General features: G+C 36.1%; 265 protein-coding genes, 1 tRNA gene, 4 pseudogenes, 3 riboswitches and 1 other annotated feature (2 of these 274 running past the window's edge). Of the genes and pseudogenes, 66 read left to right on the forward strand and 204 right to left on the reverse strand.

Going from position 1 to position 230,686, the window contains the following annotated elements; all coding sequences use genetic code 11:
• The 5 genes from EGX95_RS19160 to dacF form a co-directional block, all read right to left on the reverse strand.
• Positions 1-1,118: the 5' portion of a sodium-dependent transporter gene (locus EGX95_RS19160; protein ID WP_000450064.1), read on the reverse strand. It extends 409 nt beyond the left edge of the window; only the first 1,118 of its 1,527 coding nucleotides appear in the window; the start codon lies at positions 1,116-1,118; the stop codon falls past the left edge of the window.
• 137 nt (positions 1,119-1,255) lie between these two features.
• Positions 1,256-2,014, reverse strand: a complete 759-nt coding sequence (gene sigF / locus EGX95_RS19165) for an RNA polymerase sporulation sigma factor SigF (RefSeq protein WP_000350729.1) — start codon at positions 2,012-2,014, stop codon at positions 1,256-1,258.
• A 12-nt stretch (positions 2,015-2,026) separates the two neighbouring features.
• The gene (gene spoIIAB, locus EGX95_RS19170; protein WP_001243400.1) at positions 2,027-2,467 is read right to left on the reverse strand and encodes an anti-sigma F factor; all 441 of its coding nucleotides are present in this window, start codon (positions 2,465-2,467) and stop codon (positions 2,027-2,029) included.
• Positions 2,468-2,818: an anti-sigma F factor antagonist gene (spoIIAA, locus tag EGX95_RS19175; protein ID WP_000059133.1), complete on the reverse strand. Its 351-nt coding sequence runs from the start codon at positions 2,816-2,818 to the stop codon at positions 2,468-2,470.
• A gap of 170 nt (positions 2,819-2,988) precedes the next feature.
• A complete protein-coding gene (dacF, locus tag EGX95_RS19180; RefSeq protein ID WP_000831994.1) occupies positions 2,989-4,179 on the reverse strand; it encodes a serine-type D-Ala-D-Ala carboxypeptidase DacF in 1,191 nt (396 codons plus the stop codon).
• A 166-nt stretch (positions 4,180-4,345) separates the two neighbouring features.
• On the opposite strand from dacF, the gene EGX95_RS19190 reads away from it, so the two are divergent.
• The 3 genes and pseudogenes from EGX95_RS19190 to EGX95_RS19200 all read left to right on the forward strand — a co-directional run bounded on the left by EGX95_RS19190 (position 4,346) and on the right by EGX95_RS19200 (position 6,688).
• Positions 4,346-4,765, forward strand: coding sequence for a GntR family transcriptional regulator (locus tag EGX95_RS19190; protein ID WP_000548040.1), 420 nt, complete (start codon positions 4,346-4,348; stop codon positions 4,763-4,765).
• Entirely contained in the window at positions 4,731-5,612 is an 882-nt protein-coding gene (locus tag EGX95_RS19195) for an ABC transporter ATP-binding protein (RefSeq protein ID WP_000922149.1), read from the forward strand. The genes EGX95_RS19190 and EGX95_RS19195 overlap by 35 nt, the downstream gene beginning before the upstream one ends.
• Positions 5,602-6,688 (forward strand): annotated as a pseudogene (locus EGX95_RS19200) (ABC-2 transporter permease). Before EGX95_RS19195 ends, EGX95_RS19200 begins: the two are co-directional and overlap by 11 nt.
• Positions 6,689-6,786: 98 nt before the next feature.
• Here EGX95_RS19200 and EGX95_RS19205 read toward each other — a convergent pair.
• Positions 6,787-7,332, reverse strand: a complete 546-nt coding sequence (locus EGX95_RS19205; RefSeq protein ID WP_000820922.1) for a hypothetical protein — start codon at positions 7,330-7,332, stop codon at positions 6,787-6,789.
• A gap of 102 nt (positions 7,333-7,434) precedes the next feature.
• Positions 7,435-7,854 carry a MarR family winged helix-turn-helix transcriptional regulator gene (locus tag EGX95_RS19210; RefSeq protein WP_001003315.1) on the reverse strand — a complete coding sequence of 140 codons (420 nt, stop codon included), beginning with the start codon at positions 7,852-7,854 and terminating at the stop codon, positions 7,435-7,437.
• Between the two features lie 158 nt (positions 7,855-8,012).
• On the opposite strand from EGX95_RS19210, the gene EGX95_RS19215 reads away from it, so the two are divergent.
• On the forward strand, positions 8,013-8,684 hold the full coding sequence (locus EGX95_RS19215; protein WP_001161440.1) for an SIMPL domain-containing protein: 672 nt from the start codon (positions 8,013-8,015) through the stop codon (positions 8,682-8,684).
• Positions 8,685-8,818: 134 nt separating this feature from the next.
• Positions 8,819-10,108: an NCS2 family permease gene (locus tag EGX95_RS19220; protein ID WP_123805734.1), complete on the forward strand. Its 1,290-nt coding sequence runs from the start codon at positions 8,819-8,821 to the stop codon at positions 10,106-10,108.
• 34 nt (positions 10,109-10,142) lie between these two features.
• Here the strand turns inward: EGX95_RS19220 and corA are convergent, their stop codons facing one another.
• The 9 genes from corA to spoIIM form a co-directional block, all read right to left on the reverse strand.
• The gene (corA, locus tag EGX95_RS19225; protein WP_001998197.1) at positions 10,143-11,105 is read right to left on the reverse strand and encodes a magnesium/cobalt transporter CorA; all 963 of its coding nucleotides are present in this window, start codon (positions 11,103-11,105) and stop codon (positions 10,143-10,145) included.
• A gap of 62 nt (positions 11,106-11,167) precedes the next feature.
• Positions 11,168-12,472, reverse strand: a complete 1,305-nt coding sequence (locus EGX95_RS19230; protein ID WP_001243081.1) for a pyrimidine-nucleoside phosphorylase — start codon at positions 12,470-12,472, stop codon at positions 11,168-11,170.
• Between the two features lie 7 nt (positions 12,473-12,479).
• The gene (locus tag EGX95_RS19235; RefSeq protein WP_001078446.1) at positions 12,480-13,301 is read right to left on the reverse strand and encodes a purine-nucleoside phosphorylase; all 822 of its coding nucleotides are present in this window, start codon (positions 13,299-13,301) and stop codon (positions 12,480-12,482) included.
• 12 nt (positions 13,302-13,313) lie between these two features.
• On the reverse strand, positions 13,314-14,498 hold the full coding sequence (gene deoB, locus EGX95_RS19240; protein ID WP_001046083.1) for a phosphopentomutase: 1,185 nt from the start codon (positions 14,496-14,498) through the stop codon (positions 13,314-13,316).
• Between the two features lie 424 nt (positions 14,499-14,922).
• Entirely contained in the window at positions 14,923-15,666 is a 744-nt protein-coding gene (locus tag EGX95_RS19245; RefSeq protein WP_001993299.1) for a FixH family protein, read from the reverse strand.
• A 143-nt stretch (positions 15,667-15,809) separates the two neighbouring features.
• Positions 15,810-16,700 carry a site-specific tyrosine recombinase XerD gene (gene xerD / locus EGX95_RS19250; protein WP_000390084.1) on the reverse strand — a complete coding sequence of 297 codons (891 nt, stop codon included), beginning with the start codon at positions 16,698-16,700 and terminating at the stop codon, positions 15,810-15,812.
• A gap of 6 nt (positions 16,701-16,706) precedes the next feature.
• Positions 16,707-16,937 (reverse strand): YqzK family protein, encoded by a 231-nt coding sequence (locus EGX95_RS19255; protein WP_001250432.1) that lies wholly within the window; start codon positions 16,935-16,937, stop codon positions 16,707-16,709.
• Between the two features lie 103 nt (positions 16,938-17,040).
• Complete coding sequence (locus EGX95_RS19260; RefSeq protein WP_000392655.1) at positions 17,041-17,496, reverse strand: ferric iron uptake transcriptional regulator; 456 nt, start codon at positions 17,494-17,496, stop codon at positions 17,041-17,043.
• 106 nt (positions 17,497-17,602) lie between these two features.
• The gene (spoIIM, locus tag EGX95_RS19265; RefSeq protein ID WP_223290733.1) at positions 17,603-18,220 is read right to left on the reverse strand and encodes a stage II sporulation protein M; all 618 of its coding nucleotides are present in this window, start codon (positions 18,218-18,220) and stop codon (positions 17,603-17,605) included.
• 155 nt (positions 18,221-18,375) lie between these two features.
• Between spoIIM and EGX95_RS19270 the strand changes: the two genes are divergently transcribed.
• Positions 18,376-18,927, forward strand: a complete 552-nt coding sequence (locus EGX95_RS19270) for a GNAT family N-acetyltransferase (protein ID WP_000803491.1) — start codon at positions 18,376-18,378, stop codon at positions 18,925-18,927.
• A gap of 23 nt (positions 18,928-18,950) precedes the next feature.
• Here EGX95_RS19270 and EGX95_RS19275 read toward each other — a convergent pair whose 3' ends face one another.
• Positions 18,951-19,490 (reverse strand): NUDIX hydrolase, encoded by a 540-nt coding sequence (locus EGX95_RS19275; protein WP_000067038.1) that lies wholly within the window; start codon positions 19,488-19,490, stop codon positions 18,951-18,953.
• Positions 19,491-19,564: 74 nt separating this feature from the next.
• Between EGX95_RS19275 and mciZ the strand changes: the two genes are divergently transcribed.
• Both mciZ and lolS read left to right on the forward strand, forming a co-directional pair.
• Positions 19,565-19,693, forward strand: coding sequence for a Z-ring formation inhibitor MciZ (gene mciZ / locus EGX95_RS19280; RefSeq protein ID WP_000870299.1), 129 nt, complete (start codon positions 19,565-19,567; stop codon positions 19,691-19,693).
• Between the two features lie 59 nt (positions 19,694-19,752).
• The gene (gene lolS, locus EGX95_RS19285; protein ID WP_000747191.1) at positions 19,753-20,667 is read left to right on the forward strand and encodes an aldo/keto reductase; all 915 of its coding nucleotides are present in this window, start codon (positions 19,753-19,755) and stop codon (positions 20,665-20,667) included.
• A 29-nt stretch (positions 20,668-20,696) separates the two neighbouring features.
• Here the strand turns inward: lolS and EGX95_RS19290 are convergent, their stop codons facing one another.
• The 3 genes from EGX95_RS19290 to EGX95_RS19300 all read right to left on the reverse strand — a co-directional run bounded on the left by EGX95_RS19290 (position 20,697) and on the right by EGX95_RS19300 (position 22,511).
• Positions 20,697-21,524, reverse strand: a complete 828-nt coding sequence (locus EGX95_RS19290) for an aldo/keto reductase (RefSeq protein WP_063246691.1) — start codon at positions 21,522-21,524, stop codon at positions 20,697-20,699.
• A 129-nt stretch (positions 21,525-21,653) separates the two neighbouring features.
• The gene (locus EGX95_RS19295; RefSeq protein ID WP_001227156.1) at positions 21,654-22,178 is read right to left on the reverse strand and encodes a GrpB family protein; all 525 of its coding nucleotides are present in this window, start codon (positions 22,176-22,178) and stop codon (positions 21,654-21,656) included.
• Between the two features lie 69 nt (positions 22,179-22,247).
• Positions 22,248-22,511, reverse strand: coding sequence for a YqkE family protein (locus tag EGX95_RS19300; protein WP_000727551.1), 264 nt, complete (start codon positions 22,509-22,511; stop codon positions 22,248-22,250).
• Between the two features lie 200 nt (positions 22,512-22,711).
• On the opposite strand from EGX95_RS19300, the gene EGX95_RS19305 reads away from it, so the two are divergent.
• Positions 22,712-24,301, forward strand: coding sequence for a bifunctional metallophosphatase/5'-nucleotidase (locus EGX95_RS19305; protein WP_000265588.1), 1,590 nt, complete (start codon positions 22,712-22,714; stop codon positions 24,299-24,301).
• A 123-nt stretch (positions 24,302-24,424) separates the two neighbouring features.
• Here EGX95_RS19305 and EGX95_RS19310 read toward each other — a convergent pair whose 3' ends face one another.
• On the reverse strand, positions 24,425-24,901 hold the full coding sequence (locus EGX95_RS19310) for a ribbon-helix-helix domain-containing protein (protein WP_000151910.1): 477 nt from the start codon (positions 24,899-24,901) through the stop codon (positions 24,425-24,427).
• Positions 24,902-25,022: 121 nt separating this feature from the next.
• Between EGX95_RS19310 and EGX95_RS19315 the strand changes: the two genes are divergently transcribed.
• Both EGX95_RS19315 and EGX95_RS19320 read left to right on the forward strand, forming a co-directional pair.
• Complete coding sequence (locus EGX95_RS19315) at positions 25,023-26,021, forward strand: alpha/beta fold hydrolase (RefSeq protein WP_000898950.1); 999 nt, start codon at positions 25,023-25,025, stop codon at positions 26,019-26,021.
• A gap of 131 nt (positions 26,022-26,152) precedes the next feature.
• Positions 26,153-27,472 carry a Na+/H+ antiporter family protein gene (locus tag EGX95_RS19320; protein ID WP_000994773.1) on the forward strand — a complete coding sequence of 440 codons (1,320 nt, stop codon included), beginning with the start codon at positions 26,153-26,155 and terminating at the stop codon, positions 27,470-27,472.
• 23 nt (positions 27,473-27,495) lie between these two features.
• On the opposite strand, the gene EGX95_RS19325 is transcribed toward EGX95_RS19320, so the two are convergent.
• Positions 27,496-28,359, reverse strand: a complete 864-nt coding sequence (locus EGX95_RS19325) for a LacI family DNA-binding transcriptional regulator (RefSeq protein ID WP_000201357.1) — start codon at positions 28,357-28,359, stop codon at positions 27,496-27,498.
• 102 nt (positions 28,360-28,461) lie between these two features.
• Positions 28,462-28,941 carry a GNAT family N-acetyltransferase gene (locus EGX95_RS19330; RefSeq protein ID WP_000233412.1) on the reverse strand — a complete coding sequence of 160 codons (480 nt, stop codon included), beginning with the start codon at positions 28,939-28,941 and terminating at the stop codon, positions 28,462-28,464.
• Positions 28,942-29,022: 81 nt separating this feature from the next.
• On the opposite strand from EGX95_RS19330, the gene EGX95_RS19335 reads away from it, so the two are divergent.
• Entirely contained in the window at positions 29,023-29,946 is a 924-nt protein-coding gene (locus EGX95_RS19335; RefSeq protein ID WP_000819217.1) for an alpha/beta hydrolase, read from the forward strand.
• Between the two features lie 10 nt (positions 29,947-29,956).
• Here EGX95_RS19335 and EGX95_RS19340 read toward each other — a convergent pair whose 3' ends face one another.
• On the reverse strand, positions 29,957-30,202 hold the full coding sequence (locus tag EGX95_RS19340; protein WP_000360809.1) for a YqkC family protein: 246 nt from the start codon (positions 30,200-30,202) through the stop codon (positions 29,957-29,959).
• A 139-nt stretch (positions 30,203-30,341) separates the two neighbouring features.
• Between EGX95_RS19340 and EGX95_RS19345 the strand changes: the two genes are divergently transcribed.
• From EGX95_RS19345 to ribH, 5 genes are all read left to right on the forward strand, one after another.
• On the forward strand, positions 30,342-30,548 hold the full coding sequence (locus EGX95_RS19345; RefSeq protein WP_001151582.1) for a CDGSH iron-sulfur domain-containing protein: 207 nt from the start codon (positions 30,342-30,344) through the stop codon (positions 30,546-30,548).
• 190 nt (positions 30,549-30,738) lie between these two features.
• Positions 30,739-30,882: riboswitch (FMN riboswitch) on the forward strand.
• 311 nt (positions 30,883-31,193) lie between these two features.
• Positions 31,194-32,306, forward strand: coding sequence for a bifunctional diaminohydroxyphosphoribosylaminopyrimidine deaminase/5-amino-6-(5-phosphoribosylamino)uracil reductase RibD (ribD, locus tag EGX95_RS19350; RefSeq protein WP_000131974.1), 1,113 nt, complete (start codon positions 31,194-31,196; stop codon positions 32,304-32,306).
• A complete protein-coding gene (gene ribE, locus EGX95_RS19355; protein ID WP_000493918.1) occupies positions 32,288-32,932 on the forward strand; it encodes a riboflavin synthase subunit alpha in 645 nt (214 codons plus the stop codon). Before ribD ends, ribE begins: the two co-directional genes overlap by 19 nt.
• A 12-nt stretch (positions 32,933-32,944) precedes the next feature.
• Positions 32,945-34,138, forward strand: coding sequence for a bifunctional 3,4-dihydroxy-2-butanone 4-phosphate synthase/GTP cyclohydrolase II (ribBA, locus tag EGX95_RS19360; protein WP_000468997.1), 1,194 nt, complete (start codon positions 32,945-32,947; stop codon positions 34,136-34,138).
• 18 nt (positions 34,139-34,156) lie between these two features.
• The gene (gene ribH / locus EGX95_RS19365) at positions 34,157-34,618 is read left to right on the forward strand and encodes a 6,7-dimethyl-8-ribityllumazine synthase (RefSeq protein WP_000230887.1); all 462 of its coding nucleotides are present in this window, start codon (positions 34,157-34,159) and stop codon (positions 34,616-34,618) included.
• A gap of 24 nt (positions 34,619-34,642) precedes the next feature.
• Here ribH and EGX95_RS19370 read toward each other — a convergent pair whose 3' ends face one another.
• From EGX95_RS19370 to EGX95_RS19405, 8 genes are all read right to left on the reverse strand, one after another.
• Positions 34,643-34,963, reverse strand: coding sequence for a hypothetical protein (locus tag EGX95_RS19370; RefSeq protein WP_000549777.1), 321 nt, complete (start codon positions 34,961-34,963; stop codon positions 34,643-34,645).
• A gap of 179 nt (positions 34,964-35,142) precedes the next feature.
• The gene (bioB, locus tag EGX95_RS19375; protein ID WP_000815866.1) at positions 35,143-36,141 is read right to left on the reverse strand and encodes a biotin synthase; all 999 of its coding nucleotides are present in this window, start codon (positions 36,139-36,141) and stop codon (positions 35,143-35,145) included.
• Position 36,142: 1 nt separating this feature from the next.
• Positions 36,143-36,952 carry a malonyl-ACP O-methyltransferase BioC gene (gene bioC, locus EGX95_RS19380; RefSeq protein ID WP_000608933.1) on the reverse strand — a complete coding sequence of 270 codons (810 nt, stop codon included), beginning with the start codon at positions 36,950-36,952 and terminating at the stop codon, positions 36,143-36,145.
• Positions 36,918-37,658: an alpha/beta fold hydrolase gene (locus tag EGX95_RS19385; protein ID WP_000661284.1), complete on the reverse strand. Its 741-nt coding sequence runs from the start codon at positions 37,656-37,658 to the stop codon at positions 36,918-36,920. The genes bioC and EGX95_RS19385 overlap by 35 nt, the downstream gene beginning before the upstream one ends.
• Positions 37,655-38,839 (reverse strand): 8-amino-7-oxononanoate synthase, encoded by a 1,185-nt coding sequence (gene bioF, locus EGX95_RS19390; RefSeq protein WP_001077307.1) that lies wholly within the window; start codon positions 38,837-38,839, stop codon positions 37,655-37,657. Before bioF ends, EGX95_RS19385 begins: the two co-directional genes overlap by 4 nt.
• Positions 38,805-39,533 carry an ATP-dependent dethiobiotin synthetase BioD gene (gene bioD, locus EGX95_RS19395; RefSeq protein WP_000012486.1) on the reverse strand — a complete coding sequence of 243 codons (729 nt, stop codon included), beginning with the start codon at positions 39,531-39,533 and terminating at the stop codon, positions 38,805-38,807. Before bioD ends, bioF begins: the two co-directional genes overlap by 35 nt.
• Positions 39,533-40,921, reverse strand: coding sequence for an adenosylmethionine--8-amino-7-oxononanoate transaminase (bioA, locus tag EGX95_RS19400; protein WP_000144318.1), 1,389 nt, complete (start codon positions 40,919-40,921; stop codon positions 39,533-39,535). The genes bioD and bioA overlap by 1 nt, the downstream gene beginning before the upstream one ends.
• Positions 40,922-41,043: 122 nt before the next feature.
• Entirely contained in the window at positions 41,044-41,400 is a 357-nt protein-coding gene (locus EGX95_RS19405) for a hypothetical protein (RefSeq protein WP_000726889.1), read from the reverse strand.
• A 141-nt stretch (positions 41,401-41,541) separates the two neighbouring features.
• Positions 41,542-41,762, forward strand: a binding site (T-box leader).
• A gap of 277 nt (positions 41,763-42,039) precedes the next feature.
• Here EGX95_RS19405 and nhaC point away from each other — a divergent pair.
• Positions 42,040-43,413 carry a Na+/H+ antiporter NhaC gene (gene nhaC / locus EGX95_RS19410; RefSeq protein ID WP_000253715.1) on the forward strand — a complete coding sequence of 458 codons (1,374 nt, stop codon included), beginning with the start codon at positions 42,040-42,042 and terminating at the stop codon, positions 43,411-43,413.
• Between the two features lie 49 nt (positions 43,414-43,462).
• Here the strand turns inward: nhaC and cpdB are convergent, their stop codons facing one another.
• A complete protein-coding gene (gene cpdB, locus EGX95_RS19415) occupies positions 43,463-45,847 on the reverse strand; it encodes a bifunctional 2',3'-cyclic-nucleotide 2'-phosphodiesterase/3'-nucleotidase (RefSeq protein ID WP_000748614.1) in 2,385 nt (794 codons plus the stop codon).
• A gap of 355 nt (positions 45,848-46,202) precedes the next feature.
• On the opposite strand from cpdB, the gene EGX95_RS19420 reads away from it, so the two are divergent.
• Complete coding sequence (locus EGX95_RS19420) at positions 46,203-46,982, forward strand: GDSL-type esterase/lipase family protein (RefSeq protein WP_000755836.1); 780 nt, start codon at positions 46,203-46,205, stop codon at positions 46,980-46,982.
• 72 nt (positions 46,983-47,054) lie between these two features.
• Positions 47,055-47,501, forward strand: coding sequence for a MarR family winged helix-turn-helix transcriptional regulator (locus EGX95_RS19425; protein ID WP_000445819.1), 447 nt, complete (start codon positions 47,055-47,057; stop codon positions 47,499-47,501).
• Positions 47,502-47,525: 24 nt separating this feature from the next.
• On the opposite strand, the gene EGX95_RS19430 is transcribed toward EGX95_RS19425, so the two are convergent.
• The 7 genes from EGX95_RS19430 to argC all read right to left on the reverse strand — a co-directional run bounded on the left by EGX95_RS19430 (position 47,526) and on the right by argC (position 53,691).
• Positions 47,526-47,723, reverse strand: coding sequence for a hypothetical protein (locus EGX95_RS19430; RefSeq protein WP_000291952.1), 198 nt, complete (start codon positions 47,721-47,723; stop codon positions 47,526-47,528).
• Positions 47,724-47,781: 58 nt separating this feature from the next.
• A complete protein-coding gene (locus EGX95_RS19435; RefSeq protein WP_002028428.1) occupies positions 47,782-48,342 on the reverse strand; it encodes a DUF2062 domain-containing protein in 561 nt (186 codons plus the stop codon).
• A 177-nt stretch (positions 48,343-48,519) separates the two neighbouring features.
• Positions 48,520-49,470 (reverse strand): ornithine carbamoyltransferase, encoded by a 951-nt coding sequence (argF, locus tag EGX95_RS19440; protein WP_000108858.1) that lies wholly within the window; start codon positions 49,468-49,470, stop codon positions 48,520-48,522.
• Positions 49,471-49,482: 12 nt separating this feature from the next.
• Entirely contained in the window at positions 49,483-50,643 is a 1,161-nt protein-coding gene (locus EGX95_RS19445; protein WP_000200514.1) for an acetylornithine transaminase, read from the reverse strand.
• Positions 50,640-51,407 carry an acetylglutamate kinase gene (gene argB, locus EGX95_RS19450; protein ID WP_001286775.1) on the reverse strand — a complete coding sequence of 256 codons (768 nt, stop codon included), beginning with the start codon at positions 51,405-51,407 and terminating at the stop codon, positions 50,640-50,642. The genes EGX95_RS19445 and argB overlap by 4 nt, the downstream gene beginning before the upstream one ends.
• 11 nt (positions 51,408-51,418) lie before the next feature.
• Positions 51,419-52,642 carry a bifunctional glutamate N-acetyltransferase/amino-acid acetyltransferase ArgJ gene (gene argJ, locus EGX95_RS19455; RefSeq protein ID WP_000598417.1) on the reverse strand — a complete coding sequence of 408 codons (1,224 nt, stop codon included), beginning with the start codon at positions 52,640-52,642 and terminating at the stop codon, positions 51,419-51,421.
• An 11-nt stretch (positions 52,643-52,653) separates the two neighbouring features.
• Positions 52,654-53,691, reverse strand: a complete 1,038-nt coding sequence (gene argC, locus EGX95_RS19460; RefSeq protein WP_000861218.1) for an N-acetyl-gamma-glutamyl-phosphate reductase — start codon at positions 53,689-53,691, stop codon at positions 52,654-52,656.
• Positions 53,692-53,914: 223 nt separating this feature from the next.
• On the opposite strand from argC, the gene EGX95_RS19465 reads away from it, so the two are divergent.
• A complete protein-coding gene (locus tag EGX95_RS19465) occupies positions 53,915-54,100 on the forward strand; it encodes a YqzH family protein (RefSeq protein ID WP_001003209.1) in 186 nt (61 codons plus the stop codon).
• 181 nt (positions 54,101-54,281) lie between these two features.
• Here the strand turns inward: EGX95_RS19465 and EGX95_RS19470 are convergent, their stop codons facing one another.
• Complete coding sequence (locus EGX95_RS19470) at positions 54,282-55,076, reverse strand: SDR family oxidoreductase (RefSeq protein ID WP_000147804.1); 795 nt, start codon at positions 55,074-55,076, stop codon at positions 54,282-54,284.
• Between the two features lie 9 nt (positions 55,077-55,085).
• Positions 55,086-56,039, reverse strand: a complete 954-nt coding sequence (locus EGX95_RS19475; RefSeq protein WP_000125137.1) for an MBL fold metallo-hydrolase — start codon at positions 56,037-56,039, stop codon at positions 55,086-55,088.
• Positions 56,040-56,204: 165 nt separating this feature from the next.
• On the opposite strand from EGX95_RS19475, the gene proI reads away from it, so the two are divergent.
• Positions 56,205-57,044, forward strand: coding sequence for a pyrroline-5-carboxylate reductase ProI (gene proI / locus EGX95_RS19480; RefSeq protein WP_000027267.1), 840 nt, complete (start codon positions 56,205-56,207; stop codon positions 57,042-57,044).
• A gap of 50 nt (positions 57,045-57,094) precedes the next feature.
• Here proI and sdaAA read toward each other — a convergent pair whose 3' ends face one another.
• From sdaAA to rnz, 4 genes are all read right to left on the reverse strand, one after another.
• A complete protein-coding gene (gene sdaAA / locus EGX95_RS19485) occupies positions 57,095-57,973 on the reverse strand; it encodes an L-serine ammonia-lyase, iron-sulfur-dependent, subunit alpha (RefSeq protein ID WP_000489463.1) in 879 nt (292 codons plus the stop codon).
• Positions 57,974-57,991: 18 nt separating this feature from the next.
• A complete protein-coding gene (gene sdaAB, locus EGX95_RS19490) occupies positions 57,992-58,651 on the reverse strand; it encodes an L-serine ammonia-lyase, iron-sulfur-dependent subunit beta (protein WP_000877446.1) in 660 nt (219 codons plus the stop codon).
• A 79-nt stretch (positions 58,652-58,730) separates the two neighbouring features.
• A complete protein-coding gene (locus tag EGX95_RS19495; RefSeq protein ID WP_042469397.1) occupies positions 58,731-58,988 on the reverse strand; it encodes a hypothetical protein in 258 nt (85 codons plus the stop codon).
• A 377-nt stretch (positions 58,989-59,365) separates the two neighbouring features.
• The gene (rnz, locus tag EGX95_RS19500) at positions 59,366-60,289 is read right to left on the reverse strand and encodes a ribonuclease Z (RefSeq protein WP_000397447.1); all 924 of its coding nucleotides are present in this window, start codon (positions 60,287-60,289) and stop codon (positions 59,366-59,368) included.
• Positions 60,290-60,478: 189 nt separating this feature from the next.
• Between rnz and EGX95_RS19505 the strand changes: the two genes are divergently transcribed.
• Positions 60,479-60,730 (forward strand): DUF3932 family protein, encoded by a 252-nt coding sequence (locus EGX95_RS19505; RefSeq protein WP_000656491.1) that lies wholly within the window; start codon positions 60,479-60,481, stop codon positions 60,728-60,730.
• Between the two features lie 32 nt (positions 60,731-60,762).
• Here the strand turns inward: EGX95_RS19505 and EGX95_RS19510 are convergent.
• A pseudogene (locus tag EGX95_RS19510) lies at positions 60,763-60,897 on the reverse strand (DNA polymerase IV); the annotation flags it as partial.
• A gap of 58 nt (positions 60,898-60,955) precedes the next feature.
• A complete protein-coding gene (locus tag EGX95_RS19515; RefSeq protein ID WP_001208843.1) occupies positions 60,956-62,194 on the reverse strand; it encodes a DNA polymerase IV in 1,239 nt (412 codons plus the stop codon).
• A 144-nt stretch (positions 62,195-62,338) separates the two neighbouring features.
• Here EGX95_RS19515 and EGX95_RS19520 point away from each other — a divergent pair, with 144 nt between their 5' ends.
• Complete coding sequence (locus EGX95_RS19520; RefSeq protein WP_000842869.1) at positions 62,339-62,539, forward strand: hypothetical protein; 201 nt, start codon at positions 62,339-62,341, stop codon at positions 62,537-62,539.
• A 43-nt stretch (positions 62,540-62,582) separates the two neighbouring features.
• On the opposite strand, the gene EGX95_RS19525 is transcribed toward EGX95_RS19520, so the two are convergent.
• Positions 62,583-63,701 carry a tripeptidase T gene (locus tag EGX95_RS19525; RefSeq protein ID WP_000609811.1) on the reverse strand — a complete coding sequence of 373 codons (1,119 nt, stop codon included), beginning with the start codon at positions 63,699-63,701 and terminating at the stop codon, positions 62,583-62,585.
• Between the two features lie 127 nt (positions 63,702-63,828).
• The gene (locus EGX95_RS19530; protein ID WP_001993297.1) at positions 63,829-64,374 is read right to left on the reverse strand and encodes a GNAT family N-acetyltransferase; all 546 of its coding nucleotides are present in this window, start codon (positions 64,372-64,374) and stop codon (positions 63,829-63,831) included.
• Positions 64,375-64,564: 190 nt separating this feature from the next.
• On the opposite strand from EGX95_RS19530, the gene prli42 reads away from it, so the two are divergent.
• Positions 64,565-64,657 carry a stressosome-associated protein Prli42 gene (gene prli42, locus EGX95_RS30030; RefSeq protein WP_000549038.1) on the forward strand — a complete coding sequence of 31 codons (93 nt, stop codon included), beginning with the start codon at positions 64,565-64,567 and terminating at the stop codon, positions 64,655-64,657.
• A 72-nt stretch (positions 64,658-64,729) separates the two neighbouring features.
• On the opposite strand, the gene EGX95_RS19535 is transcribed toward prli42, so the two are convergent.
• The 18 genes from EGX95_RS19535 to EGX95_RS19635 all read right to left on the reverse strand — a co-directional run bounded on the left by EGX95_RS19535 (position 64,730) and on the right by EGX95_RS19635 (position 82,865).
• A complete protein-coding gene (locus tag EGX95_RS19535) occupies positions 64,730-64,969 on the reverse strand; it encodes a DUF3894 domain-containing protein (RefSeq protein WP_000281163.1) in 240 nt (79 codons plus the stop codon).
• Positions 64,970-65,035: 66 nt separating this feature from the next.
• A complete protein-coding gene (locus tag EGX95_RS19540; RefSeq protein WP_001146558.1) occupies positions 65,036-65,596 on the reverse strand; it encodes a L,D-transpeptidase in 561 nt (186 codons plus the stop codon).
• A gap of 16 nt (positions 65,597-65,612) precedes the next feature.
• Complete coding sequence (locus EGX95_RS19545) at positions 65,613-66,581, reverse strand: aromatic acid exporter family protein (protein WP_000472680.1); 969 nt, start codon at positions 66,579-66,581, stop codon at positions 65,613-65,615.
• Positions 66,582-66,681: 100 nt separating this feature from the next.
• Positions 66,682-67,404, reverse strand: coding sequence for an amino acid ABC transporter ATP-binding protein (locus tag EGX95_RS19550; protein WP_000590218.1), 723 nt, complete (start codon positions 67,402-67,404; stop codon positions 66,682-66,684).
• Complete coding sequence (locus EGX95_RS19555) at positions 67,397-68,056, reverse strand: amino acid ABC transporter permease (protein WP_001046921.1); 660 nt, start codon at positions 68,054-68,056, stop codon at positions 67,397-67,399. The genes EGX95_RS19550 and EGX95_RS19555 overlap by 8 nt, the downstream gene beginning before the upstream one ends.
• A 36-nt stretch (positions 68,057-68,092) precedes the next feature.
• The gene (locus tag EGX95_RS19560) at positions 68,093-68,872 is read right to left on the reverse strand and encodes a transporter substrate-binding domain-containing protein (RefSeq protein WP_000735474.1); all 780 of its coding nucleotides are present in this window, start codon (positions 68,870-68,872) and stop codon (positions 68,093-68,095) included.
• Positions 68,873-69,167: 295 nt separating this feature from the next.
• Entirely contained in the window at positions 69,168-69,581 is a 414-nt protein-coding gene (locus tag EGX95_RS19570) for a BrxA/BrxB family bacilliredoxin (protein ID WP_001998211.1), read from the reverse strand.
• Positions 69,582-69,724: 143 nt separating this feature from the next.
• Entirely contained in the window at positions 69,725-70,183 is a 459-nt protein-coding gene (locus EGX95_RS19575; protein ID WP_000542556.1) for an NUDIX hydrolase, read from the reverse strand.
• Positions 70,184-70,252: 69 nt separating this feature from the next.
• Positions 70,253-70,957 (reverse strand): DUF421 domain-containing protein, encoded by a 705-nt coding sequence (locus tag EGX95_RS19580; RefSeq protein ID WP_000550968.1) that lies wholly within the window; start codon positions 70,955-70,957, stop codon positions 70,253-70,255.
• A 107-nt stretch (positions 70,958-71,064) separates the two neighbouring features.
• Positions 71,065-72,243, reverse strand: a complete 1,179-nt coding sequence (locus EGX95_RS19585; protein ID WP_000831195.1) for an FtsW/RodA/SpoVE family cell cycle protein — start codon at positions 72,241-72,243, stop codon at positions 71,065-71,067.
• A gap of 341 nt (positions 72,244-72,584) precedes the next feature.
• The gene (locus tag EGX95_RS19595) at positions 72,585-73,904 is read right to left on the reverse strand and encodes a dihydrolipoamide acetyltransferase family protein (protein WP_000257652.1); all 1,320 of its coding nucleotides are present in this window, start codon (positions 73,902-73,904) and stop codon (positions 72,585-72,587) included.
• Positions 73,905-73,919: 15 nt separating this feature from the next.
• On the reverse strand, positions 73,920-74,903 hold the full coding sequence (bfmBAB, locus tag EGX95_RS19600; RefSeq protein ID WP_000290076.1) for a 3-methyl-2-oxobutanoate dehydrogenase subunit beta: 984 nt from the start codon (positions 74,901-74,903) through the stop codon (positions 73,920-73,922).
• A gap of 13 nt (positions 74,904-74,916) precedes the next feature.
• Complete coding sequence (gene bfmBAA, locus EGX95_RS19605) at positions 74,917-75,918, reverse strand: 3-methyl-2-oxobutanoate dehydrogenase subunit alpha (protein ID WP_000852555.1); 1,002 nt, start codon at positions 75,916-75,918, stop codon at positions 74,917-74,919.
• Positions 75,919-75,945: 27 nt separating this feature from the next.
• Positions 75,946-77,367 (reverse strand): dihydrolipoyl dehydrogenase, encoded by a 1,422-nt coding sequence (gene lpdA, locus EGX95_RS19610; RefSeq protein WP_001051291.1) that lies wholly within the window; start codon positions 77,365-77,367, stop codon positions 75,946-75,948.
• Positions 77,368-77,371: 4 nt separating this feature from the next.
• Positions 77,372-78,475, reverse strand: coding sequence for a butyrate kinase (gene buk / locus EGX95_RS19615; protein ID WP_000115774.1), 1,104 nt, complete (start codon positions 78,473-78,475; stop codon positions 77,372-77,374).
• An 87-nt stretch (positions 78,476-78,562) separates the two neighbouring features.
• Positions 78,563-79,663: a leucine dehydrogenase gene (locus EGX95_RS19620; protein ID WP_001162675.1), complete on the reverse strand. Its 1,101-nt coding sequence runs from the start codon at positions 79,661-79,663 to the stop codon at positions 78,563-78,565.
• Positions 79,664-79,697: 34 nt separating this feature from the next.
• Positions 79,698-80,597: a phosphate butyryltransferase gene (gene yqiS, locus EGX95_RS19625; RefSeq protein WP_000763079.1), complete on the reverse strand. Its 900-nt coding sequence runs from the start codon at positions 80,595-80,597 to the stop codon at positions 79,698-79,700.
• A 195-nt stretch (positions 80,598-80,792) separates the two neighbouring features.
• Positions 80,793-82,865 (reverse strand): sigma-54 interaction domain-containing protein, encoded by a 2,073-nt coding sequence (locus tag EGX95_RS19635; RefSeq protein WP_000811010.1) that lies wholly within the window; start codon positions 82,863-82,865, stop codon positions 80,793-80,795.
• A 136-nt stretch (positions 82,866-83,001) separates the two neighbouring features.
• Here EGX95_RS19635 and EGX95_RS19640 point away from each other — a divergent pair, with 136 nt between their 5' ends.
• Positions 83,002-83,235 carry a DUF2627 domain-containing protein gene (locus EGX95_RS19640; RefSeq protein ID WP_001190187.1) on the forward strand — a complete coding sequence of 78 codons (234 nt, stop codon included), beginning with the start codon at positions 83,002-83,004 and terminating at the stop codon, positions 83,233-83,235.
• A gap of 49 nt (positions 83,236-83,284) precedes the next feature.
• Here the strand turns inward: EGX95_RS19640 and EGX95_RS19645 are convergent, their stop codons facing one another.
• Positions 83,285-84,013 carry a glycerophosphodiester phosphodiesterase gene (locus EGX95_RS19645; protein ID WP_000172554.1) on the reverse strand — a complete coding sequence of 243 codons (729 nt, stop codon included), beginning with the start codon at positions 84,011-84,013 and terminating at the stop codon, positions 83,285-83,287.
• A gap of 50 nt (positions 84,014-84,063) precedes the next feature.
• On the opposite strand from EGX95_RS19645, the gene EGX95_RS19650 reads away from it, so the two are divergent.
• Positions 84,064-84,210, forward strand: a complete 147-nt coding sequence (locus EGX95_RS19650; RefSeq protein WP_000803575.1) for a YycC family protein — start codon at positions 84,064-84,066, stop codon at positions 84,208-84,210.
• Positions 84,211-84,463: 253 nt separating this feature from the next.
• On the opposite strand, the gene spo0A is transcribed toward EGX95_RS19650, so the two are convergent.
• The 14 genes from spo0A to accB all read right to left on the reverse strand — a co-directional run bounded on the left by spo0A (position 84,464) and on the right by accB (position 98,990).
• Positions 84,464-85,258: a sporulation transcription factor Spo0A gene (gene spo0A, locus EGX95_RS19655; protein ID WP_063246699.1), complete on the reverse strand. Its 795-nt coding sequence runs from the start codon at positions 85,256-85,258 to the stop codon at positions 84,464-84,466.
• 287 nt (positions 85,259-85,545) lie between these two features.
• Positions 85,546-86,844: a SpoIVB peptidase gene (spoIVB, locus tag EGX95_RS19665; RefSeq protein WP_002028467.1), complete on the reverse strand. Its 1,299-nt coding sequence runs from the start codon at positions 86,842-86,844 to the stop codon at positions 85,546-85,548.
• Positions 86,845-86,962: 118 nt separating this feature from the next.
• A complete protein-coding gene (recN, locus tag EGX95_RS19670) occupies positions 86,963-88,702 on the reverse strand; it encodes a DNA repair protein RecN (protein ID WP_000947749.1) in 1,740 nt (579 codons plus the stop codon).
• Between the two features lie 266 nt (positions 88,703-88,968).
• Entirely contained in the window at positions 88,969-89,418 is a 450-nt protein-coding gene (gene argR, locus EGX95_RS19675; protein WP_001032581.1) for an arginine repressor ArgR, read from the reverse strand.
• Between the two features lie 142 nt (positions 89,419-89,560).
• Complete coding sequence (locus EGX95_RS19680) at positions 89,561-90,400, reverse strand: TlyA family RNA methyltransferase (protein ID WP_001274747.1); 840 nt, start codon at positions 90,398-90,400, stop codon at positions 89,561-89,563.
• 3 nt (positions 90,401-90,403) lie between these two features.
• The gene (gene dxs, locus EGX95_RS19685) at positions 90,404-92,296 is read right to left on the reverse strand and encodes a 1-deoxy-D-xylulose-5-phosphate synthase (protein WP_000366459.1); all 1,893 of its coding nucleotides are present in this window, start codon (positions 92,294-92,296) and stop codon (positions 90,404-90,406) included.
• 302 nt (positions 92,297-92,598) lie between these two features.
• Complete coding sequence (gene ispA / locus EGX95_RS19690) at positions 92,599-93,489, reverse strand: (2E,6E)-farnesyl diphosphate synthase (protein ID WP_063246694.1); 891 nt, start codon at positions 93,487-93,489, stop codon at positions 92,599-92,601.
• Complete coding sequence (xseB, locus tag EGX95_RS19695; RefSeq protein WP_000428423.1) at positions 93,489-93,719, reverse strand: exodeoxyribonuclease VII small subunit; 231 nt, start codon at positions 93,717-93,719, stop codon at positions 93,489-93,491. The genes ispA and xseB overlap by 1 nt, the downstream gene beginning before the upstream one ends.
• A complete protein-coding gene (gene xseA, locus EGX95_RS19700; RefSeq protein ID WP_000415266.1) occupies positions 93,709-95,067 on the reverse strand; it encodes an exodeoxyribonuclease VII large subunit in 1,359 nt (452 codons plus the stop codon). The genes xseB and xseA overlap by 11 nt, the downstream gene beginning before the upstream one ends.
• Before the next feature lie 26 nt (positions 95,068-95,093).
• On the reverse strand, positions 95,094-95,954 hold the full coding sequence (gene folD / locus EGX95_RS19705; RefSeq protein ID WP_000226726.1) for a bifunctional methylenetetrahydrofolate dehydrogenase/methenyltetrahydrofolate cyclohydrolase FolD: 861 nt from the start codon (positions 95,952-95,954) through the stop codon (positions 95,094-95,096).
• A gap of 23 nt (positions 95,955-95,977) precedes the next feature.
• On the reverse strand, positions 95,978-96,370 hold the full coding sequence (nusB, locus tag EGX95_RS19710; RefSeq protein ID WP_000830249.1) for a N utilization substance protein NusB: 393 nt from the start codon (positions 96,368-96,370) through the stop codon (positions 95,978-95,980).
• Between the two features lie 347 nt (positions 96,371-96,717).
• A complete protein-coding gene (locus EGX95_RS19715) occupies positions 96,718-97,110 on the reverse strand; it encodes an Asp23/Gls24 family envelope stress response protein (protein ID WP_000807630.1) in 393 nt (130 codons plus the stop codon).
• A gap of 22 nt (positions 97,111-97,132) precedes the next feature.
• Positions 97,133-98,485 (reverse strand): acetyl-CoA carboxylase biotin carboxylase subunit, encoded by a 1,353-nt coding sequence (gene accC / locus EGX95_RS19720; protein ID WP_000592876.1) that lies wholly within the window; start codon positions 98,483-98,485, stop codon positions 97,133-97,135.
• Positions 98,486-98,501: 16 nt separating this feature from the next.
• Positions 98,502-98,990 (reverse strand): acetyl-CoA carboxylase biotin carboxyl carrier protein, encoded by a 489-nt coding sequence (gene accB, locus EGX95_RS19725; protein WP_000472870.1) that lies wholly within the window; start codon positions 98,988-98,990, stop codon positions 98,502-98,504.
• Between the two features lie 469 nt (positions 98,991-99,459).
• Between accB and EGX95_RS19730 the strand changes: the two genes are divergently transcribed.
• Complete coding sequence (locus EGX95_RS19730) at positions 99,460-99,648, forward strand: hypothetical protein (protein WP_002081027.1); 189 nt, start codon at positions 99,460-99,462, stop codon at positions 99,646-99,648.
• A gap of 98 nt (positions 99,649-99,746) precedes the next feature.
• Here EGX95_RS19730 and EGX95_RS19735 read toward each other — a convergent pair whose 3' ends face one another.
• From EGX95_RS19735 to EGX95_RS19775, 9 genes are read right to left on the reverse strand one after another with little or no spacing between them, the layout of a single operon-like run.
• The gene (locus EGX95_RS19735; protein WP_000914703.1) at positions 99,747-100,418 is read right to left on the reverse strand and encodes a SpoIIIAH-like family protein; all 672 of its coding nucleotides are present in this window, start codon (positions 100,416-100,418) and stop codon (positions 99,747-99,749) included.
• A 15-nt stretch (positions 100,419-100,433) separates the two neighbouring features.
• A complete protein-coding gene (spoIIIAG, locus tag EGX95_RS19740) occupies positions 100,434-101,096 on the reverse strand; it encodes a stage III sporulation protein AG (protein WP_000368876.1) in 663 nt (220 codons plus the stop codon).
• A complete protein-coding gene (gene spoIIIAF / locus EGX95_RS19745; protein ID WP_001161045.1) occupies positions 101,086-101,718 on the reverse strand; it encodes a stage III sporulation protein AF in 633 nt (210 codons plus the stop codon). The genes spoIIIAG and spoIIIAF overlap by 11 nt, the downstream gene beginning before the upstream one ends.
• Before the next feature lie 12 nt (positions 101,719-101,730).
• Entirely contained in the window at positions 101,731-102,903 is a 1,173-nt protein-coding gene (gene spoIIIAE, locus EGX95_RS19750; protein ID WP_000943695.1) for a stage III sporulation protein AE, read from the reverse strand.
• 10 nt (positions 102,904-102,913) lie between these two features.
• Positions 102,914-103,297 carry a stage III sporulation protein AD gene (spoIIIAD, locus tag EGX95_RS19755; RefSeq protein ID WP_077317075.1) on the reverse strand — a complete coding sequence of 128 codons (384 nt, stop codon included), beginning with the start codon at positions 103,295-103,297 and terminating at the stop codon, positions 102,914-102,916.
• 23 nt (positions 103,298-103,320) lie between these two features.
• Positions 103,321-103,524, reverse strand: a complete 204-nt coding sequence (gene spoIIIAC / locus EGX95_RS19760; protein ID WP_000020914.1) for a stage III sporulation protein AC — start codon at positions 103,522-103,524, stop codon at positions 103,321-103,323.
• 14 nt (positions 103,525-103,538) lie between these two features.
• Positions 103,539-104,054, reverse strand: coding sequence for a stage III sporulation protein SpoIIIAB (gene spoIIIAB, locus EGX95_RS19765; protein ID WP_000238697.1), 516 nt, complete (start codon positions 104,052-104,054; stop codon positions 103,539-103,541).
• Positions 104,048-104,974 (reverse strand): stage III sporulation protein AA, encoded by a 927-nt coding sequence (gene spoIIIAA, locus EGX95_RS19770; protein WP_000665886.1) that lies wholly within the window; start codon positions 104,972-104,974, stop codon positions 104,048-104,050. The genes spoIIIAB and spoIIIAA overlap by 7 nt, the downstream gene beginning before the upstream one ends.
• A gap of 28 nt (positions 104,975-105,002) precedes the next feature.
• Complete coding sequence (locus EGX95_RS19775; protein WP_000816054.1) at positions 105,003-105,284, reverse strand: YqhV family protein; 282 nt, start codon at positions 105,282-105,284, stop codon at positions 105,003-105,005.
• A 186-nt stretch (positions 105,285-105,470) separates the two neighbouring features.
• On the opposite strand from EGX95_RS19775, the gene EGX95_RS19780 reads away from it, so the two are divergent.
• Positions 105,471-106,049: a GNAT family N-acetyltransferase gene (locus tag EGX95_RS19780; RefSeq protein WP_001190070.1), complete on the forward strand. Its 579-nt coding sequence runs from the start codon at positions 105,471-105,473 to the stop codon at positions 106,047-106,049.
• Complete coding sequence (locus EGX95_RS19785) at positions 106,030-106,332, forward strand: hypothetical protein (protein WP_000825745.1); 303 nt, start codon at positions 106,030-106,032, stop codon at positions 106,330-106,332. Before EGX95_RS19780 ends, EGX95_RS19785 begins: the two co-directional genes overlap by 20 nt.
• Positions 106,333-106,367: 35 nt before the next feature.
• Here EGX95_RS19785 and efp read toward each other — a convergent pair whose 3' ends face one another.
• The 4 genes from efp to EGX95_RS19805 are packed head-to-tail and all read right to left on the reverse strand — an operon-like array spanning position 106,368 to position 108,994.
• Positions 106,368-106,925: an elongation factor P gene (gene efp / locus EGX95_RS19790; protein WP_000626512.1), complete on the reverse strand. Its 558-nt coding sequence runs from the start codon at positions 106,923-106,925 to the stop codon at positions 106,368-106,370.
• Positions 106,926-106,946: 21 nt separating this feature from the next.
• The gene (pepQ, locus tag EGX95_RS19795) at positions 106,947-108,008 is read right to left on the reverse strand and encodes a Xaa-Pro dipeptidase (protein WP_000411051.1); all 1,062 of its coding nucleotides are present in this window, start codon (positions 108,006-108,008) and stop codon (positions 106,947-106,949) included.
• A gap of 4 nt (positions 108,009-108,012) precedes the next feature.
• Entirely contained in the window at positions 108,013-108,453 is a 441-nt protein-coding gene (gene aroQ / locus EGX95_RS19800; RefSeq protein WP_000757087.1) for a type II 3-dehydroquinate dehydratase, read from the reverse strand.
• Positions 108,454-108,505: 52 nt separating this feature from the next.
• Entirely contained in the window at positions 108,506-108,994 is a 489-nt protein-coding gene (locus EGX95_RS19805; RefSeq protein ID WP_000076575.1) for a YqhR family membrane protein, read from the reverse strand.
• Positions 108,995-109,238: 244 nt separating this feature from the next.
• On the opposite strand from EGX95_RS19805, the gene EGX95_RS19810 reads away from it, so the two are divergent.
• Positions 109,239-110,159, forward strand: coding sequence for a DUF1385 domain-containing protein (locus EGX95_RS19810; RefSeq protein ID WP_000797109.1), 921 nt, complete (start codon positions 109,239-109,241; stop codon positions 110,157-110,159).
• A 79-nt stretch (positions 110,160-110,238) separates the two neighbouring features.
• Positions 110,239-110,640 carry an SA1362 family protein gene (locus tag EGX95_RS19815; protein WP_001014448.1) on the forward strand — a complete coding sequence of 134 codons (402 nt, stop codon included), beginning with the start codon at positions 110,239-110,241 and terminating at the stop codon, positions 110,638-110,640.
• Here EGX95_RS19815 and EGX95_RS19820 read toward each other — a convergent pair.
• The 3 genes and pseudogenes from EGX95_RS19820 to splB all read right to left on the reverse strand — a co-directional run.
• Positions 110,637-110,768, reverse strand: a pseudogene (locus EGX95_RS19820) (HAD family hydrolase); the annotation flags it as partial. The gene EGX95_RS19815 and the pseudogene EGX95_RS19820 overlap by 4 nt on opposite strands.
• Before the next feature lie 5 nt (positions 110,769-110,773).
• Complete coding sequence (gene mntR, locus EGX95_RS19825; RefSeq protein ID WP_001143076.1) at positions 110,774-111,202, reverse strand: transcriptional regulator MntR; 429 nt, start codon at positions 111,200-111,202, stop codon at positions 110,774-110,776.
• 144 nt (positions 111,203-111,346) lie between these two features.
• Positions 111,347-112,372 (reverse strand): spore photoproduct lyase, encoded by a 1,026-nt coding sequence (gene splB / locus EGX95_RS19830; protein ID WP_000802117.1) that lies wholly within the window; start codon positions 112,370-112,372, stop codon positions 111,347-111,349.
• Between the two features lie 156 nt (positions 112,373-112,528).
• On the opposite strand from splB, the gene EGX95_RS19835 reads away from it, so the two are divergent.
• From EGX95_RS19835 to EGX95_RS19845, 3 genes are all read left to right on the forward strand, one after another.
• Entirely contained in the window at positions 112,529-112,846 is a 318-nt protein-coding gene (locus EGX95_RS19835) for a PadR family transcriptional regulator (RefSeq protein ID WP_000556082.1), read from the forward strand.
• 5 nt (positions 112,847-112,851) lie between these two features.
• Positions 112,852-113,523: a DUF1129 domain-containing protein gene (locus tag EGX95_RS19840; RefSeq protein ID WP_002081032.1), complete on the forward strand. Its 672-nt coding sequence runs from the start codon at positions 112,852-112,854 to the stop codon at positions 113,521-113,523.
• Between the two features lie 200 nt (positions 113,524-113,723).
• The gene (locus EGX95_RS19845; RefSeq protein ID WP_000111904.1) at positions 113,724-114,566 is read left to right on the forward strand and encodes a hypothetical protein; all 843 of its coding nucleotides are present in this window, start codon (positions 113,724-113,726) and stop codon (positions 114,564-114,566) included.
• Between the two features lie 28 nt (positions 114,567-114,594).
• On the opposite strand, the gene EGX95_RS19850 is transcribed toward EGX95_RS19845, so the two are convergent.
• Complete coding sequence (locus EGX95_RS19850) at positions 114,595-115,431, reverse strand: lipoate--protein ligase family protein (RefSeq protein WP_000514079.1); 837 nt, start codon at positions 115,429-115,431, stop codon at positions 114,595-114,597.
• Between the two features lie 170 nt (positions 115,432-115,601).
• Here EGX95_RS19850 and EGX95_RS19855 point away from each other — a divergent pair, with 170 nt between their 5' ends.
• From EGX95_RS19855 to EGX95_RS19880, 6 genes are all read left to right on the forward strand, one after another.
• Entirely contained in the window at positions 115,602-115,985 is a 384-nt protein-coding gene (locus EGX95_RS19855) for a rhodanese-like domain-containing protein (RefSeq protein ID WP_000108655.1), read from the forward strand.
• Positions 115,986-116,235: 250 nt separating this feature from the next.
• Positions 116,236-117,213: a LacI family DNA-binding transcriptional regulator gene (locus EGX95_RS19860; RefSeq protein ID WP_001273970.1), complete on the forward strand. Its 978-nt coding sequence runs from the start codon at positions 116,236-116,238 to the stop codon at positions 117,211-117,213.
• 96 nt (positions 117,214-117,309) lie between these two features.
• Positions 117,310-117,891 (forward strand): TetR/AcrR family transcriptional regulator, encoded by a 582-nt coding sequence (locus EGX95_RS19865; protein WP_002028459.1) that lies wholly within the window; start codon positions 117,310-117,312, stop codon positions 117,889-117,891.
• Between the two features lie 71 nt (positions 117,892-117,962).
• A complete protein-coding gene (locus EGX95_RS19870) occupies positions 117,963-118,295 on the forward strand; it encodes a DMT family transporter (protein ID WP_000312349.1) in 333 nt (110 codons plus the stop codon).
• Between the two features lies 1 nt (position 118,296).
• Complete coding sequence (locus EGX95_RS19875) at positions 118,297-118,611, forward strand: DMT family transporter (protein ID WP_000312623.1); 315 nt, start codon at positions 118,297-118,299, stop codon at positions 118,609-118,611.
• A 15-nt stretch (positions 118,612-118,626) separates the two neighbouring features.
• Positions 118,627-118,884, forward strand: coding sequence for a DUF3975 family protein (locus tag EGX95_RS19880; protein ID WP_000265378.1), 258 nt, complete (start codon positions 118,627-118,629; stop codon positions 118,882-118,884).
• A 16-nt stretch (positions 118,885-118,900) separates the two neighbouring features.
• Here the strand turns inward: EGX95_RS19880 and EGX95_RS19885 are convergent, their stop codons facing one another.
• The 12 genes from EGX95_RS19885 to gcvT form a co-directional block, all read right to left on the reverse strand.
• Entirely contained in the window at positions 118,901-119,089 is a 189-nt protein-coding gene (locus EGX95_RS19885; protein ID WP_001993331.1) for a hypothetical protein, read from the reverse strand.
• 399 nt (positions 119,090-119,488) lie between these two features.
• Complete coding sequence (locus EGX95_RS19890; protein ID WP_001249399.1) at positions 119,489-120,082, reverse strand: ABC-2 transporter permease; 594 nt, start codon at positions 120,080-120,082, stop codon at positions 119,489-119,491.
• A gap of 14 nt (positions 120,083-120,096) precedes the next feature.
• Positions 120,097-120,720, reverse strand: a complete 624-nt coding sequence (locus EGX95_RS19895; RefSeq protein ID WP_000595385.1) for an ABC-2 transporter permease — start codon at positions 120,718-120,720, stop codon at positions 120,097-120,099.
• 32 nt (positions 120,721-120,752) lie between these two features.
• A complete protein-coding gene (locus EGX95_RS19900) occupies positions 120,753-121,385 on the reverse strand; it encodes an ABC-2 transporter permease (RefSeq protein WP_001186547.1) in 633 nt (210 codons plus the stop codon).
• Positions 121,386-121,399: 14 nt separating this feature from the next.
• The gene (locus EGX95_RS19905) at positions 121,400-122,068 is read right to left on the reverse strand and encodes an ABC-2 transporter permease (protein ID WP_001249430.1); all 669 of its coding nucleotides are present in this window, start codon (positions 122,066-122,068) and stop codon (positions 121,400-121,402) included.
• A complete protein-coding gene (locus EGX95_RS19910) occupies positions 122,049-122,921 on the reverse strand; it encodes an ABC transporter ATP-binding protein (RefSeq protein WP_000891295.1) in 873 nt (290 codons plus the stop codon). Before EGX95_RS19910 ends, EGX95_RS19905 begins: the two co-directional genes overlap by 20 nt.
• A 3-nt stretch (positions 122,922-122,924) precedes the next feature.
• Entirely contained in the window at positions 122,925-123,299 is a 375-nt protein-coding gene (locus EGX95_RS19915) for a GntR family transcriptional regulator (RefSeq protein WP_001021352.1), read from the reverse strand.
• Between the two features lie 116 nt (positions 123,300-123,415).
• Entirely contained in the window at positions 123,416-123,607 is a 192-nt protein-coding gene (locus EGX95_RS19920) for a hypothetical protein (RefSeq protein WP_000535935.1), read from the reverse strand.
• A 70-nt stretch (positions 123,608-123,677) separates the two neighbouring features.
• Positions 123,678-123,881: a DUF3929 family protein gene (locus tag EGX95_RS19925; protein WP_000262495.1), complete on the reverse strand. Its 204-nt coding sequence runs from the start codon at positions 123,879-123,881 to the stop codon at positions 123,678-123,680.
• 361 nt (positions 123,882-124,242) lie between these two features.
• On the reverse strand, positions 124,243-125,718 hold the full coding sequence (gene gcvPB / locus EGX95_RS19930; protein WP_000795699.1) for an aminomethyl-transferring glycine dehydrogenase subunit 2: 1,476 nt from the start codon (positions 125,716-125,718) through the stop codon (positions 124,243-124,245).
• The gene (gcvPA, locus tag EGX95_RS19935; RefSeq protein WP_000903230.1) at positions 125,715-127,058 is read right to left on the reverse strand and encodes an aminomethyl-transferring glycine dehydrogenase subunit 1; all 1,344 of its coding nucleotides are present in this window, start codon (positions 127,056-127,058) and stop codon (positions 125,715-125,717) included. The genes gcvPB and gcvPA overlap by 4 nt, the downstream gene beginning before the upstream one ends.
• A gap of 20 nt (positions 127,059-127,078) precedes the next feature.
• Positions 127,079-128,179: a glycine cleavage system aminomethyltransferase GcvT gene (gene gcvT, locus EGX95_RS19940; RefSeq protein WP_000631772.1), complete on the reverse strand. Its 1,101-nt coding sequence runs from the start codon at positions 128,177-128,179 to the stop codon at positions 127,079-127,081.
• Positions 128,180-128,571: 392 nt separating this feature from the next.
• Between gcvT and EGX95_RS19945 the strand changes: the two genes are divergently transcribed.
• Positions 128,572-130,254 (forward strand): DEAD/DEAH box helicase, encoded by a 1,683-nt coding sequence (locus EGX95_RS19945; RefSeq protein ID WP_001100023.1) that lies wholly within the window; start codon positions 128,572-128,574, stop codon positions 130,252-130,254.
• Positions 130,241-131,035, forward strand: coding sequence for a YqhG family protein (locus EGX95_RS19950; RefSeq protein WP_001183972.1), 795 nt, complete (start codon positions 130,241-130,243; stop codon positions 131,033-131,035). Before EGX95_RS19945 ends, EGX95_RS19950 begins: the two co-directional genes overlap by 14 nt.
• A gap of 35 nt (positions 131,036-131,070) precedes the next feature.
• Here EGX95_RS19950 and EGX95_RS30940 read toward each other — a convergent pair whose 3' ends face one another.
• Positions 131,071-131,202 (reverse strand): hypothetical protein, encoded by a 132-nt coding sequence (locus EGX95_RS30940; RefSeq protein ID WP_000064661.1) that lies wholly within the window; start codon positions 131,200-131,202, stop codon positions 131,071-131,073.
• A gap of 104 nt (positions 131,203-131,306) precedes the next feature.
• Positions 131,307-131,534, reverse strand: a complete 228-nt coding sequence (locus EGX95_RS19955; RefSeq protein ID WP_000032702.1) for a hypothetical protein — start codon at positions 131,532-131,534, stop codon at positions 131,307-131,309.
• Between the two features lie 73 nt (positions 131,535-131,607).
• Between EGX95_RS19955 and EGX95_RS19960 the strand changes: the two genes are divergently transcribed.
• Both EGX95_RS19960 and EGX95_RS19965 read left to right on the forward strand, forming a co-directional pair.
• Complete coding sequence (locus EGX95_RS19960; protein ID WP_002028452.1) at positions 131,608-131,724, forward strand: hypothetical protein; 117 nt, start codon at positions 131,608-131,610, stop codon at positions 131,722-131,724.
• A gap of 140 nt (positions 131,725-131,864) precedes the next feature.
• On the forward strand, positions 131,865-132,497 hold the full coding sequence (locus tag EGX95_RS19965) for a VC0807 family protein (RefSeq protein ID WP_001073109.1): 633 nt from the start codon (positions 131,865-131,867) through the stop codon (positions 132,495-132,497).
• Positions 132,498-132,564: 67 nt separating this feature from the next.
• Here the strand turns inward: EGX95_RS19965 and EGX95_RS19970 are convergent, their stop codons facing one another.
• From EGX95_RS19970 to comGA, 10 genes are all read right to left on the reverse strand, one after another.
• Positions 132,565-132,765 carry a YqzE family protein gene (locus EGX95_RS19970; protein ID WP_000106079.1) on the reverse strand — a complete coding sequence of 67 codons (201 nt, stop codon included), beginning with the start codon at positions 132,763-132,765 and terminating at the stop codon, positions 132,565-132,567.
• Between the two features lie 38 nt (positions 132,766-132,803).
• Complete coding sequence (aroK, locus tag EGX95_RS19975; protein WP_000836625.1) at positions 132,804-133,301, reverse strand: shikimate kinase AroK; 498 nt, start codon at positions 133,299-133,301, stop codon at positions 132,804-132,806.
• Positions 133,302-133,420: 119 nt separating this feature from the next.
• Positions 133,421-134,071 (reverse strand): 2OG-Fe(II) oxygenase, encoded by a 651-nt coding sequence (locus EGX95_RS19980; protein WP_000183848.1) that lies wholly within the window; start codon positions 134,069-134,071, stop codon positions 133,421-133,423.
• Between the two features lie 175 nt (positions 134,072-134,246).
• On the reverse strand, positions 134,247-134,618 hold the full coding sequence (gene comGG, locus EGX95_RS19985; protein ID WP_000595194.1) for a competence type IV pilus minor pilin ComGG: 372 nt from the start codon (positions 134,616-134,618) through the stop codon (positions 134,247-134,249).
• Positions 134,615-135,085, reverse strand: coding sequence for a competence type IV pilus minor pilin ComGF (gene comGF / locus EGX95_RS19990; protein WP_000923058.1), 471 nt, complete (start codon positions 135,083-135,085; stop codon positions 134,615-134,617). The genes comGG and comGF overlap by 4 nt, the downstream gene beginning before the upstream one ends.
• Complete coding sequence (gene comGE, locus EGX95_RS19995) at positions 135,055-135,357, reverse strand: competence type IV pilus minor pilin ComGE (RefSeq protein ID WP_000829518.1); 303 nt, start codon at positions 135,355-135,357, stop codon at positions 135,055-135,057. The genes comGF and comGE overlap by 31 nt, the downstream gene beginning before the upstream one ends.
• A complete protein-coding gene (comGD, locus tag EGX95_RS20000; RefSeq protein ID WP_000810387.1) occupies positions 135,350-135,805 on the reverse strand; it encodes a comG operon protein ComGD in 456 nt (151 codons plus the stop codon). The genes comGE and comGD overlap by 8 nt, the downstream gene beginning before the upstream one ends.
• Positions 135,802-136,101 (reverse strand): competence type IV pilus major pilin ComGC, encoded by a 300-nt coding sequence (comGC, locus tag EGX95_RS20005; RefSeq protein WP_001178694.1) that lies wholly within the window; start codon positions 136,099-136,101, stop codon positions 135,802-135,804. Before comGC ends, comGD begins: the two co-directional genes overlap by 4 nt.
• 11 nt (positions 136,102-136,112) lie before the next feature.
• The gene (comGB, locus tag EGX95_RS20010) at positions 136,113-137,144 is read right to left on the reverse strand and encodes a competence type IV pilus assembly protein ComGB (protein WP_000473553.1); all 1,032 of its coding nucleotides are present in this window, start codon (positions 137,142-137,144) and stop codon (positions 136,113-136,115) included.
• Positions 137,137-138,180 (reverse strand): competence protein ComGA, encoded by a 1,044-nt coding sequence (comGA, locus tag EGX95_RS20015; RefSeq protein ID WP_001013206.1) that lies wholly within the window; start codon positions 138,178-138,180, stop codon positions 137,137-137,139. The genes comGB and comGA overlap by 8 nt, the downstream gene beginning before the upstream one ends.
• Before the next feature lie 205 nt (positions 138,181-138,385).
• On the opposite strand from comGA, the gene EGX95_RS20020 reads away from it, so the two are divergent.
• The 3 genes from EGX95_RS20020 (at position 138,386) to EGX95_RS20030 (ending at position 140,951) form a co-directional block, all read left to right on the forward strand.
• Positions 138,386-139,081 carry a helix-turn-helix transcriptional regulator gene (locus tag EGX95_RS20020; protein WP_000434105.1) on the forward strand — a complete coding sequence of 232 codons (696 nt, stop codon included), beginning with the start codon at positions 138,386-138,388 and terminating at the stop codon, positions 139,079-139,081.
• Between the two features lie 125 nt (positions 139,082-139,206).
• Complete coding sequence (locus EGX95_RS20025; protein WP_000440719.1) at positions 139,207-139,449, forward strand: DUF2626 domain-containing protein; 243 nt, start codon at positions 139,207-139,209, stop codon at positions 139,447-139,449.
• A gap of 107 nt (positions 139,450-139,556) precedes the next feature.
• Positions 139,557-140,951, forward strand: a complete 1,395-nt coding sequence (locus EGX95_RS20030; protein ID WP_001094339.1) for an L-cystine transporter — start codon at positions 139,557-139,559, stop codon at positions 140,949-140,951.
• A gap of 174 nt (positions 140,952-141,125) precedes the next feature.
• On the opposite strand, the gene EGX95_RS20035 is transcribed toward EGX95_RS20030, so the two are convergent.
• Together EGX95_RS20035 and EGX95_RS20040 are read right to left on the reverse strand one after the other, a co-directional pair.
• Positions 141,126-141,533 (reverse strand): hypothetical protein, encoded by a 408-nt coding sequence (locus EGX95_RS20035; protein ID WP_000877911.1) that lies wholly within the window; start codon positions 141,531-141,533, stop codon positions 141,126-141,128.
• A gap of 87 nt (positions 141,534-141,620) precedes the next feature.
• Entirely contained in the window at positions 141,621-141,836 is a 216-nt protein-coding gene (locus EGX95_RS20040) for a DUF3912 family protein (protein ID WP_001008331.1), read from the reverse strand.
• 254 nt (positions 141,837-142,090) lie between these two features.
• On the opposite strand from EGX95_RS20040, the gene EGX95_RS20045 reads away from it, so the two are divergent.
• A complete protein-coding gene (locus tag EGX95_RS20045; RefSeq protein ID WP_001093243.1) occupies positions 142,091-142,402 on the forward strand; it encodes a hypothetical protein in 312 nt (103 codons plus the stop codon).
• A gap of 36 nt (positions 142,403-142,438) precedes the next feature.
• Here the strand turns inward: EGX95_RS20045 and EGX95_RS20050 are convergent, their stop codons facing one another.
• The 6 genes from EGX95_RS20050 to EGX95_RS20075 all read right to left on the reverse strand — a co-directional run bounded on the left by EGX95_RS20050 (position 142,439) and on the right by EGX95_RS20075 (position 150,136).
• Complete coding sequence (locus tag EGX95_RS20050) at positions 142,439-142,927, reverse strand: hypothetical protein (protein WP_000764271.1); 489 nt, start codon at positions 142,925-142,927, stop codon at positions 142,439-142,441.
• Between the two features lie 79 nt (positions 142,928-143,006).
• The gene (locus tag EGX95_RS20055) at positions 143,007-143,381 is read right to left on the reverse strand and encodes a nucleoside 2-deoxyribosyltransferase (RefSeq protein ID WP_001012348.1); all 375 of its coding nucleotides are present in this window, start codon (positions 143,379-143,381) and stop codon (positions 143,007-143,009) included.
• 90 nt (positions 143,382-143,471) lie between these two features.
• Positions 143,472-143,732, reverse strand: a complete 261-nt coding sequence (locus EGX95_RS20060; RefSeq protein WP_000817964.1) for a DUF3966 domain-containing protein — start codon at positions 143,730-143,732, stop codon at positions 143,472-143,474.
• A 96-nt stretch (positions 143,733-143,828) separates the two neighbouring features.
• Positions 143,829-144,887, reverse strand: coding sequence for an undecaprenyldiphospho-muramoylpentapeptide beta-N-acetylglucosaminyltransferase (gene murG / locus EGX95_RS20065; protein WP_000724749.1), 1,059 nt, complete (start codon positions 144,885-144,887; stop codon positions 143,829-143,831).
• Positions 144,888-144,905: 18 nt separating this feature from the next.
• Positions 144,906-148,304: a methionine synthase gene (gene metH, locus EGX95_RS20070; protein WP_000649709.1), complete on the reverse strand. Its 3,399-nt coding sequence runs from the start codon at positions 148,302-148,304 to the stop codon at positions 144,906-144,908.
• Complete coding sequence (locus EGX95_RS20075) at positions 148,304-150,136, reverse strand: bifunctional homocysteine S-methyltransferase/methylenetetrahydrofolate reductase (protein ID WP_000770335.1); 1,833 nt, start codon at positions 150,134-150,136, stop codon at positions 148,304-148,306. The genes metH and EGX95_RS20075 overlap by 1 nt, the downstream gene beginning before the upstream one ends.
• Before the next feature lie 71 nt (positions 150,137-150,207).
• Positions 150,208-150,317, reverse strand: a riboswitch (SAM riboswitch).
• Positions 150,318-150,520: 203 nt separating this feature from the next.
• Positions 150,521-150,630: riboswitch (SAM riboswitch) on the forward strand.
• Between the two features lie 93 nt (positions 150,631-150,723).
• Between EGX95_RS20075 and metI the strand changes: the two genes are divergently transcribed.
• From metI to EGX95_RS20095, 4 genes are all read left to right on the forward strand, one after another.
• A complete protein-coding gene (gene metI, locus EGX95_RS20080) occupies positions 150,724-151,836 on the forward strand; it encodes a cystathionine gamma-synthase/O-acetylhomoserine thiolyase (protein ID WP_000103877.1) in 1,113 nt (370 codons plus the stop codon).
• Positions 151,833-152,996 carry a cystathionine beta-lyase gene (gene metC / locus EGX95_RS20085; protein ID WP_000122291.1) on the forward strand — a complete coding sequence of 388 codons (1,164 nt, stop codon included), beginning with the start codon at positions 151,833-151,835 and terminating at the stop codon, positions 152,994-152,996. Before metI ends, metC begins: the two co-directional genes overlap by 4 nt.
• Before the next feature lie 158 nt (positions 152,997-153,154).
• Positions 153,155-153,667, forward strand: coding sequence for a cysteine hydrolase family protein (locus tag EGX95_RS20090; protein ID WP_000379160.1), 513 nt, complete (start codon positions 153,155-153,157; stop codon positions 153,665-153,667).
• A 433-nt stretch (positions 153,668-154,100) separates the two neighbouring features.
• Entirely contained in the window at positions 154,101-154,391 is a 291-nt protein-coding gene (locus EGX95_RS20095) for an ArsR/SmtB family transcription factor (protein WP_000894375.1), read from the forward strand.
• A gap of 143 nt (positions 154,392-154,534) precedes the next feature.
• On the opposite strand, the gene EGX95_RS20100 is transcribed toward EGX95_RS20095, so the two are convergent.
• A complete protein-coding gene (locus tag EGX95_RS20100; protein WP_000525122.1) occupies positions 154,535-155,647 on the reverse strand; it encodes a class I SAM-dependent methyltransferase in 1,113 nt (370 codons plus the stop codon).
• A gap of 9 nt (positions 155,648-155,656) precedes the next feature.
• Positions 155,657-156,286, reverse strand: a complete 630-nt coding sequence (locus EGX95_RS20105) for an MBL fold metallo-hydrolase (RefSeq protein ID WP_000871248.1) — start codon at positions 156,284-156,286, stop codon at positions 155,657-155,659.
• A gap of 170 nt (positions 156,287-156,456) precedes the next feature.
• On the opposite strand from EGX95_RS20105, the gene EGX95_RS20110 reads away from it, so the two are divergent.
• A complete protein-coding gene (locus tag EGX95_RS20110) occupies positions 156,457-156,630 on the forward strand; it encodes a DUF2759 domain-containing protein (protein WP_000524854.1) in 174 nt (57 codons plus the stop codon).
• 80 nt (positions 156,631-156,710) lie between these two features.
• Here the strand turns inward: EGX95_RS20110 and glcK are convergent, their stop codons facing one another.
• From glcK to EGX95_RS20180, 14 genes are all read right to left on the reverse strand, one after another.
• Positions 156,711-157,694 (reverse strand): glucokinase, encoded by a 984-nt coding sequence (gene glcK / locus EGX95_RS20115; protein ID WP_000391706.1) that lies wholly within the window; start codon positions 157,692-157,694, stop codon positions 156,711-156,713.
• A gap of 19 nt (positions 157,695-157,713) precedes the next feature.
• Positions 157,714-157,914 (reverse strand): YqgQ family protein, encoded by a 201-nt coding sequence (locus EGX95_RS20120; RefSeq protein ID WP_000949156.1) that lies wholly within the window; start codon positions 157,912-157,914, stop codon positions 157,714-157,716.
• A gap of 103 nt (positions 157,915-158,017) precedes the next feature.
• A complete protein-coding gene (locus EGX95_RS20125) occupies positions 158,018-158,596 on the reverse strand; it encodes a 5-formyltetrahydrofolate cyclo-ligase (protein WP_001206420.1) in 579 nt (192 codons plus the stop codon).
• A gap of 104 nt (positions 158,597-158,700) precedes the next feature.
• The gene (rpmG, locus tag EGX95_RS20130) at positions 158,701-158,850 is read right to left on the reverse strand and encodes a 50S ribosomal protein L33 (protein ID WP_001265616.1); all 150 of its coding nucleotides are present in this window, start codon (positions 158,848-158,850) and stop codon (positions 158,701-158,703) included.
• 69 nt (positions 158,851-158,919) lie between these two features.
• Positions 158,920-161,274, reverse strand: coding sequence for a sugar phosphate nucleotidyltransferase (locus EGX95_RS20135; protein ID WP_000679285.1), 2,355 nt, complete (start codon positions 161,272-161,274; stop codon positions 158,920-158,922).
• A gap of 380 nt (positions 161,275-161,654) precedes the next feature.
• Complete coding sequence (gene phoU, locus EGX95_RS20140) at positions 161,655-162,311, reverse strand: phosphate signaling complex protein PhoU (RefSeq protein ID WP_000251231.1); 657 nt, start codon at positions 162,309-162,311, stop codon at positions 161,655-161,657.
• Between the two features lie 168 nt (positions 162,312-162,479).
• Positions 162,480-163,295 carry a phosphate ABC transporter ATP-binding protein gene (pstB, locus tag EGX95_RS20145; protein ID WP_000226683.1) on the reverse strand — a complete coding sequence of 272 codons (816 nt, stop codon included), beginning with the start codon at positions 163,293-163,295 and terminating at the stop codon, positions 162,480-162,482.
• 28 nt (positions 163,296-163,323) lie between these two features.
• Positions 163,324-164,190: a phosphate ABC transporter permease PstA gene (gene pstA, locus EGX95_RS20150; protein WP_001242545.1), complete on the reverse strand. Its 867-nt coding sequence runs from the start codon at positions 164,188-164,190 to the stop codon at positions 163,324-163,326.
• Between the two features lies 1 nt (position 164,191).
• Positions 164,192-165,142 carry a phosphate ABC transporter permease subunit PstC gene (gene pstC, locus EGX95_RS20155; RefSeq protein WP_000323873.1) on the reverse strand — a complete coding sequence of 317 codons (951 nt, stop codon included), beginning with the start codon at positions 165,140-165,142 and terminating at the stop codon, positions 164,192-164,194.
• 27 nt (positions 165,143-165,169) lie between these two features.
• Positions 165,170-166,087: a phosphate ABC transporter substrate-binding protein PhoX gene (phoX, locus tag EGX95_RS20160; RefSeq protein WP_000871261.1), complete on the reverse strand. Its 918-nt coding sequence runs from the start codon at positions 166,085-166,087 to the stop codon at positions 165,170-165,172.
• A 322-nt stretch (positions 166,088-166,409) separates the two neighbouring features.
• Entirely contained in the window at positions 166,410-168,530 is a 2,121-nt protein-coding gene (locus EGX95_RS20165) for a peptidoglycan D,D-transpeptidase FtsI family protein (protein ID WP_000516826.1), read from the reverse strand.
• Between the two features lie 109 nt (positions 168,531-168,639).
• The gene (locus EGX95_RS20170) at positions 168,640-169,917 is read right to left on the reverse strand and encodes an MFS transporter (protein WP_000871368.1); all 1,278 of its coding nucleotides are present in this window, start codon (positions 169,915-169,917) and stop codon (positions 168,640-168,642) included.
• A 116-nt stretch (positions 169,918-170,033) separates the two neighbouring features.
• Positions 170,034-170,645, reverse strand: a complete 612-nt coding sequence (gene sodA, locus EGX95_RS20175; RefSeq protein WP_001052031.1) for a superoxide dismutase [Mn] — start codon at positions 170,643-170,645, stop codon at positions 170,034-170,036.
• A gap of 221 nt (positions 170,646-170,866) precedes the next feature.
• Positions 170,867-170,940, reverse strand: a tRNA-Ile gene (locus tag EGX95_RS20180).
• Positions 170,941-171,182: 242 nt separating this feature from the next.
• On the opposite strand from EGX95_RS20180, the gene EGX95_RS20185 reads away from it, so the two are divergent.
• From EGX95_RS20185 to ispG, 3 genes are all read left to right on the forward strand, one after another.
• Positions 171,183-171,947 (forward strand): DUF1189 domain-containing protein, encoded by a 765-nt coding sequence (locus EGX95_RS20185; RefSeq protein ID WP_000021909.1) that lies wholly within the window; start codon positions 171,183-171,185, stop codon positions 171,945-171,947.
• Positions 171,948-172,000: 53 nt separating this feature from the next.
• The gene (locus tag EGX95_RS20190; RefSeq protein WP_000825406.1) at positions 172,001-172,366 is read left to right on the forward strand and encodes a hypothetical protein; all 366 of its coding nucleotides are present in this window, start codon (positions 172,001-172,003) and stop codon (positions 172,364-172,366) included.
• 164 nt (positions 172,367-172,530) lie between these two features.
• Positions 172,531-173,634, forward strand: a complete 1,104-nt coding sequence (gene ispG, locus EGX95_RS20195) for a flavodoxin-dependent (E)-4-hydroxy-3-methylbut-2-enyl-diphosphate synthase (RefSeq protein ID WP_011040674.1) — start codon at positions 172,531-172,533, stop codon at positions 173,632-173,634.
• Positions 173,635-173,714: 80 nt separating this feature from the next.
• Here the strand turns inward: ispG and EGX95_RS20200 are convergent, their stop codons facing one another.
• The 4 genes from EGX95_RS20200 to EGX95_RS20215 all read right to left on the reverse strand — a co-directional run bounded on the left by EGX95_RS20200 (position 173,715) and on the right by EGX95_RS20215 (position 176,804).
• A complete protein-coding gene (locus EGX95_RS20200) occupies positions 173,715-174,128 on the reverse strand; it encodes a Fur family transcriptional regulator (protein ID WP_001054512.1) in 414 nt (137 codons plus the stop codon).
• 13 nt (positions 174,129-174,141) lie between these two features.
• Positions 174,142-174,975 carry a metal ABC transporter permease gene (locus EGX95_RS20205; RefSeq protein WP_000613824.1) on the reverse strand — a complete coding sequence of 278 codons (834 nt, stop codon included), beginning with the start codon at positions 174,973-174,975 and terminating at the stop codon, positions 174,142-174,144.
• Positions 174,975-175,745 carry a metal ABC transporter ATP-binding protein gene (locus EGX95_RS20210; RefSeq protein WP_001059652.1) on the reverse strand — a complete coding sequence of 257 codons (771 nt, stop codon included), beginning with the start codon at positions 175,743-175,745 and terminating at the stop codon, positions 174,975-174,977. The genes EGX95_RS20205 and EGX95_RS20210 overlap by 1 nt, the downstream gene beginning before the upstream one ends.
• A 180-nt stretch (positions 175,746-175,925) precedes the next feature.
• A complete protein-coding gene (locus tag EGX95_RS20215; protein ID WP_000435966.1) occupies positions 175,926-176,804 on the reverse strand; it encodes a YitT family protein in 879 nt (292 codons plus the stop codon).
• Between the two features lie 150 nt (positions 176,805-176,954).
• On the opposite strand from EGX95_RS20215, the gene EGX95_RS20220 reads away from it, so the two are divergent.
• Positions 176,955-177,209, forward strand: a complete 255-nt coding sequence (locus tag EGX95_RS20220; protein WP_001048963.1) for a DUF2624 domain-containing protein — start codon at positions 176,955-176,957, stop codon at positions 177,207-177,209.
• Positions 177,210-177,235: 26 nt separating this feature from the next.
• On the opposite strand, the gene EGX95_RS20225 is transcribed toward EGX95_RS20220, so the two are convergent.
• Both EGX95_RS20225 and EGX95_RS20230 read right to left on the reverse strand, forming a co-directional pair.
• A complete protein-coding gene (locus EGX95_RS20225) occupies positions 177,236-178,132 on the reverse strand; it encodes a deoxyribonuclease IV (protein WP_000912469.1) in 897 nt (298 codons plus the stop codon).
• A 230-nt stretch (positions 178,133-178,362) separates the two neighbouring features.
• A complete protein-coding gene (locus EGX95_RS20230; RefSeq protein WP_000194028.1) occupies positions 178,363-179,673 on the reverse strand; it encodes a DEAD/DEAH box helicase in 1,311 nt (436 codons plus the stop codon).
• Between the two features lie 180 nt (positions 179,674-179,853).
• Here EGX95_RS20230 and vrrA point away from each other — a divergent pair, with 180 nt between their 5' ends.
• The gene (gene vrrA, locus EGX95_RS20235; protein WP_000484138.1) at positions 179,854-180,597 is read left to right on the forward strand and encodes a VrrA/YqfQ family protein; all 744 of its coding nucleotides are present in this window, start codon (positions 179,854-179,856) and stop codon (positions 180,595-180,597) included.
• Positions 180,598-180,686: 89 nt separating this feature from the next.
• Entirely contained in the window at positions 180,687-181,637 is a 951-nt protein-coding gene (locus EGX95_RS20240) for a 4-hydroxy-3-methylbut-2-enyl diphosphate reductase (protein WP_000706669.1), read from the forward strand.
• Between the two features lie 41 nt (positions 181,638-181,678).
• Here the strand turns inward: EGX95_RS20240 and EGX95_RS20245 are convergent, their stop codons facing one another.
• The 32 genes from EGX95_RS20245 to gpr form a co-directional block, all read right to left on the reverse strand.
• Positions 181,679-182,800 (reverse strand): Nif3-like dinuclear metal center hexameric protein, encoded by a 1,122-nt coding sequence (locus EGX95_RS20245; protein ID WP_000036211.1) that lies wholly within the window; start codon positions 182,798-182,800, stop codon positions 181,679-181,681.
• A complete protein-coding gene (locus EGX95_RS20250) occupies positions 182,797-183,504 on the reverse strand; it encodes a tRNA (adenine(22)-N(1))-methyltransferase (protein ID WP_001006548.1) in 708 nt (235 codons plus the stop codon). The genes EGX95_RS20245 and EGX95_RS20250 overlap by 4 nt, the downstream gene beginning before the upstream one ends.
• A gap of 165 nt (positions 183,505-183,669) precedes the next feature.
• On the reverse strand, positions 183,670-184,026 hold the full coding sequence (gene cccA, locus EGX95_RS20255; protein WP_000828145.1) for a cytochrome c550: 357 nt from the start codon (positions 184,024-184,026) through the stop codon (positions 183,670-183,672).
• 385 nt (positions 184,027-184,411) lie between these two features.
• Positions 184,412-185,539: an RNA polymerase sigma factor RpoD gene (gene rpoD, locus EGX95_RS20260; protein ID WP_000764060.1), complete on the reverse strand. Its 1,128-nt coding sequence runs from the start codon at positions 185,537-185,539 to the stop codon at positions 184,412-184,414.
• Between the two features lie 59 nt (positions 185,540-185,598).
• Entirely contained in the window at positions 185,599-187,395 is a 1,797-nt protein-coding gene (gene dnaG / locus EGX95_RS20265; protein ID WP_000528216.1) for a DNA primase, read from the reverse strand.
• Between the two features lie 672 nt (positions 187,396-188,067).
• Complete coding sequence (locus EGX95_RS30500) at positions 188,068-188,211, reverse strand: hypothetical protein (protein WP_153623457.1); 144 nt, start codon at positions 188,209-188,211, stop codon at positions 188,068-188,070.
• Positions 188,212-188,246: 35 nt separating this feature from the next.
• Positions 188,247-189,059, reverse strand: coding sequence for a pyruvate, water dikinase regulatory protein (locus EGX95_RS20270; protein WP_000368943.1), 813 nt, complete (start codon positions 189,057-189,059; stop codon positions 188,247-188,249).
• 29 nt (positions 189,060-189,088) lie between these two features.
• Positions 189,089-189,721, reverse strand: a complete 633-nt coding sequence (locus EGX95_RS20275) for a transcriptional regulator CcpN (RefSeq protein WP_000583759.1) — start codon at positions 189,719-189,721, stop codon at positions 189,089-189,091.
• Positions 189,722-189,828: 107 nt separating this feature from the next.
• Complete coding sequence (gene recO / locus EGX95_RS20280; RefSeq protein WP_000487010.1) at positions 189,829-190,575, reverse strand: DNA repair protein RecO; 747 nt, start codon at positions 190,573-190,575, stop codon at positions 189,829-189,831.
• Positions 190,576-190,608: 33 nt separating this feature from the next.
• On the reverse strand, positions 190,609-190,752 hold the full coding sequence (locus tag EGX95_RS20285; RefSeq protein ID WP_000883924.1) for a YqzL family protein: 144 nt from the start codon (positions 190,750-190,752) through the stop codon (positions 190,609-190,611).
• 176 nt (positions 190,753-190,928) lie between these two features.
• Positions 190,929-191,834 (reverse strand): GTPase Era, encoded by a 906-nt coding sequence (era, locus tag EGX95_RS20290; protein WP_001080241.1) that lies wholly within the window; start codon positions 191,832-191,834, stop codon positions 190,929-190,931.
• A complete protein-coding gene (locus tag EGX95_RS20295) occupies positions 191,827-192,225 on the reverse strand; it encodes a cytidine deaminase (RefSeq protein ID WP_001014347.1) in 399 nt (132 codons plus the stop codon). The genes era and EGX95_RS20295 overlap by 8 nt, the downstream gene beginning before the upstream one ends.
• Positions 192,226-192,324: 99 nt before the next feature.
• Positions 192,325-192,678, reverse strand: coding sequence for a diacylglycerol kinase family protein (locus EGX95_RS20300; RefSeq protein WP_000715482.1), 354 nt, complete (start codon positions 192,676-192,678; stop codon positions 192,325-192,327).
• A complete protein-coding gene (gene ybeY, locus EGX95_RS20305; RefSeq protein WP_000054692.1) occupies positions 192,675-193,145 on the reverse strand; it encodes an rRNA maturation RNase YbeY in 471 nt (156 codons plus the stop codon). The genes EGX95_RS20300 and ybeY overlap by 4 nt, the downstream gene beginning before the upstream one ends.
• Positions 193,142-195,286, reverse strand: a complete 2,145-nt coding sequence (locus EGX95_RS20310) for an HD family phosphohydrolase (RefSeq protein WP_000946450.1) — start codon at positions 195,284-195,286, stop codon at positions 193,142-193,144. Before EGX95_RS20310 ends, ybeY begins: the two co-directional genes overlap by 4 nt.
• 193 nt (positions 195,287-195,479) lie before the next feature.
• A complete protein-coding gene (locus EGX95_RS20315; RefSeq protein ID WP_000840516.1) occupies positions 195,480-196,439 on the reverse strand; it encodes a PhoH family protein in 960 nt (319 codons plus the stop codon).
• A 3-nt stretch (positions 196,440-196,442) separates the two neighbouring features.
• Positions 196,443-197,642 carry a sporulation protein YqfD gene (yqfD, locus tag EGX95_RS20320; RefSeq protein ID WP_000792485.1) on the reverse strand — a complete coding sequence of 400 codons (1,200 nt, stop codon included), beginning with the start codon at positions 197,640-197,642 and terminating at the stop codon, positions 196,443-196,445.
• A gap of 296 nt (positions 197,643-197,938) precedes the next feature.
• Complete coding sequence (gene yqfC / locus EGX95_RS20325) at positions 197,939-198,232, reverse strand: sporulation protein YqfC (protein WP_000732266.1); 294 nt, start codon at positions 198,230-198,232, stop codon at positions 197,939-197,941.
• 107 nt (positions 198,233-198,339) lie between these two features.
• Positions 198,340-198,783: a GatB/YqeY domain-containing protein gene (locus tag EGX95_RS20330; RefSeq protein WP_000054571.1), complete on the reverse strand. Its 444-nt coding sequence runs from the start codon at positions 198,781-198,783 to the stop codon at positions 198,340-198,342.
• Positions 198,784-198,798: 15 nt separating this feature from the next.
• A complete protein-coding gene (gene rpsU / locus EGX95_RS20335; protein WP_000048061.1) occupies positions 198,799-198,972 on the reverse strand; it encodes a 30S ribosomal protein S21 in 174 nt (57 codons plus the stop codon).
• 394 nt (positions 198,973-199,366) lie between these two features.
• Entirely contained in the window at positions 199,367-200,719 is a 1,353-nt protein-coding gene (mtaB, locus tag EGX95_RS20340) for a tRNA (N(6)-L-threonylcarbamoyladenosine(37)-C(2))-methylthiotransferase MtaB (RefSeq protein WP_000108677.1), read from the reverse strand.
• Between the two features lie 6 nt (positions 200,720-200,725).
• A complete protein-coding gene (locus EGX95_RS20345) occupies positions 200,726-201,475 on the reverse strand; it encodes a 16S rRNA (uracil(1498)-N(3))-methyltransferase (protein ID WP_001190163.1) in 750 nt (249 codons plus the stop codon).
• Positions 201,476-201,619: 144 nt separating this feature from the next.
• On the reverse strand, positions 201,620-202,558 hold the full coding sequence (gene prmA, locus EGX95_RS20350) for a 50S ribosomal protein L11 methyltransferase (protein WP_000872107.1): 939 nt from the start codon (positions 202,556-202,558) through the stop codon (positions 201,620-201,622).
• A 28-nt stretch (positions 202,559-202,586) separates the two neighbouring features.
• Positions 202,587-203,702 carry a chaperone protein DnaJ gene (gene dnaJ, locus EGX95_RS20355; RefSeq protein ID WP_000043935.1) on the reverse strand — a complete coding sequence of 372 codons (1,116 nt, stop codon included), beginning with the start codon at positions 203,700-203,702 and terminating at the stop codon, positions 202,587-202,589.
• 204 nt (positions 203,703-203,906) lie between these two features.
• Entirely contained in the window at positions 203,907-205,742 is a 1,836-nt protein-coding gene (gene dnaK, locus EGX95_RS20360) for a chaperone protein DnaK (protein ID WP_000034690.1), read from the reverse strand.
• Between the two features lie 26 nt (positions 205,743-205,768).
• Positions 205,769-206,347, reverse strand: a complete 579-nt coding sequence (gene grpE / locus EGX95_RS20365; RefSeq protein ID WP_000392720.1) for a nucleotide exchange factor GrpE — start codon at positions 206,345-206,347, stop codon at positions 205,769-205,771.
• Positions 206,348-206,468: 121 nt separating this feature from the next.
• Positions 206,469-207,485, reverse strand: coding sequence for a heat-inducible transcriptional repressor HrcA (hrcA, locus tag EGX95_RS20370; protein ID WP_000954950.1), 1,017 nt, complete (start codon positions 207,483-207,485; stop codon positions 206,469-206,471).
• Positions 207,486-207,618: 133 nt separating this feature from the next.
• Positions 207,619-208,758 carry a radical SAM family heme chaperone HemW gene (gene hemW, locus EGX95_RS20375; protein WP_025991619.1) on the reverse strand — a complete coding sequence of 380 codons (1,140 nt, stop codon included), beginning with the start codon at positions 208,756-208,758 and terminating at the stop codon, positions 207,619-207,621.
• Positions 208,759-208,810: 52 nt separating this feature from the next.
• Positions 208,811-209,185 (reverse strand): winged helix-turn-helix transcriptional regulator, encoded by a 375-nt coding sequence (locus tag EGX95_RS20380; protein WP_001293546.1) that lies wholly within the window; start codon positions 209,183-209,185, stop codon positions 208,811-208,813.
• Between the two features lie 131 nt (positions 209,186-209,316).
• Positions 209,317-211,140, reverse strand: a complete 1,824-nt coding sequence (gene lepA / locus EGX95_RS20385) for an elongation factor 4 (RefSeq protein WP_001030953.1) — start codon at positions 211,138-211,140, stop codon at positions 209,317-209,319.
• Between the two features lie 210 nt (positions 211,141-211,350).
• On the reverse strand, positions 211,351-211,713 hold the full coding sequence (locus tag EGX95_RS20390; protein ID WP_000534316.1) for a YqxA family protein: 363 nt from the start codon (positions 211,711-211,713) through the stop codon (positions 211,351-211,353).
• Positions 211,713-212,816 carry a GPR endopeptidase gene (gene gpr, locus EGX95_RS20395; RefSeq protein WP_000662638.1) on the reverse strand — a complete coding sequence of 368 codons (1,104 nt, stop codon included), beginning with the start codon at positions 212,814-212,816 and terminating at the stop codon, positions 211,713-211,715. The genes EGX95_RS20390 and gpr overlap by 1 nt, the downstream gene beginning before the upstream one ends.
• A 181-nt stretch (positions 212,817-212,997) precedes the next feature.
• On the opposite strand from gpr, the gene rpsT reads away from it, so the two are divergent.
• Entirely contained in the window at positions 212,998-213,255 is a 258-nt protein-coding gene (gene rpsT, locus EGX95_RS20400; RefSeq protein ID WP_001274011.1) for a 30S ribosomal protein S20, read from the forward strand.
• An 84-nt stretch (positions 213,256-213,339) separates the two neighbouring features.
• On the opposite strand, the gene holA is transcribed toward rpsT, so the two are convergent.
• Positions 213,340-214,350: a DNA polymerase III subunit delta gene (gene holA / locus EGX95_RS20405; protein WP_001279920.1), complete on the reverse strand. Its 1,011-nt coding sequence runs from the start codon at positions 214,348-214,350 to the stop codon at positions 213,340-213,342.
• A gap of 345 nt (positions 214,351-214,695) precedes the next feature.
• Here holA and EGX95_RS20410 point away from each other — a divergent pair, with 345 nt between their 5' ends.
• Positions 214,696-214,830: a YqzM family protein gene (locus tag EGX95_RS20410; RefSeq protein WP_000997609.1), complete on the forward strand. Its 135-nt coding sequence runs from the start codon at positions 214,696-214,698 to the stop codon at positions 214,828-214,830.
• 26 nt (positions 214,831-214,856) lie between these two features.
• Here EGX95_RS20410 and EGX95_RS20415 read toward each other — a convergent pair whose 3' ends face one another.
• The 3 genes from EGX95_RS20415 to EGX95_RS20425 all read right to left on the reverse strand — a co-directional run bounded on the left by EGX95_RS20415 (position 214,857) and on the right by EGX95_RS20425 (position 218,413).
• The gene (locus tag EGX95_RS20415; RefSeq protein WP_046951934.1) at positions 214,857-217,178 is read right to left on the reverse strand and encodes a DNA internalization-related competence protein ComEC/Rec2; all 2,322 of its coding nucleotides are present in this window, start codon (positions 217,176-217,178) and stop codon (positions 214,857-214,859) included.
• 14 nt (positions 217,179-217,192) lie between these two features.
• The gene (locus tag EGX95_RS20420) at positions 217,193-217,750 is read right to left on the reverse strand and encodes a ComE operon protein 2 (protein ID WP_000439783.1); all 558 of its coding nucleotides are present in this window, start codon (positions 217,748-217,750) and stop codon (positions 217,193-217,195) included.
• Between the two features lie 63 nt (positions 217,751-217,813).
• Positions 217,814-218,413, reverse strand: a complete 600-nt coding sequence (locus tag EGX95_RS20425; RefSeq protein WP_002028509.1) for a helix-hairpin-helix domain-containing protein — start codon at positions 218,411-218,413, stop codon at positions 217,814-217,816.
• 77 nt (positions 218,414-218,490) lie between these two features.
• Between EGX95_RS20425 and comER the strand changes: the two genes are divergently transcribed.
• Complete coding sequence (comER, locus tag EGX95_RS20430; RefSeq protein ID WP_001020538.1) at positions 218,491-219,318, forward strand: late competence protein ComER; 828 nt, start codon at positions 218,491-218,493, stop codon at positions 219,316-219,318.
• 170 nt (positions 219,319-219,488) lie between these two features.
• Here comER and EGX95_RS20435 read toward each other — a convergent pair whose 3' ends face one another.
• From EGX95_RS20435 to EGX95_RS20470, 8 genes are all read right to left on the reverse strand, one after another.
• Complete coding sequence (locus tag EGX95_RS20435; RefSeq protein ID WP_001105568.1) at positions 219,489-220,238, reverse strand: class I SAM-dependent DNA methyltransferase; 750 nt, start codon at positions 220,236-220,238, stop codon at positions 219,489-219,491.
• On the reverse strand, positions 220,235-220,591 hold the full coding sequence (gene rsfS / locus EGX95_RS20440) for a ribosome silencing factor (protein ID WP_000653200.1): 357 nt from the start codon (positions 220,589-220,591) through the stop codon (positions 220,235-220,237). Before rsfS ends, EGX95_RS20435 begins: the two co-directional genes overlap by 4 nt.
• Entirely contained in the window at positions 220,588-221,157 is a 570-nt protein-coding gene (yqeK, locus tag EGX95_RS20445) for a bis(5'-nucleosyl)-tetraphosphatase (symmetrical) YqeK (protein WP_001078247.1), read from the reverse strand. Before yqeK ends, rsfS begins: the two co-directional genes overlap by 4 nt.
• Positions 221,147-221,716: a nicotinate-nucleotide adenylyltransferase gene (nadD, locus tag EGX95_RS20450; RefSeq protein ID WP_001226058.1), complete on the reverse strand. Its 570-nt coding sequence runs from the start codon at positions 221,714-221,716 to the stop codon at positions 221,147-221,149. The genes yqeK and nadD overlap by 11 nt, the downstream gene beginning before the upstream one ends.
• 131 nt (positions 221,717-221,847) lie before the next feature.
• Complete coding sequence (gene yhbY, locus EGX95_RS20455; protein WP_000955224.1) at positions 221,848-222,141, reverse strand: ribosome assembly RNA-binding protein YhbY; 294 nt, start codon at positions 222,139-222,141, stop codon at positions 221,848-221,850.
• Positions 222,142-222,146: 5 nt separating this feature from the next.
• Entirely contained in the window at positions 222,147-222,980 is an 834-nt protein-coding gene (aroE, locus tag EGX95_RS20460) for a shikimate dehydrogenase (RefSeq protein ID WP_000812086.1), read from the reverse strand.
• 15 nt (positions 222,981-222,995) lie between these two features.
• Positions 222,996-224,102, reverse strand: coding sequence for a ribosome biogenesis GTPase YqeH (gene yqeH / locus EGX95_RS20465; RefSeq protein WP_000140795.1), 1,107 nt, complete (start codon positions 224,100-224,102; stop codon positions 222,996-222,998).
• 3 nt (positions 224,103-224,105) lie between these two features.
• A complete protein-coding gene (locus tag EGX95_RS20470; RefSeq protein WP_000765311.1) occupies positions 224,106-224,618 on the reverse strand; it encodes a YqeG family HAD IIIA-type phosphatase in 513 nt (170 codons plus the stop codon).
• 247 nt (positions 224,619-224,865) lie between these two features.
• Here EGX95_RS20470 and EGX95_RS20475 point away from each other — a divergent pair, with 247 nt between their 5' ends.
• A complete protein-coding gene (locus tag EGX95_RS20475) occupies positions 224,866-225,021 on the forward strand; it encodes a sporulation histidine kinase inhibitor Sda (RefSeq protein ID WP_000850094.1) in 156 nt (51 codons plus the stop codon).
• Between the two features lie 146 nt (positions 225,022-225,167).
• Here EGX95_RS20475 and EGX95_RS20480 read toward each other — a convergent pair whose 3' ends face one another.
• Both EGX95_RS20480 and sigK read right to left on the reverse strand, forming a co-directional pair.
• The gene (locus tag EGX95_RS20480) at positions 225,168-225,956 is read right to left on the reverse strand and encodes a phosphatidylserine decarboxylase (protein ID WP_001254997.1); all 789 of its coding nucleotides are present in this window, start codon (positions 225,954-225,956) and stop codon (positions 225,168-225,170) included.
• A 290-nt stretch (positions 225,957-226,246) separates the two neighbouring features.
• Complete coding sequence (gene sigK, locus EGX95_RS20485; RefSeq protein WP_000051382.1) at positions 226,247-226,960, reverse strand: RNA polymerase sporulation sigma factor SigK; 714 nt, start codon at positions 226,958-226,960, stop codon at positions 226,247-226,249.
• A gap of 182 nt (positions 226,961-227,142) precedes the next feature.
• On the opposite strand from sigK, the gene EGX95_RS20490 reads away from it, so the two are divergent.
• Positions 227,143-228,036 carry a hypothetical protein gene (locus tag EGX95_RS20490; RefSeq protein ID WP_000956569.1) on the forward strand — a complete coding sequence of 298 codons (894 nt, stop codon included), beginning with the start codon at positions 227,143-227,145 and terminating at the stop codon, positions 228,034-228,036.
• A 17-nt stretch (positions 228,037-228,053) separates the two neighbouring features.
• Here EGX95_RS20490 and EGX95_RS20495 read toward each other — a convergent pair.
• Together EGX95_RS20495 and rpmG (EGX95_RS20500) are read right to left on the reverse strand one after the other, a co-directional pair.
• Positions 228,054-228,695: pseudogene (locus EGX95_RS20495) on the reverse strand (YcdB/YcdC domain-containing protein); the annotation flags it as partial.
• 148 nt (positions 228,696-228,843) lie between these two features.
• Complete coding sequence (gene rpmG / locus EGX95_RS20500; RefSeq protein ID WP_001265617.1) at positions 228,844-228,993, reverse strand: 50S ribosomal protein L33; 150 nt, start codon at positions 228,991-228,993, stop codon at positions 228,844-228,846.
• 338 nt (positions 228,994-229,331) lie between these two features.
• Between rpmG (EGX95_RS20500) and EGX95_RS20505 the strand changes: the two genes are divergently transcribed.
• Positions 229,332-229,982 (forward strand): GTP pyrophosphokinase, encoded by a 651-nt coding sequence (locus EGX95_RS20505; RefSeq protein ID WP_000456217.1) that lies wholly within the window; start codon positions 229,332-229,334, stop codon positions 229,980-229,982.
• A gap of 54 nt (positions 229,983-230,036) precedes the next feature.
• On the opposite strand, the gene EGX95_RS20510 is transcribed toward EGX95_RS20505, so the two are convergent.
• Complete coding sequence (locus tag EGX95_RS20510; protein ID WP_001201014.1) at positions 230,037-230,501, reverse strand: hypothetical protein; 465 nt, start codon at positions 230,499-230,501, stop codon at positions 230,037-230,039.
• Between the two features lie 54 nt (positions 230,502-230,555).
• On the reverse strand, positions 230,556-230,686 hold the 3' end of the coding sequence (locus tag EGX95_RS20515; RefSeq protein WP_123805738.1) for an alkaline phosphatase. The gene runs 1,255 nt beyond the window's last position; only the last 131 of its 1,386 coding nucleotides appear in the window; its start codon lies beyond the right edge, outside the window; the stop codon is at positions 230,556-230,558.

Genomic DNA, 230,686 nt, shown 5'->3' on the forward strand with positions numbered 1-230,686 from the left:
CGTGTCGCAAAAACGAGAGAAACGAGTACGAGAAGCGTCCCCATAATTCCAATTGTTTTTTGGCGACTTAAGCTGAACTTTTCAGATACAGCAGCAAAACATACTTCCGCAAGCGAGATGAGGGATGTAATTCCGGCAACCGTTAATGATAAGAAAAATAATACGCCAAATAAAGGTGACATCGGTAATTCATTAATAATTTGCGGGAATACTACGAACGCAAGCCCTACACCAGCACTTGCCACTTTATCAACTGGTACTCCCATATTATTTGCCATAAATCCAAGAGCCGCAAAGACCCCAATCCCTGCTAATAATTCAAATCCTGAGTTTGCAAATCCAGTAATAAAGGCATTATTTGTTGTATCTGAGTTTTTCGGTAAATAACTAGAATACGTAATCATAATTCCAAATGCTAAAGATAAGCTAAAGAAGATTTGACCGTAAGCAGCAAGCCATACTTTTCCGTCAAAAATACGACTCCAATCTGGTTTAAAGAATGCATCTAATCCTTGCATTGCACCTTCCATCGTCACTGCACGAACTACGATAATAAGGAACATAACAACTAGTAAAGGGATGAAAATACGGTTCACAACTTCGATTCCTTTTTTAACTCCTTTAAAAGCAACACCAAGCACAATAATCCAAACGAGAGCTAGTGGAATTAATACTTCCGGTACGAGCCCTCCAAACTGTCCCGGTTTATCTGCAACATGTAAATACTCTTTAAATAAAAATGATTCCGTATCTTTCCCCCATGCGCCAGTAATTGCAAAATACGTATAAGAAATAGACCAAGCAATAATTACTGCATAATATGTTGAAACGATAAACGTTACACACATTTGCCACCATCCGATGAATTCAGCACGCGGATGAATACGGAAGAACGTAAGTGGTGCTGAACCACGGTGACGGTGCCCAAGAGCAAATTCAAACGCCAATAGTGAAATACCAGTCGTTAATAATGCGAATAAGTACGGTAAAAAGAATGCGCCTCCCCCATTTTCATACGCCGTATAAGGAAAACGCCATATGTTTCCTAATCCAACGGCAGAGCCGACCGCTGCAAAAATGAATCCAGCCCTCGTTCCCCATTGTTGCCTCGTTTCCATATTTCCTTCCCCCTTTGTGACAAGTTCATAATTGGATTATATTTTAAATTTACTAAATTATCAATAAATTCTGTTAATTTTTAAGAAAGTTTACAATCTCCTCCTATTAAAGTCATAAAAAAAGATCGAATAGATAACTATTCATCTATTCGATCTTTCATCTGTTTTAATATTTTCTTTTCAAGTCTTGAAACTTGCACTTGCGAAATACCTATTCGCTCTGCTACTTCTGATTGAGTTTGGTCTTTATAATAGCGTAAATATACAATTAAACGCTCTCTCTCATCTAATTCTCTAATTGCTTCTTTTAAAGCAATTTTATCAAACCATTTCGTTTCAGATTGATCTGCAATTTGATCTAAAATAGTAATTGGATCTCCGTCGTTTTCATACACCGTTTCATGTATGGATGAAGGGGCACGACTTGCTTCTTGCGCCAGAACCACTTCCTCTGGCGTTAGTTCTAACGCTTCAGCTACTTCATTAATCGTTGGAGCCCTTCCGAATTCTTTCGAAAGCTCATCTCTCATCTTTCGAATTTTGTTTCCTGTTTCTTTTAAAGACCTACTTACTTTCACTGATCCATCATCACGTAAAAATCGTTGTATTTCGCCAATAATCATGGGAACTGCATATGTTGAAAATTTCACGTCGAAAGATAAATCAAATTTATCTACCGATTTTAAGAGTCCAATACATCCAATTTGAAACAAATCGTCTGGTTCGTATCCGCGATTAAGAAAACGTTGCACAACCGACCATACGAGACGCATATTACTTTGAACAATTGTATCTCTTGCTTGTTGATCTCCATCTTGACTTTTTTGAATTAACGCTTTTAGCTCGTGGTCCTTTAACTGAGGTTTCTTCTTCTCATTTTTGACCTCTATGTCCATAGGCTATTCTCCTTAATTGCATAGAGCGTTACTATTTGATAAGTATTTTGTCAAATGGATTGTTGTCCCGAAAGATTCGTTTGAAATAACTTCTACTTCATCCATAAAATTTTCCATGATAGTAAATCCCATTCCGGAACGCTCTAATTCAGGTTTAGTTGTAAAAAGGGGTTGTCTCGCTTCATCTAAATTAAAGATGCCAATCCCTTCATCTCGAATCGTGAGTTTCACCATTGCTTCTTCCAAAATTACAGAAATATAAACAACACCTTCTGCATTTCCTTCGTACCCATGAATAATTGCATTCGTAACCGCTTCTGACACAACTGTTTTAATCTCTGTAAGTTCTTCCATCGTAGGATCTAGTTGTGCAATGAAAGCAGCTACTGTAACGCGAGCGAACGATTCATTTTGACTTAACGCTGAAAATTGAAGGTTCATTTCATTTCTCATTTATGCCACCCCCAACGTCGCGAGCGCATGCGCTTCACTTTCTTCTAAGCGAACAATTTTAAATAAGCCCGACATTTCAAATAAACGTTTAACAGGCGGTGAAATTGCACAAACAACCATTTCTCCACCTAATCCCTTTACATGCTTATATCGGCCTAATATAACACCTAAACCAGAACTATCCATAAACGATAAGTTCTCTAGGCTCAAAACAATATGATGAACACCATGTGTCTCAATCATATCTGTTACTTTCGTTCGCAACTCTTCAGCAGTATGATGATCTAATTCACCCGCTAGCCTCACACATAGGACGTCACGTTTTACTTCTAATTGCATGGAAAGACTCACACGATTTCCTCCTTATGCTCAAACTTTACTCATTTACATACATAAAGATTTTCGTGATACAACATAAGAATCCTTCCTACTGACAAAAGAAGAACTATTTCGCCATAAAGTGAAACCATTCAGCAATTATTTACTTACATACGAATAGAAAAGCGGCAAAATATTTGCCGCTATTTTGATGTTGAAAACATCCCAAAACTTCTTTTAAATAACTCCCACCAGCTCGCTGCAGCAACATCTTCTTTTGCTACAATTGTTTGTTTTAATAAAACATCTTGATCTTTTTTTATAACAAGTGTACCAAGCGCATCGCCCTTTTTAATTGGTGCTTTCACTTTCTTTTCAGCAATTACTTCTTGCTTTACCTTGTCCATATTTTCGCCCTTCTTCATAAGAAGAGATACATTATCTGACGCAACTAAATCTACTTTTTCTTTTTTCCCTTTTCCTACTTGGACAGTCTTAATTTTTTCGCCTCGTGTATACAATTTCTTTGTCATATATTGACCAAATGCGTAGTCAAGAAGCTTCGTTACTTGATTGTTCCGTTCTTTCGATGTAGGTGCTCCCATAACAACTGAAATAACACGCATCCCATTCTTTTCAGCCGATGCTGTTAAACAATATTTTGCTTCTGTCGTAAAGCCCGTTTTTACACCATCTACTCCAGGATAAAAACGCACTAACTTATTCGTATTAACGAGCCAAAACTTCTTATCCGTATCTTCACGTAAATAGTCTTCGTATTTTCCTGTGTATTTGCGAATAAGTGGGTACTTCATCAATTCTTTCGCCATTATAGCCATATCATTTGCTGTGGAATAATGATCTTTAGCCGGAAGACCTGTCGGATTTTGAAAATGAGTATTTTTCAGTCCTAAATCTTTCGCTTTTTTGTTCATCATATTTACAAAACCTTCTTCTGAACCAGCGATATGCTCTGCTACTGCAACAGACGCATCATTTCCAGATGCAATTGCAATACCCTTTAGCATTTCATTTACGGTCATCTCTTCTCCAGGCTCTAAAAAGATTTGTGATCCACCCATTGAAGCTGCATGCTCACTTGCTCTCACTTTATCGGTCAGTTTTAGTTTTCCTTTTTCAACTTGTTCCATAATTAATAGCATTGTCATAATCTTCGTCATACTAGCAGGCGGTAATTTCTCATTTGGATTTTTATCAAACAAAACTTTACCTGTATCTTGTTCAATTACAATTGCTGATGACGCTTGTTCCGCTAACTTCGGCGTTGTTTCTTCTGTTTTCTCCTGCTTCGTCTTCTCAGATTGTGCGAAACTAACTGAAGTACCAGAAAGCAATAACATGAAACAAACAAGTATTCCAAAAACTCGCTTCATGACTAACCCTCCATTCTATATCAAACCTATTTTTTCCAATTCACTGTTTTTTAATACCATATTTTTCTAACATTTTCAGTTGACAAACACATTCATCACCTTCATTGTATTAAGTGTATTACTCACAATAGTACACTTAATACAAGTTAGAAAGGAGACATTGCTCTTGCATATTCAACTTGATCCAAGAAGCAACACTCCGATATGGGAACAAATTGTTCAAAATATAAAAGAACTCGTATTAAAGAACATGTTAGCTCCAAGTGACAAACTACCTTCTGTACGAGAACTCGCTTCTTTACTCGTTATAAATCCAAATACAGTGAGTAAAGCGTATCAAGAGTTAGAGCGACAAGGGATTATTGAAACATTACGAGGAAAAGGAACATTTGTATCCCAATCGATTACCCCAACATTAGACGAAAGGAAAATCGCTATGGTTGAAAAGCAATTTCATCAATTACTATTAGAAGCCTCTTATCTTGGTGTGACGAAAGATAAAATTCATGATTGGATAGATTCATACTATAAAGAGATTGGAGGAAATACAGATGCTGAAAGTGACAAGCTTGAAGAAAACAATTGATAATCAAACGATTTTAGACGATGTTTCTTTCACATTGCAAAGAGGGAGTATCATCGGATTACTCGGAAGAAACGGTGCAGGGAAAACAACTTTATTGCGAACGATGGTCGGTATTTTAGACCCTGATGAAGGGACCGTTACATATGAAGATACAAACATTCATCAGTGTCCTGAAATAAAGCAAAAAATCGTATATGTTCCGGATTCTACTAACATACTGAACGGCTATACGATAAAAGAAATTGTAAAATTTTATAAAGCCGTTTATACAGCATTTGATGAACAGTATTTCTATGAACTGTTAGAACGTTTTAACTTACCAAACAAACGAATTCGTAGCTATTCAAAAGGAATGAAAGCACTGCTCGCCATCATTTTAGCTGTTTCTACAAAAGCAGAATATATCATTTTAGATGAACCGACAAATGGACTTGATCCTATCGTGAAAAGGCAGATTTTACAGTTTCTCGTTGGAGAAGTTGCAGAAAAAGAAATTACCATTTTCATCTCAACTCACCATTTAGATGAAGTGGAACAAATTGCAGATACAATCATTATTTTAAAAGGCCATACTATATCTTCTATTACATCACTAGACGATGCAAAATCACGATTTGCTAAAATCCAAGTAGCTTATGAACGTTCACTACCTCAAAAACTAGAAAACTTAAGCAATATTAAAATATTAAATCAAACAGGAAAAGTATATACAATCTTAATTCAGGGAAATGTGGCTACAACACTGGAGAAGTTTTATAAAGAACAACCTATACTCATTGAAGAGTTAACAATGTCACTTGAAGATATTTTTATCACTACATTTGAGGAGGATTCACATGTTTCATAAAGCTTTATGGATGAGGCAATGGAAGCAAGGAAAATATATAATTCTATTATTTTGGTTAACTAGTTTATATCAACTACCTTATAAATATTATCAAGAAGCGCAAATGCAACTAAAACTATCAAAAATGAAGTTTGGTGACTATACATATTACTACTCCTACTATTTCCAGACATCTGATGGTACCGTCTTCTTTCAAGGAGCTACTCTAATTGCACTCGCTTGTCTTTTAATTGGATGGGAACGTAATAATCAATCAAATGATTTTCTATTCTCGATGCCTTTTAAACGAAAGGATATTTTTTTAACAAAATGGTGGCTTGGTGTTTTCAATATTATTACAGTACAAATTGTTTGCTGGATTAGTATGTACGGAATAAAGAACATGTCGTTTCACAATGAGTATCAAACCTTTGCTCCGTTCTATAGTTACTTTCTATATGCTACCGTTGTACTTACCGCTATTTATACATTCGCCTTATTTATCGGGACTATTACTGGACATATATTTTCTCAAAGTATTTTAACTATCATTCTATTATTTTTACCATACGGTTTTGGATTGTTAATTTCCGGATTCATTTATTCACACACAATGGTCTGTAGATGCAATGGGAGAAATAGAGTACCATACTCATGAGTACTTACAACATATAGGTATCATTTCACCATTAGAATATTTTTCTATTACTTATGATTACCACCCGATAGAAACATTTGATGACTATGGCAATAAACTTCCCAGTGCATCACAGGACAATCCTACGGAGCGTATTTCTGTACCTTCTCCTTGGACACTATTAACACCATTTTCTTACATCATTACCTTTTTATCAATAGCAACCTTTCTATACACACGTACACCGAACGAACAAAGTGGAAAAATACTATTGTTTCCTAACTTGCAAAAATGGTTCATAATTTGCACTGTTCTATGCTTCGGACTACTTGGTGGTAGAATATTAGGCGGACGAGATGCACTTCTGTCTTATTATGTTGGATTTTTCCTATTCGCTACCATAAGTTACTTCATTTTTACACGTCTATTAAAATTGAAGTTTGCTTTTGCAAGGAAATAAATATGCCATGAATTATTTAACTGTTATATGAACCAAATAAAAAAAGCATTGCACAAGAGCAATGCTTTTTTTTATATATCCCGATCCAAATAAAGAGGTTATTTCACATTCTCTCTTCTTTTCCCATACTCTTTTTCTTGTTTCGTTCCAAACCCGTCACCATTTGCGACAATTTGATCTGTTGGAGCAACTATACTTTCAGCAATTCTCCATTCTCCACCTTGTTGAATAAACACTTGCATAAAATAATTCATTCCATTTAATTGATACGGATTTTCTTTTTTTACTTCATAACGCGCTGCAACATAATACACTTGCACATTCTCAGCCTCAAACTTAGAAATATATTGTGATAATCTCGGGATGTACTGTGATGCTTTTTGAAGTCGAAGTTGTTTTACTTTTACAAGAGAAGACTTCGTTACATTGCTTATCGTATCTTCATGCCGAATGTTATCACTGTGATGAAATAAAATAGCATTCTGCATAGAGCGAATCCATAGTTTTGAATATAAAACAGGTTGCTTATTTGAAATATGTTGTAATTCTTTTTGAACGACTTGAAGAGGCGTTGCGGCATCCACGAATTGATGAAAACAGAAAAAACTTCCAATCATAATGAAAAGCGTACAAATACGTTTCATTATTTTTCACTCCGATTCTTTTTAATTAAAGTATTGGAGTTTCAAAATGTTTTTATTCAAAAGAAAAAGGATAGGAAAGCTTTCGCTCCCTATCCTCATTTATTATAATACGCGGCCAAATAGCTCTAACACCATTTCTATTTCTTGGTCGCTCCAACCTTTAAATCTCTCTTTATAATATTCTTTTCGTACAGCTTCTAGTTTTTCAGTTACTTCTCTTCCGTGCTCTGTAATTTCTAAGTACACGATACGACGGTCTGAATTAGAACGTTTTCTTTCTACTAATCCTTTTCGTACAAGACGATCTGTAACAGCTGTAATATGACTGGAGGTTACGTTTACTTCACTCGCAATTTGCGAAGCCATCTGTGGACTGTTTAAAAATAACGCGCGTAATACAGAAAATTCATTATATGGCATATGTTCTGCAAAACGTGTATTAATATCATTTTGTAATAAACGTATCATCTTTCGAAATGATCCGGATAACTCTAAAATCAGTGTTTCTCTTTTTTCGTTCACTAGCCTCGTCCCTTTTTTATCATATTTACACATATTATAATCTATAAATACCCTCGTTGTATATGCTTTCTTTCTTTAACATTCCCATTTATGTAACTTTTTCATACAAATTTCTTTTTTGTTCACACATATACATATAAAAAGGATGGTGATGGAAGATGCAAGGTGGAATGAATCCTTATTTACACAATGTACGCACAGCTAATACTGGTAAAGAAGCGACTATTACTGTACAAGGTGAGGGTATTGTCAAAGCGAAACCAAATGTCGTTATACTAACACTTGGCATTCGAACTGATAGTAAAAATGTGAAACAAGCGCAAGAAGAAAATGCAGTACAATCAAAACAATTGCTGGATGCACTTAAACAGCTTGGTATCGCTGATAAAGATATAGAAACGATTTCTTATACAATCACTCCTCAATACGAGTATGTAAATGATAAAGCATTACTACAAGGATATCGGGTGGAACATTTGTATGAAATTACCGTTTTAAATGTACAAAAAGCAGGGGAAGTATATGATATAGCCGTTTCAAATGGAGCAAACGTAGCAAAAGGTTTACGGTTTCGAATATCTCACCCAATTAAATATTATGAGCAAGCTCTCATTCAAGCTCTGCAACAAGCTGTAGAAAAAGCTCGTGCTATTGCGAGTACATACAATTTAAACATTAATCCTGTTCCACTCTCATTCGTTGAAGAATCTGCTCAATTACCAAGGGAAGTCGCGTCCTATGCTACTTTACATGCACAAGCAGCTCCTCCCATTCAATCGGGAGAATTAGAGATCATTTCTACAATACGGGCGATTTTTACGTATTTATAAATAATTCTATTTATAAGTAAACGTTATCATTTTCCTTGTTGTAAAAACATGATGTTCTGATATAATAAAGGACGGTGAGCTCTTACGAAAGAGATATCACGGGTGGGAGAGGGATATGAAAAAGAAGGTTTAACATGAAAGGAATACTTGAAAGAACATTTAAATTAGGTTTACACGAAACATCACCAAAACAAGAAGTTTTAGCTGGAGTTACGTCATTTTTTACGATCGTATATATTATGATTGTAAATGCATCCATTTTATCCGATGCTGGCATTCCTCTTGAAGCTGGAATTTTAGCAACTGTTTTCAGTTCATTTGTCGGATGTCTGCTCATGGCATTTTGGGCAAATGCACCTGCTATTCTTGTCCCTGGTATGGGTGTAAATGCATTCTTCACGTACACTGCTGTCCATACGCTCGGATTAACTTGGCAGGAAGCATTAGCAGCTGTCTTCATCTCTGGTATTATTTTTGCAATTGCTGCGTTTACACCAATCGCTCGCGTGCTTTCAGTATCGATTCCAAAGTCACTAAAGGAAGCTATCACTGTCGGCATCGGATTATTTTTAGCATTTATCGGATTGCAAAAAGGTGGTTTAGTCGTTTCGAATCCAAATACTGCTGTTGCAATGGGTAAATTAAGTACCCCTGTCGTTCTTGCGACCGTGCTTACTCTTATCGTTGCACTCGTATTATTTATTCGTAACGTACGTGGAAACTTTTTATGGACGATTGCAATAGGAACTGGTATTGCATGGCTGTTTGGCCTTGTTGATACAAGTCAAATCGGAAATAGTTCATTCTCATTCGCTAATTACGGCGATGTGTTTGGGGCTATGTCATTTGGCAAACTTTCTTCCTTACCATTTTGGATTGCAACATTCTCCTTAAGCATGGTGCTTATTTTTGAGAACATGGGACTTCTGCACGGTTTATTAGAAGATGACCGTAAATTCCCACGTGCTTACCAAGCCAATGCAATTTCAGCAATGACATGTGGTCTATTTGGCACAAGCCCTACCGTATCAACAGTAGAGAGTGCCGCAGGTATTACTGCAGGCGGAAAAACAGGTCTGACGTCTATCGTTACAGGGTTGTTATTCTTTGCATCACTGTTTGCACTTCCGTTTGTCAAACTAATTCCTGATAGTGCCATTGCACCAATCTTAATTATTATTGGCGGCCTGATGATTACAAGCATTCAACAAATTCCTCTGAACGATTTTTCAGAAGGATTTCCAGCGTTCTTAATTATCGTCATGATCCCGCTCACATATAGTATCGCTGATGGCATTGCGTTCGGATTTATTGCTTATCCTATCTTAAAAGTTGCTCTTGGAAAGCGTAAAGAAGTCGCACCGTCTATGTATATCATTACATGCTTATTCTTAGCCATGTTCGTATTACATGCTATTGGTTAAGTAAAAACACCGAGGAATTTCCCTCGGTGTTTTTTTACTTAAACCATCCTTTTTTATAAAACCAAGCCATCATGCCGCCGCCAATTAGTGCCATAATAAGTAAACAAATAAAATAACTATATTGTCCACCAAGCTCTGGCATATGCGTAAAGTTCATTCCGTATACTCCCGCAATAAATGTTAATGGCATGAAAATAGTCGAGAATACAGTTAATGTTTTCATAATGTTATTCATATGATGCGAGTTTAATGAAAAATAGCTATCTCGAATATCTGCTGTTAACTCCCGGCTTGCTTCAATCATTTCGGTCAATTTAAGCAAATGATCATGTATATCTTTAAAATAAATTTCATGATCACTTATACCGTAAAAACGAGTCGAATTTAAAATACGATACAATAAATCACGCATCGGAATAATTGTACGTCTTAACTTCGATAAATCTGCACGTATATCAAATACTTCTTCTAGTACACTTCCTGCCGTTTCACCCGTTAAATTATCATCAATTGCATTTAAATGATCCTCAATGTAATATACAGGCGCAAAATAGTCATCTACAATTTGATCGATAATTGTATGCGCTACGTGCAGGGGACTATTTTTAATACGCTTCTTTTCTCCAAGCGTTTTCCATACTCTTTCAATTGCATTGTTATGCGAAAAGTGGAAAGAAACAATATAACGATCACTAATAAATAAATCAATCTCGTGAGGTTCTAATCCATCCTCACCAAATGCATGAAGAACTAAAAAGTTATATCCATCATAAAAATCAACTTTTGGCCTCTGTACATATTCTATGCAGTCTTCAATTGCAAGGGGATGGAACTTAAAATGATCTTGCAAAATGTATGTATACTCTTCTTTCGTTGGCTTATATAAATCTAGCCAATACCATACAATATGGTCTTTCTTTGTTTCCTCTAGCGAAACATCATATAATACTTCATCTGTTTTTGTTATTGCACAAATTCTAATCATATTTTCACCCATTATTATTATAAACAAAAAATAGTAAAAAAAGCCAAGGAGAAATACTCCCTGGCCCTTCTTTATTATTCAGTAACGATGCCGTGCACTAATGTTGGTGCATCTACATGCTCTTTAGAGATCTTCATGTTCTCATAAATTTTTGCTTTTACGTCTTCTACATTTTCACGGTTTGCGTAAATGGTAACAAGGGATTCACCTTTTTTCACGCTGTCCCCTACTTTTTTACGAAGCATTAAGCCAACTGCTAAATCAATTTCAGATTCCTTCGTCGCACGTCCTGCTCCTAAAAGCATTGCTGCTGTTCCGATTTCATCTGCAACGATTTCTGATACATAACCGTCTTCCTTCGCTTCCACTTCAACTTTAAACTGTGCTTGTGGTAACTTAGAAGGATCATCAACAACAGATGCATCTCCGCCTTGCGCTGATAAGAACGTTTTAAATGATTCTAGCGCTTTACCGTTGTTCATTACTTCAATTAATTTCTCACGTGCATCTTCTAAAGATGAAGCTTGTCCAGCAAGGTATACCATTTGACTTCCAAGTGTTAAACATAACTCTTCTAAATCTTTCGGTCCTTTACCTTGTAATGTATCAATTGCTTCTTGTACTTCAAGTGCGTTACCAATCGCCTCACCAAGTGGTTGACTCATATCCGAAATAACAGCCATCGTATTACGACCAACGTTATTCCCAATGCGTACCATTGCTTCTGCTAAACGTTTTGCATCTTCATCTGTTTTCATAAATGCACCTGCTCCAGTTTTTACATCAAGAACAATTGCATCTGCACCAGCAGCAATTTTTTTACTCATAATTGAGCTTGCAATAAGCGGAATTGAGTTTACTGTTGCCGTTACATCACGAAGTGCATACAATTTTTTATCCGCAGGTGTTAAGTTTCCACTTTGACCAATAACTGCGATTTTGTTTTCATTTACAAGACGCATGAATTCATCATTTTCGATTTCAACATGAAATCCTGGAACTGCTTCTAATTTATCAATTGTACCACCAGTATGTCCTAGACCACGTCCAGACATTTTTGCAACCGGTACACCTAAAGCGGCTACTAATGGACCTAATACAAGTGTTGTTGTATCACCAACGCCACCTGTGGAGTGCTTATCTACTTTTACCCCTTCAATAGCTGATAAGTCGATTGTATCACCGCTATTGACCATTGCCATCGTTAAATCAGCACGTTCTTGATCGTTCATATCTTGGAAGAAAATTGCCATTGCAAGTGAACTTACTTGATAATCAGGAATATCACCATTCGTATATCCTTCAACAATAAAGTTGATTTCTTCTGTCGTTAATGCATGTCCGTCACGTTTTTTTGCAATTAGGTCCACCATTCTCATTGTGAGGTCACCCCTTCATTTGTTTTACGATTGCTTTTACTAATGCTAAGAAGTTAGCTTTAACACGTTCTGTCGTTTCGATTACTTCATCGTGATGAAGTGGCTGATCTAAAATACCAGCTGCCATATTTGAAATACAAGAAATACCAAGTACTTTCATACCAGCATGACGCGCTACAATTACTTCAGGTACTGTTGACATACCAACTGCATCTCCACCAAGTGTACGAAGCATACGAATTTCAGCAGGTGTTTCATATACAGGACCTGTCATTCCAACGTATACCCCTTCTTGTACTTTAATATTTAAGTCTGCTGCAACTTGTTTCGCCATTTCGCGAAGCTCTACTGTATATGATGTAGACATATCAGGGAAACGTACACCCATTTCAGAATCATTTGGTCCGATTAATGGATTTGTACCCATGAAGTTAATGTGGTCTGAAATTAACATAAGATCGCCTGGTTCGAATGATGTATTTACACCACCAGCTGCATTTGTTACAACAACTGTTTCTACTCCTAGTTCTTTCATAACACGAACTGGGAATGTTACTTTTTGCATATCGTATCCTTCATAGAAGTGGAAACGTCCTTGCATTGCTACTACTGTTACACCTTGAAGTGTACCGAATACTAGTTGACCTGCATGGCCTTCTACAGTTGAAACTGGGAATTCAGGGATTTCACTGTAAGGTACTGTTACTGCGTTCTCGATTTCATCTGCTAATACACCTAGTCCAGATCCAAGGATTAGTCCTACTTGTGGTGTCTCTTGAAATTTCTCTTTTAAGTATGAAGCTGATTTTGTAATAAGTTCACGATTCATTTGTTTATCCCCCTATTTCTTTAGCTCGTTTAAGAAGCTTGTTCCGTATTCTGGCATTTTCACACCGAAGTTTTCTGCTACAGTTGCACCAATATCAGCAAATGTTTGACGAAGTGGTAATTCTTGTCCGCCTTCTTTCATGCTTGGGCTATATGCTAATAACGGTACATATTCACGTGTATGATCAGTACCATGATGAACTGGGTCATTACCGTGGTCTGCTGTAATTAATAATAAATCATCTTCTTTTAGTTTTTCGAATACTTCTGGAAGACGTGCATCATATTCTTGTAGAGCTTCTCCGTATCCTTGTGGGTCACGACGGTGACCGAATAGCGCATCAAAGTCAACTAAGTTTAAGAAGCTAAGACCTGTAAAGTCCATATTTAATGTATCTACAAGCTTATCCATTCCATCCATGTTAGACTTCGTACGAAGTGATTCAGTTACCCCTTCACCATCATAGATATCAGAGATTTTACCGATAGCAATCACATCATAATCACTATCTTTTAATTCATTCATTACTGTACGGCCGAATGGTTTTAATGCATAGTCATGACGGTTAGGTGTACGTGTAAAGTTTCCAGGCTCACCAACGAATGGACGAGCGATAACGCGGCCTACCATGTACTTCTCATCTAACGTTAATTCACGTGCAATTTTACAAATTTTATATAACTCATCAAGCGGCACTACTTCTTCGTGTGCTGCGATTTGCAGAACGCTATCGGCAGAAGTGTAAACAATTAAAGAGCCTGTTTCCATTTGTTCTTGACCAAGTTCATCAAGAATTTCAGTTCCAGAAGCTGGTTTATTACCGATGATTTTACGGCCTGTTTTTTCTTCTAATTCATCAAGTAATTCTTTTGGGAAACCTTCTGGGAACACTTGGAATGGTGTATCAATGTAAAGACCCATGATCTCCCAATGACCTGTCATTGTATCTTTACCAGTAGATTTCTCTTGCATTTTTGTATAATATCCAAGTGGTTTTTCTACTTTAGAGATGCCTTTCATTTCACGAATGTTACCAAGACCTAATTTCACCATGTTAGGCATTTGTAACCCATTCATATGCTCAGCAATGTGACCAATTGTGTCAGATCCTAAATCACCAAATTGTTCAGCATCTGGTGCTTCACCGATTCCAACAGAGTCCATTACGACTAGGAATATACGTTTATATTTATTCATAACTGCGACCTCCTATAAGTTCAGTTCTACTTCTTGTAGTATGTTCAAAACGCTATAAAGTGAAACTGTTCTCCATAAGAATTATCTTTCGTTCTCATTATCAAACAGTACTTCTTTAAATCATTCTCTAACCTATTTCGTTTACCTTGAAACGACTCAAAAACATTTCTAGTTTTTTCTAAGTCAGATGTCAGACATCTGATACTGATATCATAACATGTTTACGCTTTCTTTTTAATACATTTTCGTAGAATTTCTCATTTTCTTCACACTTCTATTGTAATCCATTATGCACAGAAGTGCTAATCATTTTATGATTTATTTCTTCATATAAAGTGAAATTTTAATCAGTGGCGGTTTTGTTCTTTCCCACTAATCATTTTCAGAATAAAAATAAAAAAAGCAGCTCTAAAGAGCTACCTTTTTATTTTACTTCTACTGTTTCTTCTTTATGTTCATGCAATTCGCCTTTTTTAACATGAACTTTCACTTTGTAAGAACCCTTTTCTTTGAAAGTATGTTTCGTTTCATACTCCCCTTTATTTCCTTCTTTTGCTGGAATGAATTCGTGTTTTTCCACACCATCTTTCCAAATCTCAAGTTGTACTTCAGCACCAGTTAAAGCTTCTTCTTTTTGTTTTAAATGAACTTTCATTGTTGATTCAGCATTTGCTTTTATGTCACCAGCCATAAGGTGAATCATTGTATCGCTTTTATGATCGCCATGTCCTGCACCATGATCACTATTTTCTTTTTTCGCATCTTCTACTTTCGCATTTCCTACAGCCACTTTTACTTCTGGCATAACATGCATTTCACGCGCATTTGTGTGAGCGATAATATGGTATACGCCATCCGTCTCGAACGTTTTCTCTACAGCATAAACACCTTTTCCTTTATGCTTACCTTCTAGCATCTCGTGCTTTTCGTCGCCAGCTTTCCAAATTTCAAACTTTACATCATCAGCATCTGTTACCTTTTCTTTTCCTTGTGTAACAAGTGCTTGTACTTCTGTTTTTTCACCAGGTTTAATTTCTTTCGGATTTGTTTGAACTGCTACTTTTACAGCTTCTAGTTTCTGTTCTTTTTTCGGTTCTTCTTTGTTTGTATTACAGCCAGCCAATGCTAGCATCGCGATAAATAAAGTCATAATAAGTTTTTTCATCATCATTTCCTCCTTCATACTTTATTTAGTATAGAGGAAATACATTGTAATATTCTAGTCTTCTGCTGAAAACAATGTACGAAATGTTTGTGAAGTTTCTGTGAAGTGCTATAGCCTTTTGAATCTATGAAAAAAGAGCATAGTACCTATGCTCTCGGATGAAACTGTTTATATACATCTTTTAATCTAGTTTTTGAAACATGCGTATAAATTTGTGTCGTTGAAATATCTGCATGTCCAAGCATTTCTTGCACAGCACGTAAGTCTGCTCCATTTTCTAATAAATGCGTAGCAAAAGAATGACGCAATGTATGAGGTGTAAGCTCTTTTTCAATATTTGCTTCTTTCGCTAATCGTTTTAAAATTTTCCAAAATCCTTGTCTTGATAATCGATTGCCATGATGGTTTAAAAAGAGTGCATCTACTACTTTTTTCCCCATCAATTCTCTTCTTCCCTTTTCAATATACTTTTGAATCGCTTCCGTCGCTAAACTTCCTAGTGGAATAATTCTTTCTTTATTCCCTTTCCCTATGCATCGAACAAATCCCATCGTTAAATGTACATCTTCTAAATTTAATGCAATTAATTCTGAAACACGAAGTCCTGTTGCATACAATAACTCTAGCATCGCTTTATCACGAACTCCAAAAGCGCTCGTCATTTTTGGTGTCTGCAGTAACGCCTCTACTTCATCAACTGACAATACTTTCGGTAATTTCCGTTCTCCTTGCGGCGTTTCAATATGTACGGATGGATCGTGCTCTACCGCTCGTTCACGAAGTAAAAATTGGTGAAACGAACGAATCGATGCAATATGACGTGCTAATGTTTTCGAAGATTTTCCGTTTTCTTTTAAGTGCTGCAGAAAGTTAACAATGTGCAAGCGTGTCACTTCGTGAAAGCTTTTCGCTTGTTCTACATTTTGCAAATACTTTACATAACTTTTTAAATCACGTTCATAAGATACTACTGTATTTTTCGCTAGTCCTTTTTCAACAACCATATAATGAATAAAATCTTTTAATTGATCTTCCAATCTACACTACTCCCCATTTTCATAGAAAAACATCATTCTATTTACGAAAGCATCCTTTGCCGGCTCTTCATTCCCTGATACTTTTTCTACAGTCTCTTCTTTTGGCTTTTCATAACGATGATAGCTTTCATATTCTTCATTTATCCATAGTATAGCGAAATAAAACAAAATCGTACAACTTGTAAATAATAAAAATACTTTTATCCCATCAAAAGTTAATTTTAAAGCTCGGCGCATTGTAAATTCCTCCAAAATATAAGTTATTACAACATATGCCAAGCTTTCACCAATTTATACCTTATTCAAATAAAAAACCTCTTCCTAGTTAAATAGGAAAAGGTTATTTTTCATCCGTTTCATTTTCTTGACAATTTTTACAAATCCCATGGAATGTTAAACGATGATCCTTCACCTTAAAGCTCCAGTCATGTTCTACTTTCCTTTCCACTTCACCAAGTAAATCTTCTTGTATTTCTTGTACAGCACCACATTGTGTACAAATCAAATGATGGTGGAAACGCTGCGCACCTTCTTGGCGTAAGTCATAGCGTGAAACACCGTCTCCGAAGTTAATCTTATCGACAACTTTTAACTCAGATAATAGTTCTAAAGTTCGATAGACGGTTGCTAATCCGATCTCTGGCGACTTTTCTTTTACAAGGAGGTAAACATCTTCTGCGCTTAAATGATCTTCTTCATTTTCTAGCAGCACACGAACTGTTGCTTCACGTTGCGGTGTTAATTTGTAGCTCGCTGCATGTAATTGCTTCTTAATTCGTTCAATTCTTTCTTCCATTCGGTACTACTCCCTCCTCGCCACTCTTACACCATTATATCAGAAGAAGGGCTTCTGTCAAAAGAAAAACAATAAAAACAAATTGATAATTATTCTCATAAAGTATTTATTGTTTATTAATAGCCTCAACGACTTCTTTCATTAAAACTGGTGATGCATAAGCCTCTACACTAGAAGCAAGAGCTAACACCGCTCCAATTACAAGAAAGAAGCATGTATAACGGATCAATAATGGTAATAGCGGCTCAGTTATTTTTCGGATAAATTGATGCCTAATCATGCGTAAGGAAAAACTTGCGGCAATTGTTGTCATAACGAGAAATACTGGGATGATAATGAGATTTTGTGGCAATACAGAAACGAATGCTAATAATAATCCATTCCATCCATGCTGACTTACTAAGAAACCTACTGTAAATCCGACAACTACTCCTTTTGCAAATAATAAAATAAAAATGAGTGGCAATCCAATAATTGAAATCCCTAAAATCCAAATAAATCCAATGTATTTTAATTGTGAAAAGTAACTTTCTCGAAACATTTCGCCTGCAATAGCAAATTCTCCTTTAGAAACTTGTCCAAAAAAACGTTGCAAATAAAATGATAAATCTTGTTTTTGATTTAATTGTAAACTATTTACAAGAATCGCTCCAAATATTACTCCCATCAATAACAAAACAGCGTTAAATATATATAATGAAGAGTTTTCCTGTATGTGAGACATTACACGGTCTTGCCAAGTTTTTCTCCACATTTTTCTTCCCTCCGTTCACACTCTTACTAAAAATGTATGAAAGAAAGAAAAAAGTATGACGAATTAACATTGAAATTCCGCTCTACTTTGCTAAACTAAAAAGTAGAGAATAGGAGGGATTTCTCTTGAAACCATTATTATTAGATTTTCCAACATTATTTCAAACTGAACGCTTACAGGTTCGTAAGCCATTTCCAGGTGATGGTGCAGAAGTGTATGAAGCAATACAAGCTTCTCTAGAAGACTTAGTACCGTGGATGCCAATTAACGCTGAAACAGAAGAAAGTGCTGAAGAAATCGTTCGTAACGCTCACGGACAGTTTTTACTTCGTGAAACACTTGATTTTCACTTATACGATAAAGTATCTGGTACATTCATCGGAGCTATAACGCTCAAGCCTGAAAACTGGGATATTCCAAAGTTTTCACTTCACTTCTGGCTACATAGCGCTTATACAAAACAAGGCTATATGACCGAAGCTGTGAAAGGTGCCATTCAATTTGCCTTTGATAAGCTAAGCGCTCGAAGAATTGAAATTCGTATTGATGCAACAAATACAAATGCATGTAACTTAGCAGAACGTTTAGAATTTATTCTAGAAGGTACAATGGAAAATGATTTCATAGCACCAGATGGTAGCTTACGTGATGCACGCGTATATGCAAAAATTAATTAAAAACACTCGCCTTTGGCGAGTGTTTATTTTTGTAGTTGTAAATATTGTACTGCAAACATCGTCTTCGCATCGTGAATACGAAGATCTTTCATAAGAGTAGTTGCTTCTTCTAATGATACTTCCATTAATTCCACAAACTCATCTTCATCTAACGCAGCTTTATTTTCTTTTTTCGTCAAACCTGTCGCTTTATATACATATAAAATTTCATCTGCAAATCCTGGAGATGTATAGAAAGAAGTAATAAGCTCCATATTTTCACATACATAACCTGTTTCCTCTTCTAATTCACGAACTGCTGTCACCTCAGGTTTTTCACCTGGTTCTAACTTGCCAGCCGGAATTTCTATAATCGCCTTTTCAAGCGCTTTACGATACTGCTCAACAAGCACAATTTTCCCCTCATCAGTAATAGCAATAATAGCAACTGCACCAGGGTGATTTACAATTTCACGTTTACTCATTGCTCCATTTGGTAATACTACATCATCAACACGAACTTTTATAACTCTACCATCAAAAATCGGCTCAGTTTTTACTGTTCTCTCTGCAAGATTACTCATACTACTTCATCTCCCTGTTCTATTTCCTATTCTTTCCTCATACATTTTACCACATTGAAAGGAGCGTGATAGAAATGAAAGTTTATATTTTACCAAATCGCGTCACTTTAGTCGGAAAAGCATGGCAAATTCGCCATAAGCTAAAACAATATGGCAAAGAGTATACAACTGTACAAGAGTGGATTACAGCAACTAAAAAGTAAACGTTTGTCAACCTCTTTTCCCTTGCGTACAATAAGAATAAGGAGAAGGAGGTTGACTTATGAAAAAACGTCAATTAGGAAACTCAGATTTATTTGTGACAGAAATGGGACTTGGCTGTATGTCTCTCGGTACATCTGAAAAAGAAGCCTTGCGTATTATCGATGAAGCAATCGATTTAGGAATCAATTTTTTTGATACAGCGGATTTATATGATTATGGATTAAACGAAGAATTTGTTGGAAAAGCCTTAAAAGGAAAACGAGACCAAATTATTCTTACAACGAAAGTTGGAAATCGATGGACAGAAGAAAAAAACGGCTGGTCTTGGGATCCTTCTAAAAATTACATAAAGGCTGAAGTGAAAGAAAGTTTACGTAGACTTCAAACTGATTATATTGATTTATATCAACTTCATGGCGGGACGATTGAAGATTCTATAGATGAAACAATTGAAGCCTTTGAAGAATTAAAAAAAGAAGGTATCATTCGCCAATATGGTATTTCTTCAATACGTCCAAATGTCATCCGTGAATATGCAAAACGTTCAAATATCGTTAGTGTACTAATGGAATATAGCCTTTTGAATCGTCGCCCTGAAGAATGGTTCCCACTTCTAAATGAACATCAAATTAGCGTCATTGCTCGCGGACCACTTGCAAAAGGAATTCTAACTGACAACAATGCAAGAAAGATAGATAGAGTAAAAGAAAAGGATTACCTTTCTTATTCTTACGATGAATTATATGAGACACTCGCGAGTGTAAAAGAATTAATCGAGGAAAGCTCTTTAACAGGAACAGCTATTCAATATTGCTTACATAACGAAACTGTTGCAGCCGTTATACCTGGTGCAAGCTCTATTGGGCAATTACAAGAAAATGTACAGTCTAGTAAACAAACAAAGTTAACAACAGCAGAATATATACAGCTTCAGCAAATTGCGAAATGTGATACGTACGCTTTACATCGTTAAAAAGACGCTACCATACTGGTAGCGTCTTTTTATAACGTATCATATTTATCAGGATTCGTTCCTACATGTAAATTACGATTTAACGTATTAATTTGAGTCATCTCTTCTTCTGTTAATGAAAAGTCAAAGATAGAAAAATTCTCCTGAATGCGAGATGGTGTAACAGACTTAGGAATCGTCACAATCCCGCTTTGAATATCCCACCTTAATATAACTTGCGCAGGTGTTTTTTCATATTTAGTAGCAATAGCCTGAATAATCGGGTGCTGAAATACTTCGCCGCCTCTCATTAATGGGCTCCATGCTTCCATTTGAATTTGCTCACCTTGACAAAAATTACGCAATTCAAATTGTGTTAACATCGGATGAAGTTCCACTTGGTTTACCATCGGCTTTACTTTGCAATTTGGTAATAGCAGTTCTAAATGATGTTTATGGAAATTAGAAACGCCAATCGCGCGCACTTTACCTTCTTCATACAGTTTTTCTAACGCTCGGTACGTATCAACATACTTCCCTCTTATTGGCCAATGTATTAAATATAAATCTACATAGTCCATTTGTAATTTTTTTAAGCTTTTCTCAAACGCCTCAAGTGTTTCCTCGTATCCTTGATCGTCATTCCAAACTTTTGTTGTAATAAAGATGTCTTCTCTCGAAATTCCTGATTCACGAACCGCTTCTCCGACACCGCTTTCATTTTCATATACAGCTGCTGTATCAATCGAACAGTATCCAACTTCTAGCGCTGTTTTTACTGCTTGTTTTACTTCGTCGCCTTCTTTCGCTTTATAAACGCCTAAACCAATCATCGGCATTTTTACGCCATTATGAAGTGTAGTTGTTGGAATGTGCACAGTCGTCTCCCTTTCATCATTACATTTTTTTATAAGCCACCACTTTATTTGAACAAGATTCAACCAAAAAGTCAAAACATATGTACAGTTTACATAATAAACTTATATACTTTCTAAAATAATGCGAGCTCATTCATTCTCATTATTTTCCATCCATTTCTTCGCTTTTTCATCAACATTACGTACAAACTCAGTTTTCCCTTCCGAATATAACGCACCTTCATATGTATACTTTTCAGCTAATTCTTTCTTTAAAGTTGCATACGCCTCAGCTTCTTCACAATGAGCCATCATATAATCACGAAATGCTAAATGCCTTACTATCTCAGGGTTTCCTTTTTCAAACACGTGTAAGTGATACGAGCGTTTTTCCTCCGTTCCATGAATAAAATAACGGCGTCTTGAAATACCATTCTCCCCTTTTGCGATGTAACCAAGCTTTTCAAAACATTCATTCCAATGATCTACTCTGTCGATACTCTCCACTTCCATAATCATATCTATAATTGGTTTAGCTGCCAGTCCCGGCACTGACGTACTTCCAATATGATGCATTTTCACCATTTCTGGCATCGCTGCTTTTAATCTTTCAGCCTCTATTTGAAATTTTTCCCCCCAATGATTTTCATGCGGAACAACTACAATTTTTCTCATTCTAACTCCCCTTTTCTTACAAGCTCGTCAAAAAAATGATCAGCGTTATTTCACTGATCATTTTCGTTATTATTTAAAGTCTTTCCAAGTAAGGTTACTTTCACTTAACAGTTCTTCAAATGATTTATTCTTTTCACGTTCTTTTTGTTCTTGACGCTTTCTTTCCAGTTCTGCTGCCTCTTTTTTCTCTTCTCTCACTTGCAACTCTTTCTTCTTATTTTTTAATTGTTGCATAAGTGAATCGTTTAATTGATCACCTAATGTAAGAGATTCTTTCTTTGGTTGATTCATTTGCGATTGTCTTTGCATTTGTCTTTGTTTCTTTTTCTTCATGCTGCTCACCTTTTACTTTTTTCTCCATTATAGTAGATACACCATGAAATCGACAACAAAAAAGGAGCGTTACTCTATTATTCACTTTTGTAAATATGTTAATTTTTCGAAAAAACTAAATTTTTATATAGATATAATCCTATGAATCTATTAAAATTATGTCGTATGATGTCAGATTATAAAAAAAGGAGAATTATATTATGTGGAAAAAAATTATTCCTACTGTTGCCGTTTTAAGCACCATTACTTTTTCAACCGTATTTGCCGCTCCCCCATCTCAGACTCCAGCTGAACAAAACCGCTACATAGACGTACAAATGCTTGGTATTAATGATTTCCATGGACAACTAGATACTATTAAAAAAATTAATAACAAAGAAGCTGGTGGTGCTGATTACTTAGCTACTTATTTAAAAGAACGTAAAAAGCAAAATCCTAATACACTTCTCGTACATGCTGGCGATATTGTCGGAGCTAGTCCACCAGTTTCAGCGTTGTTACAGGACGAACCAACGATTGAATTTTTAAATGACTTAAAGTTTGATGTTGGTACAATTGGAAATCACGAATTTGATGAAGGTATCGATGAAATGAAACGCCTCATTTACGGTGGCTATCACGAAAAAACAGGCAATTTCAAAGGAGCTAACTTCCCTTATGTCGCTGCAAACTTCTATAATAAATCCACTGGTCGCTTATTTTTACCGCCATTTACTGTAAAAATGGTAAACGGTGTGCCTATAGGATTCATTGGCGTCGTTACAACTGATACACCAAATGTCGTGATGCCTACTATGCTTAAAAATGTAGAAATCACTGACGAGGTAGAGGCAATTAATAAATCAGCGCAACAATTAAAACGTCTCGGTGTTAAATCCATTGTTGTCCTTGCTCATGTCGGTGGAACAACAGATGAGTCTGGTGTTACAAATGGAGACCTTACTCGAATTGCAAATGAAACAGATCCGGAAGTTGATGTTATTTTTGGTGGACATAGTCACACGTATGTAAATGGTACTGTAAATAATAAACTAATCGTCCAAGCGAACTCTTACGGAATGGCTTTCTCAGATGTAGATGTAACAATTGATCGTAAAACAAAAGATATTGTAAAGAAAAAAGCTGAAGTTGTTACAACATACCATGAAGGTGTAGAGCCTGATAAACAAGTAAAGAAAAAACTAGATCAATATAAAGAAAAAATTGCACCGCTTGTAAATGAAGTTGTCGGAAAATCTACAGCACCTATCGACCGTAAACAAAATGATGCTGGTGAGTCCACTCTTGGAAATTTAGTTGCCGATGCCCAGCGCCAAACGATGCAAACTCAAATCGCACTTATGAATCCGGGCGGCATTCGTAATGACTTAGATGCTGGCGATATTACATGGGGCGAATTATACGGCATTCAGCCTTTTGGAAACCAATTAATTAAAGTAGATTTAACAGGTCAAGATATTCGCGACATTTTAAATCAACAATGGCAAAAAGGAACGACGAGAATGCTTCAAATTTCAGGTATTCAATATACGTGGGATGCAAATAAACCAAACGGTGAAAAAGTTACAAATATACGTTTAACAAACGGTGAAGAATTATCTCCATCTAAAACGTATAGCGTAGTGGCAAATGCCTTTTTAGCTTCTGGCGGTGATGGATTTGTATCATTTAAAAATGGTAAAAATCCAGAGACTGGTCCAAACGACTTTGAAGCGCTAGTCGATTACGTAAAACAATTAAAAGAACCTATTCAGCCAATTATCGATGGTAGAATTCAAAAAACAAATTAAGTACACTCATAATAAACAATCTTAATTTTTTACCGTAAAAGATACACATAAACCTTTTATCCGTCATATATGTGAAACCTAAAAAGGATACTCGTTCTTACAATGAACATAGTATCCTTTTCTTTATTTATCAATATGTGATGTGTTGTTAAAATCATATTGTTGTAAAAATTGTTGTAACGCCTCTTCTACAAGTTTAGATTTTTGAATTCCTTTCGATTCTGATATAACGTCTAGTTTTGCTAATATTTCTTTATTAATAGAAAAGGTACGTTTCTTTTTTTCTGTACTTATATTCATCATGGGCGCAATTACTTCTTCTTTCTTTCTTAATAACTCATAAATACTTTGTAATTGTTCATAAATTAATAGTTGATAATCCGTTTTCGCATATTGAAGGGCTGTCGCTTCTTGGAGTTGTAAGTGACGCGGTTCTTCTCCATCTCCTACAAAAATACGCTTTTTCTGTTCTCCATCATATTCGTATCCAATCAATCTTAATTTCTTCGATAATGTATACGGGCTTATTTCAAGACGTTTTGCTATAATAGCGATGGATTCACGCCTATTTAAACAATCGATAATTTCTCCAATCGTCACAATTTCCCTCCTCCCATATTGAAATGACACTAGTATGGTATGTTACAATGATTTTCTAACAGTATATGCAAAACGAATAGCCTGTGCGATTCATACGATTTTAGAAAAGGAGGTTTTCAATATGCTTTTTCGTAGCAATACCCCGCAGTTCTATAATGAAAATAAAAAACTCATTCCTAATAGTATCGCTACGATAGAAAGCGTTATGATTAACAACCGAAAACAAACTCTCCTTATGCGCGGGCAAAACGTAGAGCAGCCTATTTTATTATGCTGTCACGGTGGACCAGGCATGGCACAAATCGGATTTATTCGTCATTTTCAAAAAGAATTGGAGAAACACTTCATCGTAATTAATTGGGATCAGCGCGGGGCAGGTAAATCCTTTTCAATGAAAGATTTCGGAGCAAATTTTACAATCGAACAATTCATTTCCGATGCAAAAGAAGTGATTCAATATGTACTTAAAAAGTTCAATAAACAGAAACTATTTCTCGCTGGTCATTCTTGGGGAAGTATTATCGGGCTTAACATAGCACACCAATATCCACAATATATCGAGGCTTATATCGGTATTGGGCAAATTGTACATATGAAACAAAACGAGGAATTACTATATCAGCATTTAATTCGTTCTGCAAAAAAATATAATCATAAAAAAGCATTAGCGTCCCTTTTAAAATTAGGAAAACCGCCATTTTTAGATACGAGACGCCTTATTATTCAAAGAAAATGGCTTGGCACATTGGGAGGTGCAATCCAAAACGGATCTTCCTTTTCTTTCATACGAAAAGGCTTCTTTTCCCCTGAATATACGCTATTAGATTGGTTCAAGTTTCTCGCAGGGAATTTAAAATCTGGCGTTTTATGGGAAGAAATGTTGACAATCGATTTCTTTTCTTCTATTACTAGTTTATCTATTCCAGTTTATTTTTGTTCTGGTCGCTATGATTATCAAACTCCTTATGCACTCGTTCAGGAATATTGTGATGTAATAGAAGCACCGATAAAAAAGATGATTTGGTTCCCAAATTCAGCACATTCTCCCGATTTAGAAGAGCCAGAATTATTCGCTCGTTCTTTACAATCCATTAAACAAGAGCTAGCTTTTCACCATTAGTAACAAAAGGCTCTTTTACATTTCATAAGAAACAATTTATAATAATATGTCGCAACTATGTATAAATCTAGCAAGGTGATTCATATTTCCTTGCCTTAACACAATAAAATTTTGGGGAGATTACATTTATTATGAATGCTGTACTCATTGCAGTAGCAGTTATGCTATTGCTTAGTTTGTTACGTGTCCAGGTCATTGTCGCCATCATTGTTGGAGCTTTAACAGGCGGACTTATCGGCGGACTCGGTATTTCAGAAACGATTAACACTTTTACAACTGGTCTTGGAAACAGTGCTCCAATCGCTTTAAGTTATGCAATGCTTGGTGGTTTCGCTATTTCTCTTTCCAAAACCGGACTTCCAGATGCCATGATTCAAACTGCATTAAAGTGGATTGGCAATGAACAAGACACGAAAAAACAAGTTTACTCTAAAATACTTATTCTATTTATCATTTTAACGATGGCTTGTTTCTCACAAAATGTGATTCCTGTTCACATCGCTTTCATCCCCATCTTAATTCCAGCACTTTTAAAAGTATTAAATGAGCTGAAAGTGGATCGCAGACTTGTTACATGTATTATTACATTCGGATTGATTACTCCTTATATGTGGATTCCAGCAGGGTTCGGAAAAATTTATCATGACGTATTACAAACAAATGCTGCGCAAAGCGGTCTTACATTTGATGTCGCACTTATTCCAAAAGCAATGACCATTCCAGCAATCGGTATGATTATCGCATTATGTGTGGCAGTATTTATTACGTACCGAAAACCTCGTACGTATGAAACAGAACAAATTCATACTACTGAAAATGAAATCGTTCCCTATACAAAACGAAGCATTACTTTCGGGCTAGTATCTATCTTAGCTACATTAACTGTTCAATTAGCAACAGAATCAATGATTTTCGGCGCTCTAGCGGGGATTATCGTTTTATCAGTTAGTGGTAGTCTACCTCTTAAAGAAGCTGATGCAATTTTAACAAGCGGAATGCGTATGATGTCCTTTATCGGATTTGTTATGATTTCTGCCGCTGGGTTCGGAGCTGTTCTTCGAAAAACAGGACATGTTGAATCTCTTGTACAAACGAGTGCACATATAATTGGGAATAACAAACCACTCGCTGCATTTCTTATGCTTGTAATTGGACTGCTCGTTACGATGGGGATTGGATCATCTTTTTCAACCATCCCTATTTTAACAACCATTTTTGTACCTCTTTGTATTCAGCTTGGATTTAGTCCAATGGCCACCATTGCAATTATCGGTACAGCCGGAGCGCTAGGAGACGCAGGTTCTCCAGCATCAGATAGTACACTTGGACCAACATCCGGTTTAAATGCTGATGGTCAACACCATCATATATGGGATACGTGTGTACCAACTTTTTTACATTACAATATACCGTTACTTATATTCGGCTTTATTGCCGCAATTACATTATAAAAGGTGCGTTTTATACGCACCTTTTACTTTTTTATTTTTCCCTTTAATTGTTGCAATGCTATTTTCCCATTTTCTTCGATACAACTTTCCATTTGCATAAATGACGGACCTGCCCACTCACTGTCTATACTCCCGTTCAGTCCAATAATTTTCAATTTATCCGGTATACGGATATTTAATTTTTTTGCTGCTCGAATTAACTCAAAGGTAATCTTATCACTTGAAGTTACAATTCCATCTATATACGGATAAGTTTGCAATAATGTAACAAACTGTTTATTCGTATACCCTTGTACACATTCTTCTCGATAAGAGATTCCTTCCTCCCAAACAACGTCTAAAAATCCTGATATGTACTCTTCCATTTCTTCACTATCTTCGCCCTCACCGAAATAAGCAAGAAAGTGACAACCTTTTTCTTTTAATAAAGAGACCGCTCTTTGGCCACTTTCATAATAATTTGCATGAGATTTTTTTTCATCAATCACAACAAACGGAAGTGGGATTTCTCCTATACTTTTAAAAACGGATCTTGTCAAAATAACACCTGCAACGTTATTTTCCTTCAACATATGTATGTATCTATCTTTATTCTCTATATTACAAACAATAATTTGATATCCTTCTTTATACGCTATTTCCTCAATACAATGTAGCAAAGTGATGTTTGATGGGTCATATAGATTATCTACAAGTAATGCAATTATCGTTGAATTCTCTTTAAATAGTGGCTTTGCTGCACTATTTGGCCTATAACGTAATTCCTCAATTGCTTCCTTTACTTGTTTTACTGTGTCCTCATGAACGTATCCTTTTTCATTTATAACTCGTGAAACGGTTGCGACTGAAACACCTGCCAATTTTGCAACATCACGTATAGTTGCCACATCGTCACCCCTTAATATGGTAATAGATTACAATTTTACGGTAACCTAAATTACAATATTCGTCAAGGTTAATAATTTATATTTCTGAAAATTGTTACATCATTACACTAAACTATATTCTAATTGAATTTCATGTAAAATCGGGATATTATCATACCCAATGCGCGGAATTTCTTTCTTTATTTTTCGTGCCTCTTCCACCGCATTTACATATAAATTCGTCATCAAAAAATTACGTTTTTGGTAAAAACGTAACGCATTCATATTATCATTTGTTGTTATAAGCCAAACCTGCCTGCACCGTTCTTCTTCTGCAACTCGTAATACACAATCTACAAGTTTTGTCCCTATTCCTTTTCTTTCTTCAAAGCTATCTAACGATACAATTTCGCACATATTTCCGATTACTTCATACGTTATAATTCCGATTATTCTGTCTTCTGAGAGCGCAACAAATCCTGGCAACTCTTCTAACTGATGTCCCTTACCACGTGAAACCATCAATGAACTCCCCCAGTTCTCACACATGAACATTCGGATTGTTTCTTTCATCGCTGGCGTAATTTTTTGTATATGCACCATTTCCTATTTCTCCCCTTTTCTATCCTTGTGATACAATATAAGTGTATCACATGTAACGGTATTTGGAGGATGAGGTAAAGTATGAAACGTTTTTTTGCAGCATTGTTTACTATACTAGGTGCGATAACTGCCCTTGGGATTTTCTTTACAAATAAGGTGATGTACTTAAAGAAAAAAACAGAGGAAGAAATACTCGAAAGAGAAACGAAAAAACATTTTCGTATAGAGGATTTTGAAGCTCTTCATAAAGAAGAAATTCATATTCCTTCGCAATTCGGATATGATCTTCACGGATATTACATTCCTGCTGGTCATTCCAATAAGTTTATGATTTTCTGTCACGGCGTAACTGTAAATAAAATGAACTCTATAAAATATGCAAGGTTATTTTTAAACAGAGGATATAATGTCGTTATTTATGATCATCGTCGTCATGGTAAGACTGGGGGAAAAACGACAAGCTATGGATACTATGAAAAGCATGATTTAAAATCTGTAGTTGACTGGCTAAAAAGTCGTTTTGGAACAAATATAACACTCGGTATTCATGGTGAATCGATGGGAGCTGCAACACTTCTTCAGTACGCAGGACTTGTAGAAGATGGTGCTGATTTCTATATTGCAGATTGTCCTTTTTCTGATTTCTACGGACAATTACAACATCGTTTAAAGGTTGAATTCCATTTACCGAAATGGCCTTTATTACCTTTAGCAAATGCTTTCTTAAAAGTGCGTGACGGTTATACGATTCGTGAAGTTTCACCAATCGATTGTATAAAAAACATTAACAATCCCGTCCTCTTTATTCATAGTAAAGATGATGATTATATTTTAGCTGATATGACGAAAGCGCTCTATGAAGCGAAGGAAAACAATAAACAACTTTATATTGCAGAACACGGCGCACACGCTTGCTCTTATAACGAAAATAAAGAAGAGTATGAAGCAGCCGTTGATCAATTTTTAAACTCATATGTAAAAGAAACAAAAAACAGGCTTGCATAAGCCTGTTTTTTTATTGCGCTAAAACGTCTGTAACTTGTTCCATATTTTCAGAAATCCACTTTATTGCATCATCTAGCGTTGGAAATTCTGTCGTTTGAAATGTTACCTCATCTTGCAGTAACCAAACATCCTTTGACTCTTGTCCTACACCAGCAATGGACCAGTGTAACAAACTATATGGATGATTATCATTCAAAAATGAAGCCCACGTGCGCTCATTTGCAATATTTCGTAATGTACGTAATTGTTTATCCATCTTTCGTCACCTTACTCTAGTCAGTTATAAAAAACATTATAACACTCTCTTCTCTTCCAAAGAAAGTGCTCTTTTCATATTGTCAAGTACTTCTCTTGATTATATGATGAAATTAAGCGTTTGGGAAGGAGGGATAGCGTTGGCTAAAGTACAAATTAAAGTAAATGATAATGGCTCTTTTCGCGTTACAGGGGACGTGGAATTAGTTGATTCACAAGGGAATGTATTCCCAGCAAAACCGGCATTTTCTTTATGCCGTTGTGGTTTATCAAAAAATATGCCTTATTGCGATGCTTCGCATAAAGGTAAATTCGAATCTGTTGTTAGAGCACCAGAGGCAGAATAATTTTACATGTGACATGCACATTTTTTTGTGCATGTTTTTTCTTTTTAGCAACTCCGTTATATCCCTTATCCTTACAACATTTCTAATACTTTTGTCTCCATCTCAGCCTACATATATTTTCACACAATTCTTCACATTCGAATACTTTTTACTAGCCTTTTATTTTTTTTGTGCTATAATTTGAGCAAACAGCATCCTTCGGGGTCGGGTGAAATTCCCAACCGGCGGTGATGAAGTGCAAACTTCTAAGTCCGTGACCCGTTTTCAACTCGAAAACGGTGGATCTAGTGAAACTCTAGGGCCGACAGTATAGTCTGGATGGGAGAAGGATATGTTTTCTAGTAATTTTATATAGCGAATACACTTTTATTTCAGTATGCATATTTTTATAGATTCAATTCAAATCTATATATATGTTTTATTTTGTATACTTATCTTTCTATGCTGAAATAAAAAGATACGACTAGCGTTTGAAAAATTTGATATTTTTGCTAGGTTTCTTCCTTATGCCAAAATATTAATCATCGTTAGGTTTCTTTCCTATACTTTCGTATTCGAACTATATTTCTAGAAATCACGTCTCCCAAACCCCAAGGATATTGAAATCCTTGGGGTTTTTTGATTTTTTTAGGAGAGGTGAAGAAAATGACAGATCAAGAATATATGAGGATTGCTCTGCAATTAGCAGAAGGAACATCTGGGCAAACAAGTCCAAATCCTATGGTTGGTGCTGTTGTTGTAAAAGACGGAAACATCGTCGGTATGGGGGCTCATTTACGTGCTGGTGAAGAACACGCAGAAGTTCATGCTCTTCATATGGCTGGTGACAAAGCAAAAGGAGCCACCGTGTATGTAACACTTGAACCGTGTAGCCATTTTGGAAAAACACCACCTTGCTGTGAATTGCTCATCAAAAAAGAAGTCAAACGGGTTGTAATTGCTACTCTTGATTGCAATCCTCTCGTTTCTGGTAATGGAAAAAAAAGATTAGAGGAAGCTGGCATCGAAGTAACTACTGGTGTTCTGGAAGAAGAAGCAGTTTTATTAAATCGCTACTTTTTTCACTACATGAAAACGAAACGTCCATTTGTAACAATAAAAACAGCGATGAGCTTAGACGGAAAAACAGCAACCGTAACCGGTGAAAGTAAGTGGATTACAAGTGAAGATGCACGAGCTGATGTTCATCAATATCGTCACACACACGATGCAATTCTTGTTGGAGTGAATACAGTTATAGCTGATAATCCGCATTTAACAACAAGAATTCCTAACGGAGGGCAAAATCCTATACGCGTTATTTTAGATACCCATTTACGAACGCCACCATCTTCTCATGTCATAACAGATAGTTTAGCACCGACATGGATTATAGTTGGTAAGGATGTAAATCCAGAGAAAATAGCTTCTTATGAATCTGAAAATATAGCTATATTCCAAATGAAAACGAAACAGATTGAAATACAGGATGTTTTACACCTACTCGGCGAAAAACAAATTCTTTCTCTTTTCGTCGAAGGTGGTCAAACCGTTCATGCAAGTTTCTTACAAACAAAGTATTTCAATGAAATTGTAACTTATATAAGCCCAAAATTAATTGGTGGAAAAAATGCCCCTACTTTATTTGGCGGCAATGGTTTTTCAACATTACAAGATGCACTTTCCTTGGAAATTCAAGAGATGAAACAAGTTGGCGATGACATAAAAATTGTTGCGCATGCCCGAAGTGAGGTGATGGAATGTTTACAGGAATTGTAGAAGAATTAGGAACGATTGCAAACATGCAACAAAGCGGCGAAGCGATGAAGTTAACGATTCATGCCAATAAAATTTTATCAGATGTTCACTTAGGTGATAGCATCGCGGTTAACGGTATTTGCTTGACTGTAACGAGTTTCACAACAACTTCATTCACAGTAGACGCAATGCCTGAAACGATGCAATCAACATCACTTCGCATGCTTAAACCGCAATGCAAAGTAAATTTAGAACGTGCAATGGCTGCAAACGGACGATTCGGTGGACATTTCGTTTCAGGACATATCGATGGCATCGGAACGATATTAAACAAAAAACAACACTATAATGCCGTCTATTACAAAATAGCTATTTCTGATGAATTGCTACGCTATTGTTTGCATAAAGGGTCCGTTGCTGTTGATGGAACGAGTTTAACAATATTTGATATAGACGAATCTTCCATTACAATTTCACTCATCCCGCACACAGTAAGTGAATCTGTTATCGGAGAAAAGAATGCCGGTGACATCGTAAACATTGAGTGTGACATGATTGGTAAATATATCGAACGCTTTATTTCTAAACCAGTAAAACGAACAGGTTCAATGACCGAAAGCTTTTTACAAGAAAACGGATTTCTATAAGGGGGAAGCATTATGTTTCATCGTATTGAAGAAGCTCTAGAAGATTTAAAACAAGGAAAAGTCGTGATCGTATGTGATGATGAAAACCGTGAAAATGAAGGCGATTTTATCGCTTTAGCAGAGTATATTACGCCAGAAACAATTAACTTTATGATTACACATGGACGTGGTCTCGTTTGTGTACCAATTACAGAAGGGTACGCAGAACGTCTACAATTAGAACCAATGGTAGCTCATAATACAGATTCGCATCATACTGCATTTACAGTGAGCATTGATCATGTTTCTACAACAACTGGGATTAGTGCCCACGAACGTGCAACTACGATACGAGAAATGTTAAATCCTGCATCAAAAGGTGCTGATTTCAATCGTCCCGGACATATCTTTCCATTAATTGCGAAAGAAGGTGGTGTCTTGCGCCGGGCTGGTCATACAGAAGCTGCTGTCGATTTAGCACAGCTCTGCGGAGCAGAACCAGCTGGCGTCATTTGTGAAATTATTAATGAGGACGGTACGATGGCACGGGTACCTGATTTACTACAGTGCGCAAAACAATTTGATATAAAAATGATTACAATAGAAGATTTAATTGCTTATCGCCGCCACCATGAAACATTAGTGACGCGAGAAGTGGAAATTACATTACCTACAGATTTCGGTACTTTCCATGCAATTGGCTATTCTAATTCCTTAGATTCGAAAGAGCATATCGCACTCGTAAAAGGTGATATTTCAACAGGAGATCCTGTACTTGTACGCGTTCATTCAGAGTGCTTAACAGGAGATGTATTTGGCTCGTGCCGATGTGATTGCGGACCACAACTCCATGCTGCACTTGCTCAAATTGAGCGTGAAGGAAAGGGCGTTCTTCTTTATATGAGACAAGAAGGACGAGGCATTGGGCTTCTGAATAAGCTTCGCGCTTATAAGTTACAAGAAGAAGGATTCGATACTGTAGAAGCAAATGAAAAGCTTGGCTTCCCTGCTGATTTGCGGGATTATGGTATTGGCGCTCAAATATTAAAAGATTTAGGTTTACAACATTTACGATTATTAACGAATAACCCAAGAAAAATTGCTGGCTTACAAGGTTACGATTTAGAAGTAATCGAGCGTGTACCGTTACAAATGCCAGCAAAAGAAGAGAATAAAACGTATTTACAAACGAAAGTAAACAAATTAGGACATTTACTAAACTTATAATTAAAGGAGAGATTTATTATGGTATTCGAAGGTCATTTAGTTGGTACAGAATTAAAAGTTGGGGTTGTTGTTGGACGTTTTAATGAATTTATTACAAGTAAATTACTTGGCGGCGCTTTAGACGGATTAAAGCGTCACGGTGTAGAAGAAGCTGATATCGATGTTGCCTGGGTTCCTGGTGCATTTGAAATTCCTTTAATCGCTAAAAAGATGGCGAATAGCGGGAAATATGATGCTGTTATTACGTTAGGCACTGTCATTCGCGGTGCTACAACACATTACGATTACGTTTGTAATGAAGTAGCAAAAGGTGTTGCATCTTTATCACTACAAACAGACATCCCCGTTATTTTCGGTGTATTGACGACTGAAACGATCGAGCAAGCGATTGAACGCGCGGGCACGAAAGCTGGTAATAAAGGCTATGAATCCGCCGTCGCTGCAATTGAAATGGCTCACTTATCAAAACAATGGGCATAAAAAAAGAGGCTGCGGCCTCTTTTTTTATTTCTTCACTTTTCTCCGTACATCTTTTATTAATTCATCCATTGTCTTTCCTTCTGTTTGTATACGAAGCGTCTGTGCTGTTTTCCATACATTCTCTCTTTTCTTCGCTTCTTCTATAATAGTAATTTCTTTTCGTACTTCCTTTAAATCTTTCCCTTCTGTTTTCAATCCAAAATGTTCAGCTTTCGTTCGAAAATGTTGTTCAATTCGTTGTTGCATCTCTTTTTGTTCAGGATTTTCGGCGGCCTTAACTGGATCAGCGCTTATCGCTTTTAGTAAAATGAGACAAGTCATAATCGCTAATATATATTTGTGCATGTAAAATCCTCCAACCCAATGTAAATTACATATTTACTATGTACAATTGGGGCTTGGAAAATTCGTCCACCAAAATTCTTTTTTTCGCTCAAAAGCCAATAGTATCAAGCGTTCACAATTATTTATTACATTTTATTTACAAAAAAGCAAACTCTTTTATAAGTTTGCTTTTTTCTATCTTATAATGCACATTCCTCAATCTCAAATCCTAAATCTTCAATCATACCCCAGTCTGCAGTCGGTTCTTGTCCAGCTGTCGTTAAGTAGTCTCCAACAAAAATAGAGTTTGCTGCAAATAAACCGATTGGCTGTACAGAACGTAAATTGATTTCACGCCCTCCTGAAATACGAATTTCTTTCGTTGGGTTTACAAAGCGCATCATCGCCAGTACTTTTAAACATTCTACTGGTGTTAACTCTTTTTGTCCTTCAAGGGGCGTACCCTTTACAGCAACAAGGAAATTACATGGAATTGAATCGGCATCTATACGTTGTAATTCGAATGCAATTTCAGCACGCTCTTCTATTGTCTCCCCCATTCCAAAGATCGCTCCTGAACATGGTGAAATACCCGCTTGTTTCGCTTTTTGAACTGTATCAACACGATCGTCATACGTATGAGTAGAGCAAATGCTTTCGTAATTATTCGCATGTGTATTTAAGTTGTGGTTATAACGATGTACACCCGCTTCGGCTAAACGTCCTGCTTGATCTTCGTTTAAGAACCCTAAACAACAACAAATCTTCAAGTCTGTCGTTTCACGAATCTCTTTAACTGCTCCAATTACGTGATTTACCTCTTTATCAGTCGGACGACGACCAGATGCCACAATACAATACGTACCCGCTTTACGGCGAATTGCTTCGTGCGCTCCTTCTACAATCTTTTCCTGCGTTAGCCATGCATATTTATCAATCGGTGCTTCTGAGATAATAGACTGTGAACAATACCCGCAATCTTCAGGGCATAATCCAGACTTCGTATTAATAATCATATTTAATTTTACTTTCTTACCAAAGTGATGGTGGCGAATGATATACGCAGCATTCATAATTTCTAAAATCTCTGTATCGTCAGCCTCTAATATCGCTATTGCATCTTCTTTCGTAATCACTTTCTCTTCTACGACGTCGTATGCAAGTTTTTTCCAATCCCTTTTTGTTTGTACTTGTTTCATTTCATCTCTTCCCCTCTTTTGTTATATGCACAAATAAAGCATGATACGTTGCCATTATCCCTTCATTTCCCGTGAAGTCTCTTTCGTATATGCGAAGCATCGCACGAAAGAGTGAGGGACTTTGACAATATGATTCTTCATTACTATTGGTCGCTCCTACTTTACGAATAGAATGTAGAAACTCCCTAACTTCTGTAAATCTCTCTATGTAACACGTTTCAGAAACATGTACATCCCCTGTTTCTATCTCACATATATGGCGCAACTGATTTTTCGAATAAAAACGTTGCCCAATCGATGTTTCATTTTGTATATTTTTTTCTTCTTTCGCCCGCTGGAACGAAGCATGCAATTCTTGAAATGTTTCCTGTCCAAATGTTGAAAAGAGTAATATCCCCTCTATAGATAAATGACGAAATAAATTTCTTATCACTTGTTTTAAATCATTTAGCCATTGAAATGTGGCATTTGAAATAATGACATCATACGTTTCTTCTAGTCGTAATCTTTCGATATCCTCACAATAAAATGTTACATTGTTTACATTTTGTCTAGTTCTCGCAACTGCAATCATACTTTCAGCAAAATCAATAGCTGTAATTTGTGCTTTCGGAAATAAGTTTGATAATTGCTCTGTAACATATCCTGTCCCGCATCCAAGTTCTAAAATACGTATCGATGAATTTGCACTATATCGCCGATTCAATGTAGAAAGTAATGAATGCGCCATCTTTTTTTGTACATTTGCATATTGATCGTAGGATACAGCTGCCACGTTAAATCGTTTTTGTAGTAACGTTTTGTTGATCATGTCGTATCCCCTCTACAAATTGAATGATTTCATTTGCGCAATATTCGAAATTCGTTACGCATAATGCATGTCCAGCCTCACTTACTACCTTGAGTGTGGCAGTTTCATTCTCAGCCATACTACATGCTGCAGACAATGGGCATATTACATCCCGCTCTCCGTGAATAAGTAGTATAGGGACGTTAATTTCTTTCAATGCTGCTCTCATATCTGTTTCTATTAAATAATCCAAACCGAATTGTAAAGACTGCATAGAATCACCTTTAAAATGTTTTACGATGTCTTCAAAACTTTTATTCTCTTTCAACTCATCTTTCGTAAACATATTTTCATAGAACCGCTTGAGCGTATCTTCTTTCCTTCTCTCCAAATTTCTTTTCAGCCGTTCTACATGCAAAGTATTCCATCCACTACTATAGTCACTTGTATTTGTAAATTTAGCAGTACCACCAATTAGCACGATACCCTTTGCCTTAATTTTTTTATAAGCTTGAATTGCCGCTAACGCTCCTAGTGACCATCCAACTAAAATTACATTGTCATCCTGTGCTACATCTATAATCCGATCCGCAAACTCACTTTGTTCTTTCACATTACGCCAATCAATACATTGAACAGGATATTCTTTTAAATGCGGAAGTACTAAATCCCAAATATTTTCTTCCATTCCCCATCCAGGGATAAAAATAATCTTCAGCTCTTTCATACGAAAAGCTCCTCTTCTTTCGCAATGTGGATAATTCGGTCAATAGCCCATTTTAAATCAGCTATTGTATGTTGAGATGTAACTGCAAAGCGAATTCGAGAACTATTGATCGGTACAGTTGGCGGACGAATTGCAATAGCTGCAATACCTGCCTCTTGTAACCTTTTGCTAAACCGTAAAGCATTTTCATTTGAACCGACTACAATCGGTACAATATGAGTTGAACTATTCCCTATATTAAATCCGGCGTCTCGTAATTTGCTTCTGAAGTATTCCCCATTTGCTATAAGGTTTTCTCTTCTCTTATGATCTTCTTGTACAATTTCAATTGCTTTTTGCACTGCTCCTAATGTTCCTGGCGGTAATGCAGTAGTAAAAATAAAACTTCTCATCATATTGTGTAAATACTCTATATAAATTGCATCGCCTGTCAAATACGCACCATAACACCCTAAAGCCTTACTAAACGTCCCCATATGTATATCTATTTTTTGAGCAAGATCTTCTATATGAGATAATCCAGCTCCGCCAATTCCATATATTCCACTCGCATGTGCTTCATCAACTATAAGAATTGCCCCGTATTTCTCTTTCAGCTCTACTAACTCCCTCAAATACGCAGTATCACCATCCATACTAAAAACAGTATCTGTTACGATTAATTTCCGCTTTTCAGGTGACGCTGTTTTTAATAACTTCTCTAAATGATCCAAATCATTATGACCATACCTTTTATGCTCTGCCCCACTTAATATAATTCCATCAACAATGCTTGCGTGATTTAATTTGTCACTAAACACAATATCGTGACGACTCACTAATGAAGAGATCACTCCAATATTTGCGGTATATCCACTATTCACAACTAAGGCTTTTTCAGTGCCTTTCCAATCGCATATACTTCTCTCAACCTCTTCATACAGTGAATAGTTTCCTACCACGAGCCTTGATGCTGTCGCCCCAGTCCCATATTTTCTTGTACATGCGATAGCAGCTTCTTTTAACCTTTCATCTCCAGCTAACCCTAAATAATTATTTGACGCTAAATTTAGCATCCTTTTCTCATCTCGAATAAGCCATGTCTCTTCTGCTTGTTCTGTTACATGCAAATTACGATACTGCTCTCGCTCATGTAATTGTTGCAATTTAGATTGAAGATGTGTGCGCCACGTTTGATTCATTTCGGATAAGCTCCTCTAATTTTGAAATCATTATATATTCTTTAGCAGATTCCAAGACTTCTTCTCTTGTAAACTCACCTGCAAAGAATGGTAATAAACCTAAAACCGGTACCCCACTTAGCTCTTCAATCATTTCTTTATTTTCTTGCACTCTTTCCATTTCGCATTCTTTGCAGCCAGATAAAATGACACCTGCTACTGTTAAACCATATGCCTTTGCGTAAGCAATCGTTAAAACTGTATGATTTACTGTTCCTAATGTAGGGCGTGCTACTACAATAAGTGGAAGTTGTAATTCTTTTGCGAAATCAATTACTAAAGCGTCCTCTGTATATGGAACAGCTAATCCACCTGCTCCTTCTACAAGTAGACTATTAAAATCTTTCAATCGTTCATTATAGTGATGAATAATGTCTTTTAACGTTACTGTCCTTCCGGCTCTTTTCATGGCAAGTCTCGGGGCAAGCGGCTCTTCAATAGAGTAAGGGCAAATTTCATCTTCTTTTGTCGGTACACCTGCTAATGCCTTTAGCCTTGCTGCATCTCCTTCTGGATTTGATGCAACATGTCCACTTTGCAACGGTTTATATACCCCGATGTTATATCCCAGTTCTCTAAATACACCTGCTAATGCACCGGCGACTACAGTTTTCCCCACTTCAGTATCCGTTGCTGTTATAAAAAAGCCACTCATTATTCTCCCTCCGTAACATCCGAGATTGCTTTATACAAAATACGTAACATATCATCAATCTCATCAATTGTAGAAGCAAGAGGGGGCATAAATACAATCGTATTACCGAGCGGGCGCAAAATCATACCTAGTTCTCTTGAGCGTTTACATACTTGAACACCGACTCTCTCTGTCCATTCAAACGCTTCTTTCGTTTCCTTATTCTTCACAAGTTCAATTCCAACCATTAACCCGCATTGACGAATGTCCCCTACATGTTTATATGCAAAGAGGTCTTCTAATTGCGTCGCCACATATTCTGTTTTACGTGCCACCTCTTCTATTAAATTTGTTTTCTCGTATAGTTCTAGATTTGCAATTGCTACCGCACACCCTAACGGATTCCCTGTATAACTATGTCCGTGGAAAAATGTTTTTTGTTCTTCATAGCCTCCTAAAAAGGCATTATAAATTTCATCTGTCGTTACAGTAATTGCAACTGGTAAATATCCGCCTGTTAAACCTTTTCCGGCTGTCAAAATATCCGGTGTTACATTTTCATGTTCACATGCAAACATTTTTCCAGTACGCCCAAATCCAGTCGCTACCTCGTCTGTAATAAATAGAACATTATATTTTGTACATAAATTACGTAGCCCTTTTAAGTATCCTTTTGGCATTGTAATCATACCGCCAGCACCTTGCATTAAAGGTTCTACAATAATCGCCGCAATCTCTTCATGTTTATCTTTCAGCAGCTCTTCCATTTCTTCTAAATGTTTTTTTACAATTTCCTCCTTATTATTCCCATAAGGAGAACGATATGTATATGGATAAGGCATTTTAATTGCTTCAAATAAAAGCGAACTATACACTTGGTGAAACAAGTCTATTGCTCCCACTGAAACAGCTCCAATTGTGTCACCATGATACGCTTCTTTTAATGTAACAAATCTTTGTTTCTTCGGTTTTCCTTTATGCTGCCAATATTGAAAGGCCATCTTAATTGCAATTTCAACAGCGCTAGAACCGGAGTCTGAATAAAACACTTTCTTCAAACCTTCTGGTACAACTTCAATTATTTTTTCGGCTAATAAAATAGATGGAACGTTAGCAAGCCCTAACATAGTAGAATGGGAAATTTTATTTAATTGCTCACGAATTGCCTCATCTAGTTCTGGCACTTGATGTCCATGAACATTTAACCAAATAGACGAAACACCGTCCCAATATTCATTTCCATTTACATCGTATAGCTTTCTTCCCTCTCCCCGTTCAATAATGACAGGATCTTCTTCTAAATAATCCTTCATTTGTGTAAATGGATGCCATACATAGGCTTTATTTTTCTCCGATAACTCTTCATATGTATATGATGGTTTGTCAGTCGTACTCTTACTAAAAGTCACAATTGTCACCCCTAATGTTAACTAGTTTATAAATATAGTTAACATTAAAACTAAATGACTGTCAATTATTTTTAAATCAAGTAGTTCTTAAAAAAGAACAACTTATCATAAGATAAGTTGTTCTACTTTCCATGTTGTATCTTTCCGATTTCTAAAATAATCTCTTCGTCTTTTTTTCCTTCTGTTTCAATTCCAAGTTGTTTTGCATGTTCAATCAATAGATCATGGCGCTTCTCAAATCTTGCGGTATTTACTTCTTTCGCAACCTCTTCTTTTGTTTTTCCTTCCGTAGAAACCCCTAGTTTATCAGCTGCCTTTTCCATCGACTTCTTCTCTTCAGCTTCTTTCGCTTTCTTCACTTCTAACTGCTGTATTTGCTTTTGCTTCGCCTGCTCTGATTCAGCTGCAAAAGCTGTGTAAATGCCAGCACTTCCGCCAATGACTAGTAAAGTGGTAAAAAGAATTATTTTTTTCTTCACTTTTTCCTCCCCTTTCAAATTCATTATAACGCACATTTTCATAGGATTAAAATCGTTCTCCTTTATTTCCCTAAAAAATCATTGAATATTTTTATTGACATGTGAGACGAATATATGATAAAAATTTAACTAACATCATATGAATCGGCATTGATAGGATTTAGTAGTATTTCGATTTCTGCTTTCAGAGAGCTGGTGGTCGGTGCGAACCAGTACAGAGCGAATTATGAATTACCCCCTGGAGCTTCTTTTGCGAAACGTAAGGAGTAGTGAAAGACGGTTATAGACCGTTATATCTAAAGAGTGGTGAAACGACACTGTTTCACAATTTAGGGTGGTACCGCGAACTTTTCGTCCCTGCATATGTTGCAGGGGCGTTTTTATTTTATTAGCGCATATCATACGACCCTTTATTTTGTGATACATTCATTTCACAAGCTAGGGTGGTACCGCGATTTCTTCGTCCCTGCATAATTATATGCAGGGACGTTTTTTTATCCAATCATTTCCGTATCATATTGAAGAATCAACTATTACCGGTAATTTGTCACAAAATTCTAAATTTTAGAAGGAAATAAACAATATTGGCGAATTTTATATAAAAAAGAGCTATTTTAGATTACTTAGGAGGGGAAAACAATGGTTTCAAAAATTGAATCTGTTCTTTTAACATTTTTTATCTTTTTCTGCATTGGCTTTAGTGTTATCAAATTAGAAGTTTCACCACACATCCCGATTTTATTTGGCATCGTTCTTTTATTAGCATTTGGATTTATGAAAAAAATTGATTGGTCTACGATGGAAAAAGGAATGATAAGTAGTATTTCAGCTGGTATTCCATCTATTTTTATATTCTTACTTGTAGGCGTATTAATTAGTGTTTGGATCGCTGCTGGAACAATTCCAACTTTAATGGTATACGGCTTCCAGCTTGTATCTCCAAAAATTTTCATTCCAACTGTTTTTGTAGTTTGTGCAATTGTTGGAACAAGTATCGGTAGTGCCTTTACAACTGCCGCAACTGTAGGACTTGCCTTTATGGGCATGGGTAGTGCGCTCGGATACGATCCAGCTCTAATCGCTGGTGCAATTATTTCTGGTGCATTCTTTGGAGATAAAATGTCTCCTTTATCTGATACAACAAACTTAGCGCCAGCTGTAACGGGTGTAGATTTATTTGAGCATATTCGTAACATGCTTTGGACAACAGTTCCAGCTTTCATTATTGCTTTTATCGCATTTTTCATTTTAGGAAGCGGTACTAGTGGAGACGTTGACTTCACAAACTTCATTAGCACATTAGAGAAAAATGCAACGATTTCTATCTTTACACTTATTCCAATTTTATTACTGTTCCTATTCGCATTTAAAAAAGTTCCAGCAGTTCCAACATTACTTGCTGGAATTATAGTAGGGATCATTATCCTATTTATATTTAAACCTAGTACTTCTTTAACTGATTTAATGAAAATTATGCAAGACGGTTACGTTTCTAAAACGGGTATGAAAGATATTGATAGCTTATTATCTCGCGGTGGCCTGCAAAGTATGATGATGTCAATCGCTCTTATTTTCCTAGCTCTTTGTATGGGAGGATTATTACAAGGAATGGGTATTATTACGCAGCTAATGAATATCATCTCTAGCTTCGTAAAAACTAGCACACGCTTAATTATTTCTACTGCTTCAACTGCAATCGGTGTGAACTTCTTACTTGGTGAGCAGTACTTATCTATCGTTTTAACAGGACAAGCATTCGCTAATAAATATGATGAAGTCGGTTTAGAACGTCGTAATTTATCACGTGTATTAGAAGATGCAGGTACAGTTATTAACCCGCTCGTACCATGGGGAGTAAGTGGCGTATTCTTATCGAACGTCCTTGGCGTTCCAACTTTTGATTACGTTCCATTCGCAATCTTCTGCTTAGCTTGTCCAGTTGTAACAATTATCGTCGGCTTTACTGGATTTGGCCTTTCATGGAAGAAGGAAAAAGCTGTAACACTTTCATAATATATCAAAAAGGATTACCTGAATCGGTAATCCTTTTTATATTTCTCCACTATCTATTTGCTTTCTTTCTTCTAAATAACAGAAGGAATCCTGCTCCAACAAACGCCAAACCTGCTCCAATTGTAGAAACAACACTTGTACCTGTTTTCGGTAAATCACGTTCTTCTTTCTTTTCACTTACAGTTGTTGTTTCTTTTACGTTTTGATTATCCGTTGTAGTTTGTCCAGATCCTGTATTATTACCTTCACCTGTTGGTGGTGTCGTTGGATTTTCTCCATTATTACCTTCACCTGTTGGTGGTGTCGTTGGATTTTCTCCATTATTTCCTTCACCTGTTGGTGGTGTCGTTGGATTTTCTCCATTATTTCCTTCACTTGTTGGTGGTGTCGTTGGATTTTCTCCATTATTTCCTTCACTTGTTGGTGGTGTCGTTGGATTCTCTCCACCAGTTTCCTTATCATCATCGTTCTTCTTCGTTATATCAATTGCATATTTAGCGAATTCATTTTCAGATGGTCCAACATATGATATGTTCCCATCTTTCTTTATATACTTTTGTGCATTTGGTGAAGAATCGAATGTTGTATGTAATTTATCTGCAACAATCGGTTTAAATGCCCAATTTTTATCTGCTGCCGGATCAATAACTGGTGTTTCTTGCATATACTTCACAATGATTTGACGTGTTTCATCTTGTGATTGGTATACAACTTCCCCTTTACTTACGCCTGGGAACGTTTGGCTGCTTCCGCGATAGTTATTTGTAGCGACGATAAACTCTTGATTGTCAGCTACTGGCTTACCTTCATATGTCATATTTATAATACGATTCGTATTAGCATTTATAACTTTTCCATCTTTATCGTATTTCGCTGGTTGTGTTACATCAATTTCGTATTTTAAGCCATCTAAAATATCAAAGTTATATGTAGGGTATCCGATATTTACTAATGGCTGTTCTTCTGTTTTCTTTGGATCAATTTGATTAAACTGACCTGCAGACATTTCAAGCCATTCTTTTACTTGTGCCCCATTTACCTTTACAGCATATAACGTATTTGGATATACATATAAATCTGCAACGTTTTTAATCGCTAACGTTCCAGCTGGAATATCCGTATAATATGTAGCACCGTTTCGGCCACCTGCTTTAAATGGTGCACCTGCAGATAAAACTGGAATTCCTTTATATTTACTATACTGTCCATTTTCAGCAAATAACTTTTCTACATACCATTTCTGTGCATTTGTCACAAGTTGTACAGAAGGATCATCTTGTACTAATGAGAAATAACTATTAATTGGCGCTGTCGTTTTTCCTACAGCTGTATTCACATAATCAATTGTCGCTTGGTGATCATCTTTAATTTCATTAACTAAATTTTGATCAGATTGTACGAGTGGATTTCCTTTACTATCAGCAATCGGACGAAGTTGCGGCTTCGATTGCTCTTTTTGTACTTCCCATTTTCCATTTACTTTTTTCAATTGCATATCTATAATACCTAAGTTACTTCCAAAGACACCAGGCATTACAACTGGAACACCATTAAATACGTCCTTCACTTCCGTATGTGAATGTCCCATTAATACCGCATCTACACCAGGAACTTCTGTTAAATAATACGATGCGTTTTCCATGCCAACGTTGTAACCACTCTTATCAACACCTGAATGCGCTAGTGCAACGATAACATCGGCACCTTCTGCTTTCATTTTTGGCACCATTTTTTTCGCTGTTTCAACTATATCTTTTGCTTTCACTTTTCCTTCTAGATTTGCTTTATCCCAGTTCATAACTTGAGGTGGAACAAATCCCATTACGCCAATTTTCACTTTTTGTTTTTGACCTGATTCATCTTCTACTTCTTTTTCAAAAACATGATATGGTTTAAAGTAATTTTGATCATTCTCTTCATTATTATCTTTATCATCTTTATAGACGTTCGAGTTAATAACCGGGAATTCTGTTTTACTAATTACTTTGTTTAAATAATCTAAACCGTAGTTAAATTCATGATTCCCAAGAGAGATGACGTCATACTTCATTAAATTCATTAAACGATATAATGGGTGCGTATAACTAGGATCCACAGGCTTCTTCGGATCATTTATTTTATTCGCTACATAATCTCCAAGCGGTGTCCCTTGTAATGCATCCCCATCATCAAACAGGACAGAGTTCTTCGCTTCTTCACGCGCTTTATTAACAAGTGTTGCAGTTTGCACGAGCCCTACCTTATTATCTGTTTTCGTTTGATAATAATCGTAATTCATTAAGTTAACGTGAATATCTGATGTTTCTAGAATTCGTAAGTTAACCGTACTCTCCCCAGTTTGCTCATCCGCATGAGCTGTTGCTGGCAATACTTGCGGCGCTATAACACCAATAGCAAGAGTTGCTCCAGCTAGCATTTTTTTTGACTTTTTCACAAAAAATCCCCCTTATACAATTACCAAAAATAATGAAATGAATCCGTCTCTAATCACATACCTTTTTTCTTCTATTGGAGATAAGATTTTCATTTCATCCTGCGTTAATGAGTAGTCCTCTTAAACGCTCGATTGGTGAGATTTTACTCATCGGGAAATAAAGCCCTACTAATTAAAATTTCACCTTATCTGACATTATCATATATAATGTACTTTCATATCGTCAATATTTTTTGACATACTTCTACAAATTTTCTGTAAAGTTATTGTAAACTTTTCATAAACATATAATATGCCCTTACATTGTTAATACTGCGGAATATGATACAATTACCAATTACAAGGAGGATGAATTATGAAAAAAGTCATCTTAACAATTGTTTGTCTCCTCCTTCTAATCATTTCTTATTCTTATTTTGAAAAGAACGATGAGACAAAACAAAATGAACCCGAAGAAAAAACAGAAAAAACATCTACTCCAAGTTGGATTGATAAGCAAACAAACGATTCCTTTTATCATCTCGTACTAGGTGATTCGCTCGCCAAAGGATATGGATCGACACAAGGTGGATTTGCTGAATTAGCCTCTAAACAAATAGAAGCACAAATTCATAAACCAATTACTGTAGAAAACCTTGGGATAAACGGTCTTACAACAGATCGTCTCGCTAAAAAGGTTGAATCAGAAGATGTAAAGCAAAAAATTAGAGCAGCCAATATTATTACAATTAACATTGGGGGAAATAATTTATTTCGCTTAAATCGTGATGTCGGTGTTATAGACGGTATTAAAATGTTAAATAAAGAAAAAGCTCATTTTGAAGCGGATGTAAAAAATATTGTAAAGACAGTCCGAGATCAAAATCCGGATGCTTTACTCATTCTTTCTGAACTCTATAACCCGTTACAACTCGATGACTCCATCGCAAGTTATGCAGATATGTTTTTAGACGGATGGAATGAATCCGTTTATTCCATTGCAAAAGCAAATCAACCATCTATCGTTTTACCAATTCGCAAATTAATATCGAATGATAAGAAAGATTTACTCTTTGACCAAGTACACCCAAATGATAAAGGCTATTCGATTATTGCCGATTCCTTTACAAAAAAAGTGTTGGCCTACAAATATTAAAATTCGCATGAAACAATTCTATTTTTATAACATGTCTTTTTTGTTACAATGAGAGTGGAAGGGGGCCTTTATATGGAATCACGCGAGTGGGAACGTATTGTTGATCATCTTCTTTCGCTAGTGCCTCTTTTTTATCGCAAATTTATGCTTCCTGGAGAATTTTCTTCTCAAAGACATATGCCGCCATCACATACACAAGTATTACTGCTTCTGCATGAAAATGGCACATTAGCAGTTTCCGAAATCGGCAAGCGGCTAGCGATTTCACGGCCTAACATGACACCTCTATTAAACAAACTGATCCAAGAAGAACTAATAGAGCGTCATTATAGCGAAAAAGATCGACGGGTCATTTTAATTTCCCTGACAGCTGAAGGGAAATTGTTAGTAAATCAGTATCAACAATTCATTTTAGACAAATTAAAAGAAAATTTCCAAACGTTATCTGAGGAAGAACGTGAAAAACTCATTCACTCTCTTCAAACCATTCAAAATTTAATTTTGAAAACAAACGTATAAAGCTGCTTCTAAATAGAAGCAGCTTTATGATTCGTAATAATTGCCATAGTATACATTTGAATATGGCCATGTCGTTAAATATGGTTTTTGATCTTGCGTAGGTTGTTGCGATGGTATTTGCGGTAGTTGTTGTTGTCGATATAATTCATATTGCCTACTCGTATCATAAACCGGATAATAATTTACATATGGATATACTTGCGGTACGTAATAATAATACATTCATTCTCTCCTCCTTTTTCTTAAACATATTCAAAGGAGAAAATGAGTGTGACACTCTTTATATTTGCATGAGTGGTTCTCTCACTCTTTTCTTTCTGTTCTTCAAACGTAACTTACGGTTCTTTTCATATAAATAATGCACAACGAAATATGAAACTACACCAAACACAACCCCTAAAATCGTCATTCCAATTAATACATACACTTCACTCTGTAATAAGCTCTTTAATATCGTAAAAATGTGACTTGAAAACAAGTCCGATATTGTAAAGGGTTCATGATGTATTTTTTGCACATGAAATGGATAAATCATTTTCCCTAGCGCATACGCAAGCGGAAATAAAACTACTGGGAGAAACGATATTTTTCCAATAATATTGCCAATCACCGCGGCAGGAAAAGATCCCTTTGCTAACCTGACGATTGGATAAAATATTAAATAGACGAGCGATGCTGTATATATAACCAACATCTCTAAACCAAAACCAATCGCAAAACCTAACGATACTTTCTTCGCTCCTTCTGGTGATCGAAGCAACTTATAATATTGAAACTTTAATATTCTCCACATCCGCTGAAAAAACGAATATGTTTTCTTAGTTGTTTTCACTCTCATCATCTCTTTAACTATATTTTTATACCTAGTATGCCCTTACACACTTCGAAAAACAAATTTCATTTTCTCTTTTATTATAGATGATATCGAAATGGTTAACTAAATATACATATGACATTTCAATAAAAAAAATACACCTCCAATTGTTATTTGTGTCTCACAACTGGAGGTGTACATCATTTAGGAAAGCTCTTCTACATTTTTAAATAAACTTACTAATAATGCTTTTTGCGCATGCAATCGATTACCGGCTTGCTCAAATACGATAGATTTTGGCCCATCTATAATTTCGCCTGTTACTTCTTCTTCACGATGGGCAGGTAAACAGTGTAAGAAGCGATATGTTTGCTTCGCATGCTTAACAAGTTCATTATTGATTTGGTATGGTTGAAACAACGTATATTTCTCTTCTTCGCCCTCTTGCCCCATGCTCATCCAAACGTCAGTATAAATGAAATCTGCTTCATTCACCGCTAATTCAGGGTTATGCAAAATTTCAATTTCAGCTCCTGTTTCCTTGGCAATCGCTAACGCTTTTTTTACAATCTCTTCATTCGGTTCATACCCTATAGGCGTTGCAACAGTCATATGCATTCCAACTTTTGCACTCGCTAACAACAATGAATGACATACATTATTTCCATCACCTACGTAAGCCAATTTTATTCCTTTAAATGTATTTGTTTCTTCGTATATTGTCATTAAGTCTGCCAATGCTTGACAAGGATGATGGTCATCCGTTAATCCATTAATAACAGGTATGCTCGATTCTTTTGCAAGCTCTTCTACATCCGCATGTGAGAATGTACGTATCATAATCCCGTCAATATACTGCGATAATACTTTCGCAGTATCTGAAACAGTTTCTCCTCTTCCCATTTGCATCTCTTTTCCACTTAAAAACATACCATGTCCCCCGAGCTGTACCATTCCTGCTTCAAAAGATACACGAGTACGAGTTGAATGTTTATCAAAGATAAGACCTAATATTTTGCCTTGCAGTAAAGGCTCTTGCTTATTCTTTTTTAAATATATTGCGAACTCAATTAAAGAAATAATTTCTTCTTTCGTTAATTCTTCTAGTGTTAAAAGGTCTTTCGTATTTAATTTCGGTACTTGTACAGTTGACATGAAAATTCCCCCTTATATGATTGATACATTTTTTGTACAAACTACTTTTTTTATCATATATACTGCCTGTTCTAGTTCTTCATTCGTTACAATAAGTGGCGGTAATAGTCTTATAACATTAGGTCCTGCTTGTAATACGAGAAGTCCTTCTTCTTCTAGTTGTTCTATAAAACTTGCAACTTCATGCGTACATTCAATTCCAACCATAAGCCCTTTACCACGTATATTTTGAATACATTCGACATGTCGTAATTCCTCTTGCAACTTCTGTAATACGTACTCGCCCTTTTCCTTTACTTCTTTTAAAAACGATGGTTTCTTAGTTATTTGCAATACTTCTTTCGCCGCAGCCATTGCAATATAATTTCCACCAAACGTTGAACCATGTGACCCTGCAGGAAACGATATTCCAAGTTCTTTCCGGCCAATCATCGCTCCGACAGGAATCCCGTTTCCAAGCGCCTTAGCGGTAGTAACGATATGAGGATTTATTCCCATTTGTTCGTAAGCAAATAATGTCCCTGTTCTTCCGATCCCTGTTTGTACTTCGTCTATAATAAATAAGGAACCGAACTTATTGCATAATGTTTCAATCGCTTTCAAAAAAGGTAGATCAGCAGGTATGACTCCTCCTTCTCCTTGAACAACTTCTATCATTACTGCCGCAACTTCTTCATTCATTACTTCCTCTAATGCCTTTATATCGTTAAATGGTGTATGTAAAAAAGATGGAAGGAGCGGACCAAATCCTTCTTTCACTTTATTTTGTCCCGTCGCACTCATCGTTCCGAATGTTCTACCGTGAAAAGATTGCTCGCATGTTACGACGAGAGATTTTTCAGTATGCTTACGGGCTAGCTTCAAAGCAGCTTCATTCGCCTCTGCCCCGCTATTACAGAAGAACACATAATCTAATGCTATGTTTTCTGTTAATAATGACGCGACTTCTTCTTGTAAGCTGTTTGTAAACAGGTTAGATATATGCCATATTTCATGCAGTTGCTCTTGTACAGCTTTCATAACAGTAGAATGACAATGTCCTAAATTACATACACCGATTCCTGATGTGAAATCTAAATATTGCTTACTGTTATTATCAATGACTTTCGTTCCTTTTCCCTTTACAAACTCAATCTTTCTTCTCCCATACGTTTGAAAAAGATGACTTGTCATGCAATACTCACACCCCTCGTTACCGTCGTTCCGATACACTCACCTGTAACCTCGGTAAAATCCTTCGTCCCATTTACGATACTAACCTTTTGCACTCCCATTTTTAATGATGCTAGTGCTGCCTGTACTTTCGGAATCATCCCACCGGTAATAACACCGTTTTCTATAAAATTAACAATCTCAAATTCGTCGGTTTTCTTTACTAACTTTCCTTCATGCAATACCCCATCTACATCTGTAATAAAAATGAGTTCTTTTGCAGATAACGCGGCCGCAATTCCAGCTGCGGCGGTATCTGCATTTATGTTATAAATCTCATTATCATTTATGCCGACCGGAGCAATAACAGGAATATAATTCATATTTATTAATCCTTTTAGTAAGGCCGTTTCGACATACCTTACTTCTCCCACATATCCTATCTCCTCACTGACAGGTTGAACTTGAAGTAGATTGCCGTCACATCCTGAACAACCTACCGCTCGTAAATTATGCTTTTGTAAATTCATTACAAGTTTTTTATTCGTACTTCCACATAACACCATTTGAACAACATCCATAACTTCTTTTGGTGTTACTCGTAATCCATCTCTTTTTTCTGCGTTGATGTTACAATCTTTTAATTGGGCATCAATTTCTGGGCCACCGCCATGGACAATCACTACTTTATACTTCTGTTGCAATTTCTTTATGCAATCAAAAAACAGATCATTTAATTGATCCAACATACTACCGCCGCATTTCACTACAATATAATCACTCATCTTCCCTCTCCTTATGTACGATAACAAGCGTTTATTTTCACATATTCATAGCTTAAGTCACAGCCCCAAGCTGATCCGGTCTCTTCTCCTAAATGTAAATACACATCAATCATAATTTCATGTTCTTGTAACCTCATTTTCATTTCCTCTTCAGAAAACATTTGAGGTTCACTATTTTTCAGCACCGCAATAGATTGAAGAGTAATATCAATTGTATTTGGGTTAATCGTGACTTCACTTTGTCCAATGCTACTAATAATTCGCCCCCAGTTTGGATCTTCACCATGTATTGCTGTTTTCACAAGACTCGAACCGACTATTTGCTTTGCAATTTTTTTTGCCTCTTCATTCGTTCGAGCTCCTAACACATTTACTTCTATTAACTTCGTAGCGCCTTCACCATCTTGTGCAATTTTTTTCGCTAAATCTTCACATACCTTCTGTAAAGCAAATATGAAAGTTTCCCAATCTGCATGTTCCATATCAATTGGTTTCGTTTCTGATAATCCACTTGCCATAACGATGACCATATCATTCGTAGAAGTATCGCCATCCACCGTAATTTGATTGAATGTATGATTCGTGATTTGTGATAATGCTGTTTGTAATACGTCATGCTCTATATGAGCGTCTGTCGTAATAAAACTTAGCATCGTTGCCATATTTGGATGAATCATCCCTGAACCTTTCGCAACACCAGCAATCAGCACTTTCTTCCCATCAATCACCATTTCATAGCAAGTTTCTTTCGTTATAAGATCCGTCGTTAAGATCGCTTCAGAAAAAGAATGAGCTTCCCTTTCTTCCTTCGCCGGGATAAGAGTAGCAATCCCATTTCGGATTATATCCATCGGCAGCGGAACACCAATTACACCTGTTGAAGCTACTGCAACGTAATTGTCTTTCATTCCAAAATGTTTCGCCCCTAATGCACGCATCTCATAAGCATCTTGTAATCCTTTCATTCCCGTACAAGCATTTGCATTTCCACTATTGACGATAATAGCTTGTAATTTCCCCTCAGTCGTTATACTATCCTTCGTTACTTGCAAGGGAGCTGCTTGTATTTGATTTGTTGTATAAACAGCAGCACATGATGCTGGTATATCACAAATGATTGCCCCTAAATCCTTTTTCTCCTTTTTCAAACCAATTGCATTGCCAATGGCCGAGAAACCTTTTGGAGTTACAATCGAACCATTTTCTACTTTTGTAATAGACGCTACTTTAATCATCATGTCCCCCCTTATAGATAAAGCGGCATATGTTGTAAACCTGTTGTTTCTTCTAGTCCCGCTATTATGTTTGCATTTTGAATTGCTTGCCCAGCCGCACCTTTCATCATATTGTCTATAACAGAAACGACTGTCACTCTTCCTGTTCTTTCATCGTAAGCTATCCCCATATCACAATAATTTGAGCCCCTCACTTCTTTCGGACTTGGAAACTCTCCTTGCAGACGAATTCGAATGAAAGGCGATTGTTCATACGTTTCTTCATATAATTTTTGAAGTTGTTCTATTTCCATTTCTCGTTTTACTTTCGCATAAAGTGTAACCATAATCCCCCGTGATATCGGTATTAAATGTGTACTAAACGTGATTGGCTTCGTTTCCCTATTCCACTCCGCAAGCATTTGCTCAATCTCAGGAACGTGTTGATGCTCATTTACTTTATAAATACGCAAGTTATCGTATAACTCAGGAAAGTGAGTCATCGTTGTTGGCGTTTTTCCTGCTCCAGATACTCCTGATTTCGCATCAATAATAATCGAATCTTCTTCAATTATGCCGCTACGAACTAATGGCAATGTCGCTAATAATGCAGCTGTAGCAAAACATCCCGGATTTGCAATTAAATTTGCATTTTGAACCTCGGACCTTTTCCATTCACTTAGCCCATATACAGCTTTACTAAGAATTTCTTCTTTTGCAGCTGCCCTTTTGTACCACTGTTCATATATGAAAGGATCTTTCATACGAAAGTCTCCAGATAGGTCAATTACTTTTAAACCTACTGCTAATAATTTTGGAGTTAGCTCTGCTGATACTCCTGCCGGGGTTGCCAAAAATACAATTTCTGCTTCTTTCACTATTTCCTCCGCATCAATTTCTTGTAACGTATGAACAAGAACATTTTGAAAATGCGGATATACATTTGTTATACACTCGCCAACTTGTGAAAAAGAATGGAGAGATGCTATCGAAAAATATGGATGTTGTTCTAATAACCGAATTAACTCAATACCTCCATACCCAGTTGCTCCAATAATCGCGACCTTCATATGCTCCTCCTCATATCGATTCTTTAAATTAAGTATGATTATAATATTGTATATTTATAGAGTCAATTAAATATTTATTAATTTTACGAACTTAAAAAACTTAATTTTACTAGAAAAATAATATACACAACAGAATTTTTATACATAAATAGTGTATAGTAGTTTTTTTATTTCACTTCAAGTACAATAAAACAATACATACGTACATATAGGCGGGGAAAACATGAATGAAAAATTAATTGAGAAAATGATTATAAAAAGTTTTCAGCAATATCAATGTAATCCTATGTCAAATGAGGATCAGGAACTGCTTGTTAAACATATTCAAACGATTATTCATTCAAATACTAAAATTGATGTATACGAGGCAGTTGAGGATATCGTTTACGATTATGTGACTGGAAAATAAAGTGAAACTTTAATCAGTGGAGGTTTTCTTCATCCCCCACTGATTATTAGTTGAACCAATCGGACTTTTATGGGCAGCCCGCCCCCCCACCTAACTTCTTTGCTTTCGCTGAATTTTGAGGGGGGTCTTACTGCCCATTAAAGCGGGATAAAAAAATAGGAGATTTCCATATGGAAATCTCCTATTTTTTACTTAATGATTTACCTGCAACACGCTCAAATAAACCTGGGAATAAAGCATACAGTTTCGGACCAATACCCATCCATTTCGGTAAGTTTACTTCACGCTTTTTCGTTTGCATCGATTTTACAATTTGCTCTGCTACATATGTTGGTTTTAACATGTATCGTCCCATATTTTTCACATATGTACCGGATTGATCAGCTATTTCAAAAAAGTTTGTATCTATCGGACCTGGATTAATCGCTGTTACGAAAACATTCGTACTAGACAACTCCATGCGTAAACTATTCGTAAATCCTAGTACTGCATGTTTCGTTGCTGCATACGCACTCGATTTCGGCGTTGCAATTTTCCCAGCAAGTGAAGCAATATTAATAATATGCCCTTCGTTTCTTTTCACCATATAAGGTAGTACCGCTTTCGTGCAAGCTACTAATCCAAATACATTTACTTGGAACATATCTTTCACTTCATCCATTGACGCATCTTCAAACGTTTTAAAAATACCAAATCCCGCATTGTTTACTAATATATCAATACGTCCTACCTCTTGTAATACTTTTGAAAAAACAGATTGTACTTCCGTCTCTTCACTTACATCTAATACATAATAATAGCAAGGCGTATTATAAGTTTCTTTAATTTTGTCTGCTAGCGCTTTTAATTTCTCTTCTGTTCTAGCCATTAATACTGGAGTCGCCCCCTGCTCTGCAACTTGCATTGCAACTTGCTCTCCAATTCCACTAGAAGCACCTGTAATGACGATTACTTTATTTTGTAAACGTCCCGTCATTGCTGTCACCTACTTTGCATAATAAATCAATTGTTGCGAAGATTCATCAATCATCACTTGTTGATTATATGCTAAAAAGTCTAATTGTCCAACCGTTTCTGAAATAGTAAGTGGCAATTGTTCCTTATACAATACCGGAAATAGTTTTACACATACTTCAAATGCTGTCATTGGTTTTTCCTTTAATAACTCAAGCACTTTAAATGCACGTGTTTCTTGCTTTTGTAATCTCGTTTCAATAAGTTGTTTCACATTTAGAACATCTTCTCCATGTCCTGATAAAATGCGTGAAATATTCATTTCACTTAAACGCTTTAACGTTTGATTATATTGTAATAACGGGCGCGCCCTTTCTGTTTGTCCTTCATATGGTGGTTCTAATATTGGATTCGAAGAAATATGACTAATGAGAGCATCCCCTCCAATTAGTATTCCATCAGATTCTCTATATAATGAAATATGAGTGGAAGCATGACCCGGTGTTTCAATTACTGTAAAACCAGGCATTGAATCAATACGATCTCCCTCTCTCACATTATGCGTTAACGATCTATTACAAGAATATTTCAGTGTCCTTGTCGTCAATAACGCCTCGTCTTTCAAAAATGCTGCTGGAACACCAAATTGTAAAGCCGTCTCTCTAAAAAAATCATGATATTGCTTTAAAAATTCTGGATTTTGCGTGATCCACGGCTCATTCCAAGGGTGTCCAATAATGTTCGTCTTCTCAGAAAATATATTTAAAAGCCCACAATGATCCGCATGATGATGCGTAATAACTACTGTTTTAATATCTTCTATCGTATATCCTAATGTACCTAACTGACTTTCTAACGCATTTCTTGCCTCTTCTGTATTCGTCCCTGTATCAATTAATGTTAATGTCTCCCCCTCAACTAAAAACACATTCACAGTTTCAACTGCAAATGGCACAGGAATCTCCATTCGGTGAATCGCCGTCATGCTTAGCCCCCCTGTCTCTTTCCGGTTCAAAAATGAATACTTCTTCAGTTTACAACTTCCTTATATATTTGTCATTATTTTCAGATAAAAAGAGGTGTTTCCTAGAAAAAAACGAATGTATGTACATTTATAAGAATTTCTAACCAAAATTAAAGGAGGAACATCATGTCTATTCAAAACATTTCCTTTCTCGGTGCGGGCTCTATTGCTGAAGCGATTATTGGTGGCTTGTTACATGCAAATGTTGTGAAAGGCGAACAAATTACTGTAAGTAATCGTTCTAATGAGACAAGGTTACAGGAGCTACATAACAAATACGGTGTCAAAGGTACACATAATAAAAAAGAACTACTTACTAATACAAATATTCTTTTTCTAGCAATGAAGCCAAAAGATGTTGCAGAAGCGCTTACCCCTTTTAAAGAAGACATACATAATAACCTGCTTATTATTTCGTTATTAGCAGGTGTTTCTACTCATTCAATTAGAAATCTACTTCAAAAAGACGTTCCGATTATTCGTGCCATGCCAAATACATCTGCAGCTATTTTAAAATCAGCTACTGCTATCTCATCTTCAAAACATGCAACAAAGGAACATATTCAAACTGCCATAGCTTTATTTGAAACGATCGGTCTCGTCTCTGTTGTAGAGGAAGAAGAGATGCATGCTGTCACTGCATTATCCGGAAGCGGGCCTGCTTATATTTATTACGTAGTAGAAGCGATGGAAGAAGCTGCAAAAAAAATCGGTTTAAAAGAAGATGTTGCAAAGTCACTTATTCTCCAAACGATGATTGGTGCTGCTGAAATGCTAAAAGCAAGTGAAAAACACCCGTCTATTTTGCGAAAGGAAATTACCTCTCCTGGTGGAACGACCGAAGCGGGCATTGAAGTATTACAAGAACACCAATTTCAACAAGCGCTTATTTCCTGTATTACACAGGCAGCGCAACGATCACATAACCTTGGGAAAACGTTAGAACAATTAACAAAAGAAAAATAAAAAATGGAGCTCAATCTTACTTGAGCTCCATTTTTTATAAACATATATTTTTAGTTATTCGTCTTCCCAAAAATCTCTTCTTGCAGACGGCGACCAGTCGGTGTTGCTGCAAGTCCACCTTCAGCTGTTTCACGAAGTGCTACTGGCATCGTTTGTCCGATTCTAAACATCGCCTCAATTACTTCATCACATGGAATAGTACTCGTTACACCAGCTAATGCTAAATCAGCTGAAATCATCGCATTTGCAGCTCCTGCTGCATTACGTTTTACGCAAGGTACTTCTACAAGTCCTGCAACAGGATCGCATACTAAACCAAGCATGTTCTTTAATGAAATTGCCATCGCTGTAGCTGCTTGCTCTTGTGTTCCACCAGCCATTTCAACTGCAGCTGCAGCTGCCATTCCACTTGCTGAACCAACTTCAGCTTGGCATCCTCCCGCTGCACCAGAAATACAAGCGTTATTCGCAACAACCATACCGAAAGCTCCCGCTGTAAATAAGAATTCAATCATTTCTTCACGTGTAGGCTGCAATTTTTCTCTTAGTGCAAATAGTACACCTGGCACTGTTCCAGCAGACCCTGCTGTTGGTGTTGCACAAATAATTCCCATCGCTGCGTTTACTTCATTTGTTGCAACAGCTTTACTCACTGCGTCCAAAATCGTATCTCCAGATAAGCCTTTTCCACTCTTCATATACGCCTGAACTTTTACAGCATCTCCACCAGTTAAACCAGTTGGTGATTTCACTCCGCGAATACCACGTTCTACCGCTTGCTCCATCACGACTAAGTTCTTTTCCATACCAGCAATTACTTCTTCACGTGAAATACTTCTTGTTTCCATTTCACATTGAATCATAATTTCTGCGATTTTTACATTTTGTTCTTTAGCTTGCGCCACTAGTTCCGCTGCGTTCCGAAACATGGTGTGTCCCCCCTGCAATTATTCCATAATAGTTACTTGACAAATATTTTGTTGCGCTTTTATTTCTTCAATCACTTCATCTGCTAATATTTCATCTGTTTCGATGACCATAAGCGCTCTTCTTCCTTTTTCCTTACGAGAAACACTCATTGTACTAATGTTAATCTCGTGTTTCGCAAGGATTGAAGCTACTGCTGCAATAGCACCGAAGCGATCGTTATTTACAATAAGTAGTGCTGGACTCGTGCCTGATAATTGAAGATCGAATCCGTTTAATTCTACAACTTCAATTTTACCGCCACCAATTGAGCAAGCAACAACTTCAATTTCTTCTTCACCTTTATACAAACGAATTCTCGCTGTATTTGGGTGAGGTGCATTGGCATCCTCTTCAATAAATTCCACTTCAATTTCGCGCTCTTTTGCTATCTCTAGCGCCTCTGGAATACGTAAGTCATCTGTTTCAAACCCTAATATCCCACCTATTAGCGCTACATCTGTACCATGCCCACGATACGTCTTTGCAAATGATCCATATAATGAAATGCTTACTCTTTCTGGTTCATGACGAAACAGCTGGCGAGCAACTTGCCCCATTCTTGCTGCGCCTGCTGTATGTGAACTTGATGGACCAATCATAACTGGACCGATAATATCAAATACTGAGCGATACTTCATCATAACTCCCCCTAAACCTCTATGAAAAAATTTTTTACTATTCTATTAAGCTACCAAATCGGTTGCTTTTCCAGTTGTACTACGAATTTGTCCCGCTGTACGAATTGGATCGTTTTTGAATAACAGTGAAGCGATATATCCTGAAATAATACCAGTTATAATATGAAATAAGAAACTTAGTATTACCTTCATTTACACATAATATAAGATAATCTACAGTAAAGTCTTGTAGCAATCCAAAGTTTAACACAGAACCCCTTACAAGCATAGCATAAACAAGTGAAACTATAATCAGCGGGAGTTTTGTCCATTCCCAATAATTATTAGCCCACAACAATCGTGCTTTTACGAGCAGTTATCTCTCGCTTAAATTCCTCGCATTCGCGAATTTTGAGGTAGAGTCTTACTGCCCATTAAAATGGGATAAATTATAATCTGCCCTCATTATAACTTGTTTTTAATAAAACGCTTACTTTTAATGAATTTTAAAAGTTCTGAATAAGAATCCATTTTTGCTATTTGTATCATTCGTATGTCGTCTGACTTATATAACAGTTTTTCTAAATAATCGATACTATGTATTTTTATCCTATATTTTCACATCATTAAAACTTTCTGTTTCATCTAATATAAGCATAAAATGATAACAGTTTTATTTTAATTTTTTTAGAAAAAAAAATGGCAACCTCTCGTCGCCATTTTTTCATATCATTATTATCTTTCTACTGGAAATGATTTTAAATCCGTTGCTATTTCTGTATTAGAAAATAGCTCTCTTGCCTCTTTCAATAATTCCTTATACGTATCCCCTTGATAACGAGAACTAATATGAGTCAATATTAATCGTTTTGCATTTGCCTGAAGTGCAATACTCGCAGCTTGCTTAGATGTGGAATGAAAATAATCATACGCTTGTTGTTCATCTTCTGCCGCAAAAGTTGCTTCATGAACTAGTACGTCAGCGTCTTGTGCCAGCTCTCTACTCGCTTCACAAAATCTTGTATCACCTAAAATGGTAATAATTCTTCCTTTTTGAGGTGGGCCGATAAAATCTTGTCCGTTTAGTATCGTACCATTTTCCAATTCAACCACTTCTCCATCTTTTAAACGCTTAAAGAGTGGACCTGGTTTCACACCCATCTCCAGCAATTTATCGACTAAAAGGGCGCCTTGTATATCTTTCTCTATAATACGATACCCAAAACATTCAATACCGTGTGACAATCTTTTCGTTTCCACATGAAATTCATTATCTTCAAACACGGTACCTTCTTCTGTTATCTCAACAATTTCAAGTGGGTATTTTACATGTGTCGTACTTACTGATAATGCTACTTCAATAAATTGTTTAATTCCTTTTGGTCCATACACTGTTAAAGGTGTAGTCCCTCCTTGAAACGAACGGCTTCCTAATAAGCCAGGCAATCCAAAAATATGATCACCATGTAAATGCGTAATAAATATTTTTTCAATGCGGCGTGGACGTACTGATGTATGTAATATTTGATGTTGCGTCGCCTCGCCACAATCAAATAACCAAGTTTGTCCTCGTTCTTCTAACAATTGCAAAGCAATTGCTGAAACGTTCCTTCCTTTCGAAGGAACACCTGCACCAGTTCCTAAAAATACAAATTCCACTTTCTTTCCTCCAGCTCTTTATATAATCTACCTTTCATCTTACGGAATGTTATTTCAAATGGCAAATCGAATTTACATAACCAATCATCTAGACAACTATATATCACGAACATTATACTCAAAAAGTTTGGATATCGTTCGTGTTTTATGTTAAAATGATTATACTACATTTTAAGGGAGCGTTTTATTATGAAAGAAGCATTTCGTTTACAAACTGATTTTTCGTCTTCATTTGATCGCTGGGTAAGTTCTTTCGTGTCTGATCACCCAGCACAATTAGAATGGACGACTTTGAAAGAATTAATCCATGAATATACAACAACACATACAAATGATTCGTTACCAACATATATTTCTTCAGCTTTAACATATTATGCACAACGTGTTTCAACAGCAAATAACTCAGAGATTGTTATTTTTGAAAATCATACAATCTCTTAATCTATCGTAAAAAGCACTGGTTACAGTGCTTTTTATTTATACTTATTTAGCAAATCGGCATATTCCGTCAAAAAATTTGTATACATACTTAAATCAAATTCATCTAAAATTATCTTTTTACTTGAGTTATTATTAAATAATTGTTTTGCTTGTAGTGCAAAAACGACACTTTCTATTTTTATAAAAATAGAAAGTGTCATGATATGTACAGCTTCATGACACCTTCTACATAAACTTATTTTCTAATTTTTGCTGAAAAGACTTTTCTTGCTTACGTAATAATTGACTACCTCGTTGTAAAAGCGGCATTCCATACTTATCATTAATTTGATCAATGACAGCAAGTAACGGCTCTTCTTTCGCATCTTCTTCAAATGAAAACAAATCTAATTGCTTCACCGATTCAGTCTTCCACTCTATTTCAGTAGCTGTAACACCTAATAAACGAACGGAATCGCCGTCCCAATGTTGCTTCCATAAACGAGAGGCCGCTTGAAAAATATCTCGTTCTTCCCAAATGGCATTTTTCAATTGCTTACTCCTCGTTACTGTCCGCCTATCATGATATTTAATCATAATCTGAATATTATAGCTGACAAGAGTTCGCTTTTGTAATCTTTTACTCACTGATTTTGATAGCCTTTCTAACATATCAAGTAATTCTTTTTCTTCATCCATATCCTTTGAAAAAGTCATCGAATTACCAACGCTTTTATGTTGTCCCATTTGACTCGGATCAACTTCTCTATCATCCACACCTTTTGCCCTTCTTTGTAAATCAACACCATGCTTTCCAATTTTAGCGCGAATGATATGTTCATTTCCTTTTGCTAACTGTTCAATTGTTTGTATATGAATATCTTTTAATTTCTCAGCTGTTTTTTCTCCAATTCCATGCATCGCTCCAACCGGAAGCGGCCAAATCATTTCTGGAATATCTCGTTTTCGGAGCACGGTAATACCGAGAGGCTTTTTCATATCAGAAGCTGTTTTTGCTAGGAAAAGGTTTGGAGCAATTCCGATGCTACACGGCAACTGTAACTCTGTTAATAACACTTGCTGAATCATCTTTGCTATTTCAAGAGGCGAACCGAGTGCGTAACAATCTGTAATATCTAAATATCCCTCATCTATTGAGACTGGTTGTATTTTTTCCGTAAAACGGGAAAGAATTTGAAACATTTGAAATGAAGCTTCGCGATATAATGTAAAATTAGGGCGCCTTACAATTAATTGCGGACATAACCTTTTCGCTTCCCAAAGTGGCATCGTTGTACGTATTCCATATTCTCTCGCCTCATAACTACATGTTATGATAATTCCTTTTCTTTCTTTTTCATTTCCAGCAACCGCTAACGGCTTCCCTTGTAACGATGAGTCATGAGCAATTTCAACAGATGCGAAAAAACAATTCATATCTACATGTAAAATAACACGACCTTTTTTTGGATACATTTCTCGCATAGTACTCACCCCCTAATCAGAACGTTCGTTCTTTTATTATAGCAAATTTTGCACAATAATTATAATTATTACTTGTTCTTTTCCATCATATTTATTGCTATAATTTAAATGAAGTGGATATTTTTGTAATTAGGGGTGATTATTATGAAATCAACTGATAAACTCAATTATACGTTTCTCATAATTATACTAATCGTCGCAATCAATTATTTACTTCTTCCTATATTTGATATAAACATAGCTGGTTTCTTTCCTCGTCTAGTCCATGTAGTAACAACTTACATACTGCCATGGATTTTCTTGTATTGGCTTATCCGCCTTGTAAAAGCAATCGAATCAAAGTAAAAAGCGTGTAAATCACAATTGATTTACACGCTTTTTTGTTATATTATTTCGCTACTTCCTCTATGATTGCAACAACTAATTCTGCTGTTTTCGCTAATTCTTCAACAGGAATCTTTTCGTTTGTTGTATGAATTTCTTCATAACCAACTGCTAAGTTAACTGTTGGAATTCCGTGTCCAGCAATTACGTTTGCATCACTTCCGCCACCACTTTGGTGAAGAGAAGGTGTACGACCAATTTTTTCAGCTGCGCGTTTTGCAACTTCTACAACGTGATCGCCATCAGCAAATTTAAATCCTGGATACATAACCTTTACTTCAACATCTGCTTGGCCGCCCATTTCTTTTGCAGTTGTTTCAAATGCTTCTTTCATTTTCGCAACTTGTACTTCCATTTTTTCATTGATTAAAGAACGCGCTTCTGCAAAGATTTGTACATGATCGCAAACGATATTCGTTTGTGTACCACCTTCAAAACGTCCAATATTTGCAGTTGTTTCAGAATCAATACGACCAAGTGGCATTTTCGCAATTGCTTTCGCTGCGATAGTAATTGCAGATACACCTTTTTCTGGTGCTACACCAGCATGAGCTGTTTTCCCGCGAATAATCGCGTTCACTTTCGCTTGTGTTGGAGCTGCAACAACGATTTCGCCAACTTTCCCATCGCTATCTAACGCGTAACCATATTTCGCTGTAATGCGCTCACGATCTAATGCTTTTGCACCAACAAGACCAGATTCTTCTCCAACTGTAATAATAAATTCAATTGTACCATGAGGGATATTTTTTTCTTTTAAAACACGGATTGCTTCGAACATGGATGCTAATCCCGCTTTATCATCCGCACCTAAAATCGTAGTACCATCTGATACGATATATCCATCTTTAATAGAAGGCTTAATTCCATTACCAGGAACTACTGTATCCATATGAGAAGTAAAGTAAATTGTATCAACACCATCTTTTGTTGCTGGTAATGTACAAATTAAGTTACCTGCACCATGCCCAGTAACAGCCATTGTGTCATCTTCAAATACTTCTACACCTAAATCTGTAAATTTCTTTGTTAATACTTTGCAAATTTCTGCTTCAAATTTCGTTTCAGAATCTACTTGTACTAACTCCATAAATTCATTTACTAAACGTTCTTGATTAATCATAAGACTGCGCCTCCTGCACTACCATTATGTATGTAACACTATTAATTATAACAGAATTTCGCAAAAGTTTCGAAATACAAGACAAAAAACAGACGGTTTATATGTCTAGATAACCATCTGCTTTCTATTACTCATTTAACAATACCCAGCGCATATGATCTTCCCACACTCCATTAACCATTAACATCTTCCTAGACACGCCCTCATACTGAAAACCTATCTTCGTTACGACTTGTATAGATGCTAAATTTCGTGGCATAATCGGTGCTTCTATACGATGTAATTGAAATTCCTCAAAAGCAACTTGAATCGCTTTTCTAAGCGCTTCTGTCGTATAACCTTTGTTTAACTCTTCCTTATCTAATTTATAGCCGAGTACACAAGATTGGTAAATTCCACGAACAATTAAATTAAATGAAATACATCCAATTATTTTCGTATCATCACCTTTTTTAAAAATCCAAAGTCTGATGATTTTACCTTCTGCGATCTCTTTTCTATCCTTTTGTAACTTTTTCTTTTGATAATCTAACGTAAAAAAATCATCCGGTCTATACTCTTCCCAGGCTTTTAAAAATTCACGATTTCTGTCGTAATATTGAAGAACTTTTTCAGCATACGACTCATCAATTTCCCTTAAATGCAAACGATTTGTTTCATATATTTTCATCATCGTATCTCCATTCTTCAGCTTGCATAACAAAAAACTTATACCCTATCATTCTTATATATTCTCTACGTACATACAAATTTCCTGTTATACTTTACACACACTTCTCGAATTTTGTCATTTCTCTCCCCCTTGTCCACAATATCATTTCTCGTTACAATGATATTGTACTGATTTGCAAGGAGGTTTAACGATGCATAAAAAAGCTCAAAAAGTTATGATTTATGTAATGCTAATTTCTATGCTTGTAACAACATTACTTGCTGGCGCAAGTATGTTTTGGTAAAAAGGACGATCTGTTCGTCCTTTTTTTACTTTTTACACATAATAAAATAAACCATCTCGAAATCGAGATGGTTTATTTTATGTAAAGCACAATCGCTACAATACTAAAGAAAAATGACATTACAAGTGCTATCACAAAACTTGTATATTGTTTCTGCTGAAATGCCCCAATAACAAAAGTAAGATTGAGTAATGCCATACATACAATCGCTACAAGATAAGAACATATATTAAAAGTTGCCAATATGAATGTAATAATAAATAGAAATCCCATAAAAAACTGCATATACGAAAGTTTTGGATTCAAGTACATATGAGCAACCCCTTTATCTCATTTTATCTTTCTATACTCTCATTAACGCATGGTTATGTACACATGTCAAGACAACTTATTACAATAGAAAAAGCCAACTTTTTCGTTGACTTTTTCATATGCAATGGCTCCTTTTTCTTTTGCCAATTGCTGAAATGACTTTTTCGATTTTACAATCCATACTTTCGTTCCAATTGGAATGCGATCAAATAAATATTCCACATCATTTTTCTTCATTCTTATACATCCTTGTGAAATATACTTTCCAATTGAACTCGGTTGGTTTGTTCCATGTATTCCATATTTACTCCCATCAGTTCCTCTTGCATTAAATCCCATCCACCTAGATCCAAGTGGATTTTTCGGTGATCCCCCAGGAATATTCTTCGCAATATAATATGGGTCCTTTGCTTTCATTACAATATCAAAAGTTCCCTCTGGGGTTAATTCATTTGTTTTTCCTGTCGCGACTGGAAAAACCTTTTGAATCTTTCCATCGTCAATATAAGCTAGTTTATTCGTCGCTTTATTTACAATAATGAAAGGATCACCGGCACGCGGATTATCACCAAGAGGCCAAATAGGCGATAAAGAAAGACATAATAGGAAAGAGAGAAGATACGGCATAGATAATTCCTACCTTCTATATAAGTTCTTTTATATTATCCTTTCCTTTAAAGCGACTTTTAATGAGTAAATATTGTTCCATTTCGTATACAAGTTGAACAAGTTTCGCACGTATCTCAAATTCTTCACGTGTAGCCGGCAATGGCATATCTCTAAATAATTCTCGCATTTCTTGAAGCTGCCTTAAAGAAATAACCCCGGTACTCTGAGGGCTAATAGCATTTCCAATGTTTTCAACCACATCCGCAATCATGTCCGCTTGTTCATATGTCCATGATAAAGAAGCTGCTAACGGAATCATTCGCTCTAAAATTTCGAATTGTTGCATACGCATATTGAAATAGCGATAGTAATAGTCATCTTCTCGCATAAATGCATTCTCAAGTTTCTTAAACGATAAATCTCTAGCTTCATTTAGCATCTGTTCAGTTTCAATAAGTTCTGCCCCGCTCCAACTACTTTCTCGGTTTCGTAAATATACAACCATTTCAAACAAAATCGTTTTAAAATTATTTTCTATTTTACCTTGATACTCTTTTAGCTTATTTTCACTACTTGGCATATACATATTTACTAATAGAGCCACGCTAATCCCTATCGTTAATATCGCAATTTCATTCCCAACAATAAGCCATGTAATTTGTTTCAATGAATATAGATGCATCACAATAACTGAACTCGTAACAATACCTTCTTGAATTTTAAACATGACTGCAGTCGGAATAAACGTAAGTAATAGTACGCTAATTGCTAGTGGTGTATATCCAATTGTTTCAAAAATACAAAACGCGAACACCATTGATAATACACAGGCTAAAAAACGGTGTAACGACACTTGAAGTGATTTACGTTTCGTATTTTGTACGCATAATATAACTAAAATACCCGCTGAACTATAAAATTCCAACCCTAATAACTGTGCAATAAAAACGGCTGCGCCTGTCCCTATTGCTGTTTTTACTGTACGGTATCCAATTTTGAACATATCATTGCTCCTATATGTATAAACGTATTTACAGTTAGTATAAAAAAAGGATGACACAATGTCATCCTTTTCTACTTATTATTCACGTAACCTTTACATATTACAATATCTTTTGTAAAAATTGTTGCGCACGCTCACTTTTCGGTGCTGCAAAAAATTCTGCTGGCGCACTATCTTCTACAAGCTTTCCACCATCTAAAAAGAGAACACGATCTGCTACTTCTTTTGCAAATCCCATTTCATGTGTAACAATCGCCATTGTCATTCCTGTCGTAACTAATGATTTCATAACTTCTAACACTTCTTTTACCATCTCTGGATCTAGTGCTGATGTCGGTTCATCAAATAACATTACTTCTGGTTCCATTGCTAACGCTCTTGCAATTGCTACACGTTGCTTTTGTCCTCCCGAAAGACGATTTGGATACGTATCTTTTTTATCTAATAAGCCGACCTTTTCTAAAAGTTTTTCGGCTTTCTTTTCAGCTTCTTGTTTCGTTACTCCTTTTACATTGATAGGAGCATACGTAATATTTTCTAATACAGTCATATGAGGAAATAGGTGAAAATGCTGAAATACCATTCCGACATTTTCACGAACGTGCATAATATTCGTTTTTGGATTCGTTACTTCTTCCGTTCCAATCCAAATGTGACCATTTGTCGGTGCTTCTAACACATTCATACAACGTAAAAATGTTGATTTCCCTGATCCAGACGGTCCAATAATTGCTACTACTTCCCCTTTTTCAATCGTTGTTGTAATCCCTTTTAATACTTCGTTTTTTCCAAATGATTTATGAAGGTTTTCAATTTTAATCACTTTTCTTCATTCTCCCTTCAATTGCCTTCCCGACTAATGTAAGAATAATGACTAGCATATAATAAATGAGTCCAACAAAAAGTAATGGTTCAAGGTATTTAAAAGTCTCCCCGCCTACGATATAAGCACGACGCATTAAATCCGTTGCTCCTATTACTGTTACTACAGCCGATTCTTTCGTAAGTGTCGCAAACTCGTTTACAAGTGCCGGTAATATATTTTTTAAAGCTTGAGGAAAAATGATATTTCGCATCATTTTTCCGTATGGAATTCCTAAAGCCATCGCCGCTTCTGTTTGTCCTTTATCAACCGCTTGAATGCCGGCACGGATTACTTCTGACATATATGCACCTGAATTTAAGCTAAATGCAAGTACAGCTGCTAAGAATGCCGGTATTTCATAACCAATTATTTGCGGGACACCGAAATAAATAATCATTAATTGCAATACAAGTGGTGTACCACGGAAAATTGATGTATAAAGATCTGCCGCTATATTTAATGCTCGTATTCTAGCAATTTTGCAAAGTGCTAATAACGTCCCTAAAAGAAACCCTGCTAAAGCTGATACTGCTACAATTTTCAAAGTAACTTCTAGACCTTTTAATATATATGGTATCGAAGGCGTAATCGCCGAAAAATCTAAGTTCATTCTTTTCATTCCCCTCACAGAAAAGTGAAAGGCAGCTTATTTTTCGCTGCCAAACCATTTCTTCACTAATTTATCCATTTCTCCATTTTCTTGCATTTTTTTAATTACTTTATTAAATTCAGCTGTTTTATCACTGTTTTTCGGAAGGGCAATTGCTGCTCCAACTTCTTCTGGAGCTTCTTTAATTTCAATTCCTTGTAACTCTTTCATTTTCTCTAAATAATTTTTAGCAACTGTGTCTTCTATAATTGCAGCATCAAAACGACCAGCTTTAATTTCTTGTACGATTTCTGGTATACGGTCACGTCCCTCAACTTTGAAATCTACTTGTTTTTTAAATTCTGCTGCTTTCTCTTCTTGTATAGATCCTGTTTGTACCCCTACTTTTTTCCCTTTTAAATCCTCTACAGATTTAATGTTAGAGTCCTTTTTAGAAACGACCATGTTTTTCGCAACAAAGTAAATATCTGTGAAATCAACATTATTTTTACGCTCTGCAGTTGGCGTCATACCTGCCATTACGAAATCAACTTTTCCTGAGCTAAGAGATGCTAATAAACCACCAAAATCCATATCTTTCACTTTCACTTCATAACCAAGTTCTTTTCCGATATATTTAGCAACATCAACATCAAAGCCGATAATTTCATCACTCTTTGAAGCTTCTACGTATTCATATGGTTTATAATCTGCTGAAGTCCCCATAACAAGTACTTTTTTATTTTTTCCAGTAGCCTTTTCTTCCCCATTACTACAGGCACTAAACATACTTACAATTAAAATAAGTGCAAACGATATTGATAATAACTTCTTCATCTTTCTTCCCCCTAATAATGTATATTTAAAAGTTTAATAGAATATTTATTCGATGTTTGTATTGTATCAGCACTTTTATTTTTATGCAATATATAAAATAAAAATAAATATAAAACAAGTTAAAATACAGTTATCCGTGTATAAAAAGATGCATAAAATAACAAAACTATGCATATCCCACAAATTTTAATACGAAATAAAAAAAGGCGGTACATCCACTTGAGTGTGGACGTACCGCCTTTTCATTTATTTTTATAAGGACTTATAATCAGTTGGGATGAACCACCTCCACTGATTATAGTTCTTCGCAATTCTCTTCGAAATACGATTGTAGTTTTGCAATAACTTGCATCGGTTCATGACCTTCAATTTCATGACGCTCTACCATCGTTACAATTTTTCCATCTTTTAATAAAGCAAATGATGGAGAAGATGGTGGATACCCTTCGAAATATTCACGAGCTCTTGCTGTCGCTTCTTTATCTTGACCTGCAAACACCGTTACAAGGTGGTTAGGACGTTTATCATAATGTACAGAATGCGCAGCAGCAGGACGAGCAATACCGCCTGCACAACCACATACAGAGTTTACCATTACAAGTGTTGTTCCATTTCTTTTAAACGCTTCGTCTACTGCTTCTGGCGTTGTCAATTCTGTATATCCAGCAGAGACAATCTCTTCACGCGCTTGGCGGACAACATCATTCATAAAAAAGTTAAAATTAATCAATCTTTTCCCTCCTCTAAAACTACCTATTTGTATCTTACCAGTTAATGTTTATGAAATACAAGTAAGTTTACTTTTATTTGGATATAGAAAAGGTGTTAGAACCCTGTTCTAACACCTTTTTGTCACTTTTCCATAATCTTCATATATTCAGCAATCATTTTTTTATGCGACCCAACAATATAGTCAGGTAGTTCTGTTAGTGGGAAGAATTTAAGCTGAACCGCTTCTTCTTTGTTCATAACAAAATCTCCATCGTATTCGTCCGTATAATAAGCGGTCGTTACAGATTGAAATTCATCACCGTTTGCTAATTTTGTAAAATAGTTCGCTCCAGAAAACACATTGATTAATCGTAGGTTCTTCACCTTTATTCCTGTTTCTTCGTATACTTCACGAAAAGCAGTTTCTTCTGGTGATTCACTAAGCTCCATTAATCCGCCAGGCAGCCCCCATTTTCCGTAAGGCTCTGTTCTTTGTTGTAATAATACATATCTATTTTCATTTATAACGAGTACAACAGCACCAACTAAAATTAAAGGGCGATGACCAACTATTTTCCGTAATTCTTCTACATATCCCATCGTATCCCTCCTTTTTCGTTGTCCACACTATTGTATCATATGTATGAAACGACAAAATGCGTATATTTTTCATTTTTTTAACAAAATATTTATTTTATGTGTTTCATCAACTGTAGCTAACAAAATGGATTCAACTTCTGCGTTTTTCTCTAGAAATTCTCTCGCCCATTCTTCTGTTTTCCCTAATAAAGCAAGAACATCTTGCTGAATGCTCCCATCCTTTACTAATACAAAAGAAACTGGAGATTTTTTTCCTGCCACTTTTAGATCAAGTCGGGAAACTGCCTCATATTCTGGATACCGAAATATAGAAACGACACCGTTCGCTTCCCATAATGCTAATTTGATTGTTTGAATATCGCTCACATTTCGCATACGAAGTTCTGAAAATAAATATTCCACGGTAATTCTCGCTTTTTTCAAATTGCTAAAATCAATGGAGCCGTTGTGTATAAGAATGATAGGTGCTGGCTCTAAAAAGCGTCTCCATCTATCCCATTTCAACATTAAAACTGAACTTATAATATGAAGTACAACGAGTATAAACGTTGTAATCATCGAGCCCATTAATCCTACTTTTTCATCAGACAATGCGTTAGAAATATTCCCGCCAAGCAATAACACCAATACAACATCTAAAAAGCGAAGTTGTGCGATGGACCTTTGCCCCATCGCTTTCGCAACTAATATTAAAAATATGTATGCTATAATAGCCCGAATAACCCATTCACTATTAGAAAGATGCCGTGCTCCTTCAAAAATATGCATATGCATCACTTTGCACTCCTTACCCGTCTCAAACTGCTATTCTGTTTTAGTTTGCAACGTTTATGAGTATATATGTAAAAAAGCTGGTTCGTTTAAAAACGAACCAGCTTTTTTTACTTAACGGAAAACATATACTTTTTATACGTTTTTCGTACCGATAATATGAGACCCATCATAATCATATTCGAGAACAAGGAACTTCCCCCATACGATAAGAAAGGTAATGCAATCCCTTTTACAGGCATTAATCCAACGATCATACCGATATTTTGGAATATTTGAACCGTTAATATCCCAATCGATCCAGCACATAATAATGTACCGAATAAATTATCAGCAGAATAACCGATAATAATTGTTCTATATAGTAGTAATAAGAACAAGAATACAACTAACGCTGCTACGATAAATCCACCTTCTTCGGCAATTGTAGCGAAAATAAAGTCTGTATGCTTCTCAGGGATATAAACATTCCCTTCGCCAAACCCTTTCCCTTCCATACCGCCACTACCTACAGCTAAAATTGATTGCTGTGTTTGATAACCTTGATCTGTATGTTCAAATGGATCTAACCAACCTAAAATACGTGATTGTTGGTGCGGTTTTAGTAGCGTAACTAACTTATTAAAGAAGAAATCCTCATACCTTACGTAAATAAATATTAACGTGGATAGTATGGTGACTGGAATAACTGTACATAACGCTATCAATTTCTTCTGAATACCTGACATAAATAAAATACATGCAATGGCAGCAGCGTATAAGAACACCATCCCCGTATCCGGTTGGCTATATACAACAGCCATAGGCGGGAGGGATACTAGCATAATTTTACCTACTAATTTTAAGTCCGTTTGAAATGTCCTTGCCATATACTGCGCATTATGTTTCACTGCTATACTTGCTACTACGAGAAGCAATGAAATTTTGAAAAACTCAGATGGCTGAATTTGTCCAACTAACGGAAATACAAACCATCTTTTTGCACCTAATTTTTCAGGTGTGAAAGTGGAAACCGGTAGTATTTTCAAAAGAATAAGTGAAGCAAATCCAACGATATAAAGTGGCCAAGACAATTTTTGTAATTGATCTAAGTCGATGCTTGCAACAAGCAATAACAATACAACCCCAATTATGTAGTTCAAACCTTGTTTCATCGCAAAGTTTGCCTCTCCATATTGACCAGTTTGCTGACTGCTATATATAGCAGCTATACTCGTGACACATAATGCAAACAAAATTAATATTAATTTTACATCTAAACTTTTTAGAAACTCGGTACTTCTTTTCATGACATCCTCCTGAAACATTGTTACAGCAAAATAAAAAACCAGGAGTCAACATTCTTCATGTTTTGACGACTGATTACACATTATCTATAAAACACTTATATAGAATAACTCTCTTTTTCATACAATACAATATATTATACTACAGTTTCGTCAGTAAGATTTGCCAAAAAAATTATTCTTTTCTTATTTTATATCCATATACCATATATCAGCAATGTATTTTCATAAATTCCTAATACATAATGGTTCATTGTAAGATTACTGGGAAAGGTATTATACATATAGTAGGATGTAGATGAAGAAATAAGATGATAAAAAGCTCGCATAAGCGAGCTTTTTATTTAATATACAGATGTATTATTTTCTGACGTATTTTCTAAAATTTCTTTTACACGTCCTAAGAACTTACCACAAATTAAACCATCTAGTACACGGTGATCAAGTGATAAACATAAGTTGACCATGTCGCGAGCACCGAACATACCATTTTCCATAATTACTGGGCGTTTTACAATTGATTCAACTTGTAAAATAGCCGCTTGTGGGTAATTAATAATACCCATAGATTGAACAGAACCGAATGATCCTGTGTTATTAATTGTAAATGTTCCGCCTTGCATTTCGTCCGCTTTTAACGATTTCGTACGTACTTTTCCTGCAAGTTCTGTAATTTCACGAGCGATACCTTTAATTGTCTTCTCGTCCGCGTGTTTAATTACTGGTACAAATAGTTCGTCCTCTGTCGCAACAGCGATAGAAAGGTTAATATCTTTCTTCTGAACGATTTTATCGCCAGCCCACATTGAATTAATTTGAGGATACTCTTTTAACGCTTGTGCTACTGCTTTTACGAAGAAAGCAAAGAACGTTAAGTTAAAGCCTTCGCGTTTTTTGAAATCACCTTTAATTGAATTACGGTATGAAACAAGGTTTGTCACATCTACTTCAATCATCATCCAAGCGTGTGGCGCTTCGTGTTTACTACGTAACATGTTCGCTGCGATTGCTTTACGTACACCTGTTACTGGAATTTCGATATCGCCAGGCATTGTTGGTACAGAAACTGGTTTCGCAGCTTCTACTTTTTGTGCTACTGGCGCTGCTTTTGGTGCTTCCGGACGCGCTTCTACTACTGCCGCTACCGCTTCCTCTTTCTTCGCCGCACCTGCTTGCGGAATATTTCCTGATTCCACTAGCTTTAAAATATCTTTACGAGTGATACGGCCGTTTGCTCCCGTACCTTCTACTAGATCTAAATCAACGTTATGTTCACCTGCAAGTTTTAACACAGCTGGTGAAAAACGAGGTTTTCCATCAGTTGGTTGTTTTGCTTTCGGTGCTTTTTCAGGCGTAGCTACTTCTGCCTTTGGTTCTTCTTTTGTTTTTTCCTCAACAGCTGTTGCTGCTACTTCATCTGCGCCTTCTACTTGAATCACACAAACTACTTCACCTACAGCTAACGTATCACCTTCACCAGCGATCAACTCTTTCACAATACCAGTGAAAGAAGATGGTACTTCAGCATTTACTTTATCAGTCATTACTTCTGCAAGCGGATCATATTTGTTTACGTGATCGCCAACATTAACGAGCCATTTACTAATTGTACCCTCTGTAACGCTCTCCCCGAGCTGAGGCATTGTAATATTTTCTACAGCCATGTATAGTCCCCCCGATTAAAATTCCGCAAGTTCACGCATTGCTTTTTCAACTTTATCTGGATTTACCATAAAGAATTTTTCCATTGTTGGTGCATATGGCATTGCTGGAACGTCTGGACCCGCAAGACGCGCAATTGGTGCATCTAAATCAAATAGACAGTTTTCAGCGATAATTGCTGCCACTTCACTCATAATACTTCCTTCTTTATTGTCTTCTGTTACAAGAAGAACTTTACCTGTTTTAGAAGCTGCTTCAATGATTGCTTCTTTATCTAATGGATATACAGTACGTAAATCAAGAATGTGTGCCGAGATGCCATCTTGTGCTAACTTTTCAGCTGCTTGAAGAGCAAAATGAACACATAATCCGTATGTGATAACAGTAATATCATCACCTTCACGTTTTACATCCGCTTTTCCGATTGGTAATACGTAATCATCTTCTGGCACTTCACCTTTAATTAAGCGATATGCACGTTTATGCTCAAAGAATAATACTGGATCTTCATCACGAATTGCAGCTTTTAGTAAGCCTTTTGCATCATATGGTGTAGAAGGGATAACGATTTTTAAACCAGGTTGGTTTGCAAACATCGCTTCTACAGATTGCGAATGATACAATGCACCGTGAACACCGCCGCCAAATGGCGCACGAACTGTAATTGGACAAGTCCAATCATTATTAGAACGGTAACGAATTTTTGCTGCCTCAGAAACAATTTGGTTTACTGCTGGCATGATGAAATCCGCAAACTGCATTTCAGCGATTGGACGCATTCCATACATTGCTGCACCAATTGCGACCCCAGCAATTGCAGATTCTGCAAGTGGTGTATCTAGCGCACGATCTTCACCAAATTGATCATATAATCCGTGTGTCGCTTTAAATACGCCACCTTTTTTACCAACATCTTCACCTAAAACGAATACTTTCTCATCGCGTTCCATTTCCTCGCGCATTGCTAATGTAATAGCATCAATATAAGACATTACAGCCATGAAACGTTCCCCCCTATTCTGCGTATACGTGCTTCAATGCATCTTCAGGTGCTGCATACGGAGCATTTTCTGCATATTCTGTTGCTTCGTTTACGATATGCATAATTTCGTCTAACATTTGTTTTTCAGATTCCTCAGTTAACACGCCAACCTCTTTTAAATAAGCAGCAAATGTTACAATTGAATCATTTTTCTTCGCTTCTTCTACTTCTTCTTTATCACGATAAACACGATCATCATCGTCACTTGAATGTGCTGTTAAACGATATGATACTGTTTCAATTAAAGTTGGACCTTCACCACGGCGGCCACGGTCTGCTGCTTCTTTTACAGCTTTATATACTGCAAGCGGATCGTTTCCGTCTACTGTATATCCAGGCATACCGTATCCAATTGCACGGTCTGATACATTTTTACATGCTAATTGTTTTTCAACTGGAATAGAGATTGCGTATTTATTATTTTCACACATAAAAATAACAGGTAACTTGTGTACGCCAGCAAAGTTTGCACCTTCATGGAAATCACCTTGGTTGGAAGAACCTTCACCGAATGTAACAAACGTTACTAAATCTTTCTTTTCCATTTTTCCAGCTAATGCAATACCAACTGCATGTGGTACTTGCGTTGTTACTGGAGATGAACCTGTCACAATACGATTTTTCTTTTGACCGAAGTGACCAGGCATTTGACGACCACCAGAGTTTGGATCTCCAGCTTTCGCGAAACCAGATAGCATCAGTTCTTTCGCTGTCATACCAAACGCTAGTACAACACCCATATCACGGTAGTATGGTAATGCATAATCTTTCTCTCTATCAAGAGCAAATGCTGCTCCAACTTGTGCTGCCTCTTGTCCTTGACAAGAAATTACGAATGGAATTTTACCAGCACGGTTTAATAACCACATACGTTCGTCGATTTTACGTGCAAGTAACATCGTACGGAACATTTCTAATACTTGCTCATCACTTAAGCCAAGCTCTTCATGGCGCTTTTCTTTTACTTCTGCCATTTTTCATAACCTCCTAAATCCACATTTTTATGCGTGTAACGCTTTTCCATCTACAGCTAATGCTGCTTCACCAATCGCCTCAGATAATGATGGATGCGGATGAATTGTATGTGCTACTTCCCAAGGTGTTGCATCAAGTACTCTTGCAAGACCCGCTTCAGAAATCATATCTGTTACATGCGGTCCAATCATATGAACACCGAGAATATCATTTGTTTCTTCATCAACTACAAGTTTTACGAAACCATCTGATTCGCCGTATACAAGCGCTTTTCCGATTGCACGGAATGAGAACTTACCTACTTTTAGCTTATAGCCTTTTTCTTTCGCTTCTTGTTCTGTTAAACCGACAGAAGCAACTTCCGGACTGCTATATACGCATTTTGATACCATAGAATAATCAATTGGTGTAACTTCTTTACCAGCAATATGTTCTACTGCAACAATTCCTTCATGAGAAGCAACGTGAGCAAGCTGTAAGCCACCAATTACATCACCGATTGCGTAAATATGAGATTCTTTCGTTTGATAAAACTCATTTGTTTGAATGTATCCTTTTTCCACAACGATATCCGTATTCTCTAAACCAATATTTTGCGTATTGGCTTGTCGTCCTACAGATACAAGCATTTTTTCTGCTTTAAATTCTTTATTCTCACCGTTATGTTCAGCTTGAATTGTTACTCCATTATCTTTTACCAATGTTTCTGGTAATACTTTTGCACCAGTTACCACTTTAATACCTTTTTTCTTGAATAGACGTTGCATTTCTTTTGAAACGTCTTGGTCTTCTAGTGGTAGTATCGTTTTCGCATACTCTAATACTGTAACTTCTACACCGAAGTCAGCAAGCATAGATGCCCACTCAATACCAATTACACCGCCACCAACGATAATAATCGAGCTAGGAAGCGTTTCCATTTTTAGGGCATGATCGGAAGACATTACATACTCTCCGTCTAATTCTAAACCTGGTAATGAATTCGGACGAGAACCTGTTGCAATAAGTACATTTTTTGGAATTAACATTTCATTCTCTTCTCCACTTGCAAGTTCAACTGAAATTGTCCCTGGCATCGGAGAGAAAATAGATGGGCCAAGAATACGGCCAATACCTTCAAACACATCAATTTTACCTTGTTTCATTAAGTGCTGAACACCTTTATGAAGTTGCGTTACAATCTTCTCTTTACGCTCTTGTACTTTCGCAAAGTTTAGTTCTACATTACTTGCAATAACTCCGAACTCTTCGCTTTTTTTAGCAGTTGCGTATACTTCCGCACTACGTAAAAGGGCTTTACTAGGAATACATCCTTTGTGTAAACAAGTACCACCAAGATTTTCTTTTTCAACAAGTGCAGTTTTTAACCCTAGTTGTGATGCACGAATTGCAGCAACATATCCACCAGTACCGCCGCCAACGATGACTAAATCATATTCTTTTGCCATTATCTCAACCCCTAGCTACCGTTTCTTTTTCACGTACAATATATTCTTTTGGAGCTTCTTCTTCACGTAGTACACGAAGTGCCCCTTCTGCTAATGCTTGTAATTCATCTTCTCCTGGATGTACGATAACATCTGCAATCCAGTCTACTCGTTCTTTTATTTCATCAACAAGGATTTTACTGTAAGCAAGTCCACCAGTTAATACGATTGCATCGATTTTCCCGTGAAGTACAGCGCTAGCTCCGCCAATCTCTTTTGCAACTTGATATGCCATAGCTTTATAAATAAGAGTTGCTTCAGGATCACCTTTTTCAACCATTTGTTCTACTTTAATCGCATCATTTGTACCGATAAGACTTACAAGTCCACCTTGTCCGACAAGTTTTTTAATCATTTCATCTCGGTAATACTCACCAGAGAAACACATTTCTACTAGTTGCCCTACTGGTACTGTACCAGCGCGCTCTGGACTAAATGGGCCTTCTCCGTTTAAACCGTTATTTACATCGATTACTCTTCCTTTTTTATGAGCACCAACTGTAATACCGCCGCCCATATGTGTAACTAATAAATTTAAATCCTCATATTTGTGATTTAACTGTTCAGCTACTTTACGAGCAACTGCTTTTTGATTTAATGCATGGAAAATACTTTTGCGTTCCATACCAGCAATACCACTTATACGAGCAATAGGCTCCATTTCATCTACAACGACAGGGTCTACAATGAATGCCGGAATATTTAATCCAGAAGCTATTTCATATGCTAAAATGCCCCCAAGGTTTGAAGCGTGATGACCGCTAAAACCATTTTTTAAATCTTCTAACATCGCATCGTTTACTGTGTATGTTCCGCCTTCGATTGGACGAAGTAATCCCCCACGGCCACAAACTGCGTTTAATTTTGAAATGTTAATACCGTGAGAATGTAGAACTTCTAAGATCGTTTCTTTACGAAACTCATATTGGTCGATAATTCGCTTATATTTTCCAATCTGTTCTTCGTCATGACGAATAGTTTCTTCTAAAACGGGTCTTTCATTATCAAAAACACCAATTTTTGTGGATGTACTACCCGGATTAATAACAAGAATTCGATTTACAGACACTGTTGCTACCTCCACTAATAAATTCAAAAGGAGGTGGAAACCTCATAAGAGGTAACCACACCTTTTGTAAAAGTAATATATGAATGATTAGCGACGGCTAATAATGTCGTGACCGTTGCGTAAGTATGTGCTACGAGAGTTTTTCAAGCTTGCAATGCGCTCTTCAGCTAGACGATCAGCTGCTACATAAGTTGCAATGCCATCGCGTTTTGAAATTTCGATTACTTTTGCAATTGTGTCATAAATTGATTCTACGCGTTTTAATGCACGTTCTCTATTGTATCCATATAACTCGTCTGCTACGTTAATTACGCCACCTGCATTAATTACATAGTCTGGTGCGTATACAATACCCATTTCATGAATGATGTCGCCGTGACGATCTTCTTTTAATTGGTTATTTGCAGAACCTGCAATTACTTTTGCTTTAAGTTGTGGAATAGTTTCGTCATTAACTGTTGCGCCTAATGCACATGGTGCGTAAATATCACATTCAACACCGTAAATTTCATTTGGCTCAACTGCTGTTGCACCGAATTCTTCTACTGCACGTTGTACAGCTTCTTTATTAATATCTGTAACGATTAGTTTTGCGCCTTCAGCGTGTAAATGTTTGCATAGGTGATATGCTACGTTACCAACACCTTGAACAGCAATTACTTTTCCTTCTAAATTATCAGTACCGAAAGCCTCTTTCGCAGCAGCTTTCATACCACGATAAACACCGTATGCAGTTACTGGAGATGGGTTACCAGAAGAACCGAATGATGGTGAAATACCTGTTACAAAGTCAGTTTCTTCGTGGATAATATCCATATCATCTACTGTTGTACCAACATCTTCAGCTGTAATGTAACGTCCGTTTAGTCCTTGAATATAACGACCTAATGCACGGAACATTGCTTCGCTCTTATCTTTACGTGGATCACCGATAATTACTGTTTTCGCACCACCTAAGTTTAAACCAGCTGCTGCGTTTTTGTATGTCATCCCTTTTGCAAGACGCAATGCATCTTCAATCGCCGCTTCTTCAGAATCATATGTCCACATTCTTGTTCCACCAAGAGCAGGTCCAAGTGTTGTATCATGAATTGCAATGATTGCTTTTAAACCTGATTCTTTATCTTGACAAAATACTACTTGCTCATAATCATATTTTTCTAAGTATTCGAAGATTTCTAATGCCATTGTCGTTTCCCCCTAATGTTTTACCCTATTTGGTTTATTTTGAAGCAGTGGCAACTGCCAATGCTAATGAATATACTTTTGTTTCTGCTGAATCAGCACGAGATGTTAAAACAATCGGTGCTTTTGCGCCAGCAATCATTGCTCCTACTTTTGCATCCGCAAAGTATACGAGTGATTTATATAGTACATTTCCAGCTTCAATTGTTGGGACGAGTAAAATGTCTGCCTTACCTGCTACGTCACTTACTATGCCTTTATGTTCTGCTGCAATTTGTGATACTGCATTATCTAAAGCAAGTGGTCCATCAACGACACAATTTTTTATTTGTCCGCGGCGATTCATTTGAGTTAACATCGCTGCATCAATTGTCGCTTGCATCGCAGGATTCACAACCTCTACCGCTGCAATTGGTGCTACCTTCGGCAAATCAATTCCTATTGCCCGGGCAACTTCTACAGTGTTTTGTATAATAGCAGCTTTTTGTGTTACATCAGGTGCAATGTTCATCGCTGCATCTGTAACAAAAATGAGACGATTGTAGTTTGGAACTTCAAATGCTGCAACGTGTGAAAGTACGCTACCTTTACGAAGTCCCCACTCTTTATTTAATACAGCTTTCAAAATATTTGCTGTTGGGATGTTCCCCTTCATAAGCACATCTGCTTCGCCATTTCTTACAGCTTTAACAGAAAGTTCTGCAGCCTCAGCACTTGACTGTGTTGCAATCACTTCAATATGTTCTGAAGTTTGTAAACTATGTTCTTGTAGCATCCCCATTATTTTTTCTTGATTTCCATATAGACGAAATTGAGCTAGCTGTAATGTAATTGCTTTCGCTACAGCTTCAATTACTTCATGATCTTCAGCTACTGCTACAGCCACAGTTTTTTTAGGCTGGCCTGCCGCTTGATCAATTAAGTGTTCTAACTTCATATTTTGTAATCAACCCTTTCCGTCGTCCCTCGTCTTTTTATTAAGCAAATACCGTGCCAACTTTCAAAAGTGGTCTTACCAATAATGAAAACGCATTCAAAACACAGTAAAATCAATACTTTGGAAAATAACGAAAGATTCTGTCTTATTTTGTCGCTTTTTGTATACCATGCAATAAATTGCATGGTACGCAATTTATTGCATGCTATTTTTTGCACACTCATACTTTTCTAGCTTGTAATATAAATTTCGAACCGAAATTCCTAACGCTCTTGCTGTTTGTGTTTTATTTCCACCAAATCTCTCTAAATATTCATGAATGATATTCCCTTCAAACTCCGTCACTAAATGCTCAAGTGGCTTTTCTTCTAACTCAGGCAATAAATGAGCTTGCTTTGACTCCACTTGCTCTTCGTTATGTAATGGCGGTAAATGTTGTACATCAATATAGGTCTCGTTATAATTCATAAAGATAATAGCTCTCCCCAAAATATTTTCAAGTTCCCTCACATTTCCTGGCCATTCATATGATTGTAAATATGAAATAGCAGAATTAGTGAGCCCCTCTATATTTCGGCCATAATCTTGGTTAATTTTTTGAATTAACCTGTCTGCGATTGCCGGTATATCCCCTTTACGCTGACGAAGAGATGGGATTTGAATTGGAATTTTATTTAATCGATAATATAAATCCTCCCTAAACTTCCCTTCTAGAATGGCTTTTTCTAAATTCACGTGCGTCGCTGCAATTACTCTGACATTGATAGGAATTGCTTTCGTTCCACCAACTTTTACAATTTCTTTCTCTTGCAAAACGCGAAGGAGTTTCGCTTGCGTATTTGCAGATAGTTCCCCTATTTCATCTAAAAAGATGCTGCCGTTATTCGCTTCCTCAAAGAATCCACGTTTTCCCCCTCTTTTCGCGCCAGAAAACGCCCCTTCCTCATAACCAAACAATTCACTTTCTAACAACGTCTCCGAAATAGCTGCACAATTTACACGAACAAACTTATTATATTTCCGATTACTTCCATTATGGATAGCATGCGCAAACAATTCTTTACCTGTCCCTGACTCCCCGCGTAACAACACTGTTGCTGGTGTATTCGCCCCCAGTTTCGCCTGTTCAATAGCAGCCGTTGTTTCATCTGAATTTCCGACAATGTCATCAAATGAATATTTCGCTTCTAACGTTCGAATGATTTGCCTTGCTCTATTCAGTTCATTTGTTAATTTTTGAATTTCTGATACGTCGCGAATTACACCGACGCTCCCTTTCAATATTCCATCCACAATAACTGGTGCTACGTTTACAATTACATCTCGCTTTTTTTGTCCGATTTTCATATGTATGCCTCGTACCGCCCTACGCGTTCGAAGTACTTTCATATGCATACTTTCACCTTCTACAATATCAGTTGTAGCCGGCTTTCCAATAATGTCCTCTTCTGTTAAACCTGTTAATTTCGTATATGCAGGGTTAATTACTAACCCTCGACCTTTTTCATCCACGACCGAAATAGCTTCCTCAGACGAGTTAATAATCGCCTCAAGTAACGTTTGAATCTCCTTTAAATCTGTAACTTCTTCCGCAAGATCTACAACCTCTGTTATATCTTTAAAAATCGCAAATGCCCCTTGCACTTCTCCTCCCTCTTTTAATATTGGAATACGGGTTGTAATAATTTTCTTTCCATTCTCAAGCGTCAGTTCATAATTTACTTCTATTTGTTTCGTACGTATAATACGAAGCAACTTACTAGTCGGAATAACTTCTAAAATATATTTCCCTACCGCATCTTCTTTTTTATATCCGATAATACGTTCTGCACTTTTATTGAATAGGCGAACTTGTCCTTCTTGATCAATCACTATCATACCGTCATGCGTAGAGTTTAAAATTAAATCACCTTGCTGCGTTTGCTCTTCTAACTTTCCAATTAAATTTTCCTTCTCATGTGCTAATCTCGTAACAATTTTTGCAATATCACCTGGTATAAGAAGAGTATCTTTATGCTTTTTCTTTAATAAATCTTTATGTAAATCATCGTCACCTGTCATATCAAACATTACATCAATGTGCATAGAAAGAAACGGAGTCACACTCTCTCCAATTGCAATCCCGTATTCCTTTGCCATCTGTAACCCTTTTGCTATCGGATTTATATCAATAATCCCTATAATTTGAAATAGATTCGAACTCTGTAACAGACGCAGCAGTGTACTACCACCTTCACCTGCACCAACAATTAAAACTTTTTGTTTCATATATTACACTTCCTCTCGGAGTATCTCTGCAAAATTTTTCACACCCTTATCTTACTCGTTCAGCCCCCTCTTGACAAACCCCCTTTTCATATAACATCATTAAAATAAACAAAATAATCTGAAAAGGAGCGTTTATATGCAGCGTTACCTTGCTCTATTATTAGCACTCATCCCTATTTCATTAGCTGTGTTTGGCATTAAGTTAATGAGAGATACCGTATTCGGGATTTTATTTCCTCCACTCTCTATACTATGGTTACAATTTTTAATCGGGGCTCTCTGCTTCGCGCTCGGATTTTATATCTTTGGTGGTTTCGTCTTACACCGAGATCGTAAACGAAATAAAGTACAAGCTCGCTTTCGAAGATAGGAAAGCCCTACTATTTACAAATAAAAAAATGAGACCGTTACAAGCGGTCTCATTTTTTTATTGGCAATAATGTTCTTGCCGTTTCAGGATAATCCGTAATAATCGCCGAAATATTCATATCAAAATATTTACGCATAAGTGTTTCTTCATTAATTGTATAGGGCCGAACCTCTACATCACTTTCCATCGTTAGTTCGGCAACAGCATCTTGAAGATAACGATAATTAGGATGCACTGCTGTAGCCCCCATTTTTTTTGCATATGCCCACGGACTATGCAAACCTTCGCGATATAAAATCGCTGTTTGAATATCTGGAGCCATCATATGACACCTTTTCATACTATAATGATTAAATGAAGAAAATATAACACGATCTTCTAGATTAAATTTCCGTACAAGCGTTATAACTTCTTCTTCTAAACCTCTGTATGGAATTTTATTATTTTTAAGTTCAATATTAAGTAACAACTCTGTTTTTTCAATCCATTTTAACACCTCTTCTAAAAGAGGTATTTTACAAAATCCTACTTTATCACCAAATTTATAACTCGCATCTAATTTACATAAATCCTCATATACATAATTTCGAACCGCACCTTTTCCATTCGTTGTCCGATTCACTGTTTCATCATGAATGACGACAACCTTTCCGTCTTTCGTTAATTGAATATCCAGCTCAATTCCATCTGCCTTAAAAGATTCAGCTGCTTCAAATGAAATCATCGTATTTTCTGGGTACGTTCCCGCTGCACCACGATGCGCAAATATAAGAGTCATCCTCACTCCCCCAATCTTATGCTATACTATACGAAAAAGGAGGTACTTCTATGAAACCATTACAAATTTCTCCAGACACTGCAGTCCGCCTATCAAAAGCATTAGGCGTTCCACTTGAACAACTTATGCATATGCCGCAGCACATTTTAATTCAAAAGTTAGTTGAATTAGAAAAACAAAATAAAGACGAAGAATAATACAGTCCTGTTTCGCAGGACTTTTTATTATTTTCTATTATATCATGGATGGCTTCCTTGCTAAAATCCCTCATTGGATATACCATGATTCAATTTAACCTTCACTTCGAACATGTACAATAAAAAGACCAACGAATTCTAACATTCATTGGTCATTAATTAAAAAGTTCATTGGTTTTAAATTTACTATCGAGTATACATTTCAAGAATTATTAAGCTTTATTAAAACTTAAATCCCTTACTTCTTCTATTCTCAGCTAACCTTATGTTCAAGTCTCAACTTATCCGCAACCATTGCGATGAACTCAGAGTTCGTAGGTTTTGCTTTTGACATAGATACTGTATAACCGAATAAGGACGAAATAGAATCGATATTCCCACGACTCCATGCTACTTCAATTGCGTGACGGATTGCACGCTCGACACGGCTTGCTGTTGTATTATATTTCTTCGCGATATCTGGATACAATACTTTCGTAATAGATCCCAGTAATTCGATGTCATTGTACACCATAGAAATTGCTTCCCTTAAGTACATGTACCCTTTAATATGAGCAGGCACACCAATTTCATGAATGATACTCGTAATGCTTGCATCTAAGTTTTTCGGTTTTCCATCTACTGTTGTTGCTGATCGGAAAGATGGCAGTGGACGTTTAATAGTAGCGTTCGCTTTACCGCTCACTTGACGAATATGACTCGTTAAATTCTCCATATCAAATGGTTTTAATATGAAATATGACGCACCTAAGTCAACTGCTTTTTTCGTCACATCTTCTTGTCCAAACGCTGTCAACATAATTACGCTAGGCTGTCTTAACCTTTCAATATGGCGCATTTTCTCTAGTACAGCTAACCCATCTAAATGTGGCATAATAATATCTAATACAAGTACATCCGGCTGCTTATCTTTTAATAAATTTAAACACTCTTGACCATTATAAGCAGTACCAATTACTTCCATATCCTCTTGAGCAGCTACATAACTCTCTAGCATTGATACTAATTCTTTATTATCATCCACAAGACATACTTTAATTTTCTCCACAGCTTTTCCTCCCTTACCGAATCGATTCTCCGACATGTGTATCCTTCTAGGCTACATGAATTGTTCGACAATTGTGTGAAAATTCCCTTTTAAAGTTTGTTACTTTTCGATAAAATCACAAAAAAATATGTTTATCGTTTATTTATTCCTTTTCGCAACACATTCCATCATAGAAAAACAACGAAACGTTCAACCCTTTCCTTTTATTTTACAACAAAAAACACCTCTTGCGGAGCTTTTACAAAATTTCAACGAATTTTTCAATAGAAAAACGAGCTAATTATTAATTAGCTCGCTTTTCTTTCTTGATCATAAATGTTAATTCCAGCCTCATGTAACATCCATTCAATATGAACACCATATCCTGATGTTGGATCATTTACAAATACATGTGTAACAGCGCCAATTACTTTTCCATTTTGTACAATTGGACTTCCGCTCATCCCCTGTACGATACCACCTGTTTTCGCTAATAAACGTTTATCTGTTACTTTTATTACCATGCCTTTTGTTGCCGGAAACTTTTGCGGTACTGTACTCACAACTTCAATATCAAACGCTTCCACTTTATCTTGATCAATAACCGTTAATATTTTTGCTGGTCCTTCTTTTACTTGATGGGATAGTGCAATAGGCATTGCTTTATCCATTACGCCATTTGTCATATTTGTATTCAATTTGCCAAAAATACCAAATGGACTATTTATTGTAATATTGCCAATCACTTCACGATCAGGTGAGAACCTCGCTAATTTCTCCCCTGGATTCCCATGACTACCTCTTTCAATTGATGTAACTGTCGAACGCATAATTTGTCCATCTTCGACTTGAATCGGCTTTTTCGTATCATTATCAGAAATAACATGACCAAGTGCCCCATATTTCATAGAATCAGGATGAACAAATGTCATTGTTCCGATTCCAGCTGCCGAATCACGAATATATAAACCAATGCGATAAGACGATTCTCCACTGTCTTTTTGTGGTGTTAGTTTAGTGCGGATATGCTTTCCATCCCTTAGCAAAACGAGATTAAGCGGTTCGCCTGTTTCCCCACTATTATGAATAAATGGGGCTACATCACTCATTCTTTCAATTGTTTTACCATTAATTTCAGTAATCATATCTCCAATTTGCACACCAGCTGTTTCACCAGGAGATACTTTCCCTTTTTCAGTTTGAATTAAATGATGGCCTACAACAAGTACCCCTTTTGTGTTTAACTTTACACCAATTGATTGTCCACCTGGAATAACTTTGAAATCTTTTAATACTCTCACATTTACTTTTTTCACTGGAAAACCAGCAAGCTGAAACACCATATCTGCTTCACCATTTTGATGAGAATTTACCATAAGTCCTTGTTTTTGTTCATTTGAACTTACTGTAAACACATGACGATCTGTAGATGAAGCTTTAAATACTGGTAATGAAGCTATTTCTGATTGTTGTCCTTCAAAAACAACAAGTTGCTTCGGAGATGAAATAAACGTCCGAAGCGGTTTAAAACACCCAATAAAAACTAAAGAAACAAGGAGAAAAATACCTATTATTTTGCGAAATCTTTCTAATTTCAATTTGTTCACTCTCCTCGCTCCTACCCCACATTCAGCCTTTTGGCTTCACTTTTTAATCTCTCCTTGCAATGCTTTATTTATAACCGGAAGAATTAAGAAATCATCATTTGAGAAAAAAAGCTATCCATTACTGGATAGCCTCTGCTGTCTGTTTAAAATGATGTGCTTGCGTAAGTAATTCTTTCGCATGTTCTGTCGTTAAATCTGTAATTTCCACACCAGAAATCATTCGAGCTATTTCTGTTACTTTATCCTCCATAGTTAAAACGGTAACTGATGTAATTGTTCGATCATTTGCTACTTGTTTTCGAATAAATAAATGCGAATCCGCCATTGAAGCTACTTGAGGTAAGTGCGTAATACAAAGTACTTGTGAGTTTACTGATACTCGATAAATCTTTTCCGCAATAGCCTGTGCGACCCGGCCACTTACACCAGTATCCACTTCATCAAAAATAACAGATGCAACACCTTGATGCTTAGAAAAAATGCTTTTTAAAGCTAAAATGATACGGGATAACTCTCCGCCAGAAGCAACCTTTGAAAGTGGTTTTAGCGGCTCACCCGGATTTGTTGAAATATAAAATTCCACATGATCGTAACCATCCGCTGTAAGTCTTACCGGTGCTCCCTCCACGAGAGGCTCTTCTGCATTTCCTTCTCGCTTCATAATTCTCACTTCAAATTTTGTTTTTTCCATATATAATTCTTTTAATTCCTGATGAATGGCATTTGTAAGATGCTCTGCAAGTTCATGACGCATATTACTTAACAACGTTGCTTCTTTCAGAATAACACTTTCTAATTCCTTCAACTGTTTCTTCGTCGTTTCAATATGAACGTCTTTATTTTCAATCGTAAAAATTTCTTGTTCAATTTTATCAGCATACGCTAAAATCTCTTCTACAGTATTTCCATATTTTCTCTTTAGCATACGAATTTCATTTAAACGCGTTTCAATTTCATCTAAGCGATTCGGATCATATTCCATCATATCGAGCTTTTCTCTTAGTTGATAGGCAACTTCTTCTAATAAATAATAACTATTGGCAATGGAATCATGATTTTCTTGATACACTTCATCTAAATGTGTAATACTCTCCATTTGTCCCATTGCGCTTCGTACATTATCTAACCCTTGTCCGTCAGCACTTAACGAGCGATACGCATCCCCTAATGCTTTATAAATTTTTTCGAAATTAGAAATTTGCAATCGTTCTTCAGTTAAGTCATTTTCTTCATCTATCTTTAAATCCGCTTTACGGATTTCTTCATGCTGAAATTGAATTAAATCTAAACGATGTGCCATTTGTTGTTCATTTTCACTTAACGATTTCAACTGTTTTTTTAATTTCTCATAGTCAGCATATACGTTTTGGTATATATCTAATTGTTTAACGATACGCTCTCCATCAAAATGATCGAGCATAAATAGATGACGTTCTTCATTCATTAAGTCTTGCGTTTCGTGTTGTCCATGAATATCAACAAGTGTTTTTCCAATTTCTTTTAATACACTAAGGGTAACTAGTTTTCCATTTACACGACATACACTTTTTCCGTTTGCAGCGATATCACGCTTCAAAATAATCATGCCGTCTTCTATTTCTATATCCAACTCTTCTGCTTTTTCAATACATGGATGCTTATCATCTTCCACATAAAACAGCCCCTCTATCTCAGCTTTTTCTGTTCCGTATCGAACAAATTCTGCTGAACCACGGCCACCTACAAGTAAACTAATCGCATCAATAATAATCGATTTTCCGGCCCCTGTTTCACCACTTAAAACCGTTAATCCTTTTTGAAAAGAAATATTTAATGCCTCAATAATAGCAAAGTTTCTAATCGATAATTCCGATAACAATGCCCCATTCACCTCGTTATAAACTAATCCCCTATGAAGGGCTTTTCTCAGTTCTTTATTCAAATAGTCATACTATATGTTTGTATGTATAAATTACTTTTCTAACCGCTCCATTGTACCAAACATTTGTTTTACGGGTCAATCCACCTATTTCCTAATTTTATTCAAAGAAAATATTATATTACAATTAAGAATTCACGTTTTTAACCAATAAAAATATCCTGTTCACTTTCCACTTTACAGAGGAAAGCAAACAAGATTTTTTGTTACAGCATATTTAAGAAACGATCAGAGACAACACCTGTATCTTCAGGTGTACGGCAAATAATTAAGCAAGTATCATCACCACAAATGGTTCCGATAATCTCATCCCACTCTAAATGATCAATAAGTGCCCCAAGTGAATGAGCGTTACCAGGCAATGTTTTTAGCACAAGCATATGTCCTGCCGTGTCTAATTTTACAAATGAATCCACTAGATTGCGTTTTAATTTTTGTAACGGGTTAAATCGTTGATCTGCTGGCAAGCTATATTTATAGCGACCATCATGTAATGGCACTTTCACTAAGTGCAATTCTTTAATATCGCGCGATACTGTCGCTTGCGTTACATTAAATCCCTCATTACGTAGAATATCAACTAATTCATCTTGTGTTTCAATTTCTTTGTTCGCAATAATTTCCCTGATTTTAATATGGCGCTGACCTTTATTCATACATTTGCACCTCACACTATCTCTTACCATAGTTTAAACATTGGTATACTTCACTTATTTATGTTAACTTATAATTCGTTACTTGTACACAATTGTTTTTACAATCATTATACAATTACAACAAAAAGAGGAACAACATATGTTATTCCCCTTTCCCTTTTTGTTTTAGGACATCATGTGCCTCTGTAACTACTTGCTCAACAGAAATTGGAGAATGATTTTCGCCCTTCTCACGTTCACCATGCCATTTCAGATGAATTAAAAATTCAATATTACCATCCCCGCCCGTAATCGGTGAGAATGTTAAGCCTTCTACGTCGTATCCTTCTTTTATAGCAAAGTCGACAATCATTTCTACGACAGCCTCATGTACTTTTCGATCGCGAACGATACCCTTTTTACCAACTTGCTCTCTTCCAGCTTCAAACTGCGGTTTAATTAACGCTGCTACATCCCCATTCGGCATAAGCATTGTTTTTAAAACTGGCAATATAAGTTTTAATGATATAAACGAAACATCGATACTAGCAAATTGCGGTAAACCACGTTCTAAGTCTGCTGGTGTTACGTAACGGAAGTTCGTTCGTTCCATTACTACAACACGCTCATCTTGACGCAATTTCCACGCAAGTTGATTGTACCCTACATCTAATGCATAAGATAATTTCGCTCCATTTTGAAGCGCGCAATCGGTAAAGCCACCAGTTGATGAACCAATATCTATCATAACTTTATCTTGTAAATTAAGATGAAATGTCTCTAATGCCTTTTCAAGTTTATAACCACCACGGCTTACATACGGCATAACTTGCCCCTTCACCGTAATCTCTGTATCTTGTGGGATTTTCTCCCCTGGCTTATCCAATCTCATCTCATTCGCATATACAAGGCCGGCCATAATGGCGCGTTTTGCTTTCTCACGTGTTTCTATAAGCCCTCGCTCTACTAATAGTACATCTACTCTTTCTTTTTTCGCACTCATTTGTTACGCCCTTTTTTGTTTTGATGGAATCATTGTATGAATACGGTCTACAACAGCATCTGTCGTTAAACCGATTTCTTCTAATAATTTTGTTACACTACCGTGCTCTATGAAACGATCTGGAATACCCATTCGTTCAACTAACGCACTATGGTACCCGTTCTCAGACGCAAATTCAACTACTCCTGTTCCAAAACCACCAATTAAGCAAGCTTCTTCAATCGTTAAAATTGGTATATTTTTTCCTAAGAGATCATGTAAATATGCTTCATCCATTGGTTTAATGAAGCGAGCGTTCACTACTTTCACTGAAACTCCAGCCTTTTCAAGACGCTCAGCCGCTTCCATTGCCATTGGTATTGTCGTACCAAATGTTAAAATAGCTGCTTGTGTACCTTCTTTTAACGTTTCCCATGAACCGATTGGAATCGCCTTTAATTCTTCATCCATATGAACGCCAAGTCCATTACCTCGCGCATAACGTAATGCGATTGGTCCATCTTCATATTGCATCGCCGTGTATACTAAATGTTGCCCTTCATTTTCATCTTTTGGCATCATAAGTACCATATTCGGCAAGTGGCGTAAGAATGAGATGTCAAATACACCTTGATGCGTTTCACCATCTGCTCCTACTAAACCAGAGCGATCAATTCCGATGAAAACATTTAAATTTTGGCGGCATATATCATGAACAACTTGGTCATAAGCTCTTTGTAAAAATGTTGAATAAATCGCTAAGAATGGTTTCATACCTTGCGTTGCCATACCCGCTGCCATTGTTGTAGCATGCTGTTCTGCAATACCTACATCAATCATACGATCTGGGAATTCTTTTTGGAATTTCTCAAGTTTCGATCCAACAGGCATTGCAGGTGTAATTGCAACGATACGCTCATCCGTTCTCGCTAACTTAAGTACTGTTTCACTAACAACAGCACTCCATGCTGGTGCAACTTCTTTCGGTTTAACGAAGTCACCTGATTCAATTTTATAAGGTCCTGTTCCATGCCAAGTGCCAATAACATCACTCTCAGCTGGTTTGTAACCTTTTCCTTTTTTCGTAATAACATGAACAAGCACTGGGCCTTTTGTTTTCTTTGCATATTGCAACGTTTCGAATAACTTTTCATAATCATGTCCATCGACTGGACCTAAATATGTAAAGCCTAACTCTTCGAAAAAGACACCAGATACTAGTAAATATTTAAGACTATCTTTTATTTTCTCTGCTGTCGCAGCAACTTTCCCACCGACAGCTGGGATTTTCTTCAAAATATACTCCAACTCATCTTTTACCCAATGGTATTTTCCTGCGGTACGTAGACGTCCAAGCACATTATGAAGCGCACCAACGTTTGGCGCAATTGACATTTCATTATCATTCAAAATAACAATCATGTCTGTTTTTTCATGTCCAATATGGTTCAATGCCTCTAAAGCCATTCCGCCCGTTAAAGCGCCATCACCAATGATTGGTATAACATATTCTTTCGTTTTCTTTAAATCACGTGCTAGAGCCATTCCCATTGCAGCAGATAATGATGTCGAGCTATGGCCAGTTTCCCATACATCGTGCTCACTCTCACAACGTTTTGGGAAACCACATAGACCTTGATATTGCCTTAATGTGCCGAATTCTTTTGCACGTCCAGTTAAAATTTTATGTACATAGGATTGATGTCCTACATCCCATAAAAATTTATCTTTCGGACTATCAAATAATTTATGCAGAGCAATTGTGAGTTCTACTACACCTAAATTAGGCGCAATATGTCCACCTGTTTGAGAGAGCTCTTCAATTAAAAACTTACGAATATCCTCACTCAATCCCTCTAGTTCACTGATAGACATCTCTTTCAAAAAACTAGGGTTTTGAATTTGCGTTAGATCCACATGGATCACTCACTTTCATTTCATAATCTGTCAACATGTCAAATATTATAAAAAACATTTACACAAAACAAGAAATTCTCTTTTTTTATTTTTCACCTTGTCCTGCTATTAACCAGTCTATTGCGCCCTAATCTTATTATAAACCATATTTCTTTAGGCGATGAAAAAAATAGCCGCTAACACGAAGTGATAACGGCAATGTAATCTACATATATTTTTGCCAATAACAAGAAAAGAAAAACCTTTTCCTACATTTATATCATAAAATGATGAATGACTCAACAAATGAAAACGCTGTTATATTAGTTATTACGTTTTGCAATCAAATCGCAAATAGATAGTAAATATTCATCTTGTAATTGCAAGGAACTAATAGCATCTTTTGCTTTTGCAATCGTTTCTTCTAAAATATCCTTTGCTCTATCTACAGTAAATAACGTCGTATATGTGCTCTTTTCGTTGGAAACATCACTACCAATCGGTTTTCCAATCTCTTCTTCGGTTCCTTCCACATCTAAAATATCATCTCGAATTTGGAAAGCTAGGCCGATATATTTTGCAAACTCAAGTAATTTTTCTTCCTGTTCTTCTGTGGCATTAGAAAGTATCGACCCTGCAAGTACAGCGAATTCAAGTAGTTTCCCAGTCTTATGCTTATGAATATACTCTAGCTCATCGATCGTAAGCTGTTCCCCTTCCGCTTCCATATCTGCTACTTGTCCGCCAACCATTCCCTCTGGCCCTGCCGCCTTTGCAAGCTCAAGTACAAGTCTTACTTTTTTCTCAGCAGAGATTTCCTTTTGCTCATATGCCATAATAACTTGAAAAGCATATGTCAACAAACCATCTCCTGCTAAAACTGCCATCGCTTCACCAAATACTTTATGATTTGTGGGCTTCCCTCTTCTTAAATCATCATCATCCATACAAGGTAAATCATCATGAACTAACGAGTATGTATGTATCATTTCAAGAGCACAAGCTGCACCTACACCAAGATTTTTTTCTTTACCAAACGCTTGTAATGTTGCAAATAAAAGTAACGGGCGGAGACGCTTTCCACCCGCTTCCAAAGAATATGCCATCGCTTCACGAAGTACATTTGGACATTGTAATTCATTTGCATAGCTTACAAGCTTCTCTTCTACGAAAGTTTTACTTTCTTTCAAAAAAGTATCAAAAGCAATTGTCACTATGCTTCATCTCCTAAAGCAGTAAACGGTTCAAGCTCTCCATCTTCCCCAAGAATAACTGCCATTTGTTCTTGTACGTTCTTCAACTTCTCATCACAAAGCTTAGATAATTCCATACCCTCTTTAAAATAAGAAATTGCTTCTTCTAAAGGTACGTCACCTTGCTCTAATTTAGAAACGAGGTGCTCAAGTTGCGAAATTGCCTCTTCAAAGCTTAATTTATTTTCCATTATTCAATTCACGCTCCTCTATTCCTGATACGCTACAATCTAATATTCCATCTTGTAATTGAACTGAAACAGCATCTCCAAGGCTAACATCTTTCACACTTTTTAACACTTGCTTCTCTTCATCATATACAAGCCCGTACCCTCTCATCATTACTTTAAGCGGACTTAGCGCTTCAAGTTTTTGAGCAGCTCTTACAAAGGCAAATTCTTTCGTTTGGAGTAACGTTTGCATTTCACGTTGCAATTGCTTTTGCAATGTTTCAACTGCTACCTTTGTTTGCATAATTTTTTGAGATGGGTGGTGCTTCTCTAAATAAAATGAAAGCTGTTTTAACTGATTTACCTTTTTATCAATATAGCGCTCTTTCGCTAACACAAGCTGTTCTAACGCTCTATCCAATTGCTCTTCTTTTTGCTCATATACTTGTCTTGGATAACGGAACGCATAAGATTTTTGCAATACTTGTAGTTTTTCTTCTTTTTTATGTACTAACTCTCTCATTGCTCTTTGCAACCTTAGAGTTCTTTGTAATACCTTTTCTTGTAACTCGATAATATTAGGCGCTGCCAGCTCAGCCGCTGCAGTTGGTGTTGGTGCTCTTAAATCGGCAACAAAATCCGCAATTGTAAAGTCTGTTTCATGGCCTACTGCTGAAATAATAGGAATCTCACTCTTGAAAATAGCTCTTGCAACCATTTCTTCGTTAAACGCCCACAATTCCTCAATAGAACCTCCACCGCGCCCAACGATTAGGACATCTATCCCTTCCATTTCATTCGCTGTACGGATCGCTTGTACAATTGAGGGAGCTGCTGACTCCCCCTGTACAAGTACTGGAAACACAATAACATTTCCAATTGGATAACGACGTTTAATCGTTGTTATAATATCACGAATCGCTGCTCCTGTTGGTGACGTAATCACACCTATTGTTTTCGCATAAGGAGGGATTGTTTTTTTATAAACTTGAGAAAACAATCCTTCTTCCTCTAAACGAACCTTTAATTGTTCGTAAGCTAAATGCAGGTTTCCGACTCCGTCAGGCTGCATGTCTTGAATATAAATTTGATAAGAACCACTCGCCTCGTAAACAGAGATTTTCCCTTTCACGAGTACCTTCATCCCATTTTCAGGTCTGAATTTAATATTACGATTATGACCCGCAAACATAACCGCTGCGATTCTTGCATTTTCATCTTTCAATGTAAAATACATGTGGCCACGGCTATGATTTTTAAAGTTGGAAATTTCACCTTTTAACCAAACAGACTGTAAATGCGGATCATATTCTATTTTTGTTTTTATATAGCGTGTTAACGCTGTAACGGTTAAATATTGTTTCTCCATTTCTCTCTCCTCATAGCCGACTCAAATTATTTACAAACGACACCTGCACGCTTAGCCGATTCAACAGTATTATGAAGAAGCATTGTGATCGTCATTGGACCAACACCCTTTGGCACAGGTGTAATGTAACCTGCAACATCTAGCACGTTGTCAAAGTCAACATCACCACAAAGTTTCCCTGTTTCTAAACGGTTTACACCAACGTCGATTACAACTGCTCCTTCTTTTATATAATCAGCTGTTACCATTTTAGGTCGTCCTACTGCTACGATTAAAATATCAGCTAATTTCGTTAACTCTTTCATATTTTGCGTCTTAGAATGACAGTATGTGACAGTTGCATTTTCATTTAAGAACAATTGTCCCACTGGCTTGCCGACAATATTACTTCTTCCAATTACTACAACATGTTTTCCTGAGATATCAAGATTTGTTTCTTTTACTAACTCTACAATACCATGCGGTGTACATGGAAGGAATGTATCTTGTCCCGTCATCATACGTCCTACGCTGATTGGGTGAAATCCATCTACATCTTTTTCTGGTGAAATTCTTTCAATGATAGCTTTTTCTTCAATATGTTTTGGTAAAGGTAATTGCACTAATATGCCATTAATGCGGTCATCGCCATTTAAGCGATCGATTTCAGCAAGCAAACGCTCCTCCGTAATTGTTTCAGGAAATTCAATTAGCTCTGAATAGATTCCTACTTGTTCACAGCCCTTTTCTTTTCCTTTTACATAAGAACGAGATGCTGGATCTTCTCCAACTAAAATAACTGCTAATCCTGGTACAATCCCTTGCTCTTTCAACTTCACAACTTCTTCTGTTAATTGTGCTCGTTTTTTCTCCGCAACTTCATTTCCTTTGATGATTACTGCTACCATTTTAAGATTCCCCCTTAAAGAAATTACAGTGTATCTTTTATATTAGATAAAACGCCGTTAATAAAACGACGAGATTCCTCATCCCCAAATGTTTTAGCAATTTCAATTGCCTCGTTAATTGTTACGTTGTGTGGAATTTCTTCCATGTATTTCATTTCATACACAGCTACACGTAAAATACTGCGATCAACAATACTAATACGCTCAAGCTTCCACTTTTTTAAATTTTGACGAATCGCTTCATCAATTACTTCTTTATTTTCTACAAAACCTACAACAAGTGATTCTAGAAACTCATTTGTTTCTTCACCTTCATCTAGCGTGTTTTCCACTGCTACTTTCGGTTCTAATTCACCTGTAATATCCATTTGATATAATGCTTGCATAGCTCTTTCTCTAGCCGTCCTACGTTTCATTGTAACTCTCCTTTATGCTTCAAGTCTTTCCTTATGCTTTGTTATATTATTATAATTTATAAGCCGTCAATTCACTTACTCTTACAGTTTTCATTGATTTTCCAACCTTATAATACAATGATAATAACACAATTTATCGTTTCACACACGGGTTACAAGGCTGAAAAATAATAAAAAGATTAACTTCAAGTTCCATATCTTATCACAATGTACGTTTTTTGGTAAAACGAAACATTTTCTTTTTTATTTCTCATTTTTTGAAATAGTATAATAATTAGAGGGTTGTAATTTGTGAAGAAATGAAACGATAAAAAAGATGCCTATGTTACTAGGCACCTTTTTCATTCTTACACTGGTTCGATTTCTGTTTTTTGTGTTTCGAATGTTACGCCAACGATGTGAACATTCACTTCTTTTGGCTCAAGCCCTGTCATTGTAAAGAGTGCTTGGCGAATGTTGTCTTGAATCTTTTGTGCAACAACTGGAATTGCTACGCCAAAATACATTACAACATAAAGGTCAACGATAATATCTTCGTTTGCTAATTCAACCTTTACACCTTTACCATGATTTTTCTTACCTAACTTCTCAACAACATCTGTAGCAAAATTACCACGCATTGCCGCTACGCCTTCTACCTCAGCAGCTGCAATACCTGCGATTACTTCAATTACTTCTGGTGCAATTTCTACTTTACCAAGAGTTGTATCTTGACCCATATCTAACATATGTTCAGCCATGAAAAAAACCTCCTTTAATGTATCACTGCGTCACAAGTTCATGCTCTTCCAAAAATTTCGTATTAAACTCACCTTTTACAAAATCAGGATGATCTAACAATTGCAAATGGAACGGGATTGTTGTATGTACGCCTTCAACGACAAACTCACTGAGTGCACGCTTCATTTTTGCAATTGCCTCTTCACGTGTTTTTCCGTGAACAATTAATTTAGCAACCATCGAATCATAGAAAGGTGGGATTGAATATCCCGGATATACAGCTGAATCGACGCGAATACCAAATCCGCCTGGTGGCAAGTACATTTCTACTTTACCTGGAGATGGCATAAATTTTTTGGCAGGGTTTTCCGCATTAATTCGGCATTCAATTGCCCAACCATTAAATTGTACTTCTTCTTGCTGTAACGATAACTTTTCTCCAGAAGCAACAAGAATTTGTTCTTTAATTAAGTCTACCCCTGTTACCATTTCAGTAACTGGATGCTCAACTTGGATTCTCGTATTCATCTCCATGAAATAAAAGCTTTTCGTTTTATATTCATAAATAAACTCAACCGTACCAGCACCTGTATAATCAACCGCTACCGCCGCTTTAACTGCCGCCTCACCCATCTGCTTACGCACATTTTCATCAAGTGCTGGTGATGGACTTTCTTCTAGTAGTTTTTGCAAGCGGCGCTGAATCGTACAATCACGCTCTCCTAAATGAATGGCATTTCCGTGTGTATCTGCCATTATTTGAATCTCAACATGGCGGAAATCTTCAACGTACTTTTCTAAGTATACACCAGGGTTCCCAAAAGCGGTACTAGCTTCTTGCTGTGTAATTTGAATTCCTTTTACAAGCTCCTCTTCATGACGCGCAACACGAATACCTTTTCCGCCGCCACCTGCAGTCGCTTTAATAATAACAGGATATCCAATTTGATTCGCAAGTTCGATCGCTTCTTCGGTATTTTTAATAATTCCTTGTGAACCTGGTACAATCGGAACCCCTGCTTCTTTCATTGTATCACGAGCAACGTCTTTTGTGCCCATCTTTGAAATAGCTTCTGGACTTGGACCGATAAAAATTAAGTTACACTCACGGCATAACTCTGCAAAATCTGCATTCTCTGCTAAAAATCCGTATCCCGGATGAATTGCATCGCAGCCTGTTAACTTCGCAACACTAATAATGTTCGTCAAATTTAAATAGCTTTCTTTCGAAATCGTTGGTCCTACACAATACGCCTCATCAGCAATTTGTACGTGAAGTGACTCTTTATCTGCTTCTGAATAAATTGCGACTGTTTCAATATCCATTTCTTTACAAGCACGAATAATTCGTACAGCAATTTCCCCACGATTGGCTATTAATACTTTTTTTATCATCACAAAGACTCCCTTATTACGCTTTTACAAGAAATAGCGGTTGTCCATACTCAACAAGCTGTCCGTTATTAACAAGAATCTCAACAATTTCTCCATCTACATCTGCATCGATTTCGTTAAATAACTTCATAGCCTCGACAATACATACGATAGAATCTTTCGATACTCTATCCCCAACACTTACATATGGAGGCGTATCAGGAGAAGAAGAAGAATAGAATGTACCTACCATTGGTGATGTAATTTTATGTAGGTTTTCATTCTGAACAGCTTTTTTCTCTTCTTGTTTTGGCACTTCCACTTGTGCTGCCGCTACTGTCGTTTCAACTTCAACAGGTGCTACTGGTTGCACGGCTTGTTTTGCTACAGGTGCTTGCACCGCAACAACTTCATTACCACGCTTTTTCATTTTGATTGTCGTACCATCTTTTTTGTATTCAAATTCATCAATATTAGAGCTATCAATTAATTTAATTAATTCACGAACTTCTTGAATTTTAAACATGTAAAATCCACTCCCATACTCTTGTTTGTCCCGTTTTTACAGATTTCTCTTCACTAAAACTAGATTGACTGTAAAAATACGATGTACTCTATTAGAAAATGTATTTCATTTACTAATAGAAATAGTTACTATTTCCATCTTACGATAAATTTTTTAAACATTCCAATTTATATTTCTTTATAATAAATCGAAACTCCTGTAAAAATATTATTCCAATAAAAATTTATTACCTAGTAATAATACCAAGTTTCACACAAAATTGGCAAGACCACTTCCGAAAAAACATTCCTTACTTTTCAAAATACTATAAAGTAAACCTACCATTACCGCTTTACTCGTCACCTCATCTATAGTCAATAACGTATTTTTACCAAATATTATTTTTTTGTTTACACGTCGTTCATCATTCCTTCATATAAGAATAGTATGTTCAAAGTGTAGAAAATATATCGTATCGAGGTGTGGACATATGATATGGCTCATTCTCTTCTTACCTGCCGTAATGGTCTGGGCATTCGTTCTCTTCATCCACGTCAAATCCGGAAAAAGTAATCATCACTACCATGAACCGCTAATCTTTTACTCACAACGTATTTCTCCGTTCCGAGTTGAACATAGTAAAAACAAAGACGAAACAGAAAAAAGCTATCGAAAATGATAGCTTTTTTCTATTATTATTTTTATCTAACTATTTTCAAACAATCCGATTACTAAAAACGAATAATCCGCGGAGGAATTCCCCGCGGATTATTCGTTTTATTTTGTTGGTGGATCAAATTTTACACCTACATCTTTTGATCCGCCTTCACTTCTTACAAGTTGTATAATTTTATTCGCTTCTTTTTGTGAATGTTTTGCTGCTTTTACAGTTACTTTAATGTCAGTTCCATCGGCTCTTACAAGGGCATCTTTATATCCACCTTGAGATTTAATTACTGTCTCAAGTAATTCTTGCTTCGTTTCCATTGTAGTGATTGCATCAAAATTTTCTTTCGCTTTATTCTTTTCTGTTGCTGAAGCTTTTGTTGAACTCATCACTTCTTGTAATTTTGCTTTTTGTTCACTTCGCTGATCTTCCATTTGCATACGTAATGCTGTGAAATTTTCATCACTTGATTGAACTGTTACGTTAGCTTCTTTTTTGCTTGTTTCTTTTGTAGCACTCTCTTTTTTATCTGTTTCTTTGTTTGTTTCTTTATTTGATGTTTCTTTATTTGATGTTTCCTTGTTTGTATTTTCTTTTTTAGGCGTTTCTTTAGGTGCTTCGTTTGTTACTGCTTTATCAGTACCTTGTTTTTCTTGTCCAATCTTTTCACCTGTTGCCGGCGATGCTGTATTCATTTTGTCTGGAGTTGTTACGTAATACACAGATAGTACAACAACTAAACTTAACATCGTTAATAGCCAAACCGTTTGTTTTTTTAACACTTTATTTCCTCCCTATCAATTTTTCGGTGAAACTGAAACGCGATGGGCTGGTACATCTAGTAGCCGTATGACAGCTTCTTTTACCATCGCTTTAACTTGTATATTATCCACTCCCTTTGCTACGACAAGAACACCTCGCACTTTCGGTTTCTCTGTTCGTAAAACAACGGGAGTTTCTTTATCCCCTTCACGTATAATGACTGTCTTTTCATCAAGAGACTCATCTTCTACTTCCCTCTTGCCACCTGTTTTATCTGTTTCACCTGTTGTTTGTGAACGTTTCACTGTATTTTTTTCTAATATTTTTTCCTCTGATGAGTCTAAATTTACATTAATCGTTACATCTTTTACTCCTGCTATTTCTTCTAAGGCTGCTTTTAATTCTTGTTCATACGCTTTTTCATATTTTTCTACATTTGACATATTATCATTATTTTTTTGTCCAAAAGTTGGTACGTCTTTTTCTTGGTTTTGAGTTTTTTGTTCTTTAAATACAGGTACTTCTTCTTTTTTACTTGAAAAGAAACTACTAGAAAACATAAGCAACATTCCAAGTATGAGTAGGACAAGTAAGAACTTAGGTGTTACCTTTTTTCCCTTCTCATTACTTTCTTTTTCATCTCCATTCAATAAGTTTCGAAAAAATGAGAACTTCGAATTTTTATCTTTATTGTCCATTTACTCTACCTGTCCTCCCTTCCATTTGAACTTGGATTTGTTTATTCTCTAGTTGCCACCTGCTTGAAAAGAAGTCTTTCATTTCTCCATTTGTTTCCTCTACTTTTTTCGGTGGTTCTTTCGTATTAATTTCAACTGGTTTTACTGTTTCGATTGCATCATTTTTACTACGTTCTTTTTCTTTCAACGTCACAACAACAGATTGAATATCTTTCGCTGACTTTACTTCCGCTGTGTTTTCCGCTGCGACTATTTGTATTTCAGAGACTGACATACCATACTGTTTCTCAAACTCTTTTCCTACTTCTTTTTTCATTTTGGTAGCCATCTCTTCTAAACTATATGCACGTGTTAGAGCTTGTATTTCTTTTTTCTTCGAATCTATTGAATTTTTTACAGATCCTTCTGCTACGTACTTCTCTTCATTAAAATTTGCGATTACTTCATTTACATCTGTTTGCAATAGTTTAAATAGAGGCGTTAAAATTAAAACAACTAATAATAGACTTACAACGAATTTAACGTACTTTTGCAAATTGGAATTTGGAAGAATAAGATGAAGCATTGTCGCTAAGAGTAAAAAAACGATAATATTTCTAATCCACTCTGTAACAAATTGCATACCCTTCACCTCCTACCGCATCATAAGTGTAATGTTCCCCGCAGCAATAATAATTGTGATACTTAAAAAGAACATAAACGATACGATAGCTAAGCAAGCAAATACATAAATGATGCTCCGTCCAATGATATCTAAACATTGAATGATTGCTCCGCCGCCAACTGGTTGCAATACTGCTGCTGCGAACTTATAAATAAATGCGATGCAAAAAATTTGAATCGCTGGAAAAGCGACAATTAAACATAGAATGACGAGTCCGATAATTCCGACTGTGTTTTTTAATAATCCCGACGCACTAATAACTGTATCCGCCGCCTCTGTAAACATTCTTCCTACTACGGGAATAAAGTTTCCTGTTACAAATTTAGCTGTTTTCACAGCGATTCCATCAGCAACAGCTGTCGCTGTTCCTTGTACAGATAATACGCCTAAAAAAATCGTTAAAAAGATACCGATAATCCCGACGCTAACGTTTTGCAGAAGCTTGGACAATTTCGTAACTTTATATTGATCACTCATCGTACTTACAATACTTAATATCGTTGCAAGTAATAAAAGTGGTAGAACGATATAATTCATCAAAAGCCCACTCGTATTCATTAAGAAGATGATAATCGGATGAAAAAACGATACGGATACAACACCACCCCCTGTCGCTATAAGTGCAAGCAAGATTGGCAATAACGCTAATATGAAATCTACCATTGTTTGTATCGTTTCTCTTGCATATGTCATGACGACATAAAAGCTATTTAAAGCGAAAATAATTAGTACCATATATACAACTGCATCGGCTATTTTGCTTACGCTACTCTTTGAAAATGCAGATTGCAACGATTGCAACAATGCACTAAAAATTGTGAGCATAATGAGCGTTCCGAGTAGTTTCCCATTTGCAACAAGTTCGTGAAATAAGTACTTTAATAAACCTAGCATCCACTCTTTTATAGAGATTTCTTTTTCTCCCTTTACAAACTCCATAAAGCTACCTTTTTGACTCTCTGGTAAATAACCTCCATATTTTGTAACAAGCCCGTCCCAAAATTGCTTCACATCTTCAATTCCGAGCTTATCCAATTGTTGATCAACGACGTTTGTCTCTACAGGAGAAGCTTGTACAACAACCGGTAAAGAAAAGAAAAGGAAGCAAGCAAATAGCAGCTTAGCTCCAAACCCCCTCAACATTCACTCCCCCTTATCCCGTCGGTAAAAATCCGAGAATAGTTTCAATTACAACCGTCAAAATAGGGATCGCCATAACGAGAATTAAAATCTTTCCAGCTAATTCAATTTTCGAAGCGATTGCCCCCTGCCCTGCATCCTTTGTAATTTGCGCTCCAAACTCAGCGATATAAGCAATCCCAATAATTTTTAGCAACGTTTCTACATATACGTTGCTAACTTTCGCTTCACTCGCTACTCTCTCAATCATTTGTAAAATAGCGTGAATTTGATCGATTAAAAGAAGGAACATTACGCTACCTACGAACACAATAAATAATGACGTAATGCTAGATTTATGCTGATTCAATACAGCCGCTAAAAACGTAGCAACGAGGCCTAATCCGACAATTTGTATAATTTCGATTCGAACCGCCCCCTTTACTGGAAGAGAAAGACACTTTTAATCTTGTCGAATAGTGTATTAATTAAAAATGCGACATGAAATAAAATAACGACAAAACCGACGAGGATAACCCAATTTGCAATATCCTCACGCTTTAATTCTTTTAGTACAGTATGAATGAAAGCTAAAACAATGCCGATTCCGGCGATTTGAAATATTAATCCAACATCAATGGACATCGCCTTTCTCCCCCCTATAGCAGTAAAATTACGATAAGTAGCCCCGCTAGTACTCCTAAGCTCTTAATCATCTTTTCATATTGCAGCTGTAATGCTTTCGCTTCTTCTTCTTCTCTCTCTAAATGTGTAATACATAACCGAATATGTTTTTGTTGTGATTCACGATCATGTTGTCCGAGCGTTTCACCAAATTGCTGCAAAATCTCATACTCAGTTTGTTGAAATGCTGTTAGCTTCCAATTTTCTTTCAAACTATCTATCCAAGCTTCTCTAACTGTTTGTTCTCCACTTTCTAGCCTGCTAGCGAAACTTTGAAATATCCAATTTAACGGCTTCGGCATTTGTTTCACTAATCGCTCAGCAGCTTCAGACAACGGTGTATGCCCATACATAATTTCTGCCTCTAATGATTGCAGTGCCGCTTTTAATAATCTAAGTTGCCTCGGTCTCTCACTGTATCTTTTGGCGTATGAAAACCCGAAAAAGGTGCTGACCGCAACGATTAACACTGCACCAAATATTTTCACCATACGCCCTCAGCCTTTCTATGAGGTAATACCGGTTTTCCATATTTATCTTTCACTTGCATAACTGTTCCTGGCCCTCTTGCTTTTGACAATTCCACAAACCTATCAAAAATGCCGAGCTCTAGCACTGCTTTTAATGATGGGCGTTTCACAACATCATCATAGGAAAATCCATGTGCACTTATAAAAAGCTGAACCCCTGCATGTACAGCCTCCATAATTGCTTCACTATCTTCTTTACGACCAATTTCATCCACAATTAATATATCTGGGCTCATAGAACGGATCATCATCATCATTCCTTCAGCTTTTGGACATGCATCTAACACATCTACTCGTGTGCCAAAGTCATATTGCGGAATGCCTTTCACACAGCCAGCAATTTCTGACCGTTCATCAACAATCCCGACTTTACAAGAAGGAATTTTCGAAGTACTTACACCTTGACTCATGCAACGCGCTACATCTCTTAAAAGTGTTGTTTTTCCCGTTTGTGGCGGGCCAATTACCATCGTGTTTAACCATCGTGATTCATACAAATACGGTAAAAGTGGTTCAGCAATGCCTATTTTTTGACGAGCAATACGAATATTAAAAGAAGAGACATCTCGAATCATTTTCACTGTGCTTTTTTCTGTAATAACTTTTCCTGCTAAGCCTATTCTATGCCCACCTCGGAGTGTCACATACCCACGCTTTAATTCTTCTTCCATTGTATAAATTGAGAAGTGGCTTAACTTATTCAATAAGTAAATAGCATCCTCTGCTGTAACGATATAGTCATAAAAAAACACTTCACCTTGAGCAATACACTCTAGCGGTCTTCCAATTCGAACACGGATTTCCTCTAGAGCATCGTACTGCTTACAATTTTCCACTAACTGCTTCATCGTTTTTGGTAAAACTTCTAATACTTCTTTCATCAGCTTCGCCCCACTATACTCGACTTACTTATTTCAACAACGCGATAAAAATGCAGCCAATTCCAAGCGCTAGAAAAAAGAGTTTCAAGAAAGAGATCTCACTTGCCACACTCGCTATGCCTATTGTCATTGTTAAAATTAATACGGTCGGTCCAACAAACGCCAACATACCATTTATAAACAATGCTTTCTTCGCATCATTCACATAAAGCATAAGCAAAGCGGCGAATATTTCCGCGCTACCTGAAAACAACCGAAGCAGCCCCATTACAAGCACAGATGTTTCCATTGCCGCTAGCCACTGTTTCATTCTCCCACCTTCTCCCATAACGGTTACTAGTGCATGTGCTAAAAAAGAATATATTTGTACAACCATATGCAGAGGTTGTCTATTTCAGAATTAAAAACATAATTTTTATCTACCGCCTATAATAATTTGAATATTCTTAATAATAATAGTATTTTATGGTATATTTATTGAAAAGGAGGGAAAATGATGCAACGAGTTACTTTACTACCACTCGATTTCCGTTATGCAAATGCGATTTTCAAGCTATCAAGTGATCCACATGTAAAAAACGCATTAGGAATAAAAGTAGAAACAATCGAAGACACGAAAGCATTCCTTCTTTTCGCCATAGAAGAAGAACACCAAAAGAAGTCTTTATCGAGAGTGATTGTAAATGCAGAGAATGAAATAATTGGTCTCACCACACTTAAACATATTAATTATGAGAAGAAACAATCTCACATTGGCAGCTGGCTCGGCTATCCATACTGGGGAAAAGGATATAATGAGGCTGCAAAAAAAGAAATTTTTAAGATTGCTTTTTTAGACTTACAACTTTCCTATGTATTTGCTGGTGCTAAAACGAATAATATTCGCTCTTTAAAAGCACAAGAAAAACTACCTTATATTTCATTGCATGTGGAAAACAAATTTCCAGACGAACACGCTGCACTAGAGAAAGAAGTAAGGTCACCTTGCTCTCTGCACGTCGTGTCACGTGAAAAATTTTTAAACTGGTTGGAATTACAAAATGAGGAGGAAAAATATGAAGAGATTAAAAATTAGTTTAACAATCGTAGTAGAAGTAACTCTTATTTATCTTTTTTCATCATTGGTCGGCTGGTCATTCATGGAAGCCTTTTTCCTTGGTAGTTTAGCGATATTCGGGGCAATTTGGCTCGTTGCTTTAAATATAAGCCAAAATAACAACATTGATCACACTATATATAAAACAGGTACAGTAAAACCTTTTCAAATGAGATGGGGTCCTTACACAACAGGTGCTGCTAGTCTTACAGCTTTCAGTTTTATAATAACTACTATTTATTATTTGCCCTATTTTCTATAAAAAAAGCACTCGTGATAATCACGAGTGCTTTTCTACTATGCACGAGAAACGTATTTACCTTCACCAGTGTTGATGATAAGTGTTTCGCCTTCGTTAATGAAGATTGGTACTTGTACAACAAGGCCAGTTTCTAATGTAGCTGGTTTTGTTACGTTAGAAGCAGTATCACCTTTAATACCTGGCTCTGTTTCTGTAACTTGTAATTCAACTGTGTTTGGAAGTTCAACACCAAGTACTTCGCCTTGGTAAGTCATAATAGATACTTCCATGTTTTCTTTTAGGAATTTAAGCTCGCGCTCGATTTGTTTTTCACCAAGTTCGATTTGCTCATAAGTTCCGTTATCCATAAATACATGAGACTCACCGCTTGCGTATAAGTATTGCATACGACGGTTTTCGATGTGTGCTTTTTCTACTTTCTCACCAGCACGGAATGTTTTCTCTTGAACAGAACCTGTGCGAAGGTTACGTAGTTTAGAACGAACGAATGCAGCACCTTTACCTGGCTTTACGTGTTGGAAATCAAGTACTTGCCAAAGGCCATTATCCACTGCAATTGTTAAACCTGTACGAAAATCGTTTACTGAAATCATGTAAAAAAATCCTCCTGTGTATTACAAAATAATAAGTTCTTTTGGTGATTTCGTAATTACTTCATTACCTTCACTTGTCACAATGATATCATCTTCAATACGTACGCCGCCAATACCTGGAATATAAATACCTGGCTCTACTGTTACAGCCATACCTGGTTCAAGTACTGTATCAGAACGGAATGCTAAACCTGGTGCTTCATGGATTTCAAGACCGATTCCATGACCAGTAGAATGTCCGAAGTATTCACCGTATCCTTTTTCCGTTATGTAATCACGCGTTAACGCATCCGCTTCACGGCCAGTTAAACCAGCTTTAATACCGTTCACACCACGTAATTGTGCTTCTAAAACGATATTATAAATTTCTTTCAATTTATCAGATGGTTCACCAACTGCAATCGTACGAGTAATATCAGAGCAATATCCTTTGTAATAAGCGCCGAAGTCTAATGTAACGAAATCTCCTGTTTCTATCACTTTTTCAGATGCCACGCCGTGCGGTAATGCCGAACGAAGACCTGAAGCAACGATAATATCAAACGAAGAAGATGTTGCTCCTTGTTTTCTCATGAAAAATTCAAGTTCATTTGACACTTCAATTTCAGATACTCCCGGGCGAATGAATGATAGAATATGTTCAAAGGCAGCATCTGCAATCTGTGCAGCTTCCTTTAATATCTTAATCTCTGAATCAGTCTTTATCAAGCGTAACTTTTCTACAAGCCCAGAAGTTGGGATAAATTCAGCATCGATCGCTTCTTTATGAGCTGAATAAGAACTATATGTAAGAGTATCTTGCTCAAAGCCAAGCTTTTGAATTCCTAATTCTTTCACTTGCTTTGCAACTTCATCGATAATTAATCCCGCATGCTGTACAATCTCGTATCCAACCGCTTGTTTAGTAGCTTGCTCTACGTAACGGAAATCTGTAATAAATTGAGCGCGATTTTTCGAAATGAGTACAACACCAGCTGTTCCTGTGAAGTTAGCCATATATCTACGACTATGTTCATTTGTTAACAAAATACCGTCAATACCAGCCTCATCAAATGCACTTCTTAATCTTTCGATTTTCTCCATTACTTTATGCCTCCCTCAATTTCTCCATTAATGCAAATAACGCTAACTTATAGCCATAAAAACCAAATCCAACAATTTGTCCCGCACAAACAGCTGCCGTCACAGATTCGTGACGGAACGACTCACGTTGATGAATGTTAGAAATATGTACTTCAATAACAGGAATCGAAATGCTTGCAATTGCATCTCGAATCGCATAGCTATAATGCGTAAATGCTCCAGGATTTAAAATGATCCCTTCATATATATCTTCCGCCTCATGAATACGATCGATAATCGCACCTTCATGATTCGATTGGAAACATTCTAACTCCACTCCCATTGTTTCTGCTTCTTGCTTCATATCTGCTTCAAGTGTCGCTAGCGTGCCCTTTCCATATACATTTACCTCTCTGACACCGAGGCGATTTAGGTTAGGACCGTTTACGAGGAGTACCTTTTTCATATGCTTAAAACTCCTTAATATTAAATGTCTATATAACATTTTAACATAGGAGTTACTTGTTTGAATAGTTTGTCTTCTCTTCCCCTTCTCGCTCGGCCTTATTGGTATTTACTGCGTAAGAAACAGAGTATGCTATAAATACACCATACAATATAAAAATGCATATCGTCGTCACAATTGTTTCTTTCGGTAAATGGAGTGCACTTTTAATAGCAGGCGCTATTAACCCCACTCCGAAAAATAGTAACGCCCACCAAAATAGACCATAAATAATCCCTGGCAGAATTCCTTCAAACTTTGCCAAAAACGCTTTATACAAAAAGGCAATTAAAATCGAAAGTAGTCCCATACAAACAATTCCTGACACATTTCCCCATACCCCTTCTTTCCAACTTCCAAAGGCAAATGGTAGAAGTAAATAGTTCGGTCCCGCTTCTGTAAATGAAAATATATGAAGAAAATACCATATTCCTCCCCAAAAGAGTCCACCAAATAAACCAATTTGCACAAAATTTCTTGTTCCTATATGTTCTTGACTCACATCAACACCTCCGCTCAATAGTATGCCCGAAACTATTTTGAACCATGTTTAAATACTGCGAAATTTGTCTATAAAAAGAATAAGAAATGTCCGACTCTCGTAACATTTTTCCTTGTCATCTACTTGTATTTGTCGATAAAATAAAGGAAACTCGGTGATTGTCTTATTTCAAAACGACAGAACCCAGTATGACAATTGCCTCTTTTTCTACATAAGAGAGAAACAAATACAGGTTGGTGTTAACATGGCAGAAGAGTCAAAACAAATATATGGCGGGCAAGCAGTCATAGAAGGAGTTATGTTTGGCGGTAGAGAATATACTGTTACAGCGGTTCGTCGTAAAGATAAATCGATTGAATTTTATCGATTACCACGCGTTCGTAATAAAGCATTATCTATCCTGAAAAAAATTCCATTTTTACGAGGGATTGCCGCTATTGTGGATGCAAGCGCGAACGGGGCAAAACATTTAAACTTTGCTTCAGAACGATTTGATGTTCACCCAGAAGAAGATGAACAAATTGCAAATAAAAAAGAAGAACAATCGAAGTTAACGATGGTATTAGGAGTTGCAGCAGTTGGCGTTTTATCTTTCATATTCGGTAAAGTCATTTTCACAGCAGTTCCTGCATTACTAGCTGAATTAACGAGACCGATTTTCCCATCTCATACAGGGCAAATCATTGTCGAAAGTGTCATTAAGCTCATGTTATTATTGAGCTATATATACTTTATTTCTTTAACGCCACTCATTAAGCGGGTATTTCAGTACCATGGTGCGGAGCATAAAGTAATTAATGCCTATGAGAATAATCTTTCATTGACTGTAGAAAATGTTCAAAAACAAACTCGCCTTCATTATCGTTGTGGCAGTAGCTTCATTATATTTACAGTCATTATTGGAATGTTTGTTTATTTCCTTGTCCCTACAGATCCACTTTGGGCCAGAGTGTTAAACCGAATTTTATTAATTCCAGTCGTTCTCGGTATTTCTTTTGAAGTGTTACAATTTACGAATCGATTACGCGATATTCCAGTATTACGCATACTTGGATATCCCGGATTATGGCTACAACTATTAACAACGAAAGAACCAACAGATGATCAAGTGGAAGTAGCCATTGCATCGTTTGAAGAATTATTACGTTTAGAAAACAAACAATAATTATTTAAAAATGGTGTTCAACTCCTTTCCTCATCGTTAATATACTAATTTTAATATATGTTTTTAGGAGGTGTTCCTTATGAACGGTCGTTCGTTTACTTTCGCTATATTTGTGCTTATTATCGGATTAGCAATATTCGGCCTTGTTTCATCTGTCATTACAGATCCAATGGGAGTGTTAAGAAATATTGGTATCATGTTGGCTGTCGTTGGTATCTTTTATCTACTCTACAGAATGTTTACAAACTCTAGCGGTTCAGCAAATTCGCAAAGCTCATATAAGCGCGCTGCAAAACAATCGAGCCGCAAGCATGGGAAACAAAATGTAGCACCCCTAAGCAATTCTTTCTTTAAATCAAACGCTTCTAATGACAAAGGGAAAAAAGGGAATCTTTCTTCTTTAAAGCGAAAAAGAAAACAATCTCATTTAACTGTCATTGAAGGTAAAAAAAACAAAAAGAAAGACCGTGCTTCCTTTTAGGAAATACGGTCTTTCTTTATATTTTGCAGTACTTCTTTCAAGCTTTTATCTTTCATACTTTCAATTCGAAGATGATGATTTGCAAATGGTAAATTACGTGTCACATCATTAGGTACAACGACGTACGTTCCCCTTAATTACTTTTCTCTTCATTTGCTTTTTGAACGCCACGAAGTGTTTCCACTCGAACCTCATCTTGTTCAAAGTATTGCACTAAATCACCAATGCGATCAATTGCTTCCCAGCTTAAATGATGTTCAATTCCTTCTACATCATTGTAAATCTTACTTTCATCCACACCGATAATACGCATAAATTGCTCTAACAATTCATGACGATATACGAGACGTTCTCCGATTTTTTTACCTTTTGATGTTAATACAAGCCCTCTATATTTTTCATAAATTAGATATTCATCTTTGTCTAATTTTTGCACCATTTTTGTTACAGAGGATGGATGTACACTAAGCGCTTCAGCAATATCAGATACGCGGGCATAACCCTTTTCATCAATCAACAAATAAATTTGTTCAATATAATCTTCCATACTAGGGGTAGGCATCGGTTTCCTCCATCCAATTTCATTTTGCTCATTCCGTACGAAGCAATCAATAAAATGATACACCAGAAAGAATAACGTGACAAGTTGAAAACAAGCCTAAATATATAAAACAAAAAAGAATCTGTATTTGTATACAGACTCCTCTTAAGTAAAGTATTGTATTTCTGCATCAGGAAAAAACTCATATATATAGCCTCTTATTGTTTCTTCCAATACTTCCGCATCATCTTTTTTATATACGTATTTCCCGATGCCGTACCGTCCCCATTTATATTTACGCTTCTCTTCATCCATTTCAAGCTTCGTACTCGGATAACGCTCCTGAATGACCTTTTTTGCTGGTTTTGTAAAGCGATGTTGAATTAATTCAAATGTTAAATTCGGTATGGACAAATCTTTTAGTGCATTGTACAGTCTTTCAAATAATTCACGGTATCCTTCTTCCCATCCTTCATGCATATAAAGTGGCGCAACTATAAAACCAAGTGGATAATCAGCGCCTGCTACTTTACGTGCTGCTTCAATACGCTCTTCAAAGGGTGACGTCCCCGGCTCAAAATTTTTAATTACATACCGTGAATTAATACTAAACCTAAAACGAGTTTTCCCATTATGTTTTGCATCTAACAAATGATCAACGTGCGAATATTTCGTAACGAAACGTAAACGCCCATGCTCACTTTCTCCAATGAATTCAATCGCCCGCTTTAATGCATGTGTTAAATGATCGATCCCAACGATATCTGATGTACAAGCAGCTTCAAACCTTGTTATCTCAGGTGCTCTTTCATCCATATATTGCTGTGCCTTCTCAAATATTTCATCAAGATTCACATACACGCGAACGTAAGGCTTACTCCCAAGTGTCGTTTGCAAGTAACAATAATGACAATGTCCCATACATCCTGTTGCAAGCGGAATTGCATATTCAGCTGACGGTTTTGACGTATCAAACTTTAATGTCTTCCTCACCCCAACGACAAGCGTCGCTTTTGCATTACGATACTTTTGCAAATCATTTTCACCCGGCAAATTTCGAATTTGATTATGGGATGTCGTTTCACGAATCTCTAGTCCCATCTTCGTAAACTTCTCATACAGCTCTTTTCCAAGTGGATATTCAAGTGCCTTCGGTTCAAAGTAAACGAGTTTTGGCATAAATGGTTTCATACGCTTCCCTCCTCTCGTTAGTATGGGGAACATGGAAAAATTAAAACGCATTAAAGTTTTCCACCTCAGTAACTTGCGTTGCAAGTTACTGAATGTTACAATTTGGATAACAGCTACCTTGCACAGCAAGTTACCTGAGTAAAAGGTGGTGAAATCATGCACAGCCAAATGTTAAAAGGTGTACTCGAAGGTTGCATCCTATACATCATTTCACAAGAAGAAGTGTACGGATATGAACTGAGTACAAAATTAAATAAACACGGATTTACATTCGTAAGTGAAGGAAGCATATATCCGTTATTGTTACGTATGCAAAAAGAAAAATTGATTGAAGGAACATTAAAAGCCTCCTCACTTGGGCCAAAGAGAAAATATTATCACGTAACGGATAAAGGATTAGAACAGCTTGAAGAATTTAAACAAAGCTGGGAAATGGTTTCAACAACGGTGAACAATTTATTACAGGGGGAGTGATGGGGATGAATGCACAAGACATGATTAAATTGAACAACAAAAAACGCGAACTTCTAACACCTGAAAATGAAGTTGCTTATAGCGATATGTTAGTTTATCTTCGTTTATCTAACGTGCCAGAGCAACAAGTAGAAGAACTATTACTAGAAATATTAGACCATCTCATCGAAGCACAAACAGAAAATAAAAATGCTTATGACATTTTTGGTGATGACTTACAATCTTATTGTGATGAACTCATATCGGCTTTGCCGGTTCAAACAATGTTAGAAAAAACTTCTTTAATCGGCTTTGTTATTAGCTTACTTCTCGCTATACAGTTTGGAATGGACACCATTGCTTCTCTTTTCATTTTCTTTTTTGAAAAGAACACCGAAATAATAAGTCCACCTTTTAGTATCCTTGGAACTACTTCGTCTATTTCAATAATTATACTAGGTATACTATTTATTTTATATTTATTAAAGCGGTACTCCTTTGATCAGAAAATGAATTGGAAAAGAAAAATTTTATTTGGATTCGCATTTGCTATCCCTTTTTGTTCCGCTATATTCTTAAATATTTATTTTAAAAAACAACCTTATCTCATTTATCATCTAACCTTTTGGCAAAATGCCTTAATCGCTATCCTATTTTATGCTTTATATAAATTCCTATATAAAAAATCAAATTTTTAACAGCCCTTCAAAAGGCTGTTTTTCTTCTGTCTAATTTTACAAATTGAAAAATTTCATAAAGAAAATAAGAAAAATGCAAAATAATTAAAGTTAATTGTTGACGTGATGCTTTTATTATCGGTATCATAAATCTTCGTGAGCAATTATTTTTCGTTATACGATTTTTTTATTATTACTGAATTTTTGAGAGGAGAAATTAGATGTCAGTTAAGAAGAAAACGCAAGTACGCACCGGCAAAATGGTACGTGAACTAATGTTAGCAGACGAAGATGTAAATGCTTCGCTAATTATGGTATATAGTGAAAACGGTGTAAACGCAGAAATTAAAATCGAGGGCTTAACGCCGAAATGTAACGAAGAATTATTTTTGAGCGGAAACGTGGATTGGAACAAGAGTGTTATTTATAAAATTGTTGATTTCACTGGAAACGCTGAAGTTGGTAAAGTTACATTAACAGCGATGAACAAAAATAATGTTTCTCTAGAAATAGAACGCGTTATGTGGAGTAAAGAAAATAAAGAGGCTGCTGAACAAGAAGAAACAGTTGTAGAAGCTACTCCGAAAAAAGAAGTAATTGTAGAAGCTCCAAAAGCAGTTACACCTGCTCCAAAGCCTATTACACGTGTGGAAACACCTGCTATAGCACCAACATCTAAGCCTACTCCGGCACCGAAGCCAGTAAGTGTAGAAGCAGCTGTGGAATTATCTACTCCAGCACCTGTGAAACGAGAAGTACCTACTCCGGTTACAAAGCAAGAGACAGCACCGGTCGCGTCTGCAAAACCGAAGCAACCTGCTTTGACCGAAACAAATTCAAAACTACAAGAAAATTATGTGAAACTCGTGAAAAAGACAATTGAAGTTTGTCAAGATTACGAGCTTGGCATCGACATAGATGATTCTATTGAAGGCTTAAAAGAAGAACTACAAAGCCAAGGTATTAGCGTTACATTTGACAAAGAAATTATGGACGTTGTCAATCGCCTTCGTTCTTTACAAGATAAAGGAATCAAAGTAGAAAAAGTACTTAATTTACTATAAAAAAATAAGAGGCGGCAATTGCCACCTCTTATTTTTTATAATTCCATTCTTTACTTTCATACTTTTCTTTTGCTAACGTTTGCACTTCATGTAATTGTTCTTCTGTTAATTCATACGGAACAAGCTCTACATCTAATCCTTTTTCAAACCCAACCTCAAACGCTTTAATTAACTGCTCGATTGTAAACGTACGGTCTGTTAATTCATTAATTGCTACCGCTTTAGAAGAGAACATGCTCTTCATACGTTCTTTTACACGTTCATTCGGGAATAAAAACAGATCATATAACTCATCTAAATCTATTTCTAATGGAATCGACCCGTGCTGTAAAATAACGCCTTTTTGACGTGTTTGCGCACTACCTGCGATTTTTCTTCCTTCTACTACAATTTCATACCAAGACGGCGCATCAAAACATACGCCTGAGCGTGGATTTTTTAAATTTTCACGATCTGCTTCTGTTTTTGGAACTGCATAATACGCTTCTAACCCTAATGCTTTAAAACCATCTAATAAACCTTGCGAAATAACACGATACGCTTCTGTAACTGTTTTTGGCATATTCGGATGATCTTCAGACACAATAACACTGTACGTTAATTCTTTATCATGTAGTACACCCCTGCCGCCTGTTTGACGACGAACGAATCCATATTTCTTTTCGTTAACTACATCCATATTAATATCTTTTTCAACACGTTGGAAATACCCGACTGTTAATGTTGGTACTTCCCATTCGTAAAAACGAATGGTTGGTGGCATTTTCTTTTCACTTTGCCAATTTAATAAACATTCATCTAACGCCATATTAAATGCCGGTGAACATTGACCAGAGTTAATATAACACCATTTTTCTTTTCCCATCCTGCACCTCATATAACCAATTATTTTTCACATTCTCTAGTCTACCAAATTCGACAAAATTTGTGAAAGAATACGAAATTTCTTCTTATATACAAATGAATCTGTTGCATAAATACATACGGGCATTATAATATTGAAAGTAGGATAAGAAAAAAGGGAGCGATAGAATCGTGTCAACAACTTGGATTATTTTATTAGCCGTAATCGTAGCGTTCATCGGTTACACTGTATGGATGTATTTCTATCAGAAGAAATTAATTACAACACTTTCAGAAGAAGAGTTTCGCGCTGGCTACCGTAAAGCACAGCTTATCGATATTCGCGAAGCAGACGAATATACTGCAGGGCATATTTTAGGCGCACGTAACATTCCGTTATCACAAATTCGCCTTCGTCATAAAGAACTTCGTAAAGATCAACCAGTTTACTTATACTGTCAAAGTGGATTCCGTACTGGTCGTGCGGCTCAATACTTAAAGAAACAAGGATACAAAGATTTCTACCAATTACAAGGTGGATTCAAAACGTGGACTGGGAAAATTAAAAAGAAATAATAACATACAAAAACTAGCTGAATAATTCAGCTAGTTTTTTCATTTGAAAACTTTCCACGTTATTCTCACACATTTTGACAAAACTTCTTTTATAGACGCAAGAAAGACCCCTATCATTCTCACGCCCAAATAAAAAGGTTACGCGAATAACAGAAGTCATATTTATAACATAGTTTGTGAAAAGCTTTTCAGGTCAAGATTTTTTCATTCTTATTATTTTCCCTTTATAATAAGGAGAGAGGTGATACATATGGCCAATATAAAACAAATTGCAAAAACCGCTGGTGTATCCATATCAACTGTTTCTCGCGTCCTGAATAATCACCCTTACGTAAAAGAAGAAAAACGTAAGCGTGTTCTAGATGCTGTTGAAGAATTGAACTATGCCAAAAATATAAATGCTATTCATTTAATAAAAGGAAAAACATATACGATCGGTGTTATGCTCCCTTTCATTAACCTTCCATACTTCAGTACCATTATTGAAGGAATCGGTAACGAAGCGTTAGCAGCTGGATATCATATTAATTTATGTCAAACGAATTACGATAGTATCGAAGAAATTCGTGTTCTTGAAATGATGAAAATGAAACAATTCGACGGGATGATTATTTGCTCTCGAACGAGTTCATGGGAACAAATTGAACCTTTCGCAAAATTCGCTCCTATTATTTCATGCGAAAAAATGCAACACCCCCTCATTTCATCTGTCTACGTAGATCATTATGAAGGCTTCCGTCTCGGCACCGCCTATTTACTCAATAAAGGTCATGAAAAAATCGGGATTTGTTTAGCAAGAAAAACAAGTGTAAATTCTATGGAACGTGAAAAAGCGTTTGCTGATACACTTCGTAACGAAGGCAAAAAGTTACATCCCGAATGGATTTTTCATCAATGCTATACAATGCAAGACGGTGCACAAATACTCCATCGTATTGTAAACATGAAAAATCGTCCAACCGCTATTTTTACAGCGAACGATCAAGTTGCAGCTGGTTTATTAACAGAGGCTCGAAAGCAAGGTCTTCGAGTACCCGAAGATCTTGCTATCCTCGGATTTGATAATCATGAAATTTCAAAGGCGTTAGAAATTTCAACAATTGAACATCCCGGTCTCGAAATGGGCTCACATGCGTTTTCTTTATTCCATAAACAAATCCAAAGCGAGCAAATTATCGGGAACGCAAAAGAGCTTTCATTCCATTTAATCGAACGAGATACTGTCTAATAAGAGCGTTACCTATAGCGCTCTTATTCAGCTCTTCACCTATTGACTTTATATTTTCACTCGCATATAATAAACCTAACGAACGGTAGGTAGGGGATGAAAATGACAGCAAACCGCATTAAAGCTGTAGCACTTTCTCATTTCGCACGCTACGGCTACGAAGGAACTTCATTAGCAAATATTGCTCAAGAAGTCGGGATTAAAAAACCATCAATTTACGCACACTTTAAAGGAAAAGAAGAGCTATATTTTATATGCTTAGAATCCGCTCTTCAAAAAGATTTACAGAGCTTCACTGGCGATATCGAAAAGTTTTCAAATTCGTCTACTGAAGAATTGCTCTTACAATTACTAAAGGGCTATGCAAAACGATTTGGTGAAAGTGAAGAATCAATGTTTTGGTTGCGAACTTCTTATTTTCCGCCTGATGCATTTCGCGAACAAATTATTAATAAAGCGAATGTACACATTGAAAACGTCGGAAAACTTTTATTCCCTGTATTTAAAAGAGCAAGCGAACAAGATGAGTTGCATAACATTGAAGTAAAAGACGCCTTAGAGGCTTTCCTATGCTTACTTGACGGTCTTATGGTTGAACTACTATACGCAGGTTTAAATCGCTTTGAGACACGTTTAAACGCTTCTTGGAAAGTATTTTGGCGTGGACTTTCAAACTGACGGATTGCTCCTTTGCAATGCGTCGTTTTTAAGCCCTTTACCTAACGACTGGTAGGAAGGAGAAATGACATATGGCATGGATATATGTAATCTTAGCTGGTATTATTGAAATCTTTTGGGTAATTGGATTAAAACACGCGGAGGCTCCACTTGAATGGGCTGGTGTTGCGTTATTAATTACAATTAGTTTCGTCTTATTATTTAGAGCTTATAAAGATTTACCTGTTGGTACTGTATACGCAGTCTTCACTGGAATTGGAGCTGGTGGAATCGTTCTTACAGAAATTTTTGTTTTCGGAGAGCCATTCTCTATCGTAAAAGTATTATTAATTGGTTTAATCTTCTTTGGCGTAATTGGTTTAAAACGAGTAACAGAAGAAAAAGAAGCGAAGGAGGCCGCATAAAATGGCTTGGGTATTTTTAATTCTAGCTGGTATTTGTGAAATTATTGGTGTACTCTTTATGAAAGTAGCCACTGAAAAGAAAGGCTGGGCACCAAAAGTTATTCTAATCGCTAACTTCGGCGTAAGCTTCTTCTTCTTATCCCTTGCGATGAACACATTACCGATGGGAACTGCTTACGCGATTTGGACTGGAATCGGAACTGCCGGAAGTGCACTTCTAGGCATCCTTATTTTCCGCGAATCAGCGGATTGGCGTCGTCTTGCTTTCTTAAGCTGCATTCTATGCGGCGCTGTTGGCTTAAAACTATTGAGCTAACGTGAGGTGAATGTCATGTGGAAAGAAAAAGGGAAGCAACTGTTAGCATGGATCACACTTGGTATCGTCATTCTATTACAAATAAGTTTTCACATAATAGAATGGTTGTTTCATAAAGTAGTATCCATTCTCACATTCCTTCCTAACATGACACTTGAAATAATATCAATCGTTTGGTCCATTATTGCCTCCATTGCAATCGTTATTATATGGAGCATCGCCAAGCTATGGAATAAGTTATTTAAAAAGGACAGTTCTTCTGAAAAAGAGTAACTGTCCTTTTTTATATTCATTCAGACTTTCTGTAGACGTTTGATGTGATAAGACAAAGAAGACCAACTATGACAATACTTATACCAATCCCTTTATGCAAACTTGGAAATAGCGGTGGTATATCTGAATAAACATTTGCTAATATGAGACCGATTGAAACGAAAAATACCCCTATTCTATATAACCATTTTCTTTTGTTCATCATTCTCCCCTCCTAAAATTTTTCATACACTCCTTTCTTTTGGACATACTACCTAAAAAAGGAGTGAATAATATGCAAAATTCTATACATAAGCAGATCCTATTTTTATTTTTCCTCTTTCTTATTCTCGTTATCGTTTTCAGCTTTATATTACATACTCCAAAAGATGTTGTACCGAGTAACCTCTCTGTTTATAAAGTGAAACTTTAATCAGTGGGGGTTTTGTTCATCCCCACTGATTATTAGTTGAACCAATCGGACTTTTACGGACAGTTGATCCCCCACCTAACTTCTTTGCTTCCACTGAATTTTGAGGTGGGGGTCTTACTGCCCGTTAAAGCGGGATAAACTTTTACTTTCCTATTGTCGTTATTGAAGAAGGTGCCTTTTATAGGGCACCTTTTAAAATTCTCTTTTTTCATATAGCTTTACTGAAGCAAGTACAGATACAAGCAACATACAAATAGAACAAATTAACACTACTCCATTATGTAAATGAATTTGTTCTATGTTAACTTGAAAGAACATTTCTACAATAACAATCGGTGCCATTAGTATAAAAATCGTAATAAAAATAGATTTTTTATATCCTAACCAAAACGATATCGGTAAGACAAGACTTAAATATATAAAAACAAAGCCAGTAATCGTAACTAATGTTGTCGTTATAAATTCAAAAGTTCCACCCTCAAACTGATTGATTACTAAAGGACTAGACACTATCATACTTATAATAAAAACAATAAGTGCCATTATGTATTTAGCTACTACAATTTCTTTTTTTGCTAGCGGTAAACTATTTAACATTACTTCACCATCATATTTTTTATCATCATTAAATGTTTTTAAAATTGCTATAACTGGAATTATAGCTGACATAATTACGTAAAAGCTTTTAATATCTGTTAATGTCATATACAAGAAAAGAGGGTATATTAAGTACCATATTAAATGCTTCCATTGCATGATAAAATCCTTTATTATGAGTTGCCTCACGATTACTCCTCCCCTCATAAATCACGCTCATTATATAAGCTAACTGAAAGCAACATGGACATAATATACAAAAGAATGAGTCCTGCTATAAAACAAATATTTACGACTAGACTCGTGTTCCAAACATTCTCTACATCTAACCAGACGTTACTGACAATCAGTCCACTTAAATACCCCAATGCAAGTCCGGCGAACGGAGCAATTTGTTTTGCACTGCTATATCCTACTGAGAATTCAATCGGAAGTACAATTATGCTACAAACAACCCCACCTGTTATACCACCGAGAATTTGTCCCCACAGCATAAATCCAGTCATATGTTCATTTTGTAACTGTATGAAACCAACTACTAGTGAGAAACATCCACCTAGAGCAACTAAAACACTTACAAATATGTATTTCCCTATTACAATATCTTTACGCTCAAACGGTAAACTATTTACTATCGTTTCACTTTTATTTTTCCCCTCATAACTCATTGAGAGTATTATGCCAAGAGCAGGTACAAACATGCTAAATGTCATCAAAAAACTATCACTGCGAAAACCAACAATGAGTAGGAACAAGAAACATATAAGATAAACAAACCCTAACTTTCTTTGCATCATCATATCTTTTAAAACTAATTGCTTGATCATGTATTACACCTCCTAATATGAAAATGCCCCTTCTATAACTCTACCGCCTGAAACATCTTCATTGAGAGAATCATTGATATGAATACGCTTACTAACACTCCGGTTCCAAGAACACCCATTGCTAGTGTAGCATCTTCAGATTGAAGTACTTTTAACATAATTGTTTTATCACCAAAAACATTGCACATAAGACCGATCATACCTGTTAAAGGCAAAACCATAATAACATTCAAAACAGAAGTAGCTTTATATCCTCCAATGTAATTAGCAGGTATCGTTACAATACAATAGATCAAAGTTGCTACTATTGCTGAAAATATTGCATATCCAGGCATGACTATATCCCTGCCCAATAAAATATTTCCTAATATTACGACTATAAAAGTTACACTCAAACCAACCATAATAAATAATGTGCTTGAAATATATTTAGCTATAACTATTTCTTTTCTCGTTATAGGCAAACTCACTAATACTTTTTCTGCTTTACTTTTCTCTTCATAATAAAAAGAAATATATATAATCGTACTACATGTTATAAATAATCCTATTGCAATCCCCATTGGTTCGACGGAATCCTTAAAAATAGATAAAATAGGGATTAAAAAATAGAAAGGAAACATCTTCTTCTGTAAGAAAAACTCCTTCAAAATCAACTGTTGCATATAAATTCTCCTCTCTATAAATCACGCGTTTCATAAATTTTAATTGTAAGGAACATAGAAACGATATAAATACTAACTAATGTAATAAATCCAGCTATAAATACAGCAACATGCATAGGATTCATAATCCATTCAATGAATGAAAGCGCTGTTTCATTTAGCCCATCACTAATAAATATCCAAAGTATCCCTCCCACTCCTATTGAGGCTGCTGATACTATACTTCTTACTACCTTCGATTTTGTACCATAATAACTAGGAAAGAATGTTACAACAAAAAATATGGCGTAAACAGCTCCATTTATTACTTCATACCACGGAATTTCAATGTATAAATTAGGATGATATACACCGATATCACCAATAACCGCAATGCCCCTTATAAGAAAAACAACTAACATCGTAGAGAGCATGCCACCAATAATAAATATTGCACAGGAAATATATCTAGCAATTATGATATCCTTTCGACTTACCGGCAAACTATTTATAATAATGTCACTTTTATTCCTTTCATCCATAAAGGTTAACGTCATAACGGAAGAAAGGGTTATAAATAGACAACTCATCGAAAATAACAATTCAACACTTGGGTCTAACATAAATAATACAAACGGCATAATTAAATACACTAACCACATCACCCGAAAAAAGAACAAATCTTTATAAATGAGCTGACGCATAGGCACCTCTCCCTTTCGCAGTGTAAACGATAATATCATCTAATGTAGGCTTTTCTAGTACAACCTCATTTCCAAACCAGTCAATAATTGCTTGTTTATCCTTCGCTAAACCTTCAAAACCAAATTTATTTTTTCGTAATCCAACAAATAGTTCTTTTCCTTCTCGATCTAATAAATCATTACTTCCTTTTACGATTACGTAGTTCTCCATCAAGTCTTCTTTTTCACCAGTAAATATAATTTCTCCATCGTTGATAAACGTAATATAATCTGCAATGCGCTCTAAATCTGTTGTAATGTGCGTTGAGAATAATACCGATACTTCATCTTCCATTACAATTTCTTGCAACATATCAAGTAATTCACTTCGAACAACTGGATCTAATCCTGCTGTTGGTTCATCCATGATGATAAATTCTGCGTGGTGCGAGAGCGCGATGGCAATCGCAAATTTCATTTTCATTCCTTTTGATAATTCTTTAATTTTTTTATACTTCGGAACTTGCAATCTATGCATATACGATTGATACTGCTCTTCATCCCACTTTTTATATAACGGTGCAATAATACGCTTCATTTGCTCACACGTTAAATCTTCGTAATAATGATTTTCATCATATACAAAGCCGATATTTTGCTTTATTTCCTTTTCGGCTTTCTTATTGTCCTTGCCAAAAATTTTTATATCGCCGCTATCTTTTCGAATTAAATTCATAATCATTTTGATCGTCGTACTTTTCCCGGCCCCGTTCGGTCCGACAAATCCCATAATATATCCGCGTGGTAATGTAAAACTTATATTTTTTACTGCAAAATCTTCATAACTTTTACATACGTTTTTTAACTCTAACATCTCTTATTCCCCCTCATATAAACACGCAATCATCTGCTGTAATTCTTCAAGTGAAAGCTGTAACGCTTTACTTTCATTTACAATCTCTTCCGCTTTACTTTCCAATAGACGAAGCCTTTGTTCTTTTAATAGTTCATTATTTTTACGTGAAACATAAGTCCCCTTCCCAGCAACAGTTTCTATATATCCTTCTTTCTCAAGCTCCTCGTACGCACGCTTCGTAGTAATTACACTAATCTGTAATTCCTTTGCTAAGCTACGAATAGACGGTAATTGGTCTCCACCCTTTAAACCACCATTTAAAATAAGCTGGCTTAATTGTTTTCTTATCTGTACATAAATAGGGTCTTGGGAAGAATTCGAAATAATAATATTCATGTTTTCCTCCAGTGTGTATATACTGTATATACCTTATATATACAGTATATACACATCATCCTATTTTTGGCAAGAAAAAAAGACCAACATTTTCCTGTTGGTCTTTCGTATATGTATCACTTTTCAAAGCGATCTAACATCTCATCTCTCATTCCGAAACTCACTACCGCAATTCCTACATACATAAACAGAAGGAACGCCGGATGAACTGTGTTGTACCAAGTGCTATCAACAATTAAATAAATCGTTAATGCCACAACAAGAACAAACGCTAAGATAAACATATAAAAGTGTCTTGTACTACCCATGATAAACTCCTCTCTTCTCACTTCACCATTCAACAGTATATTTTATCGAATAATTCGATATGACTCAAGGTTAACTTTCTGTTATGTAATCAAGTTCCACCTTTACAATGTCCTCACATGCTATTGAAATGATCGTTCCTTGCTTATCAATTGCCGTCACTTCTCTATTATCCATTACACGATGCGCTACTCTTTCTAACACTTTTCCTTGGTCTCGATAGCAAAATTCTTTTACATCTTTAATTGTTTCTCCATTTTCTAAATGGTATACCATTCTATAACATCGATATCCCACACTTTCACCCCCGTCTTGCTCGTTTTTTCACATATACATAAAAATGAGTAATTTTTGCCTCATCACATCTTCTTAATTTCAATAAAATTCTAACAAAAATAAATACTTTTATCAAACTGACTTTTTCAACAAAATCACCTATAAAACTGCCTCTTTACACCATTATGAAACAAAAAATATAAATTTTTAACATTTTCTTCACCACTTCTGCATAAAGTGAAACTTTAATCAGTGGGTGTTTTTGTTCATCTCTACTGATTACCAGGTCACAAATTGCGGAACAAATTCTCCATACAAAAAAAGAACTCGCATATAGCGAGTTCTTCCTTTGTTATTCTAATCAAACTTGTACAGGAGCTGGCTTTTCATAACGTAAAACTGGTTTACGTGCAGCCATCGTTTCGTCTAAACGTTTAATGACTGTTGTATGCGGTGCTTCTTGTACAACTTCTGGATTTTCTTCTACTTCTTTAGCAATTTGAATCATCTTATCAATGAAACCGTCTAAAGTTTCTTTTGATTCTGTTTCCGTCGGCTCAATCATAATACATTCTTCCACATTTAATGGGAAGTAAATTGTTGGTGGATGGTAACCGAAATCAAGCAGACGTTTTGCGATATCTAATGTACGTACACCAAGTTTCTTTTGACGACGACCTGATAATACAAACTCATGCTTACAATGTCTATCGAATGGAAGATCATAAAATGGTGCTAATCTTCTCATCATATAGTTCGCATTTAATACCGCATACTCTGTTACTGCACGCAAGCCATCTGGACCCATAGAACGAATGTATGTGTATGCACGAACGTTAATTCCGAAGTTACCGTAGAATGGTTTTACGCGCCCAATTGCTTCTGGACGATCATAGTTAAAGTGATAGCCATTTTCCGTTTTCTCTAAAATTGGTTTTGGTAAGTACGGAATTAAATCAGCTTTCACACCTACTGGACCAGAACCTGGGCCACCGCCGCCGTGAGGACCTGTAAATGTTTTATGAAGGTTTAAATGCACAACGTCAAATCCCATATCTCCTGGGCGCGCTTGGCTTAATACCGCATTTAAGTTTGCACCATCATAGTATAATTTACCGCCTGCGTTATGGACGATTTCTGCCATTTCTAAAATATTTTCTTCGAATAAACCTAATGTATTAGGGTTTGTTAACATAAGTGCTGCTGTTTCTTCATTTACAACACGTTTTAAGTCTTCTAAGTCAACAAGACCATGTTCATTTGATTTTACCGTAATTGTTTCAAAACCAGCTACAGTTGCAGATGCTGGATTCGTTCCGTGAGCAGAGTCAGGAACAATTACTTTCGTACGGTTAAAGTCACCATTTGCTTCATGGTATGCACGAATTAACATTAAGCCTGTCCATTCTCCGTGTGCACCAGCTGCTGGTTGTAAAGTAACAGTATCCATACCTGTAATTTCAATTAAATGCTCTTGTAAATCGTACATTAATTCCATTGCACCTTGTACTGTCTTTTCATCTTGCAACGGATGAATATTTGCAAATCCTGCGAAACGAGCTACACTCTCATTAATTTTCGGATTATATTTCATCGTACAAGATCCAAGTGGATAGAAACCAGAATCAACACCGTGGTTACGGTTTGAAAGTGCTGTATAGTGGCGCATAATATCAAGTTCAGATACTTCTGGTAGCTCTGCATCTTCTACTCGAATATAATCGCTCTCAAATACATCTTCTAGTTTCACTTCTTCTACATCTAATTTTGGTAAGCTATATCCTATGCGTCCTTCTTTACTCACTTCAAAGATAAGTGCTTGGTCTTGATTCTTCATTGGATAGCCCCCATTTCGTTTACAAGTGTGTCAATTTCATCTTTTGTACGAAGCTCAGTTACTGCTACAAGCATATGGTTCTCATGCTCTTTATAATCACGGCCTAGGTCGTAACCGCCGATAATATTCTTTTGTAATAATGCATCGTTTACTTCTTTCACTGGGCGCTTGCAATCTACAACGAACTCATTGAAGAATGGTCCAGCAAATGTAACTGTGAAGCCTTTCGCTTCAAATTGACGTTTTGCATATTGTGCTTTAGAAATGTTTTGACGTGCCATTTCTTTCACACCTTGTTTACCAAGTGCTGTCATTGCAACAGAAGCTGCTAATGCATTTAACGCTTGGTTTGAACAAATGTTAGACGTCGCTTTATCACGGCGAATATGCTGTTCACGTGCTTGTAACGTTAATACAAATCCACGTTTACCATCTGAATCTACAGTTTGCCCGACAAGACGTCCTGGAATTTTACGCATGAATGCTTTCGTCGTTGCAAAGTAACCACAGTGTGGTCCACCAAACTGCGTTGGGATACCAAATGGTTGTGCATCACCGATGACAATATCAGCACCAAATTTTCCTGGTGGTGTTAATGCGCCTAATGATAATGGATTTGAAGAAACGATAAATAATGATTTTTGTTGATGAACGATTTTTTCAATATCAGCTAATTTTTCAACTTGTCCGAAGAAGTTTGGATATTGAACGATTACACAAGCAACTGTATCATCTACTTCACTTTGTAATACGTCTAAATCTGTTACACCATCTTTATGATTAATTTCAACAACTTCAAGATGTTGACCTTTTGCATACGTTTCAAGTACAGCTCTTGATTCTGGATGAACTGCGCTAGATACAAGAATTTTCTTTTTACGAGTATGGCCAGCTGCTAGCATTGCCGCTTCAGCTAAAGCTGTACCTCCGTCGTACATAGAAGAGTTTGCTACATCCATTCCTGTTAACTCACAAATCATTGTTTGGAATTCAAAAATTGCTTGTAATTCCCCTTGTGAAATTTCCGGTTGGTATGGCGTGTAAGCTGTATAAAATTCTGAGCGAGAGATAACATGATCTACAATTACTGGAGCATAATGATCGTATACGCCTGCTCCTAGGAAAGAAGCGTATTCTTTTAAGTTCGCATTTTTACTAGCCATTTGAGATAACTCTTTTAAAAGCTCTGGCTCTGATTTTGCTTCTTTAATTTTTAAATCCCCTTTAAAACGAACACTCTCTGGAATATCAGAGAATAACTCATCGATCGTTTGAACGCCGATCGTTTGTAACATTTCTTTTTTGTCTTCTTCTGTCATTGGAAGATAACGATGCAACATGAAATCTACCCCTCTCCCCGTTACTTTGAACGTTTATAAAATGGTGTTGGAACAACTACTGCTTTGACGCGTTTATTACGAATTTCAATTTCTACTTCTGTATCAACTGCTGCGTATTTTACATCAATTAGTGCTAAACCAATGCTTTTCTTTAACGTTGGAGATTGTGTACCACTCGTTACTTCCCCAATTTTTTCTTCTCCAATAAATACAGGGTAATGCGTACGAGGAATTCCACGTTCAATTACTTCGATGCCGACTAACTTACGAGGCGCACCGTTTTCTTTTTGCTCTTTTAAAGTCGCTTTCCCAAAGAAGTCTGCTTCTTTATTTGGTTTTACCGCAAAGCCAATTCCAGCTTCAACCGGTGTAATATCTTTTGATAATTCTTGACCGTAAAGTGGTAATGTTGCTTCGAAACGAAGTGTATCACGAGCACCTAAACCACATGGTTTTAAGCCCTCTTCTGCTCCAACTTCAAGAAGTTTCTCCCAAAGTTTTGCAGCATCTTCACTCTTACAGTAAATTTCAAATCCATCTTCACCTGTATAACCTGTACGAGATACAAGTGCTGGAATTCCATCTACAAGAATATCGTTTTTAAATTTAAAGAACTTAATTTCTTTCAAATCTTCTGACACAACTTTTTGTAAAATGCCTTCTGCTTTTGGTCCTTGAATTGCAAGCTGTGCAACTTCACTAGAAACATTGACTACTGTCGCATCGCCAATTACATGGCTAGCTAACCATTCGTAATCTTTCTCGATATTTGATGCGTTGATAACTAATAAATAGTCTTCTTCACCACGTTTGTAGATTAATAAATCATCTACTGTACCACCATTTTCGTAGCACATTGCTGTATATTGTGCGCCTCCTACCTTTAAGGTAGATACGTCATTTGTAACAACACGTTGTAAAAATGCTAAACTATCTACACCTTTTACCTCAACTTCTCCCATGTGAGACACATCGAACAAACCTGCCGCTGTACGTACAGCTTCATGTTCTTCTTTAATGCTTGAAAATTGAACTGGTAACTCCCAACCACCGAAGTCGATTGTTTTCCCACCATACTTCGCGTATACATCAAATAACGGTGTACGTTGTAATGTAATCATGATCTCTCCCCCTTATGCTCTGACAAATCAATAAAAGTTGTTACTCATTTCTAAACATTTTCATTCTAAAAAGATAGGATATACGGAATCTCATTATATTTTTTTATGAAAGCGTAAATAAAAAATCACTTTCTTGGATAAAATACGAAAGATTCCACACATTTCACACCATTATCCTAACATTATTCGCTATATTTCATCAATATTCTAGCATAAAAAATAATTTAGAATTTTTTACGCTTAATCTTATTACATACAGTTTTTAAGATTTAGTCCTTTATCTTTACTTATTGTTTACCTTTCAGTAAGTGTAATAACGCCTTATTACAAGGCTTATATAGTAAAGAGTTTTTCATATATTACTTTAATTTATAAAAGGTGGGAGAGTCGTAATGAATGTCGATATTTCCATAGATCGAACGTGGCAAAACAATTTTTTAAATAGAATTGACGAAGATGGTCCTTGGACAAACTGGGATTTATATCATTTAGCTTATGAAACAGAAAAATCATTACTTGTTCCTACTTTTGATGGATTACAAGCACCGAAACATTTATCTCATTTCACACCACTTCCTCATCAATTAGAAGTCGCTCAAAATGTTATTGAACAGATGAATGGTAAAGCGATTCTAGCAGATGAAGTAGGACTTGGAAAAACGATTGAAGCTGGACTTATTTTAAAAGAATATATGGTCCGCGGCCTTGTGAAAAAAGTACTTATACTCGTTCCAGCCTCTCTCGTATCACAATGGGCATACGAATTAAATACAAAGTTTTTCATTCCAGCTGTAGCTCAAAAGAAAAGCTACTCGTGGGAACAGGCCGATGTGATTGTATCATCAATTGATACTGCAAAACGTTCACCACATCGTGATATCGTTTTGAACTTAGAATATGACCTTATTATTATCGATGAAGCACATAAACTTAAAAATAATAAAACAAAAAACTATGAATTTGCACAGCGATTAAAAAAGAAATTTTGTTTATTATTAACCGCTACTCCTGTTCAAAATAAGATTGATGAAATTTTTAACCTCGTTTCTTTATTAAAACCAGGACATTTAGGCAATCAGTCCAACTTTGAAGAATATTACGCTTCAAAAAATCGTTCAGCCGAATCAGATGAAGATTTAAAAGCTCTTATTAACAAAGTGATGGTCCGAAATCGACGTCACAATACCGGAATTGATTGGCCAAAGAGACATGTACGTACAATTTTTGTTGAGTTTAATGAAGAAGAGCAAGATTTGTATAACAATATTGAAAATTGGCGAGGACAAGATGCCTTCACATCAGCTTTCTCATCGTTAACTTTAAAACGGGAAGCGTGTAGTAGTCGTGAGGCTGTTTACTATTCATTAAAAAAACATGTAGAAAAACGACAGAAGGAAAATGAACATTACGTAAAAGATCCGCATATTGATGTGCTAATGGACAAAATTAATCATATTCCTTTTAACTCAAAAGCAAATAAAGCGCTAGAGCTTATAAAAGAAATTGATGATAAAGTCGTCATCTTCACAGAATATCGAGCGTCACAAATGTACTTACAATGGTTTTTACAACAACACGGTATTTCTTCCGTCCCATTCCGCGGTGGATTTAAACGCGGGAAGAAAGATTGGATGAAGGAACTTTTCCAAAATCATGCTCAAGTGCTAATCGCAACGGAAGCTGGTGGTGAAGGAATTAACTTACAGTTTTGTAGCCATATGATCAATTATGATTTACCATGGAACCCAATGCGTCTGGAACAAAGAATCGGACGTATTCACCGTCTTGGTCAAAAGAATGATGTTCATATTTATAACTTAGCTACAAAACATACTGTTGAAGAACATATTTTGAAACTGTTATATGAAAAAATCAATTTATTTGAGCGTGTGATCGGTGAGCTGGATGAAATTTTAACGAGAATTAATATGAAAAATATCGATGCACACATTCAAGAAATATTTGCGCAATCAAAAAGCGAAGGAGAAATCCGAATTAAGATGGAAAACTTAACATCTATTATCGACTTTGCGAAACGAAACGAAGCTGAGGTGCAAGGCTATGCAGCAACATGAAATTCATAATTACTTATACAATTTTTTTGAGGCGAATAACTGTGAAATTTTAGAACGTTCTCCTCACTTATTAGACGTACAATTAACAATTGAGATGGATAAATTATTAATGAACCGTCCTTTTTATTGGCACTATCTTGAGAAAACAGGAGGCGTACCGAATCCGATGCGCCTTACTCTTATTACAAATCCAGAAAATGAAGAAAACGATGGTGAGCTTATTCACTACGGTTCGCCACGTCTTCATCAAATTTTTCAAACGACAAAAGAATTAGGCTCTTACATACGCTTATATGAGGAAGTATGGCATAGCGGGTCGACACATACACCGCTCCATCCGTGGCTTGGTATAAATATAAAAGTTTCCTATCAATGTGATCGAAAAAAAGATATCCTCCACTCCATTGGAATTCATCTTATTTCTGGCACAATGATTGCAAACTTTCATGAAACATTAACTAAAATTAAACTTACACCGAAAATACCTGACTTTTGTTTTACGCTCTCTCCTATTATTAAACCGCAAAGTGGTTTACAACGCATAGAGGATGCTTTAAAAAACATTATTGCAGAAGATGACCATACGTGGGCAAAAGAAGCAAGAGTGCGCTGGAATCACGATTTAGATCTTTTAAATCGCTTTTATGAAGAAAGTGATGAACTTCCTGAAAGCTATGAAATTGAAAAACAAGCACTGCAAGAACAATACGAACCCCGTATTACAGTGCAAATTATTAACGGTGGACTCTTTTATGTTACGGCAAATCATTTTCTAACTTAAAAAGCCCCTTCTGTTTTAGAAGGAGCTTTTTTGAGTTATCCTCTATCGCCATTACGCTCTTGTTGTTTTTGCTTTGCCATGCGTTTTTGATGCGCACGATCCTTTGCACTCACATGATTAGCATCAGTTGGAAGATTTTCTTTTGAACGACCAATTCCATTGCTCATTATTTCCCCTCCTTTTTATATCTTTCAAAATACACCCTTATTTTCAGCTAGAGACACCATCCTTATACAAAAAAATAAGAGCAGCCGTTAGCTACTCTTACTTCTTACTCACTCACATATTTTTGAAACATATCATGGATGCCTTTATTTACTAGGTTCGAGATCTGCTCGTCAGATTTATTCGGATAACGATCACGCAATCTGATAGATGCCTTCACCATTAAATTTTCTAATACAGAACGGCCACCTTCTCCATAAATAATTTCAGCATACTTAACAAGCCTTCCATCCTCTACTGTTGCTGGATTATGATTGAAGAAAAATTTACTCATTGTCTCCACCTCTCTCTTTTGATAACGTTTACATTTATATAGATTATTTATGTTATTTATTTCACAATATTGTATGCATGTATATTTAATTAGTTTCATTATAAAGCAACATATCGATAGTAAATATGTGATTTTCCGTCCATTTTGTGAACAAACTAGAAATGAAAGCGTTTCCTTTATTATATACTAAAAAAACTTACTACGCTAGGGGTATTTTTTTCAATCTACTACTCCCTCAAAAAGTGATATATTTTTCCTTTTCCTATTAAACCTTATACAATTTTCAGAAATTATATTATAAAATATATGTATGACTTAAGGAGGATTTGTATGAATCAAAATAAAAAAGCTATATTAGATCTTGTCTTTTATCTCGTAATCCCATTCCTCATTTGGAAATTTGCAAAACCTTATATCGATCCTTATTACGCAATGTTACTTTCCTCTGTTCCGGGGATTATTTATACACTGTATACCTTTAAAAAAGAAAAACAGTTTAACGTAACAGGGTTCTTTATTTTAATTACACTCATTTCTAATACAACGGTAGATCTATTATCTGGATCAGCTGAACGAATGTTGTGGAACGATGCGTATTATCACATCGTACTCGGTATTATCGTTATATGCACAATTTTTATAAAAAAACCACTTATGTTATATTTCGCAGCAGATATTGCTGCACTGCAAGGCCATGACCGTGATAAAAGTCGTGAACTGTATCGTGATAGTCGTATCTATCCAGCATTGCAATATTTAACGCTCTTTTTCGGTCTACAATTCATATTAAAAAGCTTCTTAAAAATTTATTTCATCTCTGTTTTCGGTGTAGATGGCTACGGTGAAATGAGAGCAATTATGACCGCCGTTGGATGGGGTATTTCCATTTGTATCGGAATTGGATTTGTCTGGGTGAACAATAAAATACATGCCGTTACAGAAGAAAAAGAGTCTATGCAGTAAATGAAAATCCCCTAGTAGTATGATGCTACTAGGGGATTTTCATTTTGCTACACATATTACGAAATCTTTAACTTGATTTTTTTCTTTTATTTTTTACGTTTTGATAAAACAAAGCAGCACTTAGCGGCATAACACCAAACCACTTATTCATAAATGGCTCTTTTTCAGCACGGCGTTGTTCTTTCTTTTGTTTACGATCTTCTTTTGGAGCATCCATATACGACACAAACTGCTGTGTCACAAAGCGAACATAATCATTAGTAGACATATTATCATCACCTCTACTTGATTAGTATGTCCACTTTTTTATTCATTAATCTTTTCTTTTAATTCATCCATAATTTGCTTTACAGACTTATTCGTCGTATCAATATGGATATGGGCCTCTTCATAATAAGCTCGGCGCAATTCGAATTTCATTACAAATGCATCTATATCTTTCTTCTGAAATAGTGGACGTGTCGTATCTTCACGAAGCCTTTCTGCAATTACATGTGGATCACAATATAAATACACGACAGTTCCATTTTCCTTCATCCACTTTCGGTTTTCCTCTCGCTCAATGATTCCGCCGCCAGTTGTAATGATTACATTTTCAACAGGTAGTGAACGTAACATCTCACTTTCATATTCCCGAAAAGCCATTTCACCTTCTTCGGCAAAAATATCACGAATCTCCTTCTCTTGCTTCTCTTCAATTTTTTGATCTGTATCTATAACATCCATATGAAGTTCTTTACTTAATGCTTTTCCAATTGTTGTTTTCCCAGCTCCCATATAGCCGGTTATGTATATAGATTTCATTTTCGTTCCTCTCAATCGTCATGTATTACTTGTTATTATAACGAAAGATGCTACTTTATTTAATAAAAAAACGTTTTGTTCTTCTTATACACTGAAGAACAAAACGTAACATACTCGCTTTATCTATAAGTACCTCTTCTCACCCACTGCGTTGCAATCCATTTCTCACCTTTCGTTACAGGTGCCCCTCCGTGTAACGTAAGCTCATTTAGTGATTGATCTTGATAGAAATACTCAAAGTATACTGCCATTCCCTTTCTAGGGTGCACAGAAAGATTTAATTTCGGAAAGAAAGTTTCTCCGCCTTCTTCTACATCATTTAAGTACATGACAAGCGTACTAATACGATTATTAGCAGCTGATCTACTATGTTCGGCAAAATAATCATAGTGTGCTTTATATTGTTGATCCACTTCATAATTTAAAATGTGTAATCCTTCTCCATGCGAAACAGGAACATTCATGATAGATGAAATTCGTTTTTCAATCTTCGCAGTAAGTTCATTATCATCTAAAAATGCACCACTACTCGTTCGAATATCATTTACATCACGTGATGAACCAACTTTAGAACGTGCTAATTTATTTTTAGACAATTCAATTAATTTGTCACACTCTTCATCACTTAATACATTTCCTAACACGACAATAAGAGGTTCTTCGAATTTTGAAATAATTTGTATTTCCCTATCTTCTGTCATAATTGCATTTCCTTTATGATCAAAAATAGTTTGTTCCTTATTTTCACCTATTTGATTGTTGTTTGTCATTTCCCTATTCTCCCTAAAAATAATGATTGGATAGCATGAATATATCATATTCTTTCTACCTTTCTCTTTTTTGAGAAAATTTAAACTTTTAATTGTTTTATTTATCCATTTCCTTTTAAAAAACAGCCTATTTTCAAATGATAAATAATGGTTTTTTATCCATATATTTCACATACTATCCTTCTATCCAATCGAATATTTTCTCATCTTTTTTTCTATACCGAAAGCTTACTTTATAGAAAACTTCCTGTTTTATTTTGCACTGCAATGAAACGAGAATAACGTCGTTTTCAAATACGTAATTTCCACTCGCTTCGCCCTTTTCATATGAAAAGAAAAAATTATCTTCCTTTTCTTTTTGCCGTAAGTCTTTTTTTATATTTGTAATAGATTGATTTAGTATTTCCTCCAGTACAAACTTTTGCTCTATTTCAATATAAAATTTTTTATCTATAAGCAACATATTCGTTTCGTATATAAAGAACGAAGTTAATAATATAAGAAAAATGATTGTTCCTGGCATCGTAAATCCATCTTGTTTTATCATACATGTATTCCCATTTCGCTATACCTTATAGCTACACCTTCATATTTTTTCCCGCTCCTATCTTTCACATTGATAAAGAGCAAATGAGGTGTTACTTCATACGAAACCATTTCAACATTTTGTAATATAACTTCTCTTCCGCGCATGTTCACTTTTCTTATAAGGTGATTATTCAATTTTTCATACGTCACTTCATCTCCAGTGCGAAGACGGAAGCGCAACATACTCTCTCTATTTTCAGGAACTATTTTTTCCACAAATGATACTTCACGAAACTCTAACTGTACTTGTCCTACAAACACATCCCATTCCCAATTATTTAACCCTTTTGATTGCTTGTTTTCTATTCCAATAAAGCTTAAACGTGGTAAGAGTAAAAAGAAAAGTGATAACAGAAAAAAACATACAATCATTTCAATTAATGTAAATCCAACTTCTAATTCATTTTTTCTCCCGCATAAAAGCATTGTTCCATCATTTTTCCTTTCACATCTTTCCACATCGCACAAACTTCATTTCCTCCCCAATATGTGTAATATACATTTCCATTTATGACTTTTTCTTTCTGTTGTTTTGCCTCATTCTCATACATATATAAAGCTGCTTCTTTTTTTAATAATACAAATGCCTTATAACGAATTTGTATGTTTTTTCGTTCTTGCATAATCAATACTGTTTGCGGAAGTAGTAAAGATACCATCATCATTACTATACTTAATGCTACAAGCATTTCAGCCATCACTGACCCTTTTTGACATTTCACGATACGTAAATCTCCCTCTTCCAAGCTGGAATACAATCTCATATTTATAACTTCGATACGAAAGTAAAATCGTGCCACCTCTATTAATATTTCCACTCGGATTATATGTCATCGGATTTGGAAAAGTATTCAAATCCAATTGTATATCGCTATCATATTCTCTTTTAATGATAGAATGATCCGTACTCGATTCCCCTATATAATACATATGTCTATCTTTATGCCATCGTAATGTATAGTGTTTTTGACGGTTTATAGCTAATTGTTGCATATACAAAATATCATTTGAAAACTGTCTTAAAAATTGTTCGATTTTTTGTTTTTCGTATAATGAATGTACATGAAAATACGTGACCATACTTAATACAGAAATAGCAAATAAAACGAGTAGCATTTCTAAAAGTGTAAAACCTTTTTGCTTCACAGTTTCCCACTTGTTACCGTGCCATCATTGGAAATATGAATAGCTTCACCATTCGGACACTCATCCTTTGTAATATATTTCCCATCAATTAGCTCTTTTAGCGAGGGAATTTTATTATGTTGTAGTTGATATACTTGTATTTGCGCTTCTATAGATTTCACATAGGCTTTACATCCTTTTCCTTCGACGGATGAGCGCTGCGTAACTACATTTGGAATAATTAATAGTAATAATACAGTGATGACGACCATAACTAATAACATTTCTAAAAGGGTAAACCCTTCCTCATTCTGCATGTAAATGCCTCCTATATAGAATTCATCATTTGAAACATTGGCATAATCATCGCTAAATACATAAGAACAACTATTGCTCCAATACACGTAAATAAAATCGGTTGAATAATCACTAACATACGTTTAATTTTTTGCTCCATCTTTTCCATAATCAGATCACTATAATCACCTAATTCAATCGCCAAATTACCGTTTGCTTGACCATGTGTAATAATATAAGAAAGTTCTTCCTCATAATATCCGCTTTTAGCAATAATAGATTGCAACGGTTCTCCCGCAATTAATTGGTGTTTAACTCGGCCCGCTTCATACTGAAAGAACGGCTGATACTTTTGCTCCATCATTATTGTTAGAGCCTCAAGTACTGATAGTCCTCCGTGTAATAAGCTGCTCAATTGAGTAGCGAAATAATGCGAATGCTTTAAAATAAGAAATGTTTTTACGAGGGGGATACGAAGCATAATTTTTACTCGCTTCATATGCGGGAGTTTCCGAAAGTACAATATATATACACTACAACCCACCATAACAATAAAAATAGTGCTAAAAATAAGATAGGGTAGTAGCTTAATTGTACTTAATATTTGTTCTGTGAATAACGGTGCTGTAGAACCAAATGAACTATATACCATGTCAACTTGTGGTAATAAAATGCGGTTAAAAATCAAAATCATGATTATTAAAAAGAACGCCAAAAACATAGGATACTGCATTATTTTCATCATATCTTTCCTATACTTATCCTTTTTATAAAGAAGTGCACTCCCTTGTTGCAACGCAAAAGAAATATCACCATGTTGCTCGGCATAAAATAAATAGCTTAACATCTCCTGATGAAACTTTAATTGATGAAAAGAATCGTGTAGACTTTTTCCATTTTTTAATCCATCAATCATGCGCTGCAATTGTACTTTCTTTTCTAAAGGTAATTGAAACCGTAAAAATTCTAATGCCTGCAAAAGAGAGTATCCTTTTTCTAATAGTTCTCCTAATCGTTTCAGTAATATTACTTGATCACTTAAACTCCATATTTTCTTAAACATAAACATCCTCTTCTAAAAATCCTAAAGCGTATCCTTTTCGCAACGAAGACTCTAATGTCTCATGCTTGTACGTGACACATTCCCCGTTTGCTTCTTTAATCGCTTGTTTTAACTCATATCCATATAACAACTCATAAATACTCGCTTGCCTTACTTGCCTCATTGATTTACATACAGTTGAGCACTTTCTTTTACAAAACGGACACTTCAATTCAACAAGTCGCTGTGCAGCTATAGCCAATAAAGATTGTTCAATCTCTTGCCTTGTTATGCCAAAGTCCATAAACCGAAGTATTGCTCCTTTCGCATCATTCGTATGCAGTGTCGTCATTACTAAATGGCCAGTCAAACTTGCTCTTATAGCGATTTTTGCTGTTTCTTCATCACGAATTTCACCCACTAAAATAACATCTGGATCATGACGCAAAATAGCCTTTAGTCCCGCCTCATATGTGATACCTGCTTTTTCATTTATTTGAATTTGTAATACATCGTCATTTCTTTTTTCAACTGGATCTTCCAGTGTAACGATGCGGCGTGTTTTCTTTTTTCTAATTACCTCTAATAATGCATACATTGTTGTTGTCTTCCCCGATCCAGTCGGTCCAGTAAATACGAGTAACCCATGGGAATAATGTAAAAAAGAAAGTAGTTTCTTCGCTGTACTTGGAAATAACGAAAGATGAGATAACGGCTGAATAGATGCTTGTAAATGAAGACGAATAACGAGACTTTCTTGATATACAGTTGGAAGCGTGGAAAGACGTAAATACACTTCCTGTCCATCCATTTGTAAATACAGTGAACCATTTTGTGGCTTCCGCCTCTCCCCTATATCCATGGATGCTAAAAATTTAAAGTGTGAAACAAGTTTTTCTCCAAATTCCTTTTCAATGTATTGTTTCGTCATTAAATCTTTCCCTATGCGTAGTTGAATCACTACATCCTTCTTCCGGGGCACAATATGTAAATCCGAAGCTTGTACCCTACACGCCTCTTTCAAAATCGTATTCGCAAAGCTTTCAATTCCATTCATCATTTTTCCCTCCTCACTATGTATATAGCATGAAGAAATCCATCTGAAAAATCGGTATTTTTGCATTTTCACTAGATGGAAAAGGAAAAATATGTTTGTGAAATTATGAACAATTTCCGAATTATTGTCTAAAATTACCTATACCCATGTTTATCTGTATTATAATGTTATTATCTTGGATAAAGTGATAAAGGTGGAGATCCTCATGGAACAAGCTTTAAAAATTACAGGTGTTTTAGCTGACCCAACTCGTTATTACATTTATAAATATATTTCTCAAAAACATAGTTACGTAACTGTACAAGAAATTGCTGATGAGTTTGACATTCATCCAAACGTAGCGCGTTTACATTTATCTAAATTAGAAGATGTTCATATGCTGAAATCTGAAACGAAGAAAACTGGAAAAGGCGGACGACCAAGCAGATTATATGTATTATCTGAAGATGTTATCCAATTACAATTCCCATTCCGTGACTATCAATTGTTAGCAAGAATCGCGTTTAATTCTTTACTTAGCCTTGGTGCTGCTGGTGAAAAAGCGCTCTACGAAACAGGGAAACAATTCGGGGCCGAATTAATGCAACAACATATGCAGCGTTTAAATGTGAGTGAAGATGCCTTAACAGTTGAACAAAAAATTCAAATTGCAAAAGAAGCCTTTTCGACAGCTGGCTTATCACCTGCATTTGAATTAAGTGCAGATGGAACGAAAATTTTCTATGATGTACACAATTGTCCATTTAAAGAAGTTGCTGTCCATCACCCAACTGAAATTTGTAATATGCACGGGGATATGATGAAAGGGATTTTTGAAATCCTATTCCCTAACACGGAATTAACACGAAATGATAGTTTACTAGATGGATGTAAATCTTGTAATTATAAACTAACAATTTAATTTCTCATATAAAAAGAAGCCAATTATAATTGGCTTCTTTTTATATGAACGAATATTTACAATAGTAAGAAAAATAAACTATAATGAAGTGAGGTTTACTTTTTTTAGAAAAGGAGGGAGATGGCATGGAGCGCATGTTTCGCGTTCTCGGCTTTTGGACTGGAATTTTCTCGGTTATGTTTTACGTAGGGGATATGCAACAGGCCGCACTACTATTTTTAGGACAAACAGGATTCTTCGTACTTTTAAGCTATTTAAATTTAACAGAGCGTATGTATATATACGTATTCGGGGCATATTTAACTGTTTTCTTCATAGGATTTACATACTACACGACATTTTTACTTGTCCCTGGGGCTGGACATTAAAAGATGGCATTTTGCCATCTTTTTTTTAATTCCGGAATTCCCTAGTTGACTTATAGGTTTTATTGATTTATATTCTATATAACAGATTGGAATTAGGGGGAATCATCATGAATACACTGCTTGTCGGAATTAACGTTGCAGTCATGCTCATTTTAGTTGGCGTATTATATTATATGCAACGTAAGCATGTATCTTTTAATAAACGTGTATTTACCGCTTTAGGAGTCGGAATTATCTTCGGCCTTATATTACAATTTATTTATGAGCCAACTTCTAAAGTAATTATTGAATCAAATACTTGGTTTGGCTTAATCGGTAACGGTTATGTGAAGTTACTTCAAATGATCGTTATGCCACTTATTTTAGTATCTATTATTTCAGCATTTACAAAATTACAGTTAACGAAAAACCTTGGTAAAATTAGTGGTCTTATTATCGGAATTTTAATTCTGACTACAGGAATTGCTGCAGCTGTCGGTATCGCTGCAAGTGCAGGATTTGATGTATCTGCAACTGGTCTGCAACAAGGTGATGCAGAATCTGCTCGTCTGAAGCTAGTTGAAGAAAGATTTACTTCTATTGAAAAAACAACAATTCCAGATAAATTATTAGAACTATTGCCTACAAATCCATTTCTTGATTTAACAGGCGCTCGTCCAACATCAACAATTTCTGTTGTAATATTTGCAGCCTTTATCGGCATCGCCTTTATAGGTGTAAAACGAAAATATCCAGAACAAGCAGAGCTATTTAAGAAAATGCTTGATGCTGTATATGCAATTGTAATGCGTATGGTAACATTAATTTTACGTCTTACTCCATACGGCGTATTAGCTCTTATGGCAAAAACAGTTGCTGGTAGCGACATAAATGCTATTTTAAAACTTGGTAACTTCGTGTTAGCGTCTTACGTGGCACTTATCGTAATGTTCGTTATCCACTTATTATTAATTGCTCTATCTGGTTTAAATCCAATTCAATATTTGAAAAAGGTGTTCCCTGTATTAACATTTGCATTCACATCTCGCTCTAGTGCTGGTGCAATGCCATTAAATATTGAAGCTCAAAAAGAAAAACTTGGTATTTCTGAAGGGATTGCAAACTTCGCAGCCTCATTTGGAGTATCTATCGGACAAAACGGTTGCGCAGGTATTTATCCAGCAATGCTTGCAATGATGGTCGCTCCAACTGTAGGAATTGATCCATTACAACCACAATTTATTTTAACTTTAATCGCTGTCGTTGCTATTAGCTCATTCGGTGTTGCCGGCGTTGGTGGCGGTGCAACATTCGCAGCGTTAATCGTACTATCTACAATGAACTTACCAATCGGTATTGTCGCTCTTGTTATCTCAGTTGAACCATTAATCGATATGGGGCGTACAGCTCTTAACGTAAGTGGTTCTATGACAGCAGGTCTTATTTCTAGTAAATGGCTTGGTGAATTAGATCAAGATACGTACAATCAAGATGATACAAAAACTGGTGAAATTGCTTCATAATGAAAAGGACGCTAACAAAACGGTTAGCGTCCTTTTTTAGTTCTTTTCATCTTCCTCTTTATCTTTTATACATAAGGCATAACATATTGTTTCAAACACTATGTACAGATATAAAGAAATTACACCGTTTTTCATTTTTTTAATAACTATTAATTATAAACTACAGATTAACTATTATTCCTCATCTGCAAACTGTAAAAATTCTTCCAACCGCTCCTTTAACTCCTCCTCTATCTCACAATAAGATTCATCAACAAGTTCACCACTTAACTTATTTCCCCAAAACCTTATTTGAAGCGGTACTCCTAAAAAATAACTACAACATTCCCAGATAGGAACTGTATAAAATTCAATCATCTTTCCTTCTTCATCTAATACAGCTATCGAAATTGATGAAGAATATCCTGTTTCAAAAGGATTTTCTTTATCTCTGATGAGTTCTATAAATAATTCCATGTTTTTTTCTATGTACAAATGTGAATAATCTTTAAAAAGTTTAAATGCTATTCTCTCTATTTCCTTCTCCATGCATTGAATGTTCTCTTTTAACTCCAATGTAAAATCTCTTTCTGTATACTTCATCTCCGTCTCCTTACACATAGAAAAAGAGAATACAATAACATATTCTCTTTCCTCACATATACTTCATTATCTCACAGCCCGTCCTTTTCACAAATAACCATTTTGTTCGCACCATTTATGAAATTGTCCTACGTCTACTCCAACTAACACGATATCTTTTAGCTCTACCTCAATGATTTGTTCTCCAATTACAATAGCAAACTGCGATTCTAATTTTGTCTCGTTTTTCTTTACAATTCCAATTCGGTTCCGATGCGGTCCATCTTTTATATATGCTTTTTGTCCTACAATATCAAAGTTCAAGATCTTCACCTCTTTTACTGCGCTCAAATTGGAAATACGATCTCCACCTCGGAAAATTTCCTTTCATTGCACTATTTCTCTATATATATGACGAAACAATAAAAGAGTCCTTCCTTCTTTACAATTATTTTTTCTTTGTTTCATTTTTGTGATTGAAACGTAAAGTTTATAATAAAATACACTTGGAAGCGCTTTCTATGTAATTTTTTATGTTATAATGTATAAGTAGAACTTCGTAAAGAGGGTTAAAAAAAATGAATACAAAAATGATAAAAAAAGTAATTGAAGCATTAAAAGTATATGGCTTTCAGAATGTATCATTCTGTGACAAAACGAAGCAATTTTTATTTCATAACGAAACAGATATTATGAGCGGCTATGCAGAAATAACATATAGTAGTCAATTTGAAAAATTCAACGTACAAATTCATCCTATTGAAACGCATCACCAAGCAGAGTTACAAGAGGTTGAAAGACATATACAAGCCTGTATAAGAAAAGTGGAATATTTAAACGCACTTCTTAGCGGACAAACGAAACTAGATGATAAAATTATTATAATGTAAAAAAAGAACGTGAGGTGATCACGTTCTTTTTTTACATTATACGTTCATCTTTTCTTTCAGTTGTAATCCTGTAATAGACTCTAATACATCCATTGCTTCTCCAAATGTCATGTCAAAAATTGTTTTATCTTCTATGTATGGAAATTGTCTGAAACGCTTTTCTAACATTTTCACAGCATCCGACGTAAAGTGTGCACTATCGATGCCAAATTCTGTTTCAAGAAGAACGATCCAATCTAACACATGAAAACCTAATCCATTTACGAATGAAATAAGTTTTTCTTCTGACTGTGAAGATAAGAATACGTGTCGTTCCATCTCACTAAAAAGTTCTTCTCCTAAAATATCAGCTAATTCATCATCATGTTCGCGGTCAATAATTTCTTCATAACCATAATCATCTACAAGCTCCTCAACTTCTTCACTATCTGCAAAAAGTAATTGGCTAAGAAGTGCCTCTTTCTTAAATTCGCTATTTTGTACGACTTCTAAAAAGCTCGTTTCCCATCCATTTTCTAATTTCATATTATGTACTCCTTTATATATGTTTCTTATCATCACTGTACCCAAAAGATCACTTTTATAACCTTTTAGATAGTTACTATTATTTCACATGATTCATAACATAAGATGCAAATTCTGCTGCATCTCCTTCAAAAATATTTATTTCTGGCAAATGATAGAACGTTGTTTGGAGCGGATTTCCTTCATGATATACATATATATTTTTCTCTAACGCGATCGCCATTCCAAACTCTGTATGGCTCCCGTTTCCGCCATCTAATATAAGTAAAAATATATCCGCTTCTTTAATAGCATTCTTTTCTGCCTGACCAATTTCTCTTAATTGCTCTTGATTCACAGCTCTTTCGTTTCTTGTCCAATCATATGTATGGTGCCATCCTGCATATTTCAGTTCATTTGCTACAGAACGTACAAGATGTTTATTTTGGAATCCTGAAGCGATATAAAAATTCATTTATATACACCCCTTCTTTATATACGGGAAACTCCTTTTTAGCGTTACTTGCTATATAATAAAAAACGACTTCAAAAAAAATCCCCATCTTTAAAACTTATTTGCGTTTAAATGATGGGATGCTTCATGATCTTCTTTTATTTTTTGCTTTTTATAACTTTCATCAGCTAACATTTCTAGTTCAGCTGTTATCTCTGATTTTTCAAGCTCTCTTTCTTGCGAAAACTTCCTTGAAATATAAACAATAACACTACCAACGTACAACACAAAGCATATAATAAGTGCAGTATTTTCATAGAGACTTAGCTCCAACACAGTCACTCCTAATCCATTCGTATTTTCACGCTTCATTAATTGGAATTTCCCTACTAATCCATTTGCTATTGTAACATAAAAACACCGTTTCTTGGAATCTTTCATCCTACTAAAAGAGGCATGATTGTTTCATCATGCCTCTGAAATATGTTGAATGATTGTTTGAATTGCTTCTTTTCCATTATATTTTTTTAGAGCTGTTCTATACACTTCATTATTTTGATTTAATTCTTCGACATGCTTTATAAGAGATTTCACAGTCACATCTTCTTCATACAATACGGAAGCATATCCTTGTCTCTCAAAAGACTCTGCATTTAGTATTTGATCTCCACGACTTGCAAATTTCGATAGTGGAATTAAAACCATCGGCTTTTGCAATGTTAAAAACTCAAAAATAGCGTTGGACCCCGCACGTGAAATAACAAAATCTGTTATGGCTAATATATCTGGCAGTTCTCCGTGTACATACTCAAATTGTTTATATCCTTCTTTATTTTGTAAACTATCATCAAGATTACCTTTTCCGCAAAGGTGAACAATTTGATATTTTTTCAGAAGTTCTGGTAACGCTTCTCGAACCGTTTCATTAATTTTTTTTGCGCCCAAACTTCCTCCCATAATTGTAATAACTGGCTTTTTACGTGAAAAACCTAAAAATGCTAAACCTTTTTCACGATTTCCCTTTAGTACTTCTTCACGTACAGGAGATCCTGTATAAATTACTTTTTCTTTCGGTAAATGTTTCGCAGCTTCTTCAAATGTAACAAATATTTTTGAAGCGAAACGGAGCGCAATTTTGTTTGCTAGTCCTGGCGTCATATCAGATTCATGTAATAAAACTGGTACCCTGTTTAACCATCCTCCAATTACGACTGGTACAGATACGAAACCACCTTTTGAAAAAATTACATCTGGTTTTAGTTTTCGAATCCTTACATACGCATCCATAACACCCTTCATCACAAGAAAAGGATCTTTTATATTTTTTAAATCAAAATAACGGCGTAGCTTTCCGCTCGCAATACTATAGTACGGAATGCCTTCCTTTTCTATAATCGTTTTCTCAATTCCTTGATGAGAACCAATATAAGAAATATCCCAATTTTGTTCTTGTAAATGTGGAATGATGGCTAAATTAGGTGTTACATGCCCTGCCGAACCGCCACCTGTAAAGACTATTTTTTTCATACGTCTCCCCCTTCTAGACTATAATACACTAAAATATCTTGCCTCGGGGTGAGAAAATACCATAGCCGTTACAGACGCTTCTGGCTCCATCATAAATCCTTCCGTTAATGAAATACCTATTTCCTCTGGATGAATTAAGCGAAATAACTTTTCTTGATCTGCGAGTTCTGGACATGCTGGATAACCGAAGGACACTCGTATCCCTCTATATTTCGTACGGAAGCGTTCTTCCATCGTCAATTCTGGCGAATCTGGAATCCCCCAGCGATCGCGAATGAGCATATGTGTTTTTTCAGCAAGTCCTTCTGCTAGTTCAAGCGCTAACGATTGAATAGCATGACTGCGTAAATAATCACCTTTCGCCTTCCACTCTTCAGCAATGTCACGAACACCTTCTCCAACCGTAACAGATAGGAAAGCAACATAGTCCATCTCATCTCCAACTGGGCGTAAATAGTCACCTAAAGTACGATATGGTGCTTTTCCTTGTCTTGGGAATGTGAAACGCTCTATAATACGCGTATGATCTTCTGGATCATATATTACAATATTCTGTCCGTCGCTTTGTGCTGGGAAAAATTGATACACTGCTTTCGGTTTTAACCAAGATTGTCCTTCCTGCAATAATTCATCTATTAAATCATTTAATTCATGCGCTCTTTTATCTCCCTCTCGCAAAAGTTTCTTCACACTTCCCTTTAGGCCAAGGTGATGTCCAAGCAGCATTTGTCTATTTAGAAATGGCGCGAGATGTGAAACAGGAACATCTCTTAATACAATTCGTTTTGTTGAATCAGGTACCATAACCTCTGATTTTGGTAATGGTTCAATTACTGCTGGAATTTCTACTTTCTTCTCTTCTTTTGTTACGATATGAAGATGACGTTCTTTTTTATCCTGCTTCATCTTCTCACGCTCTTCTTCTTTTTGAAGCTTATTAATAATATCCAGCCCCGTCATCGCATCACTCGCATAACATACGAGCCCTTTATAAGATGGCGAAATGCGATTATCTGTAAACTTTCTCGTTAACGCTGCCCCGCCTACAACAATTGGAATATCAATATCCGCCGCTTTTAAATCTTCAGCAGTCGTTACCATTTGTTGAGCCGATTTTACTAATAAACCAGAAAGACCTATAATATCAGGCTTCTTTTCTTGTACTTCTTGCACAATTCGATCTGAGCGAACATTAATTCCTAAATTAATAATCTCATATCCGTTATTTGCTAAAATAATTTCAACGAGATTTTTCCCAATATCATGCACATCACCTTTTACAGTTGCTAATAATACTTTCCCTTTTTTCGCACTATCGCTAGATTCCATATGTGGCTCTAAATAACTTACAGCAGCTTTCATACTTTCAGCACTTTGCAATACTTCAGCAACGATAAGCTCATTATTATTAAATAATCGTCCTACCTCATCCATTCCTGTCATAAGTGGGCCATTAATAATATCCAAAGGTTTTCTTCCTTCTGTAAGTGCGAGACTTAAATCTTCGTGTAAACCTTGTTTCGTACCTTCTACAATGTAATTTGCGAGCCTTTCATCAAGTGTTAATGTTTCTTGGACAACAACATCTTTCTTTTTTGCCACGCGATAGAAGTTTGTAAATTTTTCCAACGTCTCTTGCGTCGTTTCAAAAAGCAATGCATCTGCAAGGCGTTTTTCTTCATCAGGAATTGACGCATAGCGCTCTAATTTTTCCGTATTTACAATCGCGTAATCTAACCCTGCTTTCGTTGCATGATATAAAAAGACGGAATTTAACACTTCGCGACCAGCTGGTGGTAAACCAAATGATATGTTACTTACACCTAAAATCGTTAAACACTCTGGTAATGCTTCTTTAATAAGGCGAATCCCTTCTATCGTCGCAGCCGCCGAGCCAATATACTCTTCATCACCTGTCCCTACAGGAAATACAAGTGCATCAAAAATAATATCTGATGGGCGTATACCATATTTCGTCGTCAATAACTCATAACTTCTTTTCGCAATTTCTAGTTTTCTTTCCGCACTTACTGCCATTCCATCTTCATCGATTGTTCCAACTACAATTGCAGCACCATATTTACGAAGAAGCGGTGTCACTTTTTCAAATCGCTCTTCTCCATCTTCTAAATTAATTGAATTAATAACAGCTTTCCCTTGAATATAAGTAAGAGCTCGCTCCATCACATGTTCATCTGTTGAGTCAATCATAATCGGTACTTTTAACACTTTCGTAACTTCTGCCAAGAAGTTTTCCATATCTTCTATTTCATCGCGGTCCGGGTCTGCCATACAAATATCAATAATATGAGCATTTTTCTTCACTTGCGCTCTAGCGATTTCAGCAGCCTCTTCAAATTTCCCTTCTGCTACTAATCTTTTAAATTTACGTGATCCAATAACATTTGTTCTTTCACCAACAAATAACGGTCTCATGGAGTCATCATATTGCAGTGCCTCTAATCCACTAACCCCATGTCCCGCTCTCTCTTGCTGTTCACGAGGTTTAAGAGACGTTAATGCGGATTTCATTGCTTTTATATGTTCTGGTGTTGTACCACAACAACCACCGATAATATTAACCCATCCTTCTTCTGCAAATCGCTTCACTTTCTCGGCAAGCGAGGATGGAGATTCATGATAATGTCCATCTTCATCAGGAAGACCTGCATTTGGATAACAAGAAATGTAACACTCCGATAAATCAGATAGAGAACGAATATGGTCTCTCATAAACTCCGGACCAGTCGCACAGTTTAATCCAACAGATAATGGCTTCATATGTTCTACCGATAAGTAAAAAGCCTCAATTGTTTGCCCAGCTAGAGTCGTTCCCATCGGTTCAATCGTTCCCGAAATCATGATAGGTACAACTGTATTTAGTTCATCAAAAGCCGCTTGAATTCCAATATAAGCAGCCTTCACGTTACGCATATCTTGACTCGTCTCAACGAGTAATACATCCACTTCTCCTTTCAACAATCCTCTTGCCTGCCGTGTATAAGCTTCAATTAATTCTTCAAACGTTACACCACCAGTAACACTAATCGCTTTCGTTGTCGGTCCCATTGCTCCCGCAACATATATTTCCTTCCCGCTTTCTTCGACTGCTTGCTTCGCTAAACGCGCTGCCTTCTCATTTAGCTCCTCGTCTAAATGAGATAACTCATAATCACTTAGTACAATATTGGTTGCCCCAAATGTATTTGTTTCAATAATATCCGCTCCAGCTTCAATATAGGCTTTATGAATCTTTAAAATAACATCTGGTCTTGTTTCTACTAAATACTCATTACACCCTTCGTACTCCTCTCCTCCGAAATCTTCCGCAGTTAAATCCTCTTGCTGGATCATCGTTCCCATTGCACCATCTAATAGTAAGATGTTATTTTGTAATTTTTCTTCTATACATTTCATCAATTAATACCTTCTTTCACTTCTTGCTTTTCTCTCACATATTTAACAAGATGTTCTGTAATTTCATATTTTAAAAATGGTGTAATAAGATAAATGCCGTTAAAGTATTTCATCGCCGCATCGATCAATTCTTGAGAAATACGAATCCCTTCCTCAATTGCTGTCTCTTTCGTTTCATGTCCATCCATTCTCTCTCTTACTGCTTCAGGTAAAGTAATACCTGGCACCTCAAAATGAAGAAAATCTGCATTCCGTTTACTTATTAATGGCATAATTCCAATAAAAATAGGTTGTTCTAAATGCTTTGTCGCTTCATACACTTCTTCAATTAACGCGATATCATAGATTGGCTGCGTTAAGAAATATTCTGCTCCAGCATCTATTTTCCGTTCCATTCGCTTAACCGCTGCTTTTAAATGTCTTACATGCGGGTTAAATGCACCGCCCACAGAAAACCTTGTTGCCGGTCCAATGGATTTCCCTAAAACGGAACGCCCATCGTTCATTTCTTTAATCATTTTAATGAGCTCGATAGAGGACAAATCATATACAGAAGTGGCACCTGGAAAATCACCAACGCGCGCTGGATCTCCAGTTAAAGCTAACACTTCTTCCATGCCTAACGCTGATAATCCTAGTAAATGAGATTGTAGTCCGATGACGTTATGGTCTCTACATGTTAAGTGCGTCAATACCGGAATATCATGCTTCGTTAATAATGCTCCCATTGCCATATTCGAGATACGGGGCGATGCTAATGAATTATCTGCTAGAGTAATAGCATCTGCTCCAGCTCTTTTCAATGCTCTTGCGCCTTCAAAAAACCGCTGCGTATCTAACGTTTTTGGTGGATCTAATTCCACTACTACGGTCGTTTGTTTTTTTGCTTTCTCTGCTAAAGTGACATGAGCTTTTGAACGTTTCTCATGTGTATGAACTACTTTCGGTCTTTGAACCGTATCCTTTTCTATTACAGGCGTAACATTTAGAGTAGCACGTTTCATACTTTCAATATGCTCTGGAGTCGTGCCACAACAACCGCCCAATAACCGAATACCTTGCTCAATAAATTTCGGTGTCATCGCTTCAAAATAAGCTGGACTTCCCTCATATACGTATCGTCCCTCTACATAATTTGGGAGACCTGCATTTGGATATGCTGACAAGTAACCATTTTTCGGAATCGATATCATTTTAAAAGCTTCCGTCATATGAAGTGGCCCTAGTTGGCAGTTCAATCCAACAACATTTGCACCGTAATCTAAAAGTTGTTTTAATATTTCATTTACATCATTTCCATTTTGAGTCGTACCCGCCTCATGTAACGCCAATTGCGCTACAATTGGAATATTTGTTTCTTTTCGTAACACCTGGACAGCATGAAGTAATTCAAACTCATCATAAAAAGTCTCTAATAGCAGTCCATCAACCTGTTCTTCTAATAATGCACTTGCCTGTTCCAGTAACATAAATTCTCGCTCCATATCAGTTGTCGTAACCGCCCCGATATGTTTCATACCACCAATTGTGCCTAAAATTGCATTTCTGTCTGTAACAGATGCTTTCGCCAATTTTACTGCCGCTCTATTAATTTCAGTAACTTGATTTTCTAATCCATACATACGTAATTTCGCTTCATTTGCTCCGTACGTATTTGTTTGAATCACATCTGCCCCAGCCGCTACATATTGCTTATGAATCGATATAATTAAATCTGGATCAGATATATTCAATTCTTCAAAACTACTTTGCAAACCATGTGAATGTAATAACGTCCCAACCGCACCATCACCTATTACAATTCCTTTTGATAATAAATCTAGTAATTTCACAAATCTCCCTCATTTCTATCAATATAAAAACCCCCCTCTTCACTTTGAAGAGGGGGACATAATCGATCCTCCTCTTATTATGCAAAACATTCGTTTTGCAGGTATTAGCACCGTTTCAAACATTTCGTTTGAAGGTTGCCGGGTTTCACAGGGCCTTTCCCTCCACCGCTCTCAATAAGAGTTTGTCTTTATTATTTTATTTATGTAGCTAAAAGGAAATGCGTTCCCCTTTTAACAATGTTTGTTAATTTTTTTATAAATTTAGCACGCACAAATACAAAAGTCAATGACACTTGCGGAAAAATAAAAATTATTTAAAATAAAGTTGCAATTCAATTATCTTTTGTTGTAAAGTTAAAAACATAATAAAATTTCATACGAACATTCTTATCTAGAGAGGTAGAGGGACTGGCCCTATGACGCCTCAGCAACCATTAACATTTGTTAATAAGGTGCTAATTCCAGCAAATTGTGAAAGATTTGACAGATGAGAAGAAGACTCTATTCAAACCGAAAGCCTTCTTCTTAGAAGGCTTTTTTATTTTATATTCAACTAATGGTTCAATTTAAAAAGGAGGAATTTTCACATGTCAACTATCGAAACAAAATTAGCGCAAATCGGAAACCGGAGTGAAACTACAACAGGAACTGTTAATCCACCTGTTTATTTTTCAACTGCTTATCGTCACGAAGGAATCGGTAAATCTACTGGATTTGATTATTCACGAACTGGAAATCCAACGCGCGGCCTATTAGAACAGGCAATCGCAGACTTAGAGTGCGGCGAACAAGGTTATGCCTGTAGTTCAGGGATGGCAGCCGTTCTTCTTGTCCTTTCCCTATTCCGCTCTGGAGACGAACTTATTGTTTCTGAAGATTTATACGGTGGCACTTATCGATTATTTTCTGAGCACGAAAAAAAGTGGAACGTTCGATGTAGATACGTAAATACACAATCTATTAAACAAATTGAGCAAGCCATCACAACGAAAACGAAGGCTATTTTCATAGAAACTCCAACTAATCCATTAATGCAAGTTACCGATATTGCCGCTGTTGCAACTGTAGCGAAAAGACACGGACTACTTCTTATTGTAGACAACACATTCTACACACCTTATATACAGCAGCCATTAACAGAAGGTGCCGATATCGTACTTCATAGTGCAACGAAATATTTAGGTGGTCATAACGATGTACTAAGCGGACTTGTCGTTGCAAAAGGAAAGGAACTTTGTGAGGAAATCGCTCATTATCATAATGCCTCTGGTGCGGTCTTAAGTCCATTTGACTCATGGCTATTAATCCGTGGTATGAAAACGTTAGCGCTTCGCATGAGACAACATGAAGAAAATGCAAAAGCAGTTGTTGCTTATTTAAATAATGAGGATGGGGTAACAGATGTATTTTATCCTGGAAGAGGCGGCATGATCTCGTTTCGTCTGAAAGATGAAACATGGATTAATCCATTCTTACAATCTTTATCCTTAATTACATTTGCCGAAAGTCTCGGTGGTGTTGAAAGTTTAATGACATATCCAGCAACACAAACACACGCTGATATTCCTGAAGAAATTAGAACAGCAAACGGTGTATGTAATCGTCTTCTTCGATTTTCCGTTGGTATTGAAAATAGTAACGATTTAATTCAAGACTTACAGCAAGCCATTAAACTTGTAAAAGAAGGTGTAAGAATATGAGTTATTCTATAGATACACTCTTACTGCACAACCAATATAAACATGACTCGCAAACAGGAGCTGTTAACGTTCCCATCTATAACACATCAACATTTCACCAATTTGATGTAGATACGTTCGGGAAATATGACTATAGCAGGTCAGGCAATCCAACTCGTGAAGCTCTTGAAGACATCATTGCTTTATTAGAAGGCGGAACAAAAGGATTTGCCTTCGCATCAGGAATTGCAGCGATTTCTACTGCATTCCTCCTCCTTTCACAAGGTGATCACGTACTCATTTCAGAAGACGTATACGGAGGAACTTATCGAATGATAACTGAAGTTCTCTCCCGTTACGGTGTTTCACATACATTTGTTGATATGACCAATTTAGAAGAAATAAAGCAAAACATTAAGCCAAATACAAAACTCTTTTATGTAGAAACACCTTCCAATCCACTTTTAAAAGTGACAGATATTCGTGCTGTTTCTAAACTTGCAAAATCTATTGGCGCCCTTACTTTTGTTGATAATACATTTTTGACACCACTATTCCAGAAACCACTTGACCTTGGCGCTGATGTCGTTCTTCATAGTGCCACAAAATTCATTGCCGGTCATAGTGATGTTACTGCCGGATTAGCAGTTGTAAAAGATACCGATCTCGCTCAAAAACTTGGCTTTTTACAAAATTCATTCGGCGCTATTCTAGGCCCGCAAGATTGTTCTCTCGTACTTCGTGGTCTAAAAACATTGCATGTACGTCTTGAGCATTCAGCTGCTAATGCCAATAAAATTGCACACTATTTACAAGAGCACGCTAAAGTTCAAAATGTCTATTATCCAGGATTACAAACACATCTTGGATTTAACATTCAACAATCTCAAGCTACATCAGCAGGAGCTGTCCTATCTTTCACTTTACAATCAGAAGACGCACTTCGCCAATTTTTATCAAAAGTAAAATTACCTGTCTTTGCGGTTAGTTTAGGGGCTGTCGAATCGATCCTTTCCTACCCAGCTAAAATGTCACATGCAGCACTATCGCAAGAAGCTCGTGATGAAAGAGGGATTTCAAATTCATTACTTCGGCTATCCGTCGGTCTTGAAAATGTTGACGATTTAATATCCGATTTTGAAAACGCCCTTTCTTATGTAGAAGAACCTGTAAATGCATAGAGCGAAAAGAAGATATGAAATTAAATTTTCATATCTTCTTTTTATGTTTTCGATTATACTTTTTACTTTTCGTATAGTTCATAAAAAAAGAAAGAGTACATCCATTTCCAAGTAATGAATTAATTGATATATTAAGAAGTAAAAAAGGGGCAAAAATAATGGATACTTGTGCAGATATTTTAATCGTTATCGATCTACAAAATGGAGTATGTTATAGCGAAGAACATTTATTTGACTTACAAAACTTACTTACAAAAGTAAATAAAAGAATTTCTTCATACAGAAAATCAAATAAACCAATTCTTTTCGTTCAACATTGTGATGATGATTTAGTACCCGAAAAAGAACTTTGGGCTATTCATGCTGATTTAGATGTTCAAGAACAAGATTTTTTTGTAAGAAAGACACATGCCAATTCATTTTATAACACAAACTTAAAAGAGATTTTAGATCAATTATCTGTACACCGTATTGAATTTTGTGGTGCCCAAACAGAGTACTGTATGGATACCACGATTAAATTTGCCCATGGACTAGGGTACGAAAACTTCATGTTCCAGAAAGCAACCTCTACGTTAAATAATCCGTTTATGTCCGCAAAAGAGACAATTGATTTTTATGAAAATATATGGAACCACAGATTTTTAAAATTGATGAAAGATGAAATCTAGAATACATAACTAACGTCTTGGTAATTCTAAGATTTATCAGCTATATTCAAACATTTCATTTTCACCATAAAGAAGCTGACTACATTCGGCTTCTTTTCTTTTAACCTGTTTTATATTCTATATATAACATTATAATTCCTTTGTCATATTATTTTAAAAATTTCGTATATTCATTTGAAAGAATAAGAAAATCATGATAAAATTGTGTTACAAATATATCTATATCTTTCAATTTTTAAAACGCATCGAAATTTTCACCCAAAAATGTCATTTTACAAAACCGTGCTAAATTATCTACTTTATTTACATCAGGGTCTCTTTTCTTACAATTTCTTTACTTTAGGAATGTTTTTCTGCAACAACTGTTTTCTTTTCTTTAATTTTTTGGTATGTATAGTATGGTATAACAGCTCACACGGAGGTGGAAAAGAACATGTTAGAAACCTTTCAAAAAGAAATAGAACTATATGAAAGCAATGCAGAATTATTGAAAGTACTTGCTCATCCTGTTCGCTTATGTATTGTAAAAGGATTAATTGAACGCGGTCCAAGCAACGTTTCTACAATGTACACTGGCTTAAACATGCCACAATCTACAATTTCACAGCATTTAGCAAAGTTAAAAAGTGCTAAAATCGTTTCAAGTGAAAGAAAAGGATTGGAAATTTATTACAAAGTAGAAAACGAGACAATTATTCAACTCGTTCGCGTATTATTGGGTTAGGGACTCATAGACAGAGAAAAAGGACGTATTTTATATTTTTCATCTCATATCTTTAATATAAATATATATCATGAGAGGAAATATATGATGCTACATAAGTCGTATTAAAAAACAAGACACAGAACTATGCTGTGTCTTGTTTTTTATATTTTCAAATACCGATCCAAGTGTAACTGTTGCATATGTTTCGTATGTATAACAACATCACATGCACTCCCTAATCCTCCGCTCAAAATCATAGAATGAACTGCACGATTTTGTTTTTGAATTTCAGAAAAAGGATCCTGATCTTGATGATTCGTAAGCAGCTCTAGTATTCCTGCTGCTAACAAAAACTCAGATTGTTTCTTATGCCATACCATATTCATACCTTGCAGGCTAAACATTTCTTTCAGTTCGTCCCAATGAATATGAGTAGTAAGATCCATTTCACCTGGATACGCTAAAGGATTACGAATTAACTTATGCTCGTAATATCCTCGTAAGCTACCTTCTTGATGTGCAGGATGCATCCATTCTTCTTTTGTATATCCATAATCAACTGTAATACATACACCTCGTTGAAACCATTTCGCAATTTCTTTTATATATTCTTCCATCGCAATTGGCACTTCAAAACGCTGGCCTTCAGCGAGATGAATATTATATTTCAATAAGTATCGACCAATTCTTTTATGTAACGGCCTACATACTTCTGCAAGTTTCCCTTCCTCTGTGTACGTAACACGTACTTCATACAATATTCCATTTCTCTTCTCAATTACTTCAACAGGAAATGCATCAAATAACTCATTCGAAAAAAGAATCCCCTCGAACGATTCTCCCATTTCACTATGCGACGTATAATATGACACATTAGAAAAGGAACAAAGAGTCTTTTGCTGCAATTTTCTATGAAAAGGGCTCATTTCAATTATCGAATAGTTTAAATCAATAAAGGTTTCCGGTGATAATTGCTTCCATTCTTGTAAAACATCATAGGCAAACCTTCCTGTCCCCCCACCAATCTCACAAATATGTGGAGCAACTTCACCATTTTCAACAAGACGAACAAAAAACTTAGCAAAAGTTTTTGCAAACACAGAGGATACGTTGCTACTTGTAAAAAAATCCCCTTGTCTTCCTATTTTTTCACGTTCTTTCATATAATATCCATATTCCTCTGCATATAATGCGAGGTTCATATATGTACTGTATGAAATTGAATAATCCTTTTCTTTTTCCATCCATTCTTTTAAAATGAGCTCCATCCCCATACTAGCTCCTTACTGTAAAAATGGATTATTTTCTTTTTCAAAACCAATGCTTGTTTCTGGACCATGTCCACATAACACCGCTGTTTCATCAGGTAATACAAATAATTTCTCTTCAATACTTCCAATCAACTCTGCAAAACTTCCACCAGGTAAATCTGTTCTTCCAATACTCATTTGGAATAATACATCTCCAGAAAATACAGCATTCGCCTCTTTACAGTAATAAGAAATACTGCCTGGAGAATGTCCTGGTGTCTCAAAAATTTCAAAGTTAAATGAACCAATTGCTAATGCACCTTCTGCATCAATAATATGATCTGCTGGTTTTGCTGTAATGCTGCGATTCATCATAAAGATTTGAGAACCATTTACAGTTGCATCGCCTAACCAATCTGCTTCTTCTTTATGTACGTACACAGGAATATGAAAAGCGTCTCTTACCGCATCAACAGCACCAATATGATCAAAGTGAGCATGTGTTAATAAAACAGCCAGTGGCTTTAATTGTTCTTCTTGTAAATATGTAACGAGCTTCTCTCCTTCGTGACCAGGATCAAAGATAATACACTCATTTTGCTCATTCGTTAAAATATAAGCATTTGTTTGTAATGGGCCTAATGGCATTTGTATCCATTTCATATGAAAATCTCCTCCAATTATTAAACTTACTTTCAATGATACAACATTTTTTTCTCTTAGGAAAAGAAAGGATGCTATCTCGACAATCATTTTTAAAACATGTACAATATAAAAGAGTAAATATTCCAAAAACTCATATTAAGGAATGGGTAGACAGAGGAGGATATTGTATGGGCCTTGTTATTATTTTTACGCTTGTCACTCTGTTAGCTGTATTTGCTACGCTTAGAACACTTCGCGAAAAGAATTTTCTCGCGGGCGGCTTTGCACTTGCAACTGTACTCGTTTTCGGATGGTTTACAATCATGACTGTTCTATATAACGGGTACCCACCAGCAGCTTAATTCATTTACATGCTCGTCTTCATCAAGATTTCGCACAAAAAGAGGAAGGGTTTCTCCTTCCTCTTTTCATACTTCACAACTTATATCATCTTCGCTTCGTATTTGTGCTTTTTTACAAGCCAAGCTCCTCCGATAACACCTGCATCATTACCAAGTGTTGCAATAGCTAACTTCGTGCTCTTTACAGCACGTGAGAAAGCATATTGCTCAAAATAGCGTTGAATTGGTTCTAAAAGTGCATCTCCAGCTTTAGAAACGCCTCCGCCAATAACGATTTTCTCTGGGTTCAACGTGCTAGAAAGGTTCGCTACAGCTAATCCTAAATAAGAAGCTACCTTTTCTACTACTTCGCCTGCTAGTTCATCACCTTGTCCATGTGCTTCAAATACGTCTTTTGATGTGATACGTCCTTCTTCTGCTAACATAGAACGTAAAATACTTTCTTTATCAGTCTCTTGTATTTTTTGCATAGCAACACGCACAATACCTGTTGCAGATGCTACAGTTTCTAGGCAACCAGACTTCCCGCAATTACATGGGAAAGCATTCTCTGTAACGACTGTAATGTGTCCGATTTCACCAGCAGCACCGCTTACGCCGTGTACAATCTCTCCATTGGCAATTACACCGCCGCCAACACCAGTGCCAAGCGTCATACAAATTAAATCTTTTGCTCCTTCACCAGCACCTTTCCACATTTCACCAAGCGCTGCTAAGTTCGCATCATTATCAATCACAACAGGTAATCCTGTTTCTACTTCTAATAAATCTTTTAACGGATAGTTCTTCCATCCTAAGTTAACCGCTTCATAAATCATTCCAGACGCCACGTGTACAGGGCCAGGAGCTCCCATACCAATACCGATTAACTTACTTTTTAATTCGCCTAACTCTTCTAACTTTTTATCAATAGCTTTCGCTACATCAAGTGTAATATGTTTTCCTTGCTCATTTGTATTCGTAGGGATTTCCCACTTATGTAAAATTTCACCGTATACATTAATAAATGCTAATTTAATCGTTGTACCACCAAGGTCAACACCAACTAACCATTTCTCTTCCATGTTACTTACCTACCTTTATCTAATTCTTATTTAGCTCTTTTTGAATTTCTTGCTTCAATAAAAATAAAGCTGTTTGATAGTCTTGTGAATCGATTAGCTGTGATTGATTTAATTCACGCAATTCATCTTGCATTAATTGTAAATCTGCAATTCGATCTCCCGTATAAATAATCGTACCAAATTTCTTTAGCAATTGCTGAATATCATATATAGATAACATTTCATCACCCTCTATGCTCACTTACTATAAAAAATTATAATAAGAAAACGTTCACATATTTTATTATAATCAAGAAGAAAAAGTCTCGTCAATTTTTATTTGTCTATACAAGCCCATTTTTAACCATTGTTCCTTTTTCTGTAATAATTTTTTCTACATTTTTATCAAACGGCTCTATTGGAATATGGTCTACCATTTGAAAACTATAAGCTAATGATAGCGTTTTCCCTTTATAATGCATGAGATAACGATCATAATAGCCACCACCATATCCAATCCGTTCTCCTCGCTCTGTATAAGCTACACCTGGTACAATTTGAAGGTCAATTTCATCTGCATTCACTTCTTCCGTAAGCGCTGGAATTGGCTCACGTAAATTCATATACACTGTTTCCAATTGATCAAAATTACTAATTTGCCTAAAGGACATTGTTCTTGTTTCTTTATTACACTTCGGAACAACAACTTTCTTTCCTTCTTCCCAAGCTTTTTCGATAATAGAATATGTATTCACTTCATTTTCCATTGAAAGAGTGATTCCAATTGTTTTAGCTTCAGTCCACTCTTTTTGTGCATACAACGAAAATGCAATTTGCTCTGATAAAGTTGTATACCGTTCTTTTGATAAAGAATTCATGTGCTCTATTATTTGTTTACGTAAACGTAGTTTCTCTTCTCTCACACATTTTCCCCCTCACAGTGATACTTTGCTCTACGATGATAGTGTATCACTTTTAAGAGAGGAATCGAATAAAAAAAGAAACAGTAGGAAAATATTCCTACTGCTTACTTTGTTTCACGGTGTAACGTAGACTTCTTGTCACGCTTGCAATACTTTTTAAGCTCGATACGCTCAGCGTTGTTACGTTTGTTTTTCTTTGAGATATAGTTACGATCTCCGCATTCTGTACATGCTAGAGTAATATTCACACGCATTCTTATTTCCCTCCAGTACTAATAACTTAAATCAGACTATACTATAATACCACTTTTAAAATAAAAATTCTACACCTTTTGATATTGTCTAATTTTTTCTATAAGATTTTTCATGTTTTCCCTTGCTATTACTGGGTTTCTAGCATGTGAATACACTAAAAATTTCGGTTGTTTTGTGTCAGAAACGATATAAGACCACTCTTTTTCGGTATATTTGAACTGTACTCCTTCAAATATGCCTTCTTCCTTCCTTTCGATATCAGCCAATAATTTCCTCATCACCTTCCCTTTTTCATTCCACGAACATACAACTTCATCACAAAGTAAATAAAGCGGCGGGGATTGCTCTACTATGCTGAGAAAGGTTTTTCCCTGCAATGCTATTAACTCGAATAATTTTCCAATTCGATATAAAATATCTCGCTTCCATCTCGCTTGAAACGATTTTTTTTCATCCTGCGTATAAAATAGAAGATAACATTCTCCTAATTTCAAAGACATTGGGTAAATATTTCCTGCCGATTCCAGTAATAAATCTGGAATATCAATCTCTTCAAAATCCGTCCCTTGGTAAATATTACTATGATTATCATATAACTCGAAATAATTTCCTTGCTCTGAAAACATAAGCGCCATATTTGCTTTACTTGATTTCATTAAAGCTTTCACATGATCCTTTTGTTCGCCCGCATAAATCCACGTAACTGTGCATCCGAGTCTTTGCAAAAAGAGCATAAGCAAATGTTGTAACATATCATTTCTCTTATTAATAAGAAGATGGAACTTCTGTTTTTTTATTTTCTCAATATCAATACGCTCTAATACAGCCTCTATATAATTATGTAAAGAAACGTGTACTAGCTTATTCCGCCCCATTTCCTTCTCACATACGTAATAAAACGACTCAGACATATACACTTGTTCTATCGCTTTTTGCTGCTTATACGTTAACTGTGCCCCATCCCTACCATACAACTTTATAACAATCTCTTTTTCTTTTTCCGCTTGAATGAAAACCCCGCCCGCACATTGCAAATCTTGAATGCTGTACTGAAAAAGTGATTCGTTCATTTCTTTGCATTCCATCGTATGAATCCCAATACCATGAATTGCATGAAGAAAAAGATTTTTATAAGAAGTCGTTTCTATATGTTCTTGACTCCCGATTAATATACTTTCCCCTTTTGTGAAAAGAGATCCGTACGCCATCGCAACCTTTACAATAAATTGAGGTGTAATCTCCACATTACCTCTTCCTACAATGCGGCTTTTTTGCAACCATCCTGCACTCTTCTCACTTTCTTGAACACCAGCCGATCCTACTACCGAATGACTATCAATCGCCTTATATGGCCATAGTTTTCCCTTTTGCTTAATTACCGTACTTTTCCCTATATGACAATGGTCCGCTACAATGCTTTTTTGAAACAATGTAACATCATCTTCCACCATTGTATGTTCTCCTATTGTCGTTTCTAGTAACTCACAATATTTCCCAATGTGCGCATTTGCAAAAATAATACTCTTTTGAAGATGAGAATAACTTGAAACAACACTATTTTTCCCGATAATAGAGTATGGCTCAATTACAGATCCAGCACCAATTCTTGCTCCTTCACCAATAAAAGAAGGACCGTGAATTTTCGTTCCTTTTCCAATCGTTACCCCTTCTCCCATCCATACCATCGGTAATACTTCCGTATATGGGATAGGTACTTGCAATTTTTTCGTTAACAAATCAAATTGTGCTTGTCGATATTGATCAAATGTACCGATATCTAACCAGTAACCTTCTGACAAATATGCAAATAATGCGTTCTTATTTGCCAATAACGGAAACACATCTTGACTAAAATCAAAAAATTCTCGGGGCGGTATGTAAGAAAAAATTTCTGGCTCCATAATATATATACCTGTATTCACAATATTAGAGACTACTTCATTCCAACTCGGTTTTTCTATGTATCGTGTAACCTCTTGTTCTTTGTTCATTACAACTAAACCAAATGAGAGTGGATTTTCTACTTCCTTTACAAACATAGTTACCATTCTTTTCTTTTGTTCATGAAACGTAATTCCTTCTGATAATTGAAAATCAGTTAACGCATCCCCACTTATGACAACAAACGGTTCATCCAAAAATTTTTCCGCTTGTTTAATACTCCCTGCAGTTCCAAGCGGTGGAGAGTCTTCAAAGTAGTACAAGTTAACGCCCCATTTGCTACCGTCACCAAAATATTGCTTAATAGCCGCACTCATATACTGAACAGTAATTGCAATCTCACGTATACCATGCTGACGCAATAATTCAATGTTGTATTCTAAAACTGGCTTTTCTAATAATGGCAACATCGGCTTTGGAGTATTACATGTTAATGGTCTAAGGCGTCGTCCTTTTCCTCCAGCTAAAATAACCCCCTTCATATACTTCAGCCTCCACTTATATAATGTTCAGTAACTTCATATACGATATGTATATTATCTACCCAGCATTAACTAGCAGTATAAAATAAAGTGAAACTTTAATCAGTGGGGGTTTTCTTCATCCCCTACTAATTATTAGCCTTGACCAATCGGGCCGGCAGGCAGTAAAGTTCCCCCTTATATACATTCACCTTTCAACAACTGAAGAAAGCGCTTACCATTAACTTTTAAAATATTACTTAATAAGCGAATAACATATACGCCCTATTTTTTCCATTATATTATGATACATCTTATCATCATAAACTAAAGGAAACAACGAGCTTTTTTTGTCATGTTTTGACTAAAAAAAGCAGGTGATGTTTCACCTGCTTTTTTCTTTATTCATTTAATAAGTAATGCTTTCCCTTTACTAAATAAAAAACATTTTCAGCAATATTTGTAATATGGTCTGCTACACGTTCGATATATCTCGCTACAAAGGATAATTGTGTAATTTGTGTAATTGCTTCTGGTTGTTCTGGAACTGAAGATATAAATTCACGAATCGCTTTCCCATATATTTCATCAACAGAATCATCCATTTCGGCAATTTGCTTCGCAAAAGTTAAATTTTCTTGCTCATATGCATCTAGCGCTAACTGTAACATCTTATTTGCAATCGCAAACATCTCATCAAGATTGTGCAAACTAACAGACACGTCTTTTTCCCCGAGACGAATGGTTGATTTCGCAATATTAACAGCATGATCTGCAATCCGTTCTAAATCTGTCGCTGTTTTAATTGAAATGAAAATCCTTCTTAAATCACTCGCTACAGGTTGCTGCTTCGTAATGAGCATAAGCGCAAGATCATTTATTTCCTCTTCTAAATTATCCATACGATAATCACCATCTATTACCTCTAACGCTTTCTCTACATCCTTTTTATGAAGCCCTTCCATAGCAAGCAATAAAGCTTCTCTCGCTAGTTCACCAAGCTCAATCACCTTTTGCTGTAACGTTTTTAAATCACATTGAAATTGTTCTCGTACCATTGTTTCTTCCCCCTCAATATTATGTGCCACTATATATAACTCTCCTACCTAGCCTACTTATAATAAACCTTAAGATAGGAGAAGTATTACTTCTCCTATCTTAAATAAGGTAAAAATAAGAAATACCCTCTGTTAAGAGGGTATTTGCTCTTAGCCTTGCTAGCGACATCAACCGAATCGGCCTGTAATATAATCTTCTGTACGCTTATCTGAAGGTGTCGTAAATAATTTATTTGTATCTGTATACTCCACAACTTCTCCACTTAAGAAGAAAGCAGTTTTATCTGAAATACGCGCAGCTTGTTGCATGTTATGCGTTACGATAACGATACTAAAATCTTTCTTTAACTCTTGAATTAATTCTTCTACTTTTAATGTTGAAATTGGATCTAGTGCTGATGTTGGCTCATCCATTAAAATAACGTCTGGTTCAATCGCTAAACAACGTGCGATACATAGACGCTGTTGCTGTCCACCAGATAAACCGTATGCATTATCATGCAAACGATCTTTTAACTCATCCCAAATCGCTGCTCCACGTAAACTTTTTTCAACAATTTCATCTAACGTTTTCTTGTCGCTAATCCCATGAATTTTCGGACCGTATGCTACATTTTCATAAATAGATTTTGGAAATGGATTTGGTTTTTGAAACACCATTCCTACATGTGTTCGTAATTCTTCAACTGGATATGATTTATCAAATATATTGCGCTCTCTATATTCAATTACGCCTGTAGTTCGCACGATTGGTACTAACTCTACCATACGATTTAATGTTTTTAAGTACGTTGATTTACCACAACCACTTGGCCCGATAATTGCTGTAACTTCATTCTCATGAATACTTAAGTTAATATCTTTTAAAGCATGGTCTTCTCCATACCATAAATTTAAGTTTTTCGTATCAAATACTACTTTCTTTGGCGCAGTCTCGATTTTCTCCTCGTTTTTCACCTGTACATTTACTACTGTTGCTACCATTTGAATTCCCCTTTCATCCATTTCCAACTTATTTTCGATTTCGTAACCATAGGACAACTATATTGATCAAGAGCAACAAACCTAACAAAACAATCATCCCAGCAGCTGCTACATACTGAAATTCTTCCTGTGGTCTACTCATCCAATTAAAAATTTGAATTGGTAAAACTGTAAATCTATCAAACATACTAAACGGAACATAATTTGCAAATGCAAGTGCCCCGATAACTAATAACGGTGCCGCTTCTCCAATCGCTCTTGATATCGCTAACGTACAACCTGTTATAATTCCTGGGAACGCATATGGCAATACAACTTGATACATCGTTTGCCACTTCGTAGCACCTAACCCGTAAGAAGCTTCTAATAATGACCTCGGTACAGATCGTATCGCTTCTTGACTCGCTACAACAACTGTCGGTAAGACGAGTAAGCTCATCGTCAGTGCCGCTGCAATAATACTCTCACCTAAGTGAAGAGCGTATACAAAAATGGTTAAGCCGAGTAATCCAAATACGACGGAAGGTACTCCTGCTAACGTTTGATTATTAATTTCTATTACCTTTTTAAATATAGATTCCTTCGCATATTGCTCTAAATAAAGAGCAGTTCCGACCCCAAATATAAAGGAGAGTGGTATAACAATACTCATAAATAATATTGTTCCTGACAAAGCTGCAGCAATCCCAGCTTCTTTCGGATTACGCGAAGCGAAGTTTGTAAAGAAATCTAACGAAAGGTAACTGACACCTTTTTCAAAAATTTGAAAAAGCAAAATAAGCAGGATTACTATTGAAAACAAAATTGCCATATAAAATAACAATTTGTAAATTCGATCTTTTAAAAAACGTGATGCCATATTTTCTTGTATTTTTTTATGATTCAACATGCGCATATTATGTCACCCTCCTAAAGCGGCGCATAATAAACTGCGAAATGATGTTCATTATAAAAGTAAACAAGAATAACGTTGCGCCTACAGCGTACATGCTGTAATAAGTAATTGTTCCATGCGGAGCATCACCTAAACTCACTTGCACAATATAAGCTGTTAACGTTTGAATAGAGTGTGTCGGATCGAGAGATACGTTCGGTGTGGACCCTGCTGCAATTACAACGATCATCGTTTCACCGATTGCTCTTGAAGCAGCTAATATAATTGCTGCCGTAATCCCTGCGAAAGCTGAAGGAAACACGACTTGTTTTACCATCTCAAACCGAGTTGCTCCAAGTGCCAACGAAGCTTCTTTCGTTCCTTTTGCTACAGCTCTCATTGCATCTTCAGACAGAGATGCAATTGTAGGTATCATCATAAAGCCAATAACAATACCTGGACTAATCGCATTAAAAAACTGTAAATCAAGTATAATCCGTTGTAAAAGCGGTGTAACAACTGTTAATGCAAAAAAGCCATATACAATTGTCGGGATACCTGCTAATAGTTCTAACATCGGTTTTAATACTTTTCTTACACTGTTTGAAGCATATTCACTTAAAAATACGGCACACGCTAAACCGATAGGAACTGCTACGCACATAGCGATTGCTGTTACAAGTACCGTTCCACATATAAGTGGTAATATACCGAATTTAGGATTTTCAAAAAAAGGTAACCATTCTTTCTCTGTCAAAAAGGAGAGCAATGATATTTTTTTAAAAAACATTATTGTTTCATTAGAAAGCGTAAAAATAATTCCAAGTGTCGTCGCAATAGACACGCTAGCAATTATTTTTAGTAATAATGGAACGATTCGATTGATTCGCTGCGTTTTTTTTCTATGTTTTGTATTTCTTTCAATCAAATGTTGTACAGAAAATGTAATTTGACTTTTGTCATTATAAGCCAAAGATGAAAACCCCTTTCCACCCTGACATTACCTTTTTATTTCTGTTAACATCCGCAGCTGTTCATTGTATTTTTCTTTTGGTAATTTTACATATCCAACCTCTTCAGCAAGCTTACCAACATGCTGAATCATAAACTCAATATAACTTGCTACATTCATTTTATTTCGGATAGATGCATGATTCACATAAGCAAATAGCGACCTAGATAACGGCTTATACTCACCTGATTGGATGGTATCTTTCGTCGGAAGTACACCATTCACTTTTATTGCTCTCACCTTATCTCGATTGGCCATATAATAAGCATATCCTACAAAACCAATGGCATTTTTATCATTCATTACCCCTTGCATAATAACTTGATCATCTTCAGACAAAGAGACTTTTTTTACAATGCGACTTTTTTGTAAGATGACATTTTGAAAATAATCATACGTACCAGAGTCTACACCTGGCGCATAAAACTTTACCTGTTCACGTGGCCATGATGAATGAATTTGTGACCATCGCTTTTCACTTTCATCTTCACTCCATAATAGACGTAACTCGTCTACCGTCATATTATCTACCCAAGTATTTTGACGGTTCACAACGATCGTAAGGCCGTCATAAGCGACTTCAAACGGTGTAAACTGAATGGAGTTTTTCTTCATTTCATTTTCTTCCACTTGTTTCATTACTCTCGAAGCATTATTTATATCTACTTCTCCTTTACTGAAACGATTAAATCCTCCTCCTGTTCCAGAAACACTGATGGAAATTTTCACGTTTGGATGCACCTTTGTATATTCCTCCGCTACTGCTTCTATAATAGGAAAAACCGTTGAGGATCCATCAACTCTCACTTCTCCCATTTCATTCACAGCAAATGCAGTAGACGTGCCAACATAAAAGAAACATGTAGACAGTATGAAAACTTTAATTGATGCACTTATCCATTTCACGTGTTCTTCCTCCTAGAAGTAACCGGAAATAACAGGATTACAGATATAAGAATACTGCTAAACTATTAATTCGGTTTTAATTGTTTGTAAAAGTTTTGTAAAGTTCCACAAGAATCAACATTAGGTAAATTATTAATCCGTAGCCACTGTTCATCTTCACTGAGGATTGGTCCATAACTTCCATAGTGAATGCATACGTATTATTTGCAAGGTCCCTTAAAATTCCGATATGATCTGCTTGTCCACTTTATTAAAACGTATGCATGAATCAAAAAAAAAAGCACACTATCTTTTCAGATAGTGTGCTTTTTTTACAACTTTTTTATTCATCATCTTGCTTTTTATTTTTCTTATCTATTTCCTCTTGTGTAGCTTCGCCATTTTCTACCTTTTTCAAATCAAAGTACGCGTCCATAATGTCACGACTGATATATCCGTTAATACCTGATTTATCATCTACCCAAGGTACAACAACAGAAAATGCTACTTCAGGGTCTTCAAGTGGCGCATAACCTACTAATGTTAAGTTATATGTTTCTTTACGCTCACCGTTTGCTTTTCTACCAATCTCTTTATCTCCGCCATACACAGTTTGAGCTGTACCTGTTTTACCAGCAGCTTTATATGATGCGCCTGTAAAGTATTTCGCAGCTGTACCACCAGACTCATTAAATACTTGTCTAAATCCTTCCTGAACACGTTTAATTTGTGATTCAGGCATATCAATACGGTTTAGTACTTTTGGTTCCATTGAGTGAACGACTTTTCCAACTTCGCCTTGTTTCGCTTCCGGTTGACGAATTTCTTTTACAACTTGCGGCTGCATACGGTAACCACCATTTGCAATTGTTGAAACATACTGTGCTAATTGAAGTGGTGTATATGTGTCATACTGTCCAATTGATAAATCTAATAAGAAACCAGGCTGATTTCCTCTACCTATTTGACCCGCAGATTCGTTTGGTAAATCGATACCTGTTTTTACACCAAGTCCAAACTGTCCGAAATAATAGCGCATCGTATCAAATGCTTTTTTTGGTACATCTAACGTACCACCTCTCACATATTGAACACCTGCGATATTCATCGCTGTTTTAAACATATATACGTTAGAAGACATTTTTAATGCTGTCAGATCATTAATAGATCCCATCGTCTTCCAAGAAGATTTTTTCGGCGTTCCTTTCAATACGATTGGTTCATCCAGTTGGTAGGAACCCGGTTGAATCGCTTTTGTTTGATATCCTGTAAGTACTGTCGCACCTTTTACAGTTGATCCCATCGGATAAGAACTTGTCATCGTTCCTAATGCGAAATCTTGCACTTTCGTTTCGCCATTTTCTTCCACTAACTGTTTCCCTGCCATAGATAAAACTTCACCATTTTTTGGATTCATCATTACAACGAATGCGCGATCTAAAAGAGGTTGTCCCCCTTTATATCTCAATAAATTTTTCGTGATAATTTCTTCTACACGCTTTTGTAATTCCATATCAATTGTTAAATTCAGATTGTTACCACTTTGCCCTTTTGATACATTAATCGTTTCTAAAATATTACCGTTTTTATCCGTAATATTTCTCACTTCCGCTTTATTACCGTGCAAACTATCTTCATATTGCTGCTCAAGATAACTTTTCCCTACGCGGTCATTTCGATTATAATCACGAACAAGATAGTAATCTAGTCTTTCTCTAGGTAAACCTTCATCAGACGTTGACACGCCGCCAAGTACACTTCGGAATAAATCATCATAAATATACTTTCGATCCCAATCAACATTCGTATCTACACCTGGTAATGTTGCTAGATTTTCACTAATAATCGCATATTCTTGTTCTGTAGCATCCTTTTTAATGACTTGTGGCGTCATCGCATATCCGCCGTCCATTTTGCTTTTAATCGCTAGCACTTCTAAATCTTTTGCGGATAATTGATTCACTTCTTCTTCCGTCACGCGATTTCGTTGACGCTCATCTAATTCTTTATCGTCAATTTTTTTATCTTTAAACTCTTGACGATCTTTTTTCGTAATTTTTTCTTGTGCTTCTTCTTTATGAATAGCAAGCCAATAATCTTTTTTATCGCGATCTGTTAATTTATCTGTCGGTACTTCAATCAAATCTGCTAATCTTTTCGCTGTTTCTAAGCGAGCCTCTGCAGTTGATCCTTTCATTTTTGTAAATGTAATCGTACGTACAGCTGCATTATCTACTACAGCTCGCCCATAACGGTCAAATATTTTCCCACGTGGTACAGGATTACTTATCGTCGAGTTTTCTTTCCTCTCCACTTCATTCTTATATTCCTCACCGCGAACAATTTGTACATAACCAAGCCTTACAATAACCGCGGAGAACATTAAAAACACGCAGAAAAACAGCACGTTTAACCGAAAAGGAACGTGAGTCTTTTTCTTTTGTTGTTTCTGCTTCTTGCCCATACAAACCCCCTCTACCAACAGCTATGTAATTTGAAAGGGACACCTTCATACAGGTGTCCTCACTGCTGTCTTACATCTTTTTCTATTCTAGCATAAAACAAACGATAAGTTAACCTTCTGGTTCTGTTTGATTCTGCGTGGTTCCTTGCGCTACGACACTTGTGTTCCCTGCATTTCCTTCATCATATTTGACATTTTTAACTGCAAAATAAATAAGAAAATGTCCAGCACCTAAAATACATAGTAAGACAGGTAAACTCTTTTCAGGCGGAAAGAATAATACAGCACATAAAAAACTTAAAACTGAACAAATTCTCCCGGCATTTAACCATAATTCTCGGACAACAACATACTCTACACGCCACTCTCTCGCATTTTTCGCTCTACCAATTACATCATATGTCATCGATCCATATGGAACGAGTAAAATAGGGTATGCAATCGCAATGCATGCTGCATAAATAAGTAATTTTGTGTATGTAACATTGAATATAACTAAAAATACAACAGCATATAAAATAATGCCTCCAAGTAAAATTGCTTTTTTTCGCCACTCTTTCTTTAACATACGGGCGACTAAATAGTAACATACAAATGATACAGCAGAATTTACTAAGCTATATTTCCCTAATGCAAGCTCACTATCGGTTGCTAAGTACACATATACTGAAATAACAAAAATGAATGTCCCCTCTCTCAATCCTTGGAAAAAATGAGCGCGTGTAATTCTCCCCCAATTTTTATCAATCCGTCTCTCTTTCAAAACTTGTGTAACCTCATAACGACCTTCACATTCTCTCTTAGATACAAAAAAGCTTAAAACGACAGCAATTGCAAATAACAATAACGAGAGAAAGAATATGACCGTATAACCACTCCACTTCTCCATACGTGAAATTGTGTATCCAGCTGCTATCGGTCCAATCATGCCAGAGAAGGATGTAAGAAGCCCAAGAAACCCGTTAAAGAAATCTCTTGTTTCTGGTTCTGTAATCTCAAATGTTAATAAGTTAAACGCGAGCCAGTAAAAACCATATCCGACTCCTAAAAGAGCCCCCATTAATAAAATATAGTGAGAAGCGCTTTTCCCCGCTACTAAAACAACGATAAAAAAAATCGCTAACGTGCCTACGCCTATTCGTAACAAGATCGAGCGATCAATACGCTTCGCTAATTTCCCACCTATAAGAAATGTGAGGGGCTGCAATACAACGCTGGCCAAATTATACAAGCCGAGATTCACATAATTTTGTGTTTGTTTCCATAAATAAATGTTAACAAACGTATTCGATAAAGAAATTGCGAGCGTGTATAAACCTCCAATGAGGAGTAATAACACTAAATCCCGATTCACTTCAACGTCACCAATTATATGTTTCCACTTCATACACAACTCTCCTTTACTTCATGTTCTAGTCTTCCAAAGACAAGCTCAATTATGTAAAAGGAAAGCATAGAAAAAAGCTAGGAGCATTCTCCTAGCTTTTTCTATCGTTATTACAATTATTTTGCTTCTTGGTAACGTTTTTCAGCAGCGTTCCAATCTACAACGTTCCAGAATGCACCGATGTAGTCTGGACGACGGTTTTGATAATTTAAGTAGTAAGCATGTTCCCAAACATCTAAACCGATAACTGGAGTTTTACCTTCAGTTAGAGGAGAATCTTGGTTTGGCGTGCTTGTTACTTCTAACTCACCATTATTTACTACTAACCAAGCCCAACCAGAACCGAAGCGAGTTGCGCCAGCTTTTGCGAATTCTTCTTTGAATGCATCGAAGCTACCGAATTTCGCTTCAATTGCAGTTGCAAGTTCGCCTACTGGTTGTCCGCCGCCGTTTGGAGATAAGATTGTCCAGAAGAATGTGTGGTTAGCATGTCCACCACCATTGTTACGTACTGCTGTACGGATTGCTTCTGGTACTTCGTTTAAGTTTGCAACTAATTCTTCTACGCTTTTGTCAGCTAATTCTGCATGACCTTCTAAAGCAGCGTTTAAGTTTGTGATGTACGTGTTATGGTGCTTTGTATGATGGATGTTCATTGTTTCTTTGTCAAAGTGAGGCTCTAAAGCATCATACGCATAAGGTAAATTTGGTAATTCGTGTTTTGCCATTGTTATATTCCTCCCAGTTTATGTATTGCCACTTAAGTGACATACAACTACATTCTACCCTAATTGCCATAGGGTGCAAACAAATAAATCACATTGTCTTGCTATCATTAAAGTAGCAAAATTCCCACTTCTTTTCAATTAAAATGCTCATATATTTCATAAAAAAAGCTCCCTTCTACAAGGAAGCTTCTTACTGACATAATAAACATGTGAAATGGATATGGACCCTGTAGGACTCGAACCTACGACCGGACGGTTATGAGCCGTCTGCTCTAACCAGCTGAGCTAAGGGTCCACAATTATGTATGTAACAATACATCAAATAAAGGAATTCCTATCGGATATACCCTTTAAGAAATGTAAGATAAATTTACCATATAGAAAAGAAAACTGTCAATTGTATTTTTTTCATTTAAAAGAAGAAAATTAATAAAAAGAAATTTAGTTATCGCTACTATATGTAAATATAATATATCTTGAGATTCCCTAGATTCCTACGTTACAATGATTTTATACATACATAAAGGAAGTGAATCTATGTCCATATTTACCCAATTAGTCAAAAGCGTATATTCGCCTAAAGATATGGCGCTATTCCGTTTTCAAAAAATCGGAAAAACCATTTTGTATATTATGCTACTTTGTCTAATCACTACTATTCCAAGAACATTCTTTTACGGTAGCTTTATCCAAGATAGTGTTACTATGGTAAATCAAGCAATTGAAAAAGATTTACCTGATTTTAAAATCGAAAATGGTGAACTAAAAGCTGATATTGAACAACCTATTCAAAAAGAAGAGGGAGATGCTCTTTTCGTATTTGATCCAAATACAACAGATATCGAAAAGTATCAAAATAAAACTGGTTTATTTATTTTAAAAGATAAAGTAGTTTCTATAGGAAATGGCCAGACGCAAACATACTCCTACAATGATTTATTAGGGACATCTCTTGAGAAAAAAGATTTGCAAGATTTCATTTCTGTATTCGATAGTATTTATCCAATTTTATTAGCTGTTATCGGAGTGTTAGTATATCTATTCCAATTGTTCATTACTTTCTTAGGAATTACTTTACTTGCGTTTATCGGTTCTGCTATGAGTGGTCAACGTAAATTATCTTATAAGCAAGTATGGACGTTAACTGCCTACAGCTACACAATTCCAACCATCTTCTTTATGATTATGGATTTATTCAAAATCGTTGTACCTGGCTCAACATTCATTTATATCGCAGTTGTTTTAATTGTCCTATACTTAACAATTAAAGAAGTTCCAAAACTGAACGAAAAAAATGCCTAAATAGGCATTTTTTTTTTGGACAAGCATATATTCCTAGCAAAGGAGTGAAGAATATGAAGAGATTAGGTATATTCTTATTCGTGCTTGTTCTTGGTTATATATTTTATTACGATATAAAAATCGGCACTTTACCGATGTTAAGTTCATATAAAAAGACAAATGCGGCCGAAACGATAAAACAAGAAAGTACAAATACAAAACAAAAGAAAGAAAACAAAGCGGAAAAAGAAACAGATGTCACTTATAAAACAATTGAAGTCAAAACAGGTGATACGGTTCTTTCCATTACAGAAGCGATTAATAAGAAGAAAATTCCTTCTATCGAAAAAGTAATTGATGATTTTAAACAATTAAATAAAAATACACCTGCTACAAAAATACAACTTGGAAAGTCTTATAAATTCCCGTTATATCAATAAGCAATCACTTAATCCTTGTCAATTACATAAAGGCGCTGATACAATAGTAAAAGTGAAACCGAGCACTTCGGTTTCTATAGCCCTGTATCACGTATACTATCATTGATATAAGGGACTAAATAAGAAACTTCTTTTATAAGGAGAGCGATCTATTCGTGAATGAAATGACTCATCGTACAAAAACACGTCCAGTTAAAGTCGGTAATTTAACAATTGGCGGTAATAATGAATTAATTATACAAAGTATGACAACAACAAAAACACATGATGTTGAAGCAACAGTTGCTGAAATTAAACGTTTAGAAGAAGCTGGCTGCCAAGTCGTGCGTGTTGCTGTTCCAGACGAACGCGCAGCAAATGCTATTGCTGATATTAAAAAACAAATCAACATTCCACTTGTTGCTGATATTCATTTTGATTATCGCCTTGCTTTAAAAGCAATTGAAGGCGGCATTGATAAAGTACGTATCAATCCAGGTAACATTGGTCGTCGCCATAAAGTAGAAGCTGTTGTAAATGCAGCAAAAGAACGTGGTATTCCAATCCGTATCGGTGTAAACGCAGGTTCATTAGAGCGTCACATTTTAGAAAAGTACGGATACCCAACTGCAGATGGTATGGTTGAGAGCGCCCTGCATCACATTAAAATTTTAGAGGACTTAGATTTCCATGATATTATCGTATCTATGAAAGCCTCTGATGTTAACTTGGCAATTGAAGCATACGAAAAAGCTGCACGTGCTTTTGATTATCCACTACATTTAGGTATCACAGAATCTGGAACGTTATTTGCCGGAACTGTAAAAAGTGCCGCTGGGCTTGGAGCAATCTTAAGTAAAGGCATCGGAAATACACTACGTATTTCATTAAGTGCTGACCCAGTTGAAGAAGTAAAAGTTGCGCGTGAACTATTAAAGTCATTCGGCCTTGCATCTAATGCAGCAACACTTATTTCTTGTCCAACTTGCGGTCGTATTGAAATTGATTTAATTAGCATCGCTAACGAAGTGGAAGAGTACATTTCTACACTACAAGTACCAATTAAGGTTGCAGTACTTGGCTGCGCTGTAAATGGTCCTGGTGAAGCTCGTGAAGCTGATATCGGTATTGCCGGCGCGCGCGGAGAAGGACTATTATTCCGCAAAGGGCAAGTCGTTCGTAAAGTACCAGAAGAAATAATGGTAGAAGAACTGAAAAAAGAAATCGACGTAATTGCTGCTGAAATGGCTGCTGAACGAGAAAAAGAAAAAGAAACACAAGAACAATAAAAAGAAGGTTGCCCACAACATTTGTGAGCAACCTTCTTTTCTACGTAAAAAAGCTCGTCAGTTATAGAACTAACGAGCTTTTACTTTGCACATTTTGGACAACGTCCGTATATTTCAAACTTATGACCTGTTACTTCATAACCATTAAAATCTTTATTCATAAAATCCATCGGGCAAGAAGTAATCTCTTTCGTCCCTCCGCAATCTAAACAAATAAAATGATGATGATGTTCCATAATAGAACATGTAAAACGAAAATGTTTTTCACCGTTTAATTCCGTTTGTTCTAAAACACCGATTTCAGCAAACACCGTTAAGTTACGATAAATCGTGTCAAAGCTAAGACCTGGATAATCATCCTTCATATGCTCTAAAACGTCCTTCGCTGTTAAATAACGATTGTGAGCTGCAAATAACCTGAGCATTTCTTCCCTTTTCCCAGTATGTTTGTATCCTTTATCTTTCATTAGGCGTAAAGCTTCTGTTAGATTCATATCTATCCCTACTTTATGCAGTTTTTTTCTTCTTCCATAAAATCGCACCAATTAAAATAAGAACCGCTATCATAACAATTGTACCACCTGGTGCTAAATCAAGTTGATACGAAGCAAACATTCCACCAATTACTGCAATTTCACCAAATAAAATGGAGAACAAAATTGTTTGTTTAAATCCATTCGCAATACGAATACTTGCTGCAACTGGTAATGTCATTAATGATGATACGAGAAGAACCCCTACTACACGCATTGATACTGCAATGACAAGCGCAACCAATATAATGAAAATAAAATGAATCCACTTTGCACTCAAACCGGTTGATACAGCGTATTCTTCATCAAACGATAGTAAAAATAACTCTTTGTATAATAAAGTAATCGTTACGATAACAACAATTGCTACAATGCCGATAATTATTAAATCCGTACTTGTTACAGCACTTACACTACCAAATAAATAACTAAATAAATCTGTGTTAAACCCATTTGCAAGTGAAATAAAAATAACGCCAATCCCCATTCCTGCTGAAAGAATAATTGGAATTGCTAATTCTTGATAATGTTTATATACAGTACGTAGTTTTTCAATAAGTAACGCCCCACCAATAGAAAAAATCATCCCCATATATAACGGATTTAAAAATCCCCCTGTGAAAATTGTTTTTTCTAGTAATAAACTTGCAGCAATACCCGATAATGTCACGTGGCTTAATGCATCCGCAATAAGCGACATGCGGCGAATGACAACAAATACACCGATAAGCGGCGCAACAAGTCCTATTAAAATTCCTGCATATAAAGAGTTACGTAAAAAGTCATATTGTAAAAAATCTTGTATCATTATATCCTCCCGTGATGCTCATGCTCGTGTTCTAAACGATGAACATGGTGTCCATATAAGACGGACATTTCTGCATCTTCTAACTCTCGGAACTTTTCTACATTTCCATGGAAATGTAAATGTTTGTTTAAGCATGCAACATGTGTTACTTTCTCGGTAACAGCTCCCATATCATGCGTAACGAGAATTAATGTGATTCCTAGCCTTTTGTTTAAATCCTCTAATATCTCATAAAAACTTTCTACATTCTTCACATCAATTCCAACAGTGGGCTCGTCCAAAATAAGTAATTCAGGATCACTAACGAGCGCACGAGCAATAAATACGCGCTGTTGTTGTCCACCAGAAAGTTCTCCAATATTACGCCCTTGAAACTCACTCATTCCTACATCAGCAATCGCTTTTTCTACCTTTTTCTTATCGTTTTTCGTAAAAAAGCGAAACAGCCCTTTTTTCGAAACGAGTCCCATTGACACAACTTCAAACACAGTTGCCGGAAAACCAGAATTAAAGCTATTTGCCTTTTGCGACACATAACCAACTTTGTTCCATTCTTTAAACTTCTTACTATCAACACCAAACAAACGAATGCTTCCCTGTTTTGGCTTTAAAACGCCTAATAAACATTTTAGCAAAGTGGATTTCCCTGAACCATTTGGCCCAACTAAACCTAAAAAAGCTCCCTTCGGAACTTGCAAATTTATATCTTCTAACACATTTCGATCTTCATATCGAAATGACAATCCTTCTATTTCTAATATATTGTTCATAGCATCTCACCTATTTTAATTCAGAATGATTCCGATTTATGTCTATTTGAATTATAGTACAGCTTATTATAGTTGTAAACCAATCTGCCTAAAATATATCTACTTTTTCAAGAAACCTTACTATTATAACAAAAAGCAGAGAAAAATTCTCTGCTTTCAAAAGATATTATAATTAATTTTTTAGTGAATAGCCGATTTAAACTTACCACCATTTGTCTCTTGTGTACTCATAATTGTAACAAACGCATTCGCATCAATTTCATACACAATTGATTTTAACTTTGTCACTTCTAGACGTGTTACCACTGCATAAATAACTTCTTTTTCTTTATCCGTGTAACCGCCTTTCGCTACAAGCTTTGTAGTTCCACGACCAAGACGATGCAAAATCGCATTTGATACTTCCTCATATTGATCTGATACAATTAAAACAGCTTTCGTTTCATCTAAACCTTGAATGACTGTATCAATTGTTTTGAATGCAATGTAGTACGTCATAACAGAATACATCGCTTGTTCCACACCAAATACAAATGCTGCCCATGCAAAAATGAATAAGTTCACAAACATTACAAATTCGCCTACGGAGAAAGGTAATTTCTTCGTTAATAAAATACCCATAATTTCTGTTCCGTCCATTGATCCACCATGACGAATAACGAGCCCTACACCAAGACCTAAAATAAGACCACCAAACACTGTAGCTAAAATTGGCTCTGTTGTAAATGGCGGAACAGCATGTAACGTTGATTCAATAAACGCTAAAGCTACAATACCGAACGCCGAAGATAACATGAACGTTTTTCCAATTTGCTTATAACCCGAATACATAAATGGGATATTGAGAATAACGACTAAAGTAGAGAAACTTAACCACCAAATATTAGGAGTAAGATAATCTAATATAAGAGAAATACCAATAATTCCACCATCAATAATTTTATTTGGCATTAAAAATAATTCAATCGCTACCGCTGCGCATGCTGCTCCAAAAATAATCATAACTAAACGATACATAAGATGGATAACACTTTCTTTTCGATGTTGCTTCTGCTCCATAAGTCCTCCCTTATACTCTTTTTCTATAGTTTTGTCCTTATATTATAACATACGCTTCTTTTTCTCATGAAAAAAGAAGCTCTATATGAATATGTACAAGCTACGTACTCATATATTTCGATAGAAGAACGTGTGAAGGAGGATAACTCGATGAACCTCATTAAACAACTTGTAAATAAAAAATTAAATCATATTTCTACAAAGGAATTATTGAAATATAGTAAAGAATATGATGTTCCAATTACGACTGCACAAGCTGATCAAATTGTTGGACTTATGAAAGGAAAGAATATTAACATTTACGATAATGACGAACGACTAGCGCTCTTAAAACAAATAGCTCAAGTAACCTCGCCCGCTACTGCCCAACAAGTAAATACTTTATTTCAACAACTACTAAAATAAGGAGGGGATATTCCCCTCCTTATTGCTTATTGCGCTTTAATTTTCTCAAGAAGCCCTTCATCAAAAGTACCATTTTTCAGCATTTCGATTTCCAATTTATATGGCGGCTTCTTGTCCTTTTTATCTTCACCTACATATGGTGTTTCCAGAATTTTTGGTACGTGCATTAATTGCGGATGATGCACAATATGATGCAATGCTTTATAACCGATATGACCGAAACCGATATTTTCATGACGGTCCTTTCCTGCGCCGCGTACATTTTTACTATCATTAATATGAAGTACTTGTAAACGATCGATACCAACAATCTTATCAAATTCGTTTAATACACCGTCAAAGTCATTTACAATGTCATATCCTGCATCGTGCGTATGACACGTGTCAAAGCATACCGATAGTTTTTCATTATATGTTACACCATCAATAATTTTTGCAATTTCTTCAAAGCTACGGCCGCATTCTGTTCCTTTTCCTGCCATCGTTTCTAACGCAATGTTCACCGTCTGATCTGGCGTTAATACTTCATTCAGCCCTTTAATAATTTGTTGAATACCAGCGTCTGCCCCTGCACCAACGTGCGCACCTGGGTGAAGAACGATTTGTTTTGCCACACCTAATGCTGATGTTCTTTCAATTTCCATACGAAGGAAATCTACACCTAATTGGAATGTTTCTGGCTTTGTCGTATTTCCGACATTAATAATATATGGCGCATGTACGATAATCTCTTCGATACCGTTTTGTTCCATATGTTTTCTTCCTGCTTCTATGTTCAATTCTTCAATTGGTTTTCTTCTTGTATTTTGCGGTGCACCTGTATAAATCATAAACGTTGTTGCACCGTATGAAACAGCCTCTTCACTTGCTGCTAATAACATTTTCTTACCACTCATAGAAACATGAGATCCAATCTTTAACATACAATCACCTCTTCAATATACAATAGATATAATGATAGCATAATTTGTAGAAATATGTAGTGAATTGTTTGTTCACAAAAAACGCACTACATAAATTTATACGACTATTTAAACAGACTATACTCTTCATTTACATTATCTAGATGAAGCGAAACTTTAATCAATATTTTCTATCCATATTGATTACGGCTCTCACAAATAGCTGGATAAAAAAAGATAAGGGAAATCCCTTATCTTTTTTTATTGCTATATTTTCTTTTCACTTTGTCACGTTCTGTTGCAAGTTTACGTTTATAGTTTGGTTTTACTTTTTTCGGTTTTTTAACAACTTTCGTTGCCATAACATCAAGTTCATCATTTGGTTTTTTACGGCTCTTACGACGACGACGTTCACCTAAATCCGTCCACTCATCTCCACGTAAATCTACATGTTTAAACTCGATATGACGTTGTTTTTCTAAACTATCTAACGCTTCTTCGTTTGCTGGATCATAAATCGTCACTGCAATACCTGAATAGCCTGCACGTGCTGTTCTTCCCACTCGGTGAACGAAGAAATCTAAATCTGATGGAAGTTCGTAGTTAATAACATGACTAATTCCTTCAATATCAATACCACGAGCTGCTAAATCAGTTGCAACAATATATTGGAATTCAAGGTCACGAATTTGTTTCATCATTTTTTTACGATCACGAGGTGATAAATCTCCGTGAATTCGTCCAACTTTTAAGCCGCGTTCCGTTAATCCGTCAGCAACTTGATCTGCCATTTTCTTCGTATTCGTGAAAACAACTGCTAAATACGGCTTAAATTGTAGCAACATTCTTTTCACTAAATCGATTTTGTTACGATGTTTAGAAGGCACTAAATAATGCTCGATATTTCCAGCCGCAACTTGTTTTGGATTGATATGAATATGCTCTGGATTCTCCATGTATTTCTTCAGAAACGGTTTTAGTTTTTGAGGAATTGTTGCAGAGAAAACTAACATTTGCAAGTTTTTCGGCATGCGTGCTGCAATCTTATCTACATCATGAATGAATCCCATATCAAGCATTAAGTCTGCTTCATCGACAATAATTGTATTTGCTTTATGAACAAACAGTGCTTGTTCTTCTACTAAGTCTTTAATACGTCCTGGTGTTCCAACTACAATATGAGGTTGTTTTTTCAACTTTTCAATTGATCGTTGTTTATCAGTTCCACCAATTAAACAACGTGCTGTAATCATTTGATCTTCCGCACAGAACTTTGTTAATTTCACGATTTCTTCGTAAATTTGTTGTGCTAACTCACGAGTAGGCGCTGTAATAACAAGTTGTACTTCTTCACGACCTGGGTTAATTCTGTTCAATGTAGGAAGTAAGTATGCATGTGTTTTCCCAGAACCTGTTTGGGATTGTCCAATTACACTTACACCTTTTTTCACGACCGGGAAAATTTTCTGTTGAATTCCTGTCGGCTCTGTAAAGCGTAGTTCACGAACTGCATCTATTAAAAATGGTTTAAAATCATACTGTGTAAAAGTTTGTTGTGTCATAAGTTACACCTTCTTTCTAAATTTCTACTGCGCGCACAAATCAGTCAAGTCTACATTATATCGAAATCTACAAGTAAAATCCATCTTTAGTTTAGGTTTTTACTTCAAAAACTAACCTTCTTCCCTCTTATTGCATATTGTATGTGTATATACCTAACTGAAGAAAGGAGGATTTCTCACATGTTTCCAAAATCCCCCATGAGGCAAATGTATCCGAATCCAGGGCAGCAACCTTATACACCATATCCAATTCCACAACTACCACCGATGGCACAAAAAAAGAAAGGATTTCTTGCTAAACTCTTTAAAAAACACGATCCAACCGAAGCTTTCATGCAAATGGTTCCGCCTTATCGACAAATGGAAGGACCGCCAATGATGCACCAGCACCAGCAACCGCCACCTCAATATCGACAGCAATATCAGCAACAATACCAACACCAATACCCGCAACAATATCGACAGCAATATCAACCATACATGCAGCAGCATCCCGAGCAAATGATCCCTCCTCAAATGTATGAATCAAACGACACGCGCGGCGGTGCAGCAAATACAGACACATCAAGTAGCGGCATCGGTAGTTTTTTTTCGAATTTAATTTCGAATCCAACTAATATGATAAATAATATCGAAAAAGTATCACAAGTCGTTCAATCTGTAAGCCCTGTCGTCGAACAGTACGGTCCCATTATGCGTAACCTACCAAGCATTGTTAAAATTCTAACCTCTGGAAAAAGTACGGAAGAAAATCCAACCGAAGATCAAACTGAAGACGTAACAGAAAAGGTTGAGGTAGCAACTCCACATCCTCCATCCAAAAAAAGAAAAAGAAAAAAAATGGTGATTGAGCCAGTCATAGAAAAAGAAGTACGAGAGGAGCCTGTTCAAAAAATAGCAACAAAACCAAAACTATATGTGTAACAATCCTTTGTTTTCTATCCACTCCTCCTTTATAATGTAAAAGACTATGCACAAAAGTATCCCTTGTTTAGAAGGAGAGGATTACTCGTATGAAAATTGTTAAAATTTCCCCTCGTGGTTATTGCTACGGTGTTGTGGACGCGATGGTTATTGCACGTAACGCCGCATTAGATACATCATTACCAAGACCTATTTATATTTTAGGTATGATTGTTCACAACAAACATGTAACAGATGCGTTCGAAGAAGATGGCATCATCACACTAGATGGTCCAAGTCGATTAGACATTTTAGATAAAATCGATTCTGGTACTGTTATTTTCACTGCACACGGTGTTTCTCCAGAAGTTAAACAACGTGCAAAAGAAAAAGGTTTAACAACAATCGATGCCACTTGCCCAGATGTTACAAAAACACATGACCTTATTGAAGCAAAGAAAGCTGAAGGTTACCATGTCATTTATATTGGCAAAAAAAATCATCCAGAACCAGAAGGCGCAGTTGGTATCGCACCTGACATCGTTCATCTTATCGAAAGAGCCGATGATTTAAAAACATTAGAAATTCCAACGGATAAAATTTTAGTTACAAATCAAACAACGATGAGTCAATGGGATGTTCAACATTTAATGGAGGACATTCAGAAGAAATTCCCAACAGCAGAGTTCCATAAGGAAATTTGTTTAGCAACTCAAGTTCGCCAAGAAGCGGTTGCCAAACAAGCTGATGTTGCAGACTTAACAATTGTTGTCGGTGACCCGAAAAGTAATAACTCAAACCGTTTAGCACAAGTATCGCAAGAAATCGCTGGTACGAAAGCATACCGCGTTGCGGACGTAAGTGAAATCAAATTAGAATGGCTACAAGGTGTCGAGAACGTAGCTGTTACAGCAGGCGCTTCTACTCCAACACCAATTACAAAAGAGGTTATCGCTTTCTTAGAGCAATATGACCCAATGAATCCTGCTACATGGGAAAGAGTTCGAAAAGTACCGTTACAAAAAATATTACCTCGTGTAAAAGTGAAAAAAGAACAATAATAAAAACCGTTGCCTATATGAGCAACGGTTTTTTATTTTTCTTATACAAATGTAAATGGATCTGTATGTAACTGTGAAGCATGAATATGTACATTCAGTTTCTTTGCATCTGCTTTTTCTTGTAATTGCTTTTGTACACCTTGCTTCATTACCTTTTCAACGTTATGTCCTGGGTCGACGATATTTAAACCGAGCATCATCGCATCATGGGCAACATGATAATACATGTCACCTGTTACATATACATCCGCACCTTTAAATTTAGCTTGATTGATGTATTTGTTACCATCGCCACCAAGTACAGCTACTTTGCGCACTTTATCATCTAATTTCCCAACAACTCGCGCACCCTTTACATCTAACGATTGCTTTACATGTTCCGCAAACTGTCCAAGTGTCATTTCTTCTTGTAAATACCCTATTTTTCCAAGCCCTAACGTTTCACCTTTGTTATCAAGTGGATACACATCATAGGCTACTTCTTCATATGGATGTGCTGTTACCATTGCTTTAATCACTTTTCGTTGTAGTGAAGCTGGAATAATCGTTTCGATTCGCACTTCTTCTACGCGCTCTAACTGTCCAGTTTCCCCGATATAAGGATTTGTCCCCTCTTGAGGTACAAACGTACCTGTACCCTCGCTATTAAACGTACAGTGACTATAATTGCCGATATGACCAGCACCTGCGTCTCCTAATGCTTTTCGTACTTCTTCTGCATGAGTTTCAGGCACAAACACAACAATTTTTTTCATTTCTTCTGCATATGTCGGTGCCAAAACTTCTGTATTTTGCAATCCTAACGCCTCAGCAAGTAAATCATTTACCCCGCCCTTAGCAACATCCACATTTGTATGCGCGGCATAGATTGCAATATCATTTTTAATACACTTTTCAATAATTTTCCCATATGCCTTATCTGTATGAATCGCTTTTAGCGGGTTAAAAATTAAAGGATGATGCGCAATAATGACATTCGCTCCTAATTGAATTGCTTCATCCACAACTTCTTCCGTTACATCTAACGCAATTAATACGTGCTGCACGGGTTTATTAAGCGCTCCAATCTGCAAGCCAATCTTATCTCCTTCCATCGCCAAATGCTTCGGATACATACTTTCAAATAACGAAATAATTTCATGGCCATTTGGAATTTTACTCATGATAAAACCTCCCCTATCATTTTCATTTTCGCTTCTACTTCCGCACGCTTCGCTTTTGTTTCTTCAGAATCAGCCGCACGTTCTAACTGCTTTAAAATATTTTGGAAGTTTTTTAATTCTCCTTCCCACTTTTCAACGAAAGCTTCACTTTTTTCTTTCATTAAAAATGGTCCCATAAATAATTCAGCCTGTTTATTTTCAGAGTAAGGAACCGTGATATTTCCTCGCTCCCCTACTAAAATCTCGTAAATTTTCCCATCTTCTTTTACGATTTTTTCATGGATAAGCTCCCATCCATTCGCAATAAACCATTCACGAATGTGATGCGCTGCAATATTCGGCTGTAAGATTAAACGTGTTACACCTTCTAATTTTTCTTTACCACTTTCTAAAATATCACGAATTAACGCTCCGCCCATTCCGGCAACCGTAATTACATCTACTTCTCCTGGCTCGATAACAGCTAATCCATTCCCTTTACGCACATCTACTTTATCTTGTAAGCCACTTTCAGCTACAGTTGCCTGCGCAGAGCGAAATGGTCCATCTACAACCTCTCCAGCAACTGCTTTAGTAGCAATATTATTTATAATTGTATAACACGGTAAATACGCATGATCCGATCCAATATCGGCAACTGTAGATCCTACTGGTATTTCACGCACAACTTCTTCTAATCGTTTTGAAAGCTTTACTTCATTCATGTATTTCCATTACTCCTTCTCTTGTCAGTCTGTCTCCATGATAATGAATTTATAGTAGTTGTTGCAAGCCTATAACAACAATTCACTTCTCTATCATTCATCGTATTTTAGAAAATATAGAAAAACAAGCCTTTTGCTTAAGCAAAAGGCTTGTTATACGGAACTTTATTTTTTCTTCGATAACCAATCAGCTACTTTAGCGGCTTGATCAGCTGGAACTATATTCGGTGGCATATTGCCTTTTCCTTTCGAAAGAATTTCTTTAATTTCATCCTTTGAAAGTTTCCCACCAATTTTTTGTAAATTAGGTCCTACCGCCCCTTGTAATTGATCACCGTGGCAGCTCGTACAGCTTTGCTTCACAATATCCTCTGGCTTGGATGCTGTTTGTGCTGGCTTCCCGCCATTTTTTGCATCAGCTAACTCTTTAGATTTATTTAGCCCCTGAAATGAAAATACAAACATAACGATAATACCCAATGCTGCAATAAGAGCGAACGGAATCAGCGGATTACGTTTCATATCTCTTCTCCCCCCTCTATACCCCTAAATAGTTAGATGATTCAGTCATTTCCATTGTACTTGAAAACGCTCTATCAGAAAAGAGTAAACTACTAATCGTTAAAAATATTCCATAAATTCAGTTTATTGTTTTTTATTGTTATATCGCTTATTATTTCGATAATTATTAACGTTTCTCATCATATTTTTCACTTTTCTACATATATTTTTGTATAGAATAAACAAAATTAATCGAAAAATCGAAAAATGAGCATTTGCAAATCAAAAGACAATTCTGTAAAATAAATTACAAGAAATTGTAATCGTTGCTGACAGCTAAAGTTTAACAAAAATTAACAAAATAAAAAAGTTTACTTCACAAAAGTGAAGTAAACTTAAAGGTAGCCTATTCTAAGAAATCCTTAAGACGCTTACTACGGCTTGGATGTCTCAATTTACGAAGTGCTTTTGCTTCAATTTGACGGATACGTTCTCTCGTTACGCCGAATACTTTCCCAACTTCTTCAAGCGTACGAGTTCGTCCATCATCTAAACCAAAACGAAGACGTAGAACATTTTCTTCACGATCTGTTAGTGTATCTAACACATCTTCTAATTGTTCTTTTAGCAATTCATACGCTGCATGGTCCGCAGGCGATGTTGCTTCTTGGTCTTCAATGAAATCACCTAAATGGGAGTCATCTTCTTCACCAATCGGTGTTTCAAGAGAAACTGGCTCCTGTGCAATTTTCAAGATTTCACGTACTTTTTCTGGAGCAAGATCCATTTCTTCACCAATCTCTTCAGGAGATGGTTCACGTCCTAAATCTTGTAATAATTGACGTTGTACACGAATTAACTTATTAATCGTTTCAACCATATGAACTGGGATACGAATTGTTCTTGCTTGGTCTGCAATCGCACGTGTAATTGCTTGGCGAATCCACCAAGTTGCATACGTACTAAATTTGAAACCTTTACGATAATCGAACTTTTCAACCGCTTTAATTAGACCCATATTCCCTTCTTGGATTAAGTCTAAGAAAAGCATACCACGGCCCACGTAGCGCTTTGCAATACTTACTACAAGACGTAAGTTTGCTTCTGCAAGACGACGTTTCGCTTCTTCATCGCCTTCTTCAATACGCGTTGCAAGTCGAATTTCTTCTTCTGCAGATAGTAAATCTACACGACCAATTTCTTTTAAATACATACGAACAGGATCGTTGATTTTAACCCCTGGTGGTACACTTAAATCATTGAGGTCGAATTCTTCTTCCGATTTTGCTATTTGGCGATTATTAGGGCCTTCGTCGTTGTCATTGTCGCCAACTAAGTCAATCCCTTGTTCACCTAAATATTCATAGTATTCATCCATTTGATCGGATTCAATTTCAAATCCATTCATGCGTTCTGCAATCTCTTCATATGTAAGAACGCCACGTTTTTTTCCGAGCTCAGTGAGTTGTTCTTTCACTTGCTCAAGGGTCATTTCAGTTTCAATTTGTTTAGAACGAGCTGGTTTGTCAGCCATCTGTTCCCCTCCTTACGCGAGATACAAACATTCATTATACTAAAAATTTATCAAAAAAGCTATTTTCTCGCTTTTTGATTTTGTAAATATGCTACATAATATTTAGCAGCCTCTACAGGATCTGTTTTTTCCATTTGTTTTATCTTGAAGATGATTTCCATCTTTTCAAGTTTTTCTTGATGACGTCTAAGCGTCTCCAAATGGCCTTGTAACACTTCTTCTGTGTATTCTGGATTAATAAATTCATCCGTCGAAATATCAGTAATAATATTTTTCAACTTTTCATCAGAGAGCCAACTTAAAAATGTTCCGACTGAAGGTTCATTTCCCTTTTCATAATATGCGTATAGTTCATATAAAATCCCTTTATGTTCTTCTGTATGAAAATCTTCTATGTGGGATTCCATACGAACGGCCACTTCTGGACTTTGCAACATATGGTAAATAATTTCTCTTTCTGCCCTTTCAAAACCTGTTAACTTCGGTTTTGTTTGAACAATTTGAGACGGCTTAGAAACCTGCTTTACTTGTTTTTGCTGTACCTTTTGTTCTTTGCGATATTGGTGCAATTGATTCAAAAGTGTTTCCATTGAATACGAAAATTCTTGCGATAATGACTTCAAATATGATTCTGCCTGCATCGCATCCTGTAACAACGATAACTCTTTTAAAACACTTTTCACATACTCTTCTTTGCCCGACTCATCTTGCAAATTTTTCCCTAAACGCAAATAATTTATTTTAAAACCAACAAAACTTATACTTGATTTCACAAGATTTTCAAAAGCAGTTGTCCCATATTGTTGCACATATTCATCAGGATCAAGCTTATCTGGCAAGGATGTAACTTTCACTTGGCAACCAACTTGCAACAATAATTGCCCTGCTTTCATCGTCGCTTCTCGCCCTGCTTTATCACCATCATAGCAAAGAACAACAGTTTCAACGTTACGTCGCAGAAGTTTTGCTTGTTCTTCAGTTAAAGCTGTTCCCATTGTCGCAACAGCTTCTTCCACACCACTTTTTACCGCAGCTAGTACGTCAGCATACCCTTCAAAAAGGACCACTTGCCCACGTTTTCTAATAAACGGCCTCGCTTGGTGGAAGTTATACAACAATTTACTTTTGTGAAAAATTGGTGTTTCTGGGCTATTTAAATATTTCGGAGTGTCATCTCCTAATGCCCTTCCACTAAACGCTATCACTTTACCTTGTAACGTATAGATTGGAAACATAACTCTTCCACGGAAGCGATCATAATGACTACCATCCTTCTCGCTTCTTATGAGAAGACCAGCTTGTTCCATACTTGATAGCGATAAACCTCTTTTTTGTAAGATTTTCGTTGCTGCATCCCAAGCAGGTGACGCATAACCAATTTCAAACTTCTCAATCATCTCTTTTGTAATACCACGTTTTAACAAATACGAAAGTGCTTCATTTCCTTCTTCTGTATTTACTAATAAATGATGATAATACTTTTTCAAAAGTTCATGAGCCTGTTGCATGATGACAGTGTCATCAGATATGTCTTCTTGTTGTCCTTGCCCTGATGTATACTCTGCAACCGCAATTCCATTTCTTTCACCTAGCTTTTGAACAGCTTCGGTAAAAGCCAGTCCTTCCATTTTCATTAGAAAGGAAAATACATTTCCACCTTCTCCACATCCGAAGCAATGAAAAATTTGCTTGTCAGATGAAACAGAGAATGAAGGAGAATTCTCACCATGAAACGGACAAAGGCCGAAATAGTTACGTCCCTGTTTTCTAAGTTGAACGTATTCACCAATCACTTCGACAATATCGGATGATGTCCGAATTTGTTCAACAACTTCTTCAGGAATTCTGTTCCCCATAACTCCATCTCCGTGTCGTATTTTGTATTCGATATAAATTAAAAAATTCCTTTATAATTCGACAATATTTTTTCTAAACTTATTAGAAAATGTTGTCGATCACGTTATCAAGCGATTTTGCAGACCCTTTTCTGCGTAACTTCGCAGATACGTACCTACTATATAAAATTGTATCCATTTGCTCATCTATTACAAATGTACCTCATGGAGACAATACATATGCACTTTTTCATAAGAAGACTAGCAAGCACCATATCCTATGTGATCACGAGATCTGTTTTTTGCATGTTGATACATATAAAGAAATCAACTTTTGCTTATTCAGCATCTACATAGATCCAAATTCCCTCGCTGCTTCCTTAAACGATGAGCATACGATGTGACAAACAAAATTTTGACATGAAATTTCGTTCCAGCTCGCACAATTGTCAGCCTTCACAGTATATGCATCTGCATCAACTCATACCATATTGATGTTTTGCATATTTCTGTATTCTACATCCCTTCTGCGAATCCTTCCATAATGTGCGTTTTCTTGTATAGATTTTGTCGATTTAACGTAATTACATGTCATTTCTTAAATCCTATCCCTAGTTTATTCTGAAAAATTAAAGTCTAAACGTAAAATATAGGTTTTTATCACAATTTTTTATTATAATATATTTTCTTCAACTACGCTACATATCCCTTTATTTTTTCATCTTCTATTTCAGGATAGTGAAATCCTACCTTTAGCATAATAAAAAGACCGAAAAATATAAGCATAACCACTTCGCTATCATCTATTACGAAATCAGCAGGCACTGTGTTTCTCACGAGCGAAAAAAGCACATTCACCTTTGGTAAATGTGCTAAAACATTTTTTGGTTTTGCACTGCATTCACAATAATGTTAGCTGTTTCTTCAATCGCTTTGTTCGATACATCAATTACTTGACAATTTATTTTACTAACTACATTCTCAAAGTGATCAATCTCTTCTTTAATACGATTAATATTGGCATATGTTGCTCCATCACTTAGTCCAAGTGATTTCAATCGCTCTTTTCGAATATGATTTAACTTCTCTGGCGTAATTTTCAAACCGAAGCATTTTTCTTTAGCCACTTGATATAATTCTTCAGGCGGATCTACTTCTGGTACTAGTGGTACGTTGGCAACTTTCAAACGTTTGTTATGAGCTAAATATTGAGAAAGTGGTGTTTTTGATGTGCGTGAAATCCCAATTAACACGATATCTGCTTTTAAAATACCACGTGCATCTCTACCATCATCATACTTCACAGCAAACTCAATCGCTTCAATCTTTTTAAAGTATTCTTCATCTAACCTACGAACAACACCAGGCTCATATCTAGGCACTTGCCCTGTAATTTCTTCAATTTGATCGATTAGAGGGCCAATAATATCATATGCCTCTACACCTTCTTTTGCAGCCTCTGTCACTAAATATTGGCGCATGTCAGGCTTTACTAACGTAAAACAAATAAGTGCTTGATTGCTCTTAGCAATCGAAATCACTTCTTTTAATGTCCCTGTATCTTCTACATACGGCACACGTCTAATATCAGGAGCAAATGGGAATTGCCCCATTGCTGCTCGAACAACCAAATCAGCCGTTTCTCCTACAGAGTCAGATACGACATATACGATTTTATTATCCATTACATTACCTCACTTTAAACAAATTACACTTATTCGTTATTTACTAAGTTTACAAACGCACGTGTAATATTTGTTTTTGTAATTCGTCCAACCACTTCTAAACCTTGTTTCGTATCTTTTACAACTGGCATCGCATCAATCTGTCTTTCTATTAATTCCATCGCAATATCATATAAAGAATCTTCTCTACGACACATCGCAATGTTTGGCATCCTTGTCATGATAATATTAACCGGAAGTGAGGTTAAATCCTGCTTCCCTAAGCTAGCTCGTAATAAATCTTTACGAGATACAACGCCTACTAATAGAGTCGATTGATCTACAACGAATAATGTACCTACATCCTCTAAAAACATAGTACAAATCGCATCGTATACCGATACATTTTTATCAATTACAACCGGTCTAGATTGATAATCTTGTACTTTAATTTTCTTAACAGCTTCAGATAATAACTGCCCCCCAGTTTTACCCGTATAAAAATAACCTACGCGTGGACGTGCTTCTAAATAACCAGCCATCGTTAAAATTGCTAAGTCTGGTCTTAGCGTTGCACGTGTTAATCCCAATTGCGCAGCAATTGACTCCCCTGTAATAGGACCGTGATCTTTTACAATCTGAATGATATGTTCTTGCCGTTTATTCAGCTCTATGATAATCACCACCTTTAATGCACAACGAAAAAAGTTATACTATCTCTTAAATATTATATACTAAATATGCTATTCGAAAAAGAAAGGATGTAAAAAGGACCGTATACGGCCCCAAATTATATTTGAAACTTATCAAGTTGTTCTAAGAAACGTCTTGATTTCAAATAAATCCCGCAATATTCATCATAATATGTATTCAATACTAAACGCATTTGTTTTTTTGTGCTATCCTTCACTGATACATTGCCAAGTCTATGTAAATCGAAGTGGTAGAAAAGACGTAATAATTTATGAACGGCTTCCCCCACTGGTATACGATACTGATCTTGCTCAGCATGACGTGAGCACAGAAAACCGCCCTCCCTAACAGAGAAGGCGACAAAATCTGTTTCTTGATGACAAATCGCACATGTATCAAAGTACGGGCGCATCCCTAATACCGGAAGCATTTTCGTTTGATAAATTAATGATAATACTTCTGGATCAACACCCTCACACATATAATGCAACGTTTGATATAACATTTCAAATAAATATGGATTATGTTTTTTATCTTCTGTTGCTTTATCAGTTAACTCAACAATAAATGATGCATAAGCAGTTAAAAATATATCCTCGCGAATTTCTTTCATAGTTGAAATAATCTCGCCTTGTTGCAAAGTTCCAAGTCCAGATCCCATTTGAATAAGAAAATGACCATGTGTCATAAGTTGCGAAACAGATGCTAACCGGCTTTTCGGTTTTTTCGCTCCTCTTGCCATTGCACTTACCTTACCCAATTCTCTTGAGAATATTGTAACAATCTTGTTCGTTTCTCCGTAATCTGTCGTACGGATAACGATGCCCTCAACTTTTTGAAACATGTTCGTCACCATCCAAGGTTTGAACAAAACGGGTCAAGAAATTGGAGAGTCTAGATGCGCTAGCTCCTCTTCATGTTGATCCATCTCATCGTTTACGTCTTTTTCCATTTCTTTCAAAAGCAAATACGTCTCAATGCTTCCTGTTTTGGAGAAAAACTTCCAGGTAAAATCTAGCATAAGAATCCACCTTTCTCAATAAGCGTAGCCTATAAACCAATTTCCTTTGTTGTTATTAAATTGACCCATTTTGTCCATTTTCATGTGAGAAAAATTTTTCCTAATTTATCAAAACTCGTAAAAACCAATAATCAGCGGATGAACAAAACATCCGCTGATTACAGCTTTACTCTATTTTAATACTCGTCTTCGCGGAAACCAAGGTCACGAAGCTGAGACATTTTATTACGCCAATCTTTTTGCACTTTTACCCATACTTCTAAAAATACTTTAGAACCAAGTAATGCTTCAATATCAAAACGAGCTCGCTTACCGACTTCTTTTAACATCTTCCCTTGTTTTCCGATAATAATCCCTTTTTGCGACGGACGTTCCACAACAATCGTTGCATTAATATAAACTGCCCCGCCCTCGCGTTTTTGAATTGCATCGATAACAACAGCTACAGAATGCGGCACTTCTTCACGTGTTAAATGTAGTACTTTCTCACGAATAAGCTCTGCAATAATAAATCTCTCCGGATGATCCGTTACTTGATTATCTGGGTAGTATTGTGGTCCTTCCGGTAAATACTTTTTAATTGTACCAATTAGGGCCTCTACGTTATTACCGTCTAATGCAGAAATTGGTACGATTTCTGCAAAGTCATGTAATTTGCGATATTGATCAATTAACTCTAATAATTGTTCTGGGTGAACTTGGTCAATTTTATTAATAACTAAAAATACTGGTTGTTTCGTTTCTTTTAACTTCTCGATGATGAATTCTTCACCACGACCAAAGCCTTCAACAGCATTCACCATAAATAGAACGATATCAACTTCTTTTAATGTCGTTTGCGCCATCTTCACCATGAAATCGCCTAGTTTATGTTTCGGTTTATGTATTCCTGGGGTATCAATAAAAATTACTTGTGAATCATTTTCTGTATATACGCCTTGAATTTTATTACGAGTTGTTTGTGGCTTGTCACTCATAATAGCAATTTTTTGACCAATAATACGATTTAAAAATGTAGATTTCCCAACATTCGGTCTGCCAATAATAGAGACAAAACCTGATTTATAACCTTTTCTATTCATGTAAATCCTCCGCTAAAAATGCTCCTGGTAACAATTCCCCGACTGTTGTCTCTTGAACGTCACCATGTAAATTTGATAGGTATACTTTCGTATCCTGTTTACATAATTCTACCATAACTTGTCGACATGCTCCACAAGGAGGTACTGGACGCTTCGTATCCGCCACAATTGCGATAGCTACAAACTCTTTATCTCCTTCAGAAACCGCCTTAAATAAAGCTGTTCTTTCTGCACAGTTACATAAGCCATATGAAGCATTCTCAACATTACATCCACGATATACTTTTCCATCCTGCGTTAATAATGCTGCACCTACTTGAAATTTAGAATATGGTACGTACGCTTGTTTACGCGCTTCGATTGCTTCTTGAATTAATTGTTGACCATTCATATTCCCGCATCCTTCCTGTTCACAGCTGTGAATAGATACACTCTCTTATTAAAGGCCTTTACGGCACCTTCAAAGCTTAAGAAAAGCTTTGGAATGCAACTATACCACATACGGTAAAAAGATAATAGCACCAATTATAACGGCTATTATCGCAAACAATAAAACCGCTCCCGCCGCGACATCCTTTGCGACTTTCGCAAACGGATGTATATCGGTAGTCGCTAAATCTACTGTTTTTTCCACAGCCGTATTTACCATCTCTAAACTCATTACAATTCCTATTACAATAAGTAATACCATCCATTCTACTTTTGTAATATGGAAATAAAAGCCGCAGCATATAACAACAACTGCGGCTAAATAATGAATTTTCATATTTCGTTCATGACGAAGACAAAAGAATATACCGACTATAGCATACCCAAAACTATCTATAAGTTTTCCTTTTTTCATCGTCCTAATCCAAATGCTTCTAAAATTTCTTTTTGTCTTCCGAACATTTCTTTTTCATCCTCTTCTGTCATGTGGTCATAACCAAGTAAATGTAAAAAGCCATGTAACGCTAAAAAGCCAAGTTCACGATCAAAAGAATGTCCATACTCTTCAGCTTGTTCTTTCGCTCTCGGAATAGAAATAATAAGATCACCTAACATACGCGGCATCTCTACACCTACAATTTCCATTTCTCCTTCTCCCATTTCTTCCATAGCAAAAGAAATGACATCAGTAGGCTGATCCTTATCTCGGTAATCACGATTAATCTCGCGAATGCGTTCGTTATCTACAAATGTTACTGATAACTCTGCACCATCCTCTATTTTTTCCATTTGAGCTGCTTTTCCTAATATCTCACGAATTAAATTCACATACTCTTCTTTCACTTCTTCTGTTTCATCAATGAAATCAATTAATAAACTCATTCTTTCTCCTTATCTTCCGGTGGTTCCGGATATGTAATACGCGAATGGAAAATACCATTTAACGTTTCACATAACGTTTTTCCAACGATTTGTAGTTCCTTAAATGTCAAATCACATTCACTAAATTGCCCATCTTGCAGGCGATCTTTAATAATACTTTGTACTAAATTATTAATTTGATCTGGCGTTGGGTGATTCATAGAACGTACCGCTGCCTCAACACTATCCGCAATACCAACTATTGCCGATTCTTTAGAAGTTGCTTTTGATCCCGGATAACGGAACATCTCTTCTGTATATTTTTCTTTATCTTCTTTAATCGCCTTATAATAAAAATATTTCAGGAGCGTTGTACCATGGTGTTGTCCAGCAATATCGATAATTTCTTGCGGAATATGGTATTCTTCAAGCATCTTTACTCCATCGGTTACATGAGCAATGATAATATCTTTACTCGTCACAGGATCTAATTTATCATGCGGATTTTCAATTCCCATCTGGTTTTCAATAAAGAATTGTGGTTGTACTGTTTTTCCTACATCATGATAGTACGCCCCTACACGCGCTAATACACCATTTGCTCCAACTGCTTCACAAGCCGCCTCAGAAAGATTTGCTACCATTACACTATGGTGATATGTCCCTGGCGCTTCTAATAAAATTCTACGCAACAGCGGATGATTCGGACTTGATAATTCCATAAGCTTCATACTTGATACAATTCCAAGTCCACTTTCTAAATATGGTAATATCCCCATAGCCAAAACGGATGAGATAATTCCTGAAAGGGAAGCCATTAATAATTGGGTACCAATTTCAAGAGGCGAAAAATTCCCATTACGTAATAATAATAACGCCGCCAAGACGACTACATTTAAGATTGAAACGAGTATACCAGCTTGTAAAATCATCGTACGACGATTTTTTTCTCTTAAGAAAATGCTCACTGATAATGAACTTAATAACACATAAATGCCTACACTATAATTTAGTGTACTTGTTACTCCTTCATTAAACATAATACTTCCGCACACAGAAAAAATCATACTTGTTAAAAATACAAATCGATCGCCAATCATTAGTTTTACAAGTATCGTTCCCATCGCAACTGGGACAACATACGCAATTCCTGCATATTCAAGCTTTTGAAACAAACTAATAATTTTCATTAAAACAATCGTGATAGACAAAATTGTAATATACGCTAAAATGTACGGTTTGTCTTCTCTTTTCCGCTGTAAAAATACTTCAAACTGTTTATGCATAAAGTATAGTAACACACCAATGAGCACCGCTAATCCAACATAAGGCTGAAAACTATTACCTTTTTCTAATAAACCGACTAATTTCAACTGATTATACATATCACTTGAAATTGTTTCACCTTCTCTAACAATAACTTGTCCTTGAAGAATATAAACAGGTGGAACTAAATCTTCTTCTGCTTTCTTCTTCTCTTTCGTTACAGCCGGATCATAGAAATAATTTGCTGTAATCGCATATGATCCTAGCGCATTCACAGCTTCTTTCAATCCGCTATTCACATTCAGGCTTTTCATTTCATTAACAAATCGCTCTTTTGCTGCCATTTCTTCGGACATTTTAATATTTCCACCCATGATAACGCTAACAGACGTTAAAGCCGCATTCTTTGCTAATTCTAATTGATCCGGTTCTGCATTAATAAAGTATAATAAATTCTCATCCGATAATTCCTTCGTTAAATTAGATGGCAACTTCTTCTTCAACTTTTCTAATTTATTCGCATCGGTCATCTTTTTTTGCTCTTCAGGTCCAGCAGCTTTCATCTCCTGAATTACTTCATTCACCTTAGCAAAAACATCATTTACAATATCTACTCTATTTTGTTTATATTCACTTCTATATGTATATTGATCCCCGACTTTTTGAGCGGCCTCTTGTTTTTTTCTTTCCGTTATAACCTTATCTTCAATTTTAATAGGAGAATGAATTGTTTTTTTCGCAATAGAATACATATCAACATCTAATTGCTCTGGTTTCACATTATTCATAAGTGCAAAAAACAGCACCGCCCCTAATAAAACGTAAGAAATCCAACTTAGTTTTTTCGAATGTTGTAAATTACGAAACCACTTAGAAATTTCTTGAGATCTTAACATGATTTCAATACCTTCTCCTCTCTAGAAATAAAGTGAAACTATTTATAGCTTTCATTTCTTCTAGCCAACGATACTTTTAGGTAACATTTTTATACACCAGTACCTATAGTTTATTTCTCTTATCTTTTATGATAGTAAAAAATATGCCGTTCGCCAACCTTAATACAAAAAGAAATGATCCTGACAAATAGGATCATTCCATTTTATCATATGCCTCAATAATACGTTGTACCAGTGGATGCCTTACAACGTCCGTTTGTTCTAACGTAATGAATGAAAGACCTGATACACCAGATAAAATGTTAGCGGCTAGCGTAAGCCCTGATTTTACCCCTTTTGGTAAGTCTACTTGTGAAGGGTCCCCCGTAATAACCATTTTAGAACTAAAACCTAATCTAGTTAAAAACATTTTTATTTGTGCACCCGTTGTATTTTGCGCTTCATCTAAAATAACAAATGAATCATCGAGCGTACGTCCTCTCATATAAGCAAGAGGTGCGATTTCAATTACACCTCTCTCCATCATACGCTGCGTATATTCTTGTCCAAGAATATCGTGCAGAGCATCATACAATGGACGTAAGTACGGATCTACCTTCTCTTTCAAATCACCTGGTAAAAATCCTAAACTTTCTCCAGCTTCTACAGCCGGTCTCGTTAAAATGATTTTCTTTACATACCCTTGCTTTAAAGCTCTTACAGCCATTACTACAGCTAAGTATGTTTTCCCAGTCCCGGCAGGTCCTATTCCAAATACAATATCATTTTTCTTCATTGCATGAATATATCTTCTTTGTCCCATCGTTTTTACACGAATGGATTTACCTTTTGCCGTTTTAAAGATTTCTTCTTCATATAACTCTTCAAATTGAGCAATTTTCCCTTGTTGTGCGAGCTGAATTGCATACGCAACATCTCTTTCTGTAATTGACACACCTTTTCGAATAACAACAAGTAGTTGTTGTAAGATTTTTTCTACGAGTGTCACAGTTTCAACTGCTCCAGATGCATGAACAGTTTCACCTCTAGTTACGATTGATACATTCAGTTCCCGTTCAATTACTTTCAAATGAGCATCATTGACTCCAAAAAGAGCGATTGCTTCGTTAGTATTTTCCAATTGTTGGTTCATTTCTACTAATTGTTCTGCCATTACTCAGTCTCCTTGAATATCGGATTCGGATATTGGTTGTGGCTCTGCAATATTTTCAATCACAGTATAATGCAAAGTGACTTTTAGTTGATCCGCCTCAACCTCTTTACTCAAAATCTTATCACTTACAATCATAGCATGTTCATCCAATTTTTTCTTTAGTTCTTTTTCGGCCATTTCTTTCGCTACTTTCATTGCCTGTTTTTCTGTATATTCTCGGTTCGCCTCTTCCTCTTCTCGCACTACATCTTTTTCATATGCAATCGGCAGTGTAAAACCAAATAATTTCACATCATGTTTTACACTTTCCGTACGAGAACGTTTATACTTATCATGCTGAAATCCCCATATTTTTATTTTTGTACTCCCAAATGTAAGGTAATGCTCATTATACGTATTACCAGTATATACTTGAAATTGCGTCTTGAGTGGTACATTCACCTCAGATGTGTACCACGTTTCTCCATATACAATACCTTTCGCCGAAACAATGGTTGGACTCTCCTCATTACCGTATATCCCTGATACGAGAAGCTGCCCTTTTTCTACATGATCATTTTTTAAAACGACTGGTTTTCCAACTTCAACAAATGTTTTTGTAACAATCGCTTCTTTTTTTGCCACTAAATTTTGCGGCCTTTGTTCTTTTTCTTTTTTCGGCTCATTTTTTTCAACAATTTTAAAATGGTACGTCGTTCCCCTTACTTCTAATCCTGCCCAAGTAATCGCATTAATATTGTCCGTCAAATGACGTTGTACATCTTCTACACTAGGCATTTGGAATTGTAATTTTCCTTTTTTAATACCCATTTTGTCCAATTCTTTCATCAATATATATTCTGTTTCAGGTTTCGCTCCTGTAATTTCAATTTTCCAAACCATATTCGATAATGCAATCATGCCAAAGAAGAAAATTAAAAAACCAATTAAGAATCCACTATTTTTAATTAAGCGCTTATTCCAAAATGGAAAACCGTAACGCCCAATAAAATATAGTTTACACTCATTTTTTCTATAAATCGGCTTTATTTTTTTCACATCTCGTAATAGCATACAAAAGACTAACGTTTCATCGGCGATTTTCTTAACGTCCCAAACTAATAATTTTCTACGCACACATTCGTTAACAAACCGCTCCGCTCCTCTACCTTCAATTCGTACCTTTACATATCCAAGCCACTTTATAAACCATTTATTTTTCATCTACTACCTTCACTACCTTTCCAAAAGTAGACACACTACTTTTCACTTTAATTAGCAAAATAGCTCGTACGAAAATGAAATAAAGAGTTTTATTTTCCATAAATAGCGGGATAAAGTGAGACTTTAATCAGCCCTCACCAATTGGACTTTAATGGATAGCCCGACCCCCACCTAACTTCTTTGCTTTCGCTGAATTTTGAGGCGGGGGCTTACTGCCCATTAAAGCGGGATAAACTTAAATAGTAGGGACAAATCATTAGAATAAAGAAGAAAAACTTCACATACGGAAGTTTCCCTTACTTCTCTTTCTGTTCGTCTTCTAAAAACGTCACTTGCTCAATTATCCCTTCAAGCAAAAGTTCTTCCGGAAGGATTGTTTTAATAACAAAGGACTGCCCCTTAATTAATAACTGACCATGCTTTAACAACAATCTTACTTCTTTATCTGAAAACACTAATAAACCTCGATGATTTTCTATATAGATATGCACTTGCCCAACAAGCGTGATCCGAGGTAGATCCATTAGCACATCCACTGGTAGGTCTATTTGCTTCGTTAACCAATTCTTCATTTGTTCTAATTTTTTCATCCCAAAAGACCCCCTCTCATCCCATATGTATGAAAAAAGAGCTTGTAATATCACGTCCAAACTGAAAAAAGCATAAAAAAACGTCTCATACGAAATGAGACGTTTTTTTATGCTAATAGCTGGATAACCAGCTTATTCACAAGCGATCCATCTGTTTTACCTTTTACTTTCGGCATAACAGCAGTCATCACCTTACCCATATCTGCTTTAGACGTCGCACCAACTTCAGAAATAACTTGCTTGATTATATCAACTAGCTCTTCTTCCGTTAATTGCTCCGGCAAATATGCGCTTAAAATCTGAATTTCACTTTGCAGTTTATTAACAAGGTCTTCACGACCAGCTTTTTTAAATTCAAGGAGGGAGTCCTTATGCTGTTTTACTTCACGAGCTAAAACTGTTAGTTCCTCTTCTTCAGTAAGAGTATGCTGTAGTTTAATACCTTCATTTTGTAAAGCAGCCTTAACCATACGAATGACGGTTAATTTTTCTTTTTGTTTATTCTTCATCGCTTGTTTCATATCATCGTTTAAACGACCGAGAAGACTCATAACTTACACCCTCTCTTAGAATTTACGCTTTCTTGCCGCTTCAGATTTCTTCTTACGTTTTACACTTGGTTTTTCATAAAACTCGCGCTTTCTTGCTTCAGCAAGTGTACCAGTTTTAGAAACCGATCTTTTAAAACGGCGAAGTGCATCCTCCAAAGACTCGTTTTTACGAACGACTGTTTTTGACATTCTCTTTCCCTCCCTCCGAAACATCACACTTACATACTAACTCCAGCATGCAAAAAGAAACACTTCTTCAGCATGTCTTTTACGATTATAATACATTTTATCACTTCAGGTCAACTATTTGACAGAATAAAAGAAGAATAGATGCTCTTCCTTTTTCAAAAACTATGCAGATAGCTGTTATCTTTTCCCCTGAAGGCAACTATATTTTTGTCATTATACCTTTTTTCATGCAGAAACGTACGGAAAAACTACTCATTTCGTATATTTTCAGTACTTAACTTCTCCACTAAAAAAGAAAGCATGCAAATCGTTTCCATTTGCATGCTTTTTTATCCCGATTGGTGCGGGCTAATAATGAGCGGGGAATGAATCCCACGCTCATTAAAGTTTCACTTTATGCGCTTGCTGATTCCTTTTTCACATCATCTTCAAGGACACGAACAAATTGCGCTTCGTTATATGGATAACCAGCTTTTGTGATTTTTACTTTCACTAATTTACCGATTAATTCTTCTGATCCTTCAAATACAATTTTCAAGTAGTTATCTGTATAACCTACATATAGGCCTTCACGGTCGCCCTCTTTAAATTGTTCTTCTGGAATAATTTCAAGTACTTCTCCTTCAAACTGTGATGCATACTCTTTCGCTAATTGATTAGATAGTTCAATTAAACGGTGAACACGATCATTCTTCACATCTTCAGGAACTTGATCTTCCATACGCGCTGCAGGTGTTCCTGTACGTTTTGAGTACGGGAATACGTGCAACTCAGAGAAGCGATTCTCTTTAATGAAATTGTATGTTTCCATGAATTCTTCTTCTGTTTCACCTGGGAAACCAACGATTACGTCTGATGTAATCGCAAGACCTGGTAACGCTTCTTTCAAACGATCTAAGCGCTCCTGGAAAAATTCCATCGTATACTTACGACGCATACGCTTTAATACAGTATTAGATCCAGATTGCAACGGAATGTGTAAGTGACGTACAACTACTTCAGACTTATCTAACACTTCAATTACTTCATCTGAAATCTGACTCGCTTCAATAGAAGAAATACGAAGACGTTTTAATCCGTCTACTTCCGCTTCCATATCACGAAGTAATCCAGCTAAGTTATAATCTTTAATATCTTCACCGTATCCACCTGTATGAATACCTGTTAATACGATTTCCTTATAGCCTGCATCTACTAATTGCTGCGCTTGTTTAATAACTTCTTTCCCATCGCGAGAACGCATTAAACCACGCGCCCAAGGAATAATACAGAATGTACAGAAGTTATTACAACCTTCTTGTATTTTTAAAGATGCACGTGTACGATCCGTGAAGTAAGGTACATCCAGTTCTTCGTATACACGTGTTTTCATAATGTTGCGGACAGCATTAATTGGCTGACGCTCTTTACGGAATTCTTCGATGTATCCTAACATCTTTTCACGATCTTGTGTACCAACTACAATATCTACACCTGGAATCGCCATAATTTCCGCTGGAGATGTTTGTGCATAACATCCCGTTACACAAATAACCGCATCTGGGTTTTGACGAACAGCACGTCTAATAACTTGACGACTTTTCTTATCTCCCGTATTTGTTACTGTACATGTATTGATAACATATACATCAGCTTTCTTTTCATATTCAGTTCTTTCATATCCACCTTGTTTAAACAATTGCCAAATGGCTTCTGTTTCATAGTGGTTTACTTTACAACCTAACGTATGGAACGCAACAGTTGACATTGATCATCACCCCATCAATTCAAAATGATACGAAGCAGCACTTAACGCGTATAACGGCGCCGTTTCTGTTCTTAAAATTCTTGGTCCTAAACTACATGGTACAAATTTATGTTCACGAAGCGCTGTAATCTCTTCCTCAGCTAAACCGCCTTCTGGGCCAAATACAATCAATAGCTTTTGACCTGGTTTCATCATCGTTAAAGCTTTCGCAAAATTAGATTTCTCGCCTTGTTTCGCTTCCTCTTCGTAAGCAACAAGGCAAACATCATACTCACCACTCATTGACAACAATTGTTTAAACGATGCTGGGGCGTGTACTTCTGGAATTTCACTTCTATGTGATTGTTCCGCAGCTTCTTTCACAATTTTTCTTAAACGCTCAACTTTTTTATCAGCTTTTTTCGCATCCCATTTTACGATAGAGCGAGATGCTTGAAATGGTAAGAATGCAGCTGCCCCAAGCTCAGTTCCTTTTTGAAAAATTAACTCTAGCTTGTCTCCTTTCGGCAGTCCACTTGCAATCGTCACGAAAACAGGAAGTTCACTTGACGTCTCTACCCATTCTACAATAGCCGTATTAATAAATTCACTGGTAATTTCATCAATTGAACATACGGCTGTTTTTCCGTTTACACAGCAATAAATGTGATCACCAGCTGACATACGCATCACTCTTGCTATATGATGTACGTCATCACCTACAATGCGAATACTTGTCTCATTTACATATTTCTCTTCTACAAAATAACGTTGCATATAATCACCTTAGTAGAGTTTCGTTCCTTTCGTAAGCCAATACTTACGAAAAGAACGAAACGTTATCATTTTTCATATAACAAACGGCAAGTCCCTCACCTTATAGTGAGAGACTCCCCTTTTCATTATAGACTAAAATCTATATTACGCATTTCGTGCAATAATTGCTACCCAATCTTCCATTCGCAACACTTCTTCAATTGTAAATCCAGCTTTTTCTAGCGCTTCAGAAATTACTTTTTCCTTTGCAGCAATAATGCCCGATGTAATAAATAATCCGCCTGACTTCACAACTCTTGCTGCATCTTCAGGGAATAAAAGAATAATTTCTGCTAATAAGTTAGCTACGATTAAATCAACAGGACCTTCAATACCCTCTAAAAGACTATTTTGTCCAACAGATACGATATCATCTGTTTTATTTAAACGTACATTCATTTCTGCACTTTCAACTGCAACCGGGTCTAAATCATATGCTTGAACAGAAGACGCACCTAATTTTGCTGCTGCAATACTCAGTACACCAGAACCTGTTCCTACATCAATGATTGTGTTACCTGGTTGTACTGTTTTTTCTAAAGCACGGATACACATCGTTGTTGTTGGATGAGTTCCTGTCCCAAACGCCATACCTGGATCTAATTCAATAATTTTTTCTTCCGGAGAAGATGGTGTATATTCTTCCCAAGTCGGTACAATTGTGAATGTATCAGAAATTTGTACTGGATGGTAATATTTTTTCCAAGCAGTAGCCCAATCTTCTTCATTGACTTCGTTAACGGTAATATTTCCAGTACCAATTTCGATGTCGTAAGATGGAAGCACATCAATAGATGATTTTACACCTGCAATTGTTTCATGTAAAGAATCCGTTTGCGGGAAATATGCTTTTATTAACACACCTTCTGCCGGATACTCATCTGGGTTCAATGCATAAATTTCACCATATTGTTGCTCGCGCTCTTTCGTCAACTCCGCTGGGTCCTCAATCGCAACTCCACTAGCACCAGCTTCATGTAAAATATGAGAGACAGCTTCTACTGCTTCTTCTGTTGTATGAATACTAATTTCTGACCATTTCACAATTTACCAACTCCATTTTTTATTTCCATTATTCCCCTTTGAAAGCACGTTTAAGCTTTCCGAATAAACTATCATCCTGCTCTTCTTGTCCTGCAAATTCACGCAATAAATCTTTTTGCTGTGAAGTTAATTTCGTCGGTACAACAACACGCACGACTACATATTGATCTCCTTGACCGTATCCACGTACGTTCGGAGCACCCTTACCTTTTAGGCGGAATTCTGTTCCTGTTTGTGTTCCTGCTGGAATTTTCAGCTTCACTTTACCATGAACAGTAGGAACTTCTACTTCATCACCAAGTGCCATTTGCGCAAATGTTAATGGCATTTCGCAAATAATGTGATCTCCTTCGCGCTCAAAGAATTCATGATTTCTTACATGAACAACAACATATAAATCTCCTGCTGGGCCGCCATTTACGCCCGCTTCACCTTTTCCAGATACGCGGATTTGTTGACCATTATCGATACCTGCTGGAATTTTAACATTGATTTTTTTACGTTTACGAACTTTACCAGAACCGTGGCATGTCGTACATTTTTCTTTAATGATTTGCCCAGTTCCTGAACAATGACCGCAAGCTTGACGGTTTACGATACGACCAAATGGTGTATTTTGTTCTACACTTACTTGCCCTGATCCTGAGCAATGTTTACATGTTTCTTTTGAAGTTCCTGGTTTTGCCCCGCTACCTTTACAAGTATCACATGGATCTTCTACTGGAATCTCAACATTTAACTCTTTACCAAAAATAGCTTCTTCAAAATCTAAAGTGACTTGATATTGTAAGTCAGCACCTTGGCGCGGAGCATTTGGATCACGACGTCTGCCGCCACCGCCGCCAAAGAATGAACTAAAGATATCTTCAAAACCGAAGCCACCACCGAAGTCTCCTCCGCCGCCAAAGCCGCCGAAGCCTTGATTAGCACCAGCATGACCAAATTGATCATATTGCGCACGCTTTTGATCGTCGCTTAATACTTCGTATGCTTCTTGTACTTCTTTAAACTTTTCAATTGCATTTTCTTCTTTACTTACGTCTGGATGGTATTTTTTAGCCAAACGACGATACGCTTTTTTTATTTCATCTTTTGAAGCACCCTTGCTAAGTCCAAGGACCTCATAATAATCTCGTTTACTCATAAATTTACAACCCCCGAATCTTTCACATAAACGTAATTTTAACACCGAAAGAAAGTGCTTTGCAACAAAGTTTCCTCACTTACAGTATGCAAAGTAAAAAACTTAAGACCCTCACACATTCCTTCTCATTCGTGAAAAAAGCCAAAGCCAAGGCACGCTTGACTTTGACTTTTTGTCATCTTACTTATTATGTTTAAAGTTGAATTACTTGTCTTCTTTTACTTCTTCAAACTCAGCGTCTACTACATTGTCTTTCTTCGCGCCAGCATCTTGTGCTCCTTGTGCACCTTCTGCTTGCCCTGCAGCTGCTTGAGCTTGCTCATATAGTTTAACAGTTAGTTGTTGTACGATTTCTTGTAAAGCGTCTTTTTTCGCACGGATTTCCTCAAGCTCGTTCTTCTCAATCGCAGCTTGTAATGCTTCTTTCGCTTCTGTTGCTTTTGCAACTTCAGCTGCATCTACTTTACCTTCTAAATCTTTTACAACTTTATCTGTTTGGAATACAAGTTGGTCAGCTTCGTTACGAAGTTCAACTTCTTCCTTACGTTTTTGGTCAGCGTCAGCGTTTGCTTCTGCTTCTTTTACCATACGATCTACTTCTTCATCAGAAAGACCTGAAGAAGATTGGATTGTAATAGCTTGTTCTTTGCTTGTTCCTAAATCTTTTGCACGTACGTTAACGATACCGTTCGCATCAATATCGAATGTTACTTCGATTTGTGGAATACCACGTGGTGCTGGTGGGATATCCGTTAATTGGAAACGTCCTAACGTTTTGTTGTCAGCTGACATTGGACGCTCACCTTGTAATACATGAATGTCTACTGCTGGTTGGTTATCAGCAGCTGTTGAGAATACTTGTGATTTACTCGTTGGAATTGTAGTGTTACGCTCGATTAATTTCGTGAACACACCACCCATAGTTTCAATACCTAAAGAAAGTGGAGTTACATCTAATAATAGTACGCCTTCTACATCACCAGTAAGTACGCCACCTTGAACTGCAGCACCTAATGCTACAACTTCATCCGGGTTTACACCTTTATATGGTTCTTTACCAGTTTCACGTTTAATAGCTTCTTGTACAGCTGGGATACGAGTAGAACCACCTACAAGGATAACGCGATCTAATTCACTTGCAGATAGACCAGCATCTTTTAAAGCACGACGAGTTGGTTCTAATGTTCTTTCAACAAGGTTTGCTGAAAGCTCTTCGAATTTCGCTCTTGTTAATGTTAATTCTAAGTGTAATGGACCAGCAGCTCCAGCACTAATGAATGGCAATGAAATTTGTGTTTGTGTTACACCTGAAAGATCTTTTTTCGCTTTTTCAGCTGCATCTTTCAAACGTTGAAGTGCCATTTTATCTTGGCTTAAATCAATGTTATTTTCTTTTTTGAACTCAGCTACTAAGTGATCAATGATAACTTGGTCAAAGTCATCTCCACCAAGACGGTTGTCACCAGCAGTTGAAATAACTTCAAATGTTCCATCTGCTAACTCAAGGATAGATACATCAAATGTACCGCCACCTAAATCATATACTAAGATTTTTTGCTCTTCATCTTGTTTTTCTAAACCGTAAGCAAGCGCTGCTGCTGTTGGTTCGTTAATGATACGCTCAACTTCTAAACCAGCGATACGACCAGCATCTTTCGTTGCTTGACGCTCTGCATCGTTGAAGTATGCAGGTACTGTAATAACAGCTTTCGTTACTGTTTCACCTAAATATGCTTCAGCAGAAGCTTTTAAGTTTTGTAAAATGATTGCAGAAATTTCTTGAGGTGTATATTCTTTACCTTCGATTTCTACTTTGTAGTCTGTACCCATATGACGTTTAACAGACATGATTGTATTTGGGTTTGTAATTGCTTGACGCTTTGCTACTTCCCCAACTTGACGTTCTTCATTTTTGAAAGCTACAACAGAAGGTGTTGTACGGTTTCCTTCTGGATTTGGGATAACCTTTGGTTCTCCACCTTCCATAACAGCTACACAAGAGTTTGTTGTACCTAAGTCAATACCGATAATTTTACTCATGGCGAATCCTCCTACTTTTATGTAAATTATTGATTTACTTTTACCATCGATGGGCGAATTACACGGTCTTTTAATTTATAACCTTTTTGGAATTCTTCCACAACCGCATTTGATTCAAATTCGCTGTCTTCTACTTGCATAACAGCTTGGTGTTCATGAGGATCAAACTGTTTACCAACAGCTTCAATCGCTTCTACACCTTCTTTTGTCATCGCTTCTAACAATTGACGATATACCATTTCCATCCCTTGTAATAAGGACTTCATTTGCTCATCAGTTGCTTCCACTTGCATCGCTCTTTCAAAATTATCAAGAGCTGGCAAAATATCTGAAACAAGACTTTGCGCTCTATATTTTTCAGCAGCCTGTTTATCCATTTGAACACGACGCTTATAATTTTCAAAATCAGCTTGTAGACGTAGCATACGGCCTTCCGTTTCCGTCAGTTTCGCTTGCAATTCATCTACTTTTTCTTGTAAAAGAGCAGCCTCACTTTTTTCTTCAACAGTTTCTTCGCTGTCTTCAGATGTTACGGCTTCTTCAACTTGTGCTTCTTTTACTTCTTCTTTCACTTCTTCTACAACTTGTTCGTTACGCTCTTCCACAATTTTCACCTCCTTAAAAGGTATTAGGTATCATGCATAGCATGATTACCTAAGTATAGTTATATATTACACACAGTGATGTATTGCTTATCACTTGAGCGAATGTATTCTTCTTTATTCTTTATTTTTTTAGTCCATCTGTAATTTGCCTTGTAAATAACTGCAACAAACTAATTACACGAGAGTATTGCATTCTCGTTGGACCTAAAATTGCAATTGTTCCAAGTTGTTCTTCTCCAATCGAATATGTTGCAGAAATCAAACTACAATCTTCCATGGCTGTCGCAGAGTTTTCCCTACCAATTTTCACTTGAATACCAACTTGTTTATGACGCAAAATATCATAAAACTCAGCTTCGTTATCAATCATGGTAAGTAAAGATCTAACTTTTTGAATGTCATGAAACTCTGGTTGCGAAAGCATATTTGCCTTCCCTCCAAAGTATATCTTTTCCGATAACGGAACTTGAAATGTACCATCCAATATTTTTATTGCACTATCGTAATTATGAACATACCCACGCAATACCGTAACAATCTCCTTAAAGATTTTATTATGGAGTTCCGACATTGGTACGCCCGATAGCTTTTCATTTAAAATATTAACCATTTTTTCTAAATCTGATAAATCAACAGATTCCGGAACGGTAATCGTTTTGCTTTGTACATGCCCTGTATCCGTTACAATAATAGCGACTGCGGTTTGACGATCAAGCGGAACAATTTGTACGTTTTTAAGTTTATTTGTGCTTAACTTCGGTCCAAGAACAATGGCCGTATAATTTGTAAGCTCTGATAAAATTTGAGCTGATTGTTGTGCAATCTTTTCCGCTTCAAAAATTCTTTCAGCAAATAAATCTTTAATTTGTACAATTTCATCGTTCGGTAAATTTTGCGGCGCTAAAAGATGGTCTACATAAAATCGGTATCCTTTTTCAGAAGGAACACGTCCAGAAGAACTATGCGTTTTCTCAATAAATCCTAGTTCCTCTAAATCAGCCATTTCATTTCGTATAGTAGCTGAACTAAATGTAATTTCATCTTTTTTAGCCAACGTCCTTGACCCAACAGGTTGCGCTGATCCAATAAAGTCATCAATAATTGTTTGTAAAATTAAGAGCTGACGTTCCGTAAGCATCTCATCATCACCTCTGTTAGCACTCTTTGTCTTCGAGTGCTAAATCTATTAATAACTTACCAAAATTGACATTCAATTGTCAACGGAAACGTCACGAAATAATGAAACTTTTTCACGTTAATGGAACATTTAATTAGTCAATCAAAAATGATTGGAATACTTCATTCCCTAATAATTTTCCTTTTCGCGTTAAACGAACATATCCATCGCTCTCTTCAAGCAATCCTTGTTCTTGGTTGTTTTGTAACTGCTTCGCGAAAACTTGATCCATTTCCATATTAAATTTCTTTTGAAACGCTATTTTAGATACACCTTTTGTTTTTCGGAGTCCTAAGAACAACTCTTCTTCCATTTTTTCTTTCTCCGTCACCACGTGAACATCTAAATACGGAAATCCGGTTTCATCGATTTTATTGAAATATTGCTTGAGCGGCCCTACATTTTGGATACGTTCTCCATTTACATAACTATGCGCCCCAGCTCCAAATCCATAATACTCTTCATTATTCCAGTATGTGAGATTATGTCTACTTTCATTATTACCTTTTGAGAAATTACTAATTTCATACTGGGTATAGCCATGTTTCTCCATTTCATCCATTACCATTTCGTACATTTTCGCTTCATGGTCTTCACCTGGTAGTCTTAATTTCCCTTTATTCATTAAGTTATAAAACACAGTTTTCGGTTCCACAATTAATGAATATGCCGAGAAATGTTGTACACCAAGCGTAAAAGCAATATCTAACGTTTCTTTTACATCTTCTATCGTCTGTCCCGGCAGAGCATAAATAATATCTACATTTATATTTTTGAAGCCCACTTCCTGCGCTTCTCTAATTGCTACAAACGCATCTTCTCTCGTATGCTTACGTCCAATTTTCTCAAGCAATTCATCTCGAAATGTTTGCACCCCAAAACTAATTCGGTTCACTCCACCTTCTAGCAATACATTTAATTTCTCTTTCGGCAAATCACCTGGATTCGCTTCAAATGTTAATTCACAATTCGGGGCAAACGGACGTAAACGACGATTTATAATATTTAATAATTTCTTTGTCTGTTCCATATTTAATGCTGTTGGAGTTCCCCCGCCAACAAAAATCGTTTTCATACTATCAAACGGTACCTTTTGAACTGTATTTATTATTTCTTTCTCTAAATACTCTAAATATTGATCGACCGGCTGGCGTTCAATAAACACTTTATTAAAATCACAATAGTGACAAATATGCTGACAAAACGGAATATGAATATATGCAGCTTGCACCAAAAATAACTCCTACCTTTCTAAAAAGAAAACCTCCACGCTCGGGAGGCTTCTTTTACTTCTCTAACGTATTACGAATTTGTTCCATTCGCATTTTTCCCCAATCATACATCATTTCAACGATTGGTAAAAGCGACATGCCTAATTCCGTCATATAATATTCCACTCGCGGTGGAATTTCTGGGTATACTGTTCGATCAACAATCCCATCTTCCATTAACTCTTTTAATTGGTTTGATAAAACTTTATGAGAAATGCTCGGAAATAATCGCTGTAATTCACTAAAACGATGAGGCCCTTCCACACCAAGATGCCACAATATCACAACTTTCCACTTTCCACTAATAATAGAAAGCGTCAATTCCTTTTCACAATTAAAATTGCCATTTTGTATTTTTTCTTGAATATCTTTTCGAATATTTTCGGACATTAACAAACTCCTAACTTTATATGAACTAAAAAGCTCTCTCACTATTGTAAATGAGAGCTACTCAGATGTCTAAAAAGTAATTATACGTAAAAAAGAAGCCGCATAAACGACTTCTTTTTTCATTCCAACTATTAGTTGTCATCCATTTTCAGTACAGCCATGAATGCTTCTTGCGGTACTTCTACAGAACCAACAGACTTCATACGTTTTTTACCTTCTTTTTGCTTATCAAGAAGTTTACGCTTACGAGAAATGTCACCACCGTAACATTTCGCAAGTACGTTTTTACGCATCGCTTTAATTGTAGAACGCGCTACAACTTTGTTTCCGATCGTCGCTTGAATTGGCACTTCGAACTGCTGTCTTGGAATTAATTCTTTTAATTTTTCTACGATTACTTTACCACGGTCATATGCTGAATCACGGTGTACGATAAATGATAGAGCATCGACTTGCTCAGAATTTAAAAGAATATCCATTTTCACAAGTTTAGATGGTTTGTAACCAATTAACTCATAATCAAATGATGCATATCCTTTCGTATTTGATTTCAACTGATCGAAGAAGTCATATACGATTTCTGATAATGGGATTTCATATGTCAAAGTAACACGCGTTTCATCTAAATATTGCATATCAATAAACGTTCCGCGTTTACCTTGGCAGATTTCCATTACAGCTCCAACATAGTCATTCGGAACCATAATTGCTGCTTTAACAAATGGCTCTTCAACACGATCAATTGTCTGTGGATCCGGCATATTAGACGGGTTATCGACAATCATGTCTTCACCATTCGTTAAGAATACTTTATAAATAACACTTGGCGCTGTTGTAATTAAATCAATTTTAAATTCACGTTCAATACGCTCTTGAATGATTTCCATATGAAGAAGTCCTAAGAATCCACAACGGAAACCAAATCCTAGCGCTTGAGATGTTTCTGGCTCAAACTCAAGAGCAGAATCGTTTAATTCTAATTTCTCTAGCGCATCACGTAAGTCGTTGTAACGTGCAGAATCAATCGGATATAAACCACAGAATACCATTGGGTTTAATTTACGATAACCTGCTAACGGCTCAGCTGCTGGACGTTTCGCGTGTGTAATCGTATCACCAACGCGTGTGTCACCAACATTTTTAATCGATGCCGCTAAGAAACCTACATCACCTACTGTTAACTCATCACGTTGCGTAGTTTTCGGTGTAAACACACCTACTTCTGTTACTTCAAATTCTTTTCCAGTTGCCATCATACGTACTTTATCGCCAACTTTTACCGTTCCATTTACAACACGGATATACGCAATTACACCGCGGTATGGATCATATAAAGAGTCAAAGATCATACATTGTAACGGTTCTTCTGAATCACCTGTTGGTGCTGGCACTTTTTCAACGATTTGTTCTAAAATCTCTTCGATACCAATCCCAGCTTTTGCCGAAGCAAGTACAGCTTCTGATGCATCTAACCCAATTACATCTTCCACCTCTTGGCGTACACGCTCTGGGTCTGCACTTGGTAAATCGATTTTATTAATAACCGGTAAAATTTCTAAATTGTTATCAAGCGCTAAGTATACGTTCGCTAACGTTTGCGCTTCAATACCTTGCGCTGCATCTACTACAAGAATTGCACCTTCACAAGCCGCTAAACTACGAGATACTTCGTACGTAAAGTCGACGTGTCCTGGTGTATCAATTAAGTGAAGAATATATTCTTCGCCGTCTTTTGCTTTATAGTTTAATTGTACTGCGTTTAATTTAATTGTAATACCACGCTCACGCTCTAAATCCATAGAGTCAAGCAACTGAGCTTTCATTTCACGTTGTGTTAACGCGTTTGTTTTCTCTAAAATACGGTCTGCTAACGTTGACTTTCCGTGGTCAATATGAGCAATGATAGAGAAATTACGAATTTTGGACTGTCTTTTTGCTCTTTCTTCTTTGTTCATCTATGTTCTCAACTCCTAATAGTCTCGCCAATATACACTAGCACTGATTATATCAATAGAGCAGCAAAGATTCAATGAAAACTCGTGCTGCTTACAATACAAATCATTCTATTTATATCTTATGCGAACAAACCATAAGAGACAAACCTTTTTCAAATTAAAGAACGGCTGTCTTACAAACCTGTAAAACAACCGTCCTCCGTTTGACTCTTAACTAAAAATCCCTTTTACTTTCCCAACAACTATATCTGTTCCAAACTTTGTTATTTCATAGGCAACGCTTGCTATCGCCATACCCATTCCTTCTACAATATTAAAACTTTTTAAGCTTTCTAATTGTTTTTGTTTTTCAGTAGCGGAAAACGAACCTTCCAAAGTTTCTGATTCAGTGGCCTCACCTTTTGTTCCTGTCATATGAGCGATTTGTTCATACGACATTTGCTGATAACCTTTCATACTTTTCAACCCATGATTTGCAAGTGCCACCCCTGCTATTACCATAAGTAAGCATATAGCCACACTACATATACATAAAAGCGAAAAGCGGCTTACATGATTATCGTCACTTCCCATCAATGTGTATATGCTCCTGTATTATCTTGGTCAATTTGATGATGCAGCGCTGCATTTAAACCACTTGCTATTACATTTGCCATATCCTCTATGAAAGCATCCACTTCTTTCGGAGTCACCATTAAATTATGACCAAGAGGAGATAACACTTCATAAATTAATTTTCTCTTCTCTTCATCTTCCAGTGTACCTACAGCACCTAAAAACATATTCCGGCTCTTTTCATCCGGCATATCCTCTTCTGTTAATTTTTTCTTTTCTCCAAATGTAAAACCAGCCGGCAACAAAGATCGGGAAGGTTTATTTCCTTCTTTCATCTCCCGGCCAAAATGTTTCAAAATAAAATCAATTGTATCGCTTGTAATCGAAACGGCATCCACCACAGTCGGAACACCAATTGCGATAACAGGAATACCTAATGTTTCTTTACTGAGTTCCTTACGTTTATTCCCAACACCCGACCCTGGATGAATTCCTGTATCAGAAATTTGTATCGTACTATTTACCCTTTCAATAGAACGAGCAGCTAATGCATCAATTGCAATGACAAAGTCTGGCTTTGTCTTCTCAATGATTCCATAAATAACATCGCTCGTTTCAATTCCTGTAATCCCCATTACCCCCGGCCGAATTGCACTAACAGGCCTAAACCCTTCTTCTACACTTTCAGGTTGCAATTGAAACAAATGTCTCGTTACCAATACATTTTCTACAACTATCGGTCCAAGCGCATCCGGCGTTACATTCCAATTTCCAAGACCAACAATTAAACAACTCGCTTCTTTCGTAACGCCAACCTCTTCTAAGAAATAAGAAAATTCTTTTGCAAAAATACGCTCTACTTTTTGTTGCAGCTCCGTATCTTGTTGACGTATACCTTGTACTTCAAGCGTTAAATAATTTCCAGGTTTTTTACCCATCGATTCCGAGGCAACTTCATCAATCGTTACTTTCGTAATGGTAATACCTTCTTCTTCCCTCTCTTTTACAACAACTCCTTGTATCCCTTGTTGCTCTTCTTGGCGCTCTTGCAGCATTTGATGTGCCTCTACAGCAAGGTCCGTTCTAACACTATATTTACTTAAATCTAGTGGTTCTTTCATCGTATCTCCTCCGTCATTCATAGTAAATATCGTTAGATTTCCCAAAGTTATATAAGGTCATTCTTTCCTTTACGTGAAATTTCATGGATATACTATTGCAATTCTCTTCACCGTTTGATAGAATATCACTTGTTCTATGTTATGAATCGAGTCATTCGATTGCACCAGGGAGGTGAAAAGTATGGCAAACATCAAATCTGCTATCAAACGCGCTAAACTTAGCGAAGAGCGTCGTGCACATAACGCTTCTATCAAGTCTGACATGCGTTCTGCTGTTAAAACTGTAGAAGCTTTAGTTACTAATAACGATCTTGAAAATGCTAAAGAAGCTTTCAAAACTGCTTCTAAAAAACTTGACAAAGCAGCTCGTAAAGGTCTTATCCACCAAAACGCTGCAGCTCGTCAAAAATCTCGCTTAGCGAAACAAGTAAACGCGTAAGGCGTTTAAAAAACGATCCATTCGGATCGTTTTTTTATATACAAAAAAGTTCACGCTCTTAGCACGTGAACTTTTTTTGTTTCATCACATATGATTTAACCGCATTAAGAAAAACTCGAGCACAAGTTTTTTATCCATTTTTCCCGTTTTCATACTATAATCAGCTTCCGCTAATTCCATTATCACTTTTTTTAATTCTTCAAAAGAGAAAAACTTCGTTTGATTCATCGCTAATTTTACACGATATGGATGCACACCAATATGAGACGCGATTTGATTTTGGCCGTAACCACGCTGCTGTAACTCTTTCACTTGATGCAGTAAACGGAATTGACTTACTAATAACGCAAGCAATTTAATAGGTTCCTCCTGCTGCGTAAATAATCCATCCAAAATTTGCATCGCACCCGCGATATCTTTTTTCACCACTTTTTCTGTCAAAGCAAACACATTTTGTTCAACTGATTTTGGTACAAGCTCTGCAACGAGTTTTGGTGTAATCTCTCCGCCCATACCGACGTATAACGTTAACTTGTCCATTTCCTTCGCCAACATTGTTACATTACTTCCCACAAGCTCTAACAACAAACTAACAGCCGCATGATCAATATGCACATGTACTTCATCCGCCCGAGCAACAATCCACTTCTGAACATCCTGCACTTGCATTGCATTCGCTTCTACTACATCCGCTGTTTTCTTTAACAGTTTAGTAATTTTTTTTCGTTCATCAAGCTTTTCGTAAGGCGCAACAAAAACAAGAATAGAAAAGGGAGAAGGTTCCCCGATATATTCTTCTAAAATTTTTATATTTTGTTCCAATTTTTCTTTTTGTGAAGTTAAAAAGAGCGGTGATTTTATTAATAGCACTTTACGTTCTCCGAAAAAAGGAAGTGTACGTGCATCCTCAACCACATCTTCTAAATACGCTTCTTCTAAATCATATGTAACAACATTAAACTCGCGATCTTCCTCTTCAAGCGCTTCTGTTGTAATAAGCTTTATCGTTTCATTTATAAAAAACGCTTCCGTTCCATACAGTAAATATAATGGAGCAAACTGCTTCTTTTTAATCTTTTTATGTATATCACTCATACTTTTTCCTACTCCCTAACTTGGCAATATATATTTATACTAATGCCCTAGCTTTTGTTTTACAAGTACAAAGGAACAGGCAATATAACCCGTCCCTTTATTTATATTAAACGCCACGCAATAAGCCCCGGGTTTCTTATTGGTGTGCGGTAATCACCTTCCCTTTATTATTCGCAATAAAAATTCGAGTATAAGTGCCAACTGTTAACATGCTTGGAAACAAAAATTCACATTACTTCATGATCTAAAAGTAGTAAAAACGCTCTATTTCTCCTCACATGGAAATTGTAGATTTTTTTCTGACAATATTTTATACTAAAGTGGAATGTTGGGGAGGGATTCTAAATGAATGATTTTGAACAAAACGTTCAAAGTAAACGCAATGACGCTATTGATTCAGGGGTAGGATTTATCGTCTCATTTGGTTTTTTCGCAACACTTTTCATCATTGCAACTGTTATTAAATTTATCGGTTCTTAAAGACTGCTGCTTACTGGCAGTCTTTTTTATCTATTATGTGTTTCATCATATGTGATTTTGCTGCGAAAGGTTCCGTTTTCCCCTTTAAAAACATAGGAGATAGCCCCTTGCTTATCCGTACGCCATATTTCAATCCCCCTCTTCTCAAAACGCTCTATAACGTCCTTATGAGGGTGCCCATACCTATTACGCTCACCGGCAGAAATAACCGCTATATTAGGCTGTACGACGCTCAGAAAAGTTGTTGTAGATGACGTATTACTCCCATGATGAGCAACCTTTAAAACATCCGCTCGCAACTCTGGATACGTAGCTACTAAAAACTTCTCACCTTCTTCTTCTAAATCACCTGTAAACAACCACGTTAGTCCTCCTAATTTTGCCAACATTACAATTGAAGCGTTATTTTCACTGCTCTCCTTCCCTGTTGGCGCTAATACGAAAAATTCCGCTCCATTTATGCTCCAACTTTCTCCTTCTCTCACTTCTCTTATTTTCACTTCCTTTTCTAAAGCCTGTTTCTTTACTATTTTTTCTAATTCCGCATCTTGTTCCTTTCGGCCAAATACAACTTCTTTTACGGTTATATTTGATAATAACTGTTGCGCAGCACCTATATGATCCGCATCTCCATGCGTTATAATTAATTTATCGATCTTTTTAATACCTTCCTTTTGTAAATAAGGAATCAAAATATCATTTCCGACAGAAAATTCATGCTTTTTACGTTGCCATTCTTCCTTGTTTGGACGAATTGTTCCACCAGTATCAATAAGGTAAATCTCTTGATCATACGGGAGGCGAATTAATATTGCATCTCCCTGTCCAACATCGAGAAAGGTAACACTTCCACTTTCTCGAAAATACGGATATACATAATGGCATGTACTAATAAAAAGAAATACACCCGCAGATATAAACAGAATCCCCTTCGTCATTCGCCTTTCCCAAACCATCAATATACTAATAATACTCACGCAATATAGGGCTACAAGAAGTATAGGTGTTTGTCCGAAATTAAGACGGGTAAATGGTAAGTTTTCGCAATAACTTAAAAAATCATTAGAAAGATTCAAACCTATTGATAATACATTCCCAAGCCTTTTTGCAAGAAACGGAATGATCGGTATACATATCAAAATAACAATACTGCACGGCAATACAACGAGAGATAAAAACGGAACGTATAGGATATTTAAGAAAATACTATATGGAGAAAAATAACCGAAGTGATATAACAAAATCGGAGTACTAACGAGCTGTGAAATGAAAGAAATATAAATAGAATTTCGAATTACTCCATTACCACTCTCTAGTAAAAGCGGGGCAGATAAAAGTAAAGCAAAACTACCGACGAAAGAAAACTGAAAACCAATATTAAACACGAGATATGGATCAAATATAAGCATACATATAGCTGTTATACTTAAAGCATCTAAGCTAGATAAACGAATAGAACACATAAAAGCAATTAACATGAAAACTCCTGTTAGAGAAGCTCTTATAACAGATGGTGACGCTCCTGCTAGAATCATATATAGAGGAATGCAGAAAATAAGACATACTGTTGCTACCTCCCTTGTCACACCGCTTTTTAGCAAAATAAAATACACGATTACCATTAACAATACGATATGCGATCCTGAAATCGCCAACAAATGCACGAGACCGAATTGTTGATATTGCTCTTCAACTTCAAATGTCATTTGTTGTCTATCACCAAATACTAATGCATTCATAAAAGCACCTGATTGTTCTGGAAACATTTCTGTAACTTCTGAGATTGCTTGTTGCCTCAAAAGAAGAATCCATTGCACGAGTGACAACGATGTTTTATGGCATTCAGAAATATATGTAGCGTCCAATATGAAATGAATATTTTGCTTATATAAATAATCACGATAATTAAACCCATGGAAATTCCGAGCTATTTGTGGTTCTTTCCTCTCACCTTCGAATACACATGATACTCCTGCATGTAATTGTCGCATCTGTTTCTTTTCCAAAGCTGATTTCATTTTGTAACTTAACTGCACTATATTTTTATTCTGATCTTCAATTTGAAACGAGAGGCGATCTCCATTAATAAGAGGTGTATTATGTATCACTCCTCTTGTAGCTTCATAGGACTCTCCCAGAGGCTTGTTTTGTCCTTGAACATACGTGGTGTACATAGCGCCACTTAAACACGCTATCATACAATAAAAGAAGGTTTTACGCGAAGTACGATATAAACAAAAGAAAACATATACAACGAGACAACAAGTCAGCAATACAACTGAAGAGGAGAAGGCAATTGCAATCCCTATTATAAATGAGATTGCAACATAGCCCCATTGTCCTTGCAACTCATACCCACTCCTTATAGCATCATTTTTGCTTTCGTGAATACATGCTGTAATTCTTCCATTGATAAGTTCTCTTTTTCTAAAGATGCAAATAGTTCTTTTAACTCCATATGACGTTTTTGATCCTCTAATGCTGCAATATCATATTCTAGCGGAACGTGTTTCACCGTTACATTCGCTTTTTCAAATAACTCTACGGCATACGGATGATTTTTATAATCCTGTGCATAATAAACTGCTGTAATACCACTTTGAATAATCGCCTTACAACATTGTAAACAAGGAAAATGCGTAACATAAATTTCCGCTTCCTCCGTTTTCACGCCAAATTTTGCACATTGTAACAAAGCATTCATTTCTGCATGAATTGTACGAACACAATGATTATCAATAACGTAGCATCCATCATCTATACAATGTACGCCACCTTTAATTGAACCATTATATCCACCAGCAATAATTCGTTTATCACGAACAATTGTCGCTCCTACTGCAAGCCTTGTACATGTACTACGTAAAGATAACAAATGGCTTTGCGTCATAAAATATTGATCCCATGAAATTCGTTCCATATTCTTCACCTACTTTTTTGTCTACTTGTAGTGTAGCGAATGAAGAAAAACTTCGTCAATCTTTTACGGAATAATAATTTGATCTTTTATTTTCTCCAAAGACTTCACACCAATCCCATCAATCTCTAACAAATCTTCTATTTTTTGAAACGGACCATGTTCCTCTCGATATTTCAAAATACTTTCCGCTTTCCGAGAACCAATACCTGTAATTTTTTCAAGTTGTTCTTTAGAAGCTGCATTTATTTGAACTTTTCCCTCTCCCTTTGAAACAGCAGCTCCCTCTTGCACTTGTTCGTTTTTATTCGGTACATAAAGAAGCATTTGGTCTTGTACCATTTGCGCTAAATTTACCTTCATCCTATCTGCCTCAGGCAAAAAACCACCTGCTTTTTCAATGGCATCCTTGACCCGGTCCCCTTCTTTCATTTCATACACCCCCTCTTTAACAACAGCCCCTTTCATATCAATTACAATTATTTTTTTCTGCTGCTTTGTATCCGATATTTTCGGTTTACTTTTCTTCTCTATATCTTTCGCTTGAACATCCGTTGCAATAGCTGATTGCTCTGTATGCTCGTTCGTTTTCCAGAAAAGAAGAAAAAGCACAGTTCCAATAATAGCTGCTAATCCTAACCATTTCTTTGGAAAATCCCACATCATTTTTCACCTCTAATCATAAATTTATAACATCATTCATATTGTTTAGGAGAAAGCTGTTACGAAGGAGGGATGAAACATTGAACATAGGAATTATAGGGACAGGAAACATGGGGAATATACTAATCGATGCATTTTTAGAAACCCGTGCTACCAAACCTTCGTGCCTTACGATCATTAATCGAACGCCCGCCAAAGCATATCATATAAAGGAAAAATACCCTTCTGTTCATATAGCCAAAACTATTGATGAGGTAATCGAACGATCGCATCTTATTTTTATTTGTGTAAAGCCGATAGATATATACCCAATCTTACAAAAATACGCCGAACATTTTTCTGATGAAAAGTGCTTAGTTTCTATCACAAGTCCAATATCTCCATCACAATTAGAGACACTTGTACCTTGCCATGTTGCTCGTATTATTCCGAGCATTACAAACCGCGCCCTATCCGGCGCATCACTATTTACATTTGGAAGTAACTGCTCTGAAGAATGGCAACAAAAACTATTTCGCTTATTCAAAAACATTTCTACTCCCCTTGTAATAGAAGAAGATATAACGCGCGTTTCATCTGATATAGCAAGCTGCGGCCCTGCATTCTTTAGTTATTTATTACAATGTTTCATTAATGCTGCTGTAGATAGAACAAATATTACACATGAAGAAGCCACTACTTTAGTAAGTGAAATGGTCGTTGGAATGGGGAAACTACTCGAAAAAGGAATTTTCACATTGCCTACTTTACAAGAAAAAGTATGTGTGAAAGGCGGCGTTACAGGAGAAGGTATTCGGGTTTTAGAAGAACATGTTGGAGATATGTTTCATAAATTAATCGAGCGGACACACGAGAAATTTGATGAAGATTTAAAATGCGTTGATCAGCAATTCAATAAACACACATAATAAATACGTCATCGTCATTCCAAATCCTTTTTATAAATACTTAATTTTTCACATTACATTTTACTTAAACTAGCATTTTCACAATTCACGTATGTCATTTTCTTATTATCCTAGAACTAAAATTACAGCTTCTTCACAAAACAAAAGCAACCTTCTCGGTTGCTTTTGTTTTATCCGTTTTTCTTCGCCATGAAGAAAATACGCTCTGTTTGTTCTGTAACTTCAAGTCGCTCAAAGTCACCAGTTACACGAAGCACTGTAAAACCAGCTTCTTCAAGCCATTTCGTTAACTCTTCAACCGGATATGCACGTTGTACGTGACATTCGTCAAAACGATGGTACACATCTTCTTCTGGGTCTTGAACAAAGAATGTTAAATCATGTTCTACACTGTTTGAATCTTCACCAGGGAAGCAATTCCAAATAAGAGATATTTCTTCTCCATTCACTGTGTATGTTTCATTTTGAAATACATGATGTATTTTATATAAAGAATGTACATCAAATAAAAACAAACCATCTTGACGTAAATGATGAAACACTCTTCGGAATGTTTCTTGCACTCCATCCTCTTGCAATACATAGTTTAATGAATCACAAAAGATCGTTACACAGTCAAACTCACCTGGAACATCAAGCTCCCGCATATCTTGTTGGTAAAAAGGAATAAAATATCCTGCCTCGCCTAGTTTTTGCTGTGCGACTGCTAACATTTCTTCCGAAAGATCGACACCGATTACATCGTAACCCTTTTGTACAAGCGGAAGCGTTACATTACCAGTACCACATGCTACATCAAGAATCTTCGCCTCTTTCATATCCGCTTGCTGCAAGCTTTCCTCTGTGAATTCCACCCATTTATCATAAGGGACATCATTCATTAGTTCATCGTACAGCAACGCAAATTGCTCGTAGTTCATTGGCCTAACTCTTCTGTAATATCTTCACGTGGCACATCGCCCCATAGACGCTCTAAATTATAGTGATTACGCTCATCTTTATGGAATACATGAGCAACTACATCTCCAAGGTCAACTAATACCCAGCGAGCTTCGTCAAAACCTTCCATACGTTGTACGTCGATTTGGAACTCGTGTGCTTTCGCTTTAATTTCACGTGCAATTGCTTGCACTTGCTTATCTGAGTTACCGTGACAAATAATGAAATAATCTGCAATTGGTGAAATACCTTGCATATTTAGGACAACCATATCTTCTGCTCTCTTATCATCAGCTGCTTTTGCTGCTAATACTAATAAATCTTTATCTTTCATTTACTCATTTCCTCCTTGATAACTGCATTGTATGTTTGGAATGTTAATGGATAAATCGTTTGATCTTTTTCCATTAAAAATTGAATTGTTCTCTTTAGCGCAAATAATAAAGCTTGATCTATATCCGTATATGCGAGTTTACGAGCTTCCTCCACCCCTGGAAACTTTCGCCCAGGCTCAATGTAATCAGCTACATAAATTACTTTATCTAACATCGTCATTTTCTCATGACCACTTGTATGATATGTAATAGCTTGCAGGATTTCAGAATCTGTAATACCTACTTCTTTTTCTACTAAGTATGCCCCAACAGGTGCATGCCATAACTCTTTGTTATAACAAAGTAAATCTTTCGGCAAACCTTCACTTTTAATGATCTCTTCCATCTCTGAAATCGCTCTACACTTCGCATAATCATGGAATATAGCTGCAACTTCAGCCTTTTTTTCATCCACACCGTATAATTTAGCAAGTTCAATTGCCGTCTCCATTACACCAATTGTGTGTATATAACGTTTTTCATGCATTTGTTGTTTCACAATATGAAGTGCTTCCTCACGATTCATACAACCCATTCCTCTCGATATATACCTGTACTTTTTCAGGAAGTAAATATTTGCATGTTTTCTTCTCTTTATATCTCTCACGTAATAAAGATGAAGAAACTGCAAACTCCGGAATTTCCACAGTGGTGATAGGATAAGGTGTATGCAATGTATAACCTGGTCTTGCAACCCCAACAAACGTTACAAGATCAAGTAACGCTTCAATGTTATACCACTTCGGTAAATACTCAACCATATCTCCACCAATAATAAAGTGAAACTGCACATCCGGATGCTTCTTCGTTAATTGTAGCATAGTGTCATACGTATAAGATGGGCCCTTCCTGCTTAGCTCTTCTAAACAAATAGAAAAATGTTCCTCTTCCTCAGTCGCAAGTTCTAACATTTGTAAGCGACTTTCTACACTTGTAATATTCCGCCCTTGTTTATGCGGCGGAATTTGGTTCGGTAAGAACCATACTTCTTCTAAATTCAAAGCATGATATACTTCATTTGCAATGAGCAAATGTCCATAATGTGGCGGATCAAATGTACCGCCAATGATGCCAATTTTTCTCAAAAGAAACGCCCCTTCCTTTTACATACAGCAACTCTCTTCATTTCCATCCGAAGAGAGTTTACTGTTAATAAAAGTTCAATTGGTTTCGATCTCTACACCATTGCTAGTGATAAAAATAGCATATGCTATTTTTATCGAGGAAGTTTAATTTGCTTGTTTTCTCTTGATTCTTTGTATAAAACAATTGTACTTCCAATTACTTGAACGATTTCCGCACGTGCACCTTTTGCAAGCTCTTCTGCAACTTCACGGCGATCGAATTCACAGTTTTGTAGCACACTTACTTTAAATAACTCACGAGCTTCTAAAGTATCTGCAATTTGTTTAATCATATTTTCATTTACTCCGCCTTTTCCTACTTGAAAAATTGGTGTTAAATGATGTGCCTGTGCACGTAAAAATCTTTTTTGTTTTCCTGTTAACATATATGTTAGCCTCCAAGCTTTCTTATAACTAATTGTTTCATTCGTTCGATATTTGGCGTGCGCCCTGTCCACATTTCAAATGCAAGCGCTCCTTGATAAACAAACATATCAATACCATTTTGAATCATTGCACCTTGCTCTTTCGCCTCACATAAAATTTTCGTTTCAAATGGATTATAAATTATATCTGATACAATCGTTCCCTTTTTCAACGAAGAAATTTGTAACGGCGTATGTTCGACACGTGGATGCATACCTATCGTTGTCGTCTGAATGATAATATCATAATTCTCTTGTTCTTCTGTTGCTTCCTCTAACGATAAAGCAACAGAATGAACAGTAGCCGTACATGCAGTAATAAGTTCTTTCGCCTTATCTACTGTACGATTCGCTACATCAATCTCTTTCACACCTACATCAGCAAGTGAAAAATAAATAGCTCGACTAGCACCACCTGCGCCAAGCAATAAAATACGTTTCTCTTGAAGTGGTTCACTACTAATTGACTGTAGCGCTTTGACAAAACCAATTCCATCTGTATTGTAGCCAATCAATTTCCCATCCTTATGAACCACCGTATTTACTGCACCAATTTGTTTTGCTAGCGGGTCAATCTCATCCAAATAATCCATAATCGCAACTTTGTGCGGAGTTGTTACATTAAATCCTGAAATACCTAACGCTTTTAAACCTCTTACTGCTTCCCCTAGCACTTCCTCTTTAACAAGAAAGGCATGATAATGGGCATCCATATTCAAGTGTTCAAATGCATCGTTATGCATAACGGGTGATAATGAATGTCCAATTGGATTTCCGATTACACCATATAATTGTTTCATAAATCCCTCTCCATATTAAATTAAAGATTTACGCAATGAAACACTTACTCCTTTTGGTACGTGTGCAACAATTTTTGCTCCCGGTTCGTTCACAGTAACCCATCCTAATCCAGAGAATACAACATCCGTTTTTGGTTCACGAATATTAAACTCGTATTTCACTAGCTCTGGCATATTTTCTAATTCTTCTGGTGTTGGCGGGCTTAGTAAATCCCCTGCATGATTTTTATACAATTCATCTGCTTTCTCAAGCTTTGTACGATGGATTGTTAAACGATTTGAGAAGTGACAAGTAAATGCGCGACGACCGCCACTTACGTAATCAAAACGTGCCAATCCGCTAAAGAACAATGTTTGTTCTTCATTTAATTGGAATACCATTGGCTTAATTTCTTTTGTTGGTGTAATAAGCTTTAAGCTTTGTTTTCCAACATAATGAGCCATTTGATGGTGGTTAATAATACCTGGCGTATCATATAAAGAAGATTCTTCGTCTAACGGGATATCAATTAAATCAAGCGTTGTTCCTGGGAAATGAGATGTTGTAATTACATTTTCAGTCTCATCACTAAATTCTTTAATCATACGATTAATGAATGTTGATTTCCCTACATTTGTACATCCAACAACGTAAACATCTTTTCCGCCGCGGTAATACTCAATCGCATCTGCCAGCTCAGCAATCCCTTGTCCTTTCGCTGCACTAATTAAAAAGACATCTTCTGGCTTTAATCCTAGCTGCTTTGCACTATAGCGCATCCAATGCTTTACTTTATCATGTTTTACTGACTTAGGAATTAAATCCGCTTTATTCCCAACAAGTAATACTTTATTATTTCCCACGAAACGATGTAAGCCAGGTAACCAGCTACCATTAAAATCGAAAATATCTACAATTTTAACTACTAACGCATCCGATTTTCCAATACCGTTTAGAATACGTAGGAAATCATCATCTGTTAATGAGACATCTTGAATTTCGTTATAATGTTTCAATCGAAAACAGCGTTGACAAATTACTTGTTCTTTTTCTAAAGATGAGGCAGGAGCATATCCCACTTCATTTTTATCTTCTGTTTGAATTTCTACACCGCAACCAATACATTTAATTGTTTCAGTCAAACTTTATTCCTCCCAGTTAATTAAACCTTTTTTCTTCATGTTTCTCATAATTCTTCGTTCAATTTTTCGATTAAAGCGCGTTACTAATCCGTCTGTTTGTGCTACTGGTACAACTAAAATTGTATGCAGTCCAACTCGGTTTCCACCTAACACATCTGTCAGTAACTGATCCCCAATTACTACAACTTCATCTGGTTGCAACTGCATCTCTCGTATCGCACGCTTAAACGCACGAACAAATGGCTTACGCGCACTATGAATAAATGGAATGCCTAATGGATCAGCAAAATCTTTCACTCGTTGCTCATTATTATTTGAAACGACCGTTACTTGAATGCCTTGCTCTTTCATTTTCAAAAACCATTCTTCAAGTTGTGGCGTTGCATTTGGACGATCCCATTCAATTAAAGTGTTATCTAAATCAGTAATAACACCTTTAATTCCACGTTTCTTCAAATCTTCTGGTTGAACATGATATACATTTTTCACATATTCATTTGGTAAAAATAGTTTCAATTTCTTTCACCTCTTTGAGGAGTTTTCATAAAAATTTTTCGACAACATATTTCGATATATGGCCTGTGGATAAAATTGTACACATTTTCCACATTAATATTTCAGTTAATTTGGAATTTACTAACAATCTATACACATTTTATCCACCTAGGTATGTGGATAACCACCCGTTTGTGACTGTCATATTTTTTTGGTACATTAAATGCAACAACGAATCAATCCTTATATTATTAGGAGGTGACTCACCTTGAAAACAAAACATATGGAACAGTTATCTACTGAGTTACTCACTGAGTCTTATTATAAAGCAAAAGAACTAAAATTAAATCCCGACTTCATTTTACTTATAAAACAAGAAATTATTAGACGCTCATTAGAGGACAAGCTTGTCAAATCGTCTTGATTACATATAAAGAGGAATTTTAATTAACTAACTTGTAAAAAGAGCCATCCTGCGATGGCTCTCGAATAAACAAGTACTCCCATCTAGGGAATTTCATCATTACGCATCTTTGTCCATAAATCTTGCTTACAGTTATAAAATCTTTTTTACTTATGAGCCAATCGAGTAGCAATCTTTTCACCAAGGCGAAGCTCTTGTCCACTCTTCAATTCTTGCACTACTTCTATCATATCTTTTTCAAACAATAACACAACTGTTGAACCGAATGTAAAGTATGCCATTTCTTCACCTTTTTGAACAGTGTCTCTTTCATGCAGCAGCTCAATACTATTTACAAACATAGCTCCTACTTTTACAAGCGCCATATGTTCACCGTCACTATTCACTTCTGTAACGGAGCGATAGTTTTTTGACAATGGTTCTTTCCCGTATTCCATACCAGCTGCATTTACCGGATATGATTTTCTACCGAGTACAAATCTTTCAGTCACAGAACCAGAAAGCGGACTATGAATACGATGATAATGACTTGGGCTTAAATAAATAACCATATATGTACCACCTGCATATCGCTGTGCACGTTCTTCATTACCTAGCATATCCACAATCGAATAACGCTTGCCTTTAATATCAAATGTTTTTGTGTCCTCAATAGGACCGTGATCAGCAAAAACACCATCAACAGGACTAACGATACTCGATGCATCTGTATCAATACTACGCTTTCCTTCTTTTAGCTTACGTGTAAATAATTCATGCAATGTTCTATATTCCTTCAAACCCTTTTCCATCTCATCTTGATTAATTTGAAATACTTTCGCATACGATGGAATAATGATAGAGCTCAAACGAGATTGTGCAAATTTACGTAATATATAAGAAGTAAAACGACCATTTGTAAGTTCGATCATAAGTCGATATAATGTACGTCGCAAATTGCGGAACCTCCTAATCAGTCTATAACTTTAGCTTCCCCTTCTTTTCCTTCTATATCATATGTAAAATTAGTTCTTATTCCCACATATCATATAGAACCGCCATATTATACATGCAGAAAACTAAGTACGGTATCATTCTTAAATTGTTTAGCACCTTCTAATATTACAGATAGAATCCGTCATTTTCAACAGTGAACATGGATTTCTTCTGAACACAACTCTTTTTCTTTCCTTATTTCCAAAAAGAAAAGCAGCCCATTTTAAAATACAGCTGCTTGTAATGTACATTATTCTTTTGCTTTTTTCTCTTTCTCTGCTCTTACAAATTCATGGAACATTTTCATTAAAGCGCGCTTTTCAATTCTTGATACGTAGCTTCTGGAAATACCAAGTGCCTTCGCAATCTCTCGTTGCGTCTTCTCCTTATCAAGCCCCAGTCCAAAACGCTTCACGATTACTTCTTTCTCTCGTTCGTCTAAAATATCGATATACTCTTTAATCTTTTCTAACTCCATACTAAGCTGGATCATATCAATTACATCTTCAGACTCCGATTTTAATATATCAATAAGCGATATTTCATTCCCCTCTTTATCTTGCCCAATTGGATCATGAAGTGAAACGTCCTTTTTCGTTTTCTTTAATACACGTAAATGCATCAAAATTTCATTTTCAATACAGCGTGCTGCGTATGTTGCAAGTTTCGTTCCTTTTCCTGCCGAATAGCTCTCGATTGCTTTAATGAGCCCGATTGTACCAATTGAAATTAAATCTTCTGCATCTTCCCCTGTATTTTCAAATTTTTTAACGATATGAGCTACAAGCCGTAAATTATGTTCAATTAACAGATTCCTCGCTTGAGCATCACCTTGCTCCATTAACTCTAAGTACTTTCTCTCATCGTCTGATGATAATGGCTGCGGAAACGCATTGTTCTTCACATAAGAAACAAAAACAAACACTTCTCGAACCATATATCCAATTGCGGCGAATAGACTCAAACCTTTCACCTCCGCCAAAATAGTGGTCTTTACTAAGTGTATGTGGGCATGAGGTTGTTTGTGTCTGTACAGTTTATTTATAAAACTCAACACTTCCAACATTTAAAATATTTTATTGTTATATTATAATTATATAAAATTGTTATTTATATATGAATATGCTATTAAAGGGGACACTATTCATGCTCACATTAGATCGATTATTAAATGTAACAATTTATTTAGGGGTATTTTTACTTTTCATTTCATTCATTACTTTTGTTATTAAGAGAGGGCCTGATTTATTATTTTTTCAATTTGGAATTTCCTTGTTTTTTGGAGCTCAAATTATAATTGGAATGAAATTTTTTCATAACTATGGTTTCTCCTTTCACTCAAAATTAGAACTACTTATCTTTATTTTCTATGTAATTGGATTTATTACATGTATACTATCGTTCTTTCACTTTCAAAATCCCTATCGAATTTTTTTATTAATTTGTAGTTTTTTATTTTTAACTGGATCCAATTATTACTTTAAAGAAACATTTAAGTTTAGTAAAAAAATTCCAAAGCAACATAAAACTTTTTTAAGTACACAAGAAGAAGACTCTTTCCCAAAAGAAGTCCGTAAATTTTCAGAGGATTACAACAACATAATAAGGAATGATTTTTATGAAATACCGATGATTCCTACTGAATTACAGATTACAAGCAAAAAAGATTCTTCCCATAGTACATCTTTCTTAGTTGAACTTCATAATATGGAGGATGAAATTACTGATGACTCTGTACAATTAACTCCATCAGACCGTTTTTATATACTGTTAAATACACAAAAAACAAAAATATCAAAAATAGTATATGAAGGGCGAGATTTTTTCACATTAACAGTCACACTAAAGGCTCTTAATTTACAGCAGGAACCAGAAATTCATAATATGTTTTTAGAAATAGATAAACGTAGAGCAATGAATCTTCTTGATTTCGAAATTAAAGCCCACTCTAAAGAATGGAAAGTAACATTTAAAAGTGATAGTTCTCCTTCCAACCTTCCTATCACATTTACATTTGAAAAACGAACAGGCAAATTATAAAAATAAAAAGAGTTATTTTACTTGCTCCAAATTTTCTCCCCAGTATGCGCATCAATATAACGAATTTCTCGACTACCGTCGAAGAATTCGTTATAATTTTCACCCGTTATTTGTTTATACAGCAATTGATATACCGTTTCCTCTACATCATGATCTATAGACCATTCTAATTTAACTCGGATAGCATCTCTGTATATTTCTAACGCTTCTTCTTTCGTTACTTTTGGTGTTGTTTCGTATGTAAGTAATTCTTTTATAAATTTGCTAGACTCTCCAGAGTAGTGCATCACAGCACCGTTTTCCGTATTGATGTTAATCATAAATTGGTTATACTCTGCCGGAATATCATTTATATATACAGAAAAAATAAATCTTTCAATCCCATCTTCAGCTTCTTCACGTTCCTCCCAAAGACGCAGATATTGTGTGATATCTGGAATAACTTGTTCCAAAAATTGAAGTGCTTTTTTTAAACATTCCTCTCTAGGCAGTATTTGCTTTACTTCTTTATCATCTGTCAATTTTATAAAACCAGTTAATTCATTGGTTAATTTATCAATTGTAACGCTGACTAAATTATCATATTTCAGCATCGGTAAATGCTTTTTAAAGAATTCATTCATTAAATATGGATTCTTTTCTTTCTTTATCTTTTTGATTCATCATACCGCTCCCTTTATTACAATTTAAGGTAATTATAACAAACAAAAGAAATATAAAGTGAAACTTTAATCAGCCCTCACCAATCGGGCTTTTACGGGCAAATAGCGGGATAAACGAAAGAAGACTAGAGATATCTCTAGTCTTCTACTTCGTTTCACGATGTAACGTTACTCGCTTTAATCGTGGACAATATTTTTTTAGTTCGATGCGCTCTGGATTGTTTCGTTTATTTTTTTTAGAAATATAATTACGATCACCGCACTCTGTACAAGCTAATGTAATATTTACACGCATATGTAATTCTCCTTTCTTTTAAAGATCGCAAACTAAAACGTAATGATTACGATTTAAATATTATATAACTTCATTCTATTTGTCAATTGCAAAAAAAGACAAAAAGCTGAAACAATTAGTTCATACGAAATTCACACGAATCTATTACTATAGGAATTGTACATAGTGAATTTATTAACAATCACGTTTATTCATATAGAATTTTTATTGGAAAGGAGTTGAAAGTATGAAAACTAAATATCGCTTTATGATCTCATCATTTGCTGCTTGCGCCTACATGATTTGGTGTTTAGTATAATAACAACCTCACTTGTAAATAGGAAAAGGTGTGTATATAAATGGAATATAATCAATCAACAGTTAACTACTGGAAAGCTTTTGTACTACCATATACATTTGCTTTAGAAGAGTTAAAAACTAAATTTGAAATTATGAACCGGGAAGCCCAATTTTTAGAGGATTACAACCCGTTTGAACATATAAAAACAAGATTAAAACAACCTGAAAGTATTATTAAAAAACTTGAGCGTAAAAATTTATTACCGACAGTTGAAAATGCGCAAACGCATTTACAAGACATCATTGGCATTCGTATTACATGTTGCTTCGTAGAAGATATCTATCATTTGAAAGAAGTCATTCAAAAGCGTGAAGATATGGAAATCATAGAGGTAAAAGATTATATCGCTAATCCAAAACAAAATGGATATAAAAGTTTACACATGATTATTAAATATCCTTTATCACTGAATTCTGGTACAAAAGAAGTCTTTGCAGAAATTCAGTTACGTACGCTCGCAATGGACTTTTGGGCAAGTTTAGAACATAAACTTTATTATAAATATGAAGGAAAAATACCTGAGTATTTAAAAGATGAACTACATGATGCCGCAATGAAAGCTGAAGATCTTGATAATAAAATGGCAACCATTCGCCAAGATATTGATGATATCGAAGCATGCTCAGATCAAATTATGTTACCACTATAAAAAAAGGTTCTCGTCAATGAGAACCTTTTTGCGCTATTTACGGAAAATTTCACTTTATTTCTTCTCTATCGTGCGAACCTCTTCAATTTTCCAGCCATCCTCTTCTTTTCCAAGTGCATACTGTACTTTTTTCTGAAGAGTGATTTCTCCATCTATTTCCTTTTCTTTTGTTTCAACAACAACATATCCTGGTTTACTAGCTTTTATGTCTATATGTTCCAATTCAATTTTTTTATTTCCCTTTTGAAAAGCTGCTTCTTTTTGCGTTTTTAAGTCTTCAGCACTAGGCATGTTCTTTGAAAATAACTCCATATGTTCAGTAAGATTTTTTTCATTTGTCGTCCGTACAAATTTCTCTATCACACCTTGAATCGTTTTCTCTTCTTCTTTCGTTATTTGTACCTTTCCTTCAGCTTTTGTAGTAGCTTTTTGTTCTATCTGATTCTCTTTGGATTGACATCCAACTAGCAATAATACACCTATTAGAAAGGGTCCTATCCCCCTGAAAAAAGCTCTCATCTTCCCATCTCCTAAAAAGAAAAGTGAGGCATTTCGCCTCACTTTCGTTTATAATTAGCGTCTTCCTTTATTCGGGTCGCCACCGCCAACAATATCAAAGACACGTTTCGCGATATTTGTATTCTCTTGAACGCCAGAGAACAAGTATTTACCAGGGCCAAATGCATATACGTTTACATCTTCTC

The organism is Bacillus sp. FDAARGOS_527 (assembly GCF_003812125.1).
Lineage (GTDB): Bacteria > Bacillota > Bacilli > Bacillales > Bacillaceae_G > Bacillus_A > Bacillus_A paranthracis.

Excerpts from the sequence above, each read along its gene's own strand:
- sigF (WP_000350729.1), bottom strand. The coding sequence starts at position 2,014 with ATGGACATAGAGGTCAAAAATGAGAAGAAGAAACCTCAGTTAAAGGAC.
- spoIIAB (WP_001243400.1), bottom strand. The coding sequence starts at position 2,467 with ATGAGAAATGAAATGAACCTTCAATTTTCAGCGTTAAGTCAAAATGAA.
- dacF (WP_000831994.1), bottom strand. The coding sequence starts at position 4,179 with ATGAAGCGAGTTTTTGGAATACTTGTTTGTTTCATGTTATTGCTTTCT.
- EGX95_RS19195 (WP_000922149.1), top strand. The coding sequence starts at position 4,731 with ATGCTGAAAGTGACAAGCTTGAAGAAAACAATTGATAATCAAACGATT.
- EGX95_RS19205 (WP_000820922.1), bottom strand. The coding sequence starts at position 7,332 with ATGAAACGTATTTGTACGCTTTTCATTATGATTGGAAGTTTTTTCTGT.
- EGX95_RS19215 (WP_001161440.1), top strand. The coding sequence starts at position 8,013 with ATGCAAGGTGGAATGAATCCTTATTTACACAATGTACGCACAGCTAAT.
- EGX95_RS19220 (WP_123805734.1), top strand. The coding sequence starts at position 8,819 with ATGAAAGGAATACTTGAAAGAACATTTAAATTAGGTTTACACGAAACA.
- corA (WP_001998197.1), bottom strand. The coding sequence starts at position 11,105 with ATGGGTGAAAATATGATTAGAATTTGTGCAATAACAAAAACAGATGAA.
- EGX95_RS19230 (WP_001243081.1), bottom strand. The coding sequence starts at position 12,472 with ATGAGAATGGTGGACCTAATTGCAAAAAAACGTGACGGACATGCATTA.
- EGX95_RS19235 (WP_001078446.1), bottom strand. The coding sequence starts at position 13,301 with ATGAATCGTGAACTTATTACAAAATCAGCTTCATACTTAAAAGAGAAA.
- deoB (WP_001046083.1), bottom strand. The coding sequence starts at position 14,498 with ATGAATAAATATAAACGTATATTCCTAGTCGTAATGGACTCTGTTGGA.
- EGX95_RS19245 (WP_001993299.1), bottom strand. The coding sequence starts at position 15,666 with ATGATGAAAAAACTTATTATGACTTTATTTATCGCGATGCTAGCATTG.
- EGX95_RS19255 (WP_001250432.1), bottom strand. The coding sequence starts at position 16,937 with ATGCGCCGAGCTTTAAAATTAACTTTTGATGGGATAAAAGTATTTTTA.
- EGX95_RS19260 (WP_000392655.1), bottom strand. The coding sequence starts at position 17,496 with ATGGAAGAAAGAATTGAACGAATTAAGAAGCAATTACATGCAGCGAGC.
- spoIIM (WP_223290733.1), bottom strand. The coding sequence starts at position 18,220 with ATGTCTCACATACAGGAAAACTCTTCATTATATATATTTAACGCTGTT.
- EGX95_RS19275 (WP_000067038.1), bottom strand. The coding sequence starts at position 19,490 with ATGAGTAATCTTGCAGAGAGAACAGTAAAAACTGAGCCGATTTTTGAT.
- mciZ (WP_000870299.1), top strand. The coding sequence starts at position 19,565 with ATGAAAGTTTATATTTTACCAAATCGCGTCACTTTAGTCGGAAAAGCA.
- lolS (WP_000747191.1), top strand. The coding sequence starts at position 19,753 with ATGAAAAAACGTCAATTAGGAAACTCAGATTTATTTGTGACAGAAATG.
- EGX95_RS19295 (WP_001227156.1), bottom strand. The coding sequence starts at position 22,178 with ATGAGAAAAATTGTAGTTGTTCCGCATGAAAATCATTGGGGGGAAAAA.
- EGX95_RS19300 (WP_000727551.1), bottom strand. The coding sequence starts at position 22,511 with ATGAAGAAAAAGAAACAAAGACAAATGCAAAGACAATCGCAAATGAAT.
- EGX95_RS19305 (WP_000265588.1), top strand. The coding sequence starts at position 22,712 with ATGTGGAAAAAAATTATTCCTACTGTTGCCGTTTTAAGCACCATTACT.
- EGX95_RS19315 (WP_000898950.1), top strand. The coding sequence starts at position 25,023 with ATGCTTTTTCGTAGCAATACCCCGCAGTTCTATAATGAAAATAAAAAA.
- EGX95_RS19320 (WP_000994773.1), top strand. The coding sequence starts at position 26,153 with ATGAATGCTGTACTCATTGCAGTAGCAGTTATGCTATTGCTTAGTTTG.
- EGX95_RS19330 (WP_000233412.1), bottom strand. The coding sequence starts at position 28,941 with ATGGTGCATATACAAAAAATTACGCCAGCGATGAAAGAAACAATCCGA.
- EGX95_RS19335 (WP_000819217.1), top strand. The coding sequence starts at position 29,023 with ATGAAACGTTTTTTTGCAGCATTGTTTACTATACTAGGTGCGATAACT.
- EGX95_RS19340 (WP_000360809.1), bottom strand. The coding sequence starts at position 30,202 with ATGGATAAACAATTACGTACATTACGAAATATTGCAAATGAGCGCACG.
- ribD (WP_000131974.1), top strand. The coding sequence starts at position 31,194 with ATGACAGATCAAGAATATATGAGGATTGCTCTGCAATTAGCAGAAGGA.
- ribE (WP_000493918.1), top strand. The coding sequence starts at position 32,288 with ATGTTTACAGGAATTGTAGAAGAATTAGGAACGATTGCAAACATGCAA.
- ribBA (WP_000468997.1), top strand. The coding sequence starts at position 32,945 with ATGTTTCATCGTATTGAAGAAGCTCTAGAAGATTTAAAACAAGGAAAA.
- ribH (WP_000230887.1), top strand. The coding sequence starts at position 34,157 with ATGGTATTCGAAGGTCATTTAGTTGGTACAGAATTAAAAGTTGGGGTT.
- EGX95_RS19370 (WP_000549777.1), bottom strand. The coding sequence starts at position 34,963 with ATGCACAAATATATATTAGCGATTATGACTTGTCTCATTTTACTAAAA.
- bioB (WP_000815866.1), bottom strand. The coding sequence starts at position 36,141 with ATGAAACAAGTACAAACAAAAAGGGATTGGAAAAAACTTGCATACGAC.
- bioC (WP_000608933.1), bottom strand. The coding sequence starts at position 36,952 with ATGATCAACAAAACGTTACTACAAAAACGATTTAACGTGGCAGCTGTA.
- EGX95_RS19385 (WP_000661284.1), bottom strand. The coding sequence starts at position 37,658 with ATGAAAGAGCTGAAGATTATTTTTATCCCTGGATGGGGAATGGAAGAA.
- bioF (WP_001077307.1), bottom strand. The coding sequence starts at position 38,839 with ATGAATCAAACGTGGCGCACACATCTTCAATCTAAATTGCAACAATTA.
- bioD (WP_000012486.1), bottom strand. The coding sequence starts at position 39,533 with ATGAGTGGCTTTTTTATAACAGCAACGGATACTGAAGTGGGGAAAACT.
- nhaC (WP_000253715.1), top strand. The coding sequence starts at position 42,040 with ATGGTTTCAAAAATTGAATCTGTTCTTTTAACATTTTTTATCTTTTTC.
- EGX95_RS19420 (WP_000755836.1), top strand. The coding sequence starts at position 46,203 with ATGAAAAAAGTCATCTTAACAATTGTTTGTCTCCTCCTTCTAATCATT.
- EGX95_RS19425 (WP_000445819.1), top strand. The coding sequence starts at position 47,055 with ATGGAATCACGCGAGTGGGAACGTATTGTTGATCATCTTCTTTCGCTA.
- EGX95_RS19430 (WP_000291952.1), bottom strand. The coding sequence starts at position 47,723 with ATGTATTATTATTACGTACCGCAAGTATATCCATATGTAAATTATTAT.
- EGX95_RS19435 (WP_002028428.1), bottom strand. The coding sequence starts at position 48,342 with ATGATGAGAGTGAAAACAACTAAGAAAACATATTCGTTTTTTCAGCGG.
- argF (WP_000108858.1), bottom strand. The coding sequence starts at position 49,470 with ATGTCAACTGTACAAGTACCGAAATTAAATACGAAAGACCTTTTAACA.
- EGX95_RS19445 (WP_000200514.1), bottom strand. The coding sequence starts at position 50,643 with ATGACAAGTCATCTTTTTCAAACGTATGGGAGAAGAAAGATTGAGTTT.
- argB (WP_001286775.1), bottom strand. The coding sequence starts at position 51,407 with ATGAGTGATTATATTGTAGTGAAATGCGGCGGTAGTATGTTGGATCAA.
- argJ (WP_000598417.1), bottom strand. The coding sequence starts at position 52,642 with ATGATTAAAGTAGCGTCTATTACAAAAGTAGAAAATGGTTCGATTGTA.
- argC (WP_000861218.1), bottom strand. The coding sequence starts at position 53,691 with ATGAAGGTCGCGATTATTGGAGCAACTGGGTATGGAGGTATTGAGTTA.
- EGX95_RS19465 (WP_001003209.1), top strand. The coding sequence starts at position 53,915 with ATGAATGAAAAATTAATTGAGAAAATGATTATAAAAAGTTTTCAGCAA.
- EGX95_RS19470 (WP_000147804.1), bottom strand. The coding sequence starts at position 55,076 with ATGACGGGACGTTTACAAAATAAAGTAATCGTCATTACAGGTGCTTCT.
- EGX95_RS19475 (WP_000125137.1), bottom strand. The coding sequence starts at position 56,039 with ATGACGGCGATTCACCGAATGGAGATTCCTGTGCCATTTGCAGTTGAA.
- proI (WP_000027267.1), top strand. The coding sequence starts at position 56,205 with ATGTCTATTCAAAACATTTCCTTTCTCGGTGCGGGCTCTATTGCTGAA.
- sdaAA (WP_000489463.1), bottom strand. The coding sequence starts at position 57,973 with ATGTTTCGGAACGCAGCGGAACTAGTGGCGCAAGCTAAAGAACAAAAT.
- sdaAB (WP_000877446.1), bottom strand. The coding sequence starts at position 58,651 with ATGAAGTATCGCTCAGTATTTGATATTATCGGTCCAGTTATGATTGGT.
- EGX95_RS19505 (WP_000656491.1), top strand. The coding sequence starts at position 60,479 with ATGAAAGAAGCATTTCGTTTACAAACTGATTTTTCGTCTTCATTTGAT.
- EGX95_RS19515 (WP_001208843.1), bottom strand. The coding sequence starts at position 62,194 with ATGCGAGAAATGTATCCAAAAAAAGGTCGTGTTATTTTACATGTAGAT.
- EGX95_RS19520 (WP_000842869.1), top strand. The coding sequence starts at position 62,339 with ATGAAATCAACTGATAAACTCAATTATACGTTTCTCATAATTATACTA.
- EGX95_RS19525 (WP_000609811.1), bottom strand. The coding sequence starts at position 63,701 with ATGATTAATCAAGAACGTTTAGTAAATGAATTTATGGAGTTAGTACAA.
- EGX95_RS19530 (WP_001993297.1), bottom strand. The coding sequence starts at position 64,374 with ATGATGAAAATATATGAAACAAATCGTTTGCATTTAAGGGAAATTGAT.
- prli42 (WP_000549038.1), top strand. The coding sequence starts at position 64,565 with ATGCATAAAAAAGCTCAAAAAGTTATGATTTATGTAATGCTAATTTCT.
- EGX95_RS19535 (WP_000281163.1), bottom strand. The coding sequence starts at position 64,969 with ATGTACTTGAATCCAAAACTTTCGTATATGCAGTTTTTTATGGGATTT.
- EGX95_RS19540 (WP_001146558.1), bottom strand. The coding sequence starts at position 65,596 with ATGCCGTATCTTCTCTCTTTCCTATTATGTCTTTCTTTATCGCCTATT.
- EGX95_RS19545 (WP_000472680.1), bottom strand. The coding sequence starts at position 66,581 with ATGTTCAAAATTGGATACCGTACAGTAAAAACAGCAATAGGGACAGGC.
- EGX95_RS19555 (WP_001046921.1), bottom strand. The coding sequence starts at position 68,056 with ATGAACTTAGATTTTTCGGCGATTACGCCTTCGATACCATATATATTA.
- EGX95_RS19560 (WP_000735474.1), bottom strand. The coding sequence starts at position 68,872 with ATGAAGAAGTTATTATCAATATCGTTTGCACTTATTTTAATTGTAAGT.
- EGX95_RS19570 (WP_001998211.1), bottom strand. The coding sequence starts at position 69,581 with ATGAATGATGTTGTCCGCCAAGCGCGTGAAGAGATTGTCTCTGCTGGA.
- EGX95_RS19575 (WP_000542556.1), bottom strand. The coding sequence starts at position 70,183 with ATGGGATATGTAGAAGAATTACGGAAAATAGTTGGTCATCGCCCTTTA.
- EGX95_RS19580 (WP_000550968.1), bottom strand. The coding sequence starts at position 70,957 with ATGCATATGCATATTTTTGAAGGAGCACGGCATCTTTCTAATAGTGAA.
- EGX95_RS19585 (WP_000831195.1), bottom strand. The coding sequence starts at position 72,243 with ATGAAAAGAAGTACCGAGTTTCTAAAAAGTTTAGATGTAAAATTAATA.
- EGX95_RS19595 (WP_000257652.1), bottom strand. The coding sequence starts at position 73,904 with ATGGCTGTAGAAAATATTACAATGCCTCAGCTCGGGGAGAGCGTTACA.
- bfmBAB (WP_000290076.1), bottom strand. The coding sequence starts at position 74,903 with ATGGCTGTAATGTCTTATATTGATGCTATTACATTAGCAATGCGCGAG.
- bfmBAA (WP_000852555.1), bottom strand. The coding sequence starts at position 75,918 with ATGGCAGAAGTAAAAGAAAAGCGCCATGAAGAGCTTGGCTTAAGTGAT.
- lpdA (WP_001051291.1), bottom strand. The coding sequence starts at position 77,367 with ATGGCAAAAGAATATGATTTAGTCATCGTTGGCGGCGGTACTGGTGGA.
- EGX95_RS19620 (WP_001162675.1), bottom strand. The coding sequence starts at position 79,663 with ATGGCATTAGAAATCTTCGAATACTTAGAAAAATATGATTATGAGCAA.
- yqiS (WP_000763079.1), bottom strand. The coding sequence starts at position 80,597 with ATGAAGTTAGAACACTTAATTGATCAAGCGGCAGGCCAGCCTAAAAAA.
- EGX95_RS19635 (WP_000811010.1), bottom strand. The coding sequence starts at position 82,865 with ATGAAACAAAAAGTTTTAATTGTTGGTGCAGGTGAAGGTGGTAGTACA.
- EGX95_RS19640 (WP_001190187.1), top strand. The coding sequence starts at position 83,002 with ATGCAGCGTTACCTTGCTCTATTATTAGCACTCATCCCTATTTCATTA.
- EGX95_RS19645 (WP_000172554.1), bottom strand. The coding sequence starts at position 84,013 with ATGACTCTTATATTTGCGCATCGTGGTGCAGCGGGAACGTACCCAGAA.
- EGX95_RS19650 (WP_000803575.1), top strand. The coding sequence starts at position 84,064 with ATGAAACCATTACAAATTTCTCCAGACACTGCAGTCCGCCTATCAAAA.
- argR (WP_001032581.1), bottom strand. The coding sequence starts at position 89,418 with ATGAATAAAGGTCAGCGCCATATTAAAATCAGGGAAATTATTGCGAAC.
- EGX95_RS19680 (WP_001274747.1), bottom strand. The coding sequence starts at position 90,400 with ATGAGTGCGAAAAAAGAAAGAGTAGATGTACTATTAGTAGAGCGAGGG.
- xseB (WP_000428423.1), bottom strand. The coding sequence starts at position 93,719 with ATGGAAAATAAATTAAGCTTTGAAGAGGCAATTTCGCAACTTGAGCAC.
- xseA (WP_000415266.1), bottom strand. The coding sequence starts at position 95,067 with ATGGAGAAACAATATTTAACCGTTACAGCGTTAACACGCTATATAAAA.
- folD (WP_000226726.1), bottom strand. The coding sequence starts at position 95,954 with ATGGTAGCAGTAATCATCAAAGGAAATGAAGTTGCGGAGAAAAAACGA.
- nusB (WP_000830249.1), bottom strand. The coding sequence starts at position 96,370 with ATGAAACGTAGGACGGCTAGAGAAAGAGCTATGCAAGCATTATATCAA.
- EGX95_RS19715 (WP_000807630.1), bottom strand. The coding sequence starts at position 97,110 with ATGGCTGAACATATGTTAGATATGGGTCAAGATACAACTCTTGGTAAA.
- accC (WP_000592876.1), bottom strand. The coding sequence starts at position 98,485 with ATGATAAAAAAAGTATTAATAGCCAATCGTGGGGAAATTGCTGTACGA.
- accB (WP_000472870.1), bottom strand. The coding sequence starts at position 98,990 with ATGTTTAAAATTCAAGAAGTTCGTGAATTAATTAAATTAATTGATAGC.
- EGX95_RS19730 (WP_002081027.1), top strand. The coding sequence starts at position 99,460 with ATGATATGGCTCATTCTCTTCTTACCTGCCGTAATGGTCTGGGCATTC.
- spoIIIAG (WP_000368876.1), bottom strand. The coding sequence starts at position 101,096 with ATGGACAATAAAGATAAAAATTCGAAGTTCTCATTTTTTCGAAACTTA.
- spoIIIAF (WP_001161045.1), bottom strand. The coding sequence starts at position 101,718 with ATGCAATTTGTTACAGAGTGGATTAGAAATATTATCGTTTTTTTACTC.
- spoIIIAE (WP_000943695.1), bottom strand. The coding sequence starts at position 102,903 with ATGTTGAGGGGGTTTGGAGCTAAGCTGCTATTTGCTTGCTTCCTTTTC.
- spoIIIAC (WP_000020914.1), bottom strand. The coding sequence starts at position 103,524 with ATGTCCATTGATGTTGGATTAATATTTCAAATCGCCGGAATCGGCATT.
- spoIIIAB (WP_000238697.1), bottom strand. The coding sequence starts at position 104,054 with ATGGTGAAAATATTTGGTGCAGTGTTAATCGTTGCGGTCAGCACCTTT.
- spoIIIAA (WP_000665886.1), bottom strand. The coding sequence starts at position 104,974 with ATGAAAGAAGTATTAGAAGTTTTACCAAAAACGATGAAGCAGTTAGTG.
- EGX95_RS19775 (WP_000816054.1), bottom strand. The coding sequence starts at position 105,284 with ATGAAACAGTGGCTAGCGGCAATGGAAACATCTGTGCTTGTAATGGGG.
- EGX95_RS19780 (WP_001190070.1), top strand. The coding sequence starts at position 105,471 with ATGCAACGAGTTACTTTACTACCACTCGATTTCCGTTATGCAAATGCG.
- EGX95_RS19785 (WP_000825745.1), top strand. The coding sequence starts at position 106,030 with ATGAAGAGATTAAAAATTAGTTTAACAATCGTAGTAGAAGTAACTCTT.
- efp (WP_000626512.1), bottom strand. The coding sequence starts at position 106,925 with ATGATTTCAGTAAACGATTTTCGTACAGGTTTAACAATTGCAGTGGAT.
- pepQ (WP_000411051.1), bottom strand. The coding sequence starts at position 108,008 with ATGGAGAAAATCGAAAGATTAAGAAGTGCATTTGATGAGGCTGGTATT.
- aroQ (WP_000757087.1), bottom strand. The coding sequence starts at position 108,453 with ATGAAAAAGGTACTCCTCGTAAACGGTCCTAACCTAAATCGCCTCGGT.
- EGX95_RS19810 (WP_000797109.1), top strand. The coding sequence starts at position 109,239 with ATGGCAGAAGAGTCAAAACAAATATATGGCGGGCAAGCAGTCATAGAA.
- EGX95_RS19815 (WP_001014448.1), top strand. The coding sequence starts at position 110,239 with ATGAACGGTCGTTCGTTTACTTTCGCTATATTTGTGCTTATTATCGGA.
- mntR (WP_001143076.1), bottom strand. The coding sequence starts at position 111,202 with ATGCCTACCCCTAGTATGGAAGATTATATTGAACAAATTTATTTGTTG.
- splB (WP_000802117.1), bottom strand. The coding sequence starts at position 112,372 with ATGAAACCATTTATGCCAAAACTCGTTTACTTTGAACCGAAGGCACTT.
- EGX95_RS19835 (WP_000556082.1), top strand. The coding sequence starts at position 112,529 with ATGCACAGCCAAATGTTAAAAGGTGTACTCGAAGGTTGCATCCTATAC.
- EGX95_RS19840 (WP_002081032.1), top strand. The coding sequence starts at position 112,852 with ATGAATGCACAAGACATGATTAAATTGAACAACAAAAAACGCGAACTT.
- EGX95_RS19845 (WP_000111904.1), top strand. The coding sequence starts at position 113,724 with ATGTCAGTTAAGAAGAAAACGCAAGTACGCACCGGCAAAATGGTACGT.
- EGX95_RS19850 (WP_000514079.1), bottom strand. The coding sequence starts at position 115,431 with ATGGGAAAAGAAAAATGGTGTTATATTAACTCTGGTCAATGTTCACCG.
- EGX95_RS19860 (WP_001273970.1), top strand. The coding sequence starts at position 116,236 with ATGGCCAATATAAAACAAATTGCAAAAACCGCTGGTGTATCCATATCA.
- EGX95_RS19865 (WP_002028459.1), top strand. The coding sequence starts at position 117,310 with ATGAAAATGACAGCAAACCGCATTAAAGCTGTAGCACTTTCTCATTTC.
- EGX95_RS19870 (WP_000312349.1), top strand. The coding sequence starts at position 117,963 with ATGGCATGGATATATGTAATCTTAGCTGGTATTATTGAAATCTTTTGG.
- EGX95_RS19875 (WP_000312623.1), top strand. The coding sequence starts at position 118,297 with ATGGCTTGGGTATTTTTAATTCTAGCTGGTATTTGTGAAATTATTGGT.
- EGX95_RS19880 (WP_000265378.1), top strand. The coding sequence starts at position 118,627 with ATGTGGAAAGAAAAAGGGAAGCAACTGTTAGCATGGATCACACTTGGT.
- EGX95_RS19885 (WP_001993331.1), bottom strand. The coding sequence starts at position 119,089 with ATGATGAACAAAAGAAAATGGTTATATAGAATAGGGGTATTTTTCGTT.
- EGX95_RS19895 (WP_000595385.1), bottom strand. The coding sequence starts at position 120,720 with ATGATCAAGCAATTAGTTTTAAAAGATATGATGATGCAAAGAAAGTTA.
- EGX95_RS19900 (WP_001186547.1), bottom strand. The coding sequence starts at position 121,385 with ATGCAACAGTTGATTTTGAAGGAGTTTTTCTTACAGAAGAAGATGTTT.
- EGX95_RS19905 (WP_001249430.1), bottom strand. The coding sequence starts at position 122,068 with ATGCGTCAGCTCATTTATAAAGATTTGTTCTTTTTTCGGGTGATGTGG.
- EGX95_RS19910 (WP_000891295.1), bottom strand. The coding sequence starts at position 122,921 with ATGTTAGAGTTAAAAAACGTATGTAAAAGTTATGAAGATTTTGCAGTA.
- EGX95_RS19915 (WP_001021352.1), bottom strand. The coding sequence starts at position 123,299 with ATGAATATTATTATTTCGAATTCTTCCCAAGACCCTATTTATGTACAG.
- EGX95_RS19920 (WP_000535935.1), bottom strand. The coding sequence starts at position 123,607 with ATGGGTAGTACAAGACACTTTTATATGTTTATCTTAGCGTTTGTTCTT.
- EGX95_RS19925 (WP_000262495.1), bottom strand. The coding sequence starts at position 123,881 with ATGGTATACCATTTAGAAAATGGAGAAACAATTAAAGATGTAAAAGAA.
- gcvPB (WP_000795699.1), bottom strand. The coding sequence starts at position 125,718 with ATGAAGAATCAAGACCAAGCACTTATCTTTGAAGTGAGTAAAGAAGGA.
- gcvPA (WP_000903230.1), bottom strand. The coding sequence starts at position 127,058 with ATGTTGCATCGTTATCTTCCAATGACAGAAGAAGACAAAAAAGAAATG.
- gcvT (WP_000631772.1), bottom strand. The coding sequence starts at position 128,179 with ATGATTACATTACAACGTACACCGTTATTTGATGTATACGCGAAGTAT.
- EGX95_RS19945 (WP_001100023.1), top strand. The coding sequence starts at position 128,572 with ATGAATGTCGATATTTCCATAGATCGAACGTGGCAAAACAATTTTTTA.
- EGX95_RS19950 (WP_001183972.1), top strand. The coding sequence starts at position 130,241 with ATGCAGCAACATGAAATTCATAATTACTTATACAATTTTTTTGAGGCG.
- EGX95_RS30940 (WP_000064661.1), bottom strand. The coding sequence starts at position 131,202 with ATGAGCAATGGAATTGGTCGTTCAAAAGAAAATCTTCCAACTGATGCT.
- EGX95_RS19955 (WP_000032702.1), bottom strand. The coding sequence starts at position 131,534 with ATGAGTAAATTTTTCTTCAATCATAATCCAGCAACAGTAGAGGATGGA.
- EGX95_RS19960 (WP_002028452.1), top strand. The coding sequence starts at position 131,608 with ATGCATGTATATTTAATTAGTTTCATTATAAAGCAACATATCGATAGT.
- EGX95_RS19965 (WP_001073109.1), top strand. The coding sequence starts at position 131,865 with ATGAATCAAAATAAAAAAGCTATATTAGATCTTGTCTTTTATCTCGTA.
- EGX95_RS19970 (WP_000106079.1), bottom strand. The coding sequence starts at position 132,765 with ATGTCTACTAATGATTATGTTCGCTTTGTGACACAGCAGTTTGTGTCG.
- aroK (WP_000836625.1), bottom strand. The coding sequence starts at position 133,301 with ATGAAATCTATATACATAACCGGCTATATGGGAGCTGGGAAAACAACA.
- EGX95_RS19980 (WP_000183848.1), bottom strand. The coding sequence starts at position 134,071 with ATGACAAACAACAATCAAATAGGTGAAAATAAGGAACAAACTATTTTT.
- comGG (WP_000595194.1), bottom strand. The coding sequence starts at position 134,618 with ATGATAAAACAAGATGGATTTACGATGCCAGGAACAATCATTTTTCTT.
- comGF (WP_000923058.1), bottom strand. The coding sequence starts at position 135,085 with ATGCTTTTATGCGGGAGAAAAAATGAATTAGAAGTTGGATTTACATTA.
- comGE (WP_000829518.1), bottom strand. The coding sequence starts at position 135,357 with ATGGCTGAAATGCTTGTAGCATTAAGTATAGTAATGATGATGGTATCT.
- comGC (WP_001178694.1), bottom strand. The coding sequence starts at position 136,101 with ATGCAGAATGAGGAAGGGTTTACCCTTTTAGAAATGTTATTAGTTATG.
- comGB (WP_000473553.1), bottom strand. The coding sequence starts at position 137,144 with ATGTTTAAGAAAATATGGAGTTTAAGTGATCAAGTAATATTACTGAAA.
- comGA (WP_001013206.1), bottom strand. The coding sequence starts at position 138,180 with ATGAATGGAATTGAAAGCTTTGCGAATACGATTTTGAAAGAGGCGTGT.
- EGX95_RS20020 (WP_000434105.1), top strand. The coding sequence starts at position 138,386 with ATGGAACAAGCTTTAAAAATTACAGGTGTTTTAGCTGACCCAACTCGT.
- EGX95_RS20025 (WP_000440719.1), top strand. The coding sequence starts at position 139,207 with ATGGAGCGCATGTTTCGCGTTCTCGGCTTTTGGACTGGAATTTTCTCG.
- EGX95_RS20030 (WP_001094339.1), top strand. The coding sequence starts at position 139,557 with ATGAATACACTGCTTGTCGGAATTAACGTTGCAGTCATGCTCATTTTA.
- EGX95_RS20035 (WP_000877911.1), bottom strand. The coding sequence starts at position 141,533 with ATGAAGTATACAGAAAGAGATTTTACATTGGAGTTAAAAGAGAACATT.
- EGX95_RS20045 (WP_001093243.1), top strand. The coding sequence starts at position 142,091 with ATGAATACAAAAATGATAAAAAAAGTAATTGAAGCATTAAAAGTATAT.
- EGX95_RS20050 (WP_000764271.1), bottom strand. The coding sequence starts at position 142,927 with ATGAAATTAGAAAATGGATGGGAAACGAGCTTTTTAGAAGTCGTACAA.
- EGX95_RS20055 (WP_001012348.1), bottom strand. The coding sequence starts at position 143,381 with ATGAATTTTTATATCGCTTCAGGATTCCAAAATAAACATCTTGTACGT.
- EGX95_RS20060 (WP_000817964.1), bottom strand. The coding sequence starts at position 143,732 with ATGAAGCGTGAAAATACGAATGGATTAGGAGTGACTGTGTTGGAGCTA.
- murG (WP_000724749.1), bottom strand. The coding sequence starts at position 144,887 with ATGAAAAAAATAGTCTTTACAGGTGGCGGTTCGGCAGGGCATGTAACA.
- metH (WP_000649709.1), bottom strand. The coding sequence starts at position 148,304 with ATGAAATGTATAGAAGAAAAATTACAAAATAACATCTTACTATTAGAT.
- metI (WP_000103877.1), top strand. The coding sequence starts at position 150,724 with ATGTCAACTATCGAAACAAAATTAGCGCAAATCGGAAACCGGAGTGAA.
- metC (WP_000122291.1), top strand. The coding sequence starts at position 151,833 with ATGAGTTATTCTATAGATACACTCTTACTGCACAACCAATATAAACAT.
- EGX95_RS20090 (WP_000379160.1), top strand. The coding sequence starts at position 153,155 with ATGGATACTTGTGCAGATATTTTAATCGTTATCGATCTACAAAATGGA.
- EGX95_RS20095 (WP_000894375.1), top strand. The coding sequence starts at position 154,101 with ATGTTAGAAACCTTTCAAAAAGAAATAGAACTATATGAAAGCAATGCA.
- EGX95_RS20100 (WP_000525122.1), bottom strand. The coding sequence starts at position 155,647 with ATGGGGATGGAGCTCATTTTAAAAGAATGGATGGAAAAAGAAAAGGAT.
- EGX95_RS20105 (WP_000871248.1), bottom strand. The coding sequence starts at position 156,286 with ATGAAATGGATACAAATGCCATTAGGCCCATTACAAACAAATGCTTAT.
- EGX95_RS20110 (WP_000524854.1), top strand. The coding sequence starts at position 156,457 with ATGGGCCTTGTTATTATTTTTACGCTTGTCACTCTGTTAGCTGTATTT.
- glcK (WP_000391706.1), bottom strand. The coding sequence starts at position 157,694 with ATGGAAGAGAAATGGTTAGTTGGTGTTGACCTTGGTGGTACAACGATT.
- EGX95_RS20120 (WP_000949156.1), bottom strand. The coding sequence starts at position 157,914 with ATGTTATCTATATATGATATTCAGCAATTGCTAAAGAAATTTGGTACG.
- rpmG (WP_001265616.1), bottom strand. The coding sequence starts at position 158,850 with ATGCGTGTGAATATTACTCTAGCATGTACAGAATGCGGAGATCGTAAC.
- EGX95_RS20135 (WP_000679285.1), bottom strand. The coding sequence starts at position 161,274 with ATGAAGGGGGTTATTTTAGCTGGAGGAAAAGGACGACGCCTTAGACCA.
- phoU (WP_000251231.1), bottom strand. The coding sequence starts at position 162,311 with ATGGTACGAGAACAATTTCAATGTGATTTAAAAACGTTACAGCAAAAG.
- pstB (WP_000226683.1), bottom strand. The coding sequence starts at position 163,295 with ATGGTAGCAACAGTAGTAAATGTACAGGTGAAAAACGAGGAGAAAATC.
- pstA (WP_001242545.1), bottom strand. The coding sequence starts at position 164,190 with ATGCGCATGTTGAATCATAAAAAAATACAAGAAAATATGGCATCACGT.
- EGX95_RS20165 (WP_000516826.1), bottom strand. The coding sequence starts at position 168,530 with ATGGGCAAGAAGCAGAAACAACAAAAGAAAAAGACTCACGTTCCTTTT.
- EGX95_RS20170 (WP_000871368.1), bottom strand. The coding sequence starts at position 169,917 with ATGAAGTGGAAACATATAATTGGTGACGTTGAAGTGAATCGGGATTTA.
- sodA (WP_001052031.1), bottom strand. The coding sequence starts at position 170,645 with ATGGCAAAACACGAATTACCAAATTTACCTTATGCGTATGATGCTTTA.
- EGX95_RS20185 (WP_000021909.1), top strand. The coding sequence starts at position 171,183 with ATGTCCATATTTACCCAATTAGTCAAAAGCGTATATTCGCCTAAAGAT.
- EGX95_RS20190 (WP_000825406.1), top strand. The coding sequence starts at position 172,001 with ATGAAGAGATTAGGTATATTCTTATTCGTGCTTGTTCTTGGTTATATA.
- ispG (WP_011040674.1), top strand. The coding sequence starts at position 172,531 with ATGACTCATCGTACAAAAACACGTCCAGTTAAAGTCGGTAATTTAACA.
- EGX95_RS20200 (WP_001054512.1), bottom strand. The coding sequence starts at position 174,128 with ATGAATCTAACAGAAGCTTTACGCCTAATGAAAGATAAAGGATACAAA.
- EGX95_RS20205 (WP_000613824.1), bottom strand. The coding sequence starts at position 174,975 with ATGATACAAGATTTTTTACAATATGACTTTTTACGTAACTCTTTATAT.
- EGX95_RS20210 (WP_001059652.1), bottom strand. The coding sequence starts at position 175,745 with ATGAACAATATATTAGAAATAGAAGGATTGTCATTTCGATATGAAGAT.
- EGX95_RS20215 (WP_000435966.1), bottom strand. The coding sequence starts at position 176,804 with ATGGAGCAGAAGCAACATCGAAAAGAAAGTGTTATCCATCTTATGTAT.
- EGX95_RS20220 (WP_001048963.1), top strand. The coding sequence starts at position 176,955 with ATGAACCTCATTAAACAACTTGTAAATAAAAAATTAAATCATATTTCT.
- EGX95_RS20225 (WP_000912469.1), bottom strand. The coding sequence starts at position 178,132 with ATGTTAAAGATTGGATCTCATGTTTCTATGAGTGGTAAGAAAATGTTA.
- EGX95_RS20230 (WP_000194028.1), bottom strand. The coding sequence starts at position 179,673 with ATGACACAACAAACTTTTACACAGTATGATTTTAAACCATTTTTAATA.
- vrrA (WP_000484138.1), top strand. The coding sequence starts at position 179,854 with ATGTTTCCAAAATCCCCCATGAGGCAAATGTATCCGAATCCAGGGCAG.
- EGX95_RS20240 (WP_000706669.1), top strand. The coding sequence starts at position 180,687 with ATGAAAATTGTTAAAATTTCCCCTCGTGGTTATTGCTACGGTGTTGTG.
- EGX95_RS20245 (WP_000036211.1), bottom strand. The coding sequence starts at position 182,800 with ATGAGTAAAATTCCAAATGGCCATGAAATTATTTCGTTATTTGAAAGT.
- EGX95_RS20250 (WP_001006548.1), bottom strand. The coding sequence starts at position 183,504 with ATGAATGAAGTAAAGCTTTCAAAACGATTAGAAGAAGTTGTGCGTGAA.
- cccA (WP_000828145.1), bottom strand. The coding sequence starts at position 184,026 with ATGAAACGTAATCCGCTGATTCCGTTCGCTCTTATTGCAGCATTGGGT.
- rpoD (WP_000764060.1), bottom strand. The coding sequence starts at position 185,539 with ATGGCTGACAAACCAGCTCGTTCTAAACAAATTGAAACTGAAATGACC.
- dnaG (WP_000528216.1), bottom strand. The coding sequence starts at position 187,395 with ATGGGGAACAGAATTCCTGAAGAAGTTGTTGAACAAATTCGGACATCA.
- EGX95_RS20270 (WP_000368943.1), bottom strand. The coding sequence starts at position 189,059 with ATGGATAATAAAATCGTATATGTCGTATCTGACTCTGTAGGAGAAACG.
- recO (WP_000487010.1), bottom strand. The coding sequence starts at position 190,575 with ATGTTTCAAAAAGTTGAGGGCATCGTTATCCGTACGACAGATTACGGA.
- EGX95_RS20285 (WP_000883924.1), bottom strand. The coding sequence starts at position 190,752 with ATGCTAGATTTTACCTGGAAGTTTTTCTCCAAAACAGGAAGCATTGAG.
- era (WP_001080241.1), bottom strand. The coding sequence starts at position 191,834 with ATGAATAGAAAAGGTTATAAATCAGGTTTTGTCTCTATTATTGGCAGA.
- EGX95_RS20295 (WP_001014347.1), bottom strand. The coding sequence starts at position 192,225 with ATGAATGGTCAACAATTAATTCAAGAAGCAATCGAAGCGCGTAAACAA.
- EGX95_RS20300 (WP_000715482.1), bottom strand. The coding sequence starts at position 192,678 with ATGAAAAAAGGAAAACTTATAGATAGTTTTGGGTATGCTATAGTCGGT.
- ybeY (WP_000054692.1), bottom strand. The coding sequence starts at position 193,145 with ATGAGTTTATTAATTGATTTCATTGATGAAACAGAAGAAGTGAAAGAA.
- EGX95_RS20310 (WP_000946450.1), bottom strand. The coding sequence starts at position 195,286 with ATGTTAAGATCTCAAGAAATTTCTAAGTGGTTTCGTAATTTACAACAT.
- EGX95_RS20315 (WP_000840516.1), bottom strand. The coding sequence starts at position 196,439 with ATGGCAGAACAATTAGTAGAAATGAACCAACAATTGGAAAATACTAAC.
- yqfD (WP_000792485.1), bottom strand. The coding sequence starts at position 197,642 with ATGAAAAATAAATGGTTTATAAAGTGGCTTGGATATGTAAAGGTACGA.
- yqfC (WP_000732266.1), bottom strand. The coding sequence starts at position 198,232 with ATGAAAAAATTAGAACAAATGAAGAATTGGTTAACGAAGCAAATAGAC.
- EGX95_RS20330 (WP_000054571.1), bottom strand. The coding sequence starts at position 198,783 with ATGAGTCTTCTCGGTCGTTTAAACGATGATATGAAACAAGCGATGAAG.
- rpsU (WP_000048061.1), bottom strand. The coding sequence starts at position 198,972 with ATGTCAAAAACAGTCGTTCGTAAAAACGAGTCTTTGGAGGATGCACTT.
- mtaB (WP_000108677.1), bottom strand. The coding sequence starts at position 200,719 with ATGTCAACTGTTGCGTTCCATACGTTAGGTTGTAAAGTAAACCACTAT.
- EGX95_RS20345 (WP_001190163.1), bottom strand. The coding sequence starts at position 201,475 with ATGCAACGTTATTTTGTAGAAGAGAAATATGTAAATGAGACAAGTATT.
- dnaJ (WP_000043935.1), bottom strand. The coding sequence starts at position 203,702 with ATGAGTAAACGAGATTATTATGAGGTCCTTGGACTTAGCAAGGGTGCT.
- dnaK (WP_000034690.1), bottom strand. The coding sequence starts at position 205,742 with ATGAGTAAAATTATCGGTATTGACTTAGGTACAACAAACTCTTGTGTA.
- hrcA (WP_000954950.1), bottom strand. The coding sequence starts at position 207,485 with ATGCTTACGGAACGTCAGCTCTTAATTTTACAAACAATTATTGATGAC.
- EGX95_RS20380 (WP_001293546.1), bottom strand. The coding sequence starts at position 209,185 with ATGTCCGAAAATATTCGAAAAGATATTCAAGAAAAAATACAAAATGGC.
- lepA (WP_001030953.1), bottom strand. The coding sequence starts at position 211,140 with ATGAACAAAGAAGAAAGAGCAAAAAGACAGTCCAAAATTCGTAATTTC.
- EGX95_RS20390 (WP_000534316.1), bottom strand. The coding sequence starts at position 211,713 with ATGGGAAGTGACGATAATCATGTAAGCCGCTTTTCGCTTTTATGTATA.
- gpr (WP_000662638.1), bottom strand. The coding sequence starts at position 212,816 with ATGAAAGAACCACTAGATTTAAGTAAATATAGTGTTAGAACGGACCTT.
- rpsT (WP_001274011.1), top strand. The coding sequence starts at position 212,998 with ATGGCAAACATCAAATCTGCTATCAAACGCGCTAAACTTAGCGAAGAG.
- holA (WP_001279920.1), bottom strand. The coding sequence starts at position 214,350 with ATGAGTGATATACATAAAAAGATTAAAAAGAAGCAGTTTGCTCCATTA.
- EGX95_RS20410 (WP_000997609.1), top strand. The coding sequence starts at position 214,696 with ATGAATGATTTTGAACAAAACGTTCAAAGTAAACGCAATGACGCTATT.
- EGX95_RS20420 (WP_000439783.1), bottom strand. The coding sequence starts at position 217,750 with ATGGAACGAATTTCATGGGATCAATATTTTATGACGCAAAGCCATTTG.
- EGX95_RS20425 (WP_002028509.1), bottom strand. The coding sequence starts at position 218,413 with ATGATGTGGGATTTTCCAAAGAAATGGTTAGGATTAGCAGCTATTATT.
- EGX95_RS20435 (WP_001105568.1), bottom strand. The coding sequence starts at position 220,238 with ATGAACTACGAGCAATTTGCGTTGCTGTACGATGAACTAATGAATGAT.
- rsfS (WP_000653200.1), bottom strand. The coding sequence starts at position 220,591 with ATGAAAGATAAAGATTTATTAGTATTAGCAGCAAAAGCAGCTGATGAT.
- yqeK (WP_001078247.1), bottom strand. The coding sequence starts at position 221,157 with ATGAATCGTGAGGAAGCACTTCATATTGTGAAACAACAAATGCATGAA.
- yhbY (WP_000955224.1), bottom strand. The coding sequence starts at position 222,141 with ATGTTAACAGGAAAACAAAAAAGATTTTTACGTGCACAGGCACATCAT.
- aroE (WP_000812086.1), bottom strand. The coding sequence starts at position 222,980 with ATGAAACAATTATATGGTGTAATCGGAAATCCAATTGGACATTCATTA.
- EGX95_RS20490 (WP_000956569.1), top strand. The coding sequence starts at position 227,143 with ATGCTCACATTAGATCGATTATTAAATGTAACAATTTATTTAGGGGTA.
- rpmG (WP_001265617.1), bottom strand. The coding sequence starts at position 228,993 with ATGCGTGTAAATATTACATTAGCTTGTACAGAGTGCGGTGATCGTAAT.
- EGX95_RS20505 (WP_000456217.1), top strand. The coding sequence starts at position 229,332 with ATGGAATATAATCAATCAACAGTTAACTACTGGAAAGCTTTTGTACTA.
- EGX95_RS20510 (WP_001201014.1), bottom strand. The coding sequence starts at position 230,501 with ATGAGAGCTTTTTTCAGGGGGATAGGACCCTTTCTAATAGGTGTATTA.